The 227071-nt window shown below is 71.1% G+C and carries 198 protein-coding genes, 10 pseudogenes and 1 riboswitch (2 of these 209 only partly in view); of the genes and pseudogenes, 85 read left to right on the forward strand and 123 right to left on the reverse strand.

Annotated features, from left to right (window positions below; translation table 11 throughout):
* The 10 genes from OG933_RS00545 to OG933_RS00590 form a co-directional block, all read right to left on the reverse strand.
* Window positions 1-250: the 5' portion of a catalase gene (locus tag OG933_RS00545; protein ID WP_362533426.1), read on the reverse strand. Its footprint begins 2024 nt before the window's first position; only the first 250 of its 2274 coding nucleotides appear in the window; it begins with the start codon at window positions 248-250; its stop codon lies beyond the left edge, outside the window.
* Window positions 251-665: 415 nt separating this feature from the next.
* Window positions 666-821 carry a DUF6131 family protein gene (locus OG933_RS00550; protein WP_362276647.1) on the reverse strand — a complete coding sequence of 52 codons (156 nt, stop codon included), beginning with the start codon at window positions 819-821 and terminating at the stop codon, window positions 666-668.
* An 87-nt stretch (window positions 822-908) separates the two neighbouring features.
* Window positions 909-1397, reverse strand: a complete 489-nt coding sequence (locus OG933_RS00555) for an Asp23/Gls24 family envelope stress response protein (protein ID WP_362535197.1) — start codon at window positions 1395-1397, stop codon at window positions 909-911.
* Between the two features lie 311 nt (window positions 1398-1708).
* Window positions 1709-2215 (reverse strand): hypothetical protein, encoded by a 507-nt coding sequence (locus OG933_RS00560; RefSeq protein WP_405624772.1) that lies wholly within the window; start codon window positions 2213-2215, stop codon window positions 1709-1711.
* Between the two features lie 65 nt (window positions 2216-2280).
* On the reverse strand, window positions 2281-2835 hold the full coding sequence (locus tag OG933_RS00565; RefSeq protein WP_362535192.1) for a hypothetical protein: 555 nt from the start codon (window positions 2833-2835) through the stop codon (window positions 2281-2283).
* 299 nt (window positions 2836-3134) lie between these two features.
* Entirely contained in the window at window positions 3135-4361 is a 1227-nt protein-coding gene (locus tag OG933_RS00570) for an MFS transporter (RefSeq protein WP_362535189.1), read from the reverse strand.
* A gap of 581 nt (window positions 4362-4942) precedes the next feature.
* Window positions 4943-5809, reverse strand: coding sequence for a bifunctional 5,10-methylenetetrahydrofolate dehydrogenase/5,10-methenyltetrahydrofolate cyclohydrolase (locus tag OG933_RS00575; protein WP_405624773.1), 867 nt, complete (start codon window positions 5807-5809; stop codon window positions 4943-4945).
* A 22-nt stretch (window positions 5810-5831) separates the two neighbouring features.
* A riboswitch (ZMP/ZTP riboswitch) is annotated at window positions 5832-5917 on the reverse strand.
* A 454-nt stretch (window positions 5918-6371) separates the two neighbouring features.
* Window positions 6372-6872: a GNAT family N-acetyltransferase gene (locus OG933_RS00580; RefSeq protein ID WP_405624775.1), complete on the reverse strand. Its 501-nt coding sequence runs from the start codon at window positions 6870-6872 to the stop codon at window positions 6372-6374.
* 51 nt (window positions 6873-6923) lie between these two features.
* Window positions 6924-7292 (reverse strand): PPOX class F420-dependent oxidoreductase, encoded by a 369-nt coding sequence (locus OG933_RS00585; RefSeq protein WP_405624776.1) that lies wholly within the window; start codon window positions 7290-7292, stop codon window positions 6924-6926.
* A gap of 297 nt (window positions 7293-7589) precedes the next feature.
* Entirely contained in the window at window positions 7590-8882 is a 1293-nt protein-coding gene (locus tag OG933_RS00590; protein WP_405624778.1) for a hypothetical protein, read from the reverse strand.
* A 245-nt stretch (window positions 8883-9127) separates the two neighbouring features.
* Here OG933_RS00590 and OG933_RS00595 point away from each other — a divergent pair, with 245 nt between their 5' ends.
* Window positions 9128-10189 carry an FUSC family protein gene (locus OG933_RS00595; protein ID WP_405624779.1) on the forward strand — a complete coding sequence of 354 codons (1062 nt, stop codon included), beginning with the start codon at window positions 9128-9130 and terminating at the stop codon, window positions 10187-10189.
* A gap of 160 nt (window positions 10190-10349) precedes the next feature.
* Here OG933_RS00595 and OG933_RS00600 read toward each other — a convergent pair whose 3' ends face one another.
* Window positions 10350-11039: a GAF and ANTAR domain-containing protein gene (locus tag OG933_RS00600; protein ID WP_405624780.1), complete on the reverse strand. Its 690-nt coding sequence runs from the start codon at window positions 11037-11039 to the stop codon at window positions 10350-10352.
* Window positions 11040-11258: 219 nt separating this feature from the next.
* Here OG933_RS00600 and OG933_RS00605 point away from each other — a divergent pair, with 219 nt between their 5' ends.
* Entirely contained in the window at window positions 11259-11966 is a 708-nt protein-coding gene (locus tag OG933_RS00605; RefSeq protein ID WP_405624781.1) for an SDR family oxidoreductase, read from the forward strand.
* 243 nt (window positions 11967-12209) lie between these two features.
* On the opposite strand, the gene OG933_RS00610 is transcribed toward OG933_RS00605, so the two are convergent.
* Window positions 12210-13865 (reverse strand): WD40 repeat domain-containing protein, encoded by a 1656-nt coding sequence (locus OG933_RS00610; protein ID WP_405624782.1) that lies wholly within the window; start codon window positions 13863-13865, stop codon window positions 12210-12212.
* 13 nt (window positions 13866-13878) lie between these two features.
* Window positions 13879-14502, reverse strand: a complete 624-nt coding sequence (locus tag OG933_RS00615) for a hypothetical protein (RefSeq protein WP_405624783.1) — start codon at window positions 14500-14502, stop codon at window positions 13879-13881.
* Between the two features lie 19 nt (window positions 14503-14521).
* On the opposite strand from OG933_RS00615, the pseudogene OG933_RS00620 reads away from it, so the two are divergent.
* The 3 genes and pseudogenes from OG933_RS00620 to OG933_RS00630 all read left to right on the forward strand — a co-directional run.
* Window positions 14522-14695, forward strand: a pseudogene (locus OG933_RS00620) (dTDP-4-dehydrorhamnose reductase); the annotation flags it as partial.
* A 205-nt stretch (window positions 14696-14900) separates the two neighbouring features.
* Complete coding sequence (locus OG933_RS00625; RefSeq protein ID WP_405624784.1) at window positions 14901-15386, forward strand: hypothetical protein; 486 nt, start codon at window positions 14901-14903, stop codon at window positions 15384-15386.
* Window positions 15387-15901: 515 nt separating this feature from the next.
* Window positions 15902-16123, forward strand: coding sequence for a hypothetical protein (locus OG933_RS00630; RefSeq protein WP_054238908.1), 222 nt, complete (start codon window positions 15902-15904; stop codon window positions 16121-16123).
* Between the two features lie 253 nt (window positions 16124-16376).
* Here the strand turns inward: OG933_RS00630 and OG933_RS00635 are convergent, their stop codons facing one another.
* Both OG933_RS00635 and OG933_RS00640 read right to left on the reverse strand, forming a co-directional pair.
* Entirely contained in the window at window positions 16377-16886 is a 510-nt protein-coding gene (locus OG933_RS00635; RefSeq protein WP_405624785.1) for a GNAT family N-acetyltransferase, read from the reverse strand.
* Between the two features lie 60 nt (window positions 16887-16946).
* Window positions 16947-17303, reverse strand: coding sequence for a MerR family transcriptional regulator (locus tag OG933_RS00640; RefSeq protein WP_362276691.1), 357 nt, complete (start codon window positions 17301-17303; stop codon window positions 16947-16949).
* A gap of 460 nt (window positions 17304-17763) precedes the next feature.
* On the opposite strand from OG933_RS00640, the gene OG933_RS00645 reads away from it, so the two are divergent.
* Entirely contained in the window at window positions 17764-18672 is a 909-nt protein-coding gene (locus tag OG933_RS00645; protein ID WP_405624786.1) for an NADP-dependent oxidoreductase, read from the forward strand.
* Between the two features lie 129 nt (window positions 18673-18801).
* The gene (locus OG933_RS00650) at window positions 18802-19344 is read left to right on the forward strand and encodes a DUF1707 domain-containing protein (RefSeq protein WP_405624787.1); all 543 of its coding nucleotides are present in this window, start codon (window positions 18802-18804) and stop codon (window positions 19342-19344) included.
* 71 nt (window positions 19345-19415) lie between these two features.
* On the opposite strand, the gene OG933_RS00655 is transcribed toward OG933_RS00650, so the two are convergent.
* The gene (locus OG933_RS00655; protein WP_405624788.1) at window positions 19416-20234 is read right to left on the reverse strand and encodes an SGNH/GDSL hydrolase family protein; all 819 of its coding nucleotides are present in this window, start codon (window positions 20232-20234) and stop codon (window positions 19416-19418) included.
* A 1085-nt stretch (window positions 20235-21319) separates the two neighbouring features.
* On the opposite strand from OG933_RS00655, the gene OG933_RS00660 reads away from it, so the two are divergent.
* A complete protein-coding gene (locus OG933_RS00660; RefSeq protein ID WP_405624789.1) occupies window positions 21320-23449 on the forward strand; it encodes a helix-turn-helix domain-containing protein in 2130 nt (709 codons plus the stop codon).
* Between the two features lie 810 nt (window positions 23450-24259).
* Here the strand turns inward: OG933_RS00660 and OG933_RS00665 are convergent.
* The 3 genes from OG933_RS00665 to OG933_RS00675 all read right to left on the reverse strand — a co-directional run bounded on the left by OG933_RS00665 (window position 24260) and on the right by OG933_RS00675 (window position 26804).
* Complete coding sequence (locus tag OG933_RS00665; protein WP_405624790.1) at window positions 24260-25132, reverse strand: aromatic prenyltransferase; 873 nt, start codon at window positions 25130-25132, stop codon at window positions 24260-24262.
* A 194-nt stretch (window positions 25133-25326) separates the two neighbouring features.
* Window positions 25327-25650, reverse strand: a complete 324-nt coding sequence (locus OG933_RS00670; protein WP_405624791.1) for a 2Fe-2S iron-sulfur cluster-binding protein — start codon at window positions 25648-25650, stop codon at window positions 25327-25329.
* A 236-nt stretch (window positions 25651-25886) separates the two neighbouring features.
* The gene (locus tag OG933_RS00675; protein ID WP_362535156.1) at window positions 25887-26804 is read right to left on the reverse strand and encodes a LysR family transcriptional regulator; all 918 of its coding nucleotides are present in this window, start codon (window positions 26802-26804) and stop codon (window positions 25887-25889) included.
* A 195-nt stretch (window positions 26805-26999) separates the two neighbouring features.
* Here OG933_RS00675 and OG933_RS00680 point away from each other — a divergent pair, with 195 nt between their 5' ends.
* The 4 genes from OG933_RS00680 to cydC all read left to right on the forward strand — a co-directional run bounded on the left by OG933_RS00680 (window position 27000) and on the right by cydC (window position 32965).
* Entirely contained in the window at window positions 27000-28301 is a 1302-nt protein-coding gene (locus OG933_RS00680) for a cytochrome ubiquinol oxidase subunit I (RefSeq protein ID WP_362535153.1), read from the forward strand.
* Window positions 28302-28316: 15 nt separating this feature from the next.
* Complete coding sequence (cydB, locus tag OG933_RS00685) at window positions 28317-29348, forward strand: cytochrome d ubiquinol oxidase subunit II (protein ID WP_405624792.1); 1032 nt, start codon at window positions 28317-28319, stop codon at window positions 29346-29348.
* A 45-nt stretch (window positions 29349-29393) separates the two neighbouring features.
* Complete coding sequence (gene cydD / locus OG933_RS00690) at window positions 29394-31184, forward strand: thiol reductant ABC exporter subunit CydD (protein ID WP_405624793.1); 1791 nt, start codon at window positions 29394-29396, stop codon at window positions 31182-31184.
* A 98-nt stretch (window positions 31185-31282) separates the two neighbouring features.
* Window positions 31283-32965, forward strand: coding sequence for a thiol reductant ABC exporter subunit CydC (cydC, locus tag OG933_RS00695; protein WP_405624794.1), 1683 nt, complete (start codon window positions 31283-31285; stop codon window positions 32963-32965).
* Window positions 32966-33292: 327 nt separating this feature from the next.
* Here the strand turns inward: cydC and OG933_RS00700 are convergent, their stop codons facing one another.
* Window positions 33293-34186, reverse strand: a complete 894-nt coding sequence (locus tag OG933_RS00700) for a LysR family transcriptional regulator (RefSeq protein WP_362535142.1) — start codon at window positions 34184-34186, stop codon at window positions 33293-33295.
* A 139-nt stretch (window positions 34187-34325) separates the two neighbouring features.
* Between OG933_RS00700 and OG933_RS00705 the strand changes: the two genes are divergently transcribed.
* On the forward strand, window positions 34326-35144 hold the full coding sequence (locus OG933_RS00705; protein WP_362535139.1) for a 3'(2'),5'-bisphosphate nucleotidase CysQ: 819 nt from the start codon (window positions 34326-34328) through the stop codon (window positions 35142-35144).
* A 43-nt stretch (window positions 35145-35187) separates the two neighbouring features.
* Window positions 35188-35784: an NADPH-dependent F420 reductase gene (locus tag OG933_RS00710; RefSeq protein ID WP_362535135.1), complete on the forward strand. Its 597-nt coding sequence runs from the start codon at window positions 35188-35190 to the stop codon at window positions 35782-35784.
* Window positions 35785-36026: 242 nt separating this feature from the next.
* Here the strand turns inward: OG933_RS00710 and OG933_RS00715 are convergent, their stop codons facing one another.
* Complete coding sequence (locus OG933_RS00715) at window positions 36027-36662, reverse strand: hemerythrin domain-containing protein (protein ID WP_405624796.1); 636 nt, start codon at window positions 36660-36662, stop codon at window positions 36027-36029.
* Window positions 36663-37231: 569 nt separating this feature from the next.
* Between OG933_RS00715 and OG933_RS00720 the strand changes: the two genes are divergently transcribed.
* On the forward strand, window positions 37232-38431 hold the full coding sequence (locus OG933_RS00720; RefSeq protein ID WP_362535129.1) for a ScyD/ScyE family protein: 1200 nt from the start codon (window positions 37232-37234) through the stop codon (window positions 38429-38431).
* Window positions 38432-38825: 394 nt separating this feature from the next.
* A complete protein-coding gene (locus OG933_RS00725) occupies window positions 38826-40304 on the forward strand; it encodes a multicopper oxidase family protein (protein WP_405624797.1) in 1479 nt (492 codons plus the stop codon).
* A gap of 88 nt (window positions 40305-40392) precedes the next feature.
* On the opposite strand, the gene OG933_RS00730 is transcribed toward OG933_RS00725, so the two are convergent.
* Both OG933_RS00730 and OG933_RS00735 read right to left on the reverse strand, forming a co-directional pair.
* Window positions 40393-41904, reverse strand: coding sequence for an MFS transporter (locus tag OG933_RS00730; protein ID WP_079073834.1), 1512 nt, complete (start codon window positions 41902-41904; stop codon window positions 40393-40395).
* 115 nt (window positions 41905-42019) lie between these two features.
* Complete coding sequence (locus tag OG933_RS00735; RefSeq protein WP_362535122.1) at window positions 42020-43792, reverse strand: FAD-dependent monooxygenase; 1773 nt, start codon at window positions 43790-43792, stop codon at window positions 42020-42022.
* A gap of 374 nt (window positions 43793-44166) precedes the next feature.
* Between OG933_RS00735 and OG933_RS00740 the strand changes: the two genes are divergently transcribed.
* Window positions 44167-44613: a nuclear transport factor 2 family protein gene (locus OG933_RS00740; protein ID WP_362535119.1), complete on the forward strand. Its 447-nt coding sequence runs from the start codon at window positions 44167-44169 to the stop codon at window positions 44611-44613.
* Between the two features lie 59 nt (window positions 44614-44672).
* Here OG933_RS00740 and OG933_RS00745 read toward each other — a convergent pair whose 3' ends face one another.
* Entirely contained in the window at window positions 44673-45923 is a 1251-nt protein-coding gene (locus tag OG933_RS00745; RefSeq protein ID WP_405624798.1) for a BTAD domain-containing putative transcriptional regulator, read from the reverse strand.
* A 347-nt stretch (window positions 45924-46270) separates the two neighbouring features.
* Between OG933_RS00745 and OG933_RS00750 the strand changes: the two genes are divergently transcribed.
* Window positions 46271-47188, forward strand: a complete 918-nt coding sequence (locus OG933_RS00750) for an aromatic prenyltransferase (RefSeq protein WP_405624799.1) — start codon at window positions 46271-46273, stop codon at window positions 47186-47188.
* A gap of 109 nt (window positions 47189-47297) precedes the next feature.
* Here OG933_RS00750 and OG933_RS00755 read toward each other — a convergent pair whose 3' ends face one another.
* Window positions 47298-48296, reverse strand: coding sequence for a sigma-70 family RNA polymerase sigma factor (locus OG933_RS00755; protein ID WP_405624800.1), 999 nt, complete (start codon window positions 48294-48296; stop codon window positions 47298-47300).
* 787 nt (window positions 48297-49083) lie between these two features.
* On the opposite strand from OG933_RS00755, the gene OG933_RS00760 reads away from it, so the two are divergent.
* The 8 genes from OG933_RS00760 (at window position 49084) to OG933_RS00795 (ending at window position 57298) form a co-directional block, all read left to right on the forward strand.
* Entirely contained in the window at window positions 49084-50151 is a 1068-nt protein-coding gene (locus OG933_RS00760; protein ID WP_362535107.1) for a type III polyketide synthase, read from the forward strand.
* Window positions 50152-50190: 39 nt separating this feature from the next.
* Window positions 50191-50757 (forward strand): cupin domain-containing protein, encoded by a 567-nt coding sequence (locus OG933_RS00765; protein ID WP_362535104.1) that lies wholly within the window; start codon window positions 50191-50193, stop codon window positions 50755-50757.
* 5 nt (window positions 50758-50762) lie between these two features.
* On the forward strand, window positions 50763-51920 hold the full coding sequence (locus tag OG933_RS00770; RefSeq protein ID WP_362535102.1) for a DegT/DnrJ/EryC1/StrS aminotransferase family protein: 1158 nt from the start codon (window positions 50763-50765) through the stop codon (window positions 51918-51920).
* Window positions 51917-52915, forward strand: coding sequence for a class I SAM-dependent methyltransferase (locus OG933_RS00775; protein ID WP_362535099.1), 999 nt, complete (start codon window positions 51917-51919; stop codon window positions 52913-52915). The genes OG933_RS00770 and OG933_RS00775 overlap by 4 nt, the downstream gene beginning before the upstream one ends.
* A gap of 86 nt (window positions 52916-53001) precedes the next feature.
* Entirely contained in the window at window positions 53002-53625 is a 624-nt protein-coding gene (gene wrbA, locus OG933_RS00780) for an NAD(P)H:quinone oxidoreductase (protein WP_362535096.1), read from the forward strand.
* A gap of 224 nt (window positions 53626-53849) precedes the next feature.
* Complete coding sequence (locus tag OG933_RS00785; RefSeq protein ID WP_362536725.1) at window positions 53850-55433, forward strand: class I adenylate-forming enzyme family protein; 1584 nt, start codon at window positions 53850-53852, stop codon at window positions 55431-55433.
* A gap of 247 nt (window positions 55434-55680) precedes the next feature.
* The gene (locus tag OG933_RS00790; protein WP_054238937.1) at window positions 55681-56142 is read left to right on the forward strand and encodes a hypothetical protein; all 462 of its coding nucleotides are present in this window, start codon (window positions 55681-55683) and stop codon (window positions 56140-56142) included.
* A gap of 178 nt (window positions 56143-56320) precedes the next feature.
* Window positions 56321-57298: a 3-oxoacyl-ACP synthase III family protein gene (locus tag OG933_RS00795; protein ID WP_405624802.1), complete on the forward strand. Its 978-nt coding sequence runs from the start codon at window positions 56321-56323 to the stop codon at window positions 57296-57298.
* Window positions 57299-57361: 63 nt separating this feature from the next.
* Here OG933_RS00795 and OG933_RS00800 read toward each other — a convergent pair whose 3' ends face one another.
* The 8 genes from OG933_RS00800 to OG933_RS00835 form a co-directional block, all read right to left on the reverse strand.
* Window positions 57362-57829, reverse strand: a complete 468-nt coding sequence (locus OG933_RS00800; RefSeq protein ID WP_405624803.1) for a PhzA/PhzB family protein — start codon at window positions 57827-57829, stop codon at window positions 57362-57364.
* Window positions 57830-57906: 77 nt separating this feature from the next.
* The gene (phzG, locus tag OG933_RS00805; protein WP_405624804.1) at window positions 57907-58608 is read right to left on the reverse strand and encodes a phenazine biosynthesis FMN-dependent oxidase PhzG; all 702 of its coding nucleotides are present in this window, start codon (window positions 58606-58608) and stop codon (window positions 57907-57909) included.
* Window positions 58601-59440 (reverse strand): PhzF family phenazine biosynthesis protein, encoded by an 840-nt coding sequence (locus tag OG933_RS00810; protein WP_405624805.1) that lies wholly within the window; start codon window positions 59438-59440, stop codon window positions 58601-58603. Before OG933_RS00810 ends, phzG begins: the two co-directional genes overlap by 8 nt.
* 99 nt (window positions 59441-59539) lie before the next feature.
* Entirely contained in the window at window positions 59540-61462 is a 1923-nt protein-coding gene (locus tag OG933_RS00815) for an anthranilate synthase family protein (RefSeq protein ID WP_405624806.1), read from the reverse strand.
* The gene (locus OG933_RS00820) at window positions 61459-62082 is read right to left on the reverse strand and encodes an isochorismatase family protein (protein ID WP_362536243.1); all 624 of its coding nucleotides are present in this window, start codon (window positions 62080-62082) and stop codon (window positions 61459-61461) included. Before OG933_RS00820 ends, OG933_RS00815 begins: the two co-directional genes overlap by 4 nt.
* Window positions 62083-62117: 35 nt before the next feature.
* Window positions 62118-63305 carry a 3-deoxy-7-phosphoheptulonate synthase gene (locus OG933_RS00825; protein WP_362536241.1) on the reverse strand — a complete coding sequence of 396 codons (1188 nt, stop codon included), beginning with the start codon at window positions 63303-63305 and terminating at the stop codon, window positions 62118-62120.
* 46 nt (window positions 63306-63351) lie between these two features.
* Window positions 63352-63840 (reverse strand): PhzA/PhzB family protein, encoded by a 489-nt coding sequence (locus tag OG933_RS00830; protein ID WP_362536239.1) that lies wholly within the window; start codon window positions 63838-63840, stop codon window positions 63352-63354.
* A gap of 444 nt (window positions 63841-64284) precedes the next feature.
* Window positions 64285-65364: a polyprenyl synthetase family protein gene (locus tag OG933_RS00835; protein WP_405624807.1), complete on the reverse strand. Its 1080-nt coding sequence runs from the start codon at window positions 65362-65364 to the stop codon at window positions 64285-64287.
* A gap of 570 nt (window positions 65365-65934) precedes the next feature.
* On the opposite strand from OG933_RS00835, the gene OG933_RS00840 reads away from it, so the two are divergent.
* Window positions 65935-66696 (forward strand): sigma factor-like helix-turn-helix DNA-binding protein, encoded by a 762-nt coding sequence (locus OG933_RS00840; protein ID WP_362536235.1) that lies wholly within the window; start codon window positions 65935-65937, stop codon window positions 66694-66696.
* Between the two features lie 123 nt (window positions 66697-66819).
* Here OG933_RS00840 and OG933_RS00845 read toward each other — a convergent pair whose 3' ends face one another.
* The 5 genes from OG933_RS00845 to OG933_RS00865 form a co-directional block, all read right to left on the reverse strand.
* Window positions 66820-67182: a DUF3099 domain-containing protein gene (locus tag OG933_RS00845; protein ID WP_362536233.1), complete on the reverse strand. Its 363-nt coding sequence runs from the start codon at window positions 67180-67182 to the stop codon at window positions 66820-66822.
* A gap of 174 nt (window positions 67183-67356) precedes the next feature.
* A complete protein-coding gene (locus OG933_RS00850; RefSeq protein WP_405624808.1) occupies window positions 67357-69087 on the reverse strand; it encodes a cytochrome bc complex cytochrome b subunit in 1731 nt (576 codons plus the stop codon).
* Between the two features lie 340 nt (window positions 69088-69427).
* The gene (locus OG933_RS00855; protein ID WP_405624809.1) at window positions 69428-71032 is read right to left on the reverse strand and encodes an FAD-dependent oxidoreductase; all 1605 of its coding nucleotides are present in this window, start codon (window positions 71030-71032) and stop codon (window positions 69428-69430) included.
* A 274-nt stretch (window positions 71033-71306) separates the two neighbouring features.
* Window positions 71307-72749 (reverse strand): 3-carboxy-cis,cis-muconate cycloisomerase, encoded by a 1443-nt coding sequence (pcaB, locus tag OG933_RS00860; RefSeq protein ID WP_362536227.1) that lies wholly within the window; start codon window positions 72747-72749, stop codon window positions 71307-71309.
* Entirely contained in the window at window positions 72746-74746 is a 2001-nt protein-coding gene (locus OG933_RS00865; protein ID WP_405624810.1) for an FAD/NAD(P)-binding protein, read from the reverse strand. Before OG933_RS00865 ends, pcaB begins: the two co-directional genes overlap by 4 nt.
* A 565-nt stretch (window positions 74747-75311) precedes the next feature.
* Here OG933_RS00865 and OG933_RS00870 point away from each other — a divergent pair.
* From OG933_RS00870 to OG933_RS00910, 9 genes are all read left to right on the forward strand, one after another.
* A complete protein-coding gene (locus OG933_RS00870) occupies window positions 75312-75992 on the forward strand; it encodes a hypothetical protein (RefSeq protein WP_405624811.1) in 681 nt (226 codons plus the stop codon).
* Window positions 75989-76237: a hypothetical protein gene (locus OG933_RS00875; protein ID WP_362536220.1), complete on the forward strand. Its 249-nt coding sequence runs from the start codon at window positions 75989-75991 to the stop codon at window positions 76235-76237. The genes OG933_RS00870 and OG933_RS00875 overlap by 4 nt, the downstream gene beginning before the upstream one ends.
* Window positions 76238-76751: 514 nt before the next feature.
* Entirely contained in the window at window positions 76752-77741 is a 990-nt protein-coding gene (mvk, locus tag OG933_RS00880; protein WP_362536218.1) for a mevalonate kinase, read from the forward strand.
* On the forward strand, window positions 77731-78774 hold the full coding sequence (gene mvaD, locus OG933_RS00885) for a diphosphomevalonate decarboxylase (RefSeq protein WP_405624814.1): 1044 nt from the start codon (window positions 77731-77733) through the stop codon (window positions 78772-78774). The genes mvk and mvaD overlap by 11 nt, the downstream gene beginning before the upstream one ends.
* Window positions 78771-79868 carry a phosphomevalonate kinase gene (locus OG933_RS00890; protein WP_405624815.1) on the forward strand — a complete coding sequence of 366 codons (1098 nt, stop codon included), beginning with the start codon at window positions 78771-78773 and terminating at the stop codon, window positions 79866-79868. The genes mvaD and OG933_RS00890 overlap by 4 nt, the downstream gene beginning before the upstream one ends.
* Window positions 79865-80959, forward strand: coding sequence for a type 2 isopentenyl-diphosphate Delta-isomerase (gene fni, locus OG933_RS00895; protein WP_362536212.1), 1095 nt, complete (start codon window positions 79865-79867; stop codon window positions 80957-80959). The genes OG933_RS00890 and fni overlap by 4 nt, the downstream gene beginning before the upstream one ends.
* On the forward strand, window positions 80956-82017 hold the full coding sequence (locus tag OG933_RS00900; RefSeq protein WP_159051356.1) for a hydroxymethylglutaryl-CoA reductase: 1062 nt from the start codon (window positions 80956-80958) through the stop codon (window positions 82015-82017). Before fni ends, OG933_RS00900 begins: the two co-directional genes overlap by 4 nt.
* 3 nt (window positions 82018-82020) lie before the next feature.
* A complete protein-coding gene (locus OG933_RS00905; RefSeq protein WP_362536209.1) occupies window positions 82021-83190 on the forward strand; it encodes a hydroxymethylglutaryl-CoA synthase in 1170 nt (389 codons plus the stop codon).
* A 130-nt stretch (window positions 83191-83320) separates the two neighbouring features.
* Window positions 83321-84298, forward strand: a complete 978-nt coding sequence (locus OG933_RS00910) for a 3-oxoacyl-ACP synthase III family protein (protein ID WP_405624802.1) — start codon at window positions 83321-83323, stop codon at window positions 84296-84298.
* On the opposite strand, the gene OG933_RS00915 is transcribed toward OG933_RS00910, so the two are convergent.
* From OG933_RS00915 to OG933_RS00965, 11 genes and pseudogenes are all read right to left on the reverse strand, one after another.
* Window positions 84285-84464: a hypothetical protein gene (locus OG933_RS00915; RefSeq protein ID WP_362536712.1), complete on the reverse strand. Its 180-nt coding sequence runs from the start codon at window positions 84462-84464 to the stop codon at window positions 84285-84287. The two genes, OG933_RS00910 and OG933_RS00915, sit on opposite strands and share 14 nt — an antisense overlap.
* 118 nt (window positions 84465-84582) lie before the next feature.
* A complete protein-coding gene (locus tag OG933_RS00920) occupies window positions 84583-84711 on the reverse strand; it encodes a hypothetical protein (RefSeq protein ID WP_362536714.1) in 129 nt (42 codons plus the stop codon).
* A 20-nt stretch (window positions 84712-84731) separates the two neighbouring features.
* Window positions 84732-84815, reverse strand: a pseudogene (locus OG933_RS00925) (adenosylhomocysteinase); the annotation flags it as partial.
* A 20-nt stretch (window positions 84816-84835) separates the two neighbouring features.
* Window positions 84836-85741, reverse strand: a complete 906-nt coding sequence (gene metF / locus OG933_RS00930; RefSeq protein ID WP_405624817.1) for a methylenetetrahydrofolate reductase [NAD(P)H] — start codon at window positions 85739-85741, stop codon at window positions 84836-84838.
* Complete coding sequence (gene metH / locus OG933_RS00935; RefSeq protein ID WP_405624819.1) at window positions 85738-89241, reverse strand: methionine synthase; 3504 nt, start codon at window positions 89239-89241, stop codon at window positions 85738-85740. The genes metF and metH overlap by 4 nt, the downstream gene beginning before the upstream one ends.
* Window positions 89238-90221, reverse strand: coding sequence for a carbohydrate kinase family protein (locus OG933_RS00940; RefSeq protein ID WP_405624820.1), 984 nt, complete (start codon window positions 90219-90221; stop codon window positions 89238-89240). The genes metH and OG933_RS00940 overlap by 4 nt, the downstream gene beginning before the upstream one ends.
* A gap of 90 nt (window positions 90222-90311) precedes the next feature.
* Entirely contained in the window at window positions 90312-91520 is a 1209-nt protein-coding gene (gene metK, locus OG933_RS00945) for a methionine adenosyltransferase (protein WP_405624822.1), read from the reverse strand.
* A gap of 480 nt (window positions 91521-92000) precedes the next feature.
* Window positions 92001-95660 carry a condensation domain-containing protein gene (locus OG933_RS00950; protein WP_405624824.1) on the reverse strand — a complete coding sequence of 1220 codons (3660 nt, stop codon included), beginning with the start codon at window positions 95658-95660 and terminating at the stop codon, window positions 92001-92003.
* Window positions 95661-95808: 148 nt separating this feature from the next.
* Window positions 95809-95943, reverse strand: coding sequence for a hypothetical protein (locus OG933_RS00955; protein ID WP_362536527.1), 135 nt, complete (start codon window positions 95941-95943; stop codon window positions 95809-95811).
* Between the two features lie 288 nt (window positions 95944-96231).
* Window positions 96232-97185 (reverse strand): aromatase/cyclase, encoded by a 954-nt coding sequence (locus OG933_RS00960; RefSeq protein ID WP_405624825.1) that lies wholly within the window; start codon window positions 97183-97185, stop codon window positions 96232-96234.
* 242 nt (window positions 97186-97427) lie between these two features.
* Window positions 97428-98180, reverse strand: coding sequence for a thioesterase domain-containing protein (locus OG933_RS00965; protein WP_362536531.1), 753 nt, complete (start codon window positions 98178-98180; stop codon window positions 97428-97430).
* A gap of 409 nt (window positions 98181-98589) precedes the next feature.
* On the opposite strand from OG933_RS00965, the gene OG933_RS00970 reads away from it, so the two are divergent.
* Window positions 98590-100872, forward strand: a complete 2283-nt coding sequence (locus OG933_RS00970) for a (Fe-S)-binding protein (protein WP_405624826.1) — start codon at window positions 98590-98592, stop codon at window positions 100870-100872.
* Between the two features lie 1599 nt (window positions 100873-102471).
* Here the strand turns inward: OG933_RS00970 and OG933_RS00975 are convergent.
* From OG933_RS00975 to OG933_RS00995, 5 genes are all read right to left on the reverse strand, one after another.
* Complete coding sequence (locus OG933_RS00975; protein WP_362277959.1) at window positions 102472-103293, reverse strand: AfsR/SARP family transcriptional regulator; 822 nt, start codon at window positions 103291-103293, stop codon at window positions 102472-102474.
* Between the two features lie 1214 nt (window positions 103294-104507).
* Window positions 104508-105362, reverse strand: coding sequence for a BTAD domain-containing putative transcriptional regulator (locus OG933_RS00980; protein WP_405624828.1), 855 nt, complete (start codon window positions 105360-105362; stop codon window positions 104508-104510).
* 322 nt (window positions 105363-105684) lie between these two features.
* Window positions 105685-106386, reverse strand: a complete 702-nt coding sequence (locus OG933_RS00985) for a ScbR family autoregulator-binding transcription factor (RefSeq protein WP_405624829.1) — start codon at window positions 106384-106386, stop codon at window positions 105685-105687.
* A 67-nt stretch (window positions 106387-106453) separates the two neighbouring features.
* On the reverse strand, window positions 106454-108040 hold the full coding sequence (locus OG933_RS00990) for an acyl-CoA carboxylase subunit beta (protein ID WP_405633179.1): 1587 nt from the start codon (window positions 108038-108040) through the stop codon (window positions 106454-106456).
* 129 nt (window positions 108041-108169) lie between these two features.
* On the reverse strand, window positions 108170-108358 hold the full coding sequence (locus tag OG933_RS00995) for an acyl-CoA carboxylase epsilon subunit (protein ID WP_362536487.1): 189 nt from the start codon (window positions 108356-108358) through the stop codon (window positions 108170-108172).
* A 332-nt stretch (window positions 108359-108690) separates the two neighbouring features.
* Between OG933_RS00995 and OG933_RS01000 the strand changes: the two genes are divergently transcribed.
* Window positions 108691-109683 (forward strand): ScbA/BarX family gamma-butyrolactone biosynthesis protein, encoded by a 993-nt coding sequence (locus OG933_RS01000; RefSeq protein WP_405624830.1) that lies wholly within the window; start codon window positions 108691-108693, stop codon window positions 109681-109683.
* A gap of 872 nt (window positions 109684-110555) precedes the next feature.
* On the opposite strand, the gene OG933_RS01005 is transcribed toward OG933_RS01000, so the two are convergent.
* Window positions 110556-111485 (reverse strand): NAD(P)H-binding protein, encoded by a 930-nt coding sequence (locus tag OG933_RS01005; protein ID WP_405624831.1) that lies wholly within the window; start codon window positions 111483-111485, stop codon window positions 110556-110558.
* A 234-nt stretch (window positions 111486-111719) separates the two neighbouring features.
* Here OG933_RS01005 and OG933_RS01010 point away from each other — a divergent pair, with 234 nt between their 5' ends.
* Complete coding sequence (locus OG933_RS01010) at window positions 111720-112409, forward strand: ScbR family autoregulator-binding transcription factor (protein WP_362536493.1); 690 nt, start codon at window positions 111720-111722, stop codon at window positions 112407-112409.
* A 162-nt stretch (window positions 112410-112571) separates the two neighbouring features.
* On the opposite strand, the gene OG933_RS01015 is transcribed toward OG933_RS01010, so the two are convergent.
* Together OG933_RS01015 and OG933_RS01020 are read right to left on the reverse strand one after the other, a co-directional pair.
* A complete protein-coding gene (locus OG933_RS01015; protein WP_405624832.1) occupies window positions 112572-114425 on the reverse strand; it encodes an FAD-dependent monooxygenase in 1854 nt (617 codons plus the stop codon).
* 964 nt (window positions 114426-115389) lie between these two features.
* Window positions 115390-116238: a helix-turn-helix transcriptional regulator gene (locus tag OG933_RS01020; protein ID WP_405624833.1), complete on the reverse strand. Its 849-nt coding sequence runs from the start codon at window positions 116236-116238 to the stop codon at window positions 115390-115392.
* A gap of 138 nt (window positions 116239-116376) precedes the next feature.
* Between OG933_RS01020 and OG933_RS01025 the strand changes: the two genes are divergently transcribed.
* Window positions 116377-117156, forward strand: a complete 780-nt coding sequence (locus tag OG933_RS01025) for an NAD(P)H-dependent oxidoreductase (RefSeq protein WP_405624834.1) — start codon at window positions 116377-116379, stop codon at window positions 117154-117156.
* Between the two features lie 26 nt (window positions 117157-117182).
* On the opposite strand, the gene OG933_RS01030 is transcribed toward OG933_RS01025, so the two are convergent.
* Both OG933_RS01030 and OG933_RS01035 read right to left on the reverse strand, forming a co-directional pair.
* Window positions 117183-117386, reverse strand: coding sequence for an ANTAR domain-containing protein (locus OG933_RS01030; protein WP_405624835.1), 204 nt, complete (start codon window positions 117384-117386; stop codon window positions 117183-117185).
* Between the two features lie 128 nt (window positions 117387-117514).
* Window positions 117515-118003 carry a hypothetical protein gene (locus OG933_RS01035; RefSeq protein WP_405624836.1) on the reverse strand — a complete coding sequence of 163 codons (489 nt, stop codon included), beginning with the start codon at window positions 118001-118003 and terminating at the stop codon, window positions 117515-117517.
* A gap of 1430 nt (window positions 118004-119433) precedes the next feature.
* Here OG933_RS01035 and OG933_RS01040 point away from each other — a divergent pair.
* From OG933_RS01040 to OG933_RS01050, 3 genes and pseudogenes are all read left to right on the forward strand, one after another.
* On the forward strand, window positions 119434-120642 hold the full coding sequence (locus OG933_RS01040; RefSeq protein WP_405633180.1) for an Ig-like domain-containing protein: 1209 nt from the start codon (window positions 119434-119436) through the stop codon (window positions 120640-120642).
* 478 nt (window positions 120643-121120) lie between these two features.
* Window positions 121121-121252, forward strand: a pseudogene (locus OG933_RS01045) (hypothetical protein); the annotation flags it as partial.
* A gap of 238 nt (window positions 121253-121490) precedes the next feature.
* On the forward strand, window positions 121491-121763 hold the full coding sequence (locus OG933_RS01050; protein ID WP_405624837.1) for a hypothetical protein: 273 nt from the start codon (window positions 121491-121493) through the stop codon (window positions 121761-121763).
* A gap of 175 nt (window positions 121764-121938) precedes the next feature.
* Here the strand turns inward: OG933_RS01050 and pip are convergent, their stop codons facing one another.
* Both pip and OG933_RS01060 read right to left on the reverse strand, forming a co-directional pair.
* Complete coding sequence (gene pip / locus OG933_RS01055; RefSeq protein WP_405624838.1) at window positions 121939-122910, reverse strand: prolyl aminopeptidase; 972 nt, start codon at window positions 122908-122910, stop codon at window positions 121939-121941.
* A gap of 398 nt (window positions 122911-123308) precedes the next feature.
* Window positions 123309-123629: a hypothetical protein gene (locus tag OG933_RS01060; RefSeq protein ID WP_405624839.1), complete on the reverse strand. Its 321-nt coding sequence runs from the start codon at window positions 123627-123629 to the stop codon at window positions 123309-123311.
* Window positions 123630-123709: 80 nt separating this feature from the next.
* On the opposite strand from OG933_RS01060, the gene OG933_RS01065 reads away from it, so the two are divergent.
* From OG933_RS01065 to OG933_RS01085, 5 genes are all read left to right on the forward strand, one after another.
* Window positions 123710-124102, forward strand: a complete 393-nt coding sequence (locus OG933_RS01065) for a DUF6233 domain-containing protein (protein ID WP_405624840.1) — start codon at window positions 123710-123712, stop codon at window positions 124100-124102.
* A 102-nt stretch (window positions 124103-124204) separates the two neighbouring features.
* The gene (locus OG933_RS01070; RefSeq protein WP_405633182.1) at window positions 124205-124825 is read left to right on the forward strand and encodes an ABC transporter ATP-binding protein; all 621 of its coding nucleotides are present in this window, start codon (window positions 124205-124207) and stop codon (window positions 124823-124825) included.
* 29 nt (window positions 124826-124854) lie between these two features.
* Entirely contained in the window at window positions 124855-125628 is a 774-nt protein-coding gene (locus OG933_RS01075; protein WP_405624841.1) for an ABC transporter permease, read from the forward strand.
* Between the two features lie 73 nt (window positions 125629-125701).
* Complete coding sequence (locus OG933_RS01080) at window positions 125702-126367, forward strand: hypothetical protein (protein WP_405624842.1); 666 nt, start codon at window positions 125702-125704, stop codon at window positions 126365-126367.
* Between the two features lie 5 nt (window positions 126368-126372).
* Window positions 126373-127692 carry a wax ester/triacylglycerol synthase domain-containing protein gene (locus OG933_RS01085; protein WP_405624843.1) on the forward strand — a complete coding sequence of 440 codons (1320 nt, stop codon included), beginning with the start codon at window positions 126373-126375 and terminating at the stop codon, window positions 127690-127692.
* A 25-nt stretch (window positions 127693-127717) separates the two neighbouring features.
* Here OG933_RS01085 and OG933_RS01090 read toward each other — a convergent pair whose 3' ends face one another.
* The 6 genes from OG933_RS01090 to OG933_RS01115 form a co-directional block, all read right to left on the reverse strand.
* On the reverse strand, window positions 127718-128806 hold the full coding sequence (locus tag OG933_RS01090; protein ID WP_405624844.1) for a polyprenyl synthetase family protein: 1089 nt from the start codon (window positions 128804-128806) through the stop codon (window positions 127718-127720).
* A 99-nt stretch (window positions 128807-128905) separates the two neighbouring features.
* Complete coding sequence (locus tag OG933_RS01095) at window positions 128906-129880, reverse strand: polyprenyl synthetase family protein (RefSeq protein ID WP_405624845.1); 975 nt, start codon at window positions 129878-129880, stop codon at window positions 128906-128908.
* Window positions 129881-129934: 54 nt separating this feature from the next.
* Window positions 129935-130693: an IclR family transcriptional regulator gene (locus tag OG933_RS01100; RefSeq protein ID WP_362532905.1), complete on the reverse strand. Its 759-nt coding sequence runs from the start codon at window positions 130691-130693 to the stop codon at window positions 129935-129937.
* Between the two features lie 256 nt (window positions 130694-130949).
* Window positions 130950-131963, reverse strand: coding sequence for a 4-hydroxy-2-oxovalerate aldolase (gene dmpG, locus OG933_RS01105; protein ID WP_362532902.1), 1014 nt, complete (start codon window positions 131961-131963; stop codon window positions 130950-130952).
* Window positions 131960-132922, reverse strand: coding sequence for an acetaldehyde dehydrogenase (acetylating) (locus OG933_RS01110; RefSeq protein ID WP_362532899.1), 963 nt, complete (start codon window positions 132920-132922; stop codon window positions 131960-131962). The genes dmpG and OG933_RS01110 overlap by 4 nt, the downstream gene beginning before the upstream one ends.
* Window positions 132919-133824, reverse strand: a complete 906-nt coding sequence (locus OG933_RS01115) for a 2-keto-4-pentenoate hydratase (RefSeq protein WP_405624846.1) — start codon at window positions 133822-133824, stop codon at window positions 132919-132921. Before OG933_RS01115 ends, OG933_RS01110 begins: the two co-directional genes overlap by 4 nt.
* A 273-nt stretch (window positions 133825-134097) precedes the next feature.
* Between OG933_RS01115 and OG933_RS01120 the strand changes: the two genes are divergently transcribed.
* The 5 genes and pseudogenes from OG933_RS01120 to OG933_RS01140 form a co-directional block, all read left to right on the forward strand.
* Window positions 134098-135699 (forward strand): FAD-binding protein, encoded by a 1602-nt coding sequence (locus OG933_RS01120; protein ID WP_362532893.1) that lies wholly within the window; start codon window positions 134098-134100, stop codon window positions 135697-135699.
* A gap of 828 nt (window positions 135700-136527) precedes the next feature.
* A pseudogene (locus OG933_RS01125) lies at window positions 136528-137103 on the forward strand (DUF6192 family protein); the annotation flags it as partial.
* The gene (locus OG933_RS01130; protein WP_362532890.1) at window positions 137003-137332 is read left to right on the forward strand and encodes a DUF6192 family protein; all 330 of its coding nucleotides are present in this window, start codon (window positions 137003-137005) and stop codon (window positions 137330-137332) included. The pseudogene OG933_RS01125 and the gene OG933_RS01130, both read left to right, overlap by 101 nt.
* Window positions 137333-137335: 3 nt before the next feature.
* On the forward strand, window positions 137336-137749 hold the full coding sequence (locus OG933_RS01135; RefSeq protein WP_405624847.1) for a hypothetical protein: 414 nt from the start codon (window positions 137336-137338) through the stop codon (window positions 137747-137749).
* Window positions 137750-137780: 31 nt separating this feature from the next.
* Window positions 137781-138753 (forward strand): annotated as a pseudogene (locus OG933_RS01140) (IS5 family transposase); the annotation flags it as partial.
* Here OG933_RS01140 and OG933_RS01145 read toward each other — a convergent pair.
* Window positions 138645-139847, reverse strand: a complete 1203-nt coding sequence (locus OG933_RS01145; protein WP_405624849.1) for an MFS transporter — start codon at window positions 139845-139847, stop codon at window positions 138645-138647. The pseudogene OG933_RS01140 and the gene OG933_RS01145 sit on opposite strands and share 109 nt — an antisense overlap.
* 38 nt (window positions 139848-139885) lie before the next feature.
* Here OG933_RS01145 and OG933_RS01150 point away from each other — a divergent pair, with 38 nt between their 5' ends.
* Window positions 139886-140482, forward strand: a complete 597-nt coding sequence (locus OG933_RS01150; protein ID WP_405624850.1) for a CGNR zinc finger domain-containing protein — start codon at window positions 139886-139888, stop codon at window positions 140480-140482.
* Window positions 140483-140560: 78 nt separating this feature from the next.
* On the opposite strand, the gene OG933_RS01155 is transcribed toward OG933_RS01150, so the two are convergent.
* Together OG933_RS01155 and OG933_RS01160 are read right to left on the reverse strand one after the other, a co-directional pair.
* Window positions 140561-141163 carry a TetR/AcrR family transcriptional regulator gene (locus tag OG933_RS01155; protein ID WP_362532878.1) on the reverse strand — a complete coding sequence of 201 codons (603 nt, stop codon included), beginning with the start codon at window positions 141161-141163 and terminating at the stop codon, window positions 140561-140563.
* A gap of 41 nt (window positions 141164-141204) precedes the next feature.
* Window positions 141205-142065 (reverse strand): alpha/beta fold hydrolase, encoded by an 861-nt coding sequence (locus OG933_RS01160; RefSeq protein ID WP_362532874.1) that lies wholly within the window; start codon window positions 142063-142065, stop codon window positions 141205-141207.
* 163 nt (window positions 142066-142228) lie between these two features.
* Here OG933_RS01160 and OG933_RS01165 point away from each other — a divergent pair, with 163 nt between their 5' ends.
* Complete coding sequence (locus OG933_RS01165) at window positions 142229-143101, forward strand: VOC family protein (protein WP_362532871.1); 873 nt, start codon at window positions 142229-142231, stop codon at window positions 143099-143101.
* 52 nt (window positions 143102-143153) lie between these two features.
* Here OG933_RS01165 and OG933_RS01170 read toward each other — a convergent pair whose 3' ends face one another.
* From OG933_RS01170 to OG933_RS01190, 5 genes are read right to left on the reverse strand one after another with little or no spacing between them, the layout of a single operon-like run.
* Window positions 143154-143342: a ferredoxin gene (locus tag OG933_RS01170; protein ID WP_362532868.1), complete on the reverse strand. Its 189-nt coding sequence runs from the start codon at window positions 143340-143342 to the stop codon at window positions 143154-143156.
* Window positions 143326-144168 carry an NAD(P)-dependent oxidoreductase gene (locus tag OG933_RS01175; protein WP_405624851.1) on the reverse strand — a complete coding sequence of 281 codons (843 nt, stop codon included), beginning with the start codon at window positions 144166-144168 and terminating at the stop codon, window positions 143326-143328. The genes OG933_RS01170 and OG933_RS01175 overlap by 17 nt, the downstream gene beginning before the upstream one ends.
* A 14-nt stretch (window positions 144169-144182) precedes the next feature.
* Window positions 144183-144995: a mycofactocin-coupled SDR family oxidoreductase gene (locus OG933_RS01180; protein WP_405624852.1), complete on the reverse strand. Its 813-nt coding sequence runs from the start codon at window positions 144993-144995 to the stop codon at window positions 144183-144185.
* Window positions 144996-145002: 7 nt separating this feature from the next.
* A complete protein-coding gene (locus OG933_RS01185) occupies window positions 145003-145242 on the reverse strand; it encodes a hypothetical protein (protein ID WP_362532859.1) in 240 nt (79 codons plus the stop codon).
* On the reverse strand, window positions 145239-146384 hold the full coding sequence (locus OG933_RS01190; RefSeq protein WP_405624853.1) for an amidohydrolase family protein: 1146 nt from the start codon (window positions 146382-146384) through the stop codon (window positions 145239-145241). The genes OG933_RS01185 and OG933_RS01190 overlap by 4 nt, the downstream gene beginning before the upstream one ends.
* A gap of 177 nt (window positions 146385-146561) precedes the next feature.
* Here OG933_RS01190 and OG933_RS01195 point away from each other — a divergent pair, with 177 nt between their 5' ends.
* On the forward strand, window positions 146562-147425 hold the full coding sequence (locus OG933_RS01195; protein WP_405624854.1) for a mycofactocin-coupled SDR family oxidoreductase: 864 nt from the start codon (window positions 146562-146564) through the stop codon (window positions 147423-147425).
* Here OG933_RS01195 and OG933_RS01200 read toward each other — a convergent pair.
* Genes OG933_RS01200 through OG933_RS01210 form a run of 3 tightly spaced genes read right to left on the reverse strand, consistent with a single transcriptional unit; the run spans window position 147394 to window position 150355 of the window.
* The gene (locus tag OG933_RS01200; RefSeq protein ID WP_405624856.1) at window positions 147394-148416 is read right to left on the reverse strand and encodes an NADPH:quinone oxidoreductase family protein; all 1023 of its coding nucleotides are present in this window, start codon (window positions 148414-148416) and stop codon (window positions 147394-147396) included. The two genes, OG933_RS01195 and OG933_RS01200, sit on opposite strands and share 32 nt — an antisense overlap.
* The gene (locus tag OG933_RS01205) at window positions 148413-149591 is read right to left on the reverse strand and encodes an acyl-CoA dehydrogenase family protein (RefSeq protein WP_362532846.1); all 1179 of its coding nucleotides are present in this window, start codon (window positions 149589-149591) and stop codon (window positions 148413-148415) included. Before OG933_RS01205 ends, OG933_RS01200 begins: the two co-directional genes overlap by 4 nt.
* Window positions 149588-150355, reverse strand: a complete 768-nt coding sequence (locus OG933_RS01210) for an SDR family NAD(P)-dependent oxidoreductase (RefSeq protein WP_405624857.1) — start codon at window positions 150353-150355, stop codon at window positions 149588-149590. The genes OG933_RS01205 and OG933_RS01210 overlap by 4 nt, the downstream gene beginning before the upstream one ends.
* Before the next feature lie 152 nt (window positions 150356-150507).
* On the opposite strand from OG933_RS01210, the pseudogene OG933_RS01215 reads away from it, so the two are divergent.
* Window positions 150508-150921: pseudogene (locus OG933_RS01215) on the forward strand (RNA-guided endonuclease InsQ/TnpB family protein); the annotation flags it as partial.
* 233 nt (window positions 150922-151154) lie between these two features.
* On the opposite strand, the gene OG933_RS01220 reads toward OG933_RS01215, so the two are convergent.
* Both OG933_RS01220 and OG933_RS01225 read right to left on the reverse strand, forming a co-directional pair.
* Window positions 151155-152303 carry an acyl-CoA dehydrogenase family protein gene (locus OG933_RS01220; RefSeq protein WP_362532837.1) on the reverse strand — a complete coding sequence of 383 codons (1149 nt, stop codon included), beginning with the start codon at window positions 152301-152303 and terminating at the stop codon, window positions 151155-151157.
* A gap of 116 nt (window positions 152304-152419) precedes the next feature.
* Window positions 152420-153892 carry an FCD domain-containing protein gene (locus tag OG933_RS01225; RefSeq protein WP_362532834.1) on the reverse strand — a complete coding sequence of 491 codons (1473 nt, stop codon included), beginning with the start codon at window positions 153890-153892 and terminating at the stop codon, window positions 152420-152422.
* Window positions 153893-154088: 196 nt separating this feature from the next.
* On the opposite strand from OG933_RS01225, the gene OG933_RS01230 reads away from it, so the two are divergent.
* The 5 genes and pseudogenes from OG933_RS01230 to OG933_RS01250 all read left to right on the forward strand — a co-directional run.
* Window positions 154089-155297 carry an acyl-CoA dehydrogenase family protein gene (locus OG933_RS01230; protein ID WP_405624859.1) on the forward strand — a complete coding sequence of 403 codons (1209 nt, stop codon included), beginning with the start codon at window positions 154089-154091 and terminating at the stop codon, window positions 155295-155297.
* Between the two features lie 145 nt (window positions 155298-155442).
* Entirely contained in the window at window positions 155443-156684 is a 1242-nt protein-coding gene (locus OG933_RS01235) for a cytochrome P450 (protein ID WP_405624860.1), read from the forward strand.
* 29 nt (window positions 156685-156713) lie between these two features.
* Window positions 156714-157751 (forward strand): zinc-binding dehydrogenase, encoded by a 1038-nt coding sequence (locus OG933_RS01240; RefSeq protein WP_362532828.1) that lies wholly within the window; start codon window positions 156714-156716, stop codon window positions 157749-157751.
* A 362-nt stretch (window positions 157752-158113) separates the two neighbouring features.
* Window positions 158114-158398 (forward strand): hypothetical protein, encoded by a 285-nt coding sequence (locus OG933_RS01245; protein ID WP_405624861.1) that lies wholly within the window; start codon window positions 158114-158116, stop codon window positions 158396-158398.
* A 199-nt stretch (window positions 158399-158597) separates the two neighbouring features.
* A pseudogene (locus OG933_RS01250) lies at window positions 158598-158825 on the forward strand (MFS transporter); the annotation flags it as partial.
* A 25-nt stretch (window positions 158826-158850) separates the two neighbouring features.
* Here OG933_RS01250 and OG933_RS01255 read toward each other — a convergent pair.
* The 10 genes from OG933_RS01255 to OG933_RS01300 all read right to left on the reverse strand — a co-directional run bounded on the left by OG933_RS01255 (window position 158851) and on the right by OG933_RS01300 (window position 170651).
* Complete coding sequence (locus OG933_RS01255) at window positions 158851-160530, reverse strand: thiolase C-terminal domain-containing protein (protein WP_405624862.1); 1680 nt, start codon at window positions 160528-160530, stop codon at window positions 158851-158853.
* Entirely contained in the window at window positions 160527-161669 is a 1143-nt protein-coding gene (locus tag OG933_RS01260) for a thiolase family protein (protein WP_362532819.1), read from the reverse strand. Before OG933_RS01260 ends, OG933_RS01255 begins: the two co-directional genes overlap by 4 nt.
* A gap of 15 nt (window positions 161670-161684) precedes the next feature.
* Window positions 161685-162806, reverse strand: coding sequence for a CaiB/BaiF CoA transferase family protein (locus OG933_RS01265; RefSeq protein ID WP_405624864.1), 1122 nt, complete (start codon window positions 162804-162806; stop codon window positions 161685-161687).
* Window positions 162807-162873: 67 nt separating this feature from the next.
* Window positions 162874-163638 (reverse strand): crotonase/enoyl-CoA hydratase family protein, encoded by a 765-nt coding sequence (locus tag OG933_RS01270; protein ID WP_362532813.1) that lies wholly within the window; start codon window positions 163636-163638, stop codon window positions 162874-162876.
* Between the two features lie 2 nt (window positions 163639-163640).
* Window positions 163641-164918 (reverse strand): MaoC family dehydratase N-terminal domain-containing protein, encoded by a 1278-nt coding sequence (locus OG933_RS01275; RefSeq protein ID WP_362532809.1) that lies wholly within the window; start codon window positions 164916-164918, stop codon window positions 163641-163643.
* Window positions 164915-166459, reverse strand: a complete 1545-nt coding sequence (locus OG933_RS01280; RefSeq protein WP_405624865.1) for a class I adenylate-forming enzyme family protein — start codon at window positions 166457-166459, stop codon at window positions 164915-164917. Before OG933_RS01280 ends, OG933_RS01275 begins: the two co-directional genes overlap by 4 nt.
* A gap of 4 nt (window positions 166460-166463) precedes the next feature.
* Window positions 166464-167645: an acyl-CoA dehydrogenase family protein gene (locus tag OG933_RS01285; RefSeq protein ID WP_405624866.1), complete on the reverse strand. Its 1182-nt coding sequence runs from the start codon at window positions 167643-167645 to the stop codon at window positions 166464-166466.
* A 56-nt stretch (window positions 167646-167701) separates the two neighbouring features.
* Window positions 167702-168169 (reverse strand): VOC family protein, encoded by a 468-nt coding sequence (locus tag OG933_RS01290; RefSeq protein ID WP_405624867.1) that lies wholly within the window; start codon window positions 168167-168169, stop codon window positions 167702-167704.
* Between the two features lie 8 nt (window positions 168170-168177).
* A complete protein-coding gene (locus OG933_RS01295; RefSeq protein ID WP_362532796.1) occupies window positions 168178-169377 on the reverse strand; it encodes a cytochrome P450 in 1200 nt (399 codons plus the stop codon).
* A 41-nt stretch (window positions 169378-169418) separates the two neighbouring features.
* Entirely contained in the window at window positions 169419-170651 is a 1233-nt protein-coding gene (locus OG933_RS01300) for a CoA transferase (protein WP_362532792.1), read from the reverse strand.
* Between the two features lie 103 nt (window positions 170652-170754).
* Between OG933_RS01300 and OG933_RS01305 the strand changes: the two genes are divergently transcribed.
* Window positions 170755-172074 carry an acyl-CoA dehydrogenase family protein gene (locus OG933_RS01305; RefSeq protein WP_405624868.1) on the forward strand — a complete coding sequence of 440 codons (1320 nt, stop codon included), beginning with the start codon at window positions 170755-170757 and terminating at the stop codon, window positions 172072-172074.
* Complete coding sequence (locus OG933_RS01310) at window positions 172071-172862, forward strand: glucose 1-dehydrogenase (RefSeq protein WP_362532786.1); 792 nt, start codon at window positions 172071-172073, stop codon at window positions 172860-172862. Before OG933_RS01305 ends, OG933_RS01310 begins: the two co-directional genes overlap by 4 nt.
* A 145-nt stretch (window positions 172863-173007) precedes the next feature.
* Here OG933_RS01310 and OG933_RS01315 read toward each other — a convergent pair whose 3' ends face one another.
* From OG933_RS01315 to OG933_RS01325, 3 genes are read right to left on the reverse strand one after another with little or no spacing between them, the layout of a single operon-like run.
* A complete protein-coding gene (locus OG933_RS01315) occupies window positions 173008-174042 on the reverse strand; it encodes a phosphotransferase family protein (protein WP_405624869.1) in 1035 nt (344 codons plus the stop codon).
* A complete protein-coding gene (locus OG933_RS01320; RefSeq protein WP_405624870.1) occupies window positions 174039-175574 on the reverse strand; it encodes a class I adenylate-forming enzyme family protein in 1536 nt (511 codons plus the stop codon). Before OG933_RS01320 ends, OG933_RS01315 begins: the two co-directional genes overlap by 4 nt.
* Window positions 175575-175590: 16 nt before the next feature.
* Window positions 175591-175902 (reverse strand): hypothetical protein, encoded by a 312-nt coding sequence (locus tag OG933_RS01325; RefSeq protein ID WP_362532776.1) that lies wholly within the window; start codon window positions 175900-175902, stop codon window positions 175591-175593.
* A gap of 102 nt (window positions 175903-176004) precedes the next feature.
* On the opposite strand from OG933_RS01325, the gene OG933_RS01330 reads away from it, so the two are divergent.
* Both OG933_RS01330 and OG933_RS01335 read left to right on the forward strand, forming a co-directional pair.
* Window positions 176005-176778 (forward strand): enoyl-CoA hydratase/isomerase family protein, encoded by a 774-nt coding sequence (locus OG933_RS01330; RefSeq protein WP_405624871.1) that lies wholly within the window; start codon window positions 176005-176007, stop codon window positions 176776-176778.
* Between the two features lie 51 nt (window positions 176779-176829).
* A complete protein-coding gene (locus OG933_RS01335; RefSeq protein ID WP_405624872.1) occupies window positions 176830-177840 on the forward strand; it encodes an LLM class flavin-dependent oxidoreductase in 1011 nt (336 codons plus the stop codon).
* Between the two features lie 85 nt (window positions 177841-177925).
* Here OG933_RS01335 and OG933_RS01340 read toward each other — a convergent pair whose 3' ends face one another.
* Entirely contained in the window at window positions 177926-179185 is a 1260-nt protein-coding gene (locus OG933_RS01340; RefSeq protein ID WP_405624873.1) for an amidohydrolase family protein, read from the reverse strand.
* Between the two features lie 254 nt (window positions 179186-179439).
* Between OG933_RS01340 and OG933_RS01345 the strand changes: the two genes are divergently transcribed.
* Entirely contained in the window at window positions 179440-180918 is a 1479-nt protein-coding gene (locus tag OG933_RS01345) for an aldehyde dehydrogenase family protein (protein WP_405624874.1), read from the forward strand.
* Between the two features lie 174 nt (window positions 180919-181092).
* Here OG933_RS01345 and OG933_RS01350 read toward each other — a convergent pair whose 3' ends face one another.
* On the reverse strand, window positions 181093-182265 hold the full coding sequence (locus OG933_RS01350) for a thiolase family protein (RefSeq protein WP_405624876.1): 1173 nt from the start codon (window positions 182263-182265) through the stop codon (window positions 181093-181095).
* 98 nt (window positions 182266-182363) lie between these two features.
* On the opposite strand from OG933_RS01350, the gene OG933_RS01355 reads away from it, so the two are divergent.
* The 3 genes from OG933_RS01355 to OG933_RS01365 are packed head-to-tail and all read left to right on the forward strand — an operon-like array spanning window position 182364 to window position 185069.
* Complete coding sequence (locus OG933_RS01355; protein ID WP_405624877.1) at window positions 182364-183494, forward strand: acyl-CoA dehydrogenase family protein; 1131 nt, start codon at window positions 182364-182366, stop codon at window positions 183492-183494.
* 31 nt (window positions 183495-183525) lie between these two features.
* Window positions 183526-184290 (forward strand): SDR family NAD(P)-dependent oxidoreductase, encoded by a 765-nt coding sequence (locus OG933_RS01360; RefSeq protein WP_362532755.1) that lies wholly within the window; start codon window positions 183526-183528, stop codon window positions 184288-184290.
* 8 nt (window positions 184291-184298) lie between these two features.
* Window positions 184299-185069 carry an SDR family NAD(P)-dependent oxidoreductase gene (locus OG933_RS01365; protein WP_405624878.1) on the forward strand — a complete coding sequence of 257 codons (771 nt, stop codon included), beginning with the start codon at window positions 184299-184301 and terminating at the stop codon, window positions 185067-185069.
* Between the two features lie 217 nt (window positions 185070-185286).
* Here OG933_RS01365 and OG933_RS01370 read toward each other — a convergent pair whose 3' ends face one another.
* The 9 genes from OG933_RS01370 to mftA all read right to left on the reverse strand — a co-directional run bounded on the left by OG933_RS01370 (window position 185287) and on the right by mftA (window position 192954).
* The gene (locus tag OG933_RS01370; protein WP_405624879.1) at window positions 185287-186033 is read right to left on the reverse strand and encodes a hypothetical protein; all 747 of its coding nucleotides are present in this window, start codon (window positions 186031-186033) and stop codon (window positions 185287-185289) included.
* Between the two features lie 29 nt (window positions 186034-186062).
* The gene (locus tag OG933_RS01375) at window positions 186063-186635 is read right to left on the reverse strand and encodes a flavin reductase family protein (RefSeq protein WP_362532746.1); all 573 of its coding nucleotides are present in this window, start codon (window positions 186633-186635) and stop codon (window positions 186063-186065) included.
* Window positions 186632-187813, reverse strand: coding sequence for a hydroxylase (locus tag OG933_RS01380; protein WP_362532743.1), 1182 nt, complete (start codon window positions 187811-187813; stop codon window positions 186632-186634). The genes OG933_RS01375 and OG933_RS01380 overlap by 4 nt, the downstream gene beginning before the upstream one ends.
* A 126-nt stretch (window positions 187814-187939) precedes the next feature.
* Window positions 187940-189325, reverse strand: a complete 1386-nt coding sequence (mftF, locus tag OG933_RS01385; protein WP_405624880.1) for a mycofactocin biosynthesis glycosyltransferase MftF — start codon at window positions 189323-189325, stop codon at window positions 187940-187942.
* Complete coding sequence (mftE, locus tag OG933_RS01390) at window positions 189322-190077, reverse strand: mycofactocin biosynthesis peptidyl-dipeptidase MftE (RefSeq protein WP_405624881.1); 756 nt, start codon at window positions 190075-190077, stop codon at window positions 189322-189324. The genes mftF and mftE overlap by 4 nt, the downstream gene beginning before the upstream one ends.
* A 2-nt stretch (window positions 190078-190079) precedes the next feature.
* Window positions 190080-191291: a pre-mycofactocin synthase MftD gene (gene mftD / locus OG933_RS01395; RefSeq protein ID WP_405624882.1), complete on the reverse strand. Its 1212-nt coding sequence runs from the start codon at window positions 191289-191291 to the stop codon at window positions 190080-190082.
* Window positions 191284-192531, reverse strand: coding sequence for a mycofactocin radical SAM maturase (gene mftC, locus OG933_RS01400; RefSeq protein WP_362532728.1), 1248 nt, complete (start codon window positions 192529-192531; stop codon window positions 191284-191286). Before mftC ends, mftD begins: the two co-directional genes overlap by 8 nt.
* Window positions 192528-192803 (reverse strand): mycofactocin biosynthesis chaperone MftB, encoded by a 276-nt coding sequence (gene mftB / locus OG933_RS01405; protein WP_267024171.1) that lies wholly within the window; start codon window positions 192801-192803, stop codon window positions 192528-192530. The genes mftC and mftB overlap by 4 nt, the downstream gene beginning before the upstream one ends.
* A gap of 10 nt (window positions 192804-192813) precedes the next feature.
* Window positions 192814-192954: a mycofactocin precursor MftA gene (gene mftA, locus OG933_RS01410; RefSeq protein WP_142270174.1), complete on the reverse strand. Its 141-nt coding sequence runs from the start codon at window positions 192952-192954 to the stop codon at window positions 192814-192816.
* 229 nt (window positions 192955-193183) lie between these two features.
* Here mftA and mftG point away from each other — a divergent pair, with 229 nt between their 5' ends.
* On the forward strand, window positions 193184-194758 hold the full coding sequence (gene mftG / locus OG933_RS01415; protein ID WP_405624883.1) for a mycofactocin system GMC family oxidoreductase MftG: 1575 nt from the start codon (window positions 193184-193186) through the stop codon (window positions 194756-194758).
* A 45-nt stretch (window positions 194759-194803) separates the two neighbouring features.
* Here the strand turns inward: mftG and mftR are convergent, their stop codons facing one another.
* A complete protein-coding gene (gene mftR, locus OG933_RS01420) occupies window positions 194804-195436 on the reverse strand; it encodes a mycofactocin system transcriptional regulator (protein WP_362532720.1) in 633 nt (210 codons plus the stop codon).
* Between the two features lie 158 nt (window positions 195437-195594).
* Window positions 195595-195798, reverse strand: a complete 204-nt coding sequence (locus tag OG933_RS01425) for a hypothetical protein (RefSeq protein WP_405624884.1) — start codon at window positions 195796-195798, stop codon at window positions 195595-195597.
* 369 nt (window positions 195799-196167) lie between these two features.
* On the opposite strand from OG933_RS01425, the gene OG933_RS01430 reads away from it, so the two are divergent.
* Both OG933_RS01430 and OG933_RS01435 read left to right on the forward strand, forming a co-directional pair.
* A complete protein-coding gene (locus OG933_RS01430) occupies window positions 196168-197160 on the forward strand; it encodes an enoyl-CoA hydratase/isomerase family protein (protein WP_405624885.1) in 993 nt (330 codons plus the stop codon).
* Window positions 197150-198550, forward strand: a complete 1401-nt coding sequence (locus OG933_RS01435; protein WP_362532714.1) for an amidohydrolase family protein — start codon at window positions 197150-197152, stop codon at window positions 198548-198550. Before OG933_RS01430 ends, OG933_RS01435 begins: the two co-directional genes overlap by 11 nt.
* Here the strand turns inward: OG933_RS01435 and OG933_RS01440 are convergent.
* Both OG933_RS01440 and OG933_RS01445 read right to left on the reverse strand, forming a co-directional pair.
* Window positions 198507-199865: a CoA transferase gene (locus OG933_RS01440; protein WP_405624886.1), complete on the reverse strand. Its 1359-nt coding sequence runs from the start codon at window positions 199863-199865 to the stop codon at window positions 198507-198509. The two genes, OG933_RS01435 and OG933_RS01440, sit on opposite strands and share 44 nt — an antisense overlap.
* A gap of 472 nt (window positions 199866-200337) precedes the next feature.
* Window positions 200338-201162: an SDR family oxidoreductase gene (locus tag OG933_RS01445; RefSeq protein WP_405624887.1), complete on the reverse strand. Its 825-nt coding sequence runs from the start codon at window positions 201160-201162 to the stop codon at window positions 200338-200340.
* A gap of 555 nt (window positions 201163-201717) precedes the next feature.
* On the opposite strand from OG933_RS01445, the gene OG933_RS01450 reads away from it, so the two are divergent.
* Entirely contained in the window at window positions 201718-202425 is a 708-nt protein-coding gene (locus tag OG933_RS01450) for a TetR/AcrR family transcriptional regulator (RefSeq protein ID WP_405624888.1), read from the forward strand.
* Between the two features lie 222 nt (window positions 202426-202647).
* Here the strand turns inward: OG933_RS01450 and OG933_RS01455 are convergent, their stop codons facing one another.
* Window positions 202648-203172 carry a cysteine hydrolase family protein gene (locus OG933_RS01455; protein ID WP_405624889.1) on the reverse strand — a complete coding sequence of 175 codons (525 nt, stop codon included), beginning with the start codon at window positions 203170-203172 and terminating at the stop codon, window positions 202648-202650.
* 211 nt (window positions 203173-203383) lie between these two features.
* Between OG933_RS01455 and OG933_RS01460 the strand changes: the two genes are divergently transcribed.
* Complete coding sequence (locus OG933_RS01460) at window positions 203384-203959, forward strand: helix-turn-helix domain-containing protein (RefSeq protein WP_362532698.1); 576 nt, start codon at window positions 203384-203386, stop codon at window positions 203957-203959.
* 217 nt (window positions 203960-204176) lie between these two features.
* Window positions 204177-204845, forward strand: a pseudogene (locus OG933_RS01465) (ABC transporter ATP-binding protein); the annotation flags it as partial.
* On the opposite strand, the pseudogene OG933_RS01470 reads toward OG933_RS01465, so the two are convergent.
* Window positions 204819-206267 (reverse strand): annotated as a pseudogene (locus tag OG933_RS01470) (serine protease); the annotation flags it as partial. The pseudogenes OG933_RS01465 and OG933_RS01470 overlap by 27 nt on opposite strands.
* A 540-nt stretch (window positions 206268-206807) precedes the next feature.
* On the opposite strand from OG933_RS01470, the gene OG933_RS01475 reads away from it, so the two are divergent.
* The 3 genes from OG933_RS01475 to OG933_RS01485 all read left to right on the forward strand — a co-directional run bounded on the left by OG933_RS01475 (window position 206808) and on the right by OG933_RS01485 (window position 208397).
* The gene (locus tag OG933_RS01475; RefSeq protein WP_405624891.1) at window positions 206808-207476 is read left to right on the forward strand and encodes an RNA polymerase sigma factor; all 669 of its coding nucleotides are present in this window, start codon (window positions 206808-206810) and stop codon (window positions 207474-207476) included.
* Between the two features lie 101 nt (window positions 207477-207577).
* Window positions 207578-207841 (forward strand): hypothetical protein, encoded by a 264-nt coding sequence (locus OG933_RS01480; RefSeq protein ID WP_405624892.1) that lies wholly within the window; start codon window positions 207578-207580, stop codon window positions 207839-207841.
* Window positions 207842-208043: 202 nt separating this feature from the next.
* Window positions 208044-208397, forward strand: a complete 354-nt coding sequence (locus tag OG933_RS01485) for a hypothetical protein (RefSeq protein ID WP_405624893.1) — start codon at window positions 208044-208046, stop codon at window positions 208395-208397.
* Window positions 208398-208755: 358 nt separating this feature from the next.
* Here the strand turns inward: OG933_RS01485 and OG933_RS01490 are convergent, their stop codons facing one another.
* Complete coding sequence (locus OG933_RS01490) at window positions 208756-209868, reverse strand: alkene reductase (RefSeq protein ID WP_405624894.1); 1113 nt, start codon at window positions 209866-209868, stop codon at window positions 208756-208758.
* Window positions 209869-210383: 515 nt separating this feature from the next.
* A complete protein-coding gene (locus OG933_RS01495) occupies window positions 210384-211730 on the reverse strand; it encodes an aldehyde dehydrogenase family protein (protein WP_405624895.1) in 1347 nt (448 codons plus the stop codon).
* Between the two features lie 173 nt (window positions 211731-211903).
* Between OG933_RS01495 and OG933_RS01500 the strand changes: the two genes are divergently transcribed.
* Window positions 211904-212827, forward strand: a complete 924-nt coding sequence (locus tag OG933_RS01500) for a helix-turn-helix transcriptional regulator (protein ID WP_362531739.1) — start codon at window positions 211904-211906, stop codon at window positions 212825-212827.
* Between the two features lie 85 nt (window positions 212828-212912).
* Here OG933_RS01500 and OG933_RS01505 read toward each other — a convergent pair whose 3' ends face one another.
* The 3 genes from OG933_RS01505 to OG933_RS01515 form a co-directional block, all read right to left on the reverse strand.
* Complete coding sequence (locus OG933_RS01505) at window positions 212913-213149, reverse strand: hypothetical protein (RefSeq protein WP_362531736.1); 237 nt, start codon at window positions 213147-213149, stop codon at window positions 212913-212915.
* 106 nt (window positions 213150-213255) lie between these two features.
* Window positions 213256-214092: an alpha/beta hydrolase gene (locus OG933_RS01510; protein WP_362531765.1), complete on the reverse strand. Its 837-nt coding sequence runs from the start codon at window positions 214090-214092 to the stop codon at window positions 213256-213258.
* Between the two features lie 192 nt (window positions 214093-214284).
* Window positions 214285-214443 carry a hypothetical protein gene (locus tag OG933_RS01515; protein ID WP_405624896.1) on the reverse strand — a complete coding sequence of 53 codons (159 nt, stop codon included), beginning with the start codon at window positions 214441-214443 and terminating at the stop codon, window positions 214285-214287.
* 583 nt (window positions 214444-215026) lie between these two features.
* On the opposite strand from OG933_RS01515, the gene OG933_RS01520 reads away from it, so the two are divergent.
* The 3 genes from OG933_RS01520 to OG933_RS01530 are packed head-to-tail and all read left to right on the forward strand — an operon-like array spanning window position 215027 to window position 217313.
* A complete protein-coding gene (locus OG933_RS01520) occupies window positions 215027-215653 on the forward strand; it encodes a 2OG-Fe(II) oxygenase (RefSeq protein ID WP_362531730.1) in 627 nt (208 codons plus the stop codon).
* A complete protein-coding gene (locus tag OG933_RS01525) occupies window positions 215650-216390 on the forward strand; it encodes a hypothetical protein (RefSeq protein ID WP_362531727.1) in 741 nt (246 codons plus the stop codon). Before OG933_RS01520 ends, OG933_RS01525 begins: the two co-directional genes overlap by 4 nt.
* Complete coding sequence (locus OG933_RS01530) at window positions 216387-217313, forward strand: glycosyltransferase family 2 protein (protein ID WP_405624897.1); 927 nt, start codon at window positions 216387-216389, stop codon at window positions 217311-217313. The genes OG933_RS01525 and OG933_RS01530 overlap by 4 nt, the downstream gene beginning before the upstream one ends.
* Before the next feature lie 781 nt (window positions 217314-218094).
* Here OG933_RS01530 and OG933_RS01535 read toward each other — a convergent pair.
* On the reverse strand, window positions 218095-218751 hold the full coding sequence (locus tag OG933_RS01535) for a class I SAM-dependent methyltransferase (protein ID WP_405624898.1): 657 nt from the start codon (window positions 218749-218751) through the stop codon (window positions 218095-218097).
* Between the two features lie 863 nt (window positions 218752-219614).
* Window positions 219615-220409, reverse strand: coding sequence for a sigma factor (locus tag OG933_RS01540; RefSeq protein WP_405624900.1), 795 nt, complete (start codon window positions 220407-220409; stop codon window positions 219615-219617).
* A 181-nt stretch (window positions 220410-220590) separates the two neighbouring features.
* Here OG933_RS01540 and OG933_RS01545 point away from each other — a divergent pair, with 181 nt between their 5' ends.
* On the forward strand, window positions 220591-221076 hold the full coding sequence (locus tag OG933_RS01545; protein WP_405624901.1) for a carboxymuconolactone decarboxylase family protein: 486 nt from the start codon (window positions 220591-220593) through the stop codon (window positions 221074-221076).
* Between the two features lie 66 nt (window positions 221077-221142).
* Here OG933_RS01545 and OG933_RS01550 read toward each other — a convergent pair.
* The 3 genes and pseudogenes from OG933_RS01550 to OG933_RS01560 all read right to left on the reverse strand — a co-directional run.
* A pseudogene (locus tag OG933_RS01550) lies at window positions 221143-221508 on the reverse strand (Tn3 family transposase); the annotation flags it as partial.
* A gap of 325 nt (window positions 221509-221833) precedes the next feature.
* The gene (locus OG933_RS01555) at window positions 221834-222115 is read right to left on the reverse strand and encodes a hypothetical protein (RefSeq protein WP_405624902.1); all 282 of its coding nucleotides are present in this window, start codon (window positions 222113-222115) and stop codon (window positions 221834-221836) included.
* Between the two features lie 583 nt (window positions 222116-222698).
* Complete coding sequence (locus tag OG933_RS01560) at window positions 222699-222923, reverse strand: helix-turn-helix domain-containing protein (RefSeq protein WP_405624903.1); 225 nt, start codon at window positions 222921-222923, stop codon at window positions 222699-222701.
* A 109-nt stretch (window positions 222924-223032) separates the two neighbouring features.
* On the opposite strand from OG933_RS01560, the gene OG933_RS01565 reads away from it, so the two are divergent.
* The gene (locus tag OG933_RS01565; RefSeq protein ID WP_405624904.1) at window positions 223033-223572 is read left to right on the forward strand and encodes a hypothetical protein; all 540 of its coding nucleotides are present in this window, start codon (window positions 223033-223035) and stop codon (window positions 223570-223572) included.
* Window positions 223573-223782: 210 nt separating this feature from the next.
* On the opposite strand, the gene OG933_RS01570 is transcribed toward OG933_RS01565, so the two are convergent.
* The 3 genes from OG933_RS01570 to OG933_RS01580 form a co-directional block, all read right to left on the reverse strand.
* Window positions 223783-223947, reverse strand: a complete 165-nt coding sequence (locus OG933_RS01570; RefSeq protein ID WP_362531715.1) for a hypothetical protein — start codon at window positions 223945-223947, stop codon at window positions 223783-223785.
* 187 nt (window positions 223948-224134) lie between these two features.
* A complete protein-coding gene (locus OG933_RS01575) occupies window positions 224135-225526 on the reverse strand; it encodes an RICIN domain-containing protein (RefSeq protein WP_405624905.1) in 1392 nt (463 codons plus the stop codon).
* Between the two features lie 1331 nt (window positions 225527-226857).
* Window positions 226858-227071 carry the end of a hypothetical protein gene (locus OG933_RS01580; RefSeq protein WP_405624906.1) on the reverse strand. Its footprint extends 443 nt past the window's final position, so the window shows 214 of its 657 coding nt (coding positions 444-657); the start codon falls outside the window, past its right edge; it ends in the stop codon at window positions 226858-226860.

Raw genomic sequence — 227071 nt, forward strand, 5'->3', positions numbered from 1 at the left:
CGGTGGTCAGGTAGGTGCCGCTCTGCGCTTTACGGGTGGGGTCCGCGCCGGTGGGCTGGCCGGTGGGACTGACGGTTTCGGGGGTGCCTTGATCCGCCTTGGGCGGGAGCGGCGCACGCGGCTCGACAGGCTCCTCGACCGGCACCGGCTCCGGCGACGGTGCACCAGGCACGCCTTCGGCGGGACCCTCGTCGCCCAGCGCTTGCGTCAGCTTCTCAGCTGCGGCTTTGATCGGGTTGGGCTTCGACATCGTTCCTCCATGCTCGGGTACGGCCTACCTCGTCACGAGCCATGACCGCCACGGGCGGCGGCATAACAAGGGCATGAAGAACATCCGTCCAACGCCGCGCAGCCGTGTCCGGCCGCGCAAGTACCCCTCAGCGGACGCAGCAACTAGGTGCGCCCGTTGACTGGTCGTGCGCGACTCCTCGGGCTGTCACCGGTAGCGCGTACGAAGGGCCGCGCGGTCTCAGGGAGAGCCGCCGGCACTGGGATGGCGATGTCGACTTGGGCGGCGTACCGGCGGGTGTCGTCCAGTCCCAGGGCGGTGCGGCAGGCCATTTCCTCGGCCACGGTCGAGGTCGGCCACGGCACGCCGATCGGCTCGGCCGGGGCGACGCGGCAGCGGCCGTTCGTCCGCGGACCGATCGGCCGTCAGGGCCGGTTCACCAGTAGTGGCGTCGTCCGGCGACGGCGTGTCCCATCGCGCCGAGGATCCACAGGGCCGCTCCGACGGCCACCAGGATGACCCCGATGGTCCATAGGACGGCTATGCCGGTGACGAGGCCGATGACGAGCAGAACGACGCCCAGGATGATCATGACGTTCCCCTTGGGGAGTGGTGGCCGCTCCCCCGCGAGCAGCGGATCTTCATCTGTGCGAGAAAGGGGTGCGGGGGCTGTGGGAGCTCACCTCACCCGGTCCTCGTCGGGTTCGGACTCCTCCTCCTCGTCGGGGAGGCGGACGTCGCCGACGGCGATGTTCACCTCGACGACCTCCAGACCCGTCATCCGCTCCACAGCGTTGATGACGTTGGAGCGCACGTCGCCGGCCACGTCGACGATGGCGACGCCGTACTCGACGACGATGTCCAGGTCGACGGCGGCCTGGCGCTCACCGACTTCGACCTTCACCCCTTGCGTGACGCCCCCGCTGCCGCCGGGGACCCTGTCCCGCATGGCACCGAAGGCGCGGGCCACGCCGCCGCCGAGGTTGTAAATTCCCGGCACCTCACGGGCGGCCATGCCCACGATCTTGGCCACCACGCCGTCCGCGACAGTGGTCTTGCCCCGGGTCTGCGCCGGAGCCCCGACCCCGGTACGGCCCTTCAACGTGCTCACGTCCGCATCGGGCCGGCCCGTCGAGCCGCGGTTGCTGCTGGTGGTGGTGTCTGTCATGGCGATCGCCTCGGCCCCTGTCCGATGTGCTGTGCGGGCTCCGGGTACCCGCTTCTCCTGAGCCGCGAACGGATCGCACGATCAAAAGGAACGGCTCCGCTCGGTGACGCTCAGACGCCGGGTCCTCTTCGTGCATGGCGCGAAGCGAAGCCCGGATGTAGGCATGCAGGCGTGGTGGCATGCGGGCGCGGCGCTCCACCCTGATCGGTCCGTCGGAGGCGCGTCCGCGGGACGGGTGGGGCGATCAGGCCGGCGTTGTCCGGGCCTCTGCCGCCGTGCCACCGCGTCATGTCGTGTCGCGTCGCGTCGTGTCAGGTGACCAGCAGGCGGTTGAAGAAGGAACGGTAGTGGCGCAGCGCTTGGCGCAGGTCTTCGGTGTCGGCCTGTTCGCCCCTGTTCCACTGTCCTTCGAGTTCCTGTTTGTGGTCGGCGAAGGTGGCGGCCAGCCTCTGCATCACGTCGGCGACGAGGGCGTCGGCGGTGTGCACGGCGTCCCGCGGGTCGTCCACAAACCTGTCCTGCACCTCCTGCCAGCGGGTGCGGAACCCTTCCTCGTCCTCTGTGGTGAGGAGCTGCGGGACGTCGTCCTCGCCTTGGACGGGCTGGCCCGCGGTCCGGGCCGGAGTGCCTGCCGCGGCCTCCACCGGCTCCCTTTCAGCGGGCTTGCTCGGCGTGTCCGTGCTCTCACCGGGGAAGGTCGGCACATCGGCAGGAGGGCCGGCCGCGCCCTCCTGTACGGACCGGTCGCGAGGCCGGGCGAGGTCGTCGGTGGACAGGCCGCTCGCGGCGGCGGTGCCCGGTGTGTCTTCGCGTCGCATGTCTCCTCCGTTCCTGGACGCCTGGCGGCGTCCCGGTTCGGGCGGCGGGCTGTTCGCTGAGCCCTTCAGGCCCGGGCGTGGCGGGGTCGTCCGCCGTCAGCGAGCAGCTCGTCGAACAGGGCGCGGTAGTGCACCATGGCACCCCGCAACTGTTCGGTGGTCGCCTCGTGGCGGGTGCTGAGCACGTCGACATCGTGGGCGGCCCGGTAGTGCTCGAGGGTGCGGCCGTGCTCGACCGAGAGGTCCTTGAGCTGTTGCTCGAAGTCGTGGGTCGGGTAGCCGCGCTCGTGCATCAGGGAGGTCACCAAGCGGTCGGCATCGTGCACGGCGTCTTCCGGGCGGTCCACGAATTCGTCCTGCACGTTGGTCCAGTCCCGCGTGTACCGATCCCTGACGCTGCTGTCCAGCGGCTTGATGTCCAGCGTGTCATGTCGCTTCTCGCGGGCACGGAGCTCACGCTCGCCGGCCGTGCGGCTGTCGGCGTCCTCTACCGTGCGCGTGTACTCCGGGCCGAAGCGCTCACGCAGCTTCCGGCGGCGCCTGAGGGAGACCGCGACGGCTACCAGGGCGATCACCACCACGACGGCAACGATGATTGCCAGAAGTGTCCCTGTCGACATGGGCAGGACCCCCTCACGGGCGCGCCATATATTCCTATTTTGCCGATTCCCTACCTTTTGCCTTTGAAACGAGACAGCTGATCAGTACCTGCAGAAGGCAGCACCGCAGCCCGGCCGGCCCGCCCTGCCGGACTGCGGACCGCGGACCGCGGACCGCTGACTGCTGACTGCTGACTGCTGTCTGCTGACTGCGAGGAAGCACCGCACGGGGGTGCACTTGCCGGCGGACTCGGGCCTGTGCGCGCGGATCCTGTGGTCCGCCATGACTTCGGGAGAGCGCCCCCACCGTGCACGCGTTGTCAGGCCGTCGGGATCTGCCGGGCCTCGGCCGGGGATTCCGTCGGGGTTTCGGCTGCCGATGACGTGATCAGTGCGGAGGGTCCGGTCCCGCGGTCGGTGAGGCCAGCGAGGAGGGCGAGGGCGAGGCCGGCGGCGGCGAGGGCCGCGCCGACCAGGGCGGGCGAGGCCCAGCCCCAGCCGGCCGAGATGGCCAGGCCGCCGAGCCAGGCGCCGCCGGCGTTGGCCAGGTTGAAGGCGGAGTGGTTGGAGGCCGCCGCCATCGTCGGGGCGTTCCTCGCCTTGGCCATGAGCAGCATCTGCACGGGTGTGGTGACCAGGGCGCCCATCGCGCCCATGAAGGCGAGTGTCACCAGGGCGGGAACGGTGCTGTGGACCGTGAAGTAGAACGTCACGAGCGACGCGCCCAGCAGGGCGAGCCCTCCGTACAGCGTCGGGCGCAGGGCGCGGTCGGTCAGCGGGCCCGCGATCAGCGTGCCCAGCGTCATTCCGCCGCCGTAGAGCGCGAGGACCCAGGTGGTCGAGGAGTCGGAGAGACCCGTCACGTGGGTCAGGATCGGCACCAGGTAGCTGTAGACGGCGAAGAAGCCGCCGAATCCCACGACGGCGGTGGCCAGGCCGAGGGCGACCTGCCGGTTGCCCATGGCGCGCAGTTCGTGCCGGATGCCGGCCTGGTTGCTGCGGGGCTGGTCGGGGACGAAGGCGGCCAGCGCGGCCAGCGCGACGAGGCCGATGACGGCGACGGCGCAGTAGGCGTAGCGCCAGCCCAGTTGCTGTCCGAGAGCCGTGCCGGCCGGGACGCCGATGATGTTGGCGATGGTGAGTCCGAGGAACATCCTCGACACGGCCCGCCCGGCCCGTTCGGGGGCGACCAGCCGGGAGGCCACGACGGCGCCCACGCCGAACAGTGCTCCGTGGGGCAGGCCCGCCAGGAAGCGTGCGGCGAACAGCAGGCCGAAGCCGGGTGCGAGGGCGGACGCGACGTTGCCGATCACGAACAGGGCAGACAGCAGGAGCAGGAGTCGTTTGTGGGCGATGCGCGCGCCGATGCCCGTCAGGAGCGGGGCACCGACGACGACGCCGAGCGCGTAGGCGGAGACGATGTTGCCGGCGTGCGGCACGGACACGCCGACCCCGTCGGCGATCTGGGGCAGCAGCCCCATCGTGGCGAACTCGGTCGTACCGATACCGAACGCGACGAGGGCAAGGGCCAGCAGGGCCAGTGGCATGGAGCGGAAGTACCTTTCGCGGGCGGCGGTCCGGATCGTGGCGGAGCAGGCGGGACCACGAGGTGTCCTGCTCCTGTGGCCATTCGCGCCGGCCACCGTTGCCCGGTGCGCCCCCCAGGGCAGGGAAGGCCCACAAGCAGTGCAGCGGTGGCACATGCCCACGCATTCCAAGATCGGCCGACAGGAATTATGGCCTGCATCACACCGGCTCCGGGGGTCGGTCATGCGGTGCCGGTCATGCGGGTGCCGGCCATGCCCCGGGCGCGCGCAGGGACGGTCTGCGGGCGGCGGAGGGTCGGTCCCCGGCCGGTGGCGGAGGGTCGGTCCTCGGCCGGTCGTCGTCGGTGCTGAGCGCTCAGGCACTTGAGACAGGCAAGTGGTCAGGCGGCCGCGGTCGTCATGGACGGGGCACGGGCGGGCGGCCCGTGCCCCGTCGGCGGCCGGCGGCCGGCTCCCGGCTTCGCGGTCGTCGGCGTCTCGTTCTGCAGGCAGGCACGCACGAACAGCCCCCGCGCGATGTCGGTGCCGGTATCGCGCGGGGGCTGTTCGTGGCTGCTGCGGTCGCCGTTGCGACGGAAGGGTCAGTGGTGCGTGATGCCGAGTTGGTTCGAGGCGGCGTCGACGGTCTGCGCGAGCAGGACGGCGATGGTCATCGGGCCGACGCCGCCGGGCACCGGGGTGATCAGACGGGCTCGGGTGAGGGCGGTGTCGAAGTCCACGTCGCCCACGTTGCCCGGGTTGTAGCCGGCGTCGATCACCACCGCGCCGGGCTTGATGTCCTCCCCCCGGATCAGCCGGGGCCGTCCCACGGCCGCCACCACGACGTCCGCTTCCCGGATGATGTCCGGCAGGTCCGCCGTGCGGGAGTGGCAGTAGGTCACCGTCGCGTTCCGGGCGAGCAGGAGCATTCCCACCGGTTTGCCGAGGATCGCGCTGCGGCCCACCACGGCGGCGCGCCGGCCGGTGAGATCGACGTCGTAGGCCTCCAGCAGCCGCATGATGCCGCCCGGGGTGCAGGACACGAAGCCCGGCAGCCCGAAGCTCATGGCGGCGAAGGAATGTGCCGTGACCCCGTCGACGTCCTTGTGCGGGGCGATGGCCTCGAACGCCGCCCGCTCGTCGATGTGCGGGCCGCAGGGATGCTGGAGCAGGATGCCGTGCACGTCCGGATCGTCGGACAGGCCGGCGAGCGTGTCGATCAGCTCGGCGGTCGTGGTGGTGGCGGGCAGAGCGATGTGCCGGGACCGGATACCCGCCTTCGCGCACCGCGCCCGTTTCATACGGACGTAGGTGACCGACGCGGGGTCCTCCCCCACCAGCACCGTCGCCAGGCAGGGGCTGGTCCCGGTGTGTTGTGAGATCTGTGCCGCCTTGGCAGCAGCCTCTTCGACGATGCGTCCGGCAAGACCGGTGCCGTCCATGAGCTGGGCCGTCCGAGTCGCGGACATCGTTGCCTCCGGGGTGTGGCCGACCACTCGCCCAGGCGCACGGCAACGACGTCTCGTCAGACCGCTCCCCGGTGGTGCTCCACCTCAGCGCCAGTCACGGCCCACAGCGCACTGTAGTAGACGCGCAGCCTGCTCACACCGGTCAATGTCCGGTGCCAGGAGGCGACTTGCCGGGGCCCGCCGGCTCGGGCCGGGGGCGGGGGCGAAGGGTGGGGTCGTGAAGGGGCGGTCGCCTGCGCGGCGAAAGGCTCTGCGGGGCTTCAGCCGGACGATCGTCCCCGCAGGCAATAGGTGAGGCCCGGGGACACTGTCCCCTTCACGACCACGTCCTGCACAACACGGCCTGCCCTGGCGGCATTCCCGTGCCGTCACCGTGGCGGCATTCCCGCACCGTCGACCGGCCCGGCGGGCTCCCGTCCCGGCTCGGGGGAATCACGGGACCGGGGCCCTGCCGTCGCCTTCCCGGCAGCGTGGGCATACGGATGCGTCAGGCGCCCGTGCGGCTGCGGCTGCGTGCTTGGGGCATGTGCGGGCCGCGGCCGCGTGTGGCTGAGGCGGCTGTTTACACGGTGCGCTCCATGCAGAGCAGTTGGTCGCGCGTTTCCCATGAGGGGACGACGGTGAAGCCGAGCCGCTCGTACAGGGCGATGGCGCTCGTGCGCCATTTCCACACCGACAGGCGTACCGTGCCGACGCCGTTGTCCGCGGCGTGCGCAAGCGCGGCGGCGATCAGGCCGGACGCGATACCCCGGCTCCGCGATGCCGGGTCGGTCCAGAGTCTTTTGATCTCCGAGCGTCCGCCGGCGGGGGCGGTCAGCACGACGCAGCCCACGGCTGTGTCGCCGCCGCTCAGAGCGATCAGCACGGTGTCGTCGGCGAACGCGGCCCGCGGGTCGAGGATTTCCGTCCGGTAGCGGTCCGGCAGCGCGTCCACATCGGCGACCGGGTCGCCCTTCTCGGCCTGCGTCCGCAGGTGGTAGGCCGCCAGCAGCTCGGCCGGCCGGGCCGCCGCAGGGCCCTGACCTGGCCAGCGGACGATGACAACCCCGTGTCGATCGGTCATTGCGCCAGCATCACACGAGCCGTACCCGCGCCTCAGGAGGGGTGGGTACGGCTAGTTCTCGAGGCCCCAGCTGTGGATCCGCCTGGGGTGGACGCGGATCACCTCCTCGCTGAAGTGCGGGCCCAACTCGTGCGGGCCGACGAGGAGTTCGGCCTCTCCTCGGATGTCCACGCCGCGCACGGTCCAGGGCCGCAGGCTCACGACGTCGTCCACGACGAGCGCGGCCTTCGGGTTCTTGCGGAGATTGCGCCACTTCTTCGTCTGTCCCATGGCGAATCCGCCGATCAGGATCGTGCCGTCTTCCTGCAGGAAGAACCCCACGGGATTGGCCTGCGGCTGCCCCGACGGGTCGACCGTCGCGAGGCGCCCCAACCGCTGCGACATCAGGTACGCGCGTTCGGCCGTGCTGAATTCGGTCATGGCAGCAGCCAAACATGTTCCCGGCCGCGCGCACATCGGGTCACCGACCTAGGTCCGGGGGCTGAGACCGAGTCCCGACCCTGCAACGTCAACGGCGCCCCACACGCTGCTGCGCCACCCCTTCTACAGTGAGGCGTTCCTCAACCCGGGCCTGCGCGACGGCCCAGGGCTGGCTGGAGGAGCAGGTCCGTGCCAGCGCCCTGGAGCGGCAGACCGGCGATCTGCGGCACGTCATCGGCCGCCCGGCCACCACCCTCGACGAGGCCGGCGGTGCCGTACTCAAAGGCTTCAGGGGCTTCAGAGGCTGCGGAAGTCCTTCGCGTCGGGGTAGGTCACGTCGGTGCAGCCGCGCCGCTTGGTGATGTCGTCGACGTAGGCGCGGAACAGGGTGTTCAGTCGCCGGGAGCCGAGGATGTCGTCGTAGGTGTAGCTGGAGCTGAGGGTGTGCAGGGCGGGTTTGCCGTCGCAGACGGAGGAGGCCCACCACGCTCCGTCGGCGTGTCCGGCCGTTCCCGCCTTGATGATCGCGTCCTGGGCGCCGAGGGCCTCATATCCCACGGTGTGCGCCTCCGGGCCGAAGTAGGAGGCGGTGCGCAGCCACCAGGGCGAGTGGGTGAGCGCGCTGCGGGCGTAGTCGCGCTGGTCGTCGTTCAGTTCGTCGGCGATCCGGCCCACCTGGTCGGGGCCGACCGCCAGAAGGCAGCCTTCGAGGGGGTTGGCGTTGCGCAGGGGTATCGCGAGGGCGCGGTCGGGCAGCCGGTCCTGTCCCTGTTGTGTGAGGTGTGCGGCGAACCAGCTGCAGGAGCCGCCGGCCGTCTTCGCGGGGCGAAGAGTGATCGGCACGGAGGCGAGCCGGCGGCCGGGCAGGGCGGCCAGGCTGGTCTTGCAGCCGATCCGGTCGGCTGCTGCCTCGGCGGCGGTGCGGGCGATGCGGGCGAGGCGTTCACGGTCGGCCGCGGAGACGTCGTCGTAGTCGGCGCGGGCGGTGACGTTCAGCAGTTCGGGGGCCGTCGTGCGGCTGCCCGGTCCGCACGCGGCGCGCACGGTCGTGTACCAGTCCCCGTACCGGCCCAGGGTGCCGTCGCCCACGGGCCACGCTTCGGGGCGCCGGTCGGCGACCGCCGTGACATCGTCCTTCTCGCCGTTCTCGGTGTCGTCGGTGTCGTCGGTGTCGTCGGTGTCGTCGGTGTCGTCGGTGTCGTCGGTGTCGTCGGTGTCGTAGAACGGCTCGAGTCCGCTGTCGTCACCGATCCAGTTCATCGGCTCGGAGGCGTCGCTGCGCCGCACCACCAGCGTGAACAGACTCGTGGTCTTTCCGGGGCCGGGCACCTTGTAGACGGTGCAGGAACTGTGCAGTTCGCGGCTGTCGATCCGGTACTCGTCGTAGTCGCTGGCCTTCGCCCGGACCATCCCGCCCTGCAGGTCCATCACCGCGGCCCCCGACACGAGCCCGCCGCACGCCGCGCTGATGTCGCGCTCGCTGGACGCGCGGTCGCGGAGGTCGTCGGCCGTCAGCCAGCCCGCGTACAGGCTCAGCCCGATCCCGCCCCACGCCGTCCACCGCCACAGCCCGATCAGTCCCGCGCGCACCGCAACTCCCCCGTTGTGAACCCGTCCGGCGCGATCCGTGCCGCGCCGGTCGCCGAGCGTAGACGGCCGCCGTCCGGCACGTTGAGGGAGGGCGGCAGACACGTTCCGCGTAGACCCGCGGGCGTGCGGGCGGCTCGTAATCTGGTCGGGTCTCATCGCCTGTGGGAGGGAAGTGTGCTCGTGCCGCCGTACGGGGAAGGGGCTGCGGGCGGGACTGCGGGCGGGGCTGTGCGTTGCCGTCGGCGGTGAGCGTCCTGGGCCGCCTCGGCCGTCCGGTGCCCGGCGGGCTGCGCCCGCTGAGCGTGCAGGAGGTGCGGGGCGGGGCCCGGATGGTGCTGTGCGCCACGCTGTCGTGGTACCTGGCGGTCGAGCTGGGCATCAACAGTGCCCCCATCGCCGCTGTGCTGCCTGCGGTGTTCACCTTGTCCGGGATCCCGCTGTGGGCCCCCCGGCTGGGGCTCTACCGTCTGGGCAGTGTCCTGCTGGGGGTGGGCATCGCGGCGCTCGCCCTGCGCTGGCTTCCCGTGTCCACGCTCTCCCTCGCCGTCGTGGTGAGCGCCGGATACCTCGCCAGTCTCCTGGTGCGTATCGACGGTGCTCCCAGCCAGCAGGTGCTCGTCAGCGCCGTGCTCGTCTTCGGTGTGCCCGTCTCCGGCTATCCGGAGCAGCGCGTTCTGGAGAACCTGGTGGGGATCGCGGTGGTCATCCTCCTGGGTCCCCTGCTGTGGCCTCCCGACCCCAGCCGTCTGCTGTCCGGCCGGCTCGACGCCTACCGCGACCGGCTCGACCGTCTGCTGGCGGAGCTGGGCCGCCACCCCGGCCGGGCCCCGCTGGGGCAGGGGGCGGGGCAGAAGGCGGGGCAGGCGGGGGGCCTGTGGCAGCAGCCCCATGACCTCGCGCGGGATCTGGACCGGGCCCGGCGGGCGCTGCGCTGGAGTGTGACGCACCGTCGTTCGGCCGCCGCGCTCGACGAGGTCGGATACCGCATCCAGCTGGCCGAACGCACCGCGGCTCCCTTGCACTGCCTCACCGCGCAGCTGCGGGCCGCGGGCGGGCAGGCGGCGGCCGGCCCCGGTGACGCTCACGCCGGGGAGGGCCCCGGCCCGTTGCTGGACGCGGTGCGGCACGCGCTGATCCGCGCGCTGGCCGGCGCCGATCCCACGGAACCGATCGCCCGGGCCCGGGTGATCGGCGAACGGGGCGGGCCTGCCGGGAGCGGCCGGCACGACAGCCTGCTTCGCGGCATCCTGCTGCTGGTCCTCGACCGGCTCGACGACTACCGCGAAGCGCATTTCACCGGACGGTGACCTGCCGGTGGACCGGCGGCATCACCAGGGCCGGGTGCCGGCCGGTGGGCAGGCCGCCCTCCCACCGACACGGCAGGTCGCCCTCCCACGGACACGGCAGGTCGCCGTCCCACTCTTACGGCAGTTGGCCTCCCACCGTGACGGCAGGCCGGCTCGCACGTCAGGCGAGGCCGCGGCCTGCGCAGACCAGGCGGGCGACTTCGCGGAGTTTGACGTTGTTCTCCTGCGAGTAGCGGCGCAGCACGTCGAAGGCCTGTTCCTCGGTGATGTGGTGGCGGCCCATGAGGATGCCCATGGCCTCGCCGATGGCGTGCCGGGTGGCGATGGCCTGTTCCATCTGGGCGTGGGTGCGGGCGCTGGAGAGAGCGACCGCGGCGTGGGAGGCGAGCAGCCAGCCGGCCGTCTCACTGGCCTCGGTGAACGCGCCGGGTTTGCGGGAGTAGAGGTTCAGCGCGCCGAGGTTCTCGTCCTCGGTGAACAGCAGGAAGCCCATCATGCTGCCCACGCCGAGCGAGTGGGCCCTGGGGGCGTAGGCGGGCCAGCGCTGGTGCTCGCCGGTGAGGTCGGGGATGCGGAAGAGCCGTTCTCCGCGCGTGCTGCGGGCGGCGTCGAAGCAGGGTCCTTCGCCGAGCTGTTCCTGGAGGCGGTCGCTGTCGACGACGAGTTGGTCGGTGGGGGCGAGGGTCTGCACCTTCGTGGCGTGCCGTACGAGAATGCCGGCGGCGTCGCAGCCGTCGACCAGTTCGGTGGCCGAGGCGGTGATCCGCTCCAGCGTGTCGTCGACCGAATCCTGTGCCAGCAGGTCACGTGCCATCGAGGCCATCTGCTGTGCGAACCGACCCCAGTCCACTCCGACTCCTGTTCATCGCCTGTCTGGAGAAGCCTCCTACCCAGCCTTTCACGCAACCTGCACAGCGGTGGCTGTGAGTGACGCTCCTTCTGACCGGAAGGTGACCTGTCCACGGTGCCGGAAGGTCACACGGAACGCAGGTCCGTGCAGCCTCTGGCGCGGCAGGCGTCGCAGCGGCGGGGGCGCGCCGGTGACGGTGGTTCGCTACCGTGTCGGTCCATGACGGTCCTGATCATCGGGGGCAGCGGTTTCCTGGGCGCCGCGCTGATCCGGCAGGCCGCCGCCGCGGGGCGGCAGACGTCCGCGACGTTCGCGTCCCGGCCCGGCAGTGCCTCGTACGGTGTGGCCTGGCATCCGCTCGACGTCCGCGATCCCGCGCGGGTCGCCGCGGTGATCGCGGATGTGGCCCCGTCGGTCGTGGTCAACGCGTCGAGCGGCGGCGCCGACTGGTCGGTCACCGCCGACGGCGCCGTCCGCGTGGCGCTGGCCGCCGCCGGGCAGGGCTGCCGCCTGGTCCATGTCTCCAGCGACGCGGTGTTCTCCGGTGCGCGCGTCCGGTACGACGAGAGCTGCCCGCCCGATCCCGTCACTCCGTACGGTGCCGCGAAGGCCGCTGCCGAGACGGCGGTGCGGCTGCTGGTGCCGGCCGCCGCCGTCGCCCGGACCTCGCTGATCGTCGGACACGGCCGGTCCGTGCACGAGCGCTTGGTGCACGCCCTGGCCGGCGGCACCCGTGTCGGGGCCTTGTTCACCGACGACATCCGCTGCCCGGTGCATGTCGACGACCTGGCCGCCGCCCTGTGGGAGATCGCGCTGTCCGACACGGCCGGGATGTTCCACCTCGCCGGGCCGGACGCCCTGAGCCGCCACGTTCCCTGTCAAGTTCTTCTGTTCAGTCTCCTGGAGCTCCTGAGTGCGTGCTTTTGATAGACCCAGGTCAGCCCCACCCGTCACTACGAGTTCAACCTGAGTAGTCCTCGAGTTGGCCGTCCGGGACGGGGCTGCCGGTGAGGATGTCCCACTCGTCGCCGCGGTGTACTTGGACGGCGATGTGGATCGGGCCGTTGGGGCGGCTGCGGGTGCCGGGGAGCGGGGATCGGGCTGCGGAGGGTCTCGATGGCGGGCGTGAAGGGCCGGCACCGGGCGGCTCTCCTGCGCTGTCCCTGTGTGTCAGCGGACGAGCCGTCGGGCGTCCCAGACGAGGATGGAGGCGCTGCCCAGGTGCCAGGTGGCCAGGTACCGGCCGTCGGGCGAGGTCCGCACGTGGTGGTCGTCCTTGCCGCGGCGGTCCGGGGTGAACTCGCCGAGCAGTTCGCCGGTGTCGGTCCGGTGGATGCGGACGGTGTCCCCCGGGACGGCGAGCCAGCGGCCGCCGTCGCCGAGGGCGAACCGGTGCGAGCCCGGGATGTGCAGGCGCTCCCGGCCGCCGGGCAGACCCAGGATCCGGACCCCGTCCAGGGTGACGGTGGCCAGCCAGCTGCCGTCGGGGGCGAAGGCCAGGCGGTAGACGGACCCCGGTGACGTGGGGAGTTCGGCCCGCAGTTTGCCGGAGACGGGGTCCCACAGCTGGATCCGCCCGCTCTGTTCGCCGACGGCGACGGTCCGGCCGTCCGGGGAGCAGGCCATGGCGGTGACGAGGGTGCGGTCGTCCGACTCCTTCCCGAGCCGTCTGATCGCGTAGGTCGTGCTGTCGATGACCGCGGGGCGGGGCCGGGTGTCGGTGGCGACCCAGGCACCGCCTGGGTCGAGGGCGAGTTGGGTGGTCCAGCCGTCGACCGACCGCAGGCGCCGGCCGGTGGCGGCGTCCCACCAGCGGGCGGCGTCGTAGTCCCCGGTGATGACCCGGCTGCCGTCCGGCGTGATCGCGCACACCTCGTGGATCCCCTCGGTCGGGCCCAGGACGTGCCGCACGCTCCGGTCGGCGACGTCGTGGATCCGGCTGGCCTTGTGGCCCGAGGCCGTCACCAGCCAGCTGCCGTCCGCCGCCAGGGCGACGTCCTTGACATACGACGGGGACGGCAGCACGCCCACCAGGGCTGACGTCAGGTCGGTGGCGACGCGACCCGGGGCCTCCTCCCGCAGCTCCTGCCGGAGGAGGTCGGCCTCCGCCCGCAGGACGGCCTCGCCGGCCAGGGCGTCTAGCAGCAGCCCTGCCCGGAGAACCGGGTCCGGGCAGGCGCGGTGCTCCAGGCGGTGGGCGACGCGGTCCACGGCCCGGCGGGCCGCGTCGATCTCGGGAGTGTCGAACATCTCCAGGTCCGCGCGGAGTGCGGCCACGCCGCAGACCCTGACCTTCGCGGCCTGCCAGCGGGGGTTTTGCACCAGTCGTACGGCGGCGGCGCGGTCGTGGGCGGCGATGTGCCAGGGCAGGTGGTGCCAGAGGTAGGTCTCGGCGACCGGCAGCTGCCACCAGTGGCCGCCCTCCGGCGGCAGGGTGACGGCCCGGGCAAGGACGCGGCGGTGCCCGGCGCGGATCTCCTCCGGGGTGCGGTGGGAGGAGATGAGGGCGTGCAGCCGTCCGGGGAACGTGATCCGCCGCAGTCCGTCGCCGCCCCGGGGCAGGGCGACGAGTCCCCGGCGTTCCATCATCGGCAGGACGGTCAGGGCGGGGCGCTCCGGCGTGACGTCCTCCCAGCCGACGGCCAGGTCCGACAGCAGGATTTCGACGTCCGGGGGGAGGGCGGTGAGCGCCAGGACCTCGTCCCGGAAGATGTGGAGGTCGGCCAGCGCCTCCCCCTCCGGGCCGCCACCCCACTCCGCCGCCCGGGCGGCCGCTGCGGCAGCTTGGGCCCGTTCGTACCGTTTCCCGCGCCGCAACCAGTCCATGTGCCGCCCCTCCCTACCCGACTGACGGACAGTCAATCAGAGCCTCTGCCGGCAACCCCGCGGGGGTGAGACCGCGCAAGCCGACGTCCGACCACAGACCCCAGGTCCGCGGCGTCAGCCACGACACCCGCGAGCTGACCGAGTCCGCAGCCCGGTCCCCTCGCCGCGACACATCCACCGGCATCGGACGCACCTGCCCCCACCGGAACAGCTTCGTGAAGGCCGCCTCCTCCCGGTCCCACTTCGCCCCGCTGATCCGCTCCGGGTTCTCCGGCGCCACACATCGCCAGTGCCGATAGTCACGAAGATCCCGTTCGGTGGCCCTTCGCCACGGAACCCCACGCGAGGACAAGAACTCGAGCAGCAACCGCGTATCCGTCGCGTAGTTGCGCTTCGACTCCCGTTCGAGCGTGCTGAATTCCCTCGAGCGGACGTAGTGCATCAGGTCCGCGTCGACCATCCCATCGGGCCTGATGAACACCGGATCGCCTGGCCGCAGCCCGATCCGTGCCACTGCCTCCGGCAGGTCCTGTACCCCCAGGACGCCGTCAGCTGGCAGCGCTCTCCACCGTCCCGAATCCGGGACCCACACCACATGCCACGTGCCCACCAGCCGCCTCCCCTGACGCTTGAACACAAGCAATCATCAGGGAAGCCACGATCTCGGTGTGCTGATCGCCCGGCGCGACGGCCTCGACGGCGAGCGGCTGCCCGCCGGACGACGGGCCGCGTCCGGTCTGCCCGGGGCCCTCGACGTACGGCTCGACAGCGGCGCGACGCAGGAGCGGCTGCGTACCAGGCTGCGCGGCGCGCGCGAGTTCCTTGACTGAGGTTCCCGCGCTGCGGCCGCGACGGCCGGCTGCCGCGCGAGGTCGCACGGGCTGCCGGGGCGCCGGGGCCCGACGCCGGCATGACCCAGACGGCCGGCCCGGCCCCACCCTGGTCCCGCCGCACCACTGTCGGCACCCCTCGTTACAGTGCTGACCACCTCACCCTGCCGCGCCCCACCGAGGGGCCTGGAAAGGATGTCCCCGCATGTCCATGTGGCTCGCCCTCGTAAAAATCGACCCCGCGCTGCTGGCCGCCCTCCAGGAGCGTCCGGAGTCGGTCGGCGCCCTGTTCTTCGAGGACGACGTCCCGGAGCCCCTCGTTTCCGGCGTGGACCCGACCGCGGACTCCTTCCACTACGACTACCGCCTGCTGTCGGACATGGCCGAAGGCCGGTCCGAAGCCGAGAAGGGCACCCCGAAGTGGCAGACGGCGTACCCCTGGCTGGCGCGGGCCACGGGCGAGAACTGCTCCGCCATCGAGGGGTCCGACTTCGGCTACGGTCCCGCGCACTTCCTGACCCCGCACGAGGTCGGGCAGGTCGCGGCGGGGCTGGCCGGCGAGCACTGGACGCACCGGGCCTCAGCCGCCCACTGGAACGCCGAGGCCGAGGAGCGGGACTTCGACGACCTCGTCCCGTTCTTCGCCAAGGCGGCAGCCGAAGGCAAGGCGATACTCGGCGGCGTGCACTAGCGGCGGCGGACCTGCCACGGACGAAACTCACTCACAGCCAGTTCTCCCGCGCGGCGTGCAGTTCCCCGACCGCCCGCACCGTTCGAACACCCGGCGCCGCCCCGGCCGCCCCGGCCTGGTCACCACCCCACAACGCCCCGGCCCGTCGGCCTGCCGGTGACGCCTCAGCTGCGCAGGGCAGGCGTCCTCAGGACACGCGACGCCCCCACGTCCCCCGCCGGATCGGCCGAAAGACCGCAGTGTTCGATTCCTTGCGCCGACCCGGGCCGGCTCGCCGACAGACCTGGGCAACTGAACCGACTGTGCGGCCCGTTGCGGGGCTACCGCCGTCTCGGCTATTCTGCCGCAACCAACTTCCCTTCACGGAGGACCAGTTGCAGCAGATCTCCCAACGGTGGAGCAGCACGACGCGTCTGCGCGTCTAGCTGCCTTCCGTAGCCGTGGTCCGACACCGGTCACTCAGGTGACGTGTGTCCGGATCCGGTAAGGGTTGATCCACAACTGGGAGGTTCTTCATGGCGGCGACCACTCCGCTCCAGCAGCAGGCCTGCAACCACCGTGCCCTGGAAGTCGTGTCCGTTCTTCTGCTGTCGACCGTCGTCGCCCTGAGCGCAGCGGTCATCACCGTCGCGCAGGGAGCCGGTGTGAGCACGGTCCTCACCACCAGCGCGAGCGTCTTCCTCGGCGTGTTCACCGTCGGCCTGACCGCCATCACCTACGTCAAGCACGGCAGCTGACCCCGCGGACAGGGGAGGCCGCAGACGGCCTCCCCCGGTCCCGAGCCGCTGTGCCAGCCACGTTCCCTCAGCCACTCCCTCCGGCCGGACCGAACACCCAGCCCCTCGGGCCTCCGTGAGGACGTGGCCGCGTGACCAACCCGGAAGGCCGGACGCCTCGGCGACCTGCTGGTCGCTCAGTCCGGCCACGAGGCTTCCAGTGTCCGATGCGCTGCGAACACAGCTGCGACGGGAGGTTGCATGAGCCTGCGTCCTACAGGGCCGGGATCTGGTTGTGGACTGCCGGGGCCTGGGCAGCGAGTGCCCTGAGTGGTTCATCGCTCAGCCGGCATACCGTCCACTCGTTCAGCAGCTCCACGCCGAGTGACGTGTAGAAGTCGATCGTCGGTTCGTTCCAGGCCAGGACCCACCACTCGAAGCGCTCGTAGCCGTTCTTTTGACAGACCGCGGCCAGGGAGGCGAGCAGAGCCTTGCCGTGTCCTCCGCCTCGGGCGTGCGACCGCACGTAGAGGTCCTCCAGGTGCATGCCGCGCGTGCCGGTCCAGGTCGAGAAGCGGGGGAACCACAGGGCATAGCCCACGGTCTGCCCCGTCTCGTCGTCCTCGGCGATCAGTGCGAATGCAGCGGGATGTTCTCCGAACAGCGCGTCGCGGAGCTGTTCCTCGGTCGTTCGGGCCTGCTCAGCGGCCCGTTCGTACTCAGCGAGTTCACGGATCATCGCGCGGATCTCCGCGATGTCGTCCACAGTGGCGGCCCGGATCATGCCGGAGATCATCGGCCACCGTACCGAGCCGTGTCCATCCGATTCCGCGCCCGCTCCTGATCAGTCCTGCACCACGCTCGCCGCGGTCACATTCTCGATCACGCGGCCGAGTTTGGTCTTGGCCCGGGTCAGGTCCCGGATACGTGCGGCGATGCGGTCGCGTTCGGTGATGAGCTGGTCGAGCATGGCGGGGGTCGCGACGCCGGTGCTCACGCACGGCAGGAGTTCGACGACGGTACGGCTGGAGAGGCCGGCCGCGAAGAGGTCCTGGATGAGCTGGACCCGCTCCAGGGCTTCGTCGGGATAGTCACGCTGCCCACCGGGCGTCCGGGCCGATTCCAGGAGGCGCTGTTCCTCGTAGTAGCGCAGGGCTCGCACGCTGACCCCTGACCGCCTGGCGAGCTGTCCGATGCGCATGACGCAGGTCACTCTCTTCCCGCTCGTACCTCGTGTTGACGTCAGATTTAAGCTAGCAATACCGGCTCCGGGGTCGATCGAACCATTGCCGGTGCTGAGATTGATCATGCCCCGGCGGCGGACCTGAGGGCGTTCACGCGGTTCAAGTGTGCACGGCAGGCCTCGCGTCGTGCCGTGATCGCCGAGCTCGCCAGAGGTCACATGAGTGTAGATCTTGGCGGGCGGCGTGCCCTCTGACCGTGCGCCAGGTGTTGCCAGTGACGCTTGCTGTTCTCCGTAGCAGCGCAGATCCCTCACGCTCACCCCGCCCGCTCGGCAACCTCACCGATCCGCGTCTGCCCTCCTCGTGGCCGGGCGCAGTTGCGCTTGCCGACTTGCACCTCACGTCAACGTCAGGTCGTAGCGTGACGGACGTCGGATGAACACGTCATTCCGGCCCGTCAAAGTAAGGCAGACCATTATGCGCGCAGCCCGGTTCCACGAATACGGCGGAGCGGAGAGCCTGGTGATCGAGCAGGCCCCCGACCCCCACCCCGGACCCGGTGAGATTCGTGTCCGCGTCGCGGCGGCCAGCGTCAATCCCATCGACTGGAAGCTGCGCTCCGGCGCCCTGCACCAGATCCTCCCCCTGGATCTGCCCGACATTCCCGGGCGCGACGGCGCCGGTGTGGTCGACGAGATCGGCGACGGGGTGCAGGGGGTGAGCATCGGCGACCGGGTCTTCGGACTGGGCGGTGTCACCGGGGCGACCGCAGAGCTGCTCATCCTCTCCGCCTGGGCGCACACCCCCGCCACATGGAACGACGAGCAGGCCGCTGGTGCCGGTCTTGCGTCAGTGACCGCGATAGGTGGACTGAACGCGCTCGGCCCCCTCGCGGGGCGCACCCTCCTCGTCGAGGGTGCTGCCGGAGGCGTGGGCAGCGCGGCGGTCGAGATCGCCGTGGCACAAGGTGCTGCCACCGTGATCGGGACGGCCAGCGAACGCAACCACGAGTTCCTCACCTCTCTCGGCGCCGTTCCCACCACCTACGGCCCTGGCCTCGCACAGCGCCTCACCGCCCTCGCTCCGCACGGCGTCGACATGGTGCTCGACACCGCGGCCTCCGGCTCCCTGGACGACCTCGTCGCGATCGCGGGCGACCCGAAGTGCGTCGCGACGGTCGCCGACCACGCGGGCGGGCAGCGCCTGGGCACGCATGTGGTCAACGCGGTGAACGACTCCGCCCTGCTGTCTGCGGCGGCGGAACTGGGCGGGCAAGGCCGCTACACACCCCGCATCGAACAGACCTACCCCCTGGAACGGATCGCCGACGCCCACGCGCACGCCGAGCGCGGACGCACCCGCGGAAAGATCGTGATCTGTATCTGAACAGGCCGATCTGCGTCTGAACAGGCCCACGGGGCAGGGAACTCGCGACGTGCGGGCCTGCGTGGAGAGCGTGCCCTCGATCGGTACCGGATCGGGTGCGGGTCGCGGGCCCGGCAGTAGGGTGAGAGGGTGACCGCTCTGCCGGACGACCGGCCGCCGCTGATCGGCGAAGAGGACCGTGACACGGCCGTGCGGCGCCTGCGGGAGGCGTACGCCGAAGGCCACCTCTCGCACGAGGATCTGGACGAACGCCTGCACCGGGTGCTGACCGTCACCACGCACGGCGAGCTCGTGTCGGCGCTGGCCTCGCTGCCGGAGGAGAACGCGGGCACCACGTCCACGATCGCCGCGGCCGGCGGGCGGATCAGGCGCAGCGGGGCATGGCGGGTACCGCGGTTCCTCAAGGTCGAGTCCGCTTTCGGAAGCGTACGTCTGGACCTGTCCCGGGCGGTCTTCGAGCATCCGGTGGTCGACATCGAGCTGCAGCTCGGCACCGGCCGGGCGAAGATCACGGTGCCGCGCGACGCGATCGTCGAGTACGAGGATCTGCACACCGGGTGGAAGGACACGCGGTACCGGGCCCCGCGCAGTTCCCGCGGCGGCGGGCCGAGGATCCGGATCTCCGGGGCCATGGGGTTCGGACGGCTGAAGATCCGTCACGCACGGCGTTGAGGTTCCGTCACGCACGGCGTTGAGGTTCCGTCGGGCGTCAGGTCTGTGCCGGCGCGACGCCCGTGCCGCCCTTACGGGGACGGGCGTCGGCCGGTGTCCGTCGCGGAGTCGGGCGTGGCGTGCACGGGCAGGAGCCGGGGGCGTTTCGCGGTGCGGGCGTCGCCGGAGGACCGGCCGCGCAGACGGCGTCCGAGCCAGGGGCCGAGGTGTGCGGCCGCCCAGCGCAGTTCGGCTCCTGCGGCCTGCCGGCGCGAGGGGACCGTCCGTGGCGGGAGGGGGAGCGTCCAGGCGTCGTCGCTTCCGGGCAGGTGGACGGCCTGGGCGAGGGCCGCGGCGATCCGTTCGTGGCCGAGGGCGCTTGCGTGCAGCCGGTCCGCGGTCCACATCCGTGGGTCGGTGGTGGCGGCCTGCCGGCCGGTTTCGGCGACCGCGACGCCGTGACGGGCGGCCGCGGCGCGGATGCGGGTATTGAGGTCGGCCACGCGGGACCTGAGGGGCCGGGCGAGGGGCGCGATCTTCGCGAGGTCGGGGAAGGTCAGTGTCACCACATGGGTCCCGGCATCGGTGAGCGCGGCGAACATCTCTTCCAGGTGCCCGGCCGTCTCCGCGGCGTCGTACCGCGGCCGGAGCAGGTCGTTGACCCCGGCGACGACGGTGGCCAGGTCGGGGCGCAGGGCCAGGGCAGGTCCCAGCTGTTCCGTGCGGACCTGGCCGGCGGTACGTCCGCGTACGGCCAGATTGGCGTATTGGAGGCCGGGGTCGAGGGCTGCGAGGTGCTCGGCGAACCGGTCGGCGAAGCCGCGCAGGCCGACGGTGTCGTCGCCGTCGCCCAGTCCTTCGGTCTGGCTGTCGCCCAGGGCGACGTAGCGCAGGTATGCACCGCTCGGCATGAGTCGTCCGCCTTTCGCGCAGGACGGCTGCGATCCGCAGGCACCGGTCCCGGTCCCGGTGGCCCTCTTCGTCCGCATGGCCGCGCAGTTGACGCGGCTCCTTGCCTCGTCCGCCGCTCAGCATACTCAATAAAATGACTAGTCATATCCTTGGGTGTCGGGAGAGGTCAGGAGACCGCTGAGCGCTTGCGCGCCGCCGGGGAGAAGGGCCGGCTCGCCGCACGGGACCGCCCGTTCCCCGCGGGCCCGCGCCTGTACAGCCCCGGTGAAGTCCGGGCGCCCTTCGGGGACAAGCCCGTCACCGCAGGTGTCGTGGTGGGTTCCGGAGCGGTTTCCGGGGCGTGCGGAATTCTGTTTCCGTGCAGCGCACAGGCTGCCGGACTTTCCGGGCAGGTCCCGGATTTGCGTGGGGCGAGGTCCCGTTCTGCCGGGCCGCGAGAACGTGCCAGGGGGTTCCTGCCGGTAACAGGAACCCCCTGCGTTTCCCCGGTGGGTCGTGCTGCCGAGCCCAGGAAGACAGGACAGTTCCTACGGGGGTGCGGCCGGGCCGCTGTCATCCAGCTCATCACCGAACCGCCTCCGCCGCACGATCGTTCGCGTCTTCGGGAGCCTTCGGAAGGGGCGCCGGGGTTTCGGAACGCCGTACACGCAGGTCACAGCGGTGCGGGTCGAGGCGGAGGGGATTGCGCCGCGGCCGGGCGCGCCAGTGGCGGCGGTGGCGGCGGCAAGAAGCCGGTCAGCATGCGGCACGGACCGAAGAATTCAGAAATAGATCGGAATACCCGTCAGCCGGTAACGGAAAAGCGGAATCCTGATGCGGCAGGAGCCTCCTCGGCCTCTTGAGTTCCGCTCGCGCAACAGCCCTGCCGCGGAACATCCTCGCATTTTCAGGACCGGGGAATCCAGAACGTCTCGTGGCCCGGCCGGTAACCGGACACGGGGTGCTCCGTGCGGCGTCCGTGACGCCGCGCCCAGGAAGACAGGAATTCGTTCATGCTGCATCGGTACAGCCCCCGCCGCCGGTCCCCGGCCGGCGCGCCCGGCATCGTCACGGCCGTCGGCGCGGTCGCCGCGGGAGGTGTGTGATGACGTGGGACCAGGTGCCCGGCAGGCGGCAGGCGGAGCACGAGACCGTTCCGCCGCGGATCGGCGGCCAGCAGCAGTTCCGTGAGGAACTGACGCGACTGCGCACCGGGCTCGGGGTGTCGCTCGCCCAGCTCGAGCAGGCCAGCCAGCGGCAGGGCAAGCGGCTGCCGCCGGCCACCGTCTCCAATGTGCTGTCGCGGGACCGGCTGCCGGAGTGGGAGTTCGTCGCCGATTTCCTGGCCGCGTGCGGTCTGGACGAGGCGCGGCGCGGGCCCTGGCAGCAGGCCTGGCGGGAGCTGGCCGCGGTGTCCGCGACCCAGGTTTCCGTCCCGGCACCGGCACCGGCACCGGCCCCTGCCCCTGTTCCGGCTCCGGCTGGGGCTCCGGTTGGGGCTGTTGGGGCTGGGGCTGGGGCTGGGGCCCCCGGTGGTTCGGAAGCCGCAGCCGCTTCTCCTCCCCCGGCCGGGTCCTCTCCCCCGGACCCTCCCCCGGTGTCTTCGCCGCCTCCGACAGCGCCCCCCGGCAAGCAGCCGGACAAGTCCCCGGACGACATCCCGCCCGCCGGCGGCCGCCGGTGGAAGGCGTGGCGGGCCCGCCTGGCGGGGCACCGCGCCGCCGTGGCGGTCTGCGCCGCCCTCGCGCTCGCGGCGGCCGCCGGCGTGTACGCCGTCGACGAGCACCACAAGAGCGAACGGCAGGAGCAGCAGCGCAGACAGGAGCAGCAGCGGCAGGACACGTACCGCAAGGAGCACTGCGGGACCATGAACCCGGCGCTGGTGACCCGGGCCGGCGGGGAGTGCACGGGAGTGACCGACGGCCTCGACCGCTCCGATGTGTTCGGTTCCGCCCTGGAGCCCGTGCTGACGGCCATCGGCGCGGAGAACCACCGGGCGACCCGCGACGGCCACTACGTCACCATCGCGTTCCTGGCGCCGCTGACCTCGGTGGGCAGCGCGGGCAAGGCCAAGGATCTGACGCTCGACCAGTTCGTCGGGGAGGTCGAGGGCGCCTACACGGCCGTCGAACGGGCCAACGCCGACGACGGCCCGCTGAAGATCCGTCTGGTGCTGGCCAACATGGGCAGCGGCGAACTGCACTGGAAAAGGGCCGTCGACACGCTGACCGGGCTGGCCGAGGCCGACAACCTGGTCGCGGTCACCGGGATGGGGCTGAGCCAGCAGGAGTCCGTCGACGCCGCCCGCACGCTCGGCGCCAAGGACATCCCCATGGTCGCCGACCTCATCACCGCCGACGGCTTCGACACCACCGGCATCATCGACAGTGCGAAGAACGCACCGAGACGCATCAACGGGCTGGTCCGCGTCACCCTGACCAACGCGGCCCAGCTGGGGGCGCTCGGCAAAGAACTGGACGGCGACACGCGCACCGCCGCGCTGGTGCGCACCGCCAAGACCCCCAACGGCACCGACGACTTCTACACCGACTCCCTCTACGAGGACTTCCGCACCGTCGACGGGCTGAAGAAGCACCTCGACCCCGCGGCGGACGACTTCATCTTCGACCCCCGCGGCGGAGTGGCGTCGATCCTGGGCGCCATCGGCCAGAACCTGTGCGGCACCGGGCGTCCCGTCGACACCGTGTACTTCGCGGCCCGGGAGAAGTACCTGCCCGACTTCCTCCAGGCGCTCAGCCGGCGCAGCTGCCACCGCCGGCCCATCACCGTCGTCTCCGGATCCGACACCGCGGCCCTGGACCCCAAGACCCTCGCCGCCCTGAACCAGGACGGCGAGGCCCCCATCGCCGTGCTGTACGCCTCCCTGCCCACCGCCGCGCAGCTGCGCGGCCCCGGCAACAGCGACCACAACCTGTACGAGCAGTTCCTCGACGCGTTCGGCGGCGACCACCACGGGCAGAAGTTCCCCGCCGCCCACGCCACCCGCGGCTACTGGCCCGTCCTGGCCCACGACGCCGTCCTCACCGCCGTCACCGCCATCCGCAACGCCACCACCCCCACCACCGCCCGCCCCAACCGGTACGCCGTCCTCAACCACCTCTACGCCCTCACCGACGGCGCCGTCCCCGCCGCCACCGGGCGCTTCGGCATCGACCCCACCGGGAACCGCACCAAGGTCCCCATCACCATCCACCGGCTCGGCGCCACCGTCTGAACCCCTGACGTCCTGAGCCCGGCCCCGGGCATCCCGGCCGTGTCGCCGGGGGGGTGCCCGCCGTCGTACGGGTATCCCGGCCTCGTCCATGACAGCCGGGCCGCTGCGCCCGGTGTGGGACGCGCTGTCCGGAAGAACCCGGAGACAGGGGCAATCCGTCTCGCCGTCCGCTGCGGATTACCCAGGGCGCGGGTTCGTCATGAGCCGCGCGTGAGCACCCGCCGGGAACGAGGGATACGGGTACCGGCGGTGGGCTCCCGGGCCCTCGTGCACGGCGGTGCGCGAGGGCCCGGTCCACGCCCGGCCGCGTCCTGGCCCCGTCCTCGCGCCGCCGGCACCGCGGGGGCCGCCCGGAGAACCGGGGTGCGGTGCCGGGCCGGGCGGCCGCTCTCCCGGCAGGTGCCCTCCGGTTCCTCATGCCTCGGCGCGGGTCCCGGCAGGTGCGCCGCGGCCGCGGTTTCCGCACCGTGCGCGGCGAGGGTCTCGTGCGGGCGGGGGTGAGCGCGGTGCGCGTCGCCTCGGCCGCGGCCCGGTGGGAACCGGACGTCTTCACCGATGCCGGTCGCGCCGCGCTGGACCGGGCCTTCTTCGGACGGGTGCGGGCGTTCGTCTGTCGCCTTGTCACCCGCGCCGCCGGGTCGGTGCCGTTCCTGCTGCGGTTCGTGTCCGGCGGGAGGGCGCTCGGCGGGCCGTGTCCGGGGCCCGGCCCGGGATGCGGCCGCGGTGTCGGAGGGCCTGCAGGGTCGCCTGGGCGGGGGCCGGGGGCGGGGCCTGGCGGCCGGGCCCCCGCCGCAGGAGGCCGGCGGGGTGTCAGTTCGCGGAGCGGACGCGGTCGTGTGCCGCGGCGGTCATCTGGTAGTAGGTCGCGAGTTTGTAGTACTCCTCGCTGGGCGACAGCGCGCCCGCGTAGACGAGTACCCGCTCGCCCTCGTACGCGTGCGGGGCGCTCCGCGCGAATTTCTCCAGCTTCGGCTCGATCCGGGCGGGCAGTGCCACCGGGTCCGTGGTCCTCGTGGAGAAGCTGATCCGCTCGATCTTCGAGGAGTCCCAGCCGAAGGTGGGGTACAGGGCCGATGAGGTCTCGATGAATTCCAGCAGTTGCGCGCTCGGCTCGGGGAGGCCGAATTCGCTGAGCATGGAGAGGACCGCTGTGCGCTGTACGTGTTCGGCGGAGAGGCCGTTGAAGTACACGTTCCATGTGCGGCGCGCGTAGTCGATCGCGATGGCCGAGATCTTGTCGTCCAGGCCGTAGGCGGCGAACGAGGTCACGTGCTCGGACAGGCCGCTGGGCATGGAGGGGATGTCGGCGAGCTCCGCCACGCTCTGCAGGTCGCCGAGCGGGAAGAAGGCGTAGGTCTTGTGGAAGCCGCTGGTGATTCCGTGGTCGACGCCGTACGCCTGGAGGGGGAATCGCGCCTGGATGTCCGAGAAGAGGGCGCGGATGGGGTGGTCGGTTTCGTCGACCAGGCCGTGTGAGAGGGCGAGCTGGTAGGGGTCGCCGGCGCTGGGGGGCAGCGTGAAGTCGAAGGAGAGGTCTCCTATGCGGCCGCCGCTGGTCACCATGTTGAAGACGATGGCGCCGTCGGTGAGGACATCCTCGAATGCGGTCAGGGTGGGCCACATCTGCTCACGGGAGCAGGCTATGTCCAACAGGTCGGCCGCTTCTTCCACGGCTGAGTACACACGTTGGATGTTGGCTTTTCCAGACATCAATCCCCCAGATGTCGACATGAAACCTTTGCTTATTGCTCGTGGCGCACAGCATGGGTCGTCTGTCTTGGCCAGGACTGGAGGGTGAGTTGGCGCCGGCTTGGCGGCCCGGAGCCGGTGTCCTGCCAGGTGGTCAGGGGCGGCCGTGGGCGGTGCGGGACCGGGCGTCAGTCCTGCCGTTCGGGGGTGTGGACGATCAGGCCGTCCATCGCTTCGGTCACCTTCAGCCGGCAGCTGAGGCGGCTGGTGGGGCGGCGGGGGCAGACGGTGTAGTCGAGCAACCGGTCCTCGTCGGGCTGCCGGGGGTCCAGTGTGCCGACGGCGGTGTCGTCGACGTAGACGTGGCAGGTCGCGCACTGGGCGTTGCCGCCGCACTGGGCGACGATCCCTTCGATGTCGTTGAAGACGGCGCCGCGCATGACGCTGGTGCCGACGGGGACGTCGACGGTCCGCTCGGTGCCGCCGGCGGAGATGTACGTGATCTTGGGCATGGGGACTCCTCGGGGAGCGCTTGACCATGCGTGGGCGTGTGCTCAAAGGTCGGTCAAGCGGCCGATGAAAAAGGGTGGAGTACCGCTGGAGACGGGGCGGGGACGCGACACCTCGTCCACTCGGCTCCGCGCGGCGGCCGTCGGGACACGCGATGCCCGAGCCGTGGAAAGTGAGCGAAAACGGACCGTAGCAGAGGATTTTCCCGCTCGCCAGGTCCAGCTCTGCTCGAGGACGGCTAGGAGCGGGAACGGTTCGGGTCCGGCAGGCGGTGGGTCATGAAGGGCCGCGAGGTGATGAACTCCCGTAATCTCAGGGCCGCTTCGGACAGGTAGGCGTCGCGGCGCCAGACGAGGGTGAGCACGCGGTGGCAGGCGGGGGCGTCCAGGTGCACCCAGGCCACCGGGACGCGGGTCTCGGTGCCGGCCTGGCGGGACATCGCGGGGATGAGGCCGATGCCGAGACCGGCGCTGATCAGGACCTGGCTCGCGCCCGGCTCGTCGCCCTCGCAGGACAGCAGGGGCGTGAGGCCCTCGGACGCGAACAGCGTCTCCAGGAGGGTGCGTTGCCAGTGACCTTTGCGGGTGGTGACGAAGGGCTCGTCGGCGATCTCGCGGATCGTCACGGACTCCCGTCCGTCCAGCCAGTGGCCGCGCGGGACGGCGAGCAGCACCTCTTCGCGGGTGAGCTCGAGCGACTCCAGGTGGGTGCCGTTCAGTTGCTGGGAGGCGACGCAGAAGTCGACCTCGCCGACGCGCAGTTGGCGTTCCATCTCCTCCGCGTTCGACTGGAAGAGCCGCACGTCGGCGTAGGGCTGGGTGGCGCGGAAGCTGCCGAGGACCGTGGTGATGGTCAAGAGCGTCTCGCAGGCGATGCTGACCCGGCCGAGGCCGAGTTCGCCGGCCTCGCGAACGGCCCGGATGCCGTCGTCGAGTTCGCTGAGGGCGCGGTCGACGTGGCGCAGGAACATCGATCCGTACGCGTTGAGCTTGATGCCGCGGCCCTGGCGTTCGAACAGCGTGGAGCCGAGCTCGGCCTCCAGGCGCGCGATGGTGCGGCTGAGGGAGGGCTGGGCGACGCTCAGTTCCTCCGCGGCGCGGCTGATGTGCTCGTAGCGGGCGACGGTCTGGAAGTAGCGCAACTGCAGCAGATCCACGAGCCACCTTCACTTATGTCTTTTGAGGCATCGTCACATGGCAAAACCGGTCTTGGAAAGCATGAGCATTTCTCTCTACGGTCTGATCGAGGTCACCGCACAGGTGACGGGCGGTGACGCCCGGTGCCTGTACACGCGATGCGAGGGCCCCTACTTCTGTCCTTCTCCCGCCGCCCTACCAGGAAGGTCGCATCCATGAGCGCTGCGGAGCTGGCCCGACTCCAGTTCGCGGCCACCACCGGCATCCACTGGCTGTTCGTGATCCTCACGATGGGGCTCGTCCCCCTCGTGGCATTCATGCACACCCGGGCCGCGTACACCCGTGATCCCGCCAAGAAGGCTGTCCGGGAGCGCATGACGCGCTTCTGGGGACAGCTCTACGTCATCAACTACGCGGTCGGTATCGTCACCGGCCTGGTCATGGAGTTCCAGTTCGGGTTGAGCTGGAGCGGACTGAGCAAGTTCGCGGGCAACGTCTTCGGGGCGCCGCTGGCGCTCGAGACGCTGATCGCGTTCTTCGCCGAGTCCACGTTCCTCGGGATGTGGATCTTCGGCTGGGGGCGGCTGCGCCGGGGCGTGCATGTCGCTCTCATCTGGCTGGTGGCCCTCACCGCGTACGCTTCCGCGTTCTGGATCCTGATCGCCAACGGTTTCATGCAGCATCCCGTCGGCTACGAGGTCCGGGGCGGTGTCGCCTACCTGACCGACTTCGGGGCGCTGCTCACCAACGACATGGCGCTGGTCGCCCTCGGCCACATCACGCTCGCCGCGCTGATGACGGGCGGCATCTTCGTCGCCGGGGTCAGTGCCTGGCACTTCGCCCGGGGCACCAAGGAGACCGACCTGTTCCGCTCCTCCCTGCGTCTGGGGACGTGGGTGGCCATGCTCGCTTCCTTCTTCGTCGTCGTCGTGGGTGAGCTGCAGCGTCCGGTGATCGAGCGGACGCAGCCCATGAAGGCCGCCGTGCTGGACGGCTCCGGTGTCGCCGAGGTGCAGCGCCGGCTCGTGGAGCAGTTCGGGCCCGGTGACTATGTGCCGCCGGAGGGCTGGATCCATCTGTCGATGAACGCGATGACGCTCATCGGCAACACCATCTCCACCATCACCTTCATCGCGGTGTTCCTGCTGTGGAAGGACCGGCTGGTGCGGTGGCGTCCGATGGCCTATCTGATGACCGCGATGATCCCGTTCGCGTTTCTCGCCTCGGTGGCCGGCTGGGTGGTGCGTGAGGTGGGACGCCAACCCTGGCTCGTCTACGGCCATCTGACGGTGGAGGACGCGCTGTCCCACGTCAGCAGGGCCTCGTTGATCGCGTCCTGCACGCTGTTCATCGCCGTCTTCCTGGCGCTGGCGGTGACGAACTGGACCCTGATCACCCGCTTCGCCGTCCGCGGCCCCGAGGCCACCCAGCTCGGTGCCACCGAGCCGCTCGCCGAGGACCGGCTCGAGGGTCCCACGGACGGTGCCGGTGACAAGCAGCCGGTCCCGGCTTTCTGAGGGGAAGTTGACGAGATGACTTTGCAGACCGCCTGGCTGGCCCTGCTGGGCCTGCTGCTCGCCGGGTACTTCGTGCTCGGCGGATATGACTACGGTGCACAGATGCTGCACCCCTTCCTCGGCAGGTCCCGCGAGGAGCGGGAGCGCGGCAGGGCCCCGGACCGCAACGCCGCGCTCGATGCCATCGCTCCGTTCTTCCTCGGCAACGAGGTGTGGCTGGTCGCCTTCGCGGGAGTGATGTTCGGTGCGTTCCCGCATCTGGAGGGCACCCTGCTGCCCGCCATGTATCCGCTGATCGTGGCGATCCTGGTCGGTCTGGTCCTCGGCAACGCGGCCGTGCAGCTGCGCCGCCGGGCCCGGGGGGCGTCCGGCCGCCGGGTCTGGGACGCGCTGATCGTGTTCGGTGGCGCGCTGCCGGCCCTGTGCTGGGGGCTGGTCGTGGGCCTGCTGCTGCACGGTGTGCCGCGGCGGGCCGACGGCAGCTTCCGGGTCGGGTTCGGTGAGGTGTTCACGCCGTTCGTGCTGGTGTGCGGTGTCACCACGATCCTGCTGTTCGCGGCGCACGGTGCGGGCTTCGTCGCCCTGCGCTCGGAACCCGAAGTGGCCGGCCGGGCACGGCGGCTGGGGGCGCGGCTGCTGACCGCGACCGGTGCGGCGGCGCTGCTCGCACTGCTGCTGACGGTGTTCGGCGAGGGTGCCTCGATGACCAACCGGGCAGCGGCGGCCGCGATCGCCGCCGCGATCGTGGCGGCGATCGGTGTCGCCCGGTGGTCCTTCGCCGGCGGGCACCAGGTGCGGGCGTTCGTGGCCACCTGCTGCGCGACCGCGCTGCCGGTGCTGCTGATCGGGGCGGGGCACTACCCGTACCTGCTGATCAGCTCGGCCGGCCACGGGCTCGACATCGGGCACGCCGTCACCGACGACGCCACCTTGAAGATCCTCAGCGGGTTCGGGGTGCTGGTGGTCCCGACGATCCTGGCGTACCAGGCGTGGAGCTGGTGGGCCTTCAGGGGACGTACGGGACGCCGTCATCTCAGCTACTTCTGAGCAACCGCCCGTCAGCCGCCACCGTAGTAGGGGGAGGGATCGCACATGAAACCGGTCGAACGCCGTCTGATGCGGGAACTGCCGGTGCTGCGACGCCATGTGGGGCGTTCGGCGTGCCTGGCGTTCCTCGCCGCGGTCCTCGTCGTCGTCCAGGTGACGCTGCTGGCCGGGGTCCTCGCGGATGCCTTCGCCGGGCACGGGGTCGCGTTCGCGGCGCCGGCCGCGCTGGGCGGCGTGGTGGCGCTGCGGGCGCTGCTCGGCTGGGCGCGGGACGTCCTCGCGCAGCGGGCCGCGGCCGACGCCAAGCACGCGCTGCGCGGCCGGCTCACGGACCGGCTCGGCCACGCCGCGCCGTCCGCGCCGGCGGCGCGCCGGCACGGCGAGACGGCCACCTTGCTCACGCGTGGGCTGGACGCCCTGGATCCGTATGTCACCGGGGCGCTGCCCACCATGGCGGCCGCCGGCGTCGTCCCCCTCACGGTGGTGGTCTGGCTGTTCGTGACCGACTGGTCGTCGGCGCTGATCGTCGTCGTGACGCTGCCGCTGATCCCGGTGTTCGGGGCGCTGGTCGGTATGCACACCGCGCGGCGCACCGCCCGGCAGTGGCGGCTGCTGGCGCGGCTCGGCGGGCACTTCCTGGATGTGGTGGCCGGGCTGCCGACGCTGCGGGCGTTCGGCCGCGAGGACTACCAGGCGCGGCGGGTCGGGGAGATGGCCGATGCCCATCGCCGGGCCACGATGCGGACCCTGCGGGTGGCGTTCCTGTCGTCGTTCGTGCTGGAGACGGTCGCGACGCTGTCGGTGGCGCTGGTCGCCGTACCCGTCGGGCTGCGGCTGCTGGGGGGTGCGCTGGATCTGCGTACGGCCCTGGTCGTGCTGTTCCTGACGCCGGAGGCGTATCTGCCGCTGCGGGCGATGGGGGCCGCCTTCCACGAGAGTTCGGAGGGCGTCACGGTGGCGGAGCAGGTCTTCACGATCCTCGACGAGGGCAAGGGCGAGGGCGGGGCCGGGGACGCCGGTGAGCGGCCCGCGTCGCCCGATGTCCGTACCGTGCCGGTGTCGCTGCACGGTGTGTGCGTCACCTACCCGGGCCGGGCCGTGCCCGCCCTGGACGGTGTGTCGTTGCAGGTCCAGCCCGGTGAGCACGTCGCCCTGGTCGGACCCAGCGGGGCGGGCAAGTCCACGCTGCTGGCGCTGCTGCTGGGGTTCGTCGAGCCCTCGGCCGGCCGGATCACGGTCGGGGGCACCGACCTGGCGGACCTCGACGCCGACGACTGGCGGACGCGGCTGGCGTGGGTGCCGCAGCGCCCGCACCTGTTCGCCGCTTCCGTGGCGGACAACATCCGCCTCGGGCGGCCCGACGCGAGCGATGCCGAGGTGCGCCAGGCGGCCCGCGACGCCGACGCCGACCACTTCGTCGAGGCCCTTCCCCAGGGCTACGACACCTTGCTCGGCGAACACGGTGCGGGGCTGTCCGCGGGGCAGCGGCAGCGCCTCGCCCTCGCCCGGGCCTTCCTCAAGGACGCGCCCGTGCTGCTGCTGGACGAGCCGACCGCGCATCTCGACCCGGACAGCGAGGCCGCCGTCACCCGTGCCACGGTGCGGCTGATGCGCGGACGTACCGCGATCGTGGTGGCGCATCGCACGAGCCTGCTCCCGTACGCCGACCGTGTCGTCACGGTGCGGGGCGGGCGGCTGGAAACGGTGGCGGACCCGCGCCCGGCAACGGTGGGGTACGAGCGCACGCAGGCGGCGGACGGACGTCCGCAGGCGATGGCGAACTCTTCCCTCCGTGCACCGCGACTCCTTCCCCCAGAAGGGGCTTTGACCTCATGACTTCCTTGTACACGGCGGCCGCGCGCCGCACAGACTCCCGTCCGGCGGTCGTACCCCCCGTCCGGCCGTCGGGCGGGTCCTGGCCGACGGTGCGCCTGGTGCGTCACCTTCTGCCGTACTGGCGCAGGCTGCTGACGGCGGGGCTCGCCGCGGCCGGCAGTGAACTGGCGGCGGCCGCCCTCATGGCGACCGCGTCCTGGCTGATCACACGGGCCGCGCAGCAGCCGCCGCTCGCCTCGGTGAGCCTTGCGATCGTGGCCGTGCGCGCCCTGGCACTGGGGCGCGGGGCCCTGCGTTACGGTGACCGGCTGCTCGGGCACGACGGTGTGCTGCGGGCCGTCGCGGGGTTCCGCACCAAGGTGTACGAGGCGCTGGTGCCGCTCGCCCCTGCGGGGACGCCCGCTTTCCGCAGCGGTGATCTGCTGACCCGGCTCGTCGACGACGTGGATGCCGCGCAGGATCTGCTGCTGCGGATCCTGCTGCCGGCCGCGGCCGCCGCCGCGGTGTGTGTCGCCGCGACCGCGACGGCGTCGATGCTGCTGCCCGAGGCGGGTCTTGTGCTCGGGCTGCTTTTGTTCGTGGCCGTCCTGCTCGTGCCGACGACGGTGCTCGCCGTGGCCCGGCGCACGGGGCGGGCGCAGGCGGCACTGCGGGCCGAACTCGCCGCGCACGTCGTGGACTTGAGCGAGGGGGCGGCGGACCTCGCCGCCTACGGCGCCCAGGGGCGGGCCGCCGCGCGGGCCCGGCTGGCCGCCGCGCGGATCGCCCGGCTGGAGCGGCGGCGTGCGCTGACCACGTCGCTGGCGTCCGCCGTGCTGATGCTGTTCCAGGGGGCGGCTCTGGTGGCCGTGGTGTGGAGTGCGCTGGGCTCCCATGCCGACGGAGAACTGCCCGCCGTCCATCTGACGGTGCTCGCGGTGCTCTCCCTGGTGGCCTTCGAGGCGCTCACTCCGCTGCCGGCGGCCGCGTTCCGGCTCGCCGACGTGCGGGCCCGGGCAGGGCGGCTGGCCGACCTCTTCGACACGTCGGCGCCGGTCGTCGAGCCGGCCGCCGCGCCGGCGCTCGTCGTGGACGGTCCGGTCGGTGTGCGCATCCGCGATCTGACGGTGCGCCACCAGGGGTGTGACGCACCGGCGTTGGACGGTCTGAGTCTGCACCTGCCGGCCGGACAGCGCACCGTGCTGCTCGGCGCGAGCGGCTCGGGGAAGTCGACGCTGATCTCGGCGCTCATGCGGTTCGTGGACTACGAGGGCGGCAGCATCGAGGTCGCCGGCCGCGAGCTGCGTGACTGCGCCGGCCATGAGGTGCGGCGGGTGATCACCGGGATGACCCAGGACGCCCACGTCTTCCACGCCACCATCCGCGCCAACCTGCTGCTCGCCCGGCCGGACGCCGGCGACACCGAGCTGCGCGACGCGGCGCGCCGGGCGCGGATCCTGGACTGGATCGAGTCGCTGCCCGACGGATTCGACACCTGCCTGGGGCCCGACGGCACGGAGCCCTCCGGCGGCCAGCGGACCCGGCTGCTGCTGGCCCGCGCGCTGCTCGCCGATCCGCCCGTCCTCGTCCTGGACGAACCGACCGAGGGACTCGACCCGGATGCCGCGGCCGGCGTGCTCGCCGACATCCTCGACGCCACCCGCAACCGTACGACCCTTCTGGTCACGCATGAACGGGAGGGCCTCACCGGCGCCGACCAGGTCGTGACGATCGACCGCGGACGGGTGCGCGCCGGTGCGGCCGGTGAGGGCCTGGCCGCGGGGACTCCCGTGGCCCGCTGACGGAAACGTCCTCCACTTGTCGCCTGTCCCGAGTTGCTGCTTCCGGCGTTGATCGATCACGGTTCAGCGGCCGTCCCCGCGTAGCCCGGCGGTACCGAACTCGCCCTTGAGCAGCTGAGGTACAGGAAATCCCGGTGAGATTGATCTGCACACCGGCGGTCCGCGAGGGGGTGAGCCGCAGGCGTCGGTCTGGCCGCCTCCACGGCCGCCTCCACGGCCGGCACCCGCACGGACAAGCCGCTGCCGACGTTCAATCAGATCGCCGTGGTGGTCGCATGGACCGCGGACGTATGGGTGACGCGGCCACGGCGCCCACTACGACGCTCCTCACAGGGCCAGCGCGGTTCGCGCCAGTCCGCGCAGCCAGGCGTGGGCGTGATCGGTGTCGTAGCGCTGATGCCATGACAGGTATACCGGTGCCGACGGCAGTTCGAGCGGGAGGGGGAGCACGACCAGGCCGAAGTCGGCGACCGCTGACCGCGTGGTGGCTTCGGGGACGCTGATCAGGATGTCGGAGCCGCGCGCGAACTCCAGAGCGGCCCCTTCCGTGGGCGCGGTCGCCACCACACGGCGGGTGAGGCCGAGCCGGGCGAGGGCGTCGTCAATGGCGTTGGTGAGGTTTCCGCGTCGCGAGACGGTGACGTGTTCAGCGTCGGCGTACTGCTGTGCGGTGAGGGTCCTGACGCGGGTGAGGGGGTGCCCCTGCCTCGCGACGACGACGAGGCGGGTCCCGCCTACGTTCTCGGCACGGATGTCCGGTGCGCTCGGGCGGTTGGAGTTCGCCTCCAGGTCGACCTCGCCGCGCCGCAACTCGGGGGTGTCGATGCTCGATTCCGCGACGAAGCGCAGTCGCACGCCCGGCGCCTGTCCGCGCACGGCCGCGAGCAGTGCGGGGCCGCTCAGGGCGACGAGGGAATCGTGCCAGCGGAGTGTGAACGTGCGCTCGAGCATTGCCAGATCGAGTTCACGGCTCGGTGCCAGCACCCCCTGGACCTGGTGCAGCAGCTCGTGCACCTGTTCCCGGACGGCGATCGCATACGGCGTCGGGGTCATCGTGCGGCCGGTGCGCACGAGGATCTGATCCCCGGTCGTGCGCCGGATCCGGCCCAGACTCCGGCTCATCGCGGGGGCGGTGACGTGCAGGCGCGCCGCCGCCCCGGCCACACTGCCCTCCTCCAGCAGCGCGTCGAGCGCGGCGAGCAGGTTCAAATCCAATTGCATGTGAGTAATCCTAGCCGTGCCTGACATGCATTTGAAGTTAATCGCCGGTCTGCCTACCGTTGAGGCGAAAGCGCAGGGAGTAACGCGCAGTTCGGCCCTCGACCGGCCTCAGCACCCCTCCACAGACGGGAATACCGCCATGTCCGAAACGCTCCGGACCACCGACGTCGCCGCCTCCGACGCCGACCTGCTCGCCCAGACCGCGATCGCCGTGCGTGAGGCGGGCTCGGCGCTGCGCGAGCGCTTCGGCGAGGTGGTCCGCTACCAGAGCCGCGAAGAGCTGATGCGCGCGCTGGCCGTCAACGACGACGCGGCGCTCGACATCCTGCGTCCCCGTCTCACGAGCCTGCGCCCGCAGGCCGGCTGGGTGGAGGACGAACTGGACGGCGGGGCGCTGCCGGCCGGCGAGTGGTGGGTCGTGGATCCGGCCGAGGGCAACGTCAACCACCTGCACGCCCTGCCGGAGTGGGCGGTGACCGCCACCCTCGTGCGGGAGAACCAGCCGGTGCTCACCGCAGTGCACCTGCCGTTGACCGGCGAGACCTACACCGCGCTCACCGGCGCGGGCGCCCACCTCGACGGCCGGCCGCTGCACGTCTCCCGGACCGCCGGCCTCGGCCTGAGCATCGTGGCCACCAGCCAGGCCCGGCCGGACGAGGACGAAAAGGTCGTGCAGCGGGTCGGCTCCTCGATCACCGCGATGCTCTTCGACGCGCTCGTCGTCCGCGTCGCCGTGCCGGCGACCCTGCACCTGCTGAACGTAGCCGCCGGCCGGATCGACGCCTTCTGGCAGTTCGCCGGCGCCCGCGCGGACCTGCTTCCCGGCGCGCTGCTCGTCACCGAGGCCGGCGGACGGATCTCCGACGCCGAGGGCCGCCCCTGGACCCCCCAGAGCCAGAGCTTTGTGGCCGCCGCGCCGGGCGTCCACGCCGAGGCCGTGTCCACGCTCTCACGCTGACCGCGCACTACAACCCGCACGCCCACGGAAGGACCAGATCATCATGACCAAGATCGCAGTTCTCGGAAACGGCCGCGTCGGCGGCAACCTGGCCGCAGCCCTCGCCCGGGCAGGACACGAAGTGACAGTGGCGGACCGCACGCCGGGCGCCGCCGCCGACGCCGCCCGGACTGCCCGGATCGTCATCAACGCCACCCCGGGCGCCGGCTCGCTGGACCGGCTCGCCGCTCTGCGCGAAGAACTCCGGGACAAGATCCTCGTCGACGTCTCCAACGCCACCACCGACGGACCGGACGGACTGCCCGCCGATCTGATCTACCCCGGCTCGAGCCTGGCCGAACAGCTCCAGAAGGCGCTCCCCGAAACGCGCGTCGTCAAGACACTCAACACCATGCTCTTCCCGGTGATGACCTCGCCGGACACGCTCGCCCAGACACCGACCGCGTTCCTCTCCGGCGAGGACGCGCAGGCCAAGCAGAGCGTCCGCGAACTGCTCACCGACCTCGGCTGGCAAAAGGAATGGATCACCGACCTCGGCGGGATCCAGACCGCCCGCGCCACAGAGGCCGCGATCCTGTTCGTACCTCACGTCATCCGTTCCACCGGATTCACACCCTTCGCGATCTCCATCGCCCGCTGACAAACTCGAACCCGGCGACGTCCTCTTCGCCGGCGTCGTGCCAAGCCCGGCCCGCCGCATCGGCATCGGTGTGGACTCCGGCCCGCCGGGGACGGCGACGGGCGGCGCGCGCGCTTCGGGCAACGGCCGAATACGCGCACACCGCCATCGTCCTGCCGCGGGTGTTCCTCGGGATCGGACCCGGCAACCGCCCCGGCACCGGCTTCGCAGGCTCGCCGGCCGGGGCCGAAGGACAAGATCGATCAGCCCTTGCTGTTCCACCTGTCGAGCGCGGCGTAGGCGGGCTGCCATTCGTTGCGGTAGGCGGCGCGTACGGGTTCGGGCAGTACGGCGAGCATGGTGTTGACGGTGTCCTCGTCGGCGCCGTCGAGGACCCAGGGGGTCAGAAGGGGTCCGTCCGGCCCGGTCTTGGCGCCGTGGATGCGGCCGTAGTGCTGCCACTGCTCCAGCGTCAGGAGGTCCTCGATCAGCGGCAGTGCCTGGTCCTCCTCGTGCTTGAGGTGTCCGGTCAGGTTGACGGCCAGGCTGTCAACGGCGGTCGCGAGGCGTTCAGGCCCGCCCTCCGGGTCGGCCAGCGCGGCGTCGATGGTCTCGACGAGCGGGTCGATGGCGGCGTGTTCGGCGTCCATCGCGTCCAGCAGGGCCAGGTCGTCGGGGCGGCCGGCCGCCGCCTGGCGCAGCACCGGCCACAGCGCTTCGTCCTCGGCGGTGTGGTGGATGTGCAGGGCCTTCTTGAATATGTCCCAGCCGGCGGCGCCGGTGAGGACCCGCCGCGGGTCGTCGTCGACGCGCGCCGTGATCGCGGCCATGATGTCCAGCTCGCGCCGCAGCGCGTTGTGCATCGCGTACATCAACGACATGTCGAGCCTGTCGCCCATGGTCTCTCCTGATCTGTCCCGTGTCGGCGGACCGGAGTTCTCGCATCCGGCCTCGTCCGCGGTGTCTGTCGGTTCTGTGCCGCGCCGGTCGCGCCGATCCGCAGCCTCACCCTCATGACAGGCCGTGGCGCACAAATGTGACCGCCGCCGACCGTACCCAGAAAGTCCGTCTGCGCCTCGCCGGCTGGACGCCGTCACTAGCCGAAGCCGAGCCGCGGAACAGATCCGGCCACATCGCACCGATACGGGCGCCCTCAGGGGCGGGACGGCTTCCGGGGCGGGGAACCGTGCGTGGGCCGTGGGCAGTTGGACGTCGGCCCTCCTACCGGCTCTTCCAGCGCCCGGCCTGCCGCCCGGCCTGCCGTCCGGTTCGCCGCCGGCACGCGCCGCCAAGTCGGCGCCAACCCGGTCGACAGTCACAAACAAGTCATGTGATCGATGCTGAGGCGCCAGAACAAGATGCAGGGGGGCGGTCATACCGCAGCAGTGCGAGTCGGTCCCGGTGCGTCCTGTGTGAATACCAGTCATCAAGTCGTGGATTCACTCGAACCGGAGGGAATGAGGCCAAGATGTGGCGTCTCAAAACGAGCAGGACACTGGCCGCCGGTGTGGCGGCAGCGGCAGCGCTCGTCGGCGTGGGAGCCGGACCATCGGGACAGGCGGCCGAGGCCGTCACGCAATCGCCCCGTCCGACCAGCCATCTCACCAGCGACGCACCGGTCACCGTGGTGGCCAGCGGGCTGAACTCACCGCGGAGCCTGACCTGGGGATCTGACGGTCACCTCCTGGTCGCCGAAATGGGGGCCACCCCCACGGAGTGCCGCGGCACCGGCTTCGCCACCAGGTGCTACGGCCTCACCGGGTCGGTCGCGGACGTCTCTTCCGGCGCGCCGGTGCGGATCGCCGAAGGACTGCCGACGGCGTTCAACCAGGAAGAGACGATCGGCCCCAACGGCCTGGCCGTCGGGCCCAACGGCCACGTGTACACGCTTCAGGCCGGGTCGCCGGAGCAGGTCCCGTCCAGTCTGCCCGCGGACCTGTCCGCGGTGCTGAGCAAGCAGTACGGGTCGGTGATGGACATCACCGGCGGCCGCCGCAAGGTGATCGCGAACCCCGGCACGGTCAACTGGCAGTGGACCGCGGCCCACCCGGACCTGTCCAACACCTATCCCGCCTCCAACCCCTACGCGCTGACGACGAAGCCGGGTGGCGGGTTCTACCTGGTGGACGCCGGGGCGAACACGCTGAGTTCGGTCGACCGTCACGGCCGCGTCAAGGTGCTCGCCTTCGTCCCCAAGACGCCGGCCGGCTCGGACGCCGTGCCGACCTGCGTCGACGTGGGCCCCGACGGCGGGGTGTACATCGGCGAGATCACCGGGCACGGCAACTCGGCCACCGCGGCCAACGTGTACCGGTACTCGCCCAAGACCGGCAAGCTGAAGGTCTGGCAGAGCGGCTTCAGCGCCATCAGCGGCTGCGGCTTCGGTGCCAACGGTGACTTCTACGTGACCCAGTTCGACACCACCGGGTTCCTGCCGACCGGCGACCCCATCGGCAACGTCATCCAGATCAACCACCGCAACAACTCCCGTACCGTCCTGGCGGACGGAAAGCTGTTCGCGCCGACGGGCTTCGCGGCGGGCCCCGACGGCTCCATCTACGTGGCGAACAAGACCATGATGTGGCCGGCCTGCACGGACGCGCCGGCCTGCACCACCTCCACGGACATCGGAGCCACCGGCGACGGACAGATCGTCAAGATCGGCTGAGCCTGTCCAGTCATCTCGTTCGCGGGCCGGGCCGGCCACTTCCGGCCCGGCCCGCGACGCGTGTTCGCGAGGGCAACCTCGCGGTCCGTTCACGGCCGGGCGGCAACTGCCCGGCGGCAGAAGCGACGATGACGGTTACGGGCGGCAAGGGGCCGTGCCCGCGCGGGAGGACGAGCTGCCGACGGCGGCAGGCCTCGCGGCGCGGCACACCTGGCCTCGCCGCACGCGCCGGTGCCCGATGCGGCCCGCGGCCCCCGCGGCCGCACGGCACGCCGGTCGCGCATCTGCCGTCTCCGCTGCTCCAGCAGGGCTCCAGAGTCCCCACAGTGCAGCGATGCATCCTCTGCCAGGTCTTTGCTCTTCCATCACACGCAACACCCCACGGGGAGGGGACATGATCCAGCGCAGAACCGTCCTGAAGGCGGGGGCAGCACTGACCGGCGCCCTCGGCGGTGCGGGCCTGCTGGTGCCCGCCGTGGCCGGTCCCGCACAGGCCACCGACCTGGACCCGAGCACCGTTCCGCAGTTCCAGCAGGCGATGCCGGTGCCCGGGGTCGTGCAGCCGGTGTGCGACCTGGGCCTGACCAGCTACTACGACATGACCCTGCAGGAGGCGGACGCGGAGATCCTGCCGGGGCGGCTGACCCGGGTCCGTACGTTCGACGGAAGCTTCCCCGGTCCCGTCATCAAGGCGGTCTCCGGGCGACGCGTCGTGGTCAGGCAGACCAACCGGCTGAGCGTGCCCACCTCGATCCATCTGCACGGCGGCCACGTGCCCCAGAGCAGTGACGGCTCCCCCATGGACATCATCACGCCGGGCGGCGGGTCGAAGATCTACACGTACCCCAACAGCCAGCCGCACGCGAACCTGTGGTTCCACGACCACACCCACCACCAGGAGTCGGAGACCGTCTACCGCGGGCTGACCGGCCTCTATCTGCTCACCGACGACGTGGAGCGGAACCTGAACCTTCCCTCCGGGGCGTACGACGTGCCGATCGCGCTGCGGGACGCGCGCTTCGACGACAGCGGTCAACTCGTGTACACCATGGGTGACTTCATGAAGCGCCAGGTGCTGCTGGCCAACGGCAAGGCCTGGCCGTACTTCGAGGTCGCCGCCCGCAAGTACCGCTTCCGGCTGTTCAACACGGCCAACCTGCGGTTCTTCACGCTGCAGTTGTCCGACGGCTCGGCCTTCCAGCAGATCGGTTCCGACGGCGGGCTGCTGGAGAAGCCGCTCGACGTGACGTCGGTGTCCCTCTCCCCCGGTGAGCGCGCCGACATCGTCGTCGACTTCTCCCGGTACGCCGCCGGCACCAGGCTGATCCTCACCAACACCGGCGGGCTGCTGCCCGGCGACCCCGTCGACCAGGTCGGCAGGGTGCTGCAGTTCCGGGTCACCGGGGCCGTCCGGGACACCAGCAGCGTGCCCTCGACGCTGCGCACGCTGCCCGCCGCGGGCAGCGCCACGGTCAGCCGCGACTTCGTGCTGAGCATGGACGAGACCGGCGCGACCATGGACGCGTTCATCAACGGCAAGTCGTACGACATGGACCGGATCGACACCGAGATCAAGTACGGGGCCACGGAGATCTGGACCGTGCGCAACGCCAACATCTACACCCCGCACAACTTCCATATCCATCTCGTGCAGTTCCGCGTACTGGAGCGCAACGGCAAGCCCGTCACCTCCGGACCGGAGAGCGGGCTGAAGGACACCGTGCCGCTCCTGCCCGGGGAGACGGTCAAGCTTCAGGCGACCTTCACGGGCTACGAGGGCACCTACGTGTACCACTGCCACATGTTCGACCACGCGTCGATGGGCATGATGGCGAACTTCCGGGTGCGCAAGCCTTCGCTGCGCCGTAGCTGACGCGCGCCGCGGCTGACACCAGCCGCCGGGAAACGAAAGGAGGGCCGGGGTGACCCGGCCCTCTTTCGTGTCGCTCAGGCGGTGTGTGTCAGGACAGTGCCTTCTCCGGCTCGCCGGCCTCCGGCTCCTCCACCTTCGGCTTGGCGGCCCAGGCGGGTGCCGGAAGCGGGCCGCTGCGCAGGATCAGTCCGCCGAGGACGGCGCCGGCGGTGAAGATGGCGGCGCACCACCAGAACACCTGCTGGTAGCCCTCGATCGCGGCGAGCTGGAACACCTCGGCGCTCGGCTTGCCCTGCGCGTGGCTGGAGACGTAGTCGCTGGCCGCGCTGGCGGCGATCGTGTTGAGCAGGGCGGTGCCGATGGCGCCGCCGAGCTGGGAGCCGGCGCTGATGGTCGCCGAGGCGACGCCCGCGTCCTGCGGGGCCACACCGGAGGTGCCGGTGTTCAGAGCGGCGGCGTAGATCATGCCCATGCCGAGGCCGATGAGCATGAGCGGGCCGAGGATCGCGGTGGCGTAGTTGGAGTCGGCGCCGATCTGCGTCAGCCAGAGCATCGCGCCGGCGTTGACCAGCATGCCGATGGTGATCAGCGGACGCGGGCCGGACTTCGGCATCACCTTGATGTTGCCGACGTTGCTGGCCACACCGGTGACGATCATCATCGGGAGCAGGGCGAGACCGGACTTGATCGCGGAGTAGCCGAGCTCGGTCTGCAGGTAGTAGATCAGGAAGAGCAGCACACCGAACATGCCGATCCCGACGAGGAGCGAGGTCAGGTAGGCACCACCGCGGTTGCGGTCGGTGACGACGCGCGGGGGCAGCAGCGGCTGCTGGGCGCGGGTCTGCCAGGCGGCGAACACGATCAGCAGCACGGCACCGGCGGCGAGGAAGCCCCAGGTCGAGGGGGTGTCCCAGGAGTGCGTGGCCGCGTTGGAGAAGCCGTACACCAGGCCGAAGAGGCCGGCGGAGACCAGGATGACGCCGGGGATGTCCAGGCTGGCCTTGGCGCGGGGCTGGCGCGGGACCAGGCGGCCGCCGACGATCAGGCAGAACGCGGCGAACACCAGGTTGACGTACATGCACCAGCGCCAGTTCAGGCCGGAGGTGAGCGCGCCGCCGATCAGCAGACCGAGACCGCCGCCGCTGGCCGCGACCGCGCTGAAGGCGCCGAAGGCCTTGCCGCGCTCCTTGGGGTCGGTGAACGTGGTGGCCAGCATCGACAGCGTGGTGGGCGCGAGCAGTGCGGCGAAGACACCCTGGGCCGCGCGGGCGGTCACCAGCATCCCGAAGCTGGTGGCCGCGCCGCCGACCGCGGAGGCCGCGGCGAACCCGACCAGGCCGACGAGGAAGGTCTCCCTGCGGCCGATGAGGTCAGAGAGCTTTCCGCCGATCAGCAGCAGCGTGCCGTAGCACAGGGCGTACGACGTGACGATCCACTGCTTGTCCGCGTCCGAGAAGTCGAGGGCCTCCTGCGCCGACGGCAGAGCCAGGTTCATCACCGTCATGTCGAGGGTGAGCATGAGGTAGGCGACACAGATGACGGCGAGAACCATCCACCGCCGTGAGTCCCTTGCCGCAGGCACGGCACTGGTTGTGGACATAGTCTGTTCTCCTCGTTGTTTTTTGGGTCGGACTCAAGGCCTCGTCCCTTTGACAGGTCCCGGCGGAGGAATGTGACGGGCTGCCGTCACCGATTTCCCGGCGGGGCCTTCGGGGCTAGGGCCTTTCGGGTGTCCCGTGGTCCATGAGCTGGGACAACACCTGTGTCAGCACGGCCGCCGGATGGTCGGCCGCGTCCATGGAGCGCCACGCCACGTGGTTGTCGGGGCGTACCAGGACGGCGCCGTCTTCGGTGATCTCCCGTACGTCGGCCCAGCTGTCGCCGGTGTACTCGGCGCCGGCTCCGATGCGGGCGACGGTGAGGGGGATCGAGAACTTCTCGGCGACCTGCTCGGCCGCCTCGGCCCAGCCCGCGCCGGTGGGGCCGGTGAGGAGGGCGAAGCCGCCGGTGGCGCCGACCAGGTCGTGGGTGGACAGCCGTCGGCCGTCGCGCTCCAGCCAGGCGTGCGGCAGCCGGTGCCCGGGGCGGGTGGTGGGGTGGTACTCGGTGCCCATGGGCGAGCCGGCCGGCGCCTGGGTGCCGTCGGGGACGAGGGCGCCTTCCTCGTAGACGTAACCGATCTCCAGGTCGTGGGCCTGGCACTCGGCGCGGTGGGTGGCGAAGAGCTCCGCCGCCCTGGCCCGCCTGACCTCTCCGGCCTCGGACTGCTCGAAGTAGTCGGCGAACGCGGAGGAGCGGCGCTCGGGCGGGACGTGCGGGCCGAGGCCGAGGGCGGCTTCCGTCATGACGCGGTGGTGGAACCAGGCGGCCAGGCCCCAGTCGACGTTGCGCTTGCCGACCGGTCGCCGCTCGCTCTCGTAGGTGTCGAGGAGTCCGTCGTCGGCGTGGCCGGAGAGGACGGCGGCGAGCTTCCAGGCGAGGTTGTGGACGTCCTGGATGCCGCCGTTGAGGCCGAGTCCGGTGGTGGGCGGCTGGCGATGGGCGGCGTCGCCGACGATGAGGACGCGGCCGGACCGGTAGCGGTCGGCGAGCACGCCCTCCACCGTCCACTGCGACACCTTGTGCACGGTCAGTTCGAGGTCGGGCAGGCCCAGCACCTCGCGGATGCGGGCGGCGACTGCCTCGGGGTCGGCGCGGTCGGCGTCGCCCAGGAGGAAGGAGGTCAGGCCCCATTCCTCACACTGCCGGCCCCAGTGGGGGCCCATCTCCAGCAGGGTGAAGTTGCGGTCGGCGCGCTCGGGGTTGATGAACCAGGTCATCAGGGTGCCCTCGTGCCACCACTGCGACAGGTCCGCGGAGAAGTAGGCGGTGGAGACGTCGGCCATCTTCACGGTGCCCTGCATCTGCACGCCGAGTCGGGGGCCGAGGGTGCGGCCGCCGTCGGCGGCGATGACGTAGCGGGCGACGACCCGTGTGGCCTCGCCGCTGTTCAGGTCGCGGATCTCGGCGACGACCCGGTCGCCCTGATCGTCGAAGGAGACCAGTTCGTGGGAGAACAGCACCCGGCCGGGATTGCGTTCCTCGGCGGCACGGCGCAGGATCGGCTCCAGCCTGAGCTGCGGCAGCTTGTACGGCAGTACGGGGCCGTCGGCGGCGTAGACGTCGGTCAGCGCGCCGCCGCCGAAGGCGTCCATCTCGTGGATGACCCGCCGGTCCAGGGGGCCGTCGCCGGTGAGTGTGGTCTGCCAGCGCACCCGGCCGAACCGGTCGGTGGAGGAGGCGCGTTCGACGACGGTGTCGTAGAGGCCGTGCTGCCGGAAGATCTCCATGGTGCGCTGGTTGATGTAGTGCGCTTTCGGAAGGATCGACGTGTCCGCGTGCCGTTCGACGAGCAGGTGCTGCACACCGTGGTCCGACAGGAAGAGGGAGGCGGACAGGCCGCAGCCGCCCCCACCCACGATCAGGACCGGAACCTCGGTCTCCTCCATTTTCGGCCTTCCATGAGTGAGGGCCCGCATGCAGGACGTCGGACGGTCGGGGACGACCCTGGTCGCCGACGGGCGGGCCGCGGAAACGGTTCGGCCGAGGTGGCGTCCCGGACGCGGCTTGTGGGCCGGCCCGGACACGACGGTCGGCGCCGCCATGGCGACGCGCCTCGGCCGATGCTGCGGTCCCAAGCATCGGCAGGGGTGGTTGGCCCGCACTATGGCCCCGGTTGGCGTCGGCTTGGCGCCTTGCGCCGTACGGGTGTACGGCGTGTCGGCCGGACGGGTGGACCGGGCGGGACCGTGTCACGTTCGGCTGGGCCGGGCTGTCGTATCCGGTGAGCGGAACACACCATTCAGCAGGCAGGAGCACAGCGATGAGTGACTTCCAGGACATCGTGGATCGCGTCGAGATCGAGGCGCTGCGCGGTGAGTTCACCGATGCGGTGATGATGCGCGACTACGCCCGGGCGGCCCTGTTGTTCACGCCGGACGGCGCGCTGCGGATGCCGAACATTCCCGTCGAGCTCGAGGGCCCGGAGGCGATCCGTGCCTGGGGCAGGCGGGTGCCGGAGATCGTGGACTTCCTTGTGCAGAACACCCATCCGGGCGTGATCCGGCTCGACGGGGACACCGCGACCGGTCGCGCGTACATGTCGGAGGTGGGACGGGCCTTCGACGGCCGCGGCGGCATCAACTACGCCATCTATCACGACCGTTACCAGCGCACCGGTGACGGGTGGAAGTTCGCCGAGCGGGTCTACGAGGTCCGCTACGAGGACTCCTCACCCCTGGCCGGGATCGCGCCCAACCGCCCGCAGTAGCGACGCCGGGGCGGGCCGCTCGTGCCCGGGCCCGGGGGGAGGGGGGAACCGCCCGCGGTCTACAGCTCCGCCGGCAGGGGTGCGCGCAGGAACTCGCCGCCGGGCAGGGCCGCGTGGTGCGGCAGCGGGCGGCGGCCGGACCGGTGCTGGCCGCGGGGGTTCGGGACGGCCGGCGGGCGCCAGGGTGAGGTCACGGCCGGTCCCTGGGGCGGCGGCCAGTCCAGGGACGGCGACTGGTTGAGTATCAGTTTCTCCAGCACTTGCAGTGCCGGCCGCGGGTCGATGCCCAACTCGTCCGCCAGCCGCCGCTGGTTGGTGCGCAGCAGTGCCAGCGCGTCGGCCTGCCGGCCTGCCCGGTACAGGGCCAGGCTCAGCAGTTCGCAGCCGTACTCGCGCAAGGGGTGGTCCTGGACGAAGGCCTCGAGTTCGGCCACCGCGATCTCGTGGGCGCCGACCGCGAGCAGGGCCGCGCAGCGGCCCTCGACCACCGACAGCCGCAGCTCCTCCAGACGGGCCACGTCCGGGCGGACGCCGGCGGCGTCGGCCACCTCGGCGTAGGCCGGGCCGCGCCACTGGGCCAGCGCCACCTCGAACTCGTGGACCGCGAACTGCGGGTCGTCCGCGTCCAGGGCCTGCCAGCCGGCGACGGCGCGTTCGCTGAACCGCTGCACGTCGACCTCGACGACCCGGCTGTCGAGCAGATAGCCGCGCCCGTAGGTGCGCAGCACCGTCGGCGCGGTGCGGGGCTCGCGGTCGGGCTCCAGCACGCGGCGCAGGTTGGCGACGTACGCCTGCAGGGAGGGGATCGCCGAGGGCGGCGGGTGCCCGGTCCACAGTTCCTCGACGATCAGGTCGACGGCCACCGGCTTGCCCACCTTGCTGACCAGCAGCGCCAGCAGGGCCCGCTGCTTGGGCGCGCCCAGGTCGACGAGGCGGTCGCCGACGACGGCCTCGATCGGGCCCAGGGCACGGAACTCGACCAGGGGGCGCGGCCGGGCCGGCGGGCGGGGCGAGGGACGCGTGGTCATCCGGGCGTCCTCCGCTCGCCCGGGTGCCGCGGCCGCCGCCCTTGGTGTGTTGCCGTGCGGGGTGAGGTGCCCGGTGGCCGGCTGCGTGAGCGTCCCGTCGGATGCCGGGAGTCCGGGGGCTCTGGCGAGCTCGCCGGCCATGTACGCCCACAGCGCCTCGTTGGTACGGCGCAGCTCACGGATCTCGCGTTCCAGCTGTGCGATGCGCCACGCGTCCTGGTGTGCGGGGCGCGCGAAGGGGCCGTCGGGCGGAATGCCGGCATCGGCTTTCTCGTGTGCCATCCGGGAACTCTCCCTTTCCGGGGCTTGGTTCGGGTGGCCGCACTCGGGGTGCGGCGCGGTGAATCGGCCTGCCTGGTGATCGGGATTCAGGGCGCCCGCTGTCCGGGCCCGTTGCGCGTCGCGTCGGCGTGGGGCGAGCCATGCCTTGGTCATTGTGCGCGAGTCGGTGCGGTGGTGGGCCGTGCGACTAGTCAGCGCCGATCGATCCTCCAGCCCGATTCGAGGCGGGTGTCCGACCCTGATGCGAGGGGAGCAGCGGGGGTGGCCGCGCACGGCATCGTGTCGCGCAAGGGGCCCTGGAACCAGCACCTTTGACGGACCGTCAGAACCAACGCATGGAGGTTTCAATGTCCGGAGCCGCTGATGTCGAGCGGGTGTACGCGGCCATGGAGGAAGCGGCCGGCTTGCTGGACGTGTCCTGCGCGCGGGAGAAGATCTACCCGCTGCTGACCGTCTTCCAGGACACGCTCACCGACGGCGTGGTCGTCTTCTCCATGGCGAGCGGCCGTCGTTCCACGGAGCTGGACTTCAGCATCTCGGTGCCGGTGAGTCAGGGCGACCCGTACGCCACCGTGGTGAAGGAGGGGCTGTTCCGGGCGACGGGGTCTCCCGTGGACGAGCTGCTCGCGGACACCGTCAAGCACCTGCCGGTGTCGATGTTCGCCATCGACGGGGAGGTCACCGGCGGTTTCAAGAAGACGTACGCGTTCTTCCCCACCGACGACATGCCCGGGGTGGCCCAGCTGACCGAGATCCCCTCCATGCCGGCCTCCGTGGCCGAGAACGCCGAGCTGTTCGCCCGCTACGGTCTGGACAAGGTCCAGATGACGTCGATGGACTACAAGAAGCGGCAGGTCAACCTCTACTTCAGCGACCTGAAGCAGGAGTATCTGCAGCCGGAGGCCGTCGTGGCCCTGGCCCGCGAGCTGGGCCTGCAGGTGCCGGGCGAGCTGGGGCTGGAGTTCTGCAAGCGCTCGTTCGCGGTCTATCCCACCCTCAACTGGGACACGGGGAAGATCGACCGGCTGTGCTTCGCCGCGATCAGTACCGACCCCACGCTGGTGCCCTCGACGGACGAGCGTGACATCGAGATGTTCCGCGAGTACGCGACCAAGGCGCCGTACGCGTACGTCGGCGAGAAGCGCACCCTCGTGTACGGGCTCACGCTGTCGTCCACGGAGGAGTACTACAAGCTCGGGGCGTACTACCACATCACCGACATCCAGCGGCAGCTGCTGAAGGCGTTCGACGCGCTGGAGGACTGAGGGGCGCCGCCGCAGCAGAGCCGATCTGCTGCGGCGCCGTCGGCGCGAGCGCCACGACAAGAGGGGCGGCCCGGTGCGGGCCGCCCCTCTTCGTGCTGCCGTCCGGCGTTCAGCTCAGGATGATGATGTCCAGGCCGGTCAGGTCGGCGCGGATGTCGATGTCGGTGATCAGGCCGTCGGCGATGTCGAAGCGGAACACGGCGTGCGGCACGCCGTCGCGGACGTAGGCCAGTCCGGCGGAGCCGTCGATGAGGGCGGGCACCGGGGCCCAGGAGAGCTTGGCGAAGGCGCGGGTGACGGCGTCGGTGCCGCGGATCTCCTCGGTCAGGCCCATGCCGGTGGCCATGCCCATGCCCGTGGCCATGCCCATCCGCACCGCCGCCTGGTCGGCGCGGACCACGATGTCCGGGGCGAGGATGGACAGCAGGGCCTCGAAGTCGCCCTCGCGGGACGCGGTGAGGAAGGCGTGCACGAAGTCGGCCTTGCCGGCCTGGGAGGTCTCGGCGTGGGCGCTCTCGTCCGGGACCGGCACGTTCCTGGGGGCCGTGCCCGCGGCGTCCGGGACCGGCACGTTCTTGTGGGCCGCGCCCGCGGCGTCCGGCACGATGCCCTGCCGCTGGAAGCGGCGGCGGGCACGGCTGGCCAGCTGGCGGGCCGCGGCCGGAGTGCGGTCGACGATCGGTGCGATCTCCTCGAAGGGCACCGCGAACATGTCGTGCAGCACGAACGCCAGCCGCTCGGCGGGCGTGAGCGTGTCGAGGATGAGGAACATGGCGGCGCCGAGCGACTCGGCGAGCAGTGCCTCCTGCTCGGGGTCGGCCGACTCCGTCTCCCGGTGGTGCGCGCGGTCGGGGTCGGGGGCGTCCACCAGGTCCTCGCGGCGCGACTTGCGGGACTGGAGCATGTTCAGCGAGACGCGGGCCACGACGGTGGTGAGCCAGCCGCTCATGTTCTCCACCGCTGCGGCGTCGGCGCGGGTGACCCGCAGCCAGGCTTCCTGGACAGCGTCCTCGGCTTCGGGCATCGAGCCCAGCACCCGGTACGCCACGGCCCGCAGCCGGGCCCGGTCGGTCTCGAATCGAGCGGCCAGCCATTCGTTTTCGTTCATCGGGTCACGCCCTCCCATCGGTGCCTCACACGTCTGACAGTCCGGAGCCGACGAATGTGACGGGCAGGGACCGCACATGCGGCACGCGGCGGGGGCATCGCACCCGGACGGACGAGTCCACGACGGCACGGGAACCGGTGGGCAACCACCGGGAAGTCGCACGAGAAGTGCTCAGGAACGCGGCACGGACCGACTGGAGTGTGACGTGGGTCACCCCAAGAAGCGCTTGGCGCGGGTCAGCTGCATGTGTCACGATTGCGGCACCACTCGCCTGCCCAAAAGCATTTCCGGGGCGGCGAGTTGAGTGTTCGTGAAGCACCGCGGCCGGCTGCGATTCTCAGACAGCCGAAGTCCCCTCCTCGCGCGACGTACGCAAGCGGGAACCACGGCACCGCCCCAGCGTGCTGACCATCGCCGCGTCCGCCTTCCCTTCCTGTCCCTCACTGCCGCCCGTGCCGCCCTGTTCGGTACGGCCGACCAGGGCCGTCGCCCCGTCCGTGCGGCGCAGAACCACTGAACCACCACGCAGCGCTCGCCGCCAGCGGCGACGACTCGGTCTTGAGCACCCTTGTAGCGATCTGCGGCCCGGCCGGCCGCGGACCGTGTCACCTCCCCCTCCGCTCGTGCGGACGGGAAGCCCGACGCGGTCCGCGGCCGGCCGTTGCCGTATCCGCGATCCCGCGTCGGCCCGCCGGCGGACAGACGGACGTGACCTGCCCTCACGGCCCTCAGCTCGACATCCTCCTGCCCTTGCTGTCCGAGACTCCAAGAGAAGTGGATTCCCTATATGCCCAGGCTGTGCAAACCGGCGATGAGCGCGCCGGAATACATCATCACGGTGGAAGAGACCCTGGAGTTCGCGCAGAAGGCGCACGCCGGCAAGGAGCAGCTTCCCCTGGCCCTTCGCCTGATCCGCAACACCGGCGTGAAGAAGCGGCACATAGTCCAGCCCATCGAGCAGACGCTGCGGCACCCGGGCTTCGAAGAGCGCAACCGCATCTACGAGATCGAGTCGAAGAAGCGCACCCCCGCGGTCATCGAGCAGGCCCTGGTCAACGCCGACCTGAGGGCCCGTGACATCGACGCGATCATCTACGTGTCGTGCACCGGCTTCATGATGCCGTCGCTGACGGCCTGGCTCATCAACAAGATGGGCCTGCGCCACGACACCCGGCAGATCCCCATCGCCCAGCTGGGCTGCGCGGCCGGCGGCGCGGCGATCAACCGGGCCCACGACTTCTGCGTCGCCCACCCCGGCAGCAACGTCCTGATCGTCTCCTGCGAGCTGTGCTCGCTGTGCTACCAGCCCGAGGCCGACGACATCGGCTCGCTGCTGTCCGACGGCCTGTTCGGTGACGCGGTCGCCGCCGCCGTCGTCCGCGGCATCGGCGGCGTCGGCATCGAGCTGGAGCGCAACGCCTCCTACCTCATCCCCAACACCGAGGACTGGATCTCCTACGCCGTCAAGGACACCGGCTTCCACTTCCAGCTGGACCGCCGGGTGCCCGGCACGATGGAGCCGCTCGCCCCGGTCCTGCGCGAGCTGGCCAAGGACCACAGCTGGGACGCCGGCAAGCTCGACTTCTACATCGTCCACGCCGGCGGCCCGCGCATCCTCGACGACCTCGCCAAGTTCCTCGAGGTCGACCGCGACGTGTTCCGGCACAGCTGGTCGACGCTGAGCGAGTACGGGAACATCGCCAGCGCCGTCGTCCTCGAGGCCGCCCGCCGGCTGTTCGAGGAGGACGCCCTGGCTCCCGGCGCCACCGGTCTGATCGCCGGGTTCGGCCCCGGCATCACCGCCGAGATGGCGCTCGGCACCTGGGGCGCCGACGTCTCCCAGAACGCGGCCTGACGCCCGTGCCCGGACGAAAGAGACGAGAGAAGCGAAGCGATGACTGACCTCATCGTCCCGGCGGGGGCTGGGCGAAAACTGATCACCCCGGCGCAGGAGGTGACGTTCAAGGCCACCGAGGAGATGGGTTCCTCCGTATCGATCTTCGAGGTGATCGTGCCGCCCGGCTTCGACGTCGGGGCCCATGTGCACGACGACGCGCAGGAGTTCTTCTATGTCCTCGACGGCGAGCTGGACCTGCTGTGCTTCGAGCCGACCGAGCGCACGACGGACAGCTGGCACAACTGGGTGTCGGCGACCGGTGACCGTGTCATCCGCGCGGGTGAGGGCAGCTGCATGTTCGTGCCGCCCGGCACCCCGCACGCGTTCCGCAACGCCACGGACAAGCCGGTGAAGATGCTCTTCGAGTGCCTTCCCTCGCCGATCCACGAGGACTACTTCGAGGAGATCGCCGAGATCTGGTCGCGCGGCACCGCCGTGGACCCCGCGGCCGTGGCCGAGATGCGCAAGCGGTACGGCGTCCAGCAGCTGACACCGCTGCGCTACGAACCGCCGGCCGCCCGCATCCCCGGCCAGGGCACACACCAGCAGCAGAGTGGGAGGTGACCTCGATGGAACCGATATCCCTGGTCCACGCGAGTCTCGGTGAGCAGGAACTGGCGGCCGTCGCCGAGGTCTTCGCCTCCGGCTGGCCTGCCGGTCAGGGCCCCAGGGGCAAGGCGCTGGAGGCCCGGCTGGCCGAGAAGTACGGCGTCGCCGACGCCGTCGCGGTCAGCAACTGCGGCGCCGCGCTGCACCTGGCGATGCTCGCGCTCGGCGTCAAGGAGGGCGACGAGGTGATCGTCGCCGACTACGGGTTCCCGGCGCCCGCCCAGGCCGCGCTCTACGTCGGCGCCACCCCGGTCTTCGCCGACGTACGGCCCGACACCTACACGATCGACCCGCAGGCGGTGGCCGACCTGGTCACCCCGCGCACCGTCGGCATCGTCGCGGTGGACACGGTCGGCATGCCCGCCGACTACACCGAACTGCAGGCGATCGCCGACCGGCACGGCCTGTTCCTCGTCGAGGACGCCGCCTGCGCGGTCGGCGCAACGTACCAGGGCCGCCAGGCGGGCGGGCTCGCCGAAGTGGGCTGCCTGTCCTTCCACGGCCGCAAGGGCGCCTCCAGCGGCGAGGGCGGCGCACTGCTCGCCCGTGACCCGGCGGTCGGAAAGGACGCGCGGCTGCGCTCCTCCTTCGGCATCGGCAGCATCTTCGACATGGGCAATGTCGTCGGCCTGCCCATCCCGACGTTCACCGAGATCGGCTACAACTTCAAGCTGTCCGACATCGCGGCGGCCATCCTTCAGGTGCAGCTGGGCCGCATCGACGAACTGCTCCGGCGCCGCAGCAACATCGCCGCGCAGTACGCCGAACTCCTCGCCGACGAGGACTTGTTGACGGTGCCGGCCGTCCCGGCGGACCGCACCCACGCCTGGCAGACGTACATGGTGACGCTGGACGCGAGCGTGGACCGCGCCGCGGTCGCCACCGAGCTGCGCGGCCAGGGCATCGGCTGCGGGCAGGGCACGTTCGCGGCCCACGTACAGCCGGTGTTCGACGCGCAGCAGAAGTGCCCCGTCTCGGCGGATCTCTTCGCGCGTCACCTCGCCATACCCATGCACGCGGAACTCAAGCCGAACCAGGTCGAACGGGTCGTGGCCGCCCTGCGCGGGGCGGTTCGGACCCACTCGTCCTCCACAGCGGTCCTCGGAGGGGCAGCATGACGAACAACCGGCCGTCACCCGTCGGCATCATGCGGCTGATCAACGGCTACTGGGCCACCGGGGTCCTGGCCGCAGCCGCCACCCACTCGGTCTTCACCCACCTCGACCACGGCGCCGGCACGGCCACCGAGCTCGCGTCGCGCGCCGGTATCGCCGAGCGGGGCGCCCAGGCCCTCCTCGACGGGCTCGTCAGCGTGGGCCTGGTCGAACTGCACGAGGGCCGCTACCGCAACACCCCCGAGGCGGCGACCTACCTGGTCGAGGACAGCCCCGTCTCGCTGGCGCCCTTCGCCAGGCTCAAGCTGACCCACACGGGCTCCCTGACCGACCTGGCCGAGGTGGTCCGCGCCGGCGGCCCGGTCAAGGACGACGCGGTCGTCGAGGTCGCCAACAACCCGCACTGGGAGGGCATCGTCACGGCGATCGCCGCCCAGTCGGTGCCGGCCGCGGCGCTCGCCGCCGAAGTGCTCGCACTGGCCGACGCCGGGGAGATCTCGATCCTCGACGTGGGCGGCGGCTCGGGCATCTACTCGGGCATCTGGCTCGAGGCCAACCCGGCCGCCCGCGCGACCCAGCTCGACTGGGCGCCGATCAACGAGATCGCGCTCAGGCTGCTGGCCGAGCGCGGCGTCGGGGACCGGTTCACCACCATCGACGGCGACTTCCACACCACCGACTTCGGTACCTCCGCCTACGACGTCGCGGTGTACTCGCACATCGCGCACCAGGAGAGCCCGGAGAGCAACGTGGAGGTCTTCACCAGGCTCCGCCAGGCCCTCAAGCCCGGCGGCACCCTCGTCGTCAACGACTATGTCGTCGACGACGACCGCAGCGGCCCGGCGTTCCCGCTGATCTTCGCCTCGGAGATGCTGCTCAAGACCCGTCAGGGCAGCACCTGGACGCGCAGCGACTACCGCGACTGGCTCGTCAAGGCCGGCTTCGAGGACGTCTCCTTCCACACCGCAGAGCCCGCCACCCTGGTCGTCGCCCGGTAGGCGGCGCGCGAAGGCTCGTGGGGAGAACCGCGCGAGCGGTTCTCCCCCGGCCGCACCGGACACAGAGTCAGGGAGGGAAACCGCATATGGCATCCGTGAACGTCTCGATCATCTACTACAGCGCCACCGGCAATGTGCACACCATGGCGCAGGCCGCGGCCGCGGGCGCGGAGAAGGCCGGCGCGACGGTGCGGCTGCGCAAGGTACGCGAGCTGGCCCCGCCGGAGGCGATCGGCTCCAACCCGGCCTGGGCCCGCCACGCCGAGGACACGGCCGATGTCGAGGTGGCCACTCTCGACGACCTGAGCTGGGCGGACGCGGTGCTGTTCGGCACCCCCACCCGCTTCGGCAACGTCTCCAGCCAGCTCAAGGCGTTCATCGACACCGCGGGCCCGCTGTGGCAGAGGGGTGCGCTGGCCGACAAGGTCGTCTCGGCGTTCACCTCCACCGGCACCGCCCACGGCGGTCAGGAGTCCACCATCCTGGCGCTGAGCAACACCTTCTACCACTGGGGCGGCATCATCGTGCCGCCGGGCTACACCGACCCGATCCAGTTCAAGACGGGCAACCCCTACGGCACCTCGTACGTCTCGGGTGCCGGCGGCGCCGACGGCGGTCCCGGCGAGGACGTGCTGCAGGGCGCCGGTTATCAGGCCCGGCGCGTGGTGGACATCGCCTGCGCGATCAAGACCGGCCGCGCCGCCGCCTGATTCCCGTCACGGTGACGTCGCCGCACGGCGGTGTGCTCCGTACGGACCGATCCCCCGCCCGCGGCGGCGGTCCCGGTGTTCCCGGGGCCGCCGCCGCGGTCCCTTGCGCGGCCGGCGCCCGCGTCCGCCCCGTGTCCGGGCGGGCGCCGCGGCCGGCGCGTCCTGGCATCCCGCACCGAGCCGGCGAACAGCCCGGACATCCATCGCCCGAAGGAGACAGCCCGATGAAGGGCTCCACCGTCTATTCCTCGATACAGAAGCGCGGCCTGCACATCGGTCTCCTGCCGGAGATGGCCGCCGCTGTGAACCCCTCGACCCCGATCGTCCTGGACCACGACCTGGGCGTCCTGCCCGAGGCCGGGCGGCGGCTGACGGTCGCCCAGTACGCCGAGCACGTCGACGACCTGGCCGCCCGGCTGTGGGCGGCGGGCGTGCGGCCCGACGAGCACGTCGTGATCTACAAGACGGCCAACGCCGACCACTGGATGCTCGCCGCCGCGGTCTCCCGCATCGGCGGGATCGTGGTGAACCTCTCGCCTGCCCTGGACGCCACGACCGTGGGCGTCCTGCTGGAGCGGGTCGGCCGGCCGACGCTCCTCACCGACGGCACCAAGCTCGACGTCCTCGCCGGCGTGCCGCTGGCGGACCTCACCGAGCGGGTCATCACCTCGGCCGACGACCGGCCCGGCAGCATCTCGCTCGGTGAACTCGCGGGCGCCGAGCGGGTGAAGCCGGTGGTCCGGCCGATCGACGAGGCCGCCGTCATCACCCACACCTCCGGCACCACCGGCATCCCCAAGCTCGTGGTGCACACCCCCCGCACCCAGGGCATCCGGCTCGTGCCCCAGTGGCGGCTGCTGTCCCTGCTGCGCAAGCGGGAGACCGTCGCCATCCATGTGCCGTTCGTGCACTCGCGGATGGTCGCGGCGATGTCGCTGGCGCTGCTGAGGGAGTACCCGGTCCTGCTGATGCGGGAGATGGACCCCGCCGTCGTCGCCGAGCACCTCCTCGAGCACCGGCCGGCGCTGATCGAGGCGCTGCCCAACTCGCTGATGGAGTGGGAGGGGCTGGCCGATGACCCGCGGGCGCCGTTCGGCTCGGTGAAGGTCTTCAGCAGCACCTTCGACGCGATCCACCCGGGCACGATGAGCAAGCTGCTCAAGGCGTCCGACCGGCGCGGTGCCCTGTTCTTCCAGATCTACGGCCAGAGCGAGGTCGGCCCCGCCGTCGGCCGTGCCTACCTGCGTCACTCCGCCCACCGGGCGAACGGGCGGTGCGTGGGCTGGCAGATGCCGCTGGGCGCGGCGAAGGTGCGGGTCGTCAGCGGTGACGGCAGGCGCCCGACCGAGCAGAGCCCCGGCCGCATCGAGGTCTCCTGGCCCGGTCTGGCCAAGACGTACCACGGCGAGCAGGAGCGCTACGACGCCAACCGCAAGGGCGAGTGGTGGGGAACGGGCGACGTCGGCTACTTCACCCGGCTCGGCTGCCTGCACATGCTCGACCGGGAGGTCGACATGATCCCCGGGGTGAAGAGCTCCCTGGAGATCGAGGACGTCGTCCTCGGCAAGCTGCACGAGCTGAGCGAGCTGGTCGTCGTGCAGGGCCCGAACTCCGAGGCGGTGCCGGTGATCTGCACCCACGGCGACGCGCCGCTGGACCCGGACCGCTGGCGTGCGGCCGTGACCGGGTTCCCGCAGCTGGCCGACCCGGTCCAGATCCCGGAGGCCGAACTGCCGCGCACCGCCACGCTGAAGGTGCAGCGCCTCGCGCTCGCCGACCGGCTCAAGAACCAGCTGCCGAGCCGATAGCCGGGAATCCCCCGGCCCACAAGTTGCGGGGAGCGGCGGCTTCCCCCCGCCCCGCCGCCCCCCGCGCCCAACTCACCGCTGCCTCCCGGCACCGCCCGGGCCGTCCCGCCCCGAGGTCCGAAGGGGCGCCGCTCCATCGGCCGCCGTTACGGCCGACCGGGTCTTTCGCGGCGGGGGCCTGCCCGTCCGGCGGGCAGTGTCGAAGAACGCTCCGCACGAGCAAGGAAGTGCGACCTCAGGAGGAGACATGTCCGAAGCCATAGGAACCGAAGAGCGTGACGCCCTGGACTCGCTGGGCGGCGCACTCGGCGAGGCCGGTGCGCACGCGCTGGCCGGGCCGCGTGACGAGCTCGCCGAGGGACTTCTGCGCGCGGCCTTCGCGCTGTGGGAGGACCCGCAGGTGCGGCCCCGGCTGCTCGGGCTCCTGCAGGCCGCGGTCAACAGCGAGGAGGGCGCCGACCAGATGCGCCGGTTCCTCACCGACCAGCTCTTCGCGCAGGCCGGCAGGTCCATCGGCATCTCGGGGATGGACATCTACCAGGCGGCGGAGACGATCAAGGTGCCGGTGATCAACGTCAACGCGGCGACGTCCCAGGTCTGGGGTGTCGTCCTGATGCGCTACATCGTGAAGCTGGAGCCGATCGCGTCGGCCTCGGCGGAGGAGCTGATCACCCTCCTCAAGCCGACGATCCAGCGCTATCTGGGCTGAATCGCGAGGCCGGGGCACACCTGCCGGACACCATGGTCCACGCCCCTTCGCCCGCACGGGACCGCCCCCGCCGGCACTGCCGGCGGGGGCGGTCCCGTCTGCGGGTCCCTGCCAACGCCGGACGCCGGCACAGTCGTTCATTCATCTACGAGGTCCCATATGAGGGGAGGGCAGCCGCATGAGTGACGTCAGGATTCTCGGTACGGGTGCCTACGTGCCGGACCGGATCGTCTCCAACGACGAGGTCGGCGCACCGGCCGGCGTCGACGACGCCTGGATCACCGCCAAAACCGCCATCCGCGAACGCCGCTGGGCCGCCACCCACCAAGCCACCTCCGACCTGGCCACCCAAGCCGCCCGAAACGCACTGGACTGCGCCGGCATCACCGCCGCCGAACTCACCGTCATCATCGTCGCCACCTCCACACCCGACCGCCCCCAACCACCCACCGCCGCCTACGTCCAGCACAACCTCGCCGCCACCCACGCAGCAGCATTCGACATCAACGCCGTCTGCTCCGGCGAAATCTTCGCCCTCAGCGCCGCCGAAGGCACCCTCGCCCGCAAAGGCGGCCACGCCCTGATCATCGGCGCCGACCTCTACTCCCGCATCCTCAACCCCACCGACCGCAAAACCACCGTCCTCTTCGGCGACGGCGCCGGCGCCATGATCCTCGGCCCCGCCACCACCGGCCCCCGCATCCGCCACCTCACCCTGCACACCTACGGCGAACACTCCGACCTCATCCAGGTCCCCGCCGGCGGCAGCCGCCTGCCCACCACCACCCAAACCCTCCAACAAGACCAGCACTACTTCACCATGGACGGACGCGGCGTCCGCCGCTTCGTCGCCGACCACCTCCCCCGACTCACCAAAGAATTCCTCCACGAAGCCGGAACCGTCCCCGACGACATCCGCCACTTCATCCCCCACCAGGCCAACGGCGTCATGCTCGACGACCTCTTCACCCAACTCGCCCTCCCCCACGCCACCATGCACCAGACCCTCACCACCTACGCCAACACCGGCGCCGCCTCCATCCCCCTCACCCTCGACACAGCCCACCGCAACAACGCCCTCCACCCCGGCGACCTCATCCTCCTCGCCGGCTTCGGCGGCGGCATGGCCGCAGGCCTCGCCCTCATCGAATGGTGACAGCACGGTGCAGGCCGCCGGCCGCACAGGGCGGCCGGCGGCCTGCTGGGCCGGGGGTCAGGATCAGGAGGAGGGGATCCAGTCCCGGCGGATGTGCGGGGTCTCGATGCCGAGGGACTTCATGTGTTCGAGGGGGTTGGTGTACTCGCGGCTGGCGGCGATCCAGCCGTCGTGCAGCGTGAAGCCGTGGATGAAGTGATTGCGGTAGCGGCCTTCGGGATAGCCGGGGAAGCGGATCGTGCCCTCGCCGTCGCACTCGACCATGATGGTCGTCGGGTCCTGGGTCTCGTAGATCTGGACGTCGGACCACTGCCAGTCGGGCAGCACTCTGAGGGACAGCTCGCCGTGCCGCTTCAGTTTCTCGCGGCCCGTGACGACGATGGGGCGGCCGATGTCGGTGTAGAACAGCGATGCGGTGCCGTCCTGGGTGTAGAGGGTGTACCGGCTCAGCCGGGCCTCGGCACCTGTGCGCATGTACTGCTCCACAGCCTGCCGGTTGCGGGCCCGCAGGTCGTGGTGGTCGGTGAACACGGTCGTGCCGGCGGCACGTTGGGTGGCGGATGACGAAATGATGATGTCTCCCGGGGAGTTCGCAGGGCCTGGCGGGCTCAGGGCTGGAGCCGGCTGATCTCCCAGCCGCCTTCGGTACGCCCGTAGTGGAGTCGCTCGTGCAGCCGGTCGATGCCGTTGGCCCAGAACTCCACGGAGGCGGGCTCGAGCAGGTAGCCGGCGAAGGCCGCGGGGCGCGGCAGCGGGCGCAGTGGTTCGCCGAGCCGCAGGGCCTCGGCGCGCAGCCGGGCGAAGTGGTCGAGGTCCTCCACCGGCCGGCTCTGCCGGGAGACCGTCGTCATCGCGTGTGTGAAGACGGCCCGCGCGCCCCACAGGTCCTCCGCCTCGGTGTCGGACAGCTGGGTGACCGGGCCGGCGAGGGTGATCTGCTGGGTGGTCTCGCGCCAGTACAGGACGCCGGAGGCCCAGGGGTTCTCGGCCAGTTCGCGGCCCTTGCGGCTGCCGGAGTGGGTGATGAACACGATGCCGTCGCCGGTCACCTTGGTGAGGGCGACGATGCGGGAGGAGGCGCGGCCCCGCGCGTCGGCGGTGGCGAGCGCCAGTGCGCGGGGCTCGCGCACCCCGTGCCCGACGGCGGCGTCGAGCCATGCGGACAGCAGGCCCATCGGCTCGGCGGGCGGCGCGATGAACTCGGGGAAGGGCACGTGGAGGGTGCCGGTGAGGGTTTCGGAGCGGGTGGAGCCGCGGCGGGCGGCCACCGCGGTGCCGTTGGCGGAGCGGGACGGCGACAGGTCAGACATGGAGCACCCCTTCGATGGTGACGACGCCCGGGCCCGAGACCTCGACGGAGGTGACGTGGTCGCCCTCGCCGTGCGCGAGCGCGCGCATGGGAGAGGGGCGGCCGATCTCGACGCCCTGGGTGATCTCTATGCGCTGCCCGTACGGGATGAGGCCGTGCCGGGCGAGATGGATGGCGATGGGTCCCGCGGCGGAGCCGGTGGCGGCGTCCTCGACGACTCCGTAGGCGGGCGAGAACATGCGGTTGCGCCAGGAACTGCCGTGCCCCGCGTAGCAGTTGGTGGCCATGTCGGGGAAGCGGGCCAGGGCGCGGTGGTCGGGGTCCACCTTCGACAGCGCCTCGACGCTCTCGAGGCCGACGAGGACGTGCCGCGGGCCGTTGCGGTAGATGTCCACGGGGAGCGTGGAGCCGTAGAGGCCGAGGGCTTCGAGGAGTTCGTCGGTGCGGTCGAAGGGCTCCCACACGGGCACCGGCTGCATCATGCTCGTCGCGACGACCTTGCCGTGTGCGCGCTCCAGTTCGAAGGGGACGACGCCCATGGCGGTCTCGATCCGCAGCCGGTCGGCGTCGGTCCGGGCGCCGAGGGCGATGGCGGTGCCCAGCAAGGGGTGTCCGGCGAAGGGCAGTTCGTTGACCGGTGTGAAGATCCGCACGTGGGCGTCGGTGCCGTCCTGGCGGGGGCGGCGCACGAACGTGGTCTCCGACAGGTTCATCTCCCGCGCGATGCGTTGCATCTGCTCGGCGGTCAGGTCGTCGGCGCCGAAGAACACCGCCACCGGGTTGCCGGTGAGGGGCTCGCGGGCGAACGCGTCGACGACGACGTACGTGTGCATCTGGTCTCCCGGGCTGTGATGTCGGGTGGGTGCCGGGCCGGCGGCTCGGGGGGTGGACGCCGGCCCGGCGGTTGGGGGTGAGGCCGTGTGCTCAAGGCCTCAGGCCCGGTGGGCGGCCTCGGCCGGTGTGAGCAGCGCGGCCAGGCGTGTGCCCACGATGCGCGGCCCTTCTCGGGTCAGCACGGATTCCGGGTGGAACTGCAGGGAGGCGAAGCCGGGCCCGCTCAGGGCGTGGACCTCGCCGGTGGCCGCGTCGCGGCTGACCCGGACCGGGCCGACGCCGTCGGCGACGAACTCGTCGTGCTCGGTGAGGAGGGCGAACGTGTTGTAGTAGCCGACGCGTTCGGCGCTGCCGAACAGGTCGATCTGCTTCTGCACGCCCTGGTTGGGCACCGGCCTGCGGCGCAGCGGCAGGCCGAGGCGCAGTCCGAGGACCTGGTGGCTGAGGCACACGGCGAAGAACGGGCGTCCTTCGCGCAGCAGGGTGTCGACAGCCGTGTGCAGGTGCCGCATCTTGGGGTGCGCGAGTTCCTGCGGGTCGCCGGGGCCGGGGCCCATCACGACCAGGTCGTGACCGTCGAAGGAGTACGGCTCGTCGAAGCGGCGGACCGTCACGTGCAGGCCCAGGGACTGAAGTTGCTGGCCCAGCATGGAGGTGAAGGTGTCCTCGGCGTCCACGACGAGGACGCTGCGTCCGGCGAGCTCGGGGCGCGCGGCCGCGCGGGCTTCGGCGTCGGTGAGCCAGAAGTCGGCGATGGAGGCGTTGCGCTGCCCGAGGGCCTGACGGACGACGGGATGGTCGGCGAAGCGTTCGGTGTCCTGTCCGCCGCCGAGGGCGGAGACGAGGGCGGCGGCCTTGGCGTGGGTCTCCGCGGCCTCGGACGCCGGGTCGGAGTGGCGCACGATGGTGGCCCCCACGCCGATGCCGATGCGTCCGTGTGCGCTGATGTCGGCGGTGCGGATGAGGATCGCGGAGTCCATGACGCGCTCGCCGTCGGCGTCCTGGCCGATCAGTGCCGCCACGCCGCTGTAGTAGCCGCGGCCGCCGGGCTCGTACTGGGCGATGATGCGGCAGGCGCTCTGCAGCGGGCTGCCGGTGACGGTGGGCGCGAACATGGTCTGGTGCAGGATGTCGCGCACGTCGCGGTCGGTGCGTCCCTCGATGAAGTACTCGGTGTGCGCGACCTTGGCCATTTCCTTGAGGTAGGGGCCCACGACCCGGCCGTCGCCGGGGCAGATCCGCGCCATCATCTTGAGTTCCTCGTCGAGCACCATGTACAGCTCGTCGGTCTCCTTGCGGTCGCCGAGGAATTCGAGGACGCCGGAGAGGGTGGGTCCGGAGGTGGGGTAGCGGTAGGTGCCGCTGATGGGGTTCATGACGGCCGTGCCGCCCTGGAGGCTGACGTGCCGCTCGGGCGAGGCGCCGACGAGGGTGCGGGTGCCGGTGTGGATGAGGAACGTCCAGTGGGCGCCGGATTCACGGGTCAGGAGCCGGCGGAACAGTGCGGGGGCGCTGCGCGGCCCGTAGTCGGTGATGTCGGCGACGAAGGTGCGTTTGATGACGAAGTTCGCGCCCTCCCCGGTGCCGATCATCTCTTTGACGATGCGGCGCACCACGTCCTCGTAGGCCGCGTCGTCGACGTCGAAGTCGCCGCCGGCGAGCGAGGTCGGTACGTCGGGGATGCGGGCGAGCGCCTCCTCGAGCGGCAGCCGCTGCTGGCCGGTGACGGTCATCGCGACCAGCGGGGTGCCGTCGTCGGCGCAGGCGAAGCCCCGTTCGGCCAGCTGCCGGTAGGGCAGGACGACGAGGACCTCGTGGTGGGCTCCGATGCCGTCGGCCGGGCTCTCGGGCAGCTCGATGTCGGCGAGGGTGGCGGGCAGGGACACCTCGCCGGTCAGTACTTCCATGATGCCGGGGCCGGTGGCGCCGGGCCGGTGCAGCAGCGCGTAGGGCTGGGTGGGCGGGCCGTCCAGGGCGTGCCCGAGCAGGTCGCCCGGGTTCGTGTGCGGGCCGTGCGTCATACGAACACCTCCTTCGCGGTGATGACGCGAGCGCAGCGCTCGGCGGCGTAGGTGAGGGCCGAGCGGTGGTAGTCCTGCGAGAAGTCGGCGGTGGCGTCCGCGACGAAGAACGGCTGGATGTCGTGGGTGAAGGCCTCGACGGCGGTGGCCAGGACGCCGACGTGCGCGTACACCCCGCACAGCACGAGCTGGTCGCGGCCCGCGGCGCGCATCCGCTCCAGCAGGTCGGTCTTGAAGAAGGCGCTGTAGCGCCACTTGGTGAGCAGCCAGTCGTGGCCGGCCGGCGCGAGGGCGTCGACGACCTGGCGGTCCTCGGGCGAGGTCCGCATGCCGGGGCCCCAGAAGTCCTTGAGCAGACCGCGCTGTTCGTCGGTCATGCCGCCGGGCTGGGCGGTGTAGGCGACGGGGACGCCGAGTGCGGCGCAGCGGTCGCGCAGGTGCGCCGCGTTGCGTATCAGGTCGTCGCGCAGGCTGTCGGGAAAGGGTTTGAGGAAGTACCGCTGCATGTCGTGGACGAGGAGGACCGACCGGTGGGCCTCGGCGGTCCAGGACACGGCGGACGGCGGCAGGTCGCCCTCGGCGGGCAGCGGGTATGCGGAGATGGGGGGTATGCCGGTCATGGCTTCGGCTCCTGTTCCTGCTCGGTGCGTGGGGCTCAGGCGGTCCAGGACGAGATCACGGAGACGGCCTGCCACGGGGTGAGGCGGGGGTCGCAGAAGGACGTGTAGCGCTCGCCGACGGTGGCGAGGTCGGCCTCGGTGGCGGCGCACTCCGTGACGTCGTCGGGCGTGGTCTCCAGGTGCAGGCCGCCGGGGACACCGCCGGCGTCGCGCACGGCGGTCACGAAGCGGGAGACCTCGAGCGCGACGGTCTCCACGAGCCGTGTCTTGTGGCCGCTGGGCGCGCTGACGGTGTTGCCGTGCACCGGGTCGGTGAGCCAGATCACCGGGTGACCGGCCGCGCGCACGGCCTCGACCAGGCGGGGCAGGCGGTCGGCCACGTTGCCGGCGCCCATCCGCGCGATCAGGGTGAGCTTGCCCGGGTCGCGCCAGGGGTCGAGCCGCTCGCACAGCGCCAGCAGTTCCTCGGGTTCCATCGAGGGCCCGACCTTGCACGCCACCGGGTTGCTCACCTGGGAGAGCATGGCGACGTGGGCGCCGTCGACCTGGCGGGTGCGCTCGCCGATCCACGGCCAGTGCGTGGAGCCGAGGAAGAGCCGGCCCTGCTCGTCCAGGCGGAGCATGGGCATCTCGTAGTCGAGGAGCAGCGCCTCGTGGCTGGTCCACACCGGGGGGCCGACGACGTCGCGGCCGGCGCCGCGTTCGCGCCAGCCGAGGTGGTCGATGACGTCGCTGGCGGCCATGTAGCCGGTGAGGATGCGCAGCGGGTCGGCGCGGCGGCTCTCGGGGTCGGGTTCCGGGGCGTTGACCATGTGCCCCTTGAACGAGGGGAGTTCGACGCCGTCGACGTCCTCGGTGGGCTTGGACCGGGGCTTGGCGAACTGTCCCGCGATGCGTCCCGCGCGCAGGACCGGCTTGCCGGTGATCAGGCCGAGCGCCCCGGCGAGCAGGTCGAGCACCGCGGCCTTGCGGGCGACGTGGTGCGGCCCGCACTCCTGGGGGTCCTCGGCGCAGTCCCCGGACTGCACCACGAGTGCCTGGCCGAGGGCCACGGAGCCGAGCTGGGTCCGCATGGTGGCCACGTCGTCGGGCTGTACGAGGGTGGGGCGCGAGGCCAGCGCCTCGGTCACCCGGCTCAGTTGGAGAAGGTCGCTCCATTCGGGCTGCTGCAGCGCCCCGCGGACACGAATATCCCGGATGGCGTCCTTCACGACTTCGTTCATGCCGTACTCCGATCCAGCGGTGATGTCGTTGGCGTCAGGAACGTCGTCAGGTCGGGATTCCTGTGCGTTTGATCTCGGGGACCGGAATTCCCAGGGCCCGCAGCTGCTGGAAGGGATTCATGAACTCGCGCTGCCGCTTGATCTTCCCGTCCTCGAACTCGAACGAGTGCAGGAAGTGGTTCTCGTAGTGGCCCTCGGGGTAGTCCCCGAATCGGATCTTTCCGTGGCCGTCGCACTCGACCCAGAAGTGGTCGGGGTCGTCGGTCTCGAAGATCCGGACGTTGTACCACTCCCAGTCGGGGAAGCACGCCAGGGACCAGACGGCGTGTTCGCCGAGCCGGTCCCGGCCGTGGGTGGCGACGGGCGAGCCGGTGTCGGTGGTCCACAGGCCGCCGATGCCGTCCTCGGTGAACAGTTCGTGCCGGCGCAGCCGGTCCTGGCCCCTGGTGTTCATGTACTGCTCGACGACGGCGCGGTTGTGGCGCCGGGTCTCCGACGCGTCGGTGAATGCCTTGGTATCTACTGATTCCGGCACAAGAACCTCTCTGCGTTCTCGGAAGGCGTGTTCTCGGAAGGCGTGTTCTCGGAAGGTGTGTTCTCGGAAGGTGTGTTCTCGGGAAAACGGGACGCATTGCGGCGGGTCTCGGTGACGCTGTCGCCGTCGAACTTCTCGGCGAGGGCGTCCGGACCCGGATCGGTGCGGTGTCCGGACCCGGCCGCACGGTCGTCACGGGTTTTCGCGGCACAGCGGCGCGCGGGCCCCTGCGCGGGCGCGACGGCGTGGTGTGCCGATGCAGGGATGCGGGGGGGAGAGAACGCCGTCGACTCACTGCCATACATGACGGATGCATGTTTTTGGGCAGGAAAGGCGTGCTCAAATAGTGACACGGATGAAACCCGCGCGCCAAGCGCCCCTTGACGTGACCTCGGTCACGTCAAGGGGCCTTTTTTCAGGGGGAGTTGCGCATGTGTGCATCCGTCATGAAGTGCGCTGCGTCGCGCTGATCGCCATGGCGGTCAGCTCTTCCTTCGCGTCATCGGTGGCGCTGCTCTCCCGCAGTGCGGCAAGGGCCCGCTCGGTGCGCCGGGTGATGTCGCGTTCGATGTGGTCCACCGCGCCCACCTCGGTGATGACGGCGCGCATCGCGGCGAGTTCGTCGTCACTGATCTCGGTCCCGATCTTGGCCCTGAGGAATTTCGCCGCGTCCGGATCGCGTTCGTCGGCGTAACCGAGCGCGGCCGCGAACAGCATCGTGCGCTTGCCCTGGATCAGGTCGCCGCCGGACGGCTTGCCGGTCTCCTCGGGGGTGCCGAACACGCCCAGCAGGTCGTCGCGCAGCTGGAACGCGACGCCGATGTCGCGTCCGAAGGCGCGGTAGGCGGCGACGAGTCCGGGGTCCGCGCCGACGATCGCGGCACCGATGTGCAGCGGGCGCTCCACCGTGTAGGAGGCCGTCTTGTACTGGTTGACGCGCAGCGGCGTAGCGATGTCCTCGTCGCCCGCCGCCTCGGCCGTCACATCGAGCAGCTGGCCGAAGAGGACCTCGGTGCGAAGCGCCGACCACACCGGGGACACCCGTGCCAGCGCCGGTGCCGGCAGCCCGCTGGTGTGGATCAGGTCGTCGGCCCAGCCCTGGGCGAGGTCTCCGGTCAGGATCGCGGCGCCGGTGCCGAACAGTTCCGAGTTGCCGTTCCAGCACTGCTGCCGGTGCCGGTCGGCGAACATCACGTGTGCGGCCCGGGCGCCCCGGCGGGTGGGGGACGCGTCGACGACGTCGTCGTGGATGAGGGCGGAGGCATGGAACAGTTCCAGCGCGGCGCAGATACGCACCACCGCCTGGGCCGTGGCGTCCTCGGCGTCACCTCCGGCGCCGAGCCAGCCGAGCCAGGCGAAGGTCGGGCGGACGCGCTTGCCGCCGCGCAGCACATAGGTCTCCAACTCGGCGACCGCGTCGACGCAGGCCGGGCCGATCGCCGCGGCCTCGTCCCGGCGGGCGGCGAAGAACAGGCGGAGCGCGTCCTCGACGACCTCCACGGGGCTGGTTCGGGTGCTCGTCATTGCGTCAACTTCCCTGGTCTCTTCGAAAGTCGGGACAGCAGCGTCCGGCGGGTCGGCCGGGGCTGCCACGGGGAGTACACCTGGAGCTCGGAGAGCTCCTCGCCGCCCGCCGTCACGCACAGAGGGGCGGAAGGAGTCGCCGTCGGGGTCTCGCGCGACGTTCACCGGTGCCCACGCCGAACGCGATCACGCGCGGGGCGGTCCTGCCGGCTCCTCGGTGACCGAGGAGAGGCGTGCTGGTTGCGTGGTCTCGGACCTTGCTCCTGCGTGGTCCGTGCTCGCCGTGCTCCTTCGCGTACGGGTCCCAGTATCGAAGCGGTGACTCGATGTCCGGTCGAGTCCCGTTCACGCGCGCAGCAGGCCGCCGGCCGCAATGGAGCCTTTCTGCATCTGAGGTCGAACTTCCGCTACGGGTAAGGAATTCGGTGGCCGCACGCTCCTAGGATGCGCCGGGAACCCCCCACCCGGGGCGTGCCCGCCGCCCGCCGTCCTGACTCGGCGGCGGCGGGCACGCCCCGCCCCTCCTGCGGACCGTGCGACGGCCGCCGCAGTCAGCGCCGAGGAGCCGGTGTGATCAAAGCCGAGGAGTTCGCGAGGCTGCGGCCCCTGCTGTTCGCGATCGCCTACCGGATCGTGGGTGACGAGCGAACGGCCCGGTACGCCGTCCAGGCGGCCTGGCTGCGCTGGATGGCCGCGCCTGCGCGGCCCGAGCCGGCCGAGGGGTATCTGGCGGCCGAGGTCACCCGGGTGGCGGCCAGGGCCCTGCGCTCGGCCCGCGCCGAGCGGGGAGAACTCGTCGGTCCGCTCCTCGGCGACGGCCCCGGGGACGCGGACCGGCCGGCGGAGCTGGCGGACTCGCTGTCGCTGTCGGCCCTGCTGGTGCTGGAGCGGCTGTCCCCGCTCGAGCGCGCCGTCTTCGTGCTGCACGAGGCGTTCGGATGCGACGAGGCGCGGATCGCGTCGGCCCTCGGGTGCTCCCAGGAGGCCTGCCGCCAGCTCCTCGCCGCCGTCGCGGCGGTCAGCGACGGCGGGCGCGAGCCGCTGCCCTGGCCGTCGTGCGTGGAGGGCGCCGGGAACGCCGCCCGGGTGATCGCCGCGATCGTCGCGCCCCTGGTGCGCGTCGGCGTCACGCTCGAGGAGAGCCGGGTCGGTGCCAGGCCCGGCTGGGTCTTCCGCGACCGGGACGGCGCCGTCCTGCACACCATGGTGCTCGACGTCGTGGACGGGCGGGTCCAGCGCGTCCACCTGGTCGTCCACCCCGGCAACGACCGGCACGCCGACCCGGTGGCCGAGGCCTGCGCCCTGCTCCGCGAGGCGAACCGGGCCCGCTGAGCGGCCTGCTCCGGGTGGGGCGTTCGTGTGCCGGCTCCCCCGGTGCCCGGCTCTCCCCCGCCTTCCGGTTCTGCCCCGTCTTCCGGCTCAGCCCCGTCTTCCGGTTCTGCCCCGTCTTCCGGCTCAGCCCGCCGTGTCCCGTTCCGGCGGCAGGATCAGGGTCGGTTCGAGGACGACACGGGGCACGGGTTCGGGGTCCGGGTCCGGCCGGGCCAGTTCGGCGCGCACGCCCCGCTGCTGCCGCCATCCCGCCTGGGCGGCGACGACGGCGACGTAGGGGATGACGACCCCGCCGACCAGCGCGCACACCGCGACGGCCGGCCAGCGGCTCCAGGTGAGCGCCATCACGACCACGCAGGCGCTGCGCACCAGCATGGCCGTGACATAGCGGCGCTGACGGCCGCGCAGATCCTGCGTCAGGCCGATGCGGGCCCCGGTGATGGAATCGGCCCGGGTTGCGCCCCGGCGCCATGGACTGCGGCTCATCGGACCTCCGTGGGTCGGGGCAACTGGGGCGGGCGGCCGTCGCCCTGCCGAAGGCGCGCTCCCCGTCCGCCGCGCACACGGCCCGGCGGGCGTGGCACGACAGCGGCGCGGGTGACCGTCCCCTGATCACCCGCGCCGTGTGTTCACCGGCCGGCCGTGCGTGCCGTGCCCGGGTCAGTGCACCTGCTGGTCCTGCTCCCGCTCACCGATGGCGGCGTGTCCGGCGTCGACCGGGTGCCCGTTGAGCGAGGACGCGTGGCCGTTGGGCGAGGGCGCGTGGCCGAGGTGCTCCAGGGCGCGTTGCATCTCCTGCACGGTCGGCGTGGGGACCTCGTCGCCGTACAGCCAGCGGCTGAGCCGGTGGCGCCGCCGCTTCCCGCGGATGTCCGGGTCGGGTACGCCGTCCTCGTCCGCCGGCTCCGGAGCCGGCAGGACTTCGGGTATCTCCCTGGACAGCAGCTTGTACTCCAGCCCGCGGTCGATGCGCTCGTGGACCTCGACGAACTCGCCGTGCGGCAGCCGCTTGATCCGTCCGGTCTCGCGGCCGTGGAGGAGCTTGTCGCGGTCGCGCCGCTGCAGGCCGAGGCAGATCCGCTTGGTGATGACGTACACCAGCATCGGGACGAGGAAGAGTCCGATGCGCACGGCCCAGGTGATCGAGTTCAGGGACAGGTGGAAGCGCTCGGCCAGGACGTCGTTGGCGCCGCCGAAGAACAGCACCAGGTAGAAGGAGACGAAGGCGAGGCCGAACGCGGTGCGGGTGGGCTTCTCGCGGGGCCGGTCCAGCAGGTGGTGTTCGCGTTTGTCGCCGGTGCCCCAGGCCTCCAGGAACGGCCACATGGCGAACACCACCATCATGACCCCGGGCAGGATGACGGCCGGCAGCAGGACGCTCATGTTGACGGTGTAGCCGCCGGGCAGGACGAACTCCCAGGCGGGCATGGCGCGCAGGGCGCCTTCGAGGAAGCCCATGTACCAGTCGGGCTGGGAGCCCTGGGAGATCTGGTCGGAGCGGTAGGGGCCGTAGGTCCACACGGGGTTGATCTGGGCGATGCCGGCCAACAGCGCGAGCAGGCCGGAGACGAGGAAGAAGAACCCGCCGGCCTTGGCCGTGTAGTGCGGCATCAGGGGCTGGCCGACGACGTTGTTGTTGGTACGGCCGGGGCCCCGGAACTGGGTGTGCTTGTGGTAGAAGACCAGGAGCAGGTGGAGGGCGACCAGGGCCAGGACGATGCCCGGGATCAGCAGGATGTGGATGCTGTAGAACCGGGGGATGACGTCGTGTCCCGGGTATTCGCCGCCGAACAGGAACAGCGTCAGATAGGTGCCGACCACCGGGATGGCGAGCGTGACGCCTTCGGCGATGCGCAGGCCGGTGCCGGAGAGCAGGTCGTCGGGGAGTGAGTATCCGACGAAGCCCTCCAGGGTGACCAGCACGAGGATCACGAAGCCGATCAGCCAGTTGGCCTCGCGCGGCTTGCGGAACGATCCGGTGAGGAAGTGCCGCAGCGTGTGCATCATGAGCGCGCCGATCATGATCAGCGCGGACCAGTGGTGCAGCTGACGGATGAACAGGCCGCCGCGCACATCGAAACTGATCTCGATGGTGGTGGCGTAGGCCTGGGACATCGGGATGCCGTGCAGCGGGGCGTACGACCCGTCGTAGACCGTCTCGGTCATGCTCGGGTCGAAGAACATCGTGAGCCAGACACCGGTGAGGATCAGCACGATGAAGCTGTAGAGCGCAATCTCGCCGATCATGAACGACCAGTGGTCGGGAAAGACCTTGCGGACCAGAAACCGCAAGCTGTAGATCCCGAGCCGCCCGTCCGCCCAGTCGGCGACGCGTTCGCCCTTGGACGGTAATGTGCGCGCGCCCTGTGGCGCCTCTTCGGTCGTGCTCATACCTGCGCGCCCTCCCCTCGCCGCTCGGCTGTCACAGGCACACCTACGCCGGCCGGCGAGCGGTCGGTGGTGAGGACGGCCTGCCGCGGCGCAAGCGGGCCCGTGCCCTGGAGCGGATGAAACGCTATCGACGCGTGGTGAACCCGAACAACCGCGCTCAAGTGATCCTCGAGTGGCGGCTCCAGTGACTCTTGAGAGAGTCGTGGGGCACGCGCCTGTGAGCGGACTGCTGTGCCGGCGACCGGTTGCTCCTCCTCTGTCATGACGCAGAGCGTATGAGGGTGCGAGGTGGGCCGCGACGGCGTTGATTGCGCCATGTGGCGTGTAAACGCTGGGGAGTTCACGGTCGTCGGCGATCGCCGGCCGGGGCCGCGGCGGGCCAGTGGGCCGAGGAGCCGGCGGGGCGGGGCGCGGTGGAGCCGGTGGTGACGCCGATGACGGGTGCCGTGGGCACGGCGGGCCGGCGCCGGCGGGCGTCGGGGGTGTGGGTGGCGGTGGGCGGCGCCGCGGGGACCTCGGCCCGGGGGCGCAGCGCGGCCCGCAGGGCGCGCGGCCGCAGGGCGGCGGGCGGGGCGAGGGACTCGTGCGCGAGCAGCAGCAGTGTCGCCGCATGCCGGTCGGCGGTCGCGGCGGCCGCGAGCCGGGACGCGTACCGCCTGCCGAGCCGGCCGCGCAGCCCGCTCGGCGGGCCCAGGGGTCCGGTGCTCGAGCGCCAGGCGGGGGCGATGCGGTGGGCCAGGGCCCGGCGCAGGCGGTAGCCGATGCCGACGGCGGTGCCGTGGGCGGTGAGCAGATGGTCGAGGACGAGAGCACACTCCACGGCGAAGGTCATGCCGTGGCCGTGGGCCGGGTCGAGAGCGGCGAGGGCGTCACCGACGACGAGGAACTGGTCGGGAAAGCGCCGCAGCTTGTCGTAGTGCCGCCAGCGGCTCTCGGCGCGGCAGGTGTAGACGGGGCCGAGCGGGGTGGCGGTCTCGATGAGGTCGCGCAGCAGCGGCTCGCGCAGGGAGCCGGCGGCGTGCAGGAGTTCCGCGTGGTCGGTGGGCGGCCGGGTGCCGTCGCCGGCGCCGATCGTCACCGACCAGCGGCCGCCCTCGACGGGGTGGAGCACGGCCTGGCGCGGGTCGCCGGGCGCGGCCATGTGCATCAGGCTCTTGAAGTCGGCGACATGGCCGACCGGCGGCGCGTACAGGGTGGTGGCGTACGTCGTCCCGGCGGCGGCCGCGGATTCGTCGGGCGGCGTGTAGCCCGCCTCGGCGAGCCACTGCGGGGCGCGGGAGCCGCGTCCGCAGGCGTCCACCACGAACTCGGCGGCGATCAGGCGCCGGGGGGCGAACCCGTCGGGGGCCTTGCGGTCCCGGCCGCGGGCCCATACGCCGGTGACGGTGTCCTGAGGGCCGGGCTGGAGGGCGACGACCTCGTGCTCGGGCAGGAAGGTCACCTTGGGGTCGGCGCGCAGCCGGTCGCGTACCGTCGCGTCGATCAGGTCGCGGCCGGCGCTGAGCAGGGTGAGGCCCGCGTCGAAGCGGGGCAGCCAGCCGGCCGGGCCGAGCAGCAGCATGTCCTCGGGGACGCGGACGTGGACCGCTCCGGCGCGCACGAGTTCCTGGCGGATACCGGGGAACAGCCGCTGAAGGCCCTCGGTGGCGGCGGTCGTGAGGCTGTGGGTGTGCCGGGCCTGGGGCACGCCGCGGCGGCGGCCGGGGCCGCGGGGCAGCCAGTCGCGTTCGATCACGGTGACCCGGTCCATGAATGCCCCCAGCGCCCGCGCCGCGGTGAGCCCGGCGAGGCCGGAGCCGATCACCACGGCATGGCCGTGCCCCCCGCTTGTGTCGGCAACACGTGCGTCCAGACCCAACTCGGCCGCCTCCCCTGTGCGTTGTGCTTGCATCATGCGCCGCGGGGCCGTCGAGGCGGCCAGGTTCAGCGGCGTCTCGAGCGGCATTCGAGGGGGGCACGAGAGGGATTCGAGTACGGGCACGGGGCGGGTGCGGGCAGGAAGGCCCGGCCGGCGGGCTCCGGCCGCGGTCCGCACAGGGTTCGGCCGTGCCGTCCGGGGGTGCTCCGGGCTCGGTGCCGGGGGGCTCGCGGGCCTGTGCCGCGGCGCGGTGCCCGCGGGTGCGTCATGACAGCGCGGGCGGCTCCCGGCAGCCCGCGCCAGGGCGGCGCACGCCGGCGTCGGCGTGCGCCGCTCTGCTCCGTATGCCGTGGGGAGGTGCTCAGGGCGACGGGGTCCGCGTGCGCTGCGGTGCCGTCGTCAGGGCCCGGTCCACGAGCGGGCCGGCGACGCCCGTGTATCCGGCCGGGTCGAGCAGGGCCGTCACCTCCTCGCGGCTCAGCACGCCCGCCAGTTGCGGGAGTTCGGCCAGGATGTCGCCGAGCGGCAGACCCGTGCGGGAGGCGAGCACCGAGGCCTGGGTGAGCAGTTCCTTGGCGGCCGTCTTTCCCATGCGCGGGGCGAGGACGGCCGAGACGCGTTCGGAGACGAGCCGGCCGCCGGTCGCCTGGAGGTTGACCCGCATCCGCTCCGGGTGGACGGCGAGCCCCCGGGCGAGTTCGACGGCCGTGTGCGCGGCGCCGCCGGTCAGCCGCAGGGCCTCGCGCAGCGGCTGCCATTCGGCGTGCCACATCCCGGCCGACCGCTCGTCCTCGGTGGGCAGGCACTGGAGAAGTACGGTGGCCAGCGCGGGCACCTGGAGGGCGGCGGAGCGGATCAGGGTGGCGAGCACGGGGTTGCGCTTGTGCGGCATCGCCGAGGAGGCGCCCCTCCCGGCGACCGACGGCTCGGCCACTTCGCCGATCTCGGTGCGGGTGAGCACCAGCACGTCCGCGGCGATCTTGCCGAGGGCGCCGGCGGTGTGGGCGAGCGCGGTCCCCAGGTCGGCGACCGGGGTGCGCAGGGCGTGCCAGGGCAGTACGGGTACGGCCAGGCCCGTCTCGTCGGCGAACGCGGCGCCGAGCGAGTCGAGTACGCGGGCGGGGTCGGCGCCCTCACCGGCGTACTGGAGGTAGCCGGCGAGCGTGCCGGCCGCGCCGCCGAGCGCGACCGGGAGCCCGCCGCCGGTGAGCCGTTCCAGGCGTTCGGCGGCGTCCAGGACCAGCCCGCGCCACCCGGCCGCCTTCAGGCCGAAGGTGGTGGGCACGGCGTGCAGGGCGAGGGTGCGGCCCGCCATCACGGTGTCCCGGTGCGCGGCGGCGAGTGCGGCCAGCGCGTCGGCCACCGCCCGCAGGTCGGCGACGATCAGCCGTAGCGCCCGCTGGGCGACCAGCATCGCACCGGTGTCGAAGACGTCCTGGCTGGTCGAGCCACGGTGCACGTACTCGGCGGCCTGCGGGGAGCGTTCGGCGACGACGGCGGTGAAGGCCTTGACCAGGCCCACGACCGGGTTCGCGGTCTCCCGCGCGGCCAGCGCCAGTTCGCGTACGTCGAGCAGGTCGGCGTGGGCGGCGGCGGTGATGGCCGCGGCCGCCTGGGCGGGGACCGTGCCGCAGCGGGCCTGGGCGCGGGCCAGCCCCGCCTCCGCGTCGAGCATCGCCTGCAGCCAGGCGCGGTCGCCGACGGCGGCCTCGACGGGGGTGCCCGCCCTGACCGGCGACAGCAGCCCGGCGTCCAGGTGGGCGCCGAGGACGTGCGTGCGCTGGTCCTCGTACAGGGAGGTCATGCGCTCGCCCTCGCTTTCCTGGTCTTCGGTTGCGGTGCGGCAGTGGGCAGTTCGGGCAGGGCGAGGACGGCCGCCGCGATCGCGTCGGAGTCTTCGAGGGTGACCGAGCCGACGCCCGGTCTGATGCCGGCGGCGGTGACCCAGTGCACGGACTCGGTGGGCACCCCGTAGGCGAAGCGCCGCGGATGCGGGACCCCTTGGGCGTCGAGGAGCCGGTAGGGCCGCTCGGAGACGGCGAGGCCACCGGTCTCGTAGTCGGCGCCGCCGTGACCGTCCGGTCCGGGAATGCGGAAGGGGCGGCACTGTCCGGTGCGCAGCAGCTGGCTCATCAGCGGGTCCGCGGTGCGCCGCAGGTCGGTCTCGGGCAGGCGGGCCTCGATGAGGACGGTGGCCCGCACCCGCACCCCGGGTATCTCGCTCGACGTCGCCGTGAAGCAGGGGCCGAGCGGGTCGTCCTCGTCGGTGGCCACGCGCAGGCCGGGGCCGGTCACGTCGAGGATGCCGGCGTCCAGGAGCGCGGCCATCTCCTCGATGCGGGAGACGGGCGGGCCGATGGACAGATAGGCGTTGAGCGGGGTGTACCAGCCGTCGAGGTGGTCACGGTGGGACTCGGCGCTCAGGCCGGCGTGGTCGACGGCGAGCCGCAGCTCGTTGCGCAGGTCCCGCAGGACGTCGAGGGCGGCCTTGAACGGTCCGCTGACGTTGCCCTGGCGGGCCAGGCGGACGTCCTCGTCGAGGTGGCCGCGCAGCCAGGTGCGGAAGGCGGCCTGGTCGGTGAGGGCGCGGCTGCCGTAGGGGCGCGCGACGCGCTCCCAGTCCCAGCGCTCGGCGGCGGGGACACCGCTGTCGTCGAGGAGCCGGGCCTCCTCCTCCCCCGGTTCGGCGTGCAGAAACTTTTCGACGAAGTCCTCGATGACGGACGGGGGTTCACCGCGCGCCGCGAGCAGCGCCGCGTAGGAGACGCCGCACACCTCCTTGGTGATGAGCGGCCACAGGTCGGCGGCGAAGTCGATGGCTGCGCGCTGCGGGTCGCGGCCGCGCAGCCCGGCGATGTGGCCGGCGGTCAGCAGCCTGGGGTGGTGGCGGCCGTGGGCGCCCTTCTCGTTCTCGCCGCGCGCCTGGTAGGGCACGCCGCGCCGGGAGCCGGCGTACAGGCGCGGTTCGCGGCCGGAGGGCCGGTAGACGAGCCGGCCGTCGACGCGGGTGAAGGCGCCGCCCCGGCCGTGGGTGAACAGGGCCAGGTAGTCGAAGAAGTTGAGCCCGAGCCCGCGCAGCAGCACGGGCTCGCCGGGCCTGATGCCGGACAGGTCCACGTCGGCCGGGTTGGCCGGGGCCAGGTAGGTCAGCCCGTGGCGTTCGGCGTACGCGCTCATCTCGCGCTGCGCGCCGGAGGGTTCGACCGGCACATGGCCCTGGGCGAGGACGACCGCGGACATCGCGGCGAGCCGGGTGCCGTCCTCCAGGACGACGGTCTGCGGCCCCGCCCCGCCGGCCTTCTCGCCGGCCTCGTCCTCGAGGGCGACGGCGCGTACCGCGTGCGTGCGCACCGTCACGTGGGCGGCGGCGTTGGCGACGACCCGCCGGAACGCCCATGTCAGATAGCAGCCGTACAGGGCGCGCGTGGGGTAGCTGTCGGGGCCGAGCCGGTCGGCCTCGGCAAGGACGTCGTCGCCGTATCCGCACTGCGCGTCGGTCTCCAGGGTGCCCGAGGTCAGGGCCTTCGCCCACTGGTACAGGCTCGGCCCCTCGTCCAGCGGGCCGTCGATGCGGACGCTGGCGTCGGTGTAGACCGTGACCTGCGAGGCCACGGTGTTCATCAGCAGGTGGCGGGACTGCGTCGGGCGCCACACCCGTCCCGCGCCCGGCGGGTCCGGATCGACCACGTGGACGGTGACGGCGTCCCAGCGCGGCGACTTCCGTTCCTGCGCACAGAGCCGTTCCAGTACGGAAAGGCCGCGCGGTCCCGCGCCGACGAGACAGATCTGCACATGCGTCATGGCTCCGCTTCCTGTGGACACGGTGGGCTCTCCTGGTGCCGGGCAGCCGGCCGGGACCGGGTCGCCCGGGACCCTCGGAGAGGCCGCCGGTGTGCGCGGCCCTGCGGTGCCTGCGACGCTTACTGCGCGTTCGCCTCCATGCGTACCGTCCACAGTGCCTCCTTTCTCCGCCACCGTCGGGCCAGGCGCTCAACAAAGGCTCAGATTCGGGTGGAACCTCGCTCGAGAAACGGGAAGGCGGCGCGGAATCCGGCATTCGGCGCTCCCTGGCGGGCCGCGAACGGGGCTGTATCGGGACTCCAGCGCGGGTCGGTAGGTTCGTCGAAAAGCGTCACCGATCCCGCTTCGGGCCGGAATCTCACCGGCTCGCCAGGGATATGGGAGGGGAATCTTCTGTCCCCTCGGAGAATCGATCGGCCGCGAGCGCGCGACGCGCACGCAGGAGTTCGGAAACGGCGGGGGCCATGGGGTACGGAATAATTCATCCGAAATCGCGATCTTTATTGTGGCCTCGATCCGGGGCCACCCGTCCTGCATTCACTGCCGTGACCAGCAGGGAAAACATATGGAATTCATGAAGGTTGCGGAGGGCGAGCCGCCTCATGAAGGAGATTCGATGACGGTCGGCCCGTGCACCAGAAGTCACGACGAGGAAAGCCGCGCCGCCGCCGGGTCCCTGCTCTGCGCCGCCTGCGTCGGACAGGTGGAACGCAGTCTGCGAGCACTCCCCGGGCTGCACCAGGAGAGCCTGCACCACGTGGCGCCGACGCCCAGGCGGACCAACCCGACCAAGGTGTCGGGAAGTCTCCGGCGGGACCGTCTGAACATCTCGGTGCTGGATGCCCGGCACAACATCCTCGCGACGCTCGAGTCCTGGTCGGAAATCGTCGTGGAACAGCTGACGGTCCCCGCACCGGCGCGCTCGGTGCCGCAGTTGGCAAGGTTTCTGACACGGCATCTGGAGTGGTTGGCGGCCCAGCCGCCGGCCGCCGATTTCGCGGACGAGATCGAGAATCTGGTGGTCGAGTTGCGCAGCACAATAGACCCCGACCCCAGCGGCCTGCACGCGCTCATCCGGAAGTGCGTGGTGGACAACTGCGGCGGGACGATCAGCGCTTCCCTGAAAAACATCGGGAATTCGGGGAGCCGGAGCATCGAGTGCTCCGCGGGACATTCATGGGAAATGACCGAATGGCTGAACCTGAGGCGGCTCATGGAGCAGCAGCGAAAGGGTGTCACCGTATGATGAAACCGCCGCGCCACAGGCTCGTCCCCACGAATGTGGCGGCGCTCGCCGTGGGGGTGTCCGAGGCGACCATCCGCAAGTGGGTGAGCCGCGGGAAGATCACCCGCTACGGAGCGCCGAACTGCCGCTCGCAGTTCGACATCGACGAGCTCACCGAGATCGCCCTGCAGCGCCCGCCCCGGCCCTCGCCGCGCCATCACGCCGGCGGGGCCCGCGCGACGCAGCAGGCGTCGGCAGCCCGGTGACCCACGGCATACGCGCGCGACCTCGCCGCCCCCTGCCCGGCGGTCGCGCCTTCGGGCGTGACCGCCGGGCGGGGGGCGGCATGCTGCGCGAACGGGCCCCGGCCGAAGTGGCCCAGGTCACTTTTCGGTGCTCTTGGCGCGAGGACGACCCCCGTGTCACTATCTACGCACATCCCCCCTGCCCAAAAACGGCCGGGGGACAGCGGTTTGGGTGCCGCGGCCGCCGGTCCGCACAGGACGGACCGGACTTCGGCGACGCAGGGCACCGACTTTCTCCGCATTCAACCACTTGTGCACGCACGGCAGTTCGCGTCGATCCCGCGCGCCGTGGCGGCAACGGCGCCCGGCACCTGCGTGTCCACACACCCCGTCGCACCTTCGCGCCAGCCTGCGCTGCCGGGTGCGGACGGGTGCCTGACGTCCTGCCTTTTTTCTTCCTAGAGATCCGGACGACGCGATCTCGCCGCAGCAACGACAAGGGGAGCTGAGTGGGTTGACGACTCCACCGACCTCAGTGGAAAGGGTTTCGGAAGACCGCCGGGCTCGCTCAGTCGGCATCGGCCGCGCCCATGCCAAGGCCATCCTGCTGGGAGAGCACGCGGTCGTGTACGGGACAGCGGCGCTCGCTCTGCCGATTCCGCAGCTCACGGCCACGGCGAGCGCCGGAAGGTCGTCGCCCGCCGCCGACGCCCAGGGCGAGTTGTCCTTCACCATGACCGGCTCCGCGTCGAGGGAGGTGGTGACGCGCGTCTCCGACGGCCTGCGCCGGCTGACCGCGGCCTTCAAGGAGCGCACGGGCGTCAAGGACACCACGCACCTCGACGTGATCCTCGACGGCGCCATCCCGCCCGGCCGCGGGCTCGGCTCGAGCGCCGCGCACTCGCGGGCGATCGTCCTTGCCCTCGCCGACCTCTTCGGTCTCGAACTGGCCGAGAGCACGGCGTTCGACCTGGTGCAGGCGGCCGAGAACGAAACACACGGCCGGGCCAGCGGCGTGGACACCAAGGCCGTCTGCGCGGCGGGCCCGCTGCGGTTCCAGGCAGGCGAGGCACGGGAGTTGAGCATCGGCTGCGACGGCCTGTTCATCGTCGCCGACAGCGGCACCGCGGGCAGCACCAAGGAGGCGGTCGAGCTGCTGCGTGCGGGATTCGGGCGGGAGGCCGGGGCGCAGGACAGGTTCCTGCGCCGTGCCGCGGAGCTCGTCGCCGAGGCCGAGCAGGCGCTCGCAGAGGGCGAACAAGAAGAGTTCGGCGCGCGGCTGACGGGTTATCACGAGCTGATGCGGGCCGCCGGTCTGAGCACCGACCGGATCGACGCGATGGTCGGGGCGGCGCTCAGGGCGGGCAGTCTCGGCGCGAAGATCACCGGTGGCGGGCTGGGCGGCTGCGTCCTCGCCATGACCCAGCCGGACCAGGCCCGGGAGGTCACCCGGCAACTGCACGAGGCCGGCGCCGTACAGACGTGGGTCGTGCCGCTGAGGAGGCTGGTCGGCCGTGCGCTCTGAACAGCTTGTGCGACCGCGGGTGCCAGACGGGGCGGCGGACGCCACCGCCGTCGCGCACCCGAACATCGCGCTGATCAAGTACTGGGGCAAGAGCGACGAGCGGCTGTTCCTGCCCCGCACCGACAGCCTGTCGATGACCCTGGACATCTTCCCCACGACCACCCGTGTCCGGCTCGCCGACGAGGCGGAGCACGACACGCTCACGTTCAACGGCCGGCCCGCGACGGGCGAGGCCGCACGGCGCATCGTCGCGTTCCTGGACCTGGTGCGCGAGCGGGCCGGCCTCGGCCGGCGGGCCGTCGTCGACACCGAGAACACCGTCCCCACCGGCGCGGGTCTGGCGTCCTCCGCGAGCGGGTTCGCCGCGCTCGCCGTCGCCGCGGCCGCCGCGTACGGCCTGGACCTCGATGCCGCCGCCCTGTCACGCCTGGCCCGGCGCGGATCCGGATCGGCCTCGCGGTCGGTCTTCGGCGGCTTCGCCGTGTGGCACGCCGGCACGACCACGGGCACCGCCACGCAGGCGGACCTGAGTTCGTACGCCGAACCGGTCGAGGCCGGCGGCCTGGACCCGGCACTCGTCATCGCCGTCGTCAACGCGGGCCCCAAGGAGGTCTCCAGCCGGGAGGCCATGCGCCGCACCGTCGACACCTCCCCGCTGTACGAGCCGTGGGCGCTCTCCAGCAAGGCCGACCTGGCCGACATGCGGGCGGCGCTGAGCCGCGGCGACCTTCCCGCGGTGGGCGAGATCGCGGAGCGCAACGCGCTCGGCATGCACGCCACGATGCTGGCGGCGCGGCCCGCCGTGCGGTACATCTCGCCGGCCTCGCTGACCGTCCTGGACAGCGTGCTGCGGCTCCGGCAGGACGGCGTGCCGGCCTACGTGACGATGGACGCCGGCCCGAACGTCAAGGTGCTGTGCCGGCGCGCGGACGCGGAGCGGGTCGCCGAGACCGTGCGCGGCGCCGCTCCCGGCGGCGCGGTGCACATCGCCAAGCCGGGTCCGGGCGCCCGCCTGCTCAGCGAGGACGGATGACGACCGGCCGGCGGAGCGTGGTCCGCCGCGCCCCGGGCAAGTTGTTCGTCGCGGGCGAGTACGCGGTGGTCGAACCCGGCAACCAGGCGATCCTGGTGGCCGTCGACCGGTACCTCACCGCCACCGTGACCACCGCCGAGGAGCCCGGCACCGTCGTCATCTCCTCCGACCTCGCACCGCGCGCGCTGCACCGGCACTGGCAGGACGGCCGGCTGGCCGGAGGCGACGGGCGGACGCCCCATGTGGAGTCCGCGATCGAGACCGTGAGCGACCTGCTCACCGAACGCGGCCTGCCGGTGCCCCCGTTGGACATCTCGATCAGCAGCACCCTGCACGACGGCGGCAGGAAATACGGCCTGGGTTCCAGCGGTGCGGTGACCGTGGCGACCGTCGCGGCCGTGTCGGCGTACTGCGGTCTCAAGCTCACGCCCGACGAGCGGTTCCGCCTGGCCCTGCTCGCCGGCGCCCGCATCGACCCCAAGGGCTCCGGAGGCGACCTCGCCGCCAGCACCTGGGGCGGCTGGATCGCCTACCGGGCACCCGACCGGGACCAGGTCCTCGACCTGGCCCGCAGCCTCGGCGTCCACAAGGCACTGAGCGCCCCCTGGCCCGGTTTCTCGGTACGCCGGCTGCCGCCGCCGGCCGGACTGGCCCTCCAGGTCGGCTGGACCCGCAGCCCGGCCTCGACCACGGCTCTCGTGTCCGACCTGCACCGGCGGACCTGGCGGGGCAGCGCCTCGCACCACAGGTTCGTGGCGGCCACCGGCGACCTGGTGCGTGCCGCCGTCACCGCGCTCGAGGCCGGCGACGGTCCGGGGCTGCTCGATCAGATCCGGCGGGCCCGGCAGGAACTGGCCCGCCTGGACGACGAGGTCGGCCTCGGCATCTTCACGCCCGCGCTGAGCGCGCTGTGCGACGCGGCCGAGGGCGTCGGCGGTGCCGCCAAGCCGTCGGGCGCGGGAGGCGGCGACTGCGGCATCGCCCTGCTCGACGCCGGCGCCCCCCACGACATCTCGCACGTACGGCAACGGTGGGCCGCGGCCGGGGTGCTGCCCCTGCCCGTCCGGCCCGCCACAGAAGGGATCGAACCATGAGTAGTGCTCAGCGCAAGGACGACCACGTCCGGCTCGCCATGGAGCAGCAGCATGCGCACAGCGGACGCAACCAGTTCGACGATGTGTCGTTCGTCCACCACGCCCTGGCCGGCATCGACCGGCCGGATGTGTCCCTGGCCACGACCTTCGCCGGCGTCGCCTGGCAGGCACCGCTCTACATCAACGCGATGACCGGCGGCAGCGTCAAGACAGGGGCCATCAACTCGGACCTGGCCACCGCCGCCCGCGAGACCGGCGTGGCCATCGCGTCCGGTTCCATGCACGCCTACTTCAAGGACCCCTCCTGCGCGGACACCTTCCGGGTGCTGCGCACGCAGAACCCGGACGGGTTCGTCATCGCGAACGTCAACGCGACGGCGTCGGTCGACAACGCGCGGCGCGCCATCGACCTGATCGAGGCGAACGCCCTGCAGATCCACCTCAACACGGCGCAGGAAACCCCCATGCCGGAGGGCGACCGGTCCTTCGGGTCCTGGGCGCCGCAGATCGAGCGGATCGCGGCGGCCGTGGACGTACCCGTGATCGTCAAGGAGGTCGGCAACGGGCTGAGCCGCCAGACGCTCCTCGCGCTGCCGAACCTCGGCGTGGCCGCGGCGGACGTCAGCGGCCGCGGCGGCACGGACTTCGCCCGGATCGAGAACGGCCGGCGCGAACTCGCCGACTACGCCTTCCTGCACAACTGGGGCCAGTCCACCGTCGCCTGTCTCCTGGACGCGCAGGACGTCGGCATCCCCGTGCTGGCCTCCGGCGGGGTCCGCAACCCGCTCGACGTGGCCCGCGCCCTCGCCCTGGGCGCCCGCGCCGTCGGCTCCTCCGGCGGGTTCCTGCGCACCCTGGTCGACAGCGGCGTCCTTGCGCTCGTCACGCAGATCTCGACCTGGCTCGACCAGCTCGCCGCCCTGCAGACCATGCTCGGCGCGCGCACGCCCGCCGACCTCTCGCGCTGCGATCTGCTGATCCACGGCGAGCTGCGGAACTTCTGCCTTGACCGGGGCATCGACACCTGGCGGCTCGCCCAGCGTTCCAGCTCCATCGACGCCCTCCACGAGATGACGGGAAGCACACGATGACTGAAGCACACGCGATCGCCGGAGTCCCGATGCGGTGGGTGGGGCCCCTTCGCATCTCGGGGAACGTCGCCGACACCGAGACCCAGGTTCCGCTGGCCACCTACGAGTCGCCGCTGTGGCCGTCGGTGGGCCGGGGCGCGAAGGTGTCCCGGCTGGCCGAGAAGGGCATCGTCGCCACCCTCGTCGACGAGCGGATGACGCGTTCGGTGCTCGTCGAGGCCACCGACGCGCAGACCGCGCTCACGGCCGCACGCACCATCGAGGCCCGCATCGACGAACTGCGCGAAGTCGTGCGCGGGTGCAGCAGGTTCGCCGAGCTGATCGGCATCCGGCACGAGATCAACGCCAACCTGCTGTTCATCCGGTTCGAGTTCTCCACCGGCGACGCCTCCGGCCACAACATGGCGACCCTCGCCTCCGACGCGCTCCTGGCGCGCCTGCTGCAGACCGTCCCGGGCATCTCCTACGGGTCGATATCCGGCAACTACTGCACGGACAAGAAGGCCACCGCCATCAACGGCATCCTCGGCCGCGGCAAGAACGTGGTCACCGAGCTGCTCGTGCCGCGTGACGTGGTGGCCGACGTCCTGCACACGACGGCCGCGAAGATCGTCGAGCTGAACATCCGCAAGAACCTGCTCGGCACCCTCCTCGCCGGCGGCATCCGCTCGGCCAACGCCCACTACGCGAACATGCTGCTCGCGTTCTACCTGGCCACCGGCCAGGACGCGGCCAACATCATCGAGGGCTCCCAGGGCGTCGTCATGGCCGAGGACCGCGACGGCGACCTCTACTTCGCCTGCACCCTGCCCAACCTGATCGTCGGCACGGTCGGCAACGGCAAGGGCCTCGGCTTCGTGGAGACGAACCTGACCCGGCTCGGCTGCCGGGCCGAAGGCGCCCCGGGCGAGAACGCGCGCCGGCTCGCCGTCCTCGCGGCGGCCACCGTGCTGTGCGGTGAGCTCTCGCTGCTCGCGGCGCAGACGAACCCGGGAGAGCTCATGCGCGCACACGTCCAGCTGGAACGCGACAACAAGACCGCAAAGGTTGGTGTCTAAGGCATGTCCCTCTCCATCGGAATCCACGATCTGTCTTTTGCCACAGCGGAGTTCGTCCTGCCGCACACCGAACTCGCCGCCCACAACGGCACCGAGATCGGCAAGTACCACATCGGCATCGGCCAGGAGTCGATGAGCATCCCCGGCGCCGACGAGGACATCGTGACGATGGCCGCCGCGGCCGCCGCGCCGGTCATCGCCCGGCACGGCAGCGACCGGATACGGACGGTCGTCTTCGCCACGGAGTCCTCGATCGACCAGGCGAAGGCGGCCGGCATCTACGTCCACTCGCTGCTCGGGCTGCCGTCGGCCACCCGCATCGTCGAGCTGAAGCAGGCCTGCTACGGGGCGACGGCCGCCCTCCAGTTCGCCATCGGCCTGGTGCGGCGCGACCCCGCGCAGCAGGTCCTTGTGATCGCCAGCGATGTCTCCAAGTACGAACTGGACAGCCCCGGTGAGGCCACGCAGGGCGCGGCGGCGGTGGCCATGCTGGTCGGTGCGGACCCCGCCCTGGTACGCATCGAGGACCCGTCGGGACTGTTCACCGCCGACGTCATGGACTTCTGGCGGCCCAACTACCGCAACGAGGCCCTGGTCGACGGCCACGAGTCCATCAACGCCTATCTGCAGGCGGTGGAGGGCACCTGGAAGGACTACACCGAGCAGGGCGGCCGCACGCTGGAGGAGTTCGCCGCGTTCTGCTACCACCAGCCGTTCACGAAGATGGCCTACAAGGCCCACCGTCACCTGCTGAACTACTGCGGCCAGGACACCGACAACGACGCCGTCACCGCCGCCATCGGCCGGACCACGGCCTACAACACGGTCATCGGCAACAGCTACACCGCGTCCGTGTACCTGGCCCTGGCCGCGCTGCTCGACCAGGCCGACGACCTGACCGGCAAGGCCATCGGCTTCCTCAGTTACGGCTCCGGCAGCGTCGCCGAGTTCTTCGCCGGGACCGTCACCGCCGGCTACCGGGAGAACCTGCGCACCGACGCCAACCGTGAGGCCATCGCCCGGCGCACGCCGGTCGACCTCGCCGGCTACCGCGACCTGCACGAGCGCTCGTTCCCCACCGACGGCGGCGACCACGCCACCGAGCGGCACACCACCGGCCCGTTCCGGCTGGCCGGGATCAGCGGCCACAAGCGCCTCTACCAGGCGCGCTAGCGGCACCCTTCAGGGCCGGATCGCGCGGGCACCCTGACAGCCCGCCCGCGCGATCCGGCCCTGTCATGGCCCGGCACCTGCCGGCCGTCCGTACAGCCAGTCAAAGACCATATGAGGGGAGGGCAGCCGCATGAGTGACGTCAGGATTCTCGGTACGGGTGCCTACGTGCCGGACCGGATCGTCTCCAACGACGAGGTCGGCGCACCGGCCGGCGTCGACGACGCCTGGATCACCGCCAAAACCGCCATCCGCGAACGCCGCTGGGCCGCCACCCACCAAGCCACCTCCGACCTGGCCACCCAAGCCGCCCGAAACGCACTGGACTGCGCCGGCATCACCGCCGCCGAACTCACCGTCATCATCGTCGCCACCTCCACACCCGACCGCCCCCAACCACCCACCGCCGCCTACGTCCAGCACAACCTCGCCGCCACCCACGCAGCAGCATTCGACATCAACGCCGTCTGCTCCGGCGAAATCTTCGCCCTCAGCGCCGCCGAAGGCACCCTCGCCCGCAAAGGCGGCCACGCCCTGATCATCGGCGCCGACCTCTACTCCCGCATCCTCAACCCCACCGACCGCAAAACCACCGTCCTCTTCGGCGACGGCGCCGGCGCCATGATCCTCGGCCCCGCCACCACCGGCCCCCGCATCCGCCACCTCACCCTGCACACCTACGGCGAACACTCCGACCTCATCCAGGTCCCCGCCGGCGGCAGCCGCCTGCCCACCACCACCCAAACCCTCCAACAAGACCAGCACTACTTCACCATGGACGGACGCGGCGTCCGCCGCTTCGTCGCCGACCACCTCCCCCGACTCACCAAAGAATTCCTCCACGAAGCCGGAACCGTCCCCGACGACATCCGCCACTTCATCCCCCACCAGGCCAACGGCGTCATGCTCGACGACCTCTTCACCCAACTCGCCCTCCCCCACGCCACCATGCACCAGACCCTCACCACCTACGCCAACACCGGCGCCGCCTCCATCCCCCTCACCCTCGACACAGCCCACCGCAACAACGCCCTCCACCCCGGCGACCTCATCCTCCTCGCCGGCTTCGGCGGCGGCATGGCCGCAGGCCTCGCCCTCATCGAATGGTGACGGAGGCCTGCGAGGGCCGGCTGCCGTGGCGGACGCGCTGTCCGGCCACGGCGGCGGCGCCGGGAGCCGGTGCGGCGTGGCCGGCTCCGAAGGCCGCCACGGACCGCCAGATCCGGCGGAGGCAGTAGTTCTTCCACCGCCGGCCGCCGCGCAGCAAGCTGTTCATGTCCGCACCTGCGTGTCTGCGCTCGTCATCATCCGCAGAGATTGCCAAGGTTCACTCGTGGATCGGTGGAAGGAGCAAGGCGTCGCAGGCGTGGGCGGATCCGTCACGCTGCGGGGCGTCAGTCGATGCCGCGTACGACGTGGGGTTCCAGGGGGTCGTCCTCGTCGATGCCGGCGAGCCGCAGCGGCGGGGCGAGGGCCTGGGCGTCCTGGTACTGCCTGTTGTTCTCCTCCGGCGTGTCGTACATCTAGTCCTCCTCGGGTGGGCTCAGTAGCGGTAGTGGTCCGGCTTGTAGGGGCCCGCGGCGTCGACGCCGATGCAGGCGGCCTGCTCGGGGCGCACGGTGGTCAGCGACCTTGAAGTCCGTGACGTCAGTGCTGGGCTGCGAGGACATGCCGGGTACTCCTTGGGTTCGCTGCGTTGCGGTGGATTTCGAGCGTCGCCGTCGAGCGGTTCAGCGTGATGTAGTGCAGTCCGGGGGCGCCTTCGGCGAGGAGGCGCTGGGCCATCGCGGTGGCGTGCTCGACGCCGATGCGGTGGCCTTCGGCGGGCTCGTCGCGCACGGCGTCCAGGCGGTGGGCCAGGTCCTCGGGGAAGGCGGCGCCGCTGAGGGCGGCGAAGCGGGCGATCTGGCGTACGTCGGTGGCGGGCATGATCTCCGGGATGATCGGGGTGTCGCAGCCCGCGGCGGCCACCCGGTCGCGCAGCCGCAGATAGTCCTCGACGCGGAAGAACATCTGGGTGATGGCGTAGTCGGCGCCCGCCCTGCACTTGTCGACGAAGTGGCGGATCTCGCTGTCCCAGTCCGGCGAGCGCGGATGCCGCTCGGGGAAGGCGGCCACGCCGACGCTGAAGTCGCCCGACTCCTTGACCAGAGCGACCAGTTCATGGGCGTGGGTGAAGCCGTCGGGGTGGCGTCTCCAGGGGGCGTTGGGGTCGCCGGGCGGGTCGCCGCGCAGGGCGAGGACGTCGCGCACGCCGGCATCGGCGTACTGGCCGATGATGTGGCGCAGCTCCGCCACCGAGTGGCCGACCGCGGTGAGATGGGCGACGGGGCGCAGGGTGGTCTGGGTCGCGATCCGTTTGGTCACCTCGACGGTGCGGTCCCGGGAGGAGCCGCCGGCGCCGTAGGTGACCGAGACGAAGGCCGGCGCGAGGGGTTCGATCCGGCGGATCGCCTCCCACAGCGTCCGTTCGCCCTGGGCCGTCTTCGGCGGGAAGAACTCGAAGGAGAACGACGGGGTCCCCCGGCCGAGGGTGTCGCGCAGGGTGGTCACGGGCGGCCTCCGGCGTTGAAGTAGCTGGCCTGTGGGTGGTGCACGACGATCGCGTCCGTGGACTGTTCGGGGTGCAGCTGGAACTCCTCAGACAGGTGGACGCCGATGCGCTCCGGCCGGAGCAGGCCGGCGATCTTGGCGCGGTCCTCCAGGTCGGGACAGGCCGGGTAGCCCAGGGAGTAGCGGCAGCCCTGGTACTCGGTACGCAGCATGGCGTCCAGGGAGTCCGGGTCGGCCGAGGCGATGCCGAGTTCGCCGCGCACGCGTGCGTGCCAGTACTCGGCGAGGGCTTCGGCCAGCTGCACGGACAGGCCGTGCAGTTCGAGGTAGTCGCGGTAGGAGTTCGACTCGAACAGCCTGGCGGTCTCCTCGCCGATGCGGGAGCCGACGGTGACGACCTGGAGGCCGACGACGTCGCTCTCCCCCGATTCCTGGGGGCGGAAGAAGTCGGCCAGGCACAGGCGGCGGCCGCGGCGCTGGCGGGGGAAGGTGAAGCGGGTCAGTTCGGAGCCGTTGTCGTCCAGCAGGATCAGGTCGTCGCCCTTGGAGACGGCACGGAAGTAGCCGTGGACGACGGCCGCCTCGAGGAGGTTGTCGGTCTGGAGGCGGTCCAGCAGGCCGCGCAGCCGGGGCCTGCCCTCGGTCTCGACGAGTTCCTCGTAGCTCGGTCCGTCGCCGGCGCGGGTCTGCTTCAGGCCCCACTGGCCCTTGAACAGGGCGCTCTCGTCGAGCCAGGAGGCGTATTCCCTGAGGGGGATGCCCTTGACGACGCGGGTGCCCCAGAACGGCGGTGCGGGCACGCGGTTGTCGGTGGCGATGTCGGAGCGTCCTGCCTCTTCGGGGTGCTCCGGTGTGACGAGGGCACTCGCGGTGGTCCTGACCCGGCGCTGTTTGAGTTCGGGCAGCTTCGCGCCGGGCACGCCCCGCTTGACGCCGATGAGGGCGTCCATGAGGGAGAGGCCCTCGAAGGCGTCGCGGGCGTAGCGGACCTCGCCCTGGTAGATGTCGTGCAGGTCCTGTTCGACGTAGGCGCGGGTGAGGGCGGCGCCGCCGAGGATGACGGGGTAGTTCGCGGCCAGGCCACGGGTGTTGAGTTCCTGCAGGTTCTCCTTCATGATCACCGTGGACTTGACCAGCAGACCCGACATGCCGATGACGTCGGCCCGGTGCTCGGCGGCGGCCTCCAGGATCGCGGAGAGCGGCTGCTTGATGCCGAGGTTGACGACGTTGTAGCCGTTGTTGGACAGGATGATGTCGACGAGGTTCTTGCCGATGTCGTGGACGTCGCCGCGCACGGTGGCCAGCACGATGGTGCCCTTGCCCTCGGCGTCCGACTTCTCCATGTGCGGTTCGAGGTAGGCGACGGCGGTCTTCATGACCTCGGCGGACTGCAGCACGAACGGCAGCTGCATCTGGCCGGAACCGAACAGTTCACCGACCACCTTCATGCCGTCCAGCAGCGTCTCGTTGACGATGTCGAGGGCGGGGCGGGTCTGGAGGGCCTCGGCGAGGTCGGTGTCCAGGCCGTTCTTCTCGCCGTCGATGATCCGCCGCTTGAGACGCTCGTCCAGCGGCAGCGCGGCCAGCTCCTCGGCCTTGCCCGCCTTCAGGGACTTGGTGGTGGCGCCCTCGAACAGCGCCATCAGCTTCTGCAGCGGGTCGTAGCCCTCGGCGCGGCGGTCGTGGATCAGGTCGAGGGCGGTCTGCACCTCCTCCTCGCTGAAGCGGGCGATGGGCAGGATCTTCGACGCGTGGACGATCGCCGAGTCCAGGCCCGCCTTCACACACTCGTCGAGGAAGACCGAGTTGAGCAGGATCCGCGCGGCCGGGTTCAGGCCGAAGGAGATGTTCGACAGGCCCAGCGTGGTCTGCACGTCCGGGCGGCGGCGCTTGAGCTCGCGGATCGCCCCGATCGTCGCGATACCGTCCCCCCGGGACTCCTCCTGGCCGGTGCAGATGGTGAAGGTCAGGGTGTCGATGAGGATGTCCGGCTCCTGGATGCCCCAGTTCGTCGTCAGGTCCTCGATGAGCCGCTCGGCGATGGCGACCTTCGTCTCGACGGTCCGGGCCTGGCCCTCCTCGTCGATGGTCAGCGCGATCAGCGCGGCGCCGTGCTCCCGGGCCAGCGCGGTCACCTTGGCGAAACGGGACTCGGGACCGTCGCCGTCCTCGTAGTTCACGGAGTTGATGACCGCGCGGCCGCCGAGCCGCTCCAGGCCCGCCCGGATGACGGGGACCTCCGTGGAGTCCAGGACGATCGGCAGCGTGGAGGCGGTGGCGAAGCGGCCGGCCAGCTCGTCCATGTCGGCGACACCGTCACGGCCCACGTAGTCGACACACAGGTCCAGCATGTGCGCGCCCTCACGGATCTGGTCCCGGGCCATCTCCACACAGTCGTCCCAGCGGCCCTCCAGCATCGCCTCACGGAACTTCTTCGAACCGTTGGCGTTCGTGCGCTCACCAATCGCCATGTACGCGGTGTCCTGACGGAACGCCACGCTCTGGTAGAGCGAGGCGGCGCCGGGCTCGGGCTGCGGCTGCCGCGGTGCCGGGGCCATGCCGCGGACCCGTTCGACGACCTGGCGCAGGTGCTCGGGCGTCGTGCCGCAGCAGCCGCCAACCAGCGAGAGGCCGTACTCGCGGACGAAGTTCTCCTGGGCGTCGGCCAGTTCGGAGGCGGTCAGCGGGTAGTGGGCGCCGTTCGTGCCCAGCACGGGCAGGCCCGCGTTGGGCATGCAGGACAGCCGGATGCGGCTGTGGCGGGCCAGATAGCGCAGGTGCTCGCTCATCTCGGCGGGTCCGGTCGCGCAGTTCAGGCCGATCATGTCGATGCCGAGGGGTTCCAGCGCGGTCAGCGCGGCACCGATCTCGGAGCCGAGCAGCATCGTGCCGGTCGTCTCCACCGTCACGGACACGATGAGCGGCACGTCGAGGCCCAGCGCCTGAAGGCCGCGGCGGGCCCCGAGGACGGAGGCCTTGGTCTGCAGCAGGTCCTGGGTGGTCTCGACGAGCAGCGCGTCGGCGCCGCCCGCGACCAGGCCCTCGGCGTTTTGCTGGTAGGCGTCGCGCAGGACGGTGTAGGGGGCGTGGCCCAGGGTGGGCAGTTTGGTGCCGGGGCCGATGGAGCCCAGCACCCAGCGCGGGCGGCCGTCGCGTCCGGTGTACTCGTCGGCCGCCTCGCGGGCCACGCGGGCGCCGGCCCGGGACAGTTCGTGGACGCGTCCGGCGATGTCGTACTCGCCCAGGGCCGCGTGGTTGGCGCCGAAGGTGTTCGTCTCGACGCAGTCGACGCCCGCGTCGAAGTACGCGCGGTGCACGGAGCGGACGATGTCGGGGCGGGTGACGTTGAGGATCTCGTTGCAGCCCTCGAGCTGCTCGAAGTCCTCGAGGGTGGGCTCCTGTTCCTGGAGCATGGTGCCCATCGCGCCGTCGGCGACCACCACGCGGGTGGCGAGCGCCTCGCGGAACGCGGCGATGCGGGCCTGCTGGCCGGCGCTCATGCCTGTTCTCCGAGGACGGATGCGAGCGGGCCGCTCGCCCGGGGACCGTAGGTCCGCTCGACGACGGCGGCCAGCTGTGCCGGGTCGACCTCGTAGGACTGTGAGCCCACCGCGCCGAGGACCACGGCGGCCAGCGCGTTGCCCAGCCGGGCTGCGGCCTCCAGCGGCACCCGGTGGCTGACGGCGGCCAGGAAACCGGCGCGGAAGGCGTCGCCGACACCGGTCGGGTCGCTCGTGACGGCGTCGGGGACCGCGGGCACGACGAGCGGGCTCTGTCCGGCGCGTTCGATGCGTACGCCCTTCTCGCCCAGGGTGGTCACCCAGGTGCCGGCGGCCGCGAGGACGTCGTCATGGCTGAAGCCGGTGCGCTCCTTCAGCAGCGCGGCCTCGTACTCGTTGGTGAACAGCCAGGTGGCGCCGTCCACCAGGGCACGGACCTGGTCGCCGTCCAGGCGGGCCAGTTGCTGCGAGGGGTCGGCCGCGAAGGGGATGTCCAGGGCCCGGCACTGGGCGGTGTGCCGCAGCATCGCCGAGGGATCGTTGGGCGAGATGAGGACCAGGCCCGGCCGGTCGGGGCCGGTGAACAGGGCGCGCAGGTCGATGTCGTGTGCCTGTGTCATCGCGCCCGCGTAGAACGCGGCGATCTGGTTGGCGTCCTCGTCGGTGATGCACATGAAGCGGGCCGTCTGCCGTTCGGCGCAGACCCGCACTCCCGTGGTGTCGACGCCGTGCTCCTTCAGCCACACCTCGTACTCGGCGAAGTCCGTGCCGACCGCCCCGACCAGGAGCGGCGACAGCCCGAAGCCGCCGAGGCCGAAGGCGATGTTGGCGGCGACGCCGCCCCGGCGCACCTCCAGGCGGTCGACGAGGAAGGACAGCGAGACATGGGCGAGCTGGTCGGGCAACAGCTGGTCGGCGATCCGTCCGGGGAAAACCATCAGATGGTCGGTGGCTATGGATCCTGTCACCGCGATGCGCACAAGAACTCCTTCGCTCGCTTCGAGTCGCTGATCGCCGGTGGTGCGCAGCGTCGGCCGCGGCCGTCGGGCCCGGCCGTCCGGGTGCCGGGCTCAGATGCCCGCGGCTGCCTTGAGCTGCGGGGCGCGGTCGGTGTGTTCCCAGGTGAAGTCGGGCAGCTCGCGGCCGAAGTGGCCGTAGGCGGCGGTCTGGGCGTAGATCGGGCGCAGCAGGTCGAGGTCGCGGATGATCGCGGCCGGGCGCAGGTCGAAGACCTCCCCGATGGCCTGCTGGATCCTGTCCACCGCGACGGTGTGGGTGCCGAAGGTCTCCACGAACAGTCCCACCGGCTCGGCCTTGCCGATCGCGTACGCCACCTGCACCTCGCACCGCGAGGCCAGGCCGGCCGCGACGACGTTCTTGGCCACCCAGCGCATCGCGTACGCGGCGCTGCGGTCCACCTTGGAGGGGTCCTTGCCGGAGAAGGCGCCGCCGCCGTGGCGGGCCATTCCGCCGTACGTGTCGATGATGATCTTGCGTCCGGTCAGGCCCGCGTCGCCCATCGGGCCGCCGATCTCGAAGCGTCCCGTCGGGTTGACCAGCAGGCGGTAGCCCTCCGTCTCCAGCTTGATCCCCTCGTCGGCGAGCTGTCCCAGCACATGCTCGACGACCTCCTTGCGGATGTCGGGCGTGAGCAGGGACTCCAGGTCGATGTCGGAGGCATGCTGCGAGGAGACCACCACGGTGTCCACGCGGACCGCCTCGTCACCGTCGTACTCGATGGTGACCTGCGTCTTGCCGTCGGGCCGCAGGTACGGGACGGTGCCGTCCTTGCGGACCTGCGTCAGACGGCGCGCGAGCCGGTGCGCCAGCTCGATGGGCAGCGGCATCAGGTTCGGCGTCTCGTCCGTCGCGTAGCCGAACATCAGGCCCTGGTCACCGGCGCCCTGCCGGTCCAGCTCGTCCTCGTCGCCCTCGACCCGCGACTCGTACGCCGTGTCCACGCCCTGGGCGATGTCCGCCGACTGCGCGCCGATGGACAGCGACACCCCGCACGAGGCCCCGTCGAAGCCCTTGGCCGACGAGTCGTAGCCGATGTCGAGGATGGCGTCGCGCACCAGCTGGGCGATCGGAGCGTAGGCCGAGGTGGTGACCTCGCCGGCGATGTGCACCTGGCCGGTGGTGATCAGCGTCTCCACCGCGACCCGCGAGGCGGGGTCCTGACGCAGCAGCGCGTCCAGGATCGTGTCGCTGATCCGGTCCGCGATCTTGTCGGGATGTCCTTCGGTCACGGACTCCGAGGTGAAAAGACGTCGGGACATGACTCTCCAGATGGTTGATGGCCCAGGCGAAGGGCGTCCGAGGCGGGCGGGGGCCGCCCGTGTCACAGCCACGATGTGCGACCTCGAACGAGGAGCACTTGAAGAGCGGCGGAACAGCAGCGGAGCGGATCGCCCATGCGGCTGTGCTCCGCCGCGGCGGGGCCGGCGCGCGCGGACCTGCCGGTGCCGTGGCGCACCGGATCCGTACCGCAACGGATCCGTCCCGCACCGGATCCCGTCCTGCGATCCGTCCTGCACCGGATCCCGTCCCGCGGTCCGTCCTGCACCGGATCCCGTCCCGCGCCGGATCCCGTCCCGCGCCGGATCCCGTCCCGCGGTCCGTCCTGCACCGGATCCCGTCCCGCCGGGGATCCGTTCTGCACCGGATCACCTCCCGCCGGGGATCCGTTCTGCACCGGATCCCGTCCCGCCGGGGAGCCGTTCTGTTCCGGAGCCGTCCGGTGGGGCGTTCGTCCCGCCTCAGCCGTCCGGTGCGGCGTCCCGGAGGGCACGGGCGAGTGCGAGGGCCCGCGCCCGCTCGTCCTCGAACGCGCCGGCGAGCACCACTCGGGGCGGGCGGCCGCCGTCGGCCCCGATCCGCCGGGCGATGTCGCAGGCGAGGGCACCCGCGCCGGAGAACCCTGCGAGCAGCAGGGGCAGGCCGGCCGCGCGGGCGGCCAGGGCGGGCCCGGCGTCCTCGGCGCCGGCGCCGGCGGTGAGGACCAGCAGTTCCTGCGGGCCCGCGTAGGTGTGGGGCAGCAGGTCGTAGCAGGTCGTGGCCGCGCCCGGCGGCGGGACCAGGCAGATCGTGCCCGCCTGTTCCTGCCCCGCGGCGCGCAGGGTGACCAGCACGGTGTCGCGGCCGGCTGCGACAGCGTCGGCCATGCGGGGTACGGCCCTGCCCTGCAAAAGCTTCAGCACCTGCGCGACGGTGGTGGACTCAGCGGCCCACAAGGGGAGTTCACGCAGCAGCAGGGCACTTTGCACCAGCAGTTCGGCAGCGGCCTCCTCGTCGAGCACGTCACGGTCGTGCACCCCGGTGAGGACCAGGCCGCCGGCGTTGTCGTGGTGGGCGAGCAGTCCGATGGGCAGCACCGAGCGGGCGGGGACGGTGCCCGAGAACTCGGCCCGTATCCCCTGTGCGGCGAGTTCGTCCTCCAGGCCTTCCACCGGATGCGGCGGGTCCTCGAAGACGAGGACGGTGCCGGCGGGGTCGGTGCCCGGACCGTGCCGGTCCCGGGAACGGATCCGGTCGGCGGGGACCCATTCGTAGGCGGCCATGTCCAGGGCGTGGTCGCGCAGGCGCCGCATCAGGTCCGTCAGCGTGCCCGCCGGGTCCACCTCGACGGTTACGGGCAGCGCGTTGCGCAGCGGTCCCGGCATCCGGGCCACGCCGTCGAGCGGTATCGCGCGTCCGGCAACGCTCACCGCGAAGCAGACCGGGGCCGGGCCGGCGGCGTCGGAGGCGCGGTGGATGAGTATCGCCCAGACGGCCTGCAGTGCGCTGCTCTCCGCGATGCCCCACAGGCCGGCCCAGCGCGCGAGGCGGATGGTTTCTGCAGGGTCCAGGCGCAGCCGGGCGCGGCCGACCCCGGTCAGCCGCGTGGCTCCCCCGGCGGGGCGGCCCGGTCGCGACGCCGCGGTGTCGGGCGGGGCGGAGCGCGCCCAGAACACCCGTACGGGCTCGAGGTCCTGGGCCGCGATCCAGGCGGTGTAGTCGCGCAGGTCGGGGCGGCGCTCGCCACCGGGCAGGGTGCCGCCGGCGAGGTAGGCCCGGTAGAACTCGCGCAGCAGGATGTGCGCGCTCCAGGTGTCGAGGAGCGCCCGGTGGTAGGTGAGGACGATCCGGGTGGGCGGGGCGGTGTCGTCGGGTGCGGTGTGCTCCGTCTCCAGCAGGGTCAGGCGCAGTGCTCCGGGGCAGCGCAGGTCGAAGCCGCGCAGCCGGTCGCGCTCCAGGAGCGGCTGCCAGTCGTCGCCGCGATGGATGCGGCGGGTGATGTCGGCAGTGACCCGGCTGTGCACCATGAGCTGCGGTTCGGGGCCGCCGGTGAACGCGGTGCGCAGCACCGCTTCGCAGTCGAAGACGGACTGCCAGGCCGCGGTGAAGCGTTCCGGGTCGAGCGGGCCGTGCCAGACCCAGACGAGCTGCTCGACATGGCGGCCGGTGCCGGGCCGTGCGTCGCCGCCGGTGAACAGCGCCGCCTGCTGGGGGGTGGCCTTGAAGAGGGACGGGATGGGGGCGGTGGAGGCGTCGGCCAGCTGTGTCAGCAGGTCCCGCAGCAGGTCCGCGAGGGCGGCCACGGAGGTGTCGGTGATGCCTTCGGTGAGGTCGTGGGTCCGCTCGAGGCCGATGTGCAGCCTGCCGCCGGCGATCTGGGCGTGCGCCTCGAGGGGGTGTGCGGGCCGGCCCGGCCGGTGCGGTGCGCTGCCGCGCACGGGGTGCACGGAGGCGGGCAGCAGCTCGCCCGGAGCGTGCAGGTGCAGACAGACCTGGGCGGGTGCCAGTTCGCGCAGGGCATCGCGCAGCAGCGGGTCGGGGCTCCACTCCCGGCAGGCCCCGAAACCCGCGCCGCCCGTGGCGTGGCCTGCGGCGGCGGCCAGGGGGCCGGCCAGCGCGGCCAGTTGGCCGAGGGGGTCGAGGCCGGGTTCCAGGGTGAGGTGGACCGGGTGCAGGTCGGTGAGCCGGCCCACGTGACGCCGTAGGCCCTGGTGGCCGGGCCTGGGGTCGCTGCGGACGTCGAGGCTGATGTCGTCGACGCCCTGCCAGCGGGCGAGGGCCAGGGCGAACACGCCGGTCAGGAGCTGCCCGGCGGTCAGCGCGAGCCGCTGGGCCAGGCCCTGGGTGATCCGCTCGGTGACGTCCTCGTCCAGGGGGAAGCTCAGAGCACAGCCCTGGGCGGGGCCCTGGGCGAAGTCCTGGGCGACGCCTTGGCCGGGGTCCTGGGCGGGGCCGGTGTGCAGGGTCTTGCCGGGTGCGGTGTCTTGCGTGTCGGCGGAGACGATGCCGGCGCTGCCGCCGGGCCGGGTCACCCGTGCGGACCGGCGGGAGCTGAGCGCCCGGGACCTGCGCCCTGCGACGGAGGTCCAGTGGCGGACCTCGGCGGGGTCGCGGGCCAGCTCCCGCAGTCCGGTGACCCAGTCGGCCAGGCCGTCCGGGGCATACGGCGCTCGCGCCGGAACTGCGGGCGCGGCCGCGCCGAGGGCGGCCGTCAGGTCGTCGAGCAGGATCTTCCAGGACGCGGCGTCCACGGCGAGTTCATGGACGACCACGGCGAGCCGGTCGGCGCGCGGTCCTGCCGGACGGCGGTCTCGGGCGAGCAGGGCCCGCAACTGGACGCCCAGGTACGCGTCGAGAGTGCGGCCGACCGAGGCAACCGCTGCGGCGAAGCCGGCCTCGTCACTGAACTCCCCCTCCACCAGCAGCTCCTGGCCGCCTCCCGCCGCGGCCCCAGCCGCAGTCCCGGCCCCGGCCTCGGCGCCGGCCCCGGCCGCAGTCCCGGCCCCGACCTCGGCGCCGGCCCCGGCCGCAGTCCCGGCCCCGAGCTCGGCTCCGGTCCTGTCCGCAGTCCCGGCCCCGGGGCCGTATCCGTCCGCGGCTTCGGACCGGGGCACGGCGCCGGCCCCGGTCTTGCCGGCAGCCCCGCCGGCGGTCATGGCCTGCCCGGCCGGCCGGCCGGCCGCAGGGTCGAGGCGGGAGCGCAGCTGGGGGTGGGCGGTCAGGACCGCGTGCAGCGCCTCGCGCACCGCGGCCGCGTCCAGCGGAGCGGCCGCTTCGATGAACACCGCCTCGTAGCCGTGTCCGGCGGCGGGTGTGAGGAGCGCGTACTGGGCGGGGGCGAGCGGGCGGTCGGCCGGGCGCGGCTCGGTGAGCAGGTCGGCGATGCGGCCCACCGCGGTCGCGGCGGCCGCCCCTCGCGGCGCTGTGAACCGGAGCGTGTGATGGTCGGGGCCGTGCCGCAGCAGCCGGTGGCGGGGCACGGTCCCGGCCGGCTCACCGGCGGTGAGTTCGCCCAGGACGTGTTCGAGGGCGGCGGGGTCGAGGGGCCCGCGCAGCTGGAGGTCCCAGGGGGCCGTGGACGGGGCGGGCCCGGGGGCGACGACCACGAAGATCGCCTCGCGCGAGGAGCGGGAAACAGTCATGCGTGTCCGGGGGGTGCGGTCCGCTGGGGCCGGCGCGTTCCCCTCTCTCCTTTCTGTGGGCGCTGCACGGGCTGCGAGGTGGCGCTCGCCCGGCCCCCGGGTGAGGGCCGGATGCCGTGCCTGTGGTGCGGCTTGCCGGATGCCGGCCCTAGAGCGTGGCGGACGGTGCGTGCCCGGCGGGATGCGGGCAGCGGGCGGGGACGCGCAGCGGGCGCGGTGCGGGGTGTGCCGGGGCTGTGGCGTACGGGTGTGCCGGGGCTGTGGCGTACGGGCTGTGCTGCATGGCGCCTCCTGGTCCGCGACAATCCACAACGGGCGGGTTGGCCACGCTAGTTGCGGTTGGCACCCGAAGTCCGTTTTCCCGAGCGGGTGTACAGCGGTGTCCGAGCGGCGCCCGAGCCCGCCCGGGTGTCCGAGCCCGCCCGGGTGTGCGAGGGGTGCCCGGGTGTGCGAGGGGTGCCCGAGCCCGCCCCGGGTGTCCGCGTGGGCGCGAGGGGGCGGCAGCCGCTGTCCGGCGCGCGACGGCCCGGCGGGCGGGGGCGGTGCCGTGTCCGTGGATGCGGTGCCGGTGTCACAGCATGCGCACGGCGCTTTCCGCGTGCCGCTTGGCATGGGCGAGCAGGGCCCGGCTGTCCCGGCCGAGTTCCTCGCGCACATGCCGGCGCGCCTGTCCCAGGCCCGCGTGCTCGCCGAGCACGGCGGTGATGTTCTCCTCGCGCAGCACGACGCTGTGCTGGGCGATGACGCTGACCCCGGACTCGTCCGGGACGACGGACCATTCGCCGGTGTGCGCCTCCAGCAGCGGGTGGGGGGTGGTCTGCTTGTGGACGATGCGGCCCGCGTGCGGGAAGCAGATCCGCACCGAGTCCGTGGTGTACGAGCCGTACTCGGTCAGCGTCTGCGTGGTCAGGCGCTGCACTCCCGGCGCGTCCTCGGTGAGGTCGGCCCGGGCGACGTGCGGCACCGGGCCGGGCCAGTCCCCGGCCCGGTACAGGAAGTCGTAGACCAGTTCGGCCGGGCCGTTGACGCGCACCGCGTCCTCGAAGGACAGGACCAGGTCGTCCAGGCGCGTCCACCGCTCGGCGACGCTCTTGAGCTCGGCGAGCTGAGTACGGCTGCTCCCGTCGGCGGCCCGTCCCGTCCACGCCCCGACCTCGGGCAGGTCGCCGGTGACGCTGACGTCGTACTGCAGCTCGAGCTCGGTGCGGTGCGGGCCTCGGGAACGGGCGTGCAGGATGCCGCTCATCGGGCTGTCCGCTGCCGCGGACAGCTCCTGCCGGAACTCGATGCGGCGCTCCACCGGGTCCAGGTGCCGCCACGAGGTCCACGACTTCAGCTGCCCGTCCAGGAGGGACCACATCCGCAGCCGCTCCCGCTCGCCGTCGCTCTCCAGGCGCTCCACATGGATGCTCGGGGAGAAATAGAGCGGCAGCTTGGCCGCATCGGCCAGCACGGCGTAGACCACACCGGCGGGCGCGGCCACGTGCACCGTGTGCGTCGCCCTGTCGACACGCTCACCAGACATCCGAACACCTCTCCTCACATTGCGCCGACGGGGACGGGACGGAACACGTACAGATTTCAGAGAACCGGACGAGGACCACTGGATCATGAGCGGACCGCGGGCCGGACGAAACGCCGCCGCCGTCGCGGCCGGCCGGCGTGCGGCACGCCGGGGGCTGCGGCGGTGTGCGGCACGCCGGGGGCTGCGGCGGCGTGCGGGCACCGCGTCCCGCACCGGGCGGGCTGGCGGGCGGGTGACGCGGATCAGCCGACGGGCGCGGGCTGCTGGGCCAGGCGGCGGGTGACCCGGCAGGCGCGGCCCAGGAGCCGGGGCAGTTCGCGGCTGCCGCGTGCGAAGAAGTGGCGGCCGGGGACGATGCGGGTCCGGGCGGGCCCCACGGTCCACCGGCGCCAGCTGTCGGCGACCGTGGGCGGCGCCAGCGGGTTGTCCTGTGAGGCGACGACGAGGAGCGCGGTGGTCAGCGGGCCGGCGCAGGAGGGCCTGCGGGCCGCCTCGTCCAGGGCCCGGGCGAGCTCGAGTTCGGCGCGCAGCACCGGCAGCATGGCGCGCAGGAGGATTCCTTCGTCGCTGCTGGGCGGCACGGCGCCCTCGCCGCCGAGCACATGCAGCAGTTCGGCGTCCGTGGCCCCGCGCACGTCGGGCAGCCCGGCGTACACCGGCGGCGGCGAGTGGGCGCCGACGGCGAGGAGCGCGGGGCCGGGCAGGCCTGCCTCGTGCAGGGCGCGTGTGACGCTCAGGGCGACCATCGCGCCCAGGCCGTGCCCGTACAGGACGTACGGGCCGGGGTGCGGGTCGGTGAACCGGGGCAGCACATCGGCGAGCAGCGCCTCATGGGTGTTCACCCGGGGTTCGGACCGCCGCCTGCTGCCGCCCGGCAGGGAGACCGGGACCACCTCCACGCCGGGTCCGGCGCTCGCCGGCCAGTGCTCGAAGAGCGACTCGCCCCCGAGGGAATGCGCGAAACAGTGGAGCCGCACTGGCTGTTCGTCCGACATGGCACCCTCCTGTACCTGCACCCCTGGTCGCACGGGGTGGGATCCAAGAGTGGCGGCACCGCCTCAAGTGCCGCTCGAGAGCGGGCTGAGACCGACCGGAGGCGAGCGGGTGGCAGCAGGCGGGTGCGCCGCCTCTTTGCCTCGGGGCGCCTTGAGGACCGGTCGATTCCGGCTGGAGCGGCCGTGGGCCGCGGGACGGGCCGGCCGCCGCGCACGGCAACTGCGCCTGGCGTGCCAGGTGTTCGGGCGTGCGGTGGTGGCGGTGCCGGGCGGTGTGGCCGCGGCGGCCGCGGCGACGCAGGTCACCGTGGTCCCGGCTTCATGGGCGGGCCCGGAGTGGGTAGTCTCAGACCCGGACACATAAGTTACCGCTTAGTAGATTCGCTCTCGCAGGTTCGAGGAGCCCGCCATGCAACTCGCCGCGATCATCGTTTCGCTGGCATTCGTCACCGTCGGCACCGCGCTGTTCGTCCGTGCCGTCGGCGAGTTATTCCGGTACGTCAGGCTGGGCCAGCCGGTGCCCGCCGGCAGCCGGACCGCCAACCCCTACCGGCGCAGCGTGACGGTGGTGAAGGAGTTCCTGGGCCACACGCGGATGAACCGGTGGGGCGTCATCGGTGTGGCGCACTGGTGCGTGGCCATGGGCTTCTACACCTTGCTCCTGACGCTGGCCAACGCCGCCGGCCAGCTGTTCCGGGCCCACTGGGTGCTTCCCGTCCTCGGACACTGGCTGCCCTACGAGCTGTTCGTCGAGGTGATCGGCACACTGACGGCGGCCGGCATCGCCGTGCTCATCGTGATCCGGCAGCTGAACCTGCCCTCCCGCGCGGGGCGCAAGTCCCGCTTCGCCGGCTCCAAGTCCGGCCAGGCCTACTTCGTCGAGTCCGTCATCCTCACCATCGGCCTCGCGATCATGACGCTGCGCGGTCTGGAGGGCGCCCTCGCGGGCGTCGAGCACTGGGAACCTGCGTACCTGGTCTCCTATGCGCTGGTCGCCGCCTTCAGGGGGCTGGACGCCGCCACGCTGGAGAACCTGGTCCACCTGGTCGCGATGATCAAGATCAGTGTCTCGTTCCTCTGGATGATCGTGGTCTCGCTGAACACCAACATGGGTGTGGCCTGGCACCGTTTCCTGGCGTTCCCGAACATCTGGTTCAAGCGCAACGCCGACGGCGCCACCGCGCTGGGCGGCCTGCTGCCGATGACGTCGGGCGGCAAGCCGATCGACTTCGCCGACCCCGGCGACGACGACGTCTTCGGCGTCTCCCAGGTCGAGCAGTTCTCCTGGAAGGGCCTGCTCGACTTCTCCACCTGCACCGAGTGCGGCCGCTGCCAGTCCCAGTGCCCCGCCTGGAACACCGGCAAGCCGCTCTCCCCCAAACTCCTGATCATGTCGCTGCGCGACCACGCGCACGCCAAGGCCCCCTACCTCCTGGCCGGCGGCGGCAAGACCACGGAAGGCGAGGAGAAGGCCTCCGCCGAGCAGCTGGCCGGGGTGCCGGCCGCCGCGCTCGCCGAGGCCGAACGCCCGCTGATCGGCACCGCCGAAGAAGGCGGTGTCATCGACCCGGACGTGCTGTGGTCGTGCACCACCTGCGGCGCCTGCGTCGAGCAGTGCCCCGTCGACATCGAGCACGTCGACCACATCGTCGACATGCGCCGCTACCAGGTGATGATCGAGTCCGCGTTCCCGTCCGAGGCGGGCACCATGCTCAAGAACCTGGAGAAGAAGGGCAACCCCTGGGGCCTGGCGAAGAAGCAGCGCCTGGAATGGCTCAAGGAAGTCGACTTCGAGATCCCCGTCGTCGGCCGCGACATCGAGGACCTCACCGAGGTCGAGTACCTGTACTGGGTCGGCTGCGCCGGCGCCCTGGAGGACCGCGCGAAGAAGACCACCAAGGCCTTCGCCGAACTCCTGCACATCGCGGGCGTCAAGTTCGCGATCATGGGCGGCGACGAGAAGTGCACCGGCGACTCCGCCCGCCGCCTCGGCAACGAACCCCTCTTCCAGGAACTCGGCATGGAGAACGTCATGTCCCTCAACGCCGCGTTCGGCGAGGAGACGGACGACGACGGCAACGTCACCGAGGAGTCGAAGAAGCCGAAGTCGGCGAAGAAGATCGTCGCGACCTGCCCGCACTGCCTCAACACCCTCGGCAACGAATACCCGCAGCTCGGCGGCGACTACGAAGTCATCCACCACACCCAGCTGCTCCAGCACCTCATCGACGACGGCAAACTCATCCCCGTCACCCCGGTCGAGGGCCTCATCACCTACCACGACCCCTGCTACCTGGGCCGGCACAACAAGATCTACACGCCCCCGCGCGAGATCATCGCCAGCGTCCCCGGCCTGCGCAACGAGGAAATGCACCGCCACAAGGAACGCGGCTTCTGCTGCGGCGCCGGCGGCGCACGGATGTGGATGGAAGAGCGGATCGGCAAGCGCATCAACAACGAGCGCGTCGACGAAGCCCTCTCCCTCAACCCCGACATCGTCTCCACCGCCTGCCCCTTCTGCCTCGTCATGCTCACCGACTCCGTCAACGGCAAGAAGAACGAAGGCAAGGCCAAGGAGACCATCCAGGTCGTCGACGTCTCCCAACTCCTCCTGGAATCCGTCAAGACCCCGGCGGATCCGGCGGGTCCGCCCGAGAGCCAGGACGCGGCGCAACCCGAGCGCGTCAACTAGTACGCCCCGATCAGCGAGCTGTCCGGCACGGCGATCGCGGGGCAGGCCGTCACCGGACGCTGCGGCCAGGCAGCGGCAGCGGCAGCGGCAGCGGCAGCGGCAGCGGCAGCGGCAGCGGCAGCGGCTGAACGTCTCACGGGCGCGTCCGCGGCCAACTCCTGGCTGACGCGGGACGGGGCGGCCGGCCCGTCCCGCGTCAGCCAGGAGTGCCGGGCAATCTCAGCGGGCCGGCGCGCAGGGCCGGGATGCGGGGCCGGCGCGCAGGGCCGGGATGCGGGGCCGGGGTGCGGGGCCGCTCTGCACGGGAGGGCGCACCACGGGCCCGTGCGGAGCGAGCCGGCAGGGGCCGCATCTCCCCCTGTCCACGACGCCCGGCATCTCGTCCTGTTCGTCGACGGCCCGGCCCTCTGCCTCGTGGCTCCTCCCCGCCCTGGCAGGAAGTGCCGGCACCCCGCGGACCGGCTGACGAAGTCCGCGCCGGGCCCGTTCTTCTTCCCGGGGCCGCCGCCGCTCCTGCGCGACGGCACCCGGTTCGCATGCGGGGCCAGATCAGCGCCTCGGGTCCGGCCGGGCTTCGCCTCCGGGCCGGCCGGGCTCCCTTCGGGGCAGGCAGAGCCGGGGACGGGTGATTTCCCCGTACGCCACCGGGGGAATCACTCGCTGCCGGGCAGGAGAACACGGCGGCCGCCGGGCGGGAAACCCGCGGTGTCCGCACGGTGAACCCGCCGCCTTCCTGACCATCATGACGAACCGCCAGGAAGCCTGAAGAGACCGAAGAGACCGGACGTTTTGCGAGGTCTTCCCCGGTGCCGGTTCCGCCGTATCCGCGAGTCGCGTGAAGATTCATTTCCGTTCCCGCAGAGCGTGTTTGCAGAAAAGAATGCGGTATCGGCGGGAGGTGTCATCGCCCGCCCTGTCCGGAGAGACATCCGCCGAGATCTTCAGGGTTTTCTGCCGATTTCCGGCTCCTGCTCCACGAATACCGTTATTCAAAGGAGCGGCGGTGACGGGCACGTCGTCCGGCGGGCCGGGAGTTGATCCGGCGGGCGGGAATAGGCGGTGGGCCGCGAGACGGCGCGCGCCGCACCGGTGCGCGGCGAAGGACGGCGCCGGGCCGGTGGCCGGGCACGGCCGGCAGCGGCGGCGCGTCCCCGCGAGCCGGCCTCCGCGGCGCCGGCTCGGGGCCGGCCGCCTCGCGGCCAGAGGCGGCGCCAGGCGCCTTCGCCCTGGACGGCGCGGGCACCCGGCGGCGCGGCCGGCGGGCCGGAGCCGGCCGGAGGCAGCGCCTCGGGCCGGAGCCCGGCCGGAGGCAGCGCCGTCCCGGCGGCCGTGGCCGCCGCCGTACCGATGGCGCGCAGGCCGGCGGCGGTGGTCTTCCTCGCCTGCCGTTGCCCTTGTCCGCCCGCGCCGCGGGCCGGTGCTTGCCGTGTGCTGCCGGGCCGCCCGCGGGTGCGCGGGGCGGCCCGGCCGCGTGCGCACACGGGCGGCGCACTGCCCGGCTCACCGGCCGGCATGCTCAGTCACAGCACCGAGACGCCTTCGGGAACAGAGGTTCCGCACAGCTTCTGAGTACGACTCGAGCCCCCGCTCCGGCCGGTCTCAGGCGGCATAGAGATCGAAGGTCGAGGTGCGCCGCAGCCCGGAGGCGACATCCAGCTGCGGGTCGACGGCCAGCATGGCCTGGTGCAGCCGCTGCACCTGCGGCGAGGGCTCGACGCCCAGCTCCTCGATCAGACGGATGCGCAGCTTGCGGAAGACGGACAGGGCCGACGCCTGCCGCCCCGACCGGTACAGCGCCACCATGGCCTGCGAGTGCAGCCCTTCGTGCTGCGGGTAGCGTGCCGTCAGCTCGGCCAGCTCGGCGATGAGTTCGGAGTGCCGGCCGAGCCGCAGATCGGCGTCGATGCGCCGCTCGACGGTGCCGAGCCGGCTCTCCTCCAGGCGCATGACCTCGATCCCGAGGATCGGCCCGACCCGTACGTCGACCAGCGCGGGGCCGCGCCACAGGTCCAGGGCCCGGCGGAAACGGTCGGCCGATCTCTCGTCGTCGCCGGCCTCGAAAGCCGCCCGTCCTTCCGTGACCATGCTTTCGTACTCGTGCACGTCGACACTCTCGGGCGGTATCTGCAGCAGATAGCCGCCGTGCCGGGTGGCGAGCACTTCCTTGGCAGCGCCGGGGGCGTCGGGCCCCATCGCGGTGCCCAGGCGCCGGCGCAGCTGGAGGATGTAGGTCTGCAAAGTGGTGAGTGCGCTCTGCGGCGGCTCCGTTCCCCAGATTTCCTCCATGAGCATGGGGACCGGCATCACCCGTCCGGGATAGAGGGCGAGCAGAGAAAGAATCTGCCGCGGCTTACCGGCCGTCGGGACAATCGACCCCCCGTTGACCTCGGCACTCAACGGACCCAGAACCTGAATCTTCACTGCGTTCCTCCGTACCTCGTCGAATTCCTCTCATGGCTGAATTACATCGCCGTAAGCACACTAGCGGGAATCACGCCACGCCCGGCTTTCCTCGACCGGAGTTTGAGGGTGTTTCAACTGGATACCCCGGCCCGCAAATCGATCCGCCCCGGGAAGGGGGGAACGGCTGCCGAAGCGGCTCAAGAAGGGATGAACCACGGCTGGAGCGAAGCACGTCCGGCGTATCACAGAGGGCTCTTTCCGGTCACCGTTCAAGCGAATTCCGTTTGTGGAGAAACCCCGGAATGCGCGGTACCGTCCGGCGGGCGGGCCGCGTCCGTCCGGGCGGCGCTCTTCGCCGCGGCGGATCCGCGCACCGCGTGCGGCGTCCGGCGGGCGGCGGGCGGCGGGCGGCCCGCAGGACGGCGCACGCGGTGGGTGCGGCGGGCACGGCGGCCGTGCTGCGCACACCGTGCGCGGGGACCGGGTCCTGCGCGGCCGGGTGCGGGGAGGGGGCCGTTACGGGCGGGTGGGCGGGCGGGCTGCGGGAGACCGCGAAGCCACTGCCGCGCCGCCGGGGTGCGGCGCCGGGGTGCGGCGCGCAGGGCGGCGGAAGCCGCCGGCCGCCGGGTCACCGCACCGGGCACGCCCCCCGGGGTGTTCCGCCGTGCCGGCGCCGGCACGGCGGAACAGGACCTGCGGACCGCGCCGGCGCGCGCAGGCGGCCGGGACGGCCGCACGGCCGAAGGGGGAAGCGGACCGGGGTGCGCATCGCCCGTCCGGAGCGCGCATCACCTGTGAGGGCGTCGCACCGGGTCAGCGGTCAGGGCCAGGGCGCCGCTGCCGGGTCGTCGGGCGGACGGCGCTCCTCCTGGCCCGGGGCTGCCGGCCTCCGGGTCCTGGCCACGAACACTGTCCCCCGCGGCCGCCCGGCTCCCGGACCTGCCGCCGCCCGCCGCCGCTGCGAGCGGTTCGCCCGGCTCGGCGCGCGGGACAACGCCGGGGGCGGCGTGGGCAGTTCCCCGGCTGCCGCCCGGCTCCCGGACCTGCCGCCGCCCGCCGCTGCTGCCGCTGCTGCTGCGAGCGGTTCGCCCGGCTCGGCGTGCGGGACAACGCCGGGGGCGGCGTGGGCAGTTCCCCGGGGTCTTTTCAAGCCGGCGCCTGCCGCTTCCCGGGGCGCCGGCGGGCCGGGCGTCACCCGGCCGCGCGGGAGTCCCGGGAAGCGGTGCGGTGGCTCAGCTGGTGGGGACCAGGCGCTCCTTGGCGGTGCCGGATGCCGCCGGCGCGGGCTCGGGGCTGGCCGTGAGGATGGAGCGCTGCATGCGCTGCAGCCCCGCGGACGGCTCCAGGCCGAGGTCGCGGACGAGCGTGGCGCGCAGCCGCTGGTAGACCTCCAGGGCCTCGCCGCGCCGTCCCGAGCGGTACAGGGCGAGCATGAACTGGCCGTGCAGGCTCTCGTGTGTGCGGTAGCGGTTGACCAGGACGGTGAGCTCGGCCAGCAGTTCGCGGTGGCGTCCCAGCCGCAGGTCGGCCTCGATGCGCTGGTCGAGCGCGCACAGCCGGTTCTCCTCCAGGCGCTTGATCTCCATGTCCAGCTGCTCGCCGGTCTGCACGTCCGCGAAGGCGGTGCCGGTCCACAGGGCGAGTGCCTCGCGCAGCTGCCGTGCGGCGCCGGGGAAGTCGCCGGCGTCCATGGCCCGGTACCCCATGCCCGAGAGGCGTTCGAAGGTGCGGACGTCGCTCGCGCCGCCGCCGCTCGCCAGCAGGTAGCCGCTGGGCATGGTGACCAGTACTTCCTTGGCGGTGCGCCGCGCGCCCGTGCCGCCGGTGCCCTGCGGCTCGCCGTGCCCGTCCCCGTCCAGGGCCAGGGAGATGAGTTCGCGCAGCTGCAGGACGTAGGTCTGCAGGGTGGTGCGGGCGCTGCGCGGCGGGGTGGTGCCCCAGAGCTCCTCGATCAGGTCGGAGACGGACACCACCCGGTCGGCGTGCAGCGCCAGCAGGGCCAGGACCTGGCGGGGCTTGGGGGCCGTCGGCGTGATGGAGACCCCGTTCTCCTGTACGGCCAATGCGCCGAGTATCTCGATGTCCACTCGATCTCCCCTGTTGTGTGCCCGAGTGCTCCGGTCATTGGGTGGCCGTCAACAGATGCCTGTGTGGCCGTCGACAGATGCCGGTCCGGCGCCCCGCCCAGGCTAAGAACAGCACGCGCGGTCTGTCAATATCAAACCGCGCACCCTGTATTTTCTCTCCCCGATCGCGGGCGTATACCGCACAGGATCGGGCGAAATCTCTCACCTGGGGCGGAATTCACGGGTCCGGGGCGCCTGTTCCGGGCCGCACCGGCGCCCCCCAGGGGGAGGAAAAGGGGGTCCGTGTTCCCACGCCGGGCCATTTGACAGACCGTACGGTCTGTTATCGGTCGGGGCTGACCTGCGCGGACCGCTCCCGCGGGGGCGGCTCGCGCGGGGGCGGCTCGCGCGGGGGGACGGCGCCCGGCCGCTGCGAGCCGGCGCACACCAGGGCGTCCAGGTCCCGGCAGTCGGCGAGCCGGGGCAGCAGCACCTCCCAGAAGCCGGTGATGGTCTGCCGCGACAGCCAGGAGGGGTCCTGGCCGCCGAGGACCTCGAAGCCCGCGGTGGCGGCGACGATGACGTGGGCGCCGTCCGCCCCGGAGACCCCTTGCGCCAGGGCGCCGCTGTGCTCGGCCCGGCGCAGTGTGTCCTCCACCCAGTGCTGCCACCGGGTGCGCGGGGAGGCCTGCGCGCGGGGTGTGAGGGCGCCGGCGAGTTCGAAGCCGCCGCGCACCACGCTGTCGTGGGCGAGGCTGCCCATCAGCTCGTGGGTGGCGTCCACCACCGACTGCAGGCAGGAGCCGCCCTGGCGGGCCTGGGCGGCCTCGGTGATGCGGCGGACGGCCTCGGCGGCCTCGGCCTCGACGGCTTCGGCGAGCAGGTGCTTGTTGGCGAAGTGGAAGTGCAGCGCGCCGTTGCTGACCCCGGCGCGCCGGCTGATGGTGCTCAGTGACGCGGTGACGAATCCCTCCTCGGCGAACACCGTGGCGGCGGCCCGGATCAGCGCATGCCGGGTGCGGGCCGCTCGCTCCTGTTTGACCATGTGCGCTCTCCTGGGGGACGGGAGGGCCGGCACCGCACCGGCACCGGCGGCTCCCGCGAACGTCGTGCTATTGCGGGGGGTTGCCGTGCTTGCGGGAGGGCAGGTCGGCGTGTTTGCTGCGCAGCATGGCCAGGGAACGGACGAGGACGCCGCGGGTCTCGGCGGGGTCGATGACGTCGTCGACCAGGCCGCGTTCGGCCGCGTAGTAGGGGTGCATGAGCTCGGACCTGTATTCCTTGACCATCTTCTGCCGCATGGCCTCGGGGTCCTCGGCCTCGGCGATCTGGCGGCGGAAGATGACGTTGGCGGCGCCTTCGGCGCCCATCACGGCGATCTCGTTCGTCGGCCAGGCCAGTGTCAGGTCGGCGCCGATGGACTGGGAGTCCATGACGATGTAGGCGCCGCCGTAGGCCTTGCGCAGGATCAGCGAGATCCGCGGCACGGTGGCGTTGCAGTAGGCGTAGAGCAGCTTCGCGCCGTGGCGGATGATGCCGCCGTGCTCCTGGTCGACGCCCGGCAGGAAGCCGGGGACGTCGAGCAGGGTGATGATCGGGATGTTGAAGGCGTCGCACATCTGGACGAAGCGTGCGGCTTTCTCCGACGCCTCGATGTCCAGGACACCGGCCAGGGCCTGGGGCTGGTTGGCGACGAGGGCGACGGCCCGGCCGTCCAGGCGGGCCAGGGCGCAGATGATGTTGGTCGCCCAGCGCTCGTGGACCTGGAGGTACTCGCCGTCGTCGACGATCTCCTCGATGACGCGGGCCATGTCGTAGGGCCGGTTGCCGTCGGCGGGGACCAGGTCGAGCAGGCCGTCCGCGCGCCGGCCGGCCGGGTCGGCGCAGGGTGCCGCGGGCGGGGCCTCCCGGTTGTTCTGCGGGAGCAGGGACAGCAGGTAGCGCACCTCGGCGAGGCAGGTCTCCTCGTCGTCGTAGGCGAAGTGGCACACGCCGGAGGTCTCGGCGTGCACGTCGGCGCCGCCGAGGCCGTTCTGGGTGATCTCCTCGCCGGTGACGGCTCTGACGACGTCGGGGCCGGTGATGAACATCTGTGAGGTCTCGCGGACCATGAAGACGAAGTCGGTCAGGGCGGGGCTGTAGGCCGCGCCGCCCGCGCAGGGGCCCAGGATGACGGAGATCTGCGGGATGACGCCGGAGGCGCGGGTGTTGCGCTGGAAGATGCCGCCGTAGCCGGCGAGGGCGGAGACGCCCTCCTGGATACGGGCGCCGGCGCCGTCGTTGAGCGAGACCAGCGGGGCTCCGGTGGCGATGGCCATGTCCATGATCTTGTGGATCTTCGCGGCGTGGGCCTCGCCCAGCGCGCCGCCGAAGATGCGGAAGTCGTGCGCGTACACGAAGACGGTACGGCCCTCCACCGTGCCCCAGCCGGTGATCACACCGTCCGTGTACGGCTTCTTCACCTCCAGCCCGAAACCGCTCGCCCGGTGCCGGCGCAGCTGCTCGACCTCCTGGAAGGAGCCGGGGTCCAGGAGCAGCCCGATCCGCTCGCGGGCGGTCAGCTTGCCCTTGGCGTGCTGCGCCGCCGTCGCCCGCTCCCCGGGCCCGGCCAGCGCCTGCTCACGGATGCTGTGCAGTTCCGCCACGCGCCCGCGTATATCGGTGGGCACCGGTTCGGCCGGTGCCGGGGCAGTCGTCATCGCCATGTCAGGTGCCTTCCTGGGGCAGGGCCGAGGAGGTCCCGCCCCGGGTCCGTCGAGCATCTTAACAAACCGCCTGAGCGGTTTCCATTGGTGGGGGGAATCCGGAGGGATCCCTTCCCCCCGGGGTCAGCGCCAGCTGCCGGGCGCCGTGTAGGCGTCCGGCCCGCGCCACCAGCGCATCCGGGCGGCCGGCGCCGGGCCGGCCGTCTGCCGCGCACCTGCCTGCAGAGCGAGCAGCACCGCGACCACGGCGGCCAGTTCCGCCTCGCCGGGCCGTCCTCGCTCCACCCTGATCAGGGCTTCTTCCGTCCCCATCCGAGCGGTCCCCCTTCCTCGGGCCTGCAGACACCGTCGGCCAGGCCGCTCAAGAACGGCTTTGAGATCGCTTGAGATACGGGACACCGGGTGCCCCGCGCACCCGGTCCGCGGCCGGGCCCGCGCGCCGCGGTGACCCCGCAGAACCCAGGAGTCACAGGTGGTCACCACGGCCGCCGGGTGATCATCCCTACATTTGGGAATACATCGCTCCATTTTTCACCGGACTGGAGTGCCGCGTTCCTTCTAGAAATTAAACCGGGTGGTATGTATCTTCGCTGTCCTGAGGGATCTGCCAACTCACATTCAAGTCAAGGCACTCAGGGGGACCCATGTCTGCGAGCACGTTCCGTATGAACGGCGCGATATCCGGCGCAGTACGCAACCACAGCGGCCCGACGCCCCTGGCAGGAACCGGCGCCCTCCTCTTCCGGTCCCTGACCACCACCGTCCCGAAGGAACTCGTCCACCGCGCGAGCGTCGCCGAGGTCATGCTGACCGACTGGGCGCGCGTGGACGACGAGCGCTTCACCGTCTCCGCCCAGTGGCCGCGCGGGCACAGCTTCTTCGCCGCCGTGGACGGCTGCCACGACCCGCTGATCGCGGCCGAGACGATCCGGCAGGCCGGATCGCTCCTGGCCCACGCGGAGTTCGGCGTCCCCCTCGACCACCACTTCCTCATGTGGGACCTCGCGATCGCCGTCGAACCGGCGCACCTGCGCGTCGGCGACGCGCCCGCCTCGGTCGAACTGGAGATCTCCTGCAGCGACATCAAGCGCCGCCGCGGCGAGCTGGCCGGCCTCCACTACGACGCGGTGATCCGCCGGGGCGGCCACATCGCGGCCACCGGATCGGCCACCTTCACCTGCACCTCCGCCAAGGTCTACGAACGCCTGCGCGGCGAGCGCGCCGCCAGCATGCACCGCCCGCTGCCGCTGACCGCCCCGGCCGCGCCCCAGAACGTCGGCCGCGTCTCCCCCATGGACGTCGTGCTGTCCCCCATCGGACAGCCCGACCGCTGGCAGCTGCGCGCCGACACCGCCCACCCCATCCTCTTCGACCACCCCGTCGACCACGTGCCCGGAATGGTGCTGCTGGAAGCCGCCCGCCAGGCCACCACGGCACTCCTGGGCCACAACACCCTCCCGCTCGGCATCACCGGCGAATTCACCAAGTACGCGGAACTGGACGCCCCCTGCCTCATCGAGGCCCGCCGCCTGACCCGCACCCCCGCACAACGCGGACCCGCCGTCCTCGTCACCGCCCACCAGCACGGAACACCCGTCTTCCGCTCCACCGTCACAGCAGCACCACTCACCATCTGAGCCCCCGGGCCCCACGACCCCGGCCCCACGACCCCGGCCGCGGGACCCCGGCCGCGGGACCCGCGGCGCAGGGCCCGGACCCCACGACGCGGGACCTCGCACCACCCGACACCGGCCGCAGGACACGGGGCCCGGCCGCAGGGCCCCGATCCCACGACGCGGGCCCCGGAGCGCAGGACACGGCCTCCAGGGCAGGGGCCTTCAGGGCACGGGCCGGCGGACGGCGCGGCGCGGCCCTGACGCCGCACCGGGACCTCCCCGCACAGAACCCGCCCGCACCGGAGCCTCCCCCCGCACAAGCCCCGCCCGCGCAGGCCTCCCCGCGCAGGCGCAGCGGCGGGGCCGTGCGGGCGGGCGGGGACCGGCGTCCCCGTGGTGGCCCGCACCCGGGCCGGCCGCGACGGCCCCCACCGCATCCGCGGCCATCCCCCCGCCCCCGCCCTGCCGGTGACCGCCCCGAAAAAGGGGCAGCCACGCCGCCTCATACCGTGACAGCGGCACCGCTCCCGGCACCGGCCGGCGCCCGGCCGCAGGGCGCCGGCCCTCGCGGCCCTGCCGGCGCGCCGGGGCCCCTCCCCCGCCCGCTGCGCGCCTCCTCCCCCCTTACCGGCGCGCAGCGGGCACCGGGCAGCCCGCCCTGCGGCAGCCCGCCCCCGGCCCGCCCCCGGCCCGGCCACGACAGCTCCCCGCCGCAGCGGGACCCGCCAGCCAGACAGCAAGCCCCCCTCACATCCTGGCCACTGAGGCCGCGAGGCCGCGGAGACCGCGGAGACCGCGGAGACCGCGGAGACCGCGGAGACCGCGGAGACCGCGGAGACCGCGGAGGCGCGGAGGCGCGGAGACCGCGGAGACCGCGGGGCGTGGCACCGGCCCTACGGGGCCGTGCCCGCCGTGCCCGCCCCGGGCCCCGATGCCCGCGGCCCGGCCTGCGGCGGCCGCGGCCCGGCCGCATCACCGAGCGCGCCGAAGGACACGGCATGCGCGGCGGCCCACTGCCGGAAGGTACGCGCCGGACGGCCCGTCAGCCTGCCGACGGTGTCCTGCACCCCGGCCTTGGCACCCGCCTTCAGCCGCTGCGCACTGTCCAGCAGCGCCTCGACCACCGCCGGCGGATAACGCCCGGCCAGAGCCGCACGCGCCTGAGCGGGGCTCAACTCCTCGAAACGCAGCGCGACACCGAGCACAGCGCCCAGCTGCCGCGTCTGCTCGACGGCACTGAGCGCCTGCGGCCCCGTCAGGGTGTAGGCACGCCCGGCATGCCCCTCCTCGGTCAGCACCCGCACCGCCGCCCGCGCCACGTCCGCGGGATCCACACAGGCATGCGCCGCCTCCCCGTACAGGGCACGCACCACACCCTCACAGCGCACCGGGCCCGCCCAGGACAGGCAGTTGGACATGAACGCCCGCGGACGCAGCAGGGTCCACTCCATACCGGAACCGCGCAGCAGCCCCTCACTCTCACGCTGCCACCGCGTGATCAGATCACCCGCCCCCTCGTCGAGGACAGCCGCCGCGGAGAGTTTCACCACCCGCCGCACACCCGCCGCACGCGCCGCGGCCACGAACACCGCATCGTCACCACCGCCCACCCGGGCCGTGACGAGGAACGCCGTCCGCACCCCCCGCAGAACCCGCGCCAGCGAACCCGGATCCCCGTAGTCCCCCGCCACCGCCTCCACCCCCGCAGCCACCCCCGCGATCCTCGCAGGATCCCTGGCCATCACCCGCACCCCCGCCCCGGCCGGCAACCGCCCCACCACTTCCCGCCCGACCGTCCCCGTGGCCCCCGTCACCAAAATCACCGCACACCCCTCCCCGCCCGCCCCGGCCCGCGCCGCCCCGCGACCCGTCCCCACCCGCCCCGGCCCGATCCGCCCACCGCCCCGACACCCCGCCTTCCGCCCGATGGACCAAGAACAACTCATTGAATGTCGTACAGCCGCAAGGGGTGCACGAACCCCAACCGCCTGTAAGATACAAACTGGGCGGTTTTTTTAATGGGTCTCCGGGCTCATCGAAACAGAAGGAGACCGAACGTGGTGAAACAGGACAGGGCGATCCGGACCCGGCAGACCATCCTCTCGGCAGCGGCCAAGGTCTTCGAGGAACACGGCTACCAGGCCGCGACGATCAGCGAGATCCTCACCACCGCCGGGGTGACCAAGGGCGCGCTCTACTTCCACTTCCCCTCCAAGGAACACCTCGCCGAGGGAGTCCTGCACGAACAGGACCAACTACTGCCCATCCCCGACCGCACCTGCAAGATCCAGCAGTTCGTCGACACCGTCATGCTGCACGCCCACCGCCTGCAGACCGACGCGATGGTCCGCGCCGGCGTACGCCTCTCCCTCGACCAGCAGGCCCTCGGCCTCGACCGCAGCGGACCCTTCCTGCGCTGGTCACACATCTCCCGCGACCTCCTCGAAAAAGCCCAGGCCCAAGGCGAACTCCTCCCCCACGTCAACGCCGTCGAGACCGCCGACGTCATGGTCGGATCCTTCGCCGGCGTCCAGGCCATGTCCCAGGCCGTCTGCGACCACCAAGACCTCCCCCAACGCGTCAACGCCCTCCTGCGCCACGTCCTGCCCAGCGTCGTCATGCCCTCCGTCCTCGCCTCCGTCGACCTCACCCGCACCCGCGGCGCCGCCGTCGACGCCGAACTACACGCCCACCACCACACCCAACACCCCCCCACCCCCACCCCCCAACCCACCCCCGTCAGCTAACCCCACACCCCAACACCCACCCCCACCCGACACCCGCGCATGCGACACCGACGCCGATGCCGATGCCGGCGCCGGTATCTGCGCCTGCGCCAGTGCCGCGGTAGGCGCCGATGCCGAGTCCGGCCCCGGTGTCGAGGGCGATGTCTGCGCCGCTGTCGGCGCCTACGCCGTTGTCGAGGTCGATGCCAACGCCGGTGTTGGTGCCCTCACTGGGGCCACTGTCGCGGCCGGTGTTGATGCCGTTGTCGAGGTCGATGCCGGCATGGGGGTGTGCGGGTGCGTCGGCGCACCGAAATACGCCTCCAGCACACCCGCCGGGCCCTCCCGGCCGGACGCCCACGCGATATAGCCGTCCGGCCGCACCAGCAGCGCCGCACACTCCAGCCCCGCCACTTCCTCGCAATGCACCACCCGCACCAGCCCCGCCCACCCGCGGGCCTGCTCCTCGAACCGGCCGCCCGCACCCCGCGCACCGAACAGCAGCAGCAGCGGTCGGCCCTCGCCCAGCAGCGCGATCACATCCGTGCGCCCCTCACCGGTCACGAGCTCCACATTGGGCAAGAACCTGCCCTCCCAGTACCCCCGGCCCCGCCCCCGCGCCGGGAGCACCGTGTCCTGCGCACTCACCATCGACGCCAGCACCCCCGCTTCCCCACCCCCCGCCAGCAACTCAACGAACAACGCCCGCAACGGCTCCAGCTCAGGACCGGGCCGCATCAACGCCACCTGCGCCCGCGTATGGTCGATCACCCGCTGCGCAGCCGGCCGCCGCTCCTGGTCATAGGTGTCCAGCAGCCCCTCATCCGCCCACCCCCGCACCGCGAACGCCAGCTTCCACCCCAGATCCACCGCATCCAGCAGCCCCGTGCTCAACCCCTGCCCCCCGACAGGGAAATGCACATGCGCCGCATCCCCCGCCAAAAACACCCGCCCCCGCCGGTACGAAGAAGCCACCCGCGAAAAATCACTGAACCGGCTCAGCCACAACGGCTCCCCCAACACCACCTCCCGCCCCGCGATCCACGACACCTCCCGCCGCATTTCCTCCAACGTCGGCTCCACCCGCCACCGCGCACACGGCCTCGCACAATTCACCGTCCGCAACCGCAGCCTGCCCCCCACCCCCTCCTTCACCACAATCCAGCCCCGTTCCGTGCGATGCCACCCCACCCCCAACACCCCACCCTCAACCCGCACATCACCCGCCAACGCAGACACCGTCGCCGGATACACCCGCGACTCAAACCCCCCCTGCTCCCGCACCACACTGCGCGCCCCGTCCGCCCCCACCACGAACAACCCCCGGCACACCACCGACCCGAACGCACCCCGCGCCGTCACCACCACCCCACCCCGCCACTGCCGCACCCCCACCACCCGACACCCACGCAACACCCGTACACCCAACCCCCGTGCCCGTGCCTCAAAATGACGCTCCAACACCTCCTGCTCACACTTCATCACCGCCACCGGCTCCACACCCGGCGCCGAAACAACCAACCCCCCAATCCCCCCAAAATGAAACCCCACCCCACCACCCACACCACCAACGCCCGAACCAACCCCTGACCCAAGACCCGAACCAGAGACACCACCCGGCCCGGTAGCACCGACCCCCTCAGTGGCAAAGCCCTCAACACCGCCCGGGGCAGCGTCTTCACTACGACCCGCAACACCACCGGGGTCAGGAACACCCATCCCGTCCGAAGCACCGGCCCGGTCAAAGCCACCGCTCGCAACGACAGCACCCGACCCGCCAGAAGCCGGGAAACGGCCACTCCCCGGCCCCCACTCCACCAACCCCCCCAGATAACCGCGCCGCACCAGACACTGCACTGCACGCGCATGCACCGTCGTCGCCCTCGGCCTCCCCGACACCACCACCTCCGACTCCAAAACCACCACCCGCACCCCCCGCACCGCCAACTCACACGCCACCACCAACCCCACCGGCCCACCCCCCACCACCACCACATCCGCCTCCACTACACCCGAAACACCCAAAACATCCGTCATCGCCGGCTCCCCCCGCCAATAACCCAACACGGTCAACACAAACAAACAACCCCGGCCACATGCAGGACCGGCCCCCTCTCTACCGGAACAACTCCCTCCCCCCGCAAGCCAGTTGACGCCTCCAGAACCGGACACCCATGCGAACGAGCAGAAATATACCGGTTATGCGGTTCTTCGCAAGGGGAACACAACCCCACCCCCAACCACACACCACCAACCCGCCACCCACATCCAAATAGGGCCCGAAGACCCTGACCGCCAGAACAATGCCCCGACCGGGTCCCGGCGTCCGGCAGCGACACAGGCCACACACACAGAAGCGCGGGACACACCCCCCGGCCCGCCGCAACGTACTCCGCCCGCCCGCACAGACACCGCCCCCGACCACGGCCGGCAGCCAGGCCGATTCCGGAACATCGGCCACGTCACGCAGTCCGTCGACACACAGACGGAAGACCGGCCCGCAGCGCCCCTGAGTGATCCCCTCCTCGCACGAGGGCTCCGCGTGCGTCTGCCGGAACGCCCGTGACCGCCGGGCAGCAGCACCTGTCCACGCCGCGCTTGCCGAACTCGCAAGCACCGCCGGACGCTGCAGCCTCCAACCCGGCCCCCCTCGGAAGTACTCGTGATCGCCTGCCCGTCGCCGAAGTACGCATCTCCGAACGTGGCGAATCTTCCGCACTACTGGCAGTCGCTGCCGTCCCAGCCGCCGCTGAAAAAGAAATTGGACGATGCGAGCTGGGACGGTCTCTTCGCGATCCTGCCGTCTTGCACTTGGCAACCGTAAGCTCGTGCGGCCCCTCCGGCTCCCGAACCAGAGTCGTACGCCACGACGCCGAACCCGAACCCGAATCAGCAGAGGCGAGGCCGGTGCACGCCCTACACCCAGGCATACGTCCATGCTGGCTTCCCAAGGTCTCCAGCGCGTTGAGGCACGCCCTCCCGGCGGGTGGGCGTCGTTGAATTACTGGCGGACCTGAGCGTTCAGTGTGGGATGCGCGTCGTCGCTGTCCACCCCCATGCCGGCGAGCAGGCGCAGTCCGTCCTCGGCGGGGGTGCCGGGGGCCGCGGACAGCACCAGCAGCTCCATGCCTGATTCGTCGGGCAGCGCGAAGTTCTCCTGGTGCAGTTCCAGCAGTCCGACCAGCGGATGCCGGTACGCCTTGCGTCCATGGGTGCGGGCGCGCACGTCCGCACGGGCCCAGAGGCGACGGAAGCGCTCGCTGCCCATCGCCAGCTCACCGATGAGAGAGGCCAGGCGGGGGTCCTCGGCGTACTGGCCGGCGGCCAGGCGCAGGTGCCCGACCACGTCGAGGGTGCATTTCTCCCAGTCCGCGTACAGGCCGCGCTCTGCCTCATCGAGGAAGATGTGCCGGGCGGTGTTCAGGCCCGGCATCGGCCGGCCGTAGAGCAGCCCGGCGAGGCGGTTTCCGGCGAGCACGTCCAGGCGGTGGTCCATGATCAGCGCGGGTGCGTCGGTGACCAGGTTGAGGACGCGCAGCAGCTCGGGCCGGACCCTGCCGCCCGGCGCCTTCGCGCGGCGGCGGCGCTGCCGGGCGAGCCGGTCAAGGTGCCCGCGTTCGGTCTCGTCGAGGCCAAGGACCCGGGCGAGCGCGTCGAGGACCTGCTCGGAGGGCTGGGTCGCCCGGCCCTGCTCCAGGCGCACGTAGTAGTCGACACTGACTCCGGACAGGTGCGCGACCTCTTCGCGGCGCAGCCCTTCGACCCTGCGGCGCCTGTCGGTGGGGATGCCGACGGCTGCCGGGTCGACCCGGGAGCGCCGGGTCCGCAGGAAGCCCGCAAGATCGTCCATGGCCCCAGTATGGCCTCGGTACGGCCTGTGAAGGTGGCCCTGCTATTACCAGGAAGTCCCGTCCGGTGGAAGAGGCGTCCCTGAACGCCGGGGGCGGTGGCGTCCAGGATCGAAGGCATCCGATCCGAAGGAGTTCCCATGAAGACGCTGATCGTCTACGCCCACCCGGAGCCGAAGTCACTCAACGGCTCGCTGAAGGATCTCGCGGTGTCCACGTTGGAGAGCGCCGGGCACGAGGTACGGGTGAGCGATCTGTACGCGATGAACTGGAAGGCGGTCGTGGACGCCGCGGACTACGGCCCCGACGCCTCAAGTCCGTTGCAAGTCGCTCGGAACTCGGGCCGGGCATTCGACGCCGGAACGCTCACGCCGGACGTTCTGGCCGAGCAGGAGAAGCTGCTGTGGGCCGACACGATCATTTTCCAGTTCCCGCTGTGGTGGTACTCCATGCCCGCGATCCTCAAGGGCTGGGTGGACCGGGTGTTCACCTTCCACTTCGCCTACGGCGTCGGCGAGCACAGCGACACCAAGTACGGCGAGCGCTTCGGCGAAGGCACCCTCGCGGGCAGAAAGGCTCTACTGTCGGTGACCGCGGGCGGCCCGGAGTCGCACTACGCCGCTCGCGGGATCAACGGCCCCATCGACGATCTGCTGTTTCCGATCCACCACGGCATCCTCTACTACCCGGGCATCGAGGTGCTGCCCCCGTTCGTGCTGTACGGCACCGACCGGATGACCGACGAGGACTACCCGGACGTCGCCAAGGTCTGGGAGCAGCGCCTGCTCACCCTGAAATCGACCGAGCCGATCCCGTTCCGGCGGCAGAACTTCGGCGACTACGAGATCCCCTCGCTGCACCTGAAGGAGGGGCTGGAGCCTGCGGGCCGCACGGGTTTCGGTCTGCACCTGCGCGGCTGAGCCTCGTCCTCGCCGGCGTCGTCGGGCTACTCGGCGACCGTGTGCAGTTTGATGTCGGTGTGCTGGGCCACCTCGCGCAGCATCTCGAACCCGACGGTCGGCGGGATCCGGTGAACCGCCACGAGAACACCGATCGCCTGGTCGACCACCGCCAGGAATCGACCGCCTGCCGCAACTGGAGTGCTGACGCCGTCACGGGGAATCGTGAACGGCATCAGCGCTGCACACATCGACGCCTACGGTGTTTGGCCGACATGCAGGCGCCGGCGTCGGCTTCGATGACCTCCACGAAGGTCTCCGGCAAAGCCGAACTCCTGGTGGCCTTCGCCCGCCACGAGCGGGGCTATGCGCCGGAGGATCAGTGACCAGTGTTGATGTACGCCGCCCCCGCTATCCGCAGTGCCGTATGCGCGCCCCGGGACCGTTCCCGGGCGGCCTCCAGGGCGGTCTCGACGTCGGGTTGGAATCGCCTGTCTGCCACCGGGCCCAAGGCGATGTCGGGAAGATCTACCGCCGTCCTCCAGGCTGTCTCAGCGGCGCCCAGTAGCGCGGGGTCCGTGAGCACCAGGAGCCCGAGCCGGTCCCGTGCGACGGTGGCCGCGCTGCGGGTTGACGCCCGCGCGGAGCGCTCCTCGGTCGTCTCGGCGTCACCCGCTCGCCGAGCGGCCACGGCCAGCCAGTGCACCTCCCGGTGCCGGACCACGGCCTCCAGCAGATCCGCGACTGCTCGCGTCACCTCCTGGCGATGCGCGGCGTCCCGCGCCCGCTTGTCTGTCGCACGCTGGGTGTAGCCCGCGAGAGCGACACCGGCGAGGGTGCCGAGCACGGCAACGATGCTGGGCCACACGGCCTACTCCTCGAGGGTGGTGTGCCGGTACCCACGGCGCCCCGTAAGGCCGGCCGTGGCCGTAGCGCCGTGCCGGCGTTTCACGCCGTCGTGGGGATAGCTGTCGAACGGCTCCGGCGGTTTATGCAGGTCGGTCAAGGGTTCCTCCCATGTCGGACGCCCACTTCCCGATTCTCGATCCACCCCGAGACCCTGACAGGGCGAAGACTCAGATCGGCCACACGCTGGCCGGTTGGCATCCCCTTCAGCGGTCGGCTCCTCTGTTCCGGCGGGGCTGGGGTGCGCTGCTGCTGGGGTGCGGTGCTGCTGGCCGGCGGGGCCGATCACGTCGGCCGGCTCTCGGGCTTCCGCTCGGCAAGCGCGCGGCGGCGGGCATCTGCCTCGTCTGTGAAAGGCGCAGGCCGCTTCGGATCCTCCGGGGTGTGCACCACGTCGCCGGGTCGGTCGTACGGCTCTCTGGGTACTCCTCGGGCATCACGGCCTGCTGGTGCGTGTGGACGGCGGCGGCCTGTTGCGCAGGGGTGAGGGCAGTGTCCCGATCCGGGTGGTCGATGACGTGGGGTGCGGCCGCTCCTGGTCACGGTTGTGGTCGTCAGAGCGCGCGGTGGGGCAGCTGGGGCTTTGTCCAGTGTGGCGGGTGCTGTGCGGGCGGCGCGGATCGCGTTATGCACGGCGAGGCCGGCGACCTTGGCCCGCTCGTACTGGGTAGCGGCCCGTGGCGGCCTACCGTCGGTGCCGGCGATCCACCAGCGGGGGCCGGGCAAAGTCGGCGATGTAGGTGAGCTGGTCCGGTGCGGGGGTCCGACGGCCGGGTCGGGGGACGGTGAGCCGGCGGCCGCGCCCGTCCAGCCGACCGACCCCGCGCCTGCCCCGCAGCCGCCCGCTGCCGGTGCCGGCCTCACCGCCGCGAAAGCCCGGGGCGCCGTCCAAGAAGCACTCCTGGCGCTGGAGCAGCGCGTACGCGAGGTCGAGGTGGCCGAGTTCGTTCGGCCAATACGGGCACGCGGAGGCCTGTGGAAAGGGAACCGGCGACAGCGGCCTGGAAGCGAACGTGGCCGCAGTGCTCCTGGACACCATCCGTCGCATGTTCGACGGCGACCTCGACTATCCGTGCCGCCCTTCGACGACGCACACGGCTCTGGTCTCGTCCCGCTCCGCAGGGCCGATCAGGACGCCGGCCCTCCGACTTCTGCGGCCCCTCCCGCTCCGGGACCACCTGCTCGCACCCGCAGTCCCAGGCCCGGGCCCTTGTTTCGGCGAAGCGCTCGACAATGCATGGCTTTCATCACAATTTACCCATTTTGGAGAAGAGATCTGCCTATAAGTAGGTTCACAGACAGTTGCGCTCCTTCGGCGATCAACACAGGGATGCACAGACCAGCGACAGGGAGAAGTGCTTGATCACGCTCTACAGACGACGCACCGGGCAGATGGCTACGGCCGGAGTGCTCGGGGGCGTACTCGCAGTCACGGCCCTGGGCGGCACGAGTATCGCTGCCACCGGCGGCAACGATGCCGGGAACCAACCGACATCGCAGGCGCCGGCAAATAAGGCGGGCACCCAGAAGGCCTCCGACGCCCGAATAGAGATCACGCCCGGGCAAGGCGCCTACAACGTAGGGATCGACGGTCCAGTCGGTGTAGCCGCCAGTAATGGCAAGCTCACCAAAGTGACCATGACCGCTGTCGCGACCGGCGCCGAGATCCGGGGCACCCTGTCCGCGGACGGCACGGCCTGGAAGCCGAACGGCCGACTGGAGCGTGCCACCCAGTACCAGATCACCGCAGAGGCCGAGGACGCCAAGGGCCGCTCCGCCACCGGTAACGCCACGATCACCACGGTCTCCCCGGCCAACGACTTCATCGGGCACCTCTCCCCCATGGACGGCTCGACCGTCGGCGTGGGCATGCCGGTGTCGGTCAACTTCAACACGGCGATCAGTGACAAGACCGCCGTGCAGTCGGAGATCCAGGTCAGCTCCAGCAGCGGCCAGCGGGTCGTCGGTCACTGGTTCAACGACCACCGCCTGGACTTCCGCCCCGAGAAGTACTGGAAGTCCGGCTCCACCGTCACCGTCTCGCTCAACCGCCACGGCCTCCAGAAGACGGTCACGTTCAAGATCGGCCGAAGCCAGATCAGCACCGTGGACGCGAAGACGAAACAGATGACCGTCGTCCGGGACGGCAAGACGATCAAGACCATCCCGATCTCGTCAGGCAGCCTCGAACACCCGACGTACAACGGCCAGATGGTGATCTCCGAGAAGTTCAAGCACATCCACATGAACGGTGCGAGCGTCGGCCTCACGGAGAAGGACGGCAAGCCCTCGTACGACATCAAGGCCGTACCGCACGCCATGCGCCTGACCGACTCGGGCACGTTCATCCACGGCAACTACTGGGGTACCGACTCGGTCTTCGGCAAGGTCAACACCAGCCACGGCTGCGTAGGCCTGAAGGATGTCAGGGGCGGCGACGACGACAGCCGGCCCGCCGCGTGGTTCTTCGACCACTCGATGATCGGTGACGTCGTGATCGTCAAGAACTCCACGGACAAGACCACGTTGGCCCCGGACAACGGCCTCAGCGACTGGAACATGCCGTGGAGCGAGTGGGTCGCGGGCGGCCCGACCACCTGATCTCACGCCACCCCAGCAGCCGAACCGGCATCCCTCCGCCAGGTGATGGCGACACGATGCCGGCCACTGCCCGCGACCTCAGGACGCTCGGACAGCCCTCGTCCCGGGGCCCGGCACCCCGTATACGAGGAACGGAAAAGCCGGGTTCGGCGGCGAGAATCGGACCGGTGGCAATACCGGCGTCGCGCTCCGCTCATCGGCGTCGCCTGGTCTGCCAACTCATGGAACAGGCGGCCACCGCCCGAGAACCCCTCGCGCCCTGTAGCGATTCCTGCGGGGCGGCCGGTCCCGGAAGGCCGACAGTGGCAGCGCACGCTCGTCCTGCTGCTGTCGCTCCGCGCCACCCGAACGATCTCGGTGGACGGCTGCAACCACCCCACTACCGTGGGCAGGGGCCGCGCTCCTGCCGATCGGCGTTTCGGCTCCAGGAGGCGCAACCTTCCCTATCGTGGGCGAGATGGAAAGGTTGGGCGAAGGCATGCGCATCCGGGCCGAGACGACTGCCGACGAAGGACAGCAAGCCTTATCCGACCTGCACAAGTGGCTGAGGCTGGATGCCGATGTGCGACGGCACGCCACAATGGAACTGGTGCCGTACGGCAAGCCCGGCGGCACCATGAGGACGGTCGAGGTCATCGACATGTTCCTCAGCCAAGGATTCTCGGCTCTGAGCCCTGGCGATGTCGTATGCGGCCTGGCGCGCCGCGCGTCCGGCCGCGCCGCCGATCACCATCACCGCGCCGTGATGTGCGAGGTCCTCGACACTGCCGTCAGTGGAGGCCCTCCCCTCACCCGGGCCGGCTGCCTGCAGGTAGCAGTACGATCCGGCCACAAATTGTCCTTGGGGGATGCTGATGGCCGGTTACAGCGAAGTACAGAAGGCTGTGCGTGTGGAGAAGCTGCGGATCTGGTCCGGCTGGCTTTGCGGCAACGTGATCATGCTGATGGTCGGAGAGGCCACGCAGGGCATCGCAGTCGTGTCCGTGGTGACGCAGGTGCTGTCTGTCGCTGTGTTCTTCGCGCTCACCGTGGCGTTGTTCCGGATGACGGGCGCGGCGGGAGGTGCCAGGCGCCTCATCCGCGCCCGCCCTGGCAAGCGCCCAACCAGGACGCGATCATGAGCACGACGATGTCACACACAGAAGAGACAGCCTCTAGGCGAATCACCCGCAGAAGCGGGCAGCCGGCCTCCCACGAGGCCCAACGCGACTGATCATCTCGCCCCTGACCGTGGTCAGTCTCACCAAGGGGTCACCAGGTCTCAAGCCAGCCGAGTGTCGCATCACCACGACGGTCCTATGTGTCACCTCCCTCGGCGAAGTGGTCGAGGGCACGGAGCACATGACCGCGCGTCGTGACGGTGCCCAGATGCCCGGCGTCCTCGACCACGATCAACTCGGCATCGGGCCAAGCCCGGTGAAGCGCCCAGGCGGTGTCAGGAGGCCCGCCCATGTCGAGCCGGCCGTGGACCAGCACCCCGGGGATGCCAGCCAGCCGTCCGGCCTCGCGAAGGAGAACACCCTCCTCCAGCCACGCGCCGTGGGAGAAGTAGCGGGAGCAGATCCGAACAAAGCCCAGCCGTGAGGCCGGAGGACGATCTCCGTACGCGTTGAAGGCGCCCTTGGTCTCCCCGGACAGGACGGTGTCCTCCCATGCGCACCAGTCGGCCGTGGCCTTGTCCCGGACGGCGGCATCGGGATGCTCCATCAGGCGGGCGTAAGCCGTGACCAGGTCGCCGTCGGGGGACAGGCCAGCACCGGCGATGAAGCGTTCCCACTGCTCGGGGAAGAACCGGCCCACGCCCCGGTAGAGCCAGTCGATCTCCGAGCGCCGGGTGGTGGTGACACAGGAGATGACGATCTCCGACACGTGCTCGGGGTGCTGTTCCGCGTAGGCCAGGATGAGCGTGGAACCCCAAGAGCCGCCGAAAAGCAGCCAGTTGTCGATTCCTAGATGCTTCCGCAGTCGCTCCATGTCGTCGACCAGATGCCAGGTGGTATTGGACCGCATGTCGGTCGCTGGGTCGCTGGCGTGCGGGACGCTACGGCCGCAACCTCGCTGGTCGAACAGCACAATCCGGTACTGCTCCGGGTCGAAATACCGGCGCACGCCCGTGCCGCAACCCGATCCCGGACCTCCGTGGACGACGAGCGCCGGCTTGCCACGTGGATTGCCGCACACCTCCCAGTACACGCGATTGCCGTCACCGACGTCGAGAATGCCCTTCTCGTAGGGCTCGATCAGGGGATACAGCTCACGCTCGTTCATCCGGCACCCTCCACCCTGCGTCACGACTCCGGCACCCTACAACCGCTCCGCTTACACACGAGATCGCCAAGGGACACCCCCGACAGGCCCAGATCAGAAACAGGCTCGCGGCCACCCGGCAACCGGCGGACAGACGGGAACCGGCGGCCCGGCGCGCGAACTCCCCATGCCCTTGGGAAGTTGACGGGCATGTGCGTAGCCTTGCGGTTGCACACGTGCACCACACCCGTGTCATGACGGAGAGGGGACGTGACCAGACAATCCACCACCGGACCGTTAGCCATCGAAGCGCTTCGCACTCGCACCCGTCTCACCGCCCTGACGGCCGTACTCTGCGCGACCGTGGTCGGCTGCAGCGGCGGGATGACACCACGCGGCAGAGTCCACCGCCCCCACCCTTACGGCGTCGGCCGCCCCGCGGCAGCCGCCGTCGACCCGGCCGTCCTCGCCCAGCGGGCCGTCGACTCCATGAAGCTCACCGGACCCGCCATCGCCAGCCCCCGCCCCGCAGGCAAGTACCCGGTCGGGATGCCGATGTGGATGTGGATGTGGGTCAACCAGAGCGCCACGACGTACGGACCGAACACGGCGAGCGCATCTGCAGGTGGCGTGACGGTCACGGCGACCGCGAAGGTCTCGAAAATCGTGTGGGTGATGGGCGACGGTGCTGTCGTGACGTGCCACGGGCCCGGCACCCCGTACACAGCGACGGCCAGCAAGTCGGATTCCCCTACCTGCGGGCACACCTACAGCCGCACCTCTGCCGACCAGCCCGAGGGCCTCTGGAGACGCTGCGGATGTGGCACACCATGCGGCTGACCCGCATCAACGCGAAGATCGCCGCCGTGCAGCAGCGGCAGGCAGAAACCGAACACGGCCGGCGCCACCGCCGCGAGCCCCGCAATGGACGGTCGAGCTCGGCATCGGCGCCGGACTCGCACCCGTCCAGATCCACGCCGGCGATTGCCACATGGCGAGCAAGCGGCGCCGCCCGGTCCGGGGCCCGTGGCGCATCCGAGGGGGGTCAGATCTCTCCGGCCGCCGTGGCGGTGAGCCAGTCGGCGGCTTGGCGTCGGTCAGCAGCAGCGCCTGCTCAGTCGTGTCCTGTGACGGTCGTCGTCGTTGCATGACTGGGCCGGGGACCTTGCGGGTTACCACCGGCGTCCGGCCGTTGCTGGGGCGGTGCGCCTGAGGAGATCGTGACCGCATTCGGTCGGGCGCTGCCTCGCGCAGGCTGACTCTGAGGAAGGCGGTGGGCGTGGAGGGCGGAGCGCTGAGCGCGGTCGGTCCGGTGCTGGACGTGCGGGATGTATGCAAGAGCTACCGGCAGCGTCCCGTACTGCGCGGGGTGTCGCTGGATCTCCGTCCGGGGCAGTTGGTGGGCGTCGTCGGGGAGAACGGGGCTGGCAAGAGCACGCTGCTGCGGATCCTGGCCGGGGATCTCGCTGCGGACAGCGGCACCGTGGAGCGAGCGGGCCGGCTGGGCTGCTGCCCTCAGGAGACCGTGCTCCACCAGGCGTTCACCGTCGAGCAGCACCTGCGGTTCTTCCAGGCCGCCTATGACATCAGCCGTCTGACCAGGGCCTACGAACTGCTGGAGGAGCTGAACTTCACCAGTTACCGATACGAGCGGGTGGAGACACTCAGCGGCGGCACACGCCAGAAGCTCAACCTGGTCCTGGCCTTGATGCACGATCCGCAGGTGCTGCTCTTGGACGAGCCGTATCAGGGCTTCGACTGGGAGACCTACCTGCGGTTCTGGAACCTGGCCGCCGCTCTGCGGGACCGGGGCTGCGCGGTGCTGGTGGTCTCCCACCTCGCCTACGACGTCTCCCGCCTGGACATCCTGTACCGCCTGGATGGCGGGGCTCTTCGGGAGACCGAGCGGACCGCCACCGCCGGGGTGGCCTCATGAAGTACTGGCAGGCCTGTTTCGGCACGGCGATGCGGTTCGCGCTGGTCGAGCAGGCCCGCAACCGGCTGGCGCTGCTCATCGTGCTCCTGTTCGTTCCGCTGTGGACCACTTTGGCCTACGCAGTGGTGGCGCAGACACCGCTGCGGTTCTACGTCCGTCCGGTCGGCCGTTTCGTGGTCATGGACGGCAACGTTCTGACCCAGGTCGTCGGAGCGCTGCAGGCTCTCGCGCTGGTCATCGCGTTCATGATGTTCGTCGCCACGGTCCGCTCCGCCGTCTTCGACCGGCGTCTGGTGCAGGCCGGCTTTCCGCGATCATGTCTGGCCCTGGCGAAGTGCGCCTCGCTCGTCCTGGTGGCGGCGGCGGTCGCCGTCTATGCCACCGCGTGGATGCATCTGTTCTGGCGGCCGGTGCAGCCGGTGGTATTCGCCGCCGGGATGTTCACCGGGGCGCTGATCTACGGCAGCATCGGCATCGTGCTCGCGGCCGTGGTGCGCAGTGAGCTGGCCGGCATGTTCCTGGCCATCATGATCAGCTCCATCGATTTGCTGCTGCAGAACCCGCTGATCAACCCGCAGTCGGACAGTGCCCTGGTGCGGTACCTGCCAGCCCACGGCGCGTTACAGACTGCGGTGACGGCCGCCGGCCTGCACGTGATGCCCTGGAGTTGTCTGCTGCTGGGCTTCGGGTGGGCGCTGGGCATGGCGGGACTCGGTATGACCGCCTTCGCCCTGCGTACCCGCATCCACCGGCCGGCCCGAGCATCCACGGCGGGTGTGGTGGAGACCATTTCGGCGCCGTGACCAAGGCTGTTCGGGGTCGTTGTGCCGGGGGGCGTATCCGCTCGAGCAGGTATCACAAGGGCAGGGGGCGTGAGTGTCCGAGCAGGAGACCCCGGTGGTGACCGAGCGGGATGCGGGCCCGGTCCTTCGTACCGCATGCCGGGAAGTGTCCGGGGTGCCGGCCCGGGGCGACGCGCGCTGTGCGTGGTTCGTCAGCGACGGGTTCGAGCCGAGAAACTGCATGCTGGCCCTGGCGCCGCTGATCGGATGGCACGCCGACGGCACCAAGGGATTCGGGTGGGGCCTGCTCGCGGCCGTGTTCACCAGCGTGCTGCCCTCGGTGATCCTCCGCCAGGGCGAACGCCGCAGCTACTGGAGCGACCGGCACGTACGGCAACGCCAGGAACGTCTGGTAGCCGGACCCGTCGTCCTGGCCTCGGTCGTCACCGGTACAGGGCTGCTGTACGGGCTGGAAGCCACACGTGACGTCCGTGCGCTGGTGGCCGCGATGCTGGCCGTGCTGCTCGTACTGTTGGCAATCACCTTCCTGTGGAAGGTGTCGGTGCATTCCGCGGTCGCGGCCGGCGCCCTGGCTGTCCTCGCCTCGCTCTACGGGCCGTGGTGGGCACTGTCCGCGCCGCTGGTGGCGTTGATCGGCTGGTCACGAGTCCGGCTCCGGTGCCACACCATCGCCCAGGTGGCCGTCGGAGCATGTGTGGGCGCGGCCGTCAGCAACGCGGCTTTCGACCTCCTTCGATAACAGAGATGCGAACCTTCCTCCCTCCCAGCGCCGCCGATCTCTTCCTGCGCGACCTGGCACAACGCGCGGAGCACCCGGACGCCGCCTCCACGATCGGTGCGGTACTGCATCTGTCCGGCGCCGTTCCCGCGCTGCCTGACCTTCAGGAGTACGTGGCCGCGCGCCTTTCCCGCCTTCCGTGCATGGCGCACCTCCTGCGCGGTGACGGCAGGCAGGCTCAGTGGGTACACGCCGTTCCCGACCCCGCACATCACGTCAGTGCACGTCGCGTGGCCAGCGGCCCCGAAGCTCTCGAGGCCGCGGTACAAGACCTGATGCGCGCCCCTTGGCCCAAGGACGCCCCGGCCTGGCGCCTGGTCCTGCTGCACGGACAAGTCGCCGACGGGTTCGCGCTGCTGTACCTGACCCATCACGCCGTCCAGGACGGCGGCACCATCGTCGCGATCATGGAGGCCCTCTTCGGCCCGGACGCGCCCACCGGGCAGCCTCCGACGGTACTGCGGTCACCGCCCGCCGAGCCGCGGACCCGGCTGCGGCAGGTACTGCGCAGCGCCGCCGTCCTGCTGCGGCATGCCAGGAAGCACCATGTGTGGACGTCGCCCTCGCGTCCGCTTTCCAGCCGCCGCCGCACTTCGTGGGTCCACGCACCCGCGGCGTTGCTCAAGGCGGCGGCCCGTGCCGACGGCGGCGCCAGCATCAACGACGTCTACCTCACCGCTCTGGGCCACGCAATCGCGGGGTGGGCGAGCACCGCCTGGCCGCGCGCCGCCCAGGCCCCCATTCCCGTCATGGTTCCCGTCAGCCTGCGCACGGCCGACGAGTGGGCGGTCCCCGGTAATCGTCTCTTCCTGACCCGCGTCGACCTTCCGGGCGGTGACATGTCCCTCGCCCGGCGGCTTGCCCATACCCGCACGGCTACCGAGGCTTTGAAGCTGCCCGGACACCGGGCCGTACTCCGTGCGGCACTTACCCGCCTGCCTACCGGGCTTCTTCGGCGCCTCGTGGCCATGAGTGCTGCCCCGGGCCGGCTCACCCTCGCAGCTTCCTGCCTGGTGATGCGCAAGCGCCTCCGCTACGGCGACGCGGTGGTGAACCGGATCGATCCCGTCATGTGCTGCCCGCCCGGCGCGCCCCTGGCGGTCGTCATGCTCGTCCATGCCGGTGAGGCGAGCGTGTGCTTCCGCATCGACGAAGCCCTCCCCGGCGCCGACAGCCTCCCCGCACAGTGGCGGCAGGCCTTGAAAGACCTGTCGGCAGCCATTGAACGGCCGACGGCCAGCCCCGGAGCCGCCGCGGCAACGGCAGCTGGGCCGTCTACCGAATGATCACGCGCCGGGGCGGTCTGCGCAGTCACAGGGCCCGTTCGACGCTCCATAGCGGCAGGCGCTCGAAGAGGGTGACGGCCTCCTCACGCCAGCGCGGGCGCCAGCCGGCGGCTTCCGCGGAGGCCAGTTCCGCATAACGCTGCATGTCCGCCCGCATCTTCTGCTCGACCCCGCAACTCGTGGCAATCTCCCGGACGTCGGACACCGCCTCCGGTATGCAGGACGAGTCGCCGAGTGCGGCTTCCACCACCGCCCGCTCGGTGCCGCTCACGGCTGCCAGCAGAGCGGCGATGGTGTAGCTGCGCTTGCCGTCGCGCAGGTCACGGCCGGTGGACTTGCCCATGGTATGCGCGTCGCCGAACAGGTCGAGGTAGTCGTCCCGCATCGTCTCGTAGATTCCCACGAGCCGCGCGTAGCGGCGCAGTTGCGCATCGAAGCGGGCCGGCTCCTCGCCCGCGGCCAGCAGACCCAGCTGCAAGGGCGCGAGAATCGAGTAGTGGGCGGTCTTGTAGTCGGACACCGCGTGCAGGAGTTCCTCGGACGGGATGTCGGTGAAGTCCCGCTCGATGTCCGTGATCTGGCCCACGATCATGGCGGAGGCCGCCGCGGTCTGCACCCCGACCATGGCGTGACGGACCGGGAGAGGAGCGGGCGAGTCGAGGAGCACCTGCAGGGACAGGACCAGCGCGAGGTCGCCGGCGAGCACGGCAAGCCCGAGCGCGTCCTGCGGACGGTCGGGGAACCTCTCCCTGTAGGCGTAGTAGGTGGAGGGGCCGCCCCGGCGGACGGGACCGTCGTCGATGATGTCGTCGTGGACGAGCCCGTGCGTCTGCAGCAGTTCGATGCTCAGCGCGGCCTCCTCCAGTCCTGGCACAGGATCCGGCGTCACCAGCCGGGCCGCCTCGTAGATGAACGCCACCCGCAGGCGCTTGCCGCCCCGCACCGACACGTCCCGCAGAAGGCCGAGGCATTCAGGGGTGAACCAACTGGACGACGGGGCCTCGAAGCTGTCTGACAGGTCGCGGAAGTACTGCTCGAACCGTGCGTTGAAGCGGCGTTCATAGGCGGCGAAGCGCTCTTTGACCTGGTCGACGGGAAGAGCGGTATTGGTCACGAGAAAGGTCCCATTCGTAGTGCCAGGCGCTCACAATTCCGCGGCGCCAGGAGCCGGACAGTGCTGTGTCCGGCCACGTGTGCCGGAAGCTGCTGGTGCTCAGGAGGTGTACTGGGTGGCGGTGACGGCCAGTCCGCGCAGCGCCCGGGACGCGGCCGGCGGCAGCGCCGCCGCATCCATCACCCGCAGGACCTGTTCATAACGTGAAGTGATCATGCGCTCGGTACGCTGCCGCGCGCCGGTCTTCTCCAAGATGGCCCGCACCTCGGCTGCCCCCTGTGTGTCGAGATCGGCCCGGCCGACCAGGTCGCGCAAGCGACGCTGTTGCGCCGGGGTGGCCGCGCGCAGACCCAGAGCAAGGAGAACGGTGCGCTTCCCCTCCCGCAGGTCCCCCAGGCCGGGCGCGCACGCACCGTCCGCGCTGCCGAAGACGTCCAGCAGGTCGTCCCTGATCTGAAACGCCTCCCCCAGGGGCAGCCCCAGCGCTGTGCACAGGCCCAGGGTGGTGTCGTCGGCGCCGGCGACGGCGGCTCCCAGCTGCAAGGGACGCTCGACCGTCGCCGTGGCGGTCTTGTAGCGGACGACCTGCAAAGCCGCGTCGACGTCGTCATCGGGGCCGGTGCCCATCACGTCCAGGTACTGGCCGTACATCACCTCCTCCAGCATCGCGTCGTACAGGGCGTGCACCGCGCGGCGCCGTTGGACGGACAGTTCGGCGGTGTGCAGCAACTCCTGTGACCAGATCAGGGCGACATTGCCCACCAGAAGGGCACCGCCGGCACCGAGCCTCTCCGCCCGCGGGGACAGACCTAGGCGCGTACACAGGGCACGGTGGACCGCAGGGCGGCCCCGGCGTGTGTCCGAGTCGTCCATGATGTCGTCGTGGATGAGCGCGAACGCCACGAACAGCTCCAGCGACGCCGCCACTCTCAGCACGGCCGCCCTGTCCTCGCCCCCGCCCCCGCCCCCGCCCGCGGCATGCCAACCCACAACGCACAGCAGGGCCCGGATGCGCTTGCCGCCAGCAGCCAAGAAGTCCCGCAGAATGCCCGCGACCTCGAGCGGGTGACGCACCCGGACCGAGGAGAGCCGCCCCGGGTCCCACCGGGGCGGCTCTCCTCGGTCCGGCTATCCGACGACGTCCGGCACGTCCCGGCGGTACGACTCCGCCGCGCCGAAGAGGTGCTCGGAGACGGCCCGCACCGCGTTGACCACCAGCGGGGCCACGAGTTCCAGTGAGGAGCGACCGTCTCCGACCACCGATATCGCACCGACCGGCCCTTCCGGCCCGCACAGCGCGAGGCCGACGCAGCCGAGGTCGGGGAAACACTCGCCCCGGTCGATCGCCAGTCCGTTACGGCGGCGCACCAGGCCCAGCTCGCGGTGGAGTTGGTCGAGGCGCCCGATGCTGTGGTGGGTACGACGCTCGATCACCTGCGCGTACCGCGCGTCGATCTCCTCCGGGCTCAGCCAGGCGAGCATGGCCTTGCCGAGCCCGGTGCAGTGCGCGATGGCACGGCCCCCGACCTTCGACGGTATGTCGACCGCCGCCCGGCCCCCCACCTTGTCCAGGTAGTAGATGTCCGGCCCGTCGAGCACGGCCAGATGCACGACCATCCTGGTACGCACGGCCAGGTCCAGCAGGTGGGGTGCGGCAGCGGCCCGCAGCGCGCTGTGCCCGATCTCCCGGCCGCCCAGGCCGAGCGCCCGCGTTCCCAGCGTGTATCCGGCCACCGTATGGCGCAGCCAGTCCAGCCGGACCAACTGGTCGAGTATGCGATGCGTGGTCGAGCGGGGCAGGTGTGTCCGGCGGGACACCGTTTCGAGCGTCAGGTGGGTCTGCGGACGGGTGAAAAGGTCCATGATCAGCGTCACACGCTCCATCATCGACGGAGGCAACGCAGGCCCGTCGACCACGGCGGATGGCGAGCTCAGGCGAAGGGCAGACGTCATCGTCGGTGCCTCTCTGATCAAACTGAAATCAATTCTAGTTCGGCGCCGGCGTCAAGGTATCAATGCCGCGGGCCGCAAAGAAAGAGTCGTGCACCGATTCATTGGAGCGTACGGTCCATTCTTTGGACAACGCAAAAATGTACCGCTCCCCCGGAAGAATCCTTCCGGAGAGCGGTACATCCTGTCGGCGTCAGCCGTGGGTGAGGTCGAGGGCGATGTCCACGATCATGTCCTCCTGCCCGCCGACGAGGCCGCGCCTGCCGACCTCCTCCAGGATGGTGCGGGCGTCGAGGCCGTACTGCTCCGCCGCGGCCTCGGCATGGCGCAGGAAGCTGGAGTAGGCCCCGGCATAGCCCAGAGTGAGGGTTTCCCGGTCGACGCGCACCGGCCGGTCCTGGAGCGGGCGGACCAGGTCCTCGGCGGCGTCCTGCAGGGCGTACAGGTCGCAGTCGTGCTTCCAGCCGTAGAGGTTGGCGACGGCGATGAACGGCTCGATCGGACAGTTCCCCGCGCCCGCGCCCTGTCCCGCGAGCGAGGCGTCGACCCGGGTCACCCCCTCTTCCACCGCCACCACGGAGTTCGCCACCGAGAGGGAGAGGTTCTCGTGTGCGTGGATGCCGATCTGGGTGTCCGGGTCGAGTACGTCCCGGTAGGCGCGGATGCGCTCGCGCACGCCGTCCATGGTCAGCCGGCCCCCCGAGTCGGTGACGTAGACGCAGTGCGCGCCGTAGGACTCCATCAGCCTGGCCTGGCCGGCCAGGGTCTCCGGGGACGTCATGTGGCTCATCATCAGGAAGCCCGAGACGTCCATGCCCAGTTCCCGGGCGGTGGAGATGTGCTGGGCCGCGACGTCCGCCTCGGTGCAGTGGGTGGCGATGCGCACCGACCGGACGCCGAGGGCGTAGGCCCGCTTGAGTTCGACGATGGTGCCGATGCCGGGCAGGAGGAGGGTGGTGAGGACCGTGCGGTCGATGGCGTCGGCGGCCGCTTCGATCCACTCCCAGTCGGTGTTGCTGCCCGGCCCGTAGTTGAGGCTGCCGCCGGCCAGGCCGTCGCCGTGCGCGACCTCGATCGCGTCCACGCCCGCCCGGTCGAGGGCGGCCGAGATCCGGGACACGAACTCGGGCGTGATCCGGTGCCGGATGGCGTGCATGCCGTCCCGGAGCGTGACGTCCTGCACGTAGAGCCTTCGGGTGGCGGTCACTTGGTCACCTCGGTGGTCAGTCGCCGGGCGATGCGTTCGGCGACGCGCAGGGCTGCCGAGGTCATGATGTCGAGGTTGCCGGCGTAGGCCGGCAGGTAGTGGGCGGCGCCCTCCACTTCCAGGAAGACGGAGACCTTGGTGGTCGGCGTGGAGGTGTCGCCGTCGGCCAGCAGGGTGTGGATCGGATCGCCGGTGGGGACCGGGGTGAACTGGACCTTCTGCTTGAGCCGGTAGCCGGGCACGTACTCGGCCACCGCGGCCACCATCTCCTCGACAGAGGCCCGGATCGCGTCGTGATCCGCTTCGCCGATCAGGCAGTACACCGTGTCCCGCATGATCAGCGGCGGTTCGGCCGGGTTCAGGACGATGATCGCCTTGCCCCGGCGGGCGCCGCCCACCTTCTCGATGGCGCCGGCCGTGGTCTCGGTGAACTCGTCGATGTTGGCCCGGGTCCCCGGTCCGGCCGACTTCGAGGAGATCGAGGCGACGATCTCGGCGTAGGGCACCGGTGTGACACGGCTGACCGCGTGGACGATCGGGATGGTCGCCTGCCCGCCGCAGGTCACCATGTTGAGGTTGTCGACGGCGTCGCCGGCCGCGTCCAGCTGCTCGTCCAGGTTGACCGGTGGCACGACATAGGGCCCGAGAGCCGCCGGGGTGAGGTCGACCAGGCGCTTGCCGTACGGGGCGAGCCGTTTCGCGTTCTCGACGTGAGCCTTCGCCGACGTGGCATCGAAGACGATCCCGATGTCGTCGAAGCCGTCCATGCGGATCAGGCCGTCCACCCCCTCGTGCGTGGTGGGAACCTTCAGGCGGGCGGCGCGCGCCAGCCCGTCCGAGTCCGGGTCGATGCCCACCATCGCGGCCATCTCCAGGGTGTCGGACAGGCGCAACACCTTGATCATCAGGTCGGTGCCGATGTTGCCGGAGCCGATAACGGCCACCTTGGTCTTCGTCATCCGTGTTCCTTGAATTCCTCGGGGGCGGGGTCGGGGCGGGAGTCGGGGTCGGAGTCGGGGTCGGGGTCGGGGTCCGTCGGGTTCCTGGGCGAGAAGGTCGCCGTCACCGAGCCGAGGCCCGACATCTCCGCCCGCACGGTGATGCCCGGCGGTGTCGGGACGAGCGGACCCAGGGCGCCGGAGAGCACGACCTGCCCGGCGCGCAGCGGATCGCCGAACTCCCGGGCGGTGCGCGCCAGCCACAGCAGCGCGGCGAGCGGATCGCCGAGGCAGGCCGCGCCGTCGCCCTCGGACGCGAGCTCGCCGTCGGCGTACAGCCGCATGGTCACGTCCCGGGGCGTGAACTCCCCCAGTCCGACGGCCTGTCGGCCAAGGACGAACAGGCCGCTGGACGCGTTGTCGGCGACCGTGTCCGTGATCGCGATGTCCCAGTCGGCCACCCGGCTGTCCACGATCTCCAGCGCGGCCACGGCGTGTCCGACCGCCGACCGGACCCGTTCGACGTCAAGGTCGTCGTCGTCCAGATCGGCGGCGAGCACGAACGCGATCTCCGCCTCGACCCTGGGCTGAAGCAGCCGCTCGCTGGGGACGGCCGGCAGCGCGGTGACATCCATGTCGTCCAGCAGGACGCCGAAGTCGGGCCGGTCGACACCGACCTGTCGCTGCACCGACGCGGACGTCAGCCCGAGCTTGCGGCCGACGACCCGTGCCCCGGCGGCGACCCGGTCGCCGATGACCCGCTGCTGAACGGCGTACGCGAGGCTGACGTCCCGCGCACCGAGCAGATCACGCACGGGTGCGCACGGCTTCCGGTCGCGGGCCGCGGCCGCGAGTCGCGCGGCCGCCTCGGCCACGGCGGTCGCACGGTCCGCGACGACCTTCGGTTCCCAAACGTCTCTCATTCGCATCCTCAACTCGTGCCTGTCCCCAGCCTGATCGGCTGTCGCGTACGGCAGTGAGGACCGTTCCGCTCAGCGGGACTGGGGAGCCGGCCACGGGCGGTCTCGCTGAGCGAGATGGCCGGACGGCACAGGGACGATGGCTCGTTACCGTCGGCGGGCGAACCGCTGGACGGCTGATGGCCTTGACGCCGCGGCAGGCGGGACCGTCGGACGCCCCGCCTCTGGTCGCAGTCCCCAACTCCCCACCAGGAACGTGGCATTCATGAGGAGGTCATGGTGAGCATCAACGAGGATGCCTACGATGTGATCGTCGTAGGGTCGGGCGGAGGTCTGGTCGGGGCGTATGTGGCGGCGGCGCGTGGCCTGCGCACGCTCGTCATCGAGAAGACCGACCGGGTGGGCGGCACGATGGCCTACTCCGGCGCGGGGGTGTGGTTTCCCGGCTGCGCCCCGCTGCGGCGGGCCGGTCTCGGCGAAGACGTCGACGACGCCCGGGCGTACCTTCGGGACATCGTCGCCGACCCCTCCCGGGAGGCTCTCCAGGACGCGTATCTGGCGGCCGGAGTCGGGCTGATCGACGAGCTGGAGAAGAACCCCTGGTTCCAGTCGTTCATGCACGGGCCGGTTCCGGACTACTTCACGTCGGCACCGGGAGCCTCGCCCACCGGGCACACGATCTTCCCGCTGCCCCTCGAACTGGCGGAGCTCAAGGAGAACGCCGGACTCGTCCGCCGCTCGCTTCCCACCGAGCGGTGGGGCTTCGACGAGGGGCCGGTCGTCTCCGGCGGCCGGGCGCTGGCCGGCCGGGCGCTGGCGGCGTTCCTGGAGACAGGCAGCGGCACGCTGCGGCTGAACACCGCGCTGGAGAACCTGATCGTCGAGGACGGCCGGGTCGTCGGGATCGAGGCCGTCAGCGAGGGTGAGCGGGTCCGGATCGGAGCCACGCGGGGGGTGATCCTCGCGGCCGGAGGTTTCGAGCACGATCGCGAGCTCCGTGAGAAGCACCAGCCGCCCCTCACCGGGGAGTGGTCGAACGGGGTCGAGGCCAACACGGGTGACGCCCTGCGGGCGGGTGTCGCCGCGGGCGCGGCCACCGATCTGCTCGACGAGGCCTGGTTCGTGGCGGGGCTCGTCCAGCCGGACGGCCGGCCCGTCTTCCACACGGGCACCCGGGGCGGGATCTGGGTCAACGGCGCGGGCGAACGCTTCGTCAACGAGTCACGGCCGTACGACCAGGTCGGGCACGAGATCCTCCGTCGGCACAACTCCACGGGCGTCAGTCACATCCCGGCCCACTGGATCTTCGACCAGCGTCTGATGGACCGGGACAGCTTCGGCGGCCCGCCCGACGAACCGGTACGCCCCGAGTGGCTGGAGTCGGGTGCGCTGAAGAAGGCCGACACGCTCGAGGAGCTGGCGCAGCTGATCGGTGTCCCCTTCGACGCCCTGAGCCGGACCGTGGAGGAGTTCAACGGGTACGCGCGAAGCGGCGTCGACGAGCGGTTCCACCGCGGCGAGAGCGTGTGGGACCAGATGTTCCACCACATCGTCCCCTTCGCGGCCGACCCCCGGCAGAACTTCCCGGCGAAGCCGGAGACCGAGTGGCCGAACCCGTTGCTGCTGCCGATCGACACCGCGCCGTACTACGTGGCGACCATCCTCCCGGCCGACATCGGCACCAAGGGCGGCCTGAAGACGGACGAGCACGCGCGCGTGCTGCGGCCGGACGGGCAGCCGATCCCCGGGCTCTACGCGAGCGGCAACACCGCGGCCGCGATGTCGGGACGCGTCTACCCGGGTGCGGGGACCCCGATCGGTTCCAGCATCGCCTTCGCCTACCTCGCCGTCCTGGACATCGCCGGGGCGACGGACTGACCACACAGCGCTGCCCGGGACACCGAGGGTGTCCCGGGCACGGTCACGTTCTCAGTAGGTGTTTTTGATCCCTGGCCGTGAGGTGCGTGCGCCTGGATGATCTGAGGTGTGAGGGCTGGCGGGACGGCTCGGCGGTACTGCCGGGAGTGCGGTGATCCGCTGCCGCAGACGATGGCGGCGGAGGCGGTGTTCTGCTCGGGTCGATGCAGGTCACGGCAGTGGCGGAGGCTCCAGCGGACCCGGCAACGGGTGGCCGCGATGCAGCGGGGAGAGCAGGCGGAGTGCCCGGTGTGCGAGCGGTCGTGGACGGTGGGGGTGGAGCGGTCGAGGGCGGCGGTGTACTGCTCGGACCGTTGCCGGGTACGGGCCTGCCGTCAGCGGCGGGCGTCGCGGAACGGCGTTACAGAAACGCCGTAGCCGAACGCCTCGGTGGCACCTTGAACACCCCAGGTTTTGCAAGGTAGGTGAGAGCGAGTACCGAGCGCTTCGAGCGCCCCTGGCTCACGCCCTGCCCCGGCGTGTCGCGCGCGCGTCACGGTGGACGGTGACCGGGGCCGGCGCCCCCTTTGACCGGTCACGTCGTAGTGGCCGGGCCGGACCCGGGCGAGGGCGGTGGTCATCATGGCCGACGTGGCCGATCGGATAGGCAACGTTACCCGGCAGCGTTACGAACAGCTCGTCACCAGGGCGAAGGAACTGATTGCGCAGGTTGCCCGCGCGCAGTTCGCCCTGGGTGACATGGCGTTGGAGATAGAACCGATGAGGTCGGTGGGCGGGTCGATGCCGAACGGCACGGACGACCTGTTCACCGTGGCGGAGTCGTTGCAGATGTTCGCGGACGACATCGGCGTCGAACGCCGGACGGTGGAGGACTGGCGCTACACCGCCAACCGCTGGCCGAAGGGGCGCCGCAAGGAGGGCGTGTCGTTCACCGTTCACCGCATCCTCGCGTCGGTCGCGGACGCTGACGAGCGGTGGACGGCGATCGAGGACGCGCCGTTCAACCCGCGCACGGGAGCGAGGCAGTGGACGCCGGACGGCGCGAAGCGGGTCGTCGGCCAGCGGGTCGACCGGCCGGTCACTGTGGATGAGAAAGTCCAGGCCGTCGCCGACCTGACCCGGGATGACGAGGTCGCCGCCCAGGTCGCCACAGACCTGCTGAAGCGGCCGGCAGTGACCGAGCACGTCACTCCTGCCGAGAAGGTCAGGGTCGTCACGGAGCTGACCAGGGACGACAGCGTCGCGCAGGAGGTCACCACGAGTCTGCTGCGCCGTCCGGCCGTTGCCCGGACGGCCATGCGGGATGACACCACCCGGATGCTCGTCAACCGCGCCCAGTTCGACAACTCGAACGAGACCCGGGATCGGATCCGGGAACGCACTCCGGCCGTCCGCGCGATCGAGCACACCATCGAGTACCTCGACCTGGTCGGCTCCTGCCACGGCTTCGTGGCCACCCTCGGCCGCCCTGGTCCCGCAGCTGCGCGGGCAGGAGTTCACCGAGGACGAGCGCGAGACCGTCCGACGTCAGATCGGGCGGGTCCGCGCCGCGGCGGACTGGCTCGAAGGAGCCCTCGACAACGGCGAGTTCACCCTGGACGAGCAGCTGGTTCAGCTGCTCAAAGGCGAGTAGGCCATGCCGCGACGCCGGGAGGCCCGGCCCCTGGCCGAGCACTACGGCGACCTCGTCCGCGTCGCCTTGATGGAAGCACGCCCCGCCGGCCTGCACACCTACCAGCTCATGGCCGCCACGCGCCTGACCCGCTCGCAGGTCGGCCGCGGCATCTGGCACGTCCGCGACGTCGTCGCTGCGGAGGACCTGACGCCGATCACGTGGACGCGGCGGGACGGGTTCATGTTCTCCGATGACCCCGCGGACTGGATCGAGTACGACAAGCGGCAGTTCCGGCAGATCCTCGGCCGCCTCACCCGGGTGATCACGGGCACGCTCGATCCGCACCTGGCCCGCTACCCCGACGACGAATGGGCTCAGCTCGCCACCGCACAGCTCACCGGCGTCCGCGCCACCCTCGCCCAGCTCTCCAAATAGCCCCGCCGCCGATCACCCTGCCGAGCCCGCCATGCCCGCTGCCTCCCGCCGCCGCCGCTACCCGTCCGACACCTCCGTCGCTGAATGGGCCCTTCTGGAACCCCTGCTGCCCATTCCGGCCTGCCAGACGAAGACCGGTGGGCATCCGGAGAAGTGGCCCCGGCGGGAGATCGTCGATGGCATCCGCTACATCGTCGACAATGGCGCGAAGTGGCGAGCCCTGCCTGCGGATTTCCCTCCGTGGGAGACGGTTTACGGGTTCTTCTGGAGATGGAACCGGGCCGGAGTCGTCACCTACATCCGTGACCAGCTCCGCCGCAGGATCCGTACCGGAAAGGGCCGCTGCCCCCACCCGGTCACGCTGATCGTGGACTCCCAGTTGGTCAAGGGAGCCTCCACCGTCGGCCGCAACAGCCGGGGCTACGACGCCGCGAAGAAAATCAACGGCCGCAAACGACATATCACCGTGGACACGCTCGGCCTGCCCGTGATGATCACGGTGACGCCCGCCGACATCCAGGACCGCGACGCCGCCCGCGACGTGTTCTGGCGCCTGCGCCTCACCCAGCCGCAGATCACCCAGATCTGGGCAGACCGCGGCTACGCCGGCGACCTCGTCGACTGGGCCCGCGAACGCCTCTGGCTCTCCCTGCGCATCGTCTCCCGGCCCAAAGGGGTCAAAGGCTTCGTCGTACTGCCCCGCCGCTGGAAAGTCGAGCGCACGATCGGCTGGTGCATGAACGCCCGCCGCAACGCACGCGACTACGAACGCCTGCCCCAGCACTCCGAAGCACACCTGAACTGGGCACTCATCACCATGATGACCCGGCGCCTCACCCGAAAAAGCCCCCGCACCAGCCAGTGGACCAAGAAGCCTCCGACAGCCCGCGCCTGATCAACCCCATGTCGCACGGTCCTCGGACGGGGTGGCAGATGCCGACGGGACAGCGAAGAAACCCAGTGCGGCGAGGACCGCCACGCTCGCTGCGAGCGCCAAGGTGCCTGGAAGGGACCGGGTCGCGACCGGTCCGGCAACCGCCGCCCCAAGGGCGAATCCGGTGATCTTCAAGCTCGCGCCGGTGGTGAATATCTGCCCGCGCAGTCGTTCAGGGGCCTCCCGGTGGCGGACTGCGAACAAGGCAGCCAATTGGGGTCCCTCACCGATCCCGGCGATGAGTACGGCCACGATGAGCACGGCTGGTTGACCCCATATGGCCAAGGCCAACGCGGCAGCCTGGACAAGGGCACTGACCCAGATAACCGTGTCGGGGACGACCACACGTGGAAACCGCGCGAGCACGGCGTTGGCCATCATCGCGGAGATCGCCGTGCAGGAGAGCAGCACCGTCCCGCGGCCAGCTCCGCCCAGGATCCGCTCGCCCAGGAGTGGAATACAGGCCGTCAGCATGCCCTGAGCAGCGCACGAGAGGACCGAGGTGAGGGTCGCTCGGGCCAATGACGGTCTCCCGACGACGACTCGCAGACCAGCAGCGAGATCACTGACCACTGAGGTTGCCTGAGCATCCTGCGTCTGGCCGGAACGGGCGGGCAGCATCCAGGCAGCGGGCAGCGCCAAGCCGATGAGCACCGCGGAGCCCACCACAGCCGTCGAGGCCCCCAGCGTCTCCGCAACGCCGCCGGCGAGAGCCGGACCGGCCAGACACGCCACGCTGAACGTCGTGGCATCGAGCGCGTTCGCCCGGGGCAGGCGGTCGCCCAGCACCACACGGGGCAGCTGGGCCGTCCATCCGCCCGACAGAGCCGGCCCCAGCAGCCCCGCCACCACAGCGATCACGATGGTGACACCGAACGGCAACCGGCCCAGTCCCGCGAGAATCATCCCCAACCCCGCCGCATATAGGACGAGGGCCCCGGCAAGCAGACGTCCCGGCCGTCCGGCTCTGTCAAGGAGCGCTCCGAGCACCGGCCCGCCCACCGCAGCAGAGATCGTGATGCCCGCGAGCAGCGACGACGCGTCGACGGCCGATCCGGCCAGGGCGAATGCTGCCAGCATCAGCGACGGTCCCGACATCTCGTCCCCCGCACGAGCTGCCACTGCTCCAGCGAGATAGAAGCGGAGTGAGTAACGCTTTGTCATCGACGGGACGTTACGGAAGTAACTTAAAACTAAGCAAGATGCGTTACATTCCGCAGGTGTCCTTCAACAGCGACGACTGGTCCACTCGGCACTCCGTGCTGACCACGGCTCGGCGCACCGCCGCCCTGATCAATGCCCTCGCCGACGAGCACCCTGACCCAATCGCCGTCGCCGGCGTGCTTCGTGCATACGGTGAGGCTGACCCCATCGAACTCACGACTCGGGACGTTGCCGGGATGCGCGCAGCCGCTGCCCTACTGCGGCAAGTCTTCGCGGCCGAGCACGCGGATGACGCCGCGGCCACCCTCAACCGTCTTCTCATGGACCACACCGGACCGCTTCGCCTGACCTCGCACGGCGGCAGCACCCCCTGGCATCCTCACCTGGACCACGACGACAACGCCGCCTGGGACGAGTGGCTCCTCGCCTCTTCCTGCATGGCTCTGACCGTTCTCGTCTGGGACCGCCAGCGCCCGCCCGGCAGGATCTGCGCCTCAACCCGCTGCCAGAACGTCTTCATCGCCCAAGGCAGCGGCCCGGAACGCCGTTACTGCTCCCGCCGATGCGCCACCCGCGAACGAGTCGCAGCCCACCGGCACTCCCACTCCACCGAACAATCGAACGAAACCAAGTAGGGGACCTGGATCAGGGCCCTACGAGGCACCGTTCGACGAGCTGCTCGCCAACGCGGCATCGGGTTGAAAAACACCTACTCAGGATGCGACGATCAGGCGCGCGGCCAGACGCAGGTCCGCCTCTCCCCGCTCGGCGGAGATCTCCTCGGTCAGCATGGCCACGAACAGGCCCCACCAACCGTAGACCAGCAGCCGCACCCGGCTGCGGGCGTCGGCGCGGTGCCCGAGCAGGCGCAGGATCGTCCGGCCCAGGGCGGTGTCGACGATGTCGATCCGGGCCGGGACGGCGCTCGCGTACTCGTGGAACGACGACAGCGCCACCGCGGAGGCCAGCAGGCGGCTGCCCAGCAGCTTCCAGGTCAGCGCGATGAGCGTCTCCGCCACCTCGTTCGCGGGATCCGCCGTCCCGTCGGCGCCTACCGGACGACCGTCGCGGCCCCCGAGGAACTGCTCGATGTGCCACTCGAGGACCGCGAGGAACAGGTAGGGCTTGGACGGGAAGTAGCGGTACAGCGTGGCGATCGCGACGCCCGCCTCCCTGGCGACGTCGTGCATCTGCACGCTCGCCAGCCCCTCACGCGCGCCGAGTTCGGAGGCGGAGCGCAGGATGCGGACCCGACGGGCGCTCTGGCGGCTCGACGTGGGAGCAGCGGGTTGCCGTATCTCCGCGGGTCTCGCCACGTCGTCACCTCCGAGTCGTCGGCCGTGCCCGCCGTCAGCACTCAGTCGGCCTCCGGACGGGTCAGGAAGGCCAGCACCGCGCTCTCCCAGGCTTCCTTCTGCTCGATCATCGCCCAGTGCCCGCAGTCCGGGAGCACGTGCAGCTCGGCCTTGGGGATGGTGCGCAACGGCAGCAGGGCGTTCTCCAGCGGAGTGACCCGGTCGTCCCGGCCCCAGGTCAGCAGCGTGGGCGCGGTGACCTTGTGCAGCGCGGCCCAGATCGGCCGGTCGTCATGGGACTGGGCGGCCATGATCGCGGCCATCGCCTGACGGCCGTAGATCCGGCGGGACGCCTCCAGCGTCGCCGGCTCGGTCGCACTCGCCCAGCGTTCCTCGATCAGCTCGTCGGTGAGCCGGGCGGGGTCGTGGACCATCGCCCTCAGCCATTGGACGAGGTTGTCCCGGGTGGGGTTCTCGGCGAACTCCACGAGCAGGTTCAGCCCCTCGCTGGGCGCCGGGGAGAGGATGTTGCGACCCACCCCGCCGATGGTCACGACCCGGCGGAACAGGTCCTTGTGGGCGACCGCGAGCCCCACGGCGACGTACCCGCCCATGGAGTTGCCGATGACGTCAACGCGGTCCAGGCCGAGGCCGTCGAGGAAGCGCAGGACCGCCCTGGGGCCGGCCGCCATCGGGTTCTCGGCGGTCGGGTCGCTCACCCCGAAGCCCGGGAACTCCAACGCCAGGCAACGGAAGTGACGAGCGAGCACAGGGAGGTTGTGCCGGTAGTTGCGCCAGCCGGTCACGCCGGGCCCCGATCCGTGCAGCAGGAGCAACGGGGGTCCGTCGCCCGCCTCGTGGTAACGCAGGGTGCCGTCGTCGGTGTGCAGTTCGCGCAGGGTGTCCTCGTGGCTGAGTGTCATGACGGTCACCGTCGCACCCGTGAGAAGCCCGTCGTCGTACGTCTCCCGATCAGTGGGACGCTCCCGGCACAAGGAGCGCCAGGATGTCTACCGTCGCGGACATACCGATACGGGGGGCCCGACAGGCCGCCCCGGAACTGACCACATGTGAGGGGAGGGCCTGATGGGTGTTCGCTCCCTCGGGTACCTGCGTCTTGAGTCCAACGACCTCGACCGGTGGAAGACCTTCGGCGCCGACTTCCTCGGCCTGATGCCCGTGGAGGGCGGTGACTCCGAGTCGCTGTCCTTCAGGATGGACGACTACCCGGCCCGGATCGTGGTCTCCCCCGGGGCCCAGAGCGGGATGGCGGCGCTCGGCTTCGAGGTCCTCGACGAGCGCGAGCTGGCACGGCTGGTCGCGGACGTCGAGAAGGCCGGGATCAAGGTGACGGCCGGCACCGAGGCCGAGGCGGCGGAGCGGAAGGTCACGGGCTTCGTCAAGTTCAACGACCCCGGCGGCAACCCGGTCGAGCTGTTCTACGGCACCGTCCTCGACCATGTGCCGGTGCGCACCCCGCTGGTGTCGAAGTTCGTCACCGGTGACATGGGCTTCGGACACGCGATCGTCTCCGCCGAGGACGCGCGGGCCACGTTCGACTTCTATGTCGGCGTCCTGGGCTTCATCGAGCGCAACACGATGCGCTCGCCGGCCGGCACGACCTGGTTCATGGGGTGCAACTCACGGCACCACACGCTCGGTGTCACCCCCATGCCGGGTCCCGGGCGGCTGCTGCACTTCATGGTCGAGGGGGCGACACTGGACGACGTCGGGCGCGCCCTCGACCGGGCCGCCGAGTACGAGGTGCCGATGATGCACTCGCTCGGCAAGCACACCAACGACCACATGGTGTCGTTCTACGTGTGGTCGCCGGAGAACTACGCCGTCGAGTTCGGCTGGAACGGCCTGCAGGTACCGGAGCCCGTCCCCGTGTACGAGATCACGGACGGCGCGTTCTGGGGCCACCACTTCACGCCGCCGCCGCAGCCGGCCGGCTGATCGATCGGACATGGGTGAGCCCCACGGCCTCGCGCCGTGGGGCTCACCCATGTCACTCGACGGTGATCGCCCGCTCCGGGCAGGCCGTCTCCCCGTCGCGGGCGGCCTGTTCGAGGCCTTCCGGAACCTCTCCGTCGAACGGCAGCGCGTAACCGTCGTCGTCGAGGCGGAACAGTCCGGGCGCCACCGCGGCGCACCGGGCGTGACCGGAGCACCCCGCCTTGTCAATCGTGATCTTCATGCAACAGCTCCGTTTCCGAAGGTGATGGGTCGCCGAGCCGTATCGGACCGCTGCGGGCGGCGGTCAGCAGCGTCGACAGGTCGACACCGGCCTGGGCGGCGACGTCGCCGCAGGCCGCCAGGTCCTTGCGCAGATACGGCGTGACTGTCGCGACGAAGGGCTCGGCCCCGCCCCGCGCGGTGATGTACCGACCGGCTGTCGAACCGCCGCTGCCGACCGCGAGAGCGTCCAGCAGGGCGCTCTCCTCGATGCCGAGAGCCTTCCCCGCCTCCACCGCGCCCAGCGTGAGTTGGGAGACCGCGGCGAACAGCAGGTTGTTGAGGAGCTTCGTCCGCAGGGCGGAGCCACGCGCGCCCGTGGTGAGGACGGTGCCGGCGTAGGCGCCGACGACCTGGCGGGCCGTGGCGAGGTGCTCGGACTCACCTCCCAGGTAGATCACCAGCCGGCCGGCGCGCACCGCGTCGGCCGTTCCGCTGAACGCGGCGTCCACGATCGCGGCGCGGCCCTCGCGTCCGTACGCCGCGAGGCGGTCGAGAGTGTCCGGTCTTCCGGTCGTGTGCGAGACGAGTACCGTGCGGGACTCCATCGCGGCGACGACCTCAGGCAGTACCTCGAGCATCTGCGCGTCGTCGTAGAGGCAGCTGACGACGACGTCGGAGGCCGCCACCTGCACGGGATCCGCCACGAGCTTCGCGGCCGAGAGCCGCTCGCGCGTTTCCGCCCGTCGTGCGTACAGGCGGACCCGATGGCCGGCCGCGAGCAGCCGCTCGACCATCGGTTCGCCGATCTGTCCGGCACCGAGGAACCCGACCGTGGGCATCGACATGCGCCCTCCCCTGCCTATGGCTTGTTCGTCGAGCCCGCGTCCACGGTGAACTGAAGTCCCGTGACATACCGCGCCTCGTCCGAGGCGAGGAACAGGACCGCGTTCGACACGTCCCGTGGCTCGACGTAGGGAGCGAGGGGGTTCATCGCGGCCAGGGCGAACAACGGCTCCCGCGCGGCGAGTTCCTCCACCGGCACGCCGACCGTGATGCCCGTGTCGCTGACCCCGGTGGGGTGGACGGTGTTCACCCGGATGCGATGCGGGGCGAGTTCGTTGGATAGGGCCTTCATCAGTCCGACGACGCCGTGTTTGCTCGCCACGTAGTGGGCGTACGGCACATGGCCGCGGATGCCGGCGGCCGAGCTGGTGAGGATGATCGAGCCGCCCTCCCCGGCCTCGATCATCCAGGGTATCGCGGCCCGCGCGGTGTTCCAGGCGCCCTTGAGGTTGACGTTCACGACGACGTCCCAGGCCTCCTCGGACAGCTCCCAGGCGGCTCCGATGCTCATGACGCCGGCGTTGGCCGCGACGATATCGAGCCGGCCGAACTCCGTTGTCGCCGCGTCCACGGCGGCCCGCACCCCGGCGATCGAGCGGACGTCCGCCTGCACGGCGACGCACCGCCGCCCCGTCGCCCTGACCAACTCCGCCGTCTCCTCGAGCTGTTCCTTCGACGCGAGGGAGTACGGCAGCTCCTCGCTGATGTCGTGGCACACGTCGGTGACGACGACGTCCGCTCCCTCCTCGGCCAGTCGCACGGCATGGGAGCGGCCCTGTCCGCGGGCCGCTCCCGTGATGAGCGCAACCTTGCCCTCGACACGCCCCATGACTGCCTCAGCCCCTCTTCGCGTGGTCGGTCAGGTCGTCGGCGGCCTCACGCAGGGCGCGCAGCCGGGACCGGAGGAGTTCACGCTCGTCGCGGTCGCGGTCGGTGCCGCTGTCACCGTCGCCGAGTTCGGCAAGGCGTACGTCCGTCTCGGCGATCTCCGTGAGGAGCCTGCCGTGGGCCTCCTCGCGGGTCAGCAGGTCCAGGTCGGTCCAGTCGGACCGCTCGGACTGCGGGCGCCCGCTCATGCGGGGAGGTTGTAGAGGCGGCGGGTGTTCAACTCCACGATCTGGTGTACCTCGTCGTCAGGTACCTCGGCGAGGACCTCCGCCGCGTAGGCGCGGCTCTTGGGCCAGTAGGAGTCGGAGTGCGGGTAGTCGCACTCCCAGGTGATCTTGTCGATGCCGACGTGGTGGCGTACCTCGACGCCGAAACGGTCGTCGATGAAGCAGCCGTGGAAGTGCTTGTGGAACAGTTCCGAGGGCCGCACGTTCTGGTTGACGTTCTGGTAGAAGCGATGCCGCTCCCAGGTGCCGTCGCTGCGCTCCAGCAGGTACGGGATCCAGCCGATCCCACCCTCGGACAGGCCGATCTTCAGCTTGGGGTGCTTGTGGAGCACCGGCGAGAACAGCAGGTCGGCGGTGGCGAACATGGCGTTGCAGCCGAAGAGGGCGATCGTCACGGCGAACGGGGCGTCCTCGGCCGTCTTCGGCGGCTTGCCCGAGGTGCCGAAGTGCAGGCACAGCGGCAGCCCGGTCTCCTCGGCCGCCGAGAACACGGGGTCCCAGTGGTCGGTGTGGAAGGAGGGCAGTCCGCGCGGGGCGGGGTTCTCCGGGAAGGAGATCGCCTTGGCACCCTTCGCCGCGGTTCGATGGATCTCGGCGACACAGGCCTCGACGTCCCACAGCGGCAGGATGACCAGGGGGATGAGCCGGCCGGGCGCGGTGGGGCACCACTCGTCCAGCACGAAGTCGTTCCAGGCCTGGACGCACAGTCGGGCCAGCTCACGATCCTGTCCGTCCAGGAACACCGTGCCCGCGAATCCCGGGAACGATGGGAAGGACAGGGCGCCCCACACTCCGTCCAGGTCCATGTCACGCAGCCGGGCCTTCGGGTCGTAGCAGCCCGGAATCATCTCGTCGTAGCGCGTCGGTTCGAGGCCGAACTCCTCGGGCTTCTTGCCCGCGACGGCGTTCAGGCCGATGTAGGGGTGGACGCGGCCCTCGTAGACCCACACCTCGGCGGGCGCCTGCCCCTCCCCTCGCGGCTGCTCCACGATGCGCGGCCCGGCCTCCCGGAGCCTCGCCGGCAGTCGGTCGGACCACAGTCGCGGCGGCTCGATCAGATGGTCGTCGGTCGAGAGCAGTTTCATCCATGGCTGCAACGGCATCCTTGCGCTCCTTCGGTCTCGCAGACTCTCTAACACTGGATGCATTGTGTGCACTGAACAGGTCTCGCTCAGCGGAAGTGATCACCTTGATTCCGCTCGATCACGAGATCATCTGAGACGGGCCAGGATCATGCACCCATATTCAGGCTACTCTTTTAATCGAGGGAAGGAGACCCCATGGGTCGAGCGCAGGACAAGGTCGTCTTCATCACCGGGGCCGCGCGCGGTCAGGGCCGGGCCCACGCGATCCGGCTCGCCGCGGAGGGAGCCGACATCATCGCCGTGGACCTGTGCGAGGACATCGCCACCAACGGCTACCCGCTGGCCACCGAGGAGGACCTGGACGAGACGGTGCGGGAGATCGAGAAGCTCGGCCGGCGCATCGTCGCCCGGAAGGCCGACGTCCGAGACCCGGCCGCGCTCAAGGCGGCCGTGGCCGAGGGGGTGGCCGAGCTGGGGCGGCTCGACGCCGTCGTCGCCCAGGCCGGTATCGCCCCGCTGGGAAGCGGGCAGAGCGTCCAGGCGTTCATCGACGCCGTCACCGTCGACTTCAACGGCGTCGTGCACGCCGTCGAGGCCGCCCTGCCGCATCTGCCCGACGGCGGCTCGATCGTGGCGACCGGTTCCATCGCGGCCCTGACCCCGGCGAGCGTCGACAACCCGGCCAACGGCCCCGGCGGGCTGGGCTACTCCTTCGCCAAGCGCCAAGTCGCCGCGTTTGTACACGACTTGGCAACGGTGCTGCTGTTCCGGCGGATCCGGGTCAACGCGCTGCACCCCACCAACGTCAACACGGACATGCTCAACAACGACCTCATGTACCGGTCGTTCCGGCCCGACCTCGACAGTCCGACCCGCGAGGACGCCCTGCTCTCGTTCCCCGCGACGACCGGCATGGGCAACCCCTATGTCGAGCCCGAGGACATCGCCGACACCGTGCTGTTCCTCGTCTCCGACGAGTCCCGCTACGTCACCGGCATGCAGATGCGGGTCGACGCCGGCGGTTACGTCAGGAAGCGTCCCCAACTGCCCACGTTCTGACCGCCGGCCCCACCCCGTCGGTCATGTCGATGACCACCTTGCCGGTGGTGCGCCGCCGCGCCACGTCGGTCAGGGCGGACGCCACCTCGGCGAGGGGGTGGACGCGGGAGACGAGCGGGCGCATCCCGTCCCGGACCATCCGGGCGAGCGCCCGGTCCCCGGCGGCCACCGCGTCCGGGGCGTACTGGCGCAGCATGCGGATCTCGAAGCCCCGTACCACCGCGTCCTTCAGCAGCACCAGGTTCAGCGGGATCCGCGGGATCTTCCCGTCGGCGTAGCCCACCGTGACGAACCGGCCGCCCCGCCGCAGCGCGCGCAGGGCGGCCTCCGCGTGATCGCCGCCCACGGGGTCGACCACGAGGTGGGCGCCCTCGCCGCCGGTCAGTTCACGGATCCGCGTCTTCAGGTCCTCGCGGACGTAGTCGACACCGGCCTCCGCGCCGAGCTCTTGGGCGACCGCGAGCCGCTCCTGACTCGACGCCGCCGCGACCACGCGCATCCCGAGCCGGGTGGCGATGTCGACGGCCGCGGAGCCGACCCCGCCGGCGGCTCCGAGCACCGCCGCCCACTCCCCCGCCGTGCCCTGCCCGACGGTGACCAGGGAGTGGTAGGCGGTCGCGTACGTCACGTGGAACGCGGCGGCATGGACCATGCCGAGCCCGTCGGGAACGGGACGCAGACCCGCGACCGGTACCACGACCTGCTCCGCGAACGCGCCCGTCAGCACCGCCCCGGCCACGGGTGAGCCGACCGGCGGTCCGGCCACCCCGGGCCCCAGCGCGGCCACGACACCGGCGAACTCACTGCCGGGCGTGAACGGCAGCGGCGCACGGACCTGGTAACGGTTCGCCACGAGCAGAACGTCCGGGAAGTTGACCGCGGCGGCGTGCACCCGGACCAGCACCTCCCCCGGGCCGGGTTCGAGGTCGTCCCGTTCGACGACCTCCAGACCGCCCGGAGGCCCGTACTGCGTACAGTGTGCGGCTCTCATCGTGCCCTCCCCGCGGTCGGCGTCGCCGGGTCCCGGGGCAGGCCGAGCACCTGTTCGGCGATGGTGTTGCGCTGTATCTCGGCGGTGCCCGCCCCGATCGTCGAGGCCCGGGTGCGCAGGAAACCCCAGACCCAGCGCCCCCGCTGGACGGCGTGCGGATCGCGCCGGCCGAGGATCCCGTACGGTCCCAGCATCTCCAGGGCGAACTCGTGCAGTTCCTGCTCGAAGGTCACGATGAACAGCCGCGACGTGGAGGAGGCCGGGCCGGGCTCGCCCTTCGCCATGATGTCGGCGATGGTGCGCATCCCGGTGAGCCGCATGATCGTCACCCGGATCTCGAAGTCCGCGAGCCGGTCGCGCACCAGGGGATCGGCGGTCGCCCCGCGTGCGTGCGCCAGCTCGATCAGTTCGTCCAGCACCCGCCGGTACAGGGCCGCCTGGTTCATCGCGCCGGCGGCGCGTTCGTGGCCGAGGCTCGTCCGCACCAGCGGCCAGCCGCCGTTCTCGGGGCCGATCCGGTCGGCGACCGGCACGCGGACGTCGTCGAAGAAGATCTCGCAGAAGCGCGCCTCCCCGGTCAGGTCCCGCAAGGGGCGCACCTGCACGCCCGGGGCGTGGGCGTCGATCAGCAGGTAACTGATGCCCTCCTGGCGCGAGTCGGGGGATCCGGTGCGGACGAGGGTGAAGAGGACGTCGGCGATGTCCGCCGAACTGTTCCACACCTTCTGCCCGTTGACGACGTACTGCGCGCCTTCGCGATGTGCCGTCGTGCGCAGCGCCGGCAGGTCCGAACCGGCCTCCGGTTCCGAATAGCCCTGCGCCCACACCGAGTCACCGCGCAGCATGGGGCGCAGGAAACGCTCCTTCTGCTCCGTCGTGCCGTAGGTGACGAGGGTGGGGGCGGCGATGCCGAGGCCGGTACCCAGGGGTCCGGGGACCCGGGCTCGCGCATACTCCTCCTGATAGATGACCTGGCGGGCGAAGGACAGGTCCATGCCGCCGTACTCGAGCGGCCAGCTCGGGCCGGCGTATCCGGCGTCGTACAGCCTGGCCAGCCATTTCTTCTGCCACGCGAGGCGCTCCGCGGGGTCTTCGGGGCGGCGGCCGGGGTGGTGCCCCGTCAGGAAGGCCCGCAGGCGGGCACGGAACTGCTCGTCGGTCTCGGCCGCTGTCATCGCGGAGCCATGCGGATGGCGCCGTCGAGGCGGATGGTCTGGCCGTTGAGGTAGGGGTTCTCCAACGTCTCCACGGCGAGACGGGCGAAGTCGTCCGGGTCGCCGAAGCGCTTGGGATGCGGAACGGTCGCGGCGAGTCCGTCACGGATGTCGGCGCGCAGCCGGCCCAGCATGGGGGTGTCCATGATGCCCGGGGCGATGGTGTTCACGCGGATCTGCCAACTGGCCAGATCGCGGGCGGCGACGAGGGTCATGCCGTGCACGCCCGCCTTGGCGGCGGTGTAGGAGGTCTGGCCGATCTGGCCGTCGAAGGCTGCGACGGAGGCGGTCAGCACGACGGCTCCGCGGTCTCCGTCCACGACGTCGTTGGCCGACAGGCGCGCGGCGGCCAGACGCAGCACGTTGTACGTGCCGATCAGGTTGACGCGTACGACCTCGGCGAACGCCTCGAGCCCGCCGGGGTTGCGGTCGCGGTCGATGATCCGGGTGCGGTCGCCGCCCCGCCCGGCGCAGTGCACGACGAAGCGCAGCGGACCGAGTTCCCGCGCGGCGTCGAGCGCCGCGGTGACCGCGTGCTCGTCGGTGACATCGGCGCGGACGAAACGCGCGGCGTCACCGAGGTCGGCGACCGCTTTGACGCCCTGCTCCTCGGAGAGGTCGGCCAGGACGACCTGGCCGCCTCGGTCGATGATGCGGCGCGCGGTGGCCAGTCCCAAGCCGGAGGCGCCGCCGGTGACCAGTGCCGCAGAACCGTCGATGTTCATCGGATACCTCCGAGGAAACCCCCGGCCTTCAGGCCGGGGAGGAATTGGACTCCTGCGGAGCAGGGCAGGGAGCTGGGATTCGCCGCCAGGCGGATCGCGGTGCTCTGACCCACAGATTTGAGCGTAATCAGCAATGGCGTTAGTTTGTGAAAATGACCACGAAGCAGGTGAAGCGGGCGTTCAAGTACCGCTTCTGTCCGACGGATGCGCAGGCGGCTGAGCTGTCGCGCACCTTCGGATGCATGCGGAAGGTCTACAACCTGGCGCTCGACGCCCGTACGCGGGCGTGGGCGCGGCAGGAGCGGATCAACTACAACCAGACCTCCGCGATGCTCACCGCGTGGAAGAGGACGCAGGAGCTGGCCTACCTCGGTGAGGTGTCGTCGGTTCCGCTCCAGCAGACGCTGCGGCACCTTCAGGTGGCGTTCACGAACTTCTTCGGCAGGCAGGCGCAGTACCCACGCTTCAAGTCGAAGAAGAAGTCCCGCAGGAGCGCGGAGTACACCACCAGTGGTTTCCGCTTCCGTGAAGGCCGGCTGACTCTCGCCAAGATGGCCGATCCGCTCACGTGCGAGTGCGGTGCGGTCCATGACCGGGACGTGAACGCGGCGAACAATCTTCTGGCCGCCGGGCTGGCGGTGTCTGTCTGGGGAGCTGGTGTAAGACCTCAACGGGAGTCCTCCCGGACGGGGCAGTCGGCGATGAAGCAGAAACCCCCACGGCGCGAGCCGTAGGAATCCCCCTCCTTCAGGAGGGGGAGGAAGTCAAGTTCGACTCCTCACGGGAGGAGGAGGGGGGTTCACAGTCCCAGGGATTTGCTGATGATGGTCTTCAGGACCTCGCTGGTGCCGCCGTAGATGCGGGTGACCCGCGCGTCGGCGTACAGCCGGGCGATCGGGGACTCGAGGATGTAGCCGTAGCCGCCGTGCAGTTGCAGACAGCGGTCGACCACGCGGCCCTGGGTCTCGGTGCAGAACAGCTTGGTCTTCGCCGCGTCGGCCGGGCTTAGTTCGCCGGCGACCAGCGCGCCGATCGCCGCGTCCAGCAGGGCCTGGGAGGCTTCCAGCTCGGTTGCCATGGCGGCGAGTTCGAACTTCGTGTTCTGGAAGTGGGCGACCGGCTTGCCGAACACCGTCCGGTCGCGGACGTAGCCGAGGGTCAGGTCGATCGCGGCGCGGGCCTGGGCGACGGCGCCGACCGCGATGGCCAGCCGTTCCTGGGCCAGGTTGCGGCCGAGGTGGGTGAAGGCGGCGCCCTCCTCACCCAGGAGGTCGGCGGCGGGAACACGGACGTCGTCGAAGGACAGCTCCACCGTGTCCTGGACGGCGAGGCCGATCTTCTCCAGTTTGCGCCCGACCGCGAACCCGGGCATGCCCTTCTCCACCACGAGCAGGGAAAGGCCGGCGCGCCGGTCGTCCGGGTCGGTGGCGGTGCGGGCCACGACGATCACCAGGTCGGCGTGGTGGCCGCCGGTGATGAAGGTCTTGGCGCCGTTCAGCGTGTAGTGGTCGCCGTCCCGGACCGCTCGGGTCGTGACGCCTGCGAGGTCGGAGCCCGTACCCGGTTCGCTCATCGCGATCGCCGTGTACAGCTCGCCGGAGGCCAGTCCCGGGAACCAGCGGGCCCGCTGCTCTTCGTCGGCGAGGCCCATGAAGTACGGGAGGACCACGTCGAGATGGGTGCGCAGGCCGCCCAGCGTGACGCCCGCGCGGGCGCACTCCTCCTGGATGACGACGTTGAAGCGGTAGTCGTCCCGGCCGCCTCCGCCGTACTCCTCGGGGACGGCCGTACCGAGGATCCCGAGCTTGCCCAACGACGTGAACAACTCGCGGGGGACGAGGCCGGCGCGCCACCAGTCCTCGTACACCGGGAGCACCTCACGGACGAGGAAGTCACGGACGAGGAGACGGAAGTCCTCATGGTCCTGCTCGAACAGGGTCCGGCGCATCGGATCTCCTTCGACTCTCGACCCTATTCAGTATACGCAATTACTCAGTGCTGGCACAGAGGAACGCCCCATGGCGCGTGAAAGCGCATGGGGCACAGGGAATGAGTGTCAGTAAATCAGTGCCACCAGGGGATGAGCGCGTCCAGGTGGCGGCGCATCCGATGACGGGCCACGCCCGCGTCGCCCTGCGCGATCGCGTCCAGGATGCGCTGATGGACGTGCTGCACCTCGTCGGCCGCCGTGTCTCCGGGCAGCGGCCGGTCACGGCCGGACGCGTGCCGGCGGAACAGCTCGGTGATGATCGCGAGGAAGAGCGACAGCACCGGGTTGTCGGCCAGGGCCGCCAGTTCGGAGTGGAACAGGTCGGCCTTGCGCAGGTCGTCGGCCGGACCCTCGGTGGTCCAGCGGACCGCCTTCGTGAGGCGCTCGGCGACCTCCGTGTCGCCCTCGGCGTGCCGGGCCGTCACCCTGGCGACCACGCCGAGTTCGATGGCGTTGCGGACGATCCGCAGGTCGTCGGCCGTGACGCCCTGATACTCGAGGAAGAGCGCCATCGTGTCGATGCTGGCCTGCGGCTCGGGCGAGGTGACGACCAGTCCGCCGCCGGGCCCGCGGCGCATCCGGGCGACCTGGTGGTACTCCAGCAGACGAACGGCCTCCCGCAGGACAGCCCGGCTGATCTCGTAGCGGGCCAGCAGATCCGTCTCCGAACCGAGAACCATGCCGATCTGCCAACCCCGCGCGGCGATGTCATCGTGGATCCGGGCGGCCACCACTTCGGCGAGCTTGGCCCGTGGCCCTTCGACCAGTTCGGGGTCGATCACGTTCCCCGAGATCCGCTGTCCGCGGCGCACCCGGTGCTTCTCGATCCACCCGGCCACCGACTCCAGATGCGCGGTGAGCTCCGTCTGCGCGCGGGCGCCGTCGTCGGCGATCACTGCGTCGATGACGGCCTTGTGCTCCCGGTGCGAGGTCTCCTTCGCCGCGTGCATCTCCGCCTTGGAGACACGCCGGGAGGTGTTCGCGTACCGGGCGGTGAGGCGGGTGAGCACGTCGATGAAAAGGTGCAGAACCGGGTTGCCCGACAACTGGCCGAGCACCGGGTGCAACGGGTCCTGCGAATGGACCGATGGGTCGTCCCAGTGGGAGAGCTCGGAGTCGAGCGTCGTACGGAGCGTGGCGATGCCCTCTTCGGTGATCCGTTCGGCGGCGAGACCCGCGGCGATCGGTTCGAGGAGCTGGCGGGCCTTCAGCAGGTCAGTGACGCTGGTGCCGACGTACTCGAGGTAGATCACCATGGCCCGGGTCGCCGGTCCCGCGTCAGGGGCGCAGACGATCAGTCCGCCGCCCGGGCCCCGCCGCATCCTCGCGACCTGATGGTGCTCGACCAGACGTACCGCCTCGCGCAGCACCGCACGGCTCACCCCGAGCTGCTCCCGCAGGTCCACCTCGGAGCCCAGCGAATCGCCGACGGGCCAGCCCTGGCGGATCACGGTCGCCTCGATGCGCCGCGCGGTCTGCGCGGCCAGCTTGCCGACCGGGGCGCCGGTCTCGCCGTCGGCGGGCTCGCGGTCGACGGCAGTCGCCATGGGCCAACTCCTCTGCGGGGATATCGCGGATCCCCAGTCTATTCGGCACAAGAGCAGGCGACGCGCGAGTCGGACGCCCTACAGCGAGATCGGGCTACTGATTCCGCTGTACAGACCTGGCGGCCGCCTCGATGACCTGGTTAGAGTACCCTCATTTCGAAATCGCTCGCACGAGGACCGAGGAGTCGGCAGCGTGATGCGACTGGACCCCACACCCGAACTCGAGGCGTTCCGGGAGAAAGTGCGCGCTTTCGTGGCGGAGCACGCGCCCGGCGTCAAGACCCACTCCGGGGTACGCGCACCCGAGCCGGCTCTAATGCCGGCGATCCGGGAGTGGACCGCGAAACTGTACGAGGCCGGCCTCCTCGGCATCGACTGGCCCGTCGAGTACGGCGGTCGGCGCGACGCCCATCCTCTCGAACCGTTCGTCGTCGCCGAGGAGATCGCCCGCGCCCGTACCTGGCCGCCCGTCGGCGCGGCCTCGTTGGCCTCGGGCGCCCTGCTCGACTTCGGCACGGACGAACAGCGGGGGCGTTTCCTGCCTCGTATCCGTACCTGCGAGGACGTGTGGTGCCAGCTGTTCAGCGAGCCGGATGCGGGCAGCGACCTGGCGGCACTGCGCACCCGGGCACGCCGGGAGGGCGGCGGCCCCGAGGATCCTGACGCGGTGTTCGTCGTCGACGGCCAGAAGGTGTGGACGACCAACGGCCAGCACGCCGACATGGGTTACCTTCTCGCGCGCACCGACGCCGCCGCCCCGAAGCACAAGGGCATCACGGCGTTCGCGCTGGACATGCGCAGCGAGGGGGTCGACGTACGGCCGCTGCGCGAGATCACCGGGACCACCGACTTCAACGAGGTCTTCCTCGACGGCGTCCGGATCCCGGCCGCGAACGTGATCGGCCGGGTGAACGACGGCTGGCGGGTGGCGATGAGCAGCCTCGGCCGTGAACGTTCCGGCGTGGCCGCCCGCGGCGCCGAGTTGTTCGCCGTGCTGGACGACCTGGTGGGGCTCGCGGAGGCGACGCCGGTTCGCGGCCGCCCCGCGCTCGACGACTCCGCCACCCGGCAGGCGATCGGTGAACTCGCCGCCCGGGTGCACGTGAACGGCGCGATGATCTCTCTCGCGCAGTCGCGGATGCTGCACGGCACGGAACAGCCCGCCGACGCGCTCCTCGGCAAGATCTTCTTCAGCGACCTCAACCACGACCTGGTCGACTTCGGTCTGCGTCTACAGGGCACGGACGGCCTGCTCACCGAGTACGACCCGGAGGCGGTGGCCGACGGCTGGTGGCAGGACGCCCATCTGTACTCACGCGCGTACACGATCGCCGGCGGGGCGAACGAGGTTCTGCGAACCCAGGCGGCCGAGCGGGGGCTGGGGTTGCCGCGGGAACGTCGCTGATCTCTTCGGCCCGCCCCGCGCTCAAAATAGACCGGCCGGTCAATACGCACGGACAGAACGGGCCGACAACCTCCCCGACTATTGATTGTACCGAACGGTCTACGTAAGGTGCCCTCAGTTGTGACGACGAGAGGACGAGGGAACCATGACCGAGCGCGTGGTCGGTACCGACGCCACAGAAGAGCTGCCGGAGTATCCGTCGCCCCGATCGAGCCAGTGCCCGTTCGCGCCGCCGCCGGGTCTGCTCGAACTGCACGACGCCGGGAAGCCCGTCGTACGTGCCAGGACCTGGGACGGCACCACCCCGTGGGTCGTCACGTCGCACGCCACCCAGCGTCAGCTGCTGACCGACCCACGGCTCAGCGCGAACATCGGCGCGCCCGGATACCCTCACACGACCGAGGCCATGAAGGCGCACGCGGCCGAGATCCAGCCGTCGATCAACAACACCGACGGCGCCGAGCACACCCGGTGGCGCCGGATGCTGACGAACTCGTTCACCCGTCACCGCATGGAGAGACTCCGCCCGGAGATCCAGCAGATCACCGACGACCTCATCGACAGGATGCTGGCCGGTCCCCGCCCGACCGACCTCAACGAAGCCCTGTCCCTGCCTCTGCCGTCCCTGATGATCTGCGCGCTCCTCGGAGTGCCGTACGACGACCACGAGTTCTTCCAGAAGCACGCCGGAGTCACCAACGCCCGGTTCAAGACCGCCGAGGAGGCTGCCCGGTCGACGGCGGATCTGCGCCGTTACATCTCCGGGCTCATCGAGGCCAAGATGGACGACCCCGGTGAGGACGTCCTCTCCGACCTCGGCGCCCGGGTCAAGGAGGGCGTGCTCTCCATGGAGGAAGCGGCCCCGTTAGGGCATATCCTGCTCGTCGCCGGTCACGACACCAGCGCCAACATGATCACGCTGGGCACCGCGCTGCTGCTGCAGAATCCCGACCAGCTCGCGGGCCTGCGTGAACACTCCGATGATCCGAAGTATGTGACGAAAGCCGTCGAGGAGCTGCTGCGTTATCTCACCATCCCGCATCTGCTGGCGCGGCGGGCGGTGGTGGAGGACATCGAGATCGACGGCGAGATTCTCCGCGCGGGCGAGGGCGTCATCGCGTCGCTGCCGGCGGCCAACTGGGACCCGCAGGCGTTTCCGGACCCCGAGAAGGTCGACCTCACCCGCACCGCCGCGCATCACCATGCGTTCGGCTGGGGACCGCACCAGTGCGTCGGACAGCAGTTGGCCCGCATCGAACTGCACGTCGTGTTCAGCACCCTGTTCCGCCGGGTGCCGACGCTGCGACTCGCGGTCGACGTCTCGGAGCTCAAGTTCAAGGAGGACTCGCAGGCCTACGGGATCTACGACCTCCCCGTCACCTGGTAATCAGTGTTCCCGCAGAAGGAGTCGGCTCCATGGCCACGATGAAGTCCGTCCGGACCGGCGCGAAGAACGACATCGACGTCGTGGAGGTCGAGCGCCCCGCGCCCGGCCCGCAGGACATCCTCGTGCGGATCCGCGCCTGCGGCATCTGCGGCACCGACACGTTCTTCGTCCGGACCGGCGGCACCCCGTACGACATCACCGGCTCGGTGGTCCCGCTGCCGCTCGGTCACGAACCGGCCGGTGAGGTCGTCGAGGTGGGCACCGCGATCACGGACCTCGCGGTCGGAGACCGGGTGGTCGTCAACCCGCAGGCCGCGCCGTCCGGCATCATCGGCTGCGGCGGCGAGCTGGGCGGGATGAACGAGTACCTGCTCGTCGAGAACGCCGTCGTGGGCACGAGTGTGGCGGTGTTCCCGGACGAGCTGCCCTTCGGCGTGGCCGCGCTGAACGAGCCCTTGGCGGTGGCCCGGCACTGCGTCAACCGCTCGGAGGCGAAGCCCGGCGACAAGGTCGTCGTCTTCGGTGCCGGGACGATCGGGCTGGCCACGACCATCTGGCTGAAGCTGCGCGGGGTGGAGCACGTGGTCGTCGCCGATGTCATCCCCGAGCGGCTGGAGACCGCGCTGGCCGTCGGCGCGGACGCCGTGATCAACTCCGCCGAGCAGGACGTCACCGCCCGGCTGACCGAGCTGCACGGCGAGGCGGCCAACGCGCTGGGCCAGCCGCGTGCCGGTACCGACATCTACATCGACGCCGCCGGTGTCGCCGCCGTCTTCAACGCCACGGTCGACGCCGCCAAGTGGGGCGCCAAGCTGGTCATGGTCGGTGTGCAGAAACCGTCCGAGGCGATCGACCTGGGCGCCATGCTCCGTAGCGAGCTCACCCTCATCGCTTCCCAAGGGTATCCGACCGAGATCTTCGAGGTGACCGCGGAGCTTGCCGAGCACCAGGACCGCTTCGCCAGGCTGATCAGTCATCGGGTGCCGTTCGCCGAGGTGACACAGGCCTTCGAGTTGGCGCTGACCCCCGGAGCCGCGGAGAAGGTCATCGTCACCTTCGACGACTGACTTGATCCTCAGTGCTGCCACGGTGTTCGTTCTGCGTGCGGGGCGGTCTTGCGGGGCTGTGTCCGTGTTGCTCGCAGAGGCTCCGGGATCCACTCGCTCACCGAGCGGACCGCTCTGCCCCTGTCCGACGGAGTCTCGGGAGCGAGCCCGCCGCGACAGCCAGGCTCCGATCCTTCTGGTCAAGGGCCTCCCGCCGATCCGCTCCCGCCGCGGCCGGCGGGTGTCCGGGCCGGCGACCGCCGTTCAGATCACCCCAGGCGGCTCATCAGGTGATTGCCGGACACCTGATGAGCCAGGCGGCCGACGCAGGGGTATGACGCCTCAACAGGGGACGAACGAAGAACGCCGTGAGGAGCTTGGTGATGTACGAAGCAGTCCGGCGGTACGAAGGGGTGACCGATGCGGCCGAGGCCGCACGTCTCGTGAACGAGGGGTTCGTGCCGCTCATGCGCCAGGTCTCCGGCTTCGTGGCCTACTACTGGATCGACACCGGGGACGGAGTGATGGTCTCGACCAGCGTCTTCCAGGACCGGGCCGGCGCCGACGAATCGATCTCGAGGGCCGCGGACTTCGTGCGGGACAACCTCGCGACGCTGCTCCCCCACCCTCCCCAGGTCATGGCCGGCGAGGTGGTGGCCTCCGCGTGACAGCGCTCGGCCCGCCCGCACGAGACGGCTCCGGGGCCTTACCGGCCCGCTGCCCACTTGGTCGCCCCGCACCGTCTTGATCCCGCCGGGTGCGTCGGCCGCGGCGAGGACCGGGAACACGGCTCGTCATGGATCACCGAACCGCGTGCACGGACCACGATCGTCGCGTCAGCGGCATCCGAACGCCGGCTGATCTACCAGCCGCTCCCTGGGAACGAGCGTCTCCTACGGCCTCGGCCGGCTGTCGAACGCCGCCGGTCCGCTGATCGTCGCCGCGCTCTACAACGGCCACGGCTACCAGAGCGTCTTCTACTTCATCGCCGGCACCTGGCTGCTCGACGCGATCGCCCTGGCCGCCTTCGGCACCCGCACGCGTTCGGCACGCCTCACCCGGTCGGAGCGGCAACGCGTGAGCCTCCCCGCCTGAGGCGGGCCGGTCCGACGGAGACCGGCTACTCAGCCCTCCTCAGCAGCATCGCCCCCGACGGCACTCCCCCGCCCGCCGTCACCACCGCGACCCGGGCGTCCTCGACCTGACGGTCCCGCGCGTCGCCGCGCAACTGGAGCATGGCCTCGCGGACGAAGCCGAAGCCGTGCAGGCGGCCCGCCGAGAGCTGGCCGCCGTGCGGGTTCAGCGGGAGGCCGCCGTCCAGGGCGATGGACTTGCCGCCAGCGATGAAGTCGGTCGCCTCGCCCGGTCCGCAGAAGCCGAGGCCCTCGATCCAGGACAGGGCGTTGAAGGTGAACCCGTCGTAGAGCAGGGCGACATCGACGTCGGCGGGTGTGAGGTCGGTCCGCGTCCACAGGTGGGCCGAGGGGCTGTGCGACTGCGGCAGGTGGGTCAGGGTCTCCTGGTCCCAGCTGAGGCGTTCGAGCACGGCCGTGCCGACGGCCTCCACCAGGACGGGCGGCCGGGGCCGGTCGTACGCCGTCTCGATCGCGGAGACGACGACGGCCACCGCTCCGTCGCACGGCACGTCGCAGTCGTAGAGCCCGAACGGTGTGGTGATCATTCGGGCGTCGAAGTAGTCGTCGAGGGTCATGGGGTCGCGGTGCAGGGCCTCGGGATTGCGGGCCGCGTTCGCCCGCGCGGTGACGGCGATGGCGCCGAGGGCCTCGCGGCCGACGCCGTAACGGTGCATGTAGTGCGAGGCGTTGCAGCCGATCCACTGCGCGGCCGACATGGCTCCGAACGGCGCCCGGAACTCGAACATGCCGGTGGCGCGGCCGCCGGACGACGCCTGCCACCGGCCGGACCGGACCAGGGCACTGTGGGAGGACTCCCACACCGTGCGGAAGCACAGCACGTGCCGGCACAGTCCGGCGGCGACCGCGAGCATGCCGGCGGTGATCGAGCCGATCTGGCCCGGCACCTCGCGGGCGCCGTTGACCCAGGTGGGGCGCAGTTGCAGAGCCTCGGTGAGAGCGGTGACGCCGCCTTCGCTCATGCCGTCGGGGCTCGGTCCCGGGTAGGTGGAGAGCCCGTCGATCTCGTCGAGGCCGAGGCCCGCGTCCGCGACCGCGGCCAGACAGGCGTCGACGGTCAGGGAGAGGGGGTCGGCCATGAGGCGTCGGCCCACGCGCGACTGTCCCACGCCGGTCAGCGCGACCCTGTCCTCGTACTTGCGGGGTGAGGCCATGGGCCGCAGGGCGGTGCGGACGTCACGGGGCTCGGGCAGCGGGCCGGGACCCTCGGCGGCCTCGGTCTCCGCCTCGGTCTCCGGGTCCGGCTCGAACAGGGGGACGTACACGTCTTCTTCGAGTTGCTCGAAGCGCACCCGGACCCGCAGGCCGACGCGCACCTCGTCCGGCTCGCAGCCGACGATGTTCGTCGTCAGCCGCGCCCGGTCGTCCTCCGCGAGGGCGACCACGGCGACGACGTACGGCGGCGGGAAGTTCGGCAGCCAGGTCTGGTGGTTGACGCTGAACCCGACCACCACGGCCCTGCCCGAGACGGGGGCGAGGGCCACCGCGCGGCTACGGCAGGAGGGACACACCGGCAGCGGCGGATGGAAGTGACGTCCGCAGTCCCCGCAGTGCGGGATCCTCAGCACCCCGTCGGCCCCGGAACCCCAGAACTCGGTGCTGGCGAGGGTGGGTTGGGGCAGCGGACGTTCGACGCGGGTCGTCACAGCAGCTCGATGATCGTGGCGTTCGCGGTGCCGCCGCCCTCGCACATGGTCTGCAGTCCGTAGCGGAGGTTCTCGCTCCGCATCCGGGCCAGGAGCCGTGTCATCAGGATGGCGCCGGAGCCGCCGAGCGGGTGGCCCACCCCGATCGCCCCACCCAGCGGGTTGAGCCGCTCTGGGTCGGCGCCGGTCTCGGCCAGCCAGGCCAACGGGACCGGGGCGAACGCCTCGTTGACCTCGTACACGCCGATGTCGTCGAGGCTCAGCCCGGACCGTCGGAGCACCTTATCGGTCGCGGGAATCGGGCCGAGCAGCATGGTGATCGGGTCCGCGCCGCTGACGGCTCCGCAGTGGTAGCGGGCGATCGCGGTGAGGCCGAGTTCGCGGGCCCGCTCGGGAGTGGTGACGAGCAGAGCGGCGGCGCCGTCGGAGATCTGGGAGGAGTTCCCGGCGTGGATCACTCCGTCCTCCCTGAACGACGGCTTGAGGCGGGCCAGCGTCTCGACCGACGTCCCCCGGCGAAGCCCCTCGTCCACGGCGAACTTGGTGCCGTCGACCTCGATCGGCACGATGTGGTCGTCGAAGACACCCGCGTCGATCGCCGCGGCCGCCTTGGCGTGGGACCGTGCGGCGAACTCGTCGAGCCGGGTGCGGGTGAGACCCCAGCGTTCGGCGATCAGTTCAGCGCCGGTGCCCTGGCTGAACTCGACGCCGTCGTAACGGGCCAGCGCTCCGGGTCCGTAGGGCTGCCCCGTGGTGCGGTGCGAGCCGAGCGGCACCCGGCTCATCGTCTCCACCCCGCCCGCCACCACGAGGTCGTACTGGCCCGCCATGACCGCGTGCGCGGCTTGGTCGACCGCCTGCTGACTGGAGCCGCAGGCCCGGTTGACCGTGACGGCCGGGACGTGTTCCGGCCATCCGGCGGCGAGCACCGCGAACCGGCCGACGTTGCTCGACTGGTCGCCGATCTGGGTCACACAGCCCCAGACCACGTCGTCGACGGTGCCGGGGTCCACGCCGGTGCGCTCGACGAGGGCGTTCAGCACCTTCGCCGAGAGATCCGCCGCGTGCACCGGGGCCAGCGAGCCGTTGCGCTTGCCGATCGGGGTGCGCACGGCGTCGACGATGACGGCGTCTCGCATGAAAGCTCCTTGAGGTCAGTCGGGGATCTGCACGGCGGCGTCGACTCCCCAGTCCCGGAACACGGCCCGGGTGTCGGCGCCGACGGCCGGCGCCGTGCGGCCGGGGCTCGACGGGGTCGCCGAGAAGCGCGGCGCGGCGGCCGGCTGGACCACTCCGTCGCGAGTGAACAGGCTTGAACGCGCGGCCAGATGGGGATGTGCCGCCGCCTCGGTGAGGCTCAGGACGGGTGCCACGCAGGCGTCGGTGCCCTCGAACAGCGCCGCCCACTCGTCCCGGGTGCGCTCCGCGAAGCGCCGCGTCAGCAGCCGCCGCAACTCCGGCCAGGTCGACCGGTCGTGCTGCCGGTCCAGGTCGACCTCCAGGCCGAGCAGTTCGACGAGGCACCGGTAGAACTTGCGCTCCAGCGCGCCGACCGCCACATGCCGACCGTCCTTGGTCGCGTACACGGCGTAGAACGGCCAGCCGCCGTCGAAGCGGTTGACGCCCCGCTCGTCGTGCCACTCGTCGCGAGCGAGCTTGGCGAAGGTGCTGGCGAGGAGGTGGGCGGTGCCGTCGACAATGGCCGCGTCGACGACCTGGCCGCGGCCGGTGCGGGCGGCGGCGTGCAGGGCGGCCAGTACGCCGATCACGAGGTAGCAGCCGCCGCCCCCGAAGTCGCCGACGAGGTTCAGCGGTATCTGCGGCGGGCCGCCCGCGTCCCCGATGGCGCCGAGCGCGCCCGTCAGCGCGATGTAGGTGAGGTCGTGGCCGGCCGCGGCGGCGAGCGGTCCTTCCTGGCCCCAGCCGGTCATCCGGCCGTAGACCAGGCGGGGGTTGCAGGCGAGGCAGTCGTGCGGTCCGATGCCCAGCCGTTCGGTGACGCCGGGACGGAACCCCTCGATCAACACATCGGCCCGCTCGACGAGTCGCAGGAGTGCGGCGGTCGCGGCCGGGTCCTTCAGATCGAGCACTACCGAGCGCTTGCCCCGGTTCAGCACGTCCGCCGGTCCGCCCGCCTCCGCCTCGTCCGCGCGCTCGGGCCGGTCCACGCGGACGACCTCCGCCCCGAGGTCGGCCAGGAGCATCCCGGCGAACGGCCCCGGCCCGATGCTGCCGAGTTCGACGACCCGGCAGCCGGCGAGCGGTCCTGTCGTCATCACCCCTCCTTCGGTCGAGGACGCTTGATCGGACGTACGGCGACACTTGATCGGGCGTACGGCGCTGTCAGCGGCCCTTCCAGACCGGCGCCCGCTTCTCGGCGAAGGCCGCCGCCCCTTCCCGGGCGTCCTGCGACCGGAACACCGGCTCGGCGATGTCGACCTGCTTGCCCCATGCCTCCGCCAGGGTCCAGTCGGCGGTGGCGCGCGCTATCTCCTTGGTCGCCGCGACCGCCAGGGGGCCGTTCGCCGCGATGGTCTCGGCGAGTCCCAGCGCGCCGTCGAGCGCGCCGCCCTCGTCGGTGAGCCGGTTGACCAGGCCGTACGCGGCCGCCCGTTCGGCATCGATCGGTTGGCCGGTCAGCAGGAGTTCCAGGGCGATCGCGTACGGGATCCGGCGCGGCAGATGGAGAGCGGCTCCCGCGCGGGCCACCAGCGACCGGGTCACCTCCGGCACGCCGAGTCGCGCCGTGCGGGCGGCGACTACCAGATCGCAGGCCAGCAGCAGTTCGAACCCGCCGGCCAGGGCCCAGCCCTCGACGGCGGCGATCAGTGGCTTGCGCGGCGGTGTCATGCTGATCCCGCACAGTCCGCGGCCCTCGATCGCGGGGCTCTCGCCGCGCAGCCACGCCTTGAGGTCCATCCCCGCCGAGAACGTCCCGCCCGCCCCCGTGAGCACGCCGACCCTCAGCTCGTCCGACTCGTCGAGCTCGTCCACCGCGGCCGCCACTCCGGCGGCCACCCCGGCGTCCAGCGCGTTCTTGACCGCAGGACGGTTGATCGTGATGACCTGGACCGCGCCACGGCGCTCCACCAGTACGTCGTCGGACACGCCTACCTCCTCGAATCGTGCACTTGATCGCCGGTCACGGCGAATCGGGCCAGTTCATGGGCGACCATGCCGTCCAGGTCGTCGGCGGGCGGCGCCGGGAGGTCCACGGCCCGGTCCCGGGTCGGCAGCAGGACCACGGCCGTACCGGGGGTGGTGACCTCACCCCGCTGGTTCTCGCACCGCACCTCGATGTGCACCTCGGACCGCCCGTCCGCCTGGCGTTTGTCGACGACCGTGCCGCGTACCCAGGTGGTGTCGCCGAGATAGTTGAACCTGCGGTGCTCGCAGCGCAGTTTCCACAGCCAGCCGTCGTCGCCGATCCAGTCGGTGAGCAGATGGCACAGCCACGTCTCCCGCATCCCGCCGTAGTCGTAGGGGTTCGGCAGCCCGAGTTCCCTCGCCCGCTCAGGTTCCCAGTGCAGGCGCTGCACGGTGTCCGGGATGTTCAGCGGGTTCGGCGGGTAGAGGCCGGGGGCCTTGCGGCGGACCTTCGCGGCGATCCCGAACGCCCCCGGCGGGGTGAGCTGCATGCCCCAGCCCAGGTGCCAGACGACCACGTCGGTGGTCGTCAGCGGTCCCTTGACCCGCGGCTGAAGCTCTTCACCGATCTCCACGTCCTCCCAGTAACGCGGTTCGGCTCCACGCCGGGTCTCGGCCGCGTAGGCGGCGTCGATCCCGGCGAGCTGCTCGGCCGTGTAGGGCTCCTGTTCCCGGTGCTCCTTGGCCCGCTTCCGCGACGTGTGCCGCTCGGCGTTGATCCAGGTGCCTCGCCTCAGGGCGTGCATCTCGCCCCGCCCGTTGGCGTAGAGGTAGTCGCGCACGACATGTGCCGTGCGCCCGCCGAAGCTGCTGGGCTTGAGGTGGACGCCCACCTGTGCCTGCAACACCCGGCACCGGTCGCCGAGTTGCAGGGGGCGCCACCACTCGAACTCCATCACCGCCTGGTAGGAGCCGAGGCCCGCGAACGGGTCACCCTTCAGGAGCGCCCTGGTGGGCGGATCCGGCGTCGGAGCGGCGTCCTCGCCCATCGTGTACAGGAAGGCGGGCGGTGCGACGAGCGAGCCCCAGCGGGTCCCGGCCGCGTAGTCCGGGTCGCAGTACAGGGGGTTGTCGTCGCCGTAGCCGTAGGCGAAGTGGCGTACGCCGTCCCAAGTCACCTCGTAGTTGTGCGGCGGGTTGCGTTGGGGCTGGGGGACGCCGAGGCGGCGGCGGGAGCGTTCGACCGCCTCGTCGGTCAGTACGCCGAACCGCTCCGGCCTCTTCTCCTGCGTGTCCGTCATCGCCGGTCCTCCTCCTCGACACGGTCCTTCTCGACACCGTCCTTCTCGACACGGTCCTGTTGTGCGATCCGGGCGCGGACGAGGTGCAGCAACTCCGTGCGGCTCACCTTGCTCGACGGGGTCCGGGGCAGTGCGTCCAGGACCACGATGTGCGCCGGCACCTCGTACGGGGTGAGCCGGACACGGCAGAGGGCGACGAGTTCGGCGGGGTCCGGGGCGGCCTGTTCCCGCTCGACCTCGACCGCCGCGACCGGCACCTCGCCCAGCCTCGCGTCCGGCAGCCCCGCCACGGCCGCCTCCCGTACAGCCGGGTGCGTCTCCAGTGCGCGTTTGACCGTCTCCGGCTGCACCTTGAAGCCGCCGCGGATGATGGCGTCGTCCGCGCGTCCCTCGATCCAGACGAACCGGTCGGCGTCGATCCGGGCGAGATCGCTGGTGCGCACCCACGCCCGGCCGCCCCGGGTGCTCTGTTCGGTCCGGACCTCCAGCCGGCCCGTTCCGCCGACGGGGATCTCGGCTCCGTCGTCACCGGTCACCCGCAGTTCGACCCCGTCGAGGGCCCGCCCGGCGCTGCCCGCCTTCCGCTGCCACCACCGCTCGTGCAACGGCAGCGTCCAGCCGGCCACCGCTCCGGCGAACTCGGTGGCGCCGTAGGTCATGAGGACGGGGATGCCGTACGTGCGGAAGAACGCGTCGGCGAGTTCGGCCGGGCAGGGCGCCGTGCCGGAGGTGACGACCTGCAGGCTCGCGAGCCGCTCCTGCGGAACCCGGGCGTCGAGCACGGCGCGGATGGCCGCCGGCACCAGACTCGCCGCCCGCAGGTGGTGCCGCTCCACCGCGCTCACCCAGGGTTCGACGGCGAACTTGGACATCAACACCATGCGGCGCCCGGTCGCGAGACAGGCGAGCGCCCGCCACAGGCCGCCGATGTGCACGAGCGGGGTGGCCACGAGCGACGCCGACCGCGACAGCAGCCTTTCGGGCTTCGGGGTCTGCCCGCCGGAGACGAGCGCCTGGTCGAGCTGGCCGCTGCGCAGATGGACGCGTTTGGGGGGCCCGGTGGTGCCGGAGGTGAGCATCTCCACGGCGACCCCGGGGCTGGTCGGCGCCTCGGCGGGCGCCGTGCCGCCCGCGGGCCGCAGGGTGCCGTCCGGGCGCAGCTCCACGGCCGCTCCGTGAGCGGTCACCGCGGCCAGGACGCCCTCGCCTGCGAGGGCCTCGGCGCCGGAGACGACGACGGGCAGCTCGCAGCGGGCGATGTCGGCGGCGAGGCGCGCGGCGGGCTGCAAGGGGCTCAGCATCACCAGGCACCGCCCGGAAGCGATCACCGCGGCGACCACGGCGACGTGCTCGGGCCGGTTCTCCAGGACGACACCGACGCGGGCGCCGGTTTCCAAACCCGCCGCGTCGAGCGCTTCGACGGCTCCCCGCGCGGTCCGTTGGACCTGACCCCAGGTCCACCACTGCCCGTGGTGCTCGATCGCCTCGGCGTCGGCGGCGGCTTCGGCCAGCAGCCGGGACAGGCGGTCGCGAATTCCCACGTGATCAGCCTTTCGTCGCCATGGGCACGGAGATTCCGAGCAGGTCGGCCAGCCGCCCCCGGTGCGTCGCCGGGCTGCCGAAGAGCTGCTCGGACGACTTCGCGCGCTTCAGGTGGAGGTGCGCGTCGTGCTCCCACGTGCACCCGATGCCGCCGTGGATCTGGATGTTCTCCTTTGCCGCGTGGGTGAAGGCGTCCGCGCAGTACGCCGCCGCGAGCGCGGCGGACACCGCCAGCCCGTCCGCTCCCCCGGCCCCCGGCGGTTCGCCCGGTCCCCCGGCCGCCACGGACATCGCGTGGTACGCGGCCGACCGGGCGGCCTCGACCTTCAGCAGCATGTCGGCGCACTTGTGCTTGATCGCCTGGAACGATCCGATGGGCCGGCCGAACTGCACCCGGACCTTCGCGTACTCCACCGCCGCGTCCAGACACGCCTGCGCCCCGCCGACCTGTTCGGCGGCCAGCGCCACGGCCGCGAGGTCGAGCACCGTGCGCAGATACCCGGTGGCGTCCCCGTCCGGGCCGATCCGCAGCGCCACCGCGCCTGCCAGGTCGACGCGCGCCAGGCGGCGCGTCGGGTCGAGCGTCTCCAGGCGGGTGCGGGTCACTCCGGTCGCGGAACCGTCCACGGCGAACAGTCCGGGTCCGGTGTCGGTGCGGGCCACGACGAGGAGCAGGTCGGCGCTGTGGCCGTCGATGACGAACATCTTCGTGCCCGACACCCGCCAGGCTCCCCCGTCGCCGGGCACGGCTTCGGCCGCCACGTCCTCGACGCGCCATGTCCCGCTCTCCTCGGCCACCGCCAGCGTGCCGGTCAGCGAGCCCTCCGCGATCGCGGGCAGCCAGCGCGCTTTCGCCGTGTCGTCGCCGGACGCGGCGAGGGCCTGTCCGGCGAGGGCCACGGTGGCGAAGTACGGCGACGGCAACAGGACCCGCCCCAGTTCCTCCAGGACGATCCCCAACTCGACGGGCCCGCCGCCGAAGCCGCCGTACTCCTGCGGCAACGCCAGTCCGTGCAGGCCGAGTTGGTCCGCCATCTGTCGCCAGATCCGCGGGTCGTGGCCCGCTTCGGATTCCATCGAGCGGCGTACCGCCTCGCTCGGCGCCTTGTCGCGCAGGAAGCGGCGCAGCGTCGACCGGAGTGCTTCGTGCTCCTCGGTGAAGGTGAAGGCGGAGGTGGGTGCCACGTGGTTTTCGTCCTCGACTGTCAGTGGAGTCGTCAGCTGGGCTGTCACTGGGCCTGTCACTGGGGTGCCTTCGACCGCAGGTAGGCGGCGAAGTCGGGCATCCAGGCGCGGTCCACGATCTCGATCCGCACACCGCAAGGGGCCAGGTGGTAGGCGAAGATCGACGGGGCGTCGTCGACGAGCGCGCACGCCTCCAGGGCGAAACCCGCCTCCTCCAGCCGCCTCGACGTGGTGGGCACGTCGTCGCAGAAATAGCCGAGGTGGTGGGTCGCGACGCGTTCGGCCGCCGTCCACGGTGTCCCGGGGATCTCCTGGACGAGTTCGATGTGCGGGGCGTCGAGCGAGTACGTGTAGCGGAGGTTCAGCACGCGATCGCCGTCGGCCAGCCGGACCGGCAGGTCCGCGGACATGGTCTCGGTCCACCGGTAGCCGGCGACCTCGCCCATGCGGGCCTTCCAGGCGTCGACGTCCGGGACCACGATCCCGGTGTGGTAGAGATCCGCCGCTCTGAGGGGATGGCTCACGACGTCCCTCACCACTCCAGCCGGAGCGACTTGATGCCGTACATGTTGCCGTGCTGCCAAAGTTCCTGTCCGGGCGCGATCCGGTAGTCGGGGATGCGCCGGTGCCACTCCTCGACGGCCACGTTGAGTTCGAGGCGGGCGAGATGCGAGCCGAGGCAGCGGTGCGGGCCGGAGCCGAACGCGATGTGGTTGGTGGCCTTGCGTCGCAGGTCCACCTCGAGCGGGTTGTCGTACCGGCCGGGGTCGCGGTTGGTGACCGCGAGCGGGAGCATCACCATCTCGCCGGCCTTGACCGGGCAGCCGCCGATCTCCACGTCCTGCGTGGCCTTGCGCGCCGGGACGACGAACGAGTAGACCCGAAGGATCTCCTCCACCCCGGTGGGGATGAGCGAGGGATCGGCGAGGATCTCCGCCCGCTGCTCCGGATGGGCGGCGAAGTGGTACAGCGCCCAGCCGATCGAGATGGGGACCGTGTCGAAGCCGGCCTGGAACATCAGGATGCAGAAGGCGTGCATGTCCCGGTCGTCGATCGGCTCGCCGTCGATCGTCCAGGCCATGGCGTGGGAGAGCAGGTCGTCACGCGGCGTCCTGCGGCGCAGGGCGATCTGTTCCTCGAAGTAGGCCGACACCTCCCGCATGGCGGTCATCTGCCGGGCGCCGTCCGGGTCCTCGTCGTGGGAGAGGTGGAGCAGCTCGTGGGTCCACGCGAGGAAGGTGAGCAGGTCCTCCTCCGGCAGGCCCATCAGACGCATGAAGATCAGGGTCGGGAAGCGGCGTGCGAACTCGTCGAGCACGTCGGCGCCGTCCCGGCCCTTCAGTGCGTCGATCATCTCCGCCGCGACCTGGCGGACCTCCGGCTCCCGGGCGGCGACGGCGCTCGGGGAGAAGTAGCGGCCGAGGAGGCGCCGCCACACGGAGTGCGTGGGCGGGTCCAGCATCTCGGGGATCCACAGGAACTTCGGGTTCGGTTCGAGCGCGGTCACCGACTTGTTGGAGAAGGTCCGCCAGTCCTGGAGTGCCTTCTGCACCTCCGGGCCGTCCGTGACGACCCAGTAGCCGCGCGCGATGGTGCTGCGGAACCCGGAGTGGGCGCCGGCGATCTCGTCCCATCGCTCCTGGTGGCTGAGGACCGGGCCGCCGAGCCGGTTGTCGAAGTGGTAGGCGGGCAGACCGTCGTGGGTTCCGTCGGGTTCGAGCGTCGTGCTCATCACGGCTCCTCTCGTCGTACGTTCGTCTCGTCGCACGTTCGTCAGGTCGCGGCGCCGTCGATCTTGAGCGCGAGGAGTTCGTCGTCGCCGAGACCGAGCGAGCGCAGGACCTCGTCGGTGTGCTCCGCGAACTGGGGCGCGCGCGTGAGACGGACCGGGGATTCGTCGAACTGGACGGGGCTGGCGACGAGTTCGCGGTCCACGCCGTCGGCGTCCACGACGGAGGCGATGAGACCGTTGGCGCGCAGGGCGGGATCCTGGCCGACCTCCCAGGCGTTCTGCACGGCCGCCCACTGTCCCGCACCGCGGGAGAGGATCTCGGTCCACTCGGCGTAGGGGCGGGACGCGATCAGCTCGGCCACGATCTCGGCGGCCTCGGCGGCGTTGGCCATCAGCTTCTCGGTGCTGTCGAAGCGTTCGTCGCCGCTCAGCTCCTCGCGGCCGGCCAGCTTGCAGAACTCCGCCCAGTACCGGCCGGGTTGCAGCATAGCCAGTTCGATCCAGCGGCCGTCCGAGGTGCGGTAGGCGCCGATGAGCGGGTTGGTGGCCGCGCCGTGCCGGGGCGGGGTGTTCACCAGGAGCGGGCCGCCGTTCATCAGCGCGAGGTTGACCGTGAACTGGGTGGCCCAGGCGCCGACGCCGACCAACGACACGTCCACGACGGATGGTTCACCGGTGGTGGCACGGGAGTAGAGGGCGGCGGCTATGCCTCCGGCGACGGTCATACCGCCCATCGCGTCGCCGTAGGCGCCGGCGGGCATCCGCGCCATCCTGTCCGCACCGGGCGGTGTGACACCGGCGGCGCTTCCGCCGCGCGCCCAGAAGGCCGTGCTGTCGTAGCCGCCCTTGCCCGCCTCGTCCCCGCGCGCGCCGAAGCCGCTGCCCCGGACGTAGATGATGTCCGGGTTGATCGCCCGGACGTCCTCGACGTCGATCCGCAGCTTCGCCCGCGCCGCGGGCAGGAAGTTCGTGAGGAACACGTCGCTGGCGCGGATCAGTTCCTCCAGCACGGGGCGCGCCGAGGGCTTCTCCAGGGCGAGGCCGACGCTGCGTTTCCCACGGTTGGGCCCCTCCATGATCGGGAAGAACGACGACCCCTTGCTGACGGCCTCGTACCCGAGCACCCGGACCAGCCCGCGCTGGGCGTCACCGCGTTCGGCGTGCTCGATCTTGATCACGTCGGCACCCCAGTCCGCGAGCACGGCGCCCGCCGCCGGGACGAAGGTGAACTGCGCGACTTCGAGAACCCGCACGCCCTCCATCGGCCTCTGCATCGGACCAACTCCTCCAGCGGCTCAACGCTATTGCGCATACCCAATGCGCAATACGGGCTTCGAGTATGGACCAACAGGGGCCAAAAAGTATACTGTTTTCGTCATGCTGGATTTCACGATCGAATCTGGGTTCCAGGCCAAGCTGGACTGGGCGGCGGCCTTCGTCCGCGAGGAGGTCGAGCCGCTCGACCTCCTGTTCCCACACGGCGGCGACCCGTACGACACGCGCAACGAGAAGGCCCGCGCGATCCTGAGGCCGCTGCAGGAGCAGGTCCGCGAGCAGGGCCTGTGGGCCTGCCACCTGGGTCCCGAACTGGACGGACCGGGCTACGGCCAGGTGAAGCTCGCCCTCCTCAACGAGATCCTCGGCCGCTCCTACTGGGCCCCGACGGTGTTCGGCACCGCCGCCCCGGACACCGGGAACGCCGAGATCCTGGCCATGTTCGGCACCGACGAGCAGAAGGCCCGTTACCTCCGGCCCCTGCTCGACGGGGACATCGTCTCGACGTTCTCGATGACCGAGCCGCAGGCGGGCGCCGACCCCAAGGAGTTCGTCTGCCACGCACGGAGAGAGGGGGACGAGTGGGTGATCGACGGGGAGAAGTGGTTCTCCTCCAACGCCCGGTACGCGGCCTTCCTCATCGTCATGGCCGTCACCGATCCGGAGGCGCCGCCGCACACGCGCATGTCGATGTTCATCGTCCCGTCCGAGACGCCCGGCATCGAGATCAAGCGCAACGTGGGCACGATGGACGAACGCGACAACCTCGACGAGGGCATCCACGCCTACATCCGCTACCACCAGGTCCGCGTCCCGCTCGACGCCATGCTCGGCGGCCCCGGTGAGGGCTTCAAGGTCGCCCAGGCCCGCCTCGGCGGCGGCCGCGTGCATCACGCGATGCGTACGGTGGGCAAGTGCACGCGCGCCTTCGACATGATGTGCGAGCGGGCGCTGTCCCGTCGTACGCAGGGCACCCTTCTCGCCGAGAAGCAGGCCACGCAGCAGTTCATCGCGGACTCCTGGGTGGAACTGCAGCAGTTCCGGCTGCTCGTGCTGCACACCGCCTGGATCATCGACACGCAGCCGCACGGCGCCGCCCGCACCCAGATCGCCATGTGCAAGGTCCAGACGGCCAAAGTGCTGCACGACGTCATCCAGCGGGCCCTGCACCTGCACGGCTCGCTCGGCACCACCAACGAACTCCCGCTCGCCAAGTGGTGGATGGCCGCCCCCAACCTCGCCCTCGCCGATGGCCCGACCGAGGTGCACCGCACCACGATCGCCAAGCAGGTGCTGAAGAATTACCGGCCGGCGGAGGGGCTGTTCCCCAGCGAGCACATCCCGCCGAAGCGGGAGGCCGCCCGCAAGCGGTACGCGCACATCATCGAGGACGACAGTCTCAGCGGCCGGGTGGACGCATGAGCGGCGGGCGCGAGACGCAGGGCCGTGACGCCAAGTCCATCGCTCCGGCGGACCTGTTCGACCTGACCGGCAAGGTCGCCCTCGTCACCGGCGGCAGCCGGGGCCTGGGCCGGGAGATGGTCCGCGCCTTCGCCACCGCGGGCGCCGACGTGGTGATCGCCAGCCGCAAACTCGACGCGTGCGAGACGGTCGCCGCGGAGGTCCGCGACCTGGGCCGGCGCGCCCTCCCGGTCGCCGCGCACGTGGGCCACTGGGACGACCTCGGCCGGCTCGCCGACACCGCGTACGAGGAGTTCGGCAAGGTCGACGTCCTCGTCAACAACGCCGGCATGTCACCGCTGGCGCCCTCCTCGGCGGAGACCAGCGAAGAGCTGTTCGACAAGGTGATCGGGGTCAACTTCAAGGGGCCGTTCCGGCTCGCCTCGCTGATCGGACAGCGGATGGCCGAGGGCGACGGCGGCTCGGTCATCAACATCTCCTCCTCGGGAGCGCTGTTCCCGCAACCGCGGTTCGGCCCCTACGCGGGCGCCAAGGCCGCGCTCAACGCCCTGACCGCCGTCTTCGCCCTGGAGTACGGCCCGAAGGTGCGCGTCAACACCATCTCGGCCGGTCCGTTCCTCACCGACATCTCCAAGGCCTGGTCGGAGGAGAAACGCCGGACCACACGCAGCGCGGCCGGGCGGCCGGGGCGGCCGGAGGAGATCATCAGCACCGCGCTGTACCTCGCGAGCGACGCCTCCGGCTACACCACGGGGTCACTGATCCGGGTGGACGGCGGACTGTACTGAGCGAGCGGGTCCGGCGCGGGCGCCCGCGCCCCAAGGGGCGCGGGCCTGTACCGCCGTCCTCTACCGATGTGCGGATCCGCCGTACGGACGCGACCGGCCGAGGCCGACGGACCGCGGACAACGCCCCGGCCTCCCGGCACAGCGTTCAGGCACGCCGGCCGAGCAGTTCCATCGCCTCCTCCAGCAGCACCGGCAGAGCAGGCAGCATGCGCCGGTGCATGGCGGTCAGGTGGTCCGCCTTCCGGCCGCGCTTGATCAGCAGGGCGGTCGCGGCGGACTCCTTGTACTTCGTCAGTGCCTCGAACCAACCCAGTTCCGGCAGCCGCTCGCCCCGCGCCTCCTGGTACGCGTCGATCAGCTCCGCCTTCCCCGGCATCCCGGTCGGCTCCTGCGACGGGGACGCCGGGTGGCGGGCCTCGTCGGTGAAGAAGGTCAACCAGGTGATGTCGACCCGGGGATCGCCGAGCGACCAGATCTCCCAGTCGATGACCGCGTTGACCGAGTCGGCGTCGCACAGCGTGTTGCCGAGCCGGTAGTCGCCGTGGGTGAACACCGGCATCATCGCGGCGGGCAAGGTGGCGCGCAGCCGTGCCTCGACCGCCTCGTAGCCGGTGCGCAGATCCTCGGGCACGGTCGTGAACGCCCGGGTCCAGCGGTCGACCTCGGCACCGGGCGTGACGACGGGCTCCACGGCCAGGGCGGTTCGCTTGGGGTCCACGCGGTGCAGGTGGGCGAGCATCCGGGCCGCGTCGAGGGCACGGGCCCTCACCTGGCTCGCGGGAAGGGCGCCCCTGGGCACCAGCACCGGTTCCACGCACTCCCCGGGCACCAACTCCATGGCCACGAAGGGCTGGCGAGCCGTGGGCGCGCCCTTGTCGCTGAAGAGCACCTTCGGCACCCGCACCCCGGGAACTCCCGACAGCAGCTGCATGAGCCGCGCCTGGCGCAGCACGTCCCGGTTGCGGACCGGCTCCAGGCCGGGCGGGGCCACCTTGAGGACGACGCGCTCGTATCCGGCGGGGGCGCCCGACAGCACGGCCACATAGGTGAGGCTGGACGTACCGCCGGTGAGGGGCTCGACCGACTCCACGGCGGCCCCGGGAGCCCAGCCGCGGAGCGCGACGGCGGCGCGCTCCGTCAATTGCGTTGTCAGGTCGGCCCTGCCTGCGACGACGCTCATGTCCATCCCTGTCGGCCGACGGCCTGACGGCCTTCGGCGGTCAGCGCCTCGACGATGTCGCGGCGCACGAGCTTGCCGGTCGCAGTGCGGGGCAGTTCGCGCCAGCGGGTGATGCGGTCCGGGGTCTTCGAGCCGCGCAGCGTGCCGCGCACCTGCGCGCGCAGGGCATCCGCGTCGATCGCCACACCGTCGCGCAGGACGACCACCGCCTCGATCCGTTGGCCCCACTCCTCGTCCGGGACGCCCACGACGACCGCGTCGAGCACGTCCGGGTGGCCCAGCAGGACATCCTCGATCTCGGCGGGCGCGATGTTCTCGGCACCGCGGATGATCGTGTCGTCGGCCCTGCCCTCGATGTGGAGATAGCCGTCGTCGTCGAGGTGGCCCTGGTCGCGGGTGTGGAAGAAACCCCGGTCGTCGACCGCGGAGCCCTGCCCGGCGTACTCCCCCGACACCTGCTCGCCACGCACCCAGATCTGCCCGGTCGCGCCGGGCGATGCGACCGCGCCGGACGCGTCGCGCACCTCCAACTCGACGCCGGGCACCGGCAGTCCGGCGGAGCCGAGCCGGGCGCGCACCACGGGGTCGTCGCTCGCCACGGCCGTCCGGTGCTCCCGCGGGCCCAGGACGGTGATGGTGGACGAGGTCTCCGTGAGCCCGTAGGCGTTCACGAAGTCCACCCGCGGCCAGGTCCGCAGCGCCGCCTCGATGACCCGTACCGGCATCCGGGCTCCGCCGTACGCGAGCGCGCGCAGCGAGGGCACGGACCGGTCGAGACCGTCCGTGTCCATGATGCGGGCGAGCATCGTCGGCACCACCATCGCGTGGGTGATCCGCTGCTCCCGTGCGAGTCCGAGCCAGCCGTCCGGCGTGAACTGCTCCAGGGTCAGGGCCCGGCGCCCCGCGTACAGGTTCGTCAGCACATTGGACACGGCGGCGATGTGGTAGGGCGGAACACTCACCAGGGCCGCCTCGTCGGGGCCGGCTCCGGCGAACTCCACCGTGCCGAGCACGTACGACACCAGGTTGCGGTGGCGCAGGACCACGCCCTTCGGCGCGGAGGTCGTCCCGCTGGTGTAGATGAGGACGGCCGGGGTGTCCGGGGGCGCCGGATCGCCTCCGGCTTCGGCGGCGGGGTGGCCGACGTGCTCCGCGGCCTGTGCGAGCCATTCGGCCGGGCTCCGCACCGGCAGCCCCGCGCGGCGCAGGGCCTCGCCGTGCTCCGGGTCGGCGATTCCCAGTGCGCGCGGGTGGTTCGCCAGCAGCGCGTCGAGTTGGGCTTCGCCCAGGCGGTAGTTGACCGGTACCAGGGGCACTCCGGCGCGGGCCGCCGCGAACAGGGCGACCGGGAGGGCCGGACCGTTCACCGCGAGGTGGACGACCGCGTCGGCGCCGGCGGAGCGCACCAGGTGCGCTCCGCCGGCCGCCAGCTCGCGCAACCGCCCGGCGGTCAGCCCGTCGTCCGTGCGCCCGACGACGACCCGGTCGGCGAAGCCCTCGGCGGCCATGTCCGACAGCATCGATATGTTCATGAGCCGCCCCGTCCCCTCAGTCCGAGGCCGGGAGCGGCTTGGGGCTCTTCACCGGCAACGGAAGGCCGTTCGCCGCCAGGCTGCCCGGCCCTGACTTCGTGCAGAGCAGTTCGAGACCGAGGCCCTCGTCGGCGTACCGCTTGCCGAGCAACGCACCGCCCATCAGACCGGGATCGGGCGTGCCGAGGGCGTCTGCCCCCGGCCCGGCCCCCTCGGTCATGGCGGCCCCGCCGCACGTGATCTCCAGCTCCTCGTCCGGGCACCGCACGACGATCACCGCCGTGGTGTCGACCGTACTGGCGAGCATCTGCCCCACGCGTGGCCTCATCGCAGTGTCCTCCGCGGCTCTCGTGGTACCGGGTGACTGGTACCGAGTAACCAGAGAAAAGTATACTACTTACCTCGATCGCGTCGAGAACGGAGCTGCCGAGTGGAACTCAAGACCGTGCTGTTCGAGGTGACCGACCACGTCGCCACGATCACCCTCAACCGACCCGAGGTGATGAACGGTTTCAACCAAGAGATGCTGGAGGAGTTCTCGGCCCTCTGGCACACCGTCAAGGCCGACGACGACGTGCGCGTCATCGTGCTGCGCGGTGCGGGTGAGCGGGCGTTCTGCACGGGCATGGACGTGAAGGAGGGCATCGACCGCCACCCCAACGTCTGGTCGCAGACCGATCCCGGCGAGTACCTCTCGCCGAAGCTGAACCAGGTGTGGAAACCCCTGGTGTGCGCGGTGCACGGCATGGCCGCCGGCGGCGCCTTCTACTGGCTCAACGAGGCCGACATCATGATCTGTTCGCAGGACGCCACGTTCTTCGACCCCCACGTCAGCTACGGACTCACCGCCGCCCTGGAACCGATCGGCCTCGCCCGGCGCATCCCGCTCGGCGAGGCTCTGCGCATCGCGCTGCTCGGCCTGGACGAGCGTGTGTCGGCGACGCGCGCCCTGCAGATCGGCCTGGTCAGCGAGGTGATCGAGCGCGAGCACCTGTGGGGCCGGGCGGACGAGATCGCGCGCATCATCGCCGCCAAACCGCCCGCCGCCGTCCAGGGCACCGTCCGGGCGATCTGGGAGTCGCTCGACTCGACGCGCACCCAGGCGCTGCGCACCGGACTGTCGTACACCCAGCTCGGGAACCCGGTCGGAAAGGCCGGGATCGACCGCCCCGCGGTGCCCAGGGGGCGATGGACACTGCGCTGACCCTCCCCTACCCTCCCCTAAATAAGTGTACTTTTTATAGGGGAGGCTCTTATGCGGTTCGGCATGCCCTGGCCCGGCCGGGACGTCGCGCGGGAGGCCGAGGAGGCCGGTGTCGGCGCCTTCTGCGCCGGGGAGTTCGCCGACCACGACGCCTACCTCACCGTGGCCGACATCGTGGCGAACACCGAACACGCCCTGGCGGGCCCCGCCATCGCCTACGCGTTCGCCCGCACCCCCTACGCGCACGCCACGGCCCTGCGCCACCTGCACGCCCAGGCGCCGGGCCGGCTGTTCCTCGGCCTGGGCAGCGCGGCGTTCCGGATCAACCGCGACTGGCTGGGCGTGCCCGCCGAACGCCCCGTGGACCGGATCGCCGAGACCGTCGGTGCCGTGCGGGCCTGGTTGCACGCGGAGAACGGCGAAGGGGTCCACTACTCCGGCGAGTTCTACGCCCTCGACGCCGACGTCCGCGCCCCGGTGCTGGGCCGGCTGGACATCCCGGTCCTGCTCGCCGCCTTCAACACCCGCATGGCCGCCACCGCGGGCCGGGTCGCCGACGGCGTCATCGGGCACGGGCTGTTCACCGGCTCCTGGTGGAACGACGTCGTACGACCCTCCGTCGAGCGCGGCACGACCGGCGGCGCTCGGTCCGGCGCCCGCTCTCTCGAACACGGCTGGATCATCACGGCCGTCGACGACGCCGCACCCGAACGCGCCGTCGCCGACGCCCGGCGGATGATCGCCTTCTACCTCACCGTCAAGACGTACGACCCGTTCGTGGCCCACCACGGCTGGCAGGAGCCCGTCGCACAGCTGCGTGCGGCGTTCCGGGCCGGCGACACCGACGGCATGGCGCGGGCCGTCACCGACGACATGCTCACCGAGATCGCCGTCTGCGGAACGACGGCCGAGGCGAAGGACGCGCTCGCGCGCCGCGCCGGCTCGTTCCCCCGCGACGTCGGCTACTTCGCGCCGCCGAGCTTCATGGTGAGCCACCGGCGCCGGGCCGCCTACGCCCGGGCATCCCTGGCGCTGATCGGCCAGGTCCCGACGGAGGCCTGACGACTGCGCGGAGGGCGACCGGCCCCGGAGCGAGATCGCTCCGGGGCCGGTCGCGGTCAGGGGCCGCTCGCCGTCCGGTCGTGGCTCAGACTTCCTGCGGGGCCGGCGCCAGCTTCTTGCTCTTGTCGAAGTGCACGACATCGCCCAGCGTGCCCCCCAGGATCGCCGCGCGGTCCTCGTCGTCGACTCCCTCGAAGCTCTCGGCGATGCACTCGGCACTGCTGCGGAAGGTGCCCTCCGCATGCGGGTAGTCGTTGCCCCACATGACCGTCGACAGACCGGTGATGTGGCGGGCCTTGACGGCCGTCGGGTCGTCGGCGAACTGCACGTGGATCTGCCGCCGGACGTACTCGGTGGGCTTGAGCGGGTAGGGCCACTTGTCGTTGACGGCGAACAGCCGTCCCATGGCGGACTGCTCCTTGGGCGAGCGGCTGTCGTCCCAGAAGCCGAGCCACCAGTCGGGGTCCTGGCCGGTACCCGTCTTCCAGGACTTGTCCATGTAGCCCATGAAGGAGACCAGCCATCCGGCGGTGTACTCGATCAGGTTGAAGTGCAGGTCGGGGAAGCGCTCGCACACGCCGCCGCCCACCAGGCTGGCGATGATGCCCTGCGGACCGGCCACGGCCGATCCGACCGCGCTGCCCATGGTCCGGCCGGCCACCATGTCGTCGGTCAGGTTGCCCTTGCCCATGTTCATGGCGTTCATCAGTCCCCGGACGGTCATCGCCGTCTCCGACACGCTCTCCTTGACCTTCACCCCGCCGGTGGCCACGTGGATGAACACCGGCATCCCGTGCGCCTGGGCGGCCGCCCAGACCGGGTCGTACTCCCGCGCGTAGTACGGCAGGGGCGGGATCTCCGGGAGGAGGATCGCGCCGAGCCCCAGCCGCGCGCACCGCTCGATCTCCGCCACGGCCTCGGGGACGTCCGTGAGCGGGATCGCGGCCGTCGGACGCAGCCGATCCTTGTACGGGAGGTAGCGCTCGACGAGGTAGTCGTTCCACACGCGCGCGTGCGCCATGGACAGCTCGTGGTCGTCGGTGAACAGGACGAACAACGACAGGTTCGGGAACAACACCGAGGCGTCGACGCCGTCGAGGTTCATGTCCCGGATGATGTGGTCCGGATCGCCGTCCGGGGTCTCCCCGCCGAGCTGGCGGTACTTCGAGATGGTCCAGCCGTCGAAGCCGATCGTGTGCAGCTTCTTGAACTCGGTGTGTCCGCCCTCGACGATCGGCTCGTCGAGGGTGAACTCCTCTTCCCACAGCGCACGGTCGCGCAGTCGCTCGGGAAGTCGGGTCTTGAAGAGATCGACCGGCTCGATGATGTGCGAATCGCCGGACACGACAAATTCCTTGAACACAGGCGGTACCTCTTTCGAACCTCGTCGTTCGCGCCAGAACCCACCCCGCGGATGACGCCGAAGTTAGCTGTACCGAACGGTCCAGTCAATGATTCCGCATACGGAATGAGCGACCGATCGCGAACCGAAAGCCGAAAGATCGCTGACACTGAGCCCACGACGCCTCCCTCTTCTCCGGTCGGGTGAATTCAGTACACTCAACTAGACAGGTCTGGCAGGCGATCAGGAGACGGCACATGACGACGACGTACTCGTTCTCTTCGCGGCTCTACATCGACGGGCGCCGGACCGACGGCCGGTCGGACACCCCGGTACCCGTCCGCAATCCAGCGACGGAGGAGACGGTCGCGGTGGTCGCGGGCTCCTCCCCCGCAGACGTACGGCTTGCCGTCGAGGCGGCCAGGCGCGCCTTCGACGAGGGCCCCTGGCCACGGATGAGGCCCATCGAACGGGCCGCCGTCCTGCTGCGCATGGCCGAGGAGATGGAGCGCAGACTGCCCGAACTAGTGGCCGTCAACATGGCCGAGGCGGGCTCGGTCCGTGCGCTGGCCGAGACGCTGCAGACCCGGGTCCCGGTGGCGCATCTGCGCGACATGGCCGAGCGCGTGATCCCGGCCTTCTCCTGGGAACGCCCGATGGACCCCACGGTCGCACCGGGCATCGGCGTCTCCCAAGGGGTGTTGCGCCGCGAGGCGTTCGGGGTGTGCGCGCTGATCTCCGCCTACAACTTCCCGTTCTTCCTCAGCATGATGAAGGTGATCCCCGCTCTCGCCGCCGGCTGCACCGCCGTACTGAAACCGGCGCCCGCCACTCCCCTGGAGTCCCTGCTCATCGGCGACTTCGCCGACGCCGCCGGGCTGCCGCCGGGGGTGCTCAACATCGTGACCGGTGACGTCGAGGCCGGCCGCGAGCTGACCACCCACCCCATGGTGGACCTCGTCAGCTTCACCGGGTCGGACGCGGTCGGACGCACGGTCTACGCCCAGGCCGCGGCCTCCCTGAAGAAGGTCGTCCTCGAACTCGGCGGCAAGTCGGCCAACATCGTCCGCGCCGACGCCGACCTCGACGGCGCCGTCCGCTCCGCGCTGACGGGTATCACCACCCACGCCGGACAGGGCTGCTCCCTGCTGACGCGCACCCTGGTCCACGAGTCCGTCCACGACGAACTGGTCGCCAGACTGAGCGCGGCTCTCGCCGAGGTCAGGGTCGGCGACCCGGCCGACCCGTCCACCACCATGGGCCCGCTGATCAGCGAGGCACAGCGAGACAAGGTCGAGAAGCTGATCCGGGTCGGCGAGGAGGAGGGAGCGCGTCTCGTCCGCGGCGGCGGGCGTCCCGCCCACCTCGACCGGGGCTATTTCGTGGAACCGACCCTCTTCGCCGACGTCGACAACGACATGACCATCGCGCGCACGGAGTTCTTCGGCCCGGTCGGCGTCGTCATCCCCTTCGCCACCGACGAGGAGGCGGTACGCATCGCGAACGACAGTCCGTACGGCCTCGCCGGCGCCGTCTGGAGCGCCGACACCGTGGCCGCCTACGACATCGCCTCCCGCCTGCGGACCGGCGCTGTCACGATCAACGGCGGCAGCGCGGGAGTGAACCCCCGGGCCGCCTTCGGGGGGTACAAGCAGAGCGGACTCGGCCGGGAGTGGGGCGAGTTCGGGCTGGAAGAGTACCTGCAGACCAAGACGGTCAGCTGGGCCGCGCGCTGAGCGGCCGGCCGGGCGGCATGCCGACCCCGCGTGCGCAGCCCGGCCGACTGTCCGACCGCTACTTGAGAGTCACCTTCACTTGGGTGCGCGCCGCGAACCGCCGTGCCACGTCGGCCACTTCGTGCCGCCGAGACGACTTCGTCCAGCGGCGGCACAGCTCCAGGCCACGGTCGTTCACACCGTCAGGACCATGGCCGAGCCCATGCCGCCGCCCGCGCACATGGCCGCGACCGCGGTCCCGCCGCCCCGGCGCCGCAGTTCGTGCGCCAACGTCACGACCATCCGCGTGCCGGTGGTGGCGATCGGGTGGCCGAGGCTGCACCCGCTGCCGAACGGGTTGACCCGCTCGGGGTCGAGGCGCAGTTCCCGGGTGGTGGCGACGGCCACCGCGGCGAAGGCCTCGTTGACCTCGAACAGGTCGACGTCGTCGATGCCGAGTCCGGCGCGGTCGAGGGCCTTGCGGATCGCGGCGATCGGCGCGAGCCCCGTCTCGACGGGGTCGACTCCCACGCTCGCCCAGGCCCGCACGGTGGCGAGCGGGGTGAGGCCATGGGCGGCGGCCACGTCCGAACCGGCGACGACGACCGCGGCCGAGCCGTCGTTGACGCCACTGGAGTTGCCGGCCGTGATGGAGAACCCGTCGATCTCGGGGTGCAGCACCTTCAGCGCGGCGAGCTTCTCCGCGCTGGTGTCGCGTCGCGGATGCTCGTCGGTGTCGAAGACCGAGGTCGCTCCGTCCCGGCCGGTGACCTTCACCGGCACGATCTCGTCGCGGAACCGGCCTTCGTCGATGGCCCGCACGGCCCGCTCGTGGGAACGCAGCGCCCAGGCGTCCATCTCCGCGCGGGTGAGGCCTGCCAGCCGGGCCGTGTTCCAGCCGACGAGGACCCCCATGTCGTCGTTGGGGGCGTCGGGCGTCGGGACATGGGTCGGCGACATCCAGGGGTCCTGCCAGTCCTCGGTGCCCGGTATGCGTCGCCGGGCCACCGGCGCCGTCGACGACGAATGCGTCCCGCCCGCGATCACCACGCGGTCCATCCCGGCGCGCACGCTCGCGGCGGCGGTCGCCACGCTCGCGAGGCCGGAGGCGCAGTGCCGGTTGTGCGCCTGGCCCGGGACGTGCGTCAGCCCCGCCTGGAGCGCCGCGTACCGGGCGATGTCCCCGCCTCCGGCCAGGGATTCGCCGAGGACGACGTCGTCGATCGTCTCGGGGGGCAGTCCGCTGCGCCGCGCGGCCTCGCGGACGACGACCGCGGCGAGTTCGAAGGCGCCGGTGTCCCGCAGGGTTCCTCGGCGGGCGGTTCCGATCGCGGTGCGGCACGCGGAGAGAAGAACGGCATCAACCATGGAATTAAGAGTACTTAAATCAAGGAGTCGCTGACAAAGTTACCGCCATATCGCCCCAGCATCTCGACCCTGTCCGCAATAGAGGATACCTTGCTCTGGTGAACTTCGAGCTCAGCGAGGAGCAGGACATGCTGCGCGAGGCCTCGCGCGACCTGCTGTCGGATCGGGCCCCGATCGAGCACGTACGGGCGTGGACGGATCGCGACGAAGACGTCGATCCCGAGGTGTGGAGGTTGACGGCCGACCTCGGCTGGCCCGGTCTCTGCCTGCCCGCGGCGTACGGTGGCGCCGGCCAGGGCCTGGTGGAACTCGCGCTCGTCGCCGAGGAGATCGGGCGCGCGCTCGGGCGGGGCCCGTTCACGCCCACGGCGATCGTCGGCCGGGCGCTCGCCGCCACGGCGTCGCCTGACCTGCGGGCCGAGGTGCTGCCCGCGCTCGCCGCCGGAGCGGGCTGGGCCACCTGGGCCTTCGCCGAGCCGCACGCCCCCTGGTCCCTCGACGGCGTCCGCGCCACCGCCAGGACCGACAAGGACGCGATCGTCCTCGACGGGGTCAAGACGGCGGTGCAGGATGCGGGCGGCGCCCGCTGGCTGCTCGTCACCGCGCGCCACGGCGGGGTCCCGGCGTCGTTCCTGGTCGAGCGGGCCGCCATTGGTGTCACCGTCCGACGGCAGCAGGTCCTGGATCCCACTCGTTCGTTCTACGAGATCCGGCTCGAGGGTGTCCGGGTGCCACCGGAACGCCGCCTCGCCGGCGGGCCCGAAGAGATCCAGCGGCTGCTCGACGAGGCTTCGGTGCTGCGGTGCGCCGACGCACTCGGGGTGATGGAGCGCATGCTGGAACTCACGGTCGCACACACGAAGTCCCGCGTGCAGTTCGGGCAGCCGATCGGAACGTTCCAGGCCGTCAAGCACGCGTGCGCCGACATGGCGCTGCTGGTCCACGGCGCCCGCGCCGCCACCGCCTACGCGGCGATGGCCGCCGACGCGGGTGCCGACGAGGCCTCCCGGGACGCCTGCGCCGCCGCCTCGTACGTCGCGGCCGGGACCGGCGAGGTCGCGGCCCGGGCTCTCCAGCTGCACGGCGGCATCGGCTTCACCTGGGAGCACGACCTCCACCTCCACCTGCGGCGCGCCCGGGCCGACAGTGTGCTGTACGGCGACGCCGCCGTGCACCGCGACCGGTTGTGCACCCTCCTGCGCCGAGCGTCCGCGTCCGCGTCCGCCTGAGCGAACGAAGCGAACGATCCGAAAGGTTCCCATGGAGATCAAGGGCAAGAAGGCCGTGGTGTTCGGCGGCGCCTCCGGCATGGGCCGGGCCACCGCCGAACTGCTCGCGGCCCGCGGCGCCGACGTCGCCGTGCTCGACCGTCCGGCATCGGCGGGCGAGGAGGTCGCCGCCACGCTCGGCGGGATCTTCCATCCCGTCGACGTGACCGACTTCGAGGGGACCGAGAGCGCGTTGGACGCCGCCGTGGAGGCCCTCGGCGGGCTGCATGTCTCGGTCACCACCGCGGGCGGCGGCAGCGTTCGACGCACCCTCGCCAAGGGCGGTCCGCACGACCTGGAGACCTTCCGCCGGGTGCTCGACCTCAACGCCGTCGCCACGTTCAACGTCAGCCGTCTGGCCGCCGCGCACATGAGCCGTAACGAGCGCGAGGACCCCGACGGCGAACGGGGCGTCATCGTCAACACGTCGTCGATCGCCGCCTTCGAGGGGCAGGTGGGGCAGGTGGCCTACTCGGCCGCCAAGGCGGCGATCGCCGGAATGAGCCTCACCATGGCTCGCGATCTCGGATCGCTCGGTATCCGTGTCGTCGCCATCGCGCCCAGCCTGTTCGAGACGGGCGCCACCGAGAAGATCCCCGCCGAGGTGCGGGCCGCGCTGGTGAAGGACGCCGCGTTCCCCCGGCGCCTGGGCCGCCCGGAAGAGTACGCCAAGCTCGCCCTGGCGATCGTCGACAACCCCATGCTGAACGGCCAGTGCCTGCGTCTGGACGCGGGCCAGCGGTTCGGACCGAAGTGAGGTCTCTGATGCCGGATCACACACGCCCAAAAGGCGAACACGAGGGGAAGGTGGCCCTCGTCACCGGCGGTGGCCGGGGCTTCGGCAAGGCGTTCGGCGAGGCGCTGTCGGCCCACGGCGCGCATGTCGTGCTCGCCGACATCGACGGCGCCGCCGCGGCCGAGGCGGCGGCGGAACTCACCGCACGGGGCGCGAGCGCGACCGCGGTCACCTGTGACGTCGCCGACGAGGCGGAAGTCGGCGCGGTGGTGGACGGTGTGGCCGAACGCCACGGCGGACTCGACATCCTGGTCAACAACGCCGGTCTGCACGCCGCCTACAACAGGCCGTTCACCGAACTGGGCCTCGCCAAGGTGCGGCGCGTGCTCGACGTCAACGTCATGGGCGTCATCATCTGCTCACTCGCGGCCCGTGAGGCGATGAAAGGCCGCGCCGGCGCCTCCGTCGTCAACATCTCCTCGTCGGCCGCGTACGCGAACCGGAGCATCTACGGCGTGTCCAAGCTCGCCGTGCGGGGCCTGACGGTCTCCTTCGCCCGCGAGTTCGCCGCCGACGGCATCAGGGTCAACGCCATCGCGCCGGGACTGATCTTCACCGACGCGGTCCGGGCCGAACTGTCCGCCGCCGAGGCGGACCGCGTCCTCGGGGAACAGATCCTGCGACGGGAGGGCGAGGAGCAGGACGTCGTCGAGGCGCTGCTCCATCTGGTCTCGTCGAGGGCGTCCTTCGTCACCGGCGAAACCCTCCGTGTGACGGGCGGGTTCGCGCTCTCGGTCTAGCCTGCGGAACACGCGGCCCGCTCCGGAGGGTCCGGATGCGTCGAAGCGGCAGAAGCGCTTGCGCAGCTTCTGCCGCTCCGTCCGTGGACCGCCGTCGGCGCGTCGGCCGGCTCGGAGATCGTCCGGCCGACGGCCACCGCAGGCTCCCGTGCGCTCGTGCGCTCGTGCGCTCGTGCCAGGGGTGAGATTCGGCTGTTGTCACGCCGTCGCAAGGGTCCTACGCGGTCACCGGCTCGGCCGCCACGGCGGCGGTCTCGGCCAGTTCCTTCTCCTCCCTCGTGATCGCCTTCAGCAGCACGTACGGCGTGGCGATCTTCCAGAAGACGTACGCGATCGAGGGGATCAGATACGCGAGCAGTCCGTCCCAGGCGAGCGGTCCGGTCCGGTTAAGGAAGATGAAGGCGCCCGGGATCAGCAGCACTCCCAGCACGAGGCTGAGCCAGCCGTACCAGCGCGGGAAGACCGGCTTCTCCCGGGTGTGGTCGACGAACGCGGCGTATCCGATCGACCAGACCTGAAGGACGAAGACGCAGGCGTTGCCCACGAACATGAGCCAGAAGATGTCGGTCATCGCGGACAGGACGTCCGGGGAGTGGCTCTCCGGTCGGTAGGCCGCGGCGGCGAGGATCGCGAGCGGGAAGAAGAACCCGGCCGGGGCCATGATGCCCGTGGTGAGCTGGATCATGGACAGCATCCCCCAGCCGCCCTCGACCCGGCGCAGTTGCATGCTCGTCACGATGACGTACGGGTACTCGAACGGGATGAGCAGAACCATCAGGGCGACACAGGTGAGGATCCCCGTGCGGTGGTCCTTGAGGAAGGCGGCGATGTCCTCGGGGCTCTCCGTCGGGCTCATCGGCGGGGTGAGATGGCCCACGGCGAATGCGGCGAAGAATCCCACGAAAAGGATGACGCCACACCACGCCGACACGCGTTGCAGTCTTATGTAGTGGTCTTTCTTCATCTGCGGCTCCCTTGTGTGCCGACCGGTGTCTACCGACCGATCTCGTCCCAGCCGACGAGCCTGTCCAGCAGCAGCGCCGCGTTCGACAGGTAGTCGCCGTACCCACCCCGGAAGAACAGCAGCGGGGTCTTCAACGACTCGACGCGCAGGTCGCGGACCCGCCCGACGACCAACAGGTGATCTCCGATCTCGACGACCTGCTCCACCGCGCAGTCGACCCACGCGACGATGCCGTCCAGCACCGGGTTACCGAGCGGTGAAGCCTGCCAGCTCGTGTCCGCGAAACGCTCCTGCGCCGGGCCGGTCGCCAGCCTCCGGGACAGCCGTTCCTGGTTGCCCGCGAGCGCGTTGGCGCAGAAGCGGCCCGCGGTCCTGATCGTCCGCAGGGTCGTGGAGGAGCGGTCCGCCAGGAAGGACACCAGGGGCGGGTCCAGCGACACGGAGGTGAAGGTGCCGACGATCATCCCGTGCGGCCGTTCCTCGGGATCCGTGGTGGTGATCGCGACCACGCTCGTGGGGAAGTTGCCCAGTACGTCGCGGAAGCGCCGCCCGTCGACGGCGCCCGCGTCCGCCGTCCGGCAGTGCGTCACGCCGTCGCTCATATCAGGATGCGCATCGACTCGGGCAGCTCAAGTCCCATCTGGGCCAGGGCGTTCGCGTGATACGCCGAGCCGGGGACGTGGATCATGTGCCCCAGTCCCGCGTGCGCGTCGCGCCAGAACCGCTGCATCGGGTTGCTGCGCCGCATCGAGTTCCCGCCGGACCGCGCGAAGATCTCGTCCAGGGCGGAGACGGCCCGCCAGGCGCAGCGGACCTGATTCCGCCGTACGTCCGCCCGGTCCTCGATGCTGATGGGCTTACCGGCCTCGACCTGGTCGTACAACCGGCTGATGCCGTCGATCAGTTGCACCCGGGAGGCGGCGATCTCCGCCGCGGCCTCGCCGGCGGCGTAGAGAACGTAGGGGTCGTCGCGCACCTGGACGCCGGTCACGGCGACCCGGTCACGCTGCTGGGACAGGTGAAGGGCGAGCGCGCCCTCGCAGATGCCGATGACCGCCGAGGTGATCCCGAGCGGGAACATGGAGCTGAAGGGCAGTTTGTACAGGGTGTCGGTGAGCCCGACGGCCGCCGCGGCGGCGCCGTCCTGGACCGCCTCCTGCCTGATGACGCGGTGTTCGGGAATGAACGCCTTGTCCACGACGACGTCCTTGCTGCCGGTGCCCGACAGTCCGACCACGTCCCAGGTGCCGTCGATGATCTCGTAGTCCGAGCGTGGCAGCACGACGTGCAGCACGGTGATGGGCCCGGCGGGCTTCCCCTTGCCGTCGCCGAGGAGCGCGCCGAGGAAGTCCCAGCCGCAGTGGTCGCTGCCCGAGGAGAACGGCCAGCGTCCGCTGAGGACATAGCCGCCGTCCACCGGTTCGGCGATGCCGTTGGGCATGTAGGGCGAGGCGATCCAGGTGTCCGGGTCGTCGTCCCAGACCTCGTGGGCGAGGCGCGGGTCCATCTGGGCCAGCTCCCAGGGGTGTACCCCGACCACGCCGCACACCCAGCCCGCGGCACCGTCGTGCCGGGCGACCTCCATCACCGCTTCCGCGAAGTCCCGCGGATGGGCGCCGAATCCGCCGAACTCCTTGGGCTGCAGAAGGCGGATGACCCCTGCGGAACGGAGCAGCTCGACGGTCCGGTCGCTCAGCTTGCCGAGTGACTCGTTCTCGTCGGCGAGCGCGGCCAGTTCGGCACCCAGCTCCTCGACACGGCCGACCACTTCATGCGTCACTCCGCACACCTCCTGGTGACTGATCCCTCGCATGCGCCGCACGTCGCCGGCGGCGTGATGGCCTCAGTTTCGGGGGACGGGACCAGGCCCCGCTGGGCGCTTTCCGCTGACCGGGACTGGGCCGCCTCAGCGAACGACGCGGGGCCGCAGCGCGGCGGTGGAGCGGCCCTCGAGGGCGGAGAGCCACACGCCGGCCCCGTAGGCGAGGTCATCGAGGCGGCGGGCCATGCCGTAGCGGAGGGGATCGAGAGTGGCTTGATCACGTCGGTACTCGAGGGCGATGTCGGCGAGAGCGGCGACCGCCGTGGCCCGGCGCAGCCTGCGGGAGGCCGTGCACCCGACGGCCGTGAGCGGCCACCAGTGGCGGGTCAGCAGCGCGGAGGACTGCGCCAGGGTGCCGAGCGCACCGTTGACGGTGAGCCGCGCGGCCAGCCGGTACGGGTGCCGGGTGCCGTGCAGCTTGTGGGCGATGCGCACGGTGACGACGCCGAGGACGACCCCCGCGGCCGGAACCGACCAACGCCGCTGGACGAGCAGCGCGGCGGCGAACGCCGCGCTCCACGGGGCGAACACGGCGGGCGCGATGTACTCGGGGTGCCGTCGGGCGAGGGGCTGGGCCCCGGTGCCGTACACGGCCTTGCGCAGGAGCCAGTCCCCCACGCGCACGCGATGCTCGTGGGCGGCCCGGACGGCGGGCTCGTAGCGCACGCGGCGACCCGCTTCGATCAGCCGCCAGCACAGGTCGACGTCCTCTCCGACCCGCATGCCCTCGTCGAAGCCCTCCGCCAGCGCGTCCACCCGCGCCAGGACGCAGGCCGAGGACGCCCAGGAGACGGGAGTGCCGGGACGCACCGAGGCCGGGTGGGCGCCGAGATCGAGTGAGGAACGGGCGTTCTCGTATCGTTCGATCCAGGTGGTGGCGGCGCTGGACAGGCCGGTGATACGGGGTACGGCCATGGCGACGCGGGGATCGGCGAAGTGCCTCAGCAGGGTCGGGACCGTGTCGGGTTCCAGCACGATGTCGGAGTCTGCGAAGACCACGTACGGGGTGGTGACCAGGCGCAGCCCGGCGTTGCGGGCGCCGGCGGGGCCGACGTTGGCCTTCAGGGCGACGAGCCGGGCCCCGTGCCGGGCGGCGACCGCCGCCACGGCCGCCGGGTGCCGCGAGGCGTCGTCGACCACGATCACGGGAATGTCCGTGCCGACGCTCCGCAGCAGCCGGTCGAGTTGACGCGGGCGGTCACGGACCGGAACCACGACCGTGTACCGGGGGTCAGGGGGCGCCGGGAGCGAGTCGACGACGGGATGGGCCATACCGGTCTCGAGCAACCGGTCCGCGAGGAGGGCGCCCGCCGCGTCCCGCACCGGGAGCGTCCTGCCGACGAGAAGCCGCCGGGCCCTCGGGGCCAGCCGCAGCAGTCGGGTCGGGAATCCGCCGAGGAGGGCCCGGCCGCCGTCGACCACCCGGGTGTGCCGGTCGAGCTCGACGACGCATCCGAGGGGGAGGTTCATCGGCGTACGGCCCGCGGCCGTGGTCTCCGCGCCCGGTCGACCAGGCGGCCGCGGCCGTCGACGGTCCACGCGTCGATCCGCCGGACTGCCGCAAAGACCATCGCGTCCATCGCCCGGCATCCTTCCTCGGCCGACGCCCCGGCGGGATCGCCGATCACGCCGGAGGGCGAGACCGCGCGCACACCTCGGGCCATCAGTTCCGGCAGGAGGACGGCGAGCGGTCGGGTGTCGCCGGCGACCGCGGCGTCGGGCCGTACCCGCTCCGGCGTCAGATGCAGCATCAGGGAGGTCTCGGTACGGCCGGCGTGCGCGTCGCCGCCCGGTACCTCGCAGCCGGTCCATGCGACGTCATGGCCCTCCGCGCGCAGCTGTCCGAGGGCTCCGTCGAGGGTGGCGGTGTTGCCGCCGTGGCCGTTGACGAACACGACGCGGCCCGCCCACAGGGACAACGAGCGCACCAGTTCCACGATCACCGCGCGCAGCGCCTCGTGCCCGATCGAGACGGTTCCGGGGAAGTCCGCGTGTTCGCCGCTGGCGCCGTACGCCAGCGGCGGTGCCACCGGCAGCGGGCCACCCGCTCCGGTGGCAAGGACGTCGGCGCACCGCCGCGCGACGGCGTGGGCGATCACGGTGTCGGTGTCGAGCGGCAGGTGTGGTCCGTGCTGCTCTGTGGACCCGACCGGAACCAGGACGAGCCCACCGGTCGGGACGGCCGGCCAGACGGCGTCGGACAGGGCCCACGACACCGCCATGTTCAGGCCGCCGGGGCGGAGCGGAGCGCCGCGACGTCCCCGCCTCCCAGGGTCAACGGGAAGCCGGGCGGTACGACCAGGTCCTCGGGTCCCAGCTCGTGGACGGAGGAGTGCCCGAGGCCCAGCACGGCCGAGTCGAGGCCGCCGCGCAGGATGTCCAGCACGTTCTCCACGCCCGCCTGTCCGTTCGCCGCGAGTCCCCAGAGGTAGGCGCGGCCGATGAGGACGGCACGGGCGCCGAGGGCGAGCGCCTTCGCCACGTCGCTGCCGCGGCGGACACCGCCGTCCAGCAGGACTTCGATCTGGTCGCCGACCGCTTCCACGACGGAGGGGAGCACCCGGATGGTGGCCGGGGTGGTGTCCAGGTTGTTGCCTCCGTGGTTGGACACGGACAGGGCCGACACACCCGCGTCGACCGCCCGCTTGGCGTCGTCCACCCGGGTCACGCCCTTGAGGAGGAAGGGGCCGCCCCACTCCTCACGCAGCCATGTGACGTCCTCCCAGGTGGGCGGCGGGGTCCGCATCCACTCGCCGTAGGCGCCGAAGAAGGTGGGCGGCTCGCCGCCGGGAGCCCGCAGGTTGGGAACGGTGAGGTCGGGGACGCGGCCCGACCTGGCGTACCGCCACAACCAGCCGGGCCGGGGCAGCACGTCGGGGGCGAACCGCAGCATGGCCTTGAGGTCGAGCTTGTCCGGGATGGCGGGGCTGCCCCAGTCGCGGCCGTGGGAGAAGGACCAGTCGAGGGTGACGATGAGCGCCTTGGCGCCGGCGGCCCTGGCCCGGTCCATGCGCTGCGCCATGGCCTCGCGGGTGCCGCTCCAGTACAGCTGGAAGAAGAGGTCCGGCTGAGCGTGGGCCACCTCCTCCACGGGCTTGCTCGCGAACGAGCTGAGGCCCATGATGACGCCCCTGCTCGCGGCGGCCCTGGCCACGGCCACTTCGCCGTCCGGGTCGACCGCCTGCACCCCGGTCGGCGAGATCAGCACGGGAAGTGCGGTGGACACGCCCAGGACGGTGGTGGACAGGTCGCGCTCCGCGTGGTGGCCCACGACCCGGGGGGCGAAGCCCAGTTCGGCGAAGGCCGCGGTGTTGTCGTCGATGGTGCGGCCACGCTCGGAGCCCGCGACGAGCGCACCGTAGACCGGGCTCGGCAGCCGGCTTCTGGCCCTGCGACGGGCTTCGGCGACCGTCTCGAACCAGGGATTCCTACGCATGTGTCCCGCCCTTTCCCAGGGGTGTCGGATCCAGCCCTGCCAGCGGGTCCTCGGCGCAGTCGCTCACCGGCGGGCGGCGGCGGGTGAGGACGAGATCCACCGGGCGGGGAGAGGTCCGGTGGGAGTGGTCCCCGGACGGCTTGGGCAGGTGTGCGGTGCCGCGGGGGCGCAGGGCGAGCCGTTCCTCGCCGTATCCCCGCACGCACTCGGGGTCGGGGCCGTCCACGGGCAGCCCGGTGAAAAACTTCGCGGCCATGCACCCGCCCTTGCAGGTGTCGTAGAACGCGCAGGACGCGCAGGCCCCGCCGTGCTGCGGCGTGCGCAGCCGCCGGAACAACGCGGAGTCGCGCCACACTCCGCCGAAGCCGCCGGGTTCGCGTACGTTGCCGGCGAGGAACTCCTCGTGGAGGGCGAACGGGCAGGCGTAGACGTCGCCGACCGGGTCGATCAGGCAGACGACGCGTCCGGCGCCGCAGAGGTTGAGACCGGGCAGTGCCTGACCGTACGCGGAGAGGTGGAAGAAGGAGTCGCCGGTCAGCACGTTCTCGCCATGAGCCAACAGCCAGTCGTACAGCTCGCGTTGCTGCGCGGCCGTCGGATGCAGGTCGTCCCAGACATCGGCGCCGCGCCCGGACGGGCGCAGTCGGGTCAGGCGGAGCTGTGCGCCGAAGCGATCGGCGAGGGCCTTGAAGGCGTCTAGCTGCGGGATGTTGTGCCGGGTGCAGACGACGGAGATCTTAAAGTTCTTCATCCCGGCGGCGGCGAGATTCTCCAGCGCGCGCAGAGCTGTCGCATGCGAACCGGGCCCGCGCACCGCGTCGTTGACGTCGGCGCTCGCGCCGTCGAGCGAGATCTGGACGTCCACGTAGTCGTCGCGGGCGAGACGCCCGGCGGCTTCGGGAGTGATCCGGACGCCGTTGGTGGAGAACTTCACCCCCACGTGGTGTGCCGTGGCGTAGTCCAAGAGCTCCCAGAAGTCGGCGCGGACGGTGGGCTCGCCACCGCCGATGTTGACGTAGAAGACCTGCATGGCCTCCAGCTCGTCGATGACGGCCATGGCCTCCCCGGTGCTCAGCTCGCGGGGGTCGCGGCGGCCGGAGCTGGACAGGCAGTGGGTGCAGGACAGGTTGCAGGCGTAGGTCAGTTCCCAGGTGAGGCAGATCGGCGCGTCGAGGCCCGGCTCGAACAGGTCGACCAGCCGCGACCCGGTGGTCAGGGGGGCGGTCATGGGCTGGGTCATGGGGTCCTTCCGACGACCATCGACGAGCGGGCGAGAACGGCCAGCGCCCGGCCGTAGCGCGGCAGTTCGTCCTCGCCGAGGCCCGCGGCCAGACACGCGGCGCGGGCGGTGGGGGCCTGTGCGAGCGCCTGGACGACGGCCAGGAGCCGACGGTCCTTGAGGAACGTGAGTGTGCGGGTCCCGAAGTGGTAGAGCAGCGCGCCGAAGGGTTCCGGCCGCACCGAGACCTGCGGGTGCAGGTCCCAGGCACGGTCGAGGTCCATCCCGGTCATCCGGCGACGCCTAGTAGACGCCGCACATGCCGTCGATGGAGATCTCCTCCAGGAGATCCTCGGCTTCGATCAGCGCCGGCGGCGCGGCGGCCTGGTCGGCCTCGGCGTCGGTGGCGGTCTCTTCGAACGGGGCGGAGCGGAGCTCGGTCATGCGACTCTCCCTAGGCTTCCCGCGGCGCCGCGGTCGTGCGCCGCGGACCGCTCCCTTCGGATGCCTCGGAGAGTAATGGCACCAGGTGCCAAAAGTGAAGGGACGCGCACTGCCGACTCACCGGGCTCGGCTGACGGTAGTTCACCGATGTGCCGGGTGCCTGGGCTTGTCCCGGCCACCGGAACGGACCGTGGCGCGGGACGCTCACCGCGTTTTGAATCACTTGCCCATGGGGCAGACCGAGCACGGACGCGGCCGGGTACGCCGCCCGGACGTCATCGTGGTGGGCGCCGGGGGCAGCGGCGCCGTCCTCGCGGCGCGGCTCAGCGAGGATCCCGGCCGCACCGTGCTGGTGCTGGAGGCGGGCCCGGTACCGCGTCAACCGTCGGCGTTCGCAGCCGAGTTGCTGGACTCCCGGCTCGTCCCGGGCGCACAGCCCGGACACGGGGCCGTCCTGCCGTACGCCGTGCACCTCACTCCGACACGTCCGTACACGGTCGTCCGGGGGCGGTGCCTCGGCGGCTCGACCACCGTCAACGGCGGGTACTTCGTCCGTGCCCGGCGCGCCGACTTCGACCGCTGGTCGGCCGTGGGCGGCGCGGCCTGGTCGTACGACCGGGTGCTCCCGCTTCTCCGCGCTCTGGAGAGCGACCTCGACCACGGTGCCGACGCGCTGCACGGCGACCACGGGCCGGTACGCGTCCGCCGCACGGATCTTCGCCACCCCGCCGCCATCGCGTTCCGGTCGGCCGCGCGCCGGCTGGGCTTCCCCGAGGAAGGGGACAAGAACGCCCAGGACGCGCCGGGATTCGGTCCGGTGCCGTCCAACGCCGTGGACGGAGAGCGCGTCAACACCGGCGTCAGCTATCTCCTGGGCGCTTCCGGCCGCCCCAACCTCCGCGTGGAAGGGGACAGCACAGTCCTCAGGGTCGTCTTCGAGCGTGGCCGCGCGACCGGCGTGGTGGTCGAGCGGTACGGGCGCCGCACGGTGGTGCGCGGCGGGGAGGTCGTGCTCTGCGCGGGGGCGTTCGGCTCCCCTCATCTGCTGCATCTGTCGGGAATCGGGCCGCGCCACGAACTGGAGGTCCTCGGTGTCCCCGTCGTCAGGGACGCTCCCGCGGTCGGAGCCCAGTTCGGGGACCACCCCCAGGTGGTCCTGGAGTGGATGCCCCGGCGGCCCATGCCCGAGCCCGCCGGCTCATGGCTCGGCGGGGTCCTGCACCTGTCCTCATCGGACGGGGGCCACTCGGGGGACCTGGAGATCCTTCAGTCCCTCATCCCCATGGCCGGACTGACGGGCGGCCGGGTGTCCGTTCCCGGCGCGCCCCTCGCGTTCCTCGTCTCCGTCCAGACGCCGCGGCTCACCGGACGGATGCGCACCCGTTCCGCCGATCCCACGACTCCTGCGCGCATCGACTACGGCTACCTGTCGACCGCGGCGGACCGGCAGCGCATGCGCGAAGCGGTCCGCGTCACCGCCGAGCTGGTCGGCACCCGTGACTTCGCGGAGGTCTCGGTCGGGCTCACGGAGCCGGTGGCCCAGGTGCTGGACGACGACCGCCTGCTCGACCAGTGGGTCCACGGGCATCTCGGCACGTCCCACCACACCTGTGGCACGGTTCCGCTGGGCCACGCCGACGATCCTCGGGCCGCCGTCGACCCTTACGGCAAGGTGCACGGTGTCGACTGTCTGCGTGTCGCGGACACGTCGATCCTGCCGACGCCGCCGTCGCGGGGCCCGGCGGCCACCGCCGTCCTCATCGGCGAACTCGTCGCCGACGCCGTGCGGCGCGGCCTGACGTGAACCGGTTCGAGGGCTCGCGGAGGGGCATGCGAGGCGGCGAAAACACTACGGGCGAAGTGCCGGGTCTCCGAATCCGGCCGCGAGCTGCCGGACGGCCAGCTCCAGCAGGTCGCTCAGGTCGGCGTCCTCGTCGGTCAGCCACTGCTCATAGCCGGCGACACATGCGGCCAGGACGGTACTGCCGATCAGCCGGGGCATCATGCCGGACGCGGGCCTGTCCAGGCGCCGCGCGGCGAACTCCGTGACGAGGGCCCGCCACGACGCGTAGCGCACGGCCGAGTCCGCCTGAAGCGTCGGCACCCGCAGGATGAGAGCCATGCGCTGCCGGTGCCACGGCACCATCGCCGGGTCGAACCGGTTGAACTCGACGACCGCCTCGCACAGCGCGTCCATCATCGGCATGTCCGGGTCGGCCGCCGCCAGCAAGGCGTCGAGCCTGGCCAGCTGATCTTCGAAGTCGCCCCACACGAGATCGTTCTTGGAGGCGAAGTAGCGGAAGAAGGTGCGGCGGCCGATTCCCGCTGCGTCGGCGATGTCGTCGACCGTCGTGCCGTCGAACCCCTGCCGTGCGAACAGCTCGAAGCCCAGCCGTTCGAGCGCCGCCCGTGACGTCGCGCGCGGCCGGCCCGTTCGGGCGGATCCCGTGCCGGCATCCCCTGTGCCCCGAAGCGGTGCCATCCGCAGTCCCTCCCTTCAGGCACCGGCGCCGCCCCCGGCGAACCCCGGCGGCCCGTACGCCATCGGCCGTCATCCCGCTTCGCACATGATGCACAATCCGACGGGCGCCTGGACGCGAGGTACCCAACCGGAGCCTCGTCGGGCACACGGCATGCGCATCACCGCGGGGAGGGGGCCCGGTGGCCCGCGCGAACGCGCCGTGTCCGTGTCCATACCGGCACGTCGGCGTCGAGGCGTCCGTCGGGCCGGACCGCGAAGCCGAGATCCGGATCGGCCGCCTCGCGCAGGGTGGACAGCACGACGCCGCTCATGTCGATGCCGGTGAGGACGAGGCGATCGATGCCGCCGGCCCGCGGAGTCATGTCGAGGTCGCTGCCGACGACGGCGCTGACGCGTCACCAGGTGACCACGTCGGCCGCTCCCCCGCGCCTCCGTCGTGCCGCGGGCCGCGATGAGCCGGTATCCAGGCCAGGCGCCGGAATGGCGCGCAGCCGGCTCCACGTGCGAGTGGGCCCGTTCCGTCGGGGGCCGCGTCCGAACGGGACCCCGCTCGCAAGGAGGCTTCGAGGTCCCCCCGCGGAACTGCCCTTGTCCTAGCATGTCCCGGAGATCAACACCCGCAGGGGCTGACCGTGCGGTAGCCCGTGGCCACGGCGGTCACGGTCCCTCAGACTGGATCGGTGACCCCGGTGTACAGCGACGAAGGATTGACGCTCCGGTCCGACGGGCGGGTGGGAAGCCCCTTACGACGCCTGGTTCTCGACGACTGGCACGACGCCGAGGCAAGCCGGGTCGAGGCCGAGGCCGCCCGGTTGGCCGACTCCCTGCCCCTGACGTTCGGCATCGCGACCCGGCAGCCGCCGGACCGGCTCCGACCGCTGCTGGAGGCGGTGACGCTGACCCTGGCAGCACCCCGTGTGAGCGCCCGGACACGGGAGTTGGTACCCGTCCACGATCCGCTGGTCGCGTTCGACGAGCTGGCCCGGCTCGTCGCCTGTCGGCCTCGGACAAGCCTGGCTCTGGGGCAGTTGCTGCGGCAGACGCCGCAACTCGACACCCTGCAGGGTCTGGCGGCCGAGGCAGCGGCCTACTCGATGCTTCTCGGCGGGACGGAGTTCGCTTCCTGGCTCGCCGACCGGGGCACGCCCCGGGCTGCTCCGGAGGAGGGCCCGCTGGTCCGCGTCCGGCGGGGGAACGATCTGCTGTTCGTCCAACTCGACCGCCCGCAACGGCGGAACGCGTTGAGCTTCCGGATGCGGGAGGAGCTGTTCGAGGCCCTGGAACTCGCCTTCGTCGACGGCACGATCGACCAAGTCGAACTGGACGGCGTCGGGCCGGTGTTCTGCAGTGGCGGCGACCTGTCCGAGTTCGGGAAGGCCGCGGACCTCGTCGCGGCATACCTGGTACGGCTGGACCGGGCGCCCTGGCGGCTGATCGACCGGCTGCGGGACCGGGTGACCGTGCGGGTGCGGGGCGCGGCGGTGGGCGCGGGTGTGGAGATGGCCGCCTTCGCGGGACGTCTGGTGTCCTCACCCGGGGCGTTCTTCCAACTGCCCGAGGTTGCGATGGGTCTGGTGCCCGGCGCCGGCGGCACGGTGAGCGTGCCGCGGCGGATCGGCCGGTGGCGCGCCGCGTGGATGATGCTGAGCGGGGCCCGGGTCGGTGCCGGCACCGCCCTGGAGTGGGGGTTGGTGGACGAGATCGACCACGACCATGAGCGGTGAGGTGCTCCTGCGCGGTGTGGAGCTTCATCCACGCCGGGATCCGGTCGACTGCCGGATCCGCGGGGGTGCCGTCGTTGAGATCGGCCGTCAACTGCGCCCCCGGCCGGACGAGTTCGTCGTACGAGGCGACGGCGGTGCACTGCTGCCCGGCCTCGCCGATCACCATCTGCACCTGGCGGCCATGGCCGCACGGCGTGCCTCGCTCGACGTGTCCGCCCTCTCCCGGCACGGTCTCGCGTCCTCCATCGCACAAGCCGTGGCGGGTGAGGACGGGTGGGTGCGAGCGGTCGGGTACGACGACGTGGTCCACGGCGATCTGGACCGGACCGTCCTCGACGGTTGGAACCGCGTGCTGCCGGTGCGTGTCCAGCACCGCTCCGGCGCGCTGTGGGTCGTCAACTCCCCTGGCCTCGAACGGCTCGGCGCCCTGTCCGCCGCCCACGCCGGCATCGAACGGGAGGGGACAGGCCGACCGACCGGGCGGCTGTGGCGCGCCGACGCCTGGCTGCGCGAGGCACTGGGCGGACGGCCTCCGTCGCTGCGAGCGGTGGGCGCACGGCTGGCCGCCCTCGGTGTCACCCATGTCGCCGACGCGACACCGGACCAGGGCGCGGGCCGCCTCGTATCGGAGGCGGTACGGAGGGAGGAACTCCCGCAGCACGTCATGACCATGGCCGCCGACGCCGGTCTCCCGCCCCATCCGCGGCTGAGCATCGGCCCACTGAAGTTCGTGGTCGCGGACCACGCCCTCCCGGACGTCGACGACCTCGCCGGGCGGATGCGGCAGGCACATACCGACGGACGCCCCGTCGCCGTGCACTGCGTGACCCGCACGGCCCTCGCGCTGACCCTGGCCGCGCTCGACCGGGCGGGTGGACTGGACGGGGACCGGGTGGAGCACTGCGCCGACGCCGACCGTGCCGCTGCCGCGGAGCTGGCCGCCCGAGGGATCCGGGTGGTCACACAGCCGACGCTGGTCGCCCTGCGGGGCGACGACTACTGGGAGCGCGTCGATCCCGCCGACCGGCCGGACCTGTGGCGATATGCCGGGCTTCTGCGCGCCGGGGTCCGGGTGGCCGCGAGCAGCGACGCCCCCTACGGCGATCCCGACCCTTGGGCCGGCCTGCGGGCCGCGTCCGAGCGGCTGACGCCGTCCGGGCGGGTACTCGGCGCCGACGAGCGGGTTCCGGTGGAGGTGGCCCTGCGGAGCATGCTCTCGCCCCTGGACGATCCCGGCGGCCCGGCGCGGCGGGTCACGGTGGGACGACCGGCTGACCTCGTCCTGCTGGACCGGCCGTGGAGAGAGGCGGTGCGGGCTCCGGACGCCGGCAACGTGCGCGCCACCTTCATCGAGGGGCGGATCGCCCACGGAGCTCAGCAACTCGGCTGAGGATCCGGGCCGTGTCGGCGCCCATCGCGGGCGTCGCCCCTTCTGCTACCGGCGCGCGCGGCGGGAGGACCTCCTGTGTCCGGCCGAGCGCCGGGCACTCCACCACCGAGCCGCCCGGTGCTCTCCGTACCGGGTGCGGCCCGTGATCGACACGGGGAGCCGTGGCGAACGCCGCCGCCACGTTCCGCATGGAGACGTCGATCAGCTGTCCTCCGCCGCAGGCCAAGGCGCCCAGCGCGCCCAGCGCGGCAACGACCCCCGTCAGCGGATCGGCGACCGCGTCGGCGCAGAACACCGGCTCGCCGTCCGCGGAACGGCCGACCAGCCCGCCGGCGACCGCCGCGTCGTCGCCGAAGGCGACCCGGTCGGGATGACCGCGGCCGTACCCGGTGATGCTCACCCACACCTTGCCCGCACGATGGTCGAGCCGTTCCGGAGCCAGCCCCAACTGGGCGAGCGCACGCGGTCGGGACGCCTCGATCACCACGTCGGCGGCCCTGACCAGATCGGCGAGCGCGCTCCGCCCTTCGGGCTGGGTGAAGTCGACGGCGACGCTCTCGTGCCCGGCATGCAGCCAGTCGTAGAAACGCCGGTTCCCTGTGCGGGCGCCGTCGGGGCGCCGGGTGCTCTCCACCTTGACCACTCTGGCACCGGCCAGGCCGAGGAGGCGGGCGCACAGGGGGCCGGCCCAGAGCGAGGAGAGGTCGACCACGAGGACACCGTCCAGCCGCCGTGCGTCCCCGTCGGGTGCGGCGATCGTGGACACCTGCCACGGTACGTCCACGGAGGGCGGTTCGGGCGCCAGGGCAGCGGCGGGAACGCCGAACATCCGGATGTGGTCGGCGAATTCGTTCGCCTTCGCGCCTCGTACGGCCGTGGTCAGCTCCTGCCAAGGGTCTGTCAGGTCGGCCCGGCCCAGCATCGCCGGCACGAGTTCCAGGTCGTCGGGACGGCTCAGGGTCACCGCGCACCAGCCGTCCGAAGCCCGAAGCAGGCGGGTCGCGCCGCCCGCCGAGGTCCGCCCGCGCCGGGTGAGGTTCATGGCGCCGGCCCGGCCGCTGAGGACGAGGACGGGGTCGACGGGGAAGGGCCCGGCCATGTGCGCCAGTGCGGCCACCGACTCCCGTAGCAGGGCCGTCATCGGTCCGGGCGACAGGACGGGCGGGCCGTCCGCCTCGCCGGTCAGCTCCATGGCACCGGAGGCCGCCCAGTCCAGGAACGGGCAGCCGGCGACGCGCGCGGGGGCAGGCGAAGGCGTGATGTCCCCCAGGGTGCGCAGCCACCGCCGTACGGTCTCGGTCGGATCGCCCGCCACCGCCCCCACCGCTTTCCCACCCTGAGACGAAAAAGAGTATGCGTTTATGCAATGACGATTTAACCGCACAAAGCTTCAAGAAGTGGTCGGCCAGAGGAAACGGTGAACCCCGGCACGCTTGATTCGCAGCCGTCACGACGCTCAACGCGCTTTATGCGCTTTATGCGCTCCATGCGCTCAAAGCGCCGCACGCTCGTCGGCTGAGCACTGCTCGTGATCCGGACCCCGCCACAACACCGCGAGCCACGCCGCGGCCTCGGCGACGCCCAGCCCGGCGAGCGCCACGACGCAGCCGCTCAGGTCGAGGCGGCCCACTGCGAGCCGGGGCGGTACCGAGCCCTCGCGATCCGCTCACTCTTCCCGCAGCCGGCCGAGGCCGGACGATCCGTCGTCGCGCCGCGGCCGCGGTCGGCGGCCCGGCACTTACAGCGAGGACGTGGGCGGCCAGTGGCCGAAGGGCCGCCGCGCGGTGTCACTCGTCCTGCACAGCGGCGCACAGGCCACCGTCGACGACGATGTCGACACCGTTCACGAAGCTCGCCTCGTCCGACAACAGGAACGCGGCAACGGCCGCGACCTCGTCGTACCGACCGGTACGGCCGAGCGGCGTGCGTTCGATGAGTTGCCGCACCGACTCGTACCGCGCCGCCTCCATCCGAGTCTGCGGGGTGTCGACAGCGCCGGGCGACAGCGAGCACACGCGAGCGCCCACCGGCCCGAGCCGCACCGCCTCGGCACGGGCGAAGCGGTGCACGCCGTACGTGGCCCACGGGTACGCCCATGCGGGATCCTCGACAGCCGGGCCGATCGCGTCGCGGATCCGGTCGAGGAACATCTCGCTCGCCGGGTCGTCAAGCACGGACGCGACCGCCGGGTCGGGGTCGATGTGAGCGATCAGCGGGGACACCGAGGCGCAGTACACGAAAGCCGTCCCGGCGGTGGCCAGCGGGCGGAGCGCCTCGCCGAGCAGCACGGTTCCGACGAAGTCGACCTCGATGATCCTGCGCCAGTCGCCCTCCTCCGGCGCCACGCTCTCGGCATGCGCGACCGCACGCAGCGTGCCGAGCTCCCCGACCCGTTCGGCCAGTCGGTTGAGGTCGTCCGGATCGGTGACATCCACTCCGAACGGCTCGGCAACGGCCCTCCTGCCGGAGCCGGACAGTTCCTTCGCGACCGCAGCCGCGGACGCCTCGTTCGGGTCGGCGAGCAACAGCACGTCCACCATGTCGGCGAGACGCCTCGCGCAGGCCTCCCCCGTCCCGCGGCCGGCACCGGTGGCAATACCTACCGTGGTCATGCGCCACTCCTCACTGGAGACACTGTCACGGGACGAGTGTCTCGCGGTTGTCAGTGTCCGGACCTGCCCGGGTGTCCCGCGGCCTACGCCCCGTCGAGAAGGCGAGGTGCCGGATGGGCTGTGGCCGGGTCGGCTGCGGACTCTCGACGGAACGGTAGCCGGTGTGCGCCGGCCAGTCCGGCGGATTCCGGCACCGACGATCCCGTTGGCGCCGCAGGTCCGAGGCCGGGATCCGCGATGCGCATCGCCCCGCCGCGGCCGTGATTCGCCGCTGCCTGCCCGCCCTGGCCCGCCGGCGCATCAGGCAGGCCGCGTGCGCGGATCCTGGTGCGCCAATCCTGGTGTGCGGCGATGCCCGAGTGGCGCGCGTCCTCGCAACGTTCGCATGGACAGGGCGCCCATGCGCCGTCTGGGCTCCGCCTTTCAATGTACCGTTTGGTCCAGCGAACCAAACGCGGTCCCGGAGTCCGCTTCCCCCGGACATGAGGTACCAGTCCGAGCGGCCTGGGAGTCGGCTTGGATCGATACGTCTTCACGTCAAGCGGGGAGAGACCCATGCCACGACCGCCGGGCCACGGACCGGGCTTCGAAGTCAGACGCCAGAAGATCATCGACATCGCTGCGTCGCTGTTCGCCCAGCAGGGGTACGCGGCGACGTCCATCAACGACCTGGGCCGGGCAGTCGGCCTGGCCAAGGGAGCCCTGTACTACTACATCGGCTCCAAGGAGAACCTGCTCGTCGAGATCCAGGCGCGGGTGATGGGACCGCTGCTCTCCCGCGCCCGCCAGATCGCGGACCTCGACACGGATCCCCTGTTGCGGCTGCGGCTGCTGTCCGAATCGCTGCTCACCATCATCTTCCGCAGGCTCGACCACATCTGGGTCTACGAGCACGACTACCGCAGTCTGAGCGGCGCTGAGCTGAAGACCCTGCTGGGCCAGCGTTCCGACTTCGAACAGGTGATCTCGGGGCTGCTCGCGGAGGCCGTCGACCAGGGCACCTTCCGCGCGATGCCACCGCGGCTGGCCACCCTGCAGTTCCTCAATCTGCACAATCACACGTATCAATGGGTGCGCACGGACGGGCAGTGGGACGCGGCGTTCCTGTCCCGCGAATACTGCGCGACCCTGTTCCGCGGCTTCGGCGCACCCGACCACGCCCTGCGGAGGCTCGAGGAACAGGCCGAGGCGTTCAAACGCGACCGCCCGGAACTGCCCCTCGATCCCGAGGCCGAGTGGGATCCCCTCTCCGCCGCCGGATGACGTTAAGGGCCCGCGTCCCGTAGCGGCCCACCGCGGGCCGTTCGTCACGCAACGCGAGCAGGGGCCGCCCGGACTGCGATCAGCGCCGGCGGCCCCTCACGGGACATGGCCCCGAGCCTGACCCGGGCGTCCGAGGCACCACAGCAGCCGTCTTCGACATTGCGGCCGGGGCCACCGTCGTCTCCCTCCAGGCTCTCCCTCCAGGCGGGAGTCCGTCGCTCGTCAGGACAGGAGGCTGGTGACGGCGTCCGAATCCACCATGCGGGCGATACGCCAGAGGCCGAGCCAACTGTCGGGGAAGACCGACTCGTCCACCAGGGCCGCGTGTACCTGCGGATCGGGGTCGGCGCAGGCATCAGCGCAGACCAGGACCTCGTACCCGATGTCGTAGGCCCACCGCGTGGTGGACAGCACCGTGCCGGACGTCGCGACGCCGCCGAGAATGAGCCGACGGATGCCGGCCATCTCCAGGCGCTCGCGCAGGTCGGTGGTGGCGAAGGCACCCAGGGTCCGTTTGCCCAGCACCGGCTCGTCGCCGAGGGGGGCGAGCAGGGGGTGGAACTGGTCTTGCATGGCCTCGTGGATGATGTGGAAAACAGGCGCGTCCGCCTTCCGGACGGAGGCGAGGGCGTACGCCGCCCGGTCGGCGACGTCCGGGTCGTGGCTGTAGTTCTCGACGATGCGGGTGGCGTAGTCGAGCGCAAGGAAGGCGGTTTGCGTGCGGTCGGCTGTGTTGGCCATGGTCATGGGATCTCGGACTTCCTTCATGGGTGAGACCAGTGGTGATCGGAGGCACGGCGGCCTCTGTGCGCGCAGGGCGGCGCAGATCCGGCTCTATCTGCACGCCGGCCCGGCGTTCAACGGCGCCTTCGCAGGATCCGGAGAGTGCGCCCGGCTAAGCTAACATCGAATCGGAGAGTACGCCCCGCTTATGGTTCCGCCGAGCAAGGGAGACGTCGTGGGAAACGAGCCGCGGCCGCTTCGGGCTGACGCCCGTCGCAACCGGGACCGGCTTCTGGAGGTGGCCCGCGGGGCGTTCGCCGCCGAAGGAGTGTCCGTCCCCCTGGACGAGATCGCGCGCCGCGCGGGCGTGGGGCCAGGAACTCTGTACCGTCACTTCCCCACGAAGGAGTCACTCCTCGAGGCCGTCGTGCGGGAGCGAGTCCGACGCCTGGTCGATCAGGCTCAGGCATTGCGGCATGACGAAGACCCCGCAGCAGCCCTCTTCGCCCTGCTGGACCAGGTGGTCGAGGACGCGGCCGCGAAGGCGGATCTCGTCGACACGCTGGCCGGCGCCGGCGTCGAGATACGGACGGCGCTGGCGACGGACGTCACCCGGCTCCACGCAGAGATCGGCCACCTCTTGATCCGCGCCCAGGACAGCGGCGCGGTCCGCGGTGACATCGGCATCGCGGACCTGATGACCGTCCTCGGCGGAGTCCTGTACGCCCTCCGTCACCTCGGTGCCGGCGCTACGCGCGAACACGTCGTGGCCATCCTGTACGACGGCCTACGCACGGGGGCGCCCGCGTGACACCGGGCCGACTTCGAACACAGGACAGAGAGGCGCGACCCGGGCGCTCACAGCCGACGTAGGGGTCGACGGGCGTCTCGCGACCGGGTCACTGGTACCGCGGTACCAGTGACCAGTGGCGATTGTGGCCTGCGGGTCCACGGGTCGTGGTGTGGCCGCTCCTAGCCTCGAAGCAGTGATCCGGCGAGATGCCGGGCCGGAATCGGGGAGTGGCGCTGTGATCGAAGTTCGCGGGCTGACCAAGCGGTACGGGGACAGGACGGCGGTGGACGACCTGAGTTTCACCGCCCCACCGGGACAGGTCACCGGATTCCTGGGACCCAACGGGGCGGGCAAGTCCACCACCATGCGAATGATCGTGGGCCTGGACGCGCCGACCAGCGGCACGGCCCTGGTCAACGGCAGACTCAACGCCCAGCACCGGGCGCCCTTGCAGGAGTTGGGGGTGCTGTTGGAGGCGAAGGCGATGCATCCGGGCCGCAGCGCGTTCAACCATCTGATGACGCTGGCCTACACCCATGGCGTGTCGCGTCGGCGGGTGGAGGAGGTCATCGACCTGGCCGGTCTGCACGCCGTGGCGCACAAGCGGGTCGGGGCGTTCTCGCTGGGGATGGGGCAGCGGCTGGGTATCGCCGCCGCACTTCTGGGCGACCCCGCGGTGGTGATGCTGGACGAGCCGGTCAACGGGCTGGACCCCGAAGGCGTCCGGTGGGTATGGGAGTTGCTGCGCGGACTGGCCGCCGAGGGCCGCACGGTGATGCTCTCCTCGCATCTGATGAACGAGATGGCGCAGACCGCCGACCGTCTGGTGGTGGTCGGCCGGGGTCGTGGGAGCGAGGTCGGCGGCGCGAGTGGGTCTGCGGGCGAAGGATGCGTCACCGTCGCCGGGCCGGGCCAGCTGTACGAAGAGCCGTCGTGCACAGTCCTGTTGGGCCTTCGTCAGCACGGCCAGGGCGTCGTCCGCGTATCCGACGAGAGCGCCGGCGACGCCGCCCAGGTCGTCGTAGGCGGCGTGGGTGAGCATCGAGCGGGTGCGGCGCCTCCACAGCTCGGTCAGGGCGAACTGGACCAGTGGCATCCGCCCGGGCTCGTCACCCGCGTCCGCGACGATCCGCTCCGGCAGTCCGGGCTCGAACCACAGTCCCGGCACGGCGTCGACGGGTGCCGTCACCGCCCGCTGAAGGTCCTCCGCAGCCAACGGCGCGAGGAACTCGACGGCCTCACTGACGAGGTCGGACGTGCCCGGCGTCACCAGCACACCCAGGGAGTCGGGCCGCACGGTGGCGACGACCCGCAACATGGCCGCGCCATCATTGCCGGCCAGGGCGGCGAGCAGGGTGAGCAGGTCGCGGGCTGCGGCGGGATCGGCGCCCGCGTACTCCTCGAGCTGGTCGACGAAGAGGACGTGTCCGACGCCTTCCCCGCGGGCGAGGATCCTGCCGCATAACTCGGCAGGGACATCGTCGCCGGTCTCCATGAGCCCTGCCAGCTCCTCGGCCTTGGTGAGCCGTTCGACCTCGCTGATCCCAGGCTCCAGGACCGCTGTCAGCGCCCGGGCGAGCACGGTGACAGCACGCGCCCCCGGCACGGGCCGCAGCTCGGACACGCCCATCCCCTCGGCCCGCAGCCGGGGCAGCACCCCGGCCCGAACGAGGGACGACTTCCCGCACCCGGAAGGCCCCGCCATCAGCGTCACCGGCCGCCTGAGCACGGCCGCGCCCACGCGGGTGATCTCGCTGTCACGGCCGTGGAAGAACTCCGCGTCGTCCTCCATGAACGCCGCGAGCCCCTTGAACGGACAGCGGGGCCGCAGCGTCCGTTCGTCGGCCAGATCGGCCGACGGCACCAGATACGCGGTGGGCTCGCCCCGGTGGGCGGCGACCATCATCCCGACGACGCCGTCCTGCGTGCCGTCCCAGACGGGCGCCCCACTGAACCCCTCCGCGATGCGCGGCCCCGGCGCCTGCGCCTCGATCTGCAACCAGCCCGAGCCCTGTCCAGCGCGTAAGGTGCCCGAGGCCCACACCCCGTGGTCGGCGCCGGCCGGATAGCCCAGAACCCGGAACGGGTGCCCCCATACGCCGGTCCCGTCGACGAGCGGCACCGGCCGCGCCCCCTCGACCACCGTGTCGAGCCGCAGCAGCGCCACGTCCGCCCCGTCACGCCGCCACGACACCACCTCCGCCCGCGCCCGGGGACGACCGCCCAGCAGCGGAAAGTCCAGTTCCAGCTGCCCGCCGGGCGCGGTCTCGGCGGTGTCCGGCACCCCGAGCGCCCTGGCAACGACATGGGCGCAGGTGCACACGACGTCGGCGGCGACGGCTTGGGCTGCTCATTGCGGCAGTTACCCGGTCTGTGCTGGTCAGAGGAGGCGGAGGGCTGCGAGGAGGCGGTCGCGGACCTCGGGGTGGTCCGGGTTGTCCTCAAGGCCGAGCTGGTACGAAGGCGCCGACGGCAACCAGCGCTGGCACGACCAGTACGACGGCACCCCCTACGCCTGTGGGCCGAATGCCATGCAACCGGCCAGCAACCGTGGAATCTGCCTTGCACAGTCACAGCGCCTTCGTCCCCCTAAAGAGGCCCACCTCAAGTCCGCGGGTCTCGACGAGAAGGATCCAGGGAGGCTCGCGGACAGAGTTGCCCCGGCACCCGGGCCGCGACGCCCCACGCCGCCGTGGAGACTCCCGGCCTTCCTGCCCCGCGCTCGTCCGACTGCGCCGACGGCCACTAATACCCGAGCTGCGTTTCACACTTCGCGGCCCCCGCACGTCGACGTAGATGCCGGGGCCATCGCTCCCCGGCACGCCACGTATCACCGGCGTTCCCGGAAGAGCAGGAGTAGAGAACAGTGACCCAGACGGTTGGAAGTTCGGGCTCGATCCCGGCACCGAGGCGGCGGGCCGACAAGACCGGCAGCCTCCGCCAGCTGTTCACCAGCAAGCGCAAGACCACCCTGACCAGGGAAGAGGCTGAGACGGAGATTCTGAGCCTCTTCAAGTCGCGCCGTCCGTACTGGTATTCCGTGATCGGCCGCAAGCTGCCGGACCTCTACGTCGAGGATGTCCTCGGCCAGGTCGGCGTCCGAATAGCAGCCGACTTCAAGAAGTACGACGCGTCCACCGTCAAGGACTTCAACGCCTACATCGCGAAGACCTGCATCCGGTGCGCCGTCGACCAGCTGCGCCGCCACCGCACCGAGGCAGAAGCGCTCAAGAACGGCACGACACAGCGCTGCATGGGCCTGCCCGAGACCGCGACCGACCCCGACCTCACCGACCTCATGGCGGCCCAGGAGGGCTACCTTCGCGTCCGCGTCGTCATGGACGACGTCCTCACCGATCGTCAGCACACCATCTACGTGCTGCGCCACGTGATGGAACTGAATTCCCGCGACATCGGCGAGGCCCTCGACATCAAGGCCCCCCTCGTCCGCAAGGACCTCCAGGCCGCCCAGAAGATCCTCGGATCTGACGAGGTGAGGCAACGTCTGCGCGACGTCCTCGGCGAAGGGCGGTAGCCGGTATCACCTTGTTCGCCGGCGGTCCGGCCCACACCGCCTCAACCCGGATCGGACGAACCGCCGGCGGACATGGGGACATCAGCCCCACCGTGCGCGCCATGGCTGCAACCACACCGCACACGGAGCAGATCGAGACCTGGACCAAGGAACTGAAGGAGTACAGAGTGATCGTGCAAAGCCTCCACTGGATCACCTTCGTGATCACCCGCATCATCGGACTGCCGGGCAGGCTCATACGCCGGATTGAGAACGCGCGGACCCCCTCGCCGGTCTGGGACGACCCGACCCTCCTTGCGCGGGCTGACGCCGACAACCGTCAAGGGTCGCCCGCACCCCGCGGCCACCAGATAGCTCAGGCGTAACCGGCGGCCCACGCCGACAGCGCCCAGCAGGCACCGGTACCCGGCAAAGGAGGACACCTGTAATCGGACGAGGGGCTGAAGCCCCCTCCCGCATGCTCTGAATCTTGCAGAAAAACCTGCCGGGACCTGCGACTTCACAGTCGGGGTCCCGGTTTTCGTCTATCCGGGCGTAGGCAAACCGCCCGGATACCAGGAGCGCTCCATGGCCGCCCCCACCCCCGTCCCCACCTCGACGATCGAGGTCTTCGAGACCGACCTCACCGCGGTCCTCGACGCCGCCAAGAACGAACTCGACGTCAAGAAGCGGGAGACGAAGGCCGCCCGCGCCCTCGTACGCCAGGCCGCCCGCCGCCGACGCCACCAGTACATCCGCAAGACCGCCGCCTCCGTCGCGGCCACCGCGCCGCGCGCCGTCTTCTACACCCTCGCCCTCGTCGGCATCACGATCGCCTCCGTCGCCCTGGTCCTCCTCGCCATAGGCAGCACCGCCGCCGCAATCACCCTGTTCACCGTCGCCGGAGCCGCCTGGGGCATGGGCGCCGTCGTACGCCGATAACCGCCGCTCGCAACTGAGGGCCGCACCGACACCGGTGCGGCTCTACCTCCATGCTCTTCCTGACTATCGCGCTGGCCGTGAGAAGCGCGGGGTCCGTCGGCGGAAACTGTCATAGGCGTCAGCTGTGGCCGAAGGCCGCCGTGGTGGCCACGCACGAGAGCGATGTGCTCGACGAGGTCACCGAACGCAGGCTGCTGACCAGGAACCTGCGGCCCGTCAGCCCTGACGGACCGACAGTCCTTGAGCCGGTGATCGCCGGTGTGACCGCGGGCTCAAAGGGGGCGGGCACAGTGGCACCGGTCGGGCGCCTGTCCATGTGTGAGAGGGGCTGCCGCATGGACAGGCCTGACCGTGGGCCTCAAGCCGCTTCGAGGAAGGGGTAGTCGGTGTAGCCTTCCGCGCCCGGCCCGTAGAACAGTTCCGGCCGCGGCTCGTTCTCCGGGTGGCCACCCTGCCAGCGCTCGACCAGGTCGGGGTTGGCGATGAGGGCCCGGCCCACGACCACGGCGTCGGCGTGGTCGGCCGCGATCTGCTGGAGCGCCTGCTCGCGGGTGGTCTGCCCCCCGAAGGGGCCGCTGTTGACGATCAGCTTGCCGTCGAAGCGCCGCCGCAGCTCCTGTACAAGGTCGCCGCCCGGCTCGGCGTGCAGTACGGAGAGGTAGGCCAGGCCCAGCGGGCACAGTTGGTCCATCAGGGTGCCGTAGGTGGCCAGGACGTCGTCCCGGTCGGTCTCGAAGACGTCCCCGAGGTCGACCTCCGGCGAGATCCGCAGCCCGACCCGCTCGGCACCGACGGCCTGGGCGACCGCCGTGACGACCTCGACGACGAAGCGGGCGCGGTTCTGCGGCGAGCCGCCGTACTCGTCGGTGCGCTGGTTGGCCGCCCGGGAGAGGAACTCCTGAAGCAGATAGCCGTTGGCGCCGTGGATTTCCACGCCGTCCGCTCCCGCCTCGATGGCCCGGCGGGCCGCGGCGACGAAGTCCTCCAGGGCTGCCCGGATCTCTGCGGTGGTCATCGCTTCCGGTACGGGGTAGGGCTGCTCGCCCTTCTCGGTGAACGTCTTATCGTCGATGGCGATCGCGCTGGGGGCGAGGATGCGGCGGCCGCCGTTGATGTCGGGGTGGGTGCCGCGGCCGGCGTGCATGATCTGCAGGACGATGCGGCCGCCCTCGGCGTGCACCGCCTCGAACACCCGCTGCCAGCCGGCCGCCTGCTCGTCCGTGGCGATGCCCGGCTCGCCGACATACCCCTGCGACGCATGGTCGGGGTAGGTGCCCTCGGTGATGATCATTCCGACGCTCGCCCGCTGCCGGTAGTACTCGACCATCAGGTCCCCGGGGATGCCGGAGGAGCCGGCCCGGACCCGGGTTATCGGTGCCATGACGATGCGGTTGGCGAGCTCGATCTTCCCGAGGGAGACGGGAGAGAAAAGCGACGGAACGGGCGAAACTTCTGAAATGTTGACAGTCATGGGTTTCTTTCTTTCTGTAATACGGAGGAAAACGGGATGAAAGTCTGCGACGTAGGGGGTCCACGCTGTCCCGGCGGAGGCGCGGATGCGGTCCTCGGGCGCGCGGGCCCGCTGACGGTGACGCGGTTCCAGGACTGCGATCGGGGTGTGGGTGGTGTTCGCGGCGACGCGGGGGCGAACGCGGTGAGAGCCACATGCCGTCGGCGCCGGCGCCGGCGCCGGTCAAGCGCAACTGCCCGCCGAAGTAAGGGTGTTCGTTCCTTGCGCACGATCAGCAGTAAGCCAGGTGACGAAGTCATGGGTGCCGCCGCCGGACCCGGTACGGATCGGTGTCAGGCCGCGCCGCGACCGGCTCCCTCGTCGCGCCCCCGCGAAGAGGACCGATACACGGCTTCACCTGGAACGCACTTCCGGCGGTGGCGGGAACAGCGATCTCAGCGATCCTCGTTCGCACCGGCGAGGCACTTCCGCCGGCCGATCACCCATCGGACAGTCCGCTCCACGAAAGCGCGGGCCTAGCTGAGCGGCACGTCCGCGACGGCCTTGAGGTGGCTGAACGTCTCGAGGGAATACCGGCCGTGGTAGCGGCCCATGCCGCTTTCGCCGACGCCACCGAAAGGCAGTCCCGGCATGAGCAGTTGCATCACCGGCTGGCCCCAGGCGACGCCGCCGGAGGACGTCTCCTTCACGAGGCGCGACTTGGTGGCCTGTGACTCGGTGAAGGCGTAGAGCGCGAGGGGCTTTTCGCGTTCGTTGATGAACGCGATAGCGGCATCGAGGTCATCGACTTCGACGACGGCGAGAATCGGACCGAAGATCTCCTCCTGCATGACCGCCGATGCGGGGTCGACATCGGTGAGCACCGTCGGCGCGATGAACAGGTCGTCACGGTCGTGCTGGCCTCCCACCGCTGCCCGGCCGGAATCCAGCAGACGGGTGAGCCGGTCGAAATGCCGCTCGTTGATGATCCGGCCGAAGTCGGCCGCGGTCTGCGGAGTGGGACCGAATTGAGCGTCGACCGCCGCACGCAGGGCGGGAACCAGTGCGGCAGCGGTGGCAGGATCGGCCAGCACGTAGTCAGGGGCTATGCACTGCTGCCCCGCGTTGCCGAACTTGGCGCCGACCAGCCGCTTCGCGGTCTCGTCCACGTCGGCGTCGGGCGCCACGAAGACCGGCGACTTGCCCCCGAGTTCAAGCGTGACCGGGGTGAGGTTCTTGGCTGCCGCGGCCATGACGATCCGGCCGACCGTGCCATTACCCGTGTAGAAGATCTGGTCGAAACGCTGCGCCAGGAGGGCCGTGGTCTCCTCGGCGCCCCCCTCGACCACGGTGAGCACATCGGCGTCGAAGTACTCACGCAGGAGGCGTGAAGCCACTGCCGATGTGTGCACCGACATCTCGCTCGGCTTGGCCACCACGGTGTTCCCGGCGGCCAGTGCGCCGATGATGGGGTCGATGAGAAGGTGCAGCGGGAAATTCCACGGAGCGATGACCAGGACGACCCCGAGCGGGTCGTACGTGGTGTAGGCCGTGGTCGTGGGACCGAAGTGGGCAGGAACCTCCACCGGCCGAGGCTCAAGCCAGCTCTCGAGATTCGCCAGCGTCTCGTCGATGTCGGCGACGGTGAAGTCGATCTCCTGCGTCTTGGCCTCGGCGGCGTTCTTCCTCAGATCCGCCCAGAGCGCTTCGATCAGCTCCTGCTCGTTCTCGACCAGCAAGGCCCGCAGCCGCTGCAGCTGGCTGACGCGCCAGTCCAGTGGGCGGGTGACGCCAGTGTTGAACGTCGCACGAAGGCGGCCGACGACCTCCGCGGCCGGTTCGCTCTGGTGCGTCCTCGACTCGGTCCCCTGTGTTGCGCTCATGGGATGTGCTCCGCTCTTGATGCAAGCCACGCCCCGGCCGCCTTCCGGCCGGGCACGGTGACCAGCGTCCCGGGCGGGCCGGCATCCACCCAGGTCACGGCTCTGTGTACGTGCGCTGTGCCTACCACTGGTTGGGTCAGGCTGGTGTGCGTGCGACCGGGGATACTCGAGGCATGGACGAATACCCCGAACCGGTGCACGAGCTGGTCGCCGGCGCTCTGGACCCGCGTGCCGAGCTCAGCGAGTTCCTGCGCACCCGGCGGGCCCGCCTGAAGCCGGAGGACGTGGGGCTGCGGGGCTTCGGACGGTACCGGCGGGTGCCGGGGCTGCGCCGCGAGGAGCTGGCGCAGCTGGCCGGGGTGTCGGTGGCGTACTACACGCGGCTGGAGCAGGGCAACGGGCGGACCGTGTCGGCGGAGGTCCTCGATGCCATCGCCCGCGCGCTCAGGCTGAGCGACGCCGAGCACGCCCACCTCACGCACCTGGCGAAGCCGAAGCAGCACAAGAAGAAGCCAGCCGGCCGCGCCCAGCAGGTGCGGGGCCCCCTGCGGACGCTGCTGGACACCATGGACGGCGTTCCGGCGATCCTCGTGGGGCGGCGCTCGGACATCCTCGTCTGGAACCGGATGGCCGCGGCGGTCTTCGGCGACTGGGCCGAGCTGCCGGCGAGGGAGCAGAACTGGGCGCGGCTGGTGTTCCTGAGGCCCGAGTACCGCGACCTGTTCGTGGACTGGGAGCACAAAGCCAGCGACGTCGTCTCCCAGCTGCGCATGGACGCCGGCTCCCATCCGGACGACCCCCGGCTGTCCGCGCTGGTGGGCGAACTCTCCGTGAAGAGCGAGGAGTTCAGGCGACTGTGGGCCACCCACGACGTCAAGGAGAAGTGCCACGGTATCCAGCGCCTGCACCACCCGCTCGTCGGCGAACTCGATCTCCGCCTCGAGTCGTTCCACCAGGCCGACGCCCACGAGCAGATGTTGGTGACCTACCACGCCGAACCGAACTCCCCGTCGGCGGAGGCTCTGCGACTGCTGGCCAGCTGGGGCGCGGATGCGACCCGGGTGGGAACGGGCACGTCGTCGGCACGCACGGCTTGATGGACTCCCCTTGATCATCGGTAGTCGGCTGCGCGCCACGCCCAGCGTCCTTATCCACGCCAGACGCCTCCGGGGGGTGTCGGATTCAGGACGGCCCGGGTGGCGCGGGCATGCTGCGGCTGGGCAGTGGAAGAACGGTGCCGCCGCTGCGCAGGGCGTCGTTTTCGGGGACCTGCTGGCGGATGTCCTCCTCGTACAGAGCGAGAGTGCGGCGCAGGTCGGTGTTCTCCTTCCCTAGCCGGCTCAGGTTGGCAGGCCCTCCGGCGATGGCGCCTCCGGGACGGCGGGCGATGAAATGCATTCGCCAACCGGTGATCGGCATGACGCTGGACGGTAGTCCGTGGACAGCTCAACAGCGCATATCCGAAGCACGACAGGTGTCACCAAGGCAGCGTGTTGACACAAGGACTGTCGGCCCCTGTCAGCGGTCAGGCGGTGAGTGCCGTGCGCAGGGTGGCGGCCATCAGATCGATGGCTTCCTTCCCGGCCGGTACCGGGCCGGTGTGGGTGAAGTAGTGGTCGACACCCGCGAAGCAACGGTGGGTGACCGGAACTCCGGCAGCTTCCAGGGCCTTGGCGTACGCATCGCCCTCGTCGCGCAGACGATCGTTCTCCGCGGTGATGACCAGGGCGGGCGGCAGCCCGGCTAGGTCGTCGGCCAGGCCGGGCGACACCAGCGGATGGGCCAGGTCGGCGGGATCAGAGACGTAGGCGGCGGTGAAGACCCGCATGAGCTGAGGGGTAAGCAGTGGCTTGACGATGGGTGACTGCTTGGTGGCCGGGTCGGCGAGCTGGTCGAGCGGTGCCGAGTCGATGATCTGGAGGCGAGGCGTGAAGGTGCCGCGGTCCCGAGCGGTGCGGCAGACCGCGGCGGTCAGGTTGGCCCCGGCGCTGTGTCCGCCCACGGCGAGTCGCGAACCGTCCCAGTTGTTGGCGGTGCCGTTCTCGGCCACCCAGGCCGTGACGTCGTACGCCTGGGTGACGGGTACGGGGTACGGCCGCTGCGGGGCGACGGCGTAGTCCACGTTGATCACCACGCAGTCGGCCGTGGCGGCTATGTAGCGGCAGATGTGGTCGTCCTGCTGGGGACGGGTGATCACGAACCCGCCGCCGTGGAAGTTGACGTACACGGGGGCAGGGGCTGCGGCGGCGGCCGACGGGCGGTAGACGGTGCACGTCACCAGTCCGGCGCCGGTCTCCACCCGGATGGATTCCGTGCGCTTCGGGATGTCGGTGAAGCGCAGATCCTTGTGCACGCGGCTCATCATTCGGCCGAGCAGCAGCTGAACCCCTCTGGCCTGGATTCTGGTCCTGAATGACATGACTGGACCCCATCGCTACAAACTTAAAGTATCAGGATTCCTGATAATGGAGGCTCGTCGCTGATCACGCAAGGGGCAACCGCGAGCCGGCTGCCGAAAGGGGGATGGACTCCAGGGGTAGCGCCCCCCTGTTCGTCAGGGCCCCGTGTGGCTCCAAGCCCACCTGGCTGCATCCGTCGGAGGCAGCCAAGGCCGCAGCAGCGCCTGAGCCCCGGTCGGGTCCGCTCTCCTGGTGCGCAGCAGAACGGTGCCGACCATGGCGGCCACCGCGCCGGCGCGCAGCACGGCCGTCACATCGGCGGCGGTGGCGATCCCGCCCGCGGCGATGACGGGCAGGCGACGGCGTGGCGGACCTCATCACGGTCACCGACGGCAGCAGCTTCCTCACCGAACGGACCTACGGCCCGCTGGTGGCCGCGAACCAGGGGCGTGCCCTGGTGGCGTCCTTCGTCCTGCGCCAGCACGACTGCCGCCCGGGTCGCCGCATGCCTGGCGGAGGCGGGGCTGGAGGACTGCCGCTCACCCATCAGCCATCCGCAGCGCCGGTTCACCGATCCCGGGTAGCAGCGCCGGGTCGTCAACGCGGTCGTCGCCCAGGGCCAGAACCCCACCGGCAAGGCGGCGGCGGGCTGGCACCACCTGTGGCTGCACATGGCCAGACCCGTCCGACGTATCGGCCGGCCGAGGTAGCACGGGAGGAAAGCAGGACCGGAATAAGCAGGGGTCAGCAGGGCCGGGCCGAGCGGGACGGCGTCCGAGCCGCCCGCCGTTCCGCCGCGCGGGCGAGTCCGGCGTGCCGGTCCCCGCAGGCCGGGACCGCTTGCAGGAGTCTGGACGCATCCCACACGACGTACCCCACCGGGAGGCGTCAGTACTCATGCGACCCCAGTTCAGGACGCAGAACGTGGCGTCGGCCCCGGGCTTCCTCCCGGCCGCCGAGTGCGCCGACGTCATCCGGGCCATGGACGAGTCACCCCGCGAGCCGGCTCAGGTCGTCCGCGCCGGCGAATCGGTCCTCGACCCCTCGCTGCGCCTCTGCTTCGACCACCACTTCCCCGAGGACCACAAGCGGCGTATCGGCGAGCGCATGGCGTCCTACTTCGACGACCACCGCGCGGCGTTCGACTCGGACGCGGACTTCCTCTACGGCCCGTACTTCATGTCGTACGAGAAGGGCAGCTACTTCCGCGCGCACCGCGACGTCGCCAACCACAAGGACGATCCGCCGCGGCTCGCCGCCCACCGCTGGTCGCTGCTGCTGTACCTCAACGGCCGCCGCGCCACCGGGGCCCTGCCGACGTTCGACGGTGGCGCGCTCACCGTCTACGAGACCGATCCCCGCCTGCGCGACCGCCGGGTGGTCGTCGTGCCCGAGCCGGGGATGCTGCTGCTGTTCCGCTCCTCTCTGATGCACGAGGTGGCGACCGTGCTGGACGGCACGCGGTACGCAGTCGCCGGTTGGATGTCCAGTGCCGGCTCCCCCGCCCTCGGAGGCCCGCGATGACCTACCACTCCTGCGCCAACGAGTCGGTCCGGATGGGGGTGTCCCGCGACACCGACCTCGAGACGCGGACCGCGCTCGCGGCGTTCTGTCGCCGCAACGGCTACCCGTACCTCTTCACCGAGGTACTGGAGCCACTGCTGTCCGAGCACGGTCTCGTCCTGGCGCTGGCCGTGACGGAGCGGCCGTGGCCGCCCAAGGGCATCGGGTCGCAGACGATCGAGGCAGTGGGCATCGCCATGATCGGAACCGAGGGCCGGGCCCATCTCACCCCGGTCCTGACCGACCGGAGGAACGCCACCAACATCGGTCTCGTCGGCGCCCTGACGAAACAGCTGCTCGAGCACCTGCGCGAGGCGGACGTCCCGTCGGCCGGCTATCTGGTGCGCCAGGGCGACCGGGCACTCGAGCGCGCCCTCGAGCGCGCCGGCTTCGCCGAGGCGGACTTCCGGTCGTCCACCGACTTCGCCGACTACCTGGAGTTCGCAGCCTCGCCGCACAAGGTCCTCGACGCTCTAGGCCTGGCGGCACTACGGGTCGGCGACCTTCTGGCGCTGGGCCTGGACGGTGGGGAGCTCGACCGGCTGGCTTCCTACCACTTCGCGCTCACCGCCGGGCTCACGGCCTACCTGCAGGACTCGCTCAGGCACGCGGCCCTCCTCCCGGGCCTGATCGACCTCGTTGCCACGCTGCCGCCCGGGGGCGTCCCGCCCGGCACTCCCGGGCCACCGCTGACATGAACCGTACGACGTCCTCATCCGGGCAGGCGACGCACGGCACACGGGCGTCGACGGTGTCGTTGGTCGTCTCGACACTGGACGAGGGCGCCGAACTGCACGCGACCCTGCAGTCGGTGTACGCCGGATCCGTCGTCCCGGACGAGACGATCGTCGTCGACGACGGCGGCACAGACGGCAGCTGCGCCCTGCTGGAACAGGCGGAGTGGCGGGCCCGCGGCGTCGTCGTACACCGCATCCGCCGCAGCGGCGTCGCTGCGGCCCGCAACGCGGGCGCCCGGCTCGCCCGCGGTACGCATCTGGTATTCCTTGACGCACACTGCCGGCTTGAGCGGAACTGCCTGGCGCGCCTGCGGGCGGCCCTGGACGCCGGGCCCGACGCCGTCCTCGCGCCCACCGTGCGCGACGCCGCCGGCACGGCGGCGGGCTGCGGGGCGCGGCTGATCAACGCCCACCTGCGGGCTCGCTGGCTGCCTCCCGAACCCGACGGTACCGCCCCGTACGCCGTACCCCTCGCACCGGGCGGCTGCCTCGCGGTACGCCGGGCGACGTTCCACCGGCTGGGCGGCTTCGGCGCCTTCCGCGAACTCGGCCTCGAGGACGTGGACTTCAGCCTCCGGGCATGGCGGGCTGGGCTCGATGTGCTGGCCGTACCGGGGGCACGGCTGGCACACCGCTTCCGCCCGTATCCGCCGTACCGCCTGAGCGGTACGAGCCGCGCCTACAACCTGGCACGGGCCGCGCTCGTCCACTTCGGCGGCTCCCGGCGCGAGGAGTGCCTGCGCAAGGTGATCGGTACCCCGAGGGCTGCCGAGGTGCTGGTCGAAGCGTTCGCCAGCGACTGGGAGGCACAGCGGGCCGCCCTCGAGGCGACCAGTGCGCGCCCCCTGAAGGCGTACTTCGAGACGTTCGGCGACTGGCGCTGACGCCCCCGCCCTGCGCAGGTCGGCGGTACGAACGGTCAGCCTCCGCAGCACCGTTCGGACAAGGCGACGTGCCCTGTCCCCATGACGAAAGCCGTAGACGAAAGCCGTACACGACGCCGTGGGCGGCGAGCTGGCCCCGATCTACCAGCGGGCGTGGAGCTGCACGGGCCGGCGCAGGATCAGGTTGGCGGGGCAGGCACTCTTCGCCGACGGTTACCTGATCTTCGCGGGTTGCCGCAGCGCGGCACTCGGCCCGTCGCGCAACCAGTGCCGCCCCTAACGTGGGACCAGCAGCCGAAGCGAAGCCACACATCGACGGCCATCATGTCGCGGGCCATGATGCGCAACCGACCACGGCTCGACTCGACGAGCTGGGGCTTGGTGACGACGCTCACCCGGCGCTGGAGTTCATCACGCGGACCGGATTGTTCCCCGCCGCCGAACGCGCTCCAGACCTTCCCGCGTACTGCTACGCCTCCATCGCCTGGTGGTGGAAGGTGATGCAGGAAGACCGCGGCCGAACGGAGACCACCTGTGCCCAGAGACATAACCATTGGCCCGACCCACTACCCCACCAAGGAAGCCGTCCGGACCGTCTGCCGCAGCATCGACCAGCGATACGGCCTACCTGGCAGTCTGAGCCCCCGACTCTTCTGCAGGCTGGATCTACGAATACGCAGGCGTCGACACACCTCCGAAGACTGACGCCGCCGAGCCTCCACCAGCCCGTAATGACTCGGCTCGTGGAGCGGACGCCGTCGTGACTACGGTGTCGGATGGTTCACGACTCAGCCACGGGCTTTCGCGCCAGTACGTAACCCTGCGGTGTCTTCTCGGCAGAGTCCGGCTGGCGGGTAGTCGTAGCCCAGACTTCGAACCCGGCACGTCGCAACAGTCCTGCGATCTCGTCCGGTTGCTGCCGGTACCAGTCGACGCAGATGGCTTTGCCGAACGCCTCGGCGCGGTGACCCTGGTCGTCACCGACCTGGAAGACGAGCATTAGCTGCCCGCCCGGTGCGAGGACCCGGTGGAACTCGAGGAACACTTCCGTTCGTCGTTCCCATGGGATGTGGATGATCGAGTAGTAAGCGAGCAACCCGCCAATGGACGCCTGCGGTAGATCCAGGGCCAGCATCGATCCCACCTCGAATCGGAGGTCCGGGTAGGTGCGGCGGGCCACGGCGATCATCTCGGGCGACAGATCGATACCGAACGCGTTCAGTCCCAAACGGTGCAGTGCCGCCGTGACCTGGCCGGGTCCGCATCCCACATCGGCGACAGGACCATGTCCGCCTGCCTGCGTCAGCTCGGCGAAGGCGGCCAGCAGAGCACGGTCGAGTGGCTTGGTGTCCAGGTCAGAGTCCACCTTTTCGGCGTACTCCACGGCCATGACGTCATAGGAGGCTCGGGTCGCGGCGAGGAAGCGTTCGTCGGGCATGAGCATGAAGATTAGGCGGCGCGGTGTCGCCCCTGCACCCTGGTCAGGTAGCGACCGCCAAGATGGTGAGGTGCAGATGATCTCGGCAAGCCGTCCGCAGTGGTGAACCTCCGCAGCAATCAAGATCGCCAACCGTTGCCTGCAGTGCTGACCAGCCGCTGCTGCTTCACATGAACGAAGCCTGGGCGACCTCTGGTGATGCCGCCCAGGGGGTCGGTGAGCGGGTGTTGCTGTTGGCGTGGATATCGGGTCGGTCAGGGGTCGTGTTGTCGCACCGTGACCGCGGTCGGGCTCTGATGGTCGGTGGTGTGGTCGGGGCCGGCTGATGCGCTCGGCCGTACACGCGGCGCCTCATCGGCGCGGCACCGCACCGTGTGCGTAAGGGAGTTGCCGACGATGACGATGAGGACGGACGTGGATGCCGGTGCCGGGGACCGGCTGGCGTTGGCGGTGCTGGTGCAGTACCGGATGGCGACCCACCGAGCAGATGCATCAGATAATCGCGCCCGGGGTGCGGGTCGAGCAGACCAGACGGCGGCTGGCCAAGCTCCGTGCCGAGGGCCTGGTCGACCGCATCACCTGCCGCAGGCGGGGCGCAGCCGGGCGTGTTTTGCCACCGGGTACGGGGTGCGGGTGGCTGCGGAGTGGCCGGAGCTGCGCGGCCGGCGCCCGCCGAGGCTGGTGTCGGATCCGATCGCGGCGCGGCTGCGGGTGAGCCACACCCTGACCGTCACGGAAACCGGGCTGCAGTTCCTCCTGGACGCGCGCCGCCGTGGCGAGGTGTGCCGGCCGCTGGACTTCGTGCCCGAGGTCCACCACCCGATCGGGGGCGGCGAGGCGGTCATCCCGGACGCGCTGGTGTACTACCAGCGTAGGAGCCGGGACGGGGGCGGGGTTCGATGCTGCGGGCGTTCCTCGAGGTCGACCGGGCGACCATGGGCCCCGAACGCCTCGCGGCCAAACTCCGCGCCTACGCCCAGCTCCACCAGGACGCCCCTGCGCCCGTCGGCAGGCGCCGCACGGCGGAGCCGGTCCAGGGAAGCGAGGAGGAGTGGCGGCGTCACTACCCGCTCTTCCCGCGGCTGCTGTTCGTCCTGGACGGCACCGGCCCGGCCGGCATCGACAGCCGTCTCCGCGCGCTCCACGCGGCCGACGTGAACCGCTCGGTAACCCTCTTCCTGCGCGAGGTGACCGTGCTCGCCACACCCATGACCGACCTCCTCGTCGTAGTCCAGGTCGAAGACGTCCCGCAGCACGAACACGGCCCGCTCGGTCGGCGCGAGGGTCTCCAGTACGAGGAGCATCGCCATGGAGACGCTGTCGGCGAGCTCGACGTCCTCGGCCACGTCGGGCGCGATGAGCAGCGGCTCGGGCAGCCACGGGCCGACGTAGGACTCCTTGCGGCGGCGGAGTGTGCGAAGGCGGGTCAGGGACTGGCGGGTGGTGATGCGGACCAGGAAGGCGCGCGGGTCGCGGACTGTGGTGTGCTCGACGCCCGACCAGCGCAGCCACGTCTCCTGGAGGACGTCCTCGGCGTCGGCCGCCGAGCCCAGCATCTCGTAGGCCACCGTGAACAGCAGATTGCGGTGGTCAATGAAGCTATCCGTGGCCGTGGTCGTGGCCGCCCCCGCATCGGTACCGGCATCCCTGTCCACCATCGTCAGTTCCCGACTTCTGTCTCACTACGTGTGGTGCGTGTCGTACACGGGACGCCGCTCACCCCGGTTCTGTGACAGCCGCGCCCCGTGTCCCACGTCACATCCGCCCCGTGTCACAGGAGCGCGGCGACCGGCGCCTCATGGGCATCAGCCACACAATTCCATGACTGAGGAAGCCCCGATGGAAACCCGTATGAACCTGTTCGACACCGAGCTCGGCACGAAGATCGGCAAGCGGATCTACGCCGTCAGCCAGGTCATCCAGGAGTCGCCGCTGCCCAAACCCACCCAGGAGTTGGTGCAGCTGCGAGCCAGCCAGATCAACGGCTGCGGCTTCTGCGTCGACATCCACAGCAAGGACGCCGCCGCGGCCGGCGAGGACGCGGCCCGGCTCAGCCTCGTCGCCACCTGGCGGCACTCCACCGTGTTCACCGACGCCGAGCGGGCCGCGCTGGCCCTCACCGAGGAGGGCACCCGCATCATCGACGGATATGCAGGGGTCACTGACGAGACCTGGGCCCGGGTGCGCAAGCACTACGACGAGGAGCAGGCTATCGCTCTCGTCTCCCTCGTCGCCATGATCAACGCGACCAACCGGCTCGGCGTGATCCTCAACAACCAGGGTGGATCCTACGTGCCCGGCAACCTGACCACCGTCGCCGGTTGACGCACCGAGACCGGGCCCGATCGAAGGATCGGGGCCGGTCTCGGTCGTGCGGAGGCGGTCGGGAACTACAGGCGTGTCCAGGCTCAGGGCCACCAGGACGTGCTCGCACACGGCGTCCCACTCGGGGCCCTCCAACAAGCGGGCCCGTGGGTTGGACCAGCGGTGCGACGGGGCGGCGAACACGTCGCGGTTGTTCAGGGCCTGGTGCAACTGCTCTAGCACGCACACCACGTACGTGTCCCGGTCCACCGCGCCCTGCGGCAGTTCAGGATTGGCACAGACCTCCTTGCGCCACGCGGGCGGCACGAGCTTGTCGTCCACCTCGCGCGGCAGCAGCGGCTCGACGCCCGCCTTCCGCCGGGCCAGCGCCGGAAGGCCGCGCACCCCGGCCAGGACCCGCTTGCCGGCGCTTGCCGCGTCCAGCGCCTCCGACCACAGGACCGACCACGGGGCCCCGAACCCCGACCACAGGGCCGTCCATCGCAGGTCACAGCGTTGCGCAGGCCATTGCACAGACGGCCGAACACCAGCGAACCGCCGCTGGCCCGCCGACCCGGCTCTCGGCGAGGACGCCGCTGAACGCATCGTTCCGTACCGCGCTGAGCGACTTCGCCCTCCCCATCGGCGAGGCGTTCCAGCTCCGCGACGACCTCCTGGGCGTGTGTGCAGGCGGGGATGCCCCCGGCGAACCGACGTCGAAAAGCTCGTGATCAGGGGCAATGGACGGCGGAGCTGCTGGGCGGGGGGTGGCAGCACGTCAGGCGAGCAGGGGGGCGGGGATCCCGCAGCCGTCGCACGGTTCAAAGAGGCCGCAGCTCCGCCCAGACGCGTGAGGCGTGTCCGCGCCCGGGCATTGGCTCCCGGCGCTGCATGTGGTGGTGCGGTCGCGGTGGTTGATCTCGATGCCGGTGCACAGGGGGAGCACGTCCGGGTGGTCTGCTGCCCCGGCTGCCGTGCAAGCCGGGCAGATGTGGCCGAGTTCGTTGGCGGTGATGCCGAGCTGGTCGGCGTAGTCGCAGAAGTGCAGGGCTTCGGGCACGTGGACAACTTTGGTCCCGCCGGGGCAACCGGCGGTGCACTGGAAGGCTCCGTCCACGTGGACCAGGAGGGGACCGCCGCAGGCAGGGCCGGCGGGGTCCTGCTCTTGCAGCTCGGAGTACGTACGGGCCAGGAAGCCCACCGTGGACCGTGCGGCCTCTGTGCGGCTACTGATCGTGCCGTCCTTGATTGCCTGGCCGACGCCGCTGAAGCGCTCGCCTTCAGGCCGCCGAGGGTGCCCGATTCGCCTCTTCTGCCTCTCTCGCTGGTCACGGCGTGCCTGCTTCCTGCGCTTGGCGTCGCGTCCCATCTGGGCCTCCCTGGGGTTCGGCGGGTCAGTCCCGCCCGGACCGGTAACGGTTACTGCCTCGCGAAGGTGCGGCGGCGGACGGTCTGCCGGACTTGTTCACCGCCGGCTGCGGAAGTGGTGTGCGCAGGGCACGCCCCCTGCTGCCCAGGCGGAGAAACCCCCTTACCGTCCCGTGGGTCCGGGGCCCACCGCGCCTCCCGGCTCCCCACGGAAAGCCACGCGGCTCAACTACCGCCATCTCGCCGCGCGGCCAACCGCGGCCACGCCGTTCTCGCTAGCGGGGCAGACGGCAGGTCTGCCAGCTACGCCCGTCGCGCACCAGCGTCCCGCGCTCCTCCAGGTTGGCCAGGTGATAGACCACCGACGCGGGGCTGCGCAGCCCGAGCTCCCGCGCCAACTCCCGCACCGACAGCGCCTCACCCCGGTCCCGGATGGAGCGGCGGACCGCGCGCAGGACCTCCTCCTCCCGCGCCGTCAGATGCTCCGGCCGCCGGTTCACCGCTGCGCAGCGTCAAGGGGCCGACCGGCCGCCAAGGACTCGCTCCCGTTCCTTGGCCAATCCAGCCCGTTCAGGAGTCAGCCTCCCGGCGTTCGGGAAGGACGCCTGCGTGGACTCATCGGCGTGGGTGGGGGCGCTATTCGGCCTGACAGGAACCATGATCGGAGGAACCCTTTCGATCTGGTCCGCAGTCATTGCTCAGCGACGGCAGGCAGCTCAAGCGCGTGATGATCAACGGCAGACCCGTGCAGCCACGGCGACTGAGGCGGCGCTGACCAAGCTGCTCGAAATAGAACGCGATGCCCGCCGAGCCGGCCCTCACGATAACGCCCGCAGTCACCTACTCCACGAGCGCATACTGAGCATCCAAGTCCTGATGCAGCGCGTTCCTGACGCCGGCCTTCGTGACCGAGTGAGGGAAAACTACCTGCTGATGCCTCTCTATCTTCCTGACGACACCAGAACCTGGGAGCAGCGACGGGTCGATAGGATCCACCTCTGCCGAGACGCCATCGCCTGCCTGGGCGCCTACCTCCGGGGTGAGGCAATGCCACCACGCACGAACCCAGTTGGGGAAATCCGCGCGCTTTGGCACTCTTCCGACATCGGTTCAGAGACAGACATGTTCTTCTACGAGCCGGAAACATAGCGGGCACCGGTCCGGCGGCCACACAAGCCGATCACCACCCAGCCGATACGCACCAAAGCAGCCATCACCGACGGCACCACCAAAACTGCCCTGACCAGCACAAACACACGCCGGGCCTTTTCACGCTAGAGCTACCTGCAACGAACCCAGCCCCGCTCCACACACACCAGGCCAGGCCGCCCCGTACACCAACAAGCCCCCCTCCGAGCGTCAGGACCTGACGTTAGCCGCTATGGCAGATCGCACGGGCCAGGCGGTGGCGGAACCCTGTATGGGCGAGCTGCCGGTGCCGAGGTTGTTCTGGCCGGTGCCCCACAGCGACTTGTCGAGGAAGCCGCGTACCTCGTCGGAGATCGCGGTCGACGCCCGCTGCATCCGGCAGGGGTGGCCGGAGTTCTACGACGCACTGGAGTGCCCCTTCCGCGGGTGTGTGCGGAGGGACTCGAAGCGGCCGGGGACAGGAGTCGCCGTACCGGGGCCGGATGCGTGTCCGGGCACGGCGGGGAAGAGCGCGGTGCAGCCACCCTGGGTGGGAGATGCGGCTGCACCGCAGAGAGGAGGTTCAGGTGCCGATGTTGGGCTGTGGGCCGCTGTACTGATCGAGCAGTGCCGGCAGGCCGGCTGCCGGGTCGAGCGTGTACGAGTAGTAGCTGCTCGGGGTGAAGGTCGTGCCGTTTGTCTTCTGGTCGCCCGTGCAGTTGACCAGGACGCTGCCCTTCTGCGAGAGCGCGGCGGCCGTGGTGTCGATGGAGTAGGGGTTGTTGACGTTGTCGTAGTAGCTGTTCTCGATGACCGTCTTGGCGGCACCGCGTGAGAGGTTGCCGTACGAGGTGATGTTTTGCAGGTAGTTGTTGTAGAGGTGGGCCAGCGCGACGTTGTCGATACTGGGATTGCGCTGGTTGGTGTCATGGATCCAGTTGTGGTGGATCGTCATGCGGGCGGTGACGTTGTCGGTCCAGCCGATGCCGAAGGCCTTGTTGACCTCTCCCAGTTCGTTCCAGGACACGGTCAGGTAGCTGGTGTCCTTGCGGCTGTCGATGAGCCCGTCGTTCATCCGTACGATCCGGTTGTGGTCGATCCAGATGTGGTCGGCGGTGTCCATCTGGATGCCGTCGTAGTCGTAGGTCTTGTCGTCGGGGTCGTCGTCCGTCATCCGGGTGTCCCGGATGGTGAGGTTGCGGATGATCACGTTGTGCACGCCGGTGCCCAGGAACAGGCCGCCGTTGATGATCTCGCCCGCGGTGCCGACACCCACAAGTGTCTTGTCGGACTGGACCGGGATCTCGTAACCGTAGGACGGCACCGTGATGCCCTTGGTCACCTTGATGACGTACGGGGTGGTGGCAGTCGCGAACTTGAGCAGGTCCGCGTAGGTGCTCACGCTGACCGTGGTGCCCGCGGCGCCGCCGGTGGTACCGCCTCCCGTCGCGGCGAAGCCGTCGGCCGTGGAGGGCCAGGTGCGGCCGCTGACGGGTTCGAAGGCCCATTGTTTGTTGGTGTTGGCGGTGCAGGTTTCCTGGATGATGGGGTTGCCGGAGGTGGTGGCGGCGTTGAGGTCGCTGCCGCACAGTCCGTTGCCCGCGTTGATCACCTGGTAGGTGCCGGAGCCGGATGCCGTGAATCGCCAGAGCTGGTTGCTGCTGCCGACGCAGGTGTACTGCTGGAGCTGTACTCCGCTGGTGGTGCTGCTGTCGGGCACGTCCAGGCACTTGCCGCTGCCGACGGACTGTAGTTCGAAGGCCGAGCCGCGGGTGTTGACCCGCCACTGCTGGTTGCTCTGATCGGAGTGGCAGTTCCATTGCTGGACGAGTGCCTTGTTCGCGGTGCTGCCGTCGACCACATCCAGACACATACCGCTCTTCGTCACCGCCAGCGTGTACGTTCCGCCGGCAGCCGGGACCGCAGCCGACGCGGGGCCGGCGAAGGCACCGATCACGAGGAGCGGCACGGACATCACCGACGCGATGACGCAGCGGGCCCAGCGATGTAAGCGAGAGTCAACCCTCGGAGGTGCGGATGCGGCTGTACGCATGACCGTTCCTTCCTCTTTGTTGCGAGCATGACAATTCAGCGTTATGTGATGCCAGGTCTCACGGAGTGAAACGTTTCAGTTGAACCGATCGAAACGCATGCCGCACCGGGCTCAGACCGCGTGCCGCCGTTGCGTCCATGTTTCTCATATATGACGTACGAAGTACGACGGCCATGAAGATAGAAGCCCCCTTCTGATTCGTCAACGCCTCTTGCAAAATCAGCGTCCCTGGTCCGCCGGTCGAACAGGATGTGACCCCGGTGCCCCTAGGTTCCGCGGTGGGCGCGATGCCAACGTCGAGGCCGACCTTCGAGCGGAGCCAGAGGTTCTGGAATGCTCACAAATGTCGGTACCCGGGAGCACGCTGAACCGACCGGCTGCGTCGAGGGACGCCGACGGGGTCCTTTCGAATGCAGCGGCGAGGCAGTGACACCTTTTCAGCGCCTCGACGCCAAAGTTGATCTAAACGGTTCAGTCCGGTTTACCCACCGCACGCGGCCTCCTCCATCAGCGAGCCCGGCCCGGGCGGCTGGCAGATCCGTCCGGGCCGGGCTCGGCAGAAGTTTCGCCGCCGTGCCGGCGGCGTCATCAAGGCCGATGAGGTCTGGGGCCGCACCGGCAGCGTCGTCGGCTCACCGGCGGTCATGAGAGCGGGAAAGAGGCCCTGGTCGAAGATGTGGGCGCAGTTCGGCGTTCGCAGGGCGGTCTACCACCCCGTGGCGTGCTGCGGAGAGGGGGTCAACACGGCGACCAGGTCGACGTCGGATGCCGAACCGGCCCGCCGCTTTCTGTGCCGACTCCTTGCAATGCGCGGAGACGGCGGTCACCTCCAACTCCGGCAGGAACCGTAGGGCCGGGAGTTCGACGCCTGGCTCACCGACCCCTTGCGGGAGCAGGTACCGGCAAACCGGGTGAACAACAAAATCATCCAGCCACCTTCACCCCGCCGACAACAGCAGTGACGGTCTCCGGTCATGGCAGACCATCGGAGCTGGTCATCGGGGGAGCCGTCATGCAGTTCGTCGTGAGGCCCCGAGCCCATCGCGGTCCTGAGGTCTCGTACGCCCCGGACGGCGTCGGCGTCATGCTCAGTCGACGCCCAGCGCTTGCAGCGCGCCCAGCTGCGCCTCGCCGTCGACCGCCCGCGACGCACTTCACCCGATGGTCGTGGCGATCCGCATGCTGATGGTCACACCGAGACGTGGGTCGGCCAACGTACGGCGTTCCACGCCTCGGGGGCAGGGCCTGCTCGGTCAGGGTGCGTTCAGTCCGAAAGCCTGGCGGCTGACGTTGCTGGCGCCGGGACTGTGGATGTTGTTGTTCGTGGTGATGTTGTTGAACATCGGGATGACGCCGTTGAGGTTGACGGGGAGGATCGACAGGAGGCCCCCGTCTCCGTCACCACCTCCGTCCCCGCCGCAAGTTCCGCCGGTGATGGTGGTGGGGTCATGCACCGAGTCACCGATA

Source organism: Streptomyces sp. NBC_00016, assembly GCF_045040885.1.
GTDB lineage: Bacteria > Actinomycetota > Actinomycetes > Streptomycetales > Streptomycetaceae > Streptomyces > Streptomyces coriariae.

Bases quoted from the DNA above. Each gene is read 5' to 3' on its own strand.
- OG933_RS00550 (WP_362276647.1), bottom strand. From the start codon at position 821: ATGATCATCCTGGGCGTCGTTCTGCTCGTCATCGGCCTCGTCACCGGC.
- OG933_RS00555 (WP_362535197.1), bottom strand. From the start codon at position 1,397: ATGACAGACACCACCACCAGCAGCAACCGCGGCTCGACGGGCCGGCCC.
- OG933_RS00560 (WP_405624772.1), bottom strand. From the start codon at position 2,215: ATGCGACGCGAAGACACACCGGGCACCGCCGCCGCGAGCGGCCTGTCC.
- OG933_RS00565 (WP_362535192.1), bottom strand. From the start codon at position 2,835: ATGTCGACAGGGACACTTCTGGCAATCATCGTTGCCGTCGTGGTGGTG.
- OG933_RS00570 (WP_362535189.1), bottom strand. From the start codon at position 4,361: ATGCCACTGGCCCTGCTGGCCCTTGCCCTCGTCGCGTTCGGTATCGGT.
- OG933_RS00575 (WP_405624773.1), bottom strand. From the start codon at position 5,809: ATGTCCGCGACTCGGACGGCCCAGCTCATGGACGGCACCGGTCTTGCC.
- OG933_RS00580 (WP_405624775.1), bottom strand. From the start codon at position 6,872: ATGACCGATCGACACGGGGTTGTCATCGTCCGCTGGCCAGGTCAGGGC.
- OG933_RS00585 (WP_405624776.1), bottom strand. From the start codon at position 7,292: ATGACCGAATTCAGCACGGCCGAACGCGCGTACCTGATGTCGCAGCGG.
- OG933_RS00605 (WP_405624781.1), top strand. From the start codon at position 11,259: ATGACGGTCCTGATCATCGGGGGCAGCGGTTTCCTGGGCGCCGCGCTG.
- OG933_RS00610 (WP_405624782.1), bottom strand. From the start codon at position 13,865: ATGGACTGGTTGCGGCGCGGGAAACGGTACGAACGGGCCCAAGCTGCC.
- OG933_RS00625 (WP_405624784.1), top strand. From the start codon at position 14,901: ATGTCCATGTGGCTCGCCCTCGTAAAAATCGACCCCGCGCTGCTGGCC.
- OG933_RS00630 (WP_054238908.1), top strand. From the start codon at position 15,902: ATGGCGGCGACCACTCCGCTCCAGCAGCAGGCCTGCAACCACCGTGCC.
- OG933_RS00635 (WP_405624785.1), bottom strand. From the start codon at position 16,886: ATGATCCGGGCCGCCACTGTGGACGACATCGCGGAGATCCGCGCGATG.
- OG933_RS00640 (WP_362276691.1), bottom strand. From the start codon at position 17,303: ATGCGCATCGGACAGCTCGCCAGGCGGTCAGGGGTCAGCGTGCGAGCC.
- OG933_RS00645 (WP_405624786.1), top strand. From the start codon at position 17,764: ATGCGCGCAGCCCGGTTCCACGAATACGGCGGAGCGGAGAGCCTGGTG.
- OG933_RS00655 (WP_405624788.1), bottom strand. From the start codon at position 20,234: ATGCCGAGCGGTGCATACCTGCGCTACGTCGCCCTGGGCGACAGCCAG.
- OG933_RS00660 (WP_405624789.1), top strand. From the start codon at position 21,320: ATGACGTGGGACCAGGTGCCCGGCAGGCGGCAGGCGGAGCACGAGACC.
- OG933_RS00670 (WP_405624791.1), bottom strand. From the start codon at position 25,650: ATGCCCAAGATCACGTACATCTCCGCCGGCGGCACCGAGCGGACCGTC.
- OG933_RS00680 (WP_362535153.1), top strand. From the start codon at position 27,000: ATGAGCGCTGCGGAGCTGGCCCGACTCCAGTTCGCGGCCACCACCGGC.
- cydB (WP_405624792.1), top strand. From the start codon at position 28,317: ATGACTTTGCAGACCGCCTGGCTGGCCCTGCTGGGCCTGCTGCTCGCC.
- cydD (WP_405624793.1), top strand. From the start codon at position 29,394: ATGAAACCGGTCGAACGCCGTCTGATGCGGGAACTGCCGGTGCTGCGA.
- OG933_RS00700 (WP_362535142.1), bottom strand. From the start codon at position 34,186: ATGCAATTGGATTTGAACCTGCTCGCCGCGCTCGACGCGCTGCTGGAG.
- OG933_RS00705 (WP_362535139.1), top strand. From the start codon at position 34,326: ATGTCCGAAACGCTCCGGACCACCGACGTCGCCGCCTCCGACGCCGAC.
- OG933_RS00710 (WP_362535135.1), top strand. From the start codon at position 35,188: ATGACCAAGATCGCAGTTCTCGGAAACGGCCGCGTCGGCGGCAACCTG.
- OG933_RS00715 (WP_405624796.1), bottom strand. From the start codon at position 36,662: ATGGGCGACAGGCTCGACATGTCGTTGATGTACGCGATGCACAACGCG.
- OG933_RS00720 (WP_362535129.1), top strand. From the start codon at position 37,232: ATGTGGCGTCTCAAAACGAGCAGGACACTGGCCGCCGGTGTGGCGGCA.
- OG933_RS00725 (WP_405624797.1), top strand. From the start codon at position 38,826: ATGATCCAGCGCAGAACCGTCCTGAAGGCGGGGGCAGCACTGACCGGC.
- OG933_RS00730 (WP_079073834.1), bottom strand. From the start codon at position 41,904: ATGTCCACAACCAGTGCCGTGCCTGCGGCAAGGGACTCACGGCGGTGG.
- OG933_RS00735 (WP_362535122.1), bottom strand. From the start codon at position 43,792: ATGGAGGAGACCGAGGTTCCGGTCCTGATCGTGGGTGGGGGCGGCTGC.
- OG933_RS00740 (WP_362535119.1), top strand. From the start codon at position 44,167: ATGAGTGACTTCCAGGACATCGTGGATCGCGTCGAGATCGAGGCGCTG.
- OG933_RS00745 (WP_405624798.1), bottom strand. From the start codon at position 45,923: ATGGCACACGAGAAAGCCGATGCCGGCATTCCGCCCGACGGCCCCTTC.
- OG933_RS00750 (WP_405624799.1), top strand. From the start codon at position 46,271: ATGTCCGGAGCCGCTGATGTCGAGCGGGTGTACGCGGCCATGGAGGAA.
- OG933_RS00755 (WP_405624800.1), bottom strand. From the start codon at position 48,296: ATGAACGAAAACGAATGGCTGGCCGCTCGATTCGAGACCGACCGGGCC.
- OG933_RS00760 (WP_362535107.1), top strand. From the start codon at position 49,084: ATGCCCAGGCTGTGCAAACCGGCGATGAGCGCGCCGGAATACATCATC.
- OG933_RS00765 (WP_362535104.1), top strand. From the start codon at position 50,191: ATGACTGACCTCATCGTCCCGGCGGGGGCTGGGCGAAAACTGATCACC.
- OG933_RS00770 (WP_362535102.1), top strand. From the start codon at position 50,763: ATGGAACCGATATCCCTGGTCCACGCGAGTCTCGGTGAGCAGGAACTG.
- OG933_RS00775 (WP_362535099.1), top strand. From the start codon at position 51,917: ATGACGAACAACCGGCCGTCACCCGTCGGCATCATGCGGCTGATCAAC.
- wrbA (WP_362535096.1), top strand. From the start codon at position 53,002: ATGGCATCCGTGAACGTCTCGATCATCTACTACAGCGCCACCGGCAAT.
- OG933_RS00785 (WP_362536725.1), top strand. From the start codon at position 53,850: ATGAAGGGCTCCACCGTCTATTCCTCGATACAGAAGCGCGGCCTGCAC.
- OG933_RS00790 (WP_054238937.1), top strand. From the start codon at position 55,681: ATGTCCGAAGCCATAGGAACCGAAGAGCGTGACGCCCTGGACTCGCTG.
- OG933_RS00795 (WP_405624802.1), top strand. From the start codon at position 56,321: ATGAGTGACGTCAGGATTCTCGGTACGGGTGCCTACGTGCCGGACCGG.
- phzG (WP_405624804.1), bottom strand. From the start codon at position 58,608: ATGTCTGACCTGTCGCCGTCCCGCTCCGCCAACGGCACCGCGGTGGCC.
- OG933_RS00810 (WP_405624805.1), bottom strand. From the start codon at position 59,440: ATGCACACGTACGTCGTCGTCGACGCGTTCGCCCGCGAGCCCCTCACC.
- OG933_RS00815 (WP_405624806.1), bottom strand. From the start codon at position 61,462: ATGACGCACGGCCCGCACACGAACCCGGGCGACCTGCTCGGGCACGCC.
- OG933_RS00820 (WP_362536243.1), bottom strand. From the start codon at position 62,082: ATGACCGGCATACCCCCCATCTCCGCATACCCGCTGCCCGCCGAGGGC.
- OG933_RS00825 (WP_362536241.1), bottom strand. From the start codon at position 63,305: ATGAACGAAGTCGTGAAGGACGCCATCCGGGATATTCGTGTCCGCGGG.
- OG933_RS00835 (WP_405624807.1), bottom strand. From the start codon at position 65,364: ATGACGAGCACCCGAACCAGCCCCGTGGAGGTCGTCGAGGACGCGCTC.
- OG933_RS00845 (WP_362536233.1), bottom strand. From the start codon at position 67,182: ATGAGCCGCAGTCCATGGCGCCGGGGCGCAACCCGGGCCGATTCCATC.
- OG933_RS00850 (WP_405624808.1), bottom strand. From the start codon at position 69,087: ATGAGCACGACCGAAGAGGCGCCACAGGGCGCGCGCACATTACCGTCC.
- OG933_RS00855 (WP_405624809.1), bottom strand. From the start codon at position 71,032: ATGCCGCTCGAGACGCCGCTGAACCTGGCCGCCTCGACGGCCCCGCGG.
- pcaB (WP_362536227.1), bottom strand. From the start codon at position 72,749: ATGACCTCCCTGTACGAGGACCAGCGCACGCACGTCCTCGGCGCCCAC.
- OG933_RS00865 (WP_405624810.1), bottom strand. From the start codon at position 74,746: ATGACGCATGTGCAGATCTGTCTCGTCGGCGCGGGACCGCGCGGCCTT.
- OG933_RS00870 (WP_405624811.1), top strand. From the start codon at position 75,312: ATGGAATTCATGAAGGTTGCGGAGGGCGAGCCGCCTCATGAAGGAGAT.
- OG933_RS00875 (WP_362536220.1), top strand. From the start codon at position 75,989: ATGATGAAACCGCCGCGCCACAGGCTCGTCCCCACGAATGTGGCGGCG.
- OG933_RS00890 (WP_405624815.1), top strand. From the start codon at position 78,771: ATGACGACCGGCCGGCGGAGCGTGGTCCGCCGCGCCCCGGGCAAGTTG.
- fni (WP_362536212.1), top strand. From the start codon at position 79,865: ATGAGTAGTGCTCAGCGCAAGGACGACCACGTCCGGCTCGCCATGGAG.
- OG933_RS00900 (WP_159051356.1), top strand. From the start codon at position 80,956: ATGACTGAAGCACACGCGATCGCCGGAGTCCCGATGCGGTGGGTGGGG.
- OG933_RS00905 (WP_362536209.1), top strand. From the start codon at position 82,021: ATGTCCCTCTCCATCGGAATCCACGATCTGTCTTTTGCCACAGCGGAG.
- OG933_RS00910 (WP_405624802.1), top strand. From the start codon at position 83,321: ATGAGTGACGTCAGGATTCTCGGTACGGGTGCCTACGTGCCGGACCGG.
- OG933_RS00915 (WP_362536712.1), bottom strand. From the start codon at position 84,464: ATGAACAGCTTGCTGCGCGGCGGCCGGCGGTGGAAGAACTACTGCCTC.
- OG933_RS00920 (WP_362536714.1), bottom strand. From the start codon at position 84,711: ATGTACGACACGCCGGAGGAGAACAACAGGCAGTACCAGGACGCCCAG.
- metH (WP_405624819.1), bottom strand. From the start codon at position 89,241: ATGAGCGCCGGCCAGCAGGCCCGCATCGCCGCGTTCCGCGAGGCGCTC.
- metK (WP_405624822.1), bottom strand. From the start codon at position 91,520: ATGTCCCGACGTCTTTTCACCTCGGAGTCCGTGACCGAAGGACATCCC.
- OG933_RS00950 (WP_405624824.1), bottom strand. From the start codon at position 95,660: ATGACTGTTTCCCGCTCCTCGCGCGAGGCGATCTTCGTGGTCGTCGCC.
- OG933_RS00955 (WP_362536527.1), bottom strand. From the start codon at position 95,943: ATGCAGCACAGCCCGTACGCCACAGCCCCGGCACACCCGTACGCCACA.
- OG933_RS00960 (WP_405624825.1), bottom strand. From the start codon at position 97,185: ATGTCTGGTGAGCGTGTCGACAGGGCGACGCACACGGTGCACGTGGCC.
- OG933_RS00965 (WP_362536531.1), bottom strand. From the start codon at position 98,180: ATGTCGGACGAACAGCCAGTGCGGCTCCACTGTTTCGCGCATTCCCTC.
- OG933_RS00970 (WP_405624826.1), top strand. From the start codon at position 98,590: ATGCAACTCGCCGCGATCATCGTTTCGCTGGCATTCGTCACCGTCGGC.
- OG933_RS00985 (WP_405624829.1), bottom strand. From the start codon at position 106,386: ATGGTCAAACAGGAGCGAGCGGCCCGCACCCGGCATGCGCTGATCCGG.
- OG933_RS00990 (WP_405633179.1), bottom strand. From the start codon at position 108,040: ATGACGACTGCCCCGGCACCGGCCGAACCGGTGCCCACCGATATACGC.
- OG933_RS00995 (WP_362536487.1), bottom strand. From the start codon at position 108,358: ATGGGGACGGAAGAAGCCCTGATCAGGGTGGAGCGAGGACGGCCCGGC.
- OG933_RS01000 (WP_405624830.1), top strand. From the start codon at position 108,691: ATGTCTGCGAGCACGTTCCGTATGAACGGCGCGATATCCGGCGCAGTA.
- OG933_RS01015 (WP_405624832.1), bottom strand. From the start codon at position 114,425: ATGACGGATGTTTTGGGTGTTTCGGGTGTAGTGGAGGCGGATGTGGTG.
- OG933_RS01020 (WP_405624833.1), bottom strand. From the start codon at position 116,238: ATGGACGATCTTGCGGGCTTCCTGCGGACCCGGCGCTCCCGGGTCGAC.
- OG933_RS01025 (WP_405624834.1), top strand. From the start codon at position 116,377: ATGAAGACGCTGATCGTCTACGCCCACCCGGAGCCGAAGTCACTCAAC.
- OG933_RS01030 (WP_405624835.1), bottom strand. From the start codon at position 117,386: ATGTGTGCAGCGCTGATGCCGTTCACGATTCCCCGTGACGGCGTCAGC.
- OG933_RS01040 (WP_405633180.1), top strand. From the start codon at position 119,434: ATGGCTACGGCCGGAGTGCTCGGGGGCGTACTCGCAGTCACGGCCCTG.
- OG933_RS01050 (WP_405624837.1), top strand. From the start codon at position 121,491: ATGCTGATGGCCGGTTACAGCGAAGTACAGAAGGCTGTGCGTGTGGAG.
- pip (WP_405624838.1), bottom strand. From the start codon at position 122,910: ATGAACGAGCGTGAGCTGTATCCCCTGATCGAGCCCTACGAGAAGGGC.
- OG933_RS01075 (WP_405624841.1), top strand. From the start codon at position 124,855: ATGCGGTTCGCGCTGGTCGAGCAGGCCCGCAACCGGCTGGCGCTGCTC.
- OG933_RS01085 (WP_405624843.1), top strand. From the start codon at position 126,373: ATGCGAACCTTCCTCCCTCCCAGCGCCGCCGATCTCTTCCTGCGCGAC.
- OG933_RS01100 (WP_362532905.1), bottom strand. From the start codon at position 130,693: ATGATGGAGCGTGTGACGCTGATCATGGACCTTTTCACCCGTCCGCAG.
- OG933_RS01110 (WP_362532899.1), bottom strand. From the start codon at position 132,922: ATGACGAAGACCAAGGTGGCCGTTATCGGCTCCGGCAACATCGGCACC.
- OG933_RS01115 (WP_405624846.1), bottom strand. From the start codon at position 133,824: ATGAGAGACGTTTGGGAACCGAAGGTCGTCGCGGACCGTGCGACCGCC.
- OG933_RS01120 (WP_362532893.1), top strand. From the start codon at position 134,098: ATGGTGAGCATCAACGAGGATGCCTACGATGTGATCGTCGTAGGGTCG.
- OG933_RS01130 (WP_362532890.1), top strand. From the start codon at position 137,003: ATGACACCACCCGGATGCTCGTCAACCGCGCCCAGTTCGACAACTCGA.
- OG933_RS01135 (WP_405624847.1), top strand. From the start codon at position 137,336: ATGCCGCGACGCCGGGAGGCCCGGCCCCTGGCCGAGCACTACGGCGAC.
- OG933_RS01145 (WP_405624849.1), bottom strand. From the start codon at position 139,847: ATGACAAAGCGTTACTCACTCCGCTTCTATCTCGCTGGAGCAGTGGCA.
- OG933_RS01150 (WP_405624850.1), top strand. From the start codon at position 139,886: ATGCGTTACATTCCGCAGGTGTCCTTCAACAGCGACGACTGGTCCACT.
- OG933_RS01160 (WP_362532874.1), bottom strand. From the start codon at position 142,065: ATGACACTCAGCCACGAGGACACCCTGCGCGAACTGCACACCGACGAC.
- OG933_RS01165 (WP_362532871.1), top strand. From the start codon at position 142,229: ATGGGTGTTCGCTCCCTCGGGTACCTGCGTCTTGAGTCCAACGACCTC.
- OG933_RS01170 (WP_362532868.1), bottom strand. From the start codon at position 143,342: ATGAAGATCACGATTGACAAGGCGGGGTGCTCCGGTCACGCCCGGTGC.
- OG933_RS01175 (WP_405624851.1), bottom strand. From the start codon at position 144,168: ATGTCGATGCCCACGGTCGGGTTCCTCGGTGCCGGACAGATCGGCGAA.
- OG933_RS01180 (WP_405624852.1), bottom strand. From the start codon at position 144,995: ATGGGGCGTGTCGAGGGCAAGGTTGCGCTCATCACGGGAGCGGCCCGC.
- OG933_RS01185 (WP_362532859.1), bottom strand. From the start codon at position 145,242: ATGAGCGGGCGCCCGCAGTCCGAGCGGTCCGACTGGACCGACCTGGAC.
- OG933_RS01190 (WP_405624853.1), bottom strand. From the start codon at position 146,384: ATGCCGTTGCAGCCATGGATGAAACTGCTCTCGACCGACGACCATCTG.
- OG933_RS01195 (WP_405624854.1), top strand. From the start codon at position 146,562: ATGGGTCGAGCGCAGGACAAGGTCGTCTTCATCACCGGGGCCGCGCGC.
- OG933_RS01200 (WP_405624856.1), bottom strand. From the start codon at position 148,416: ATGAGAGCCGCACACTGTACGCAGTACGGGCCTCCGGGCGGTCTGGAG.
- OG933_RS01205 (WP_362532846.1), bottom strand. From the start codon at position 149,591: ATGACAGCGGCCGAGACCGACGAGCAGTTCCGTGCCCGCCTGCGGGCC.
- OG933_RS01210 (WP_405624857.1), bottom strand. From the start codon at position 150,355: ATGAACATCGACGGTTCTGCGGCACTGGTCACCGGCGGCGCCTCCGGC.
- OG933_RS01220 (WP_362532837.1), bottom strand. From the start codon at position 152,303: ATGCGCCGGACCCTGTTCGAGCAGGACCATGAGGACTTCCGTCTCCTC.
- OG933_RS01225 (WP_362532834.1), bottom strand. From the start codon at position 153,892: ATGGCGACTGCCGTCGACCGCGAGCCCGCCGACGGCGAGACCGGCGCC.
- OG933_RS01230 (WP_405624859.1), top strand. From the start codon at position 154,089: ATGCGACTGGACCCCACACCCGAACTCGAGGCGTTCCGGGAGAAAGTG.
- OG933_RS01235 (WP_405624860.1), top strand. From the start codon at position 155,443: ATGACCGAGCGCGTGGTCGGTACCGACGCCACAGAAGAGCTGCCGGAG.
- OG933_RS01240 (WP_362532828.1), top strand. From the start codon at position 156,714: ATGGCCACGATGAAGTCCGTCCGGACCGGCGCGAAGAACGACATCGAC.
- OG933_RS01245 (WP_405624861.1), top strand. From the start codon at position 158,114: ATGTACGAAGCAGTCCGGCGGTACGAAGGGGTGACCGATGCGGCCGAG.
- OG933_RS01260 (WP_362532819.1), bottom strand. From the start codon at position 161,669: ATGCGAGACGCCGTCATCGTCGACGCCGTGCGCACCCCGATCGGCAAG.
- OG933_RS01265 (WP_405624864.1), bottom strand. From the start codon at position 162,806: ATGACGACAGGACCGCTCGCCGGCTGCCGGGTCGTCGAACTCGGCAGC.
- OG933_RS01275 (WP_362532809.1), bottom strand. From the start codon at position 164,918: ATGACGGACACGCAGGAGAAGAGGCCGGAGCGGTTCGGCGTACTGACC.
- OG933_RS01295 (WP_362532796.1), bottom strand. From the start codon at position 169,377: ATGAGCACGACGCTCGAACCCGACGGAACCCACGACGGTCTGCCCGCC.
- OG933_RS01300 (WP_362532792.1), bottom strand. From the start codon at position 170,651: ATGCAGAGGCCGATGGAGGGCGTGCGGGTTCTCGAAGTCGCGCAGTTC.
- OG933_RS01305 (WP_405624868.1), top strand. From the start codon at position 170,755: ATGCTGGATTTCACGATCGAATCTGGGTTCCAGGCCAAGCTGGACTGG.
- OG933_RS01310 (WP_362532786.1), top strand. From the start codon at position 172,071: ATGAGCGGCGGGCGCGAGACGCAGGGCCGTGACGCCAAGTCCATCGCT.
- OG933_RS01315 (WP_405624869.1), bottom strand. From the start codon at position 174,042: ATGAGCGTCGTCGCAGGCAGGGCCGACCTGACAACGCAATTGACGGAG.
- OG933_RS01320 (WP_405624870.1), bottom strand. From the start codon at position 175,574: ATGAACATATCGATGCTGTCGGACATGGCCGCCGAGGGCTTCGCCGAC.
- OG933_RS01325 (WP_362532776.1), bottom strand. From the start codon at position 175,902: ATGAGGCCACGCGTGGGGCAGATGCTCGCCAGTACGGTCGACACCACG.
- OG933_RS01335 (WP_405624872.1), top strand. From the start codon at position 176,830: ATGCGGTTCGGCATGCCCTGGCCCGGCCGGGACGTCGCGCGGGAGGCC.
- OG933_RS01345 (WP_405624874.1), top strand. From the start codon at position 179,440: ATGACGACGACGTACTCGTTCTCTTCGCGGCTCTACATCGACGGGCGC.
- OG933_RS01350 (WP_405624876.1), bottom strand. From the start codon at position 182,265: ATGGTTGATGCCGTTCTTCTCTCCGCGTGCCGCACCGCGATCGGAACC.
- OG933_RS01360 (WP_362532755.1), top strand. From the start codon at position 183,526: ATGGAGATCAAGGGCAAGAAGGCCGTGGTGTTCGGCGGCGCCTCCGGC.
- OG933_RS01365 (WP_405624878.1), top strand. From the start codon at position 184,299: ATGCCGGATCACACACGCCCAAAAGGCGAACACGAGGGGAAGGTGGCC.
- OG933_RS01370 (WP_405624879.1), bottom strand. From the start codon at position 186,033: ATGAAGAAAGACCACTACATAAGACTGCAACGCGTGTCGGCGTGGTGT.
- OG933_RS01375 (WP_362532746.1), bottom strand. From the start codon at position 186,635: ATGAGCGACGGCGTGACGCACTGCCGGACGGCGGACGCGGGCGCCGTC.
- mftF (WP_405624880.1), bottom strand. From the start codon at position 189,325: ATGAACCTCCCCCTCGGATGCGTCGTCGAGCTCGACCGGCACACCCGG.
- mftE (WP_405624881.1), bottom strand. From the start codon at position 190,077: ATGGCGGTGTCGTGGGCCCTGTCCGACGCCGTCTGGCCGGCCGTCCCG.
- mftD (WP_405624882.1), bottom strand. From the start codon at position 191,291: ATGCGTAGGAATCCCTGGTTCGAGACGGTCGCCGAAGCCCGTCGCAGG.
- mftC (WP_362532728.1), bottom strand. From the start codon at position 192,531: ATGACCCAGCCCATGACCGCCCCCCTGACCACCGGGTCGCGGCTGGTC.
- mftB (WP_267024171.1), bottom strand. From the start codon at position 192,803: ATGACCGGGATGGACCTCGACCGTGCCTGGGACCTGCACCCGCAGGTC.
- mftA (WP_142270174.1), bottom strand. From the start codon at position 192,954: ATGACCGAGCTCCGCTCCGCCCCGTTCGAAGAGACCGCCACCGACGCC.
- mftG (WP_405624883.1), top strand. From the start codon at position 193,184: ATGGGGCAGACCGAGCACGGACGCGGCCGGGTACGCCGCCCGGACGTC.
- mftR (WP_362532720.1), bottom strand. From the start codon at position 195,436: ATGGCACCGCTTCGGGGCACAGGGGATGCCGGCACGGGATCCGCCCGA.
- OG933_RS01425 (WP_405624884.1), bottom strand. From the start codon at position 195,798: ATGACTCCGCGGGCCGGCGGCATCGATCGCCTCGTCCTCACCGGCATC.
- OG933_RS01435 (WP_362532714.1), top strand. From the start codon at position 197,150: ATGAGCGGTGAGGTGCTCCTGCGCGGTGTGGAGCTTCATCCACGCCGG.
- OG933_RS01445 (WP_405624887.1), bottom strand. From the start codon at position 201,162: ATGACCACGGTAGGTATTGCCACCGGTGCCGGCCGCGGGACGGGGGAG.
- OG933_RS01450 (WP_405624888.1), top strand. From the start codon at position 201,718: ATGCCACGACCGCCGGGCCACGGACCGGGCTTCGAAGTCAGACGCCAG.
- OG933_RS01455 (WP_405624889.1), bottom strand. From the start codon at position 203,172: ATGACCATGGCCAACACAGCCGACCGCACGCAAACCGCCTTCCTTGCG.
- OG933_RS01480 (WP_405624892.1), top strand. From the start codon at position 207,578: ATGGCTGCAACCACACCGCACACGGAGCAGATCGAGACCTGGACCAAG.
- OG933_RS01485 (WP_405624893.1), top strand. From the start codon at position 208,044: ATGGCCGCCCCCACCCCCGTCCCCACCTCGACGATCGAGGTCTTCGAG.
- OG933_RS01490 (WP_405624894.1), bottom strand. From the start codon at position 209,868: ATGACTGTCAACATTTCAGAAGTTTCGCCCGTTCCGTCGCTTTTCTCT.
- OG933_RS01495 (WP_405624895.1), bottom strand. From the start codon at position 211,730: ATGAGCGCAACACAGGGGACCGAGTCGAGGACGCACCAGAGCGAACCG.
- OG933_RS01500 (WP_362531739.1), top strand. From the start codon at position 211,904: ATGGACGAATACCCCGAACCGGTGCACGAGCTGGTCGCCGGCGCTCTG.
- OG933_RS01505 (WP_362531736.1), bottom strand. From the start codon at position 213,149: ATGCCGATCACCGGTTGGCGAATGCATTTCATCGCCCGCCGTCCCGGA.
- OG933_RS01510 (WP_362531765.1), bottom strand. From the start codon at position 214,092: ATGAGCCGCGTGCACAAGGATCTGCGCTTCACCGACATCCCGAAGCGC.
- OG933_RS01520 (WP_362531730.1), top strand. From the start codon at position 215,027: ATGCGACCCCAGTTCAGGACGCAGAACGTGGCGTCGGCCCCGGGCTTC.
- OG933_RS01525 (WP_362531727.1), top strand. From the start codon at position 215,650: ATGACCTACCACTCCTGCGCCAACGAGTCGGTCCGGATGGGGGTGTCC.
- OG933_RS01530 (WP_405624897.1), top strand. From the start codon at position 216,387: ATGAACCGTACGACGTCCTCATCCGGGCAGGCGACGCACGGCACACGG.
- OG933_RS01535 (WP_405624898.1), bottom strand. From the start codon at position 218,751: ATGCCCGACGAACGCTTCCTCGCCGCGACCCGAGCCTCCTATGACGTC.
- OG933_RS01540 (WP_405624900.1), bottom strand. From the start codon at position 220,409: ATGGTGGACAGGGATGCCGGTACCGATGCGGGGGCGGCCACGACCACG.
- OG933_RS01545 (WP_405624901.1), top strand. From the start codon at position 220,591: ATGGAAACCCGTATGAACCTGTTCGACACCGAGCTCGGCACGAAGATC.
- OG933_RS01570 (WP_362531715.1), bottom strand. From the start codon at position 223,947: ATGCAGCGGGCGTCGACCGCGATCTCCGACGAGGTACGCGGCTTCCTC.
- OG933_RS01575 (WP_405624905.1), bottom strand. From the start codon at position 225,526: ATGTCCGTGCCGCTCCTCGTGATCGGTGCCTTCGCCGGCCCCGCGTCG.